Raw genomic sequence first — 183,028 nt, forward strand, 5'->3', positions numbered from 1 at the left:
CTATCAGCTATCAGCTATCAGCTATCAGCTATCAGCTATCAGCTATCAGCTATCAGCTATCAGCTATCAGCTATCAGTCTGACAGCTCACGGCTCACGGCTCACGGCTCACGGCTCACGGCTCAAACCTTAACACAAAGATACTTCTCTTCTAGGTACTCATCTAACCCTTGATGGCCGCCTTCTCTGCCTAAGCCTGACTGTTTAACACCGCCAAATGGCGCTACTGGATTTGAGATTAAACCTTCGTTAATACCAATCATGCCGTATTCGAGTGCTTCACTTACGCGATAAACTTGTTTGATATTTTCACTATAAAAATATGCAGCTAAACCATAAGGCACATCATTTGCTAACTTCAACACTTCTTCTTCATCATCAAAAGCGATAATGCTTACCACTGGACCAAATACTTCATCATGATAGATATCCATCTCTGGTGTCACATCCGTTAAAATCAGCGGTGCTTGAAAGCTGCCTTCAAGTTCGCTGTTATCGCCGATCAATGACGCGCCTTTATTAACTGCATCATCTAAGAGAGTTTGTACTTTCTCTTTAGCCTTAGGATAAATTAGTGGACCAATATCCACCCCTTCATCAAGGCCATTGCCAACTTTTAACTCAGCCACTTTGTCTGCAAGTTTTTCAAGCACCGTTTCAAGTACTGAACGTTGCACAAAAATTCGGTTAGCAGCCACACAGGTTTGGCCGGCGTTTCTAAATTTTGCAGCCATGAGGCCAGCAACAGCTTCATCTAAGTCAGCATTTTCGAAAATAATAAACGGCGCATTACCACCAAGCTCCATCGAAGTTTGCTTAATAGTTGAGGCACATTGCGAAAGTAACTGCTTACCTACACCAGTTGACCCCGTGAAGGTAAACTTACGCACTCGCTCAGACTCTGTCATGATTTCGCCAACCATTTTTGCATTTTCAGAGACCACAACATTCAACGCCCCTTTCACAAATCCAGCCTTATCAGCAAGGTATGCCAAGGCAATGGCGCACAATGGTGTATGCTCAGAAGGTTTAATCACAAAACTACAACCTGCCGCATATGCTGGTGCCACTTTACGTGTGATCATCGCGATCGGAAAATTCCAAGGTGTGATCCCAGCAACCACACCAATTGGTTGTTTTATGGTTGATAAACGATGTTGGCTGTCGGTGGCAGGGATATTATCGCCGTAACTACGCTTAGCTTCTTCACTAAACCATTTAATAAAGCCTGCACCGTATTCAACTTCACCTAACGACTCTTTTAATGGCTTGCCCTGCTCTTTGGTCATTAGTTCAGCGAGCTGTTGCTTGTGCTCAATGACTAACTCATACCAACGGCGTAACGTTTCACTGCGTTCTGTGGCAGTTGTTTTCTTTAGCTTGCTAAATGCCTCGTCAGCACTTTTTATTGCTTGCTCAACGCCAGCCTCATCAATATTAGAGACCTGCGTAATTGCTTGTCCAGTTGCAGGGTTATCTACACTAAAACGCTGGCTTGTAGAGTAAAAGTCACCGTCGATAAACGAATCAGAAAAAACCAAATCAGACATAGAACCTCCAAGTAAAAGCTGTCAGCTATCAGCTCTAAAAAACAAAAAACCGCTGTAGAGACCAAGCAACTACAGCGGTTTTTACGAAATCAAAGCCGTTAAAAATTAATGCTCTTCATTAACGATATTGAGATTATACTTTGGAATTTCAACCACTAAATCTTCATCTTTAATCACTGCTTGGCAACCAAGGCGTGACTCTGGCTCAAGACCCCATGCTTTATCAAGCATGTCGTCTTCTAACTCATCACTTTCATCTAGAGAGTCAAAACCTTCACGGATGATTAAGTGGCATGTTGTACACGCGCATGATTTTTCACACGCATGTGGAATGCTAATACCATTTTTTAGCGCAACATCTAATACTGTTTCACCTGCAGGAGCTTCAATTGCAGCGCCTTCTGGGCATAACTCTTCGTGTGGAAGAAAAATAATTTGTGGCATACCTTACCTCGTTAAACTTCGTCTACTGACTGCCCTTGCAGCGCTTTTTTGATTGATGCATCCATTCTGCGAGCAGCAAATTCGCTACTTGCATTGTCTACAGCTTCAATCGCTGCTTTAATTTCTGCAGGTGTTGTTGCGCTTTCGCGTACGGCAACAAGTTTAGCAATTTCTGCTTTTAACGCACCTAATTCTTGTTCATCAAGTAATGCACTGTCGGTTGCGAGTGATGCTTCAAGCGCTTCAACAACACGTAACGCTTCAACTTGTTGCTCTTTAAGCATCCGCGCTTGCATATCGTCTTTAGCGTTAGTCATTGATTCTTTAAGCATGTTTGCAACTTGGTCGTCCGATAAACCAAATGATGGTTTCACCTGAATTTCAGCTTGTACACCAGTTGATTTTTCCATTGCCGATACACTTAATAAGCCATCAGCATCAACTTTAAAGGTTACGCGAATATGCGCAGCACCTGCAGCCATTGCCGGAATACCCTTTAAGCTAAATTTAGCCAATGAACGACAATCATCAACTAGCTCACGCTCACCTTGTAATACATGCAGTGACATAGCTGTTTGACCATCTTTGAAAGTGGTGAACTCTTGCGCACGTGCAACAGGAATCGTGGTGTTACGTGGAATGATTTTCTCAACCAAGCCACCCATAGTCTCAAGACCTAGCGACAGTGGTAATACATCTAATAGCAGCATGTCTGAGTCAGGCTTATTGCCAACCAGTACATCTGCTTGAAGTGCCGCACCAAGTGCAACCACGCGATCTGGGTCAATAGAAGTCAGTGGCTCTTTATCAAAAAATGCAGCAACTTGAGAGCGTACAATTGGCATACGAGTCGAGCCGCCAACCATTACAACTTGTAGTACTTCTTCGTTCTCAATACCGGCATCTTTTACGGCACGGCGACAAGAACGGAGTGTTTTCTTCACAAGGCTAAGAGCGAGCTCATCAAAGGTTTCGCGGGTTACTTCAACTTTGTGGCTTTGACCATCAAACTCTAAACCGACATTAACAGTTTGGTATTGGCTTAATGCTTCTTTACATGCTTTGGCTTTGTTGATGAATAAACGTAATACCGATGCAGAAAGCTCACTCACACCCGTTTGTGTTTTAAAGTAATCAACTAATAGCGAGTCAAAATCGTCACCACCAAGGCTCGAGTCACCGCCAGTGGCAAGCACTTCGAATACACCTTGGTGTAAACGTAAAATAGAAATATCGAAGGTACCGCCACCTAAATCGTATACAGCGATAATACCTTCTTGACCCGAATCAAGGCCGTAAGCAACAGCCGCAGCCGTTGGCTCGTTTAATAAACGTAAAACCTTAATACCGGCAAGCTCTGCAGCATCTTTTGTGCTTTGTCGCTGCGCATCATCAAAATACGCTGGTACAGTAATTACCGCACCTAGAATATCTTGGCCTGCAAAGCTGTCTTCTGCACGCAGTTTTAATGCTTTTAGAATTTCACTCGATGCAGTGACAGGACTAATTGCACCCGCAACTGTGCTGATTGCTAATGAGCCATCATGCTCACAAAATTCATAAGGCAGTTGACCATAGCTTTTTTCGATTTCAGCCTGCGTTTTACCTAAGAAACGTTTCACCGAGATTAATGTGTTTGCAGGGTCTTGAGTAGCAGCAGCCGCTGCTCGTTCACCTACAATAATGCTATCAGTTTGGTATTGCACAACCGATGGAAGCATCGCATTGCCCGCTAAATCAGTCAGTGTGCGAGCTTCGCCGCTTTGCACTGTTGCAACTAACGAGTTAGTCGTACCAAGGTCTATACCGACTGCTAATTTGTGCTCATGTGGTGCCGCGCTCTGCCCCGGCTCAGCAATTTGCAATAATGCCATAATGCTCTTTTTAAACTCTTAAATAGCTGCTTTAAAACAACTAACGATTAATCATCAAATAAACTGTCTTCAATACGCTCTAGTTCATCGCGTAACTTATAAACAAACTTCAATTTACGAATATTGTCAGCGGCAGCTTGCCATTGTTGCTCGTCGTTACTTGCCAACTGAGCGGCTAATTCGCTGCTGTATTGTTTATCGAGTTGTTTAATTTGCGCTTCAAACTGGGCAATTGCTGCATCTGGATCTGCGGCATTTTCAAGTTCTTCTAATTCTTCACGCAGTTCCATTTGCTGCATTAAGAATAACGGATCTTGCAATGTTTGTTGCTCGGCGCGAATATCAACACCTAGTTCACTTAGCATGTATTCAGCACGTTTTACCGGGTGTTTTAAAGTTTGTAATGCATCATTGATTTCAGCTGCATTTTGCACAGCGAGTAGTTTATCGCGGCTACTGGAGCTTGCGTGGCGATCTGGATGAACTGCGCGTTGCAGCTCGAGGTAGTTTTTATTAATAGTCGCTAAATCAATGTTGTAATCTACTGGAATTGCAAATAACTCAAAGTAACGCATTACATAATCCAACTCGGTAAACAGGAAATAACAAAGCCCTACATAGGCAGGGCTTCAAGCAAAGAAAGTTTGTTAAGCTTAAACGGTGAAGCTTTCGCCGCAACCACACTCATCAGCTTGGTTCGGGTTGTTAAATTTAAACCCTTCATTCAAACCTTCTTTGGTGTAATCAAGCTCAGTACCATCAATGTAAACTAAGCTTTTGGCATCAACGATAACTTTCACGCCACGGCTTTCAAAAATTTCGTCGCCGTCAGCTAACTCATCAACAAATTCAAGAACATAAGCAAGACCTGAACAGCCCGTCGTTTTAATGCCAACGCGTAGGCCAATGCCTTTGCCGCGATTTGCTAAAAATGATTCTACGCGGTTTGCTGCCGCATCTGTCAATGTCACTGCCATGAATTTATCTCTTACTTCGCTTGTTTGCTTTTGTAGTCAGCAATTGCTGCTTGAATCGCGTCTTCTGCTAAAATTGAACAGTGAATTTTCACTGGTGGTAATTCAAGCTCAGCACTGATATCAGTGTTTTTGATTGTTGCAGCTTCATCTAATGTTTTGCCTTTTACCCACTCAGTTACAAGTGAAGAAGAAGCGATTGCGCTACCACAACCATATGTTTTGAATTTTGCATCTTCAATTACACCTTCTGGTGATACTTTGATTTGCAATTTCATTACGTCACCACATGCTGGTGCACCCACCATGCCTGTTGCAACTGACGGATCATTTTTGTCTAAAGCACCCACGTTACGTGGATTTTCAACATGATCGATTACTTTATCACTATAAGCCATAATACTATCCTCACTACCTGCTAGCGGCGGCAATCACTGATTAGTGATGCGCCCACTCAACTGAATCTAAATCAATACCTTCTTGATGCATTTCCCATAAAGGAGACATCTCACGTAAACGGCCGATCGAGTTTTTGATTAGTTCAACGGTGTAATCAATCTCTTCTTCAGTCGTAAAGCGGCCAATGCTGAAACGAATTGAGCTGTGTGCTAACTCGTCATTACGGCCTAATGCACGTAGTACATAAGAAGGCTCTAAGCTTGCTGAGGTACAGGCTGAACCTGATGAAACAGCAATGTCTTTAACAGCCATTAATAACGACTCACCTTCAACAAAGTTGAAGCTGATGTTTACAATACCCGGAACTGACTGGCTTGGTTCACCATTGAAGTAAACTTCGTCCATATCAGCCATAATGCCATCAACCAAACGCTTACGAAGTGCGCTGATGTGTGCATGGTCTTTTTCGAAATCTTCTTTAGCGATTCTAAATGCCGCACCCATACCTACTAACTGGTGAGTAGCAAGTGTGCCTGAACGCATACCACGCTCATGACCACCACCGTGCATTTGTGCTTCTAAACGTGCGCGAGGCTTACGACGAACATAAAGTGCGCCTACACCTTTCGGGCCATATACTTTGTGGCCAGAGAACGACATAAAATCTACTTTTAACTGTTGCACGTCGATAAGTACTTTACCTGCGCTTTGTGCAGCATCAACATGGAACATAATTTTGCGCTCACGGCACATTTCGCCGATTGTCGCGATATCTTGGATAACACCTAGCTCGTTATTTACGTGCATTACACTCACAAGCACCGTGTCGTCACGCATGGCAGCTTCAAGCTTTTTAAGGTCAAGTAAACCGTTTTCTTCAACGTCCATATAGGTTACTTCGAAACCTTGGCGCTCTAGTTCACGACACGTATCAAGCACTGCTTTGTGCTCAGTTTTAACAGTGATAACGTGCTTGCCTTTCTTTTTATAGAACTGCGCAGCACCTTTAATTGCTAGGTTATTTGATTCTGTAGCACCTGAAGTGAAAACAATTTCACGCGGGTCAGCGTTGATCAGATCAGCAATATCTGTACGCGCTTGATCAACCGCTTCTTCTGCTTGCCAACCAAAACGGTGTGAGCGTGATGCAGGGTTACCAAAATTACCGTCCATAGTCAGGCATTGCATCATTTCTTTTGCCACACGTTCATCAACAGGCGTGGTTGCTGCGTAATCTAAATAAATCGGTAACTTCATTTCTCTCTCCGCTTTCGTCAAGCTACAGTTGACAGCTTACTTGAATGTTTTCCAGTTGCTTAATTGCAGTGTTGATGCTGTTATCTTGGCGAGATGCGACTTCTTTCACATCTGACTTTTCCACCAATTCAGCAAGGGTAATACTATTTAAAAAATCTTCGATACGTGCGCTTAAGTCCGACCATAGGGTGTGAGTCAAACAGCGCATGCCGCTTTGGCAACCACCCGTTGCATTGTGACAACGTGTTGCATCAACAGACTCATCTACGGCATTAATCACATCGCCGACAGAAATTTCGTTTGCTTCTCTACCAAGTAAATATCCGCCACCTGGGCCACGCACAGAGGTCACAAGGCCGTTTTTACGTAAACGGGCGAATAATTGTTCGAGATAAGATAGCGAAATCTCTTGGCGTTCAGAAATATCGGCAAGGGGAACTGCACCCACATTTGTATGTAGTGCAACATCCAACATGGCGGTTACTGCGTATCTGCCTTTTGATGTTAACTTCATAGAGCCCCCGATGTTACTGCACGCTAAGGTGTGCAAATTTTAATTACCAGACCAAAATAGTCAAGTATTATCACTTGATAAAAATTGATACTTGCCACTGATAAAACCCAATACCTGACAAAAATGGTCAAGTACTAGGTCTATTCTAATTACCTGAGTAATTTAGTCAAGTATTATACTTATAACCTGTGATTATTTTATAGACTTATTAATTGAGGTAAGAATACCGCGTAAGATGTTCATCTCTGCTTCTTCTGGGCGTGCGCGGTTGAATAAACGACGAAGTTTTGTCATCACCATACCTGGGTGTTGCTTGATGATAAAACCTGTATCATTTAGAGTTTGCTCTAAGTGCTCGTAAAACAGCTCAGTTTGCTTTGCATTTGGGTAGGTTGCTTCGTCTTCTTCTTGTGCTTTTGGCTGTTTGTTTAAATAAGCCATACGTGTTTCATAACACAATGTTTGCACAGCCATTGCTAGATTTAGCGAGCTGTATTCAGGGTTCGCAGGAATACATACGTGGTAGTTACATTGTTGTAGTTCTTCGTTAGTTAAACCACTATTTTCGCGGCCAAATACCAATGCTACTGGACCATGCTCAGCTTCAGCCACTAGTTTTTCACCACATTCACGCGGCTCAACCATAGGCCAAGATAAAGTACGTGAACGTGCACTCGTACCAATTGTTAAACTACAATCAGCAATTGCATCAGCTAGCGTATCAACAACCACAGCTTTACCTAAAACATCCGTGGCACCTGCAGCAAGCGCACTCGCATGACTATCAATTTCACAAGCAGGATCAACAAGATATAAATTTGATAAGCCCATCGTTTTCATAGCACGTGCCGCTGAGCCAATATTACCAGAATGTGATGTGTTTACTAATACGATACGAATATCATCAAGTGTCATTGCGTTGTTACTTACTGAAAGTCAAAAATTGCGGGGATTATAGCATGGCTGCAAGCGCTAGGCGATATGCTTTGAGCGGTAAGCAAGCATTGTAGGTACGATTTTACATCGCGCAACACTTCTATGATTCACAAAGAGAATAAGAGGCGCTGCGCTTTAGAGAAAACAAAAAAGCCTTATTGTCACTTTCTTATTTTCTTCTCGCTCACTTCTCTTTTGCAAAAACATATTTGAACCACAGAGAACACAGAGGCGTTTATCGCTTCACTGAGAAAACCAAATTATCACAAAGAGATAAAGAGACGCTGCGCTTTAGAGAAAACAAGAAAACATAATTATCAGTTCCTCATTTTCTTCTCATTCACTTCTCTTTGTGTAAATATTTTCGGCACTAAAGTACCTCCTACGAGGCAGGCCTTTAACAAAACCCTGAAAAACAACACCGTTCGACTTCAAACTTAAAGCTTACCGCTTGTTGTGCAATAGGATCCCCTTACATTTCAACCCTGTACAAAAAACAACCTAATTTATTCGAGTTTATTGTTTACTTTACGCTAGAAATCGCTAGAATACGCCGGCTTAAATATATTCGTTCTTTTACAACCCAAAGGTAATGCTATGCATCCAATGTTAAACATTGCGGTTCGCGCTGCGCGTAACGCAGGCAAAATTTTACTTCGTGCAAGTGAAGATTTATCAAAAGTTGATGTACAACAAAAAGGCACTAACGACTTAGTGACTAACATCGATAAAGAAGCTGAAGCCGCAATTCGTGATACCATTTTAAAATCTTACCCTGATCACTGTATCGTAGGTGAAGAGCTTGGTGAGCACAAAGGTAAAGATGCAGATTACCAATGGATTGTTGATCCACTTGATGGCACAACTAACTTCATCAAGGGTATCCCTCATTTCGCAGTATCAATTGCACTTAAAGTTAAAGGTCGTTTAGATCAAGCTGTTATCTATGATCCAATTCGCGGTGAATTATTCACTGCTTCACGTGGTCAAGGCGCACAGCTTAACAGCAAGCGTTTACGCGTAACTAAAACTAACGAGTTAGCAGGTTCTATACTTGCAACTGGTTTCCCATTCAAACAAAAGCACCACTTAGACGCATACTCTGAAGCGTTTAAAGCACTTTTCATTCAAACTGCTGATATCCGCCGTGCAGGTTCTGCTGCGTTAGATATGGCTTATGTTGCTGCGGGTCGTGTTGATGGTTTCTTTGAAATTGGCCTTAAGCCATGGGACACAGCGGCAGGCGAGCTTTTAGTTAAAGAAGCTGGCGGTATGGTTGTTGATTTCGCAGGTGGTATTAACTATAACCAAAGCGGCAACATCATTTGTGGCGCACCTAAGTTAACTCAAGCGATCATTCGTGAAATTCGCCCAGTGTTAACTGAATCACTACTTCGCTAATAGCGGTTGTAATACAGATTTACATACAAAAAGGAGCTAAGGCTCCTTTTTTTGTGGCTGAAAATAATCGTTATCGAGTTCTATCTCTGTTACTTCACCTTCTTTAAATGGCAATTTGGCTAAGTCCTCAGCAAAGTAGCTCGCAAATAATTGCTCAAACTCGCCCGTGCTTTTCATCTTGGTGAGTCCTTTCAATAACACCTCAGCGAGTTCTGGCCTGTGGTTGCTGACAAAAAAGTAAAATGCTGTTGGGTAACTAATATAAAGGTCAGGCACTATAACCAGCTCGTCACTCTTTACTTGTTCCATTTCTGAAATGACTTCAATGAACGAACGCGGAAAATAATCAACTCGCCCTCTGATCACTAAACTAAACATTGCTTGATAATTTGCTAACGGCCTGACAGATAGACCATTTTGCGCAAGAATTTTAGTATCAGGCCAATCATGACCCTGTATAGCTGTAAACGGTGCTAAATCTTGTTTCGTTTTTACATCTTTAAAACGAGGCACAAACGCTCGTTTGGTAAGTAGCGCTCGTTTGCCTATGTAACCCTTAAACAAAGGGACGGGTACAGCAATGGCTAAGTGTTCACGCTCTGGGCTTGTCATACTCCAAAACAAATCGGCTTGCTTTGCATCAAGCATAAGCAAAGTACGCTGTTGGTGAGGATGAACAAGTACTTCATTGATTTCTGCTTGGTAATTACCGGCACGTAACGCCGCTGTCAGTAATTCATGAAGATAATAATCACGTTTATAAAATGGGCGTTGCTCAACCGCTAAATTCACCACATTGTTAGCTTCAGTAGCAAGGCTGTATCCTAGGCTCAGCAATATTAATATTGCACTACATAGTCGCTTCATTGTTATTTTTGTTAATGTGTTTTTTTTAAGCTACACCCAGTTAAACAGGGACACAAGTAAAATTAAGCAAACTTCAAATTTCTTCATGAGTTAATAGTAAGTGCTTCATCTTTTTGGCTGCTTAAACGCACCACGGCGGGGGCTGGTCGGCTACGTTTACATACAAACAAGTGGCTACTCTGATAGCGCTTGGCCTCTTTTTTCGCATCAGTAGCCAACGCTGCAACTTGGTGGCTGTTGATGCAAAGCTCCAAATCAGGCTTAACCAAACCTATTGATAGTGTAAGTAATGGCACAAACTGCTTTTTCCCTTCTCGGTTACTTGCCCAGTAACCCCCTTGCTCCATATGCTCTGGGGTGAAAAAGGCGCGAGACTGCAGCTCAAATTTATCGATAATGTCATGGCATACTTGCTCTGCATCATTTTTATCAAACACTACCATAAAGTCATCACCACCAATGTGACCCACAAAGCCTTTGCTAGTACTACAGGCCTCTACGATTACTTCTGCAAGCAGCTTTATAACGCTATCACCACTGGCGTACCCATACAGGTCATTGAATTGTTTAAAGTGGTTTAAATCAACATAGGCTAACGAGAATGGGTAATTATTGCGAAGTCTAAGTTCAATTGCTTCGTTAATAGCGACATTACCCGGCAACATAGTTAGCGGATTGGCATGTTGTGCATGGCGGATTTTTTCTTCTGTAATGTGTTTTAAGATATTACGTAGTGGTGCCAAGCCTAAGTATTCGCCATTACGGGTGATCACAATGTGACGTCGAATATCAAACTCAAATTCGGTAATTTGCTGACTCACCGTATCGAGTAACTCGTTTTCGTCTACCACTAACGGCTGCTTATCCATTAAAGAAGTAACTGGTTGCTTGTCGTAAAGTGCATGGCCATAAGGAGCGGCAAATACTTCAGTGAGTTGATCTCGATGTAATAAACCAACGGGGATATTGTGCTCTAGTACGGCTAGGCTAGTTAGGGTTTTATCTTGTTCAAAAATACTGTGAGCATCTTTACAGCGTGTTGTTGCTTCAATATTAGCGTGCTCTACCGCTAACCAACCAATCGCCATTGACTGCTCAAATGTATTGCTATTGTCTGATGACTCCAAGTGCTTTAAGCAGTGGATATTAATTTCGTAACTAGGCTGCAAGCTCGGCCTTTCCAGTAAAAAACCTTGTGCATGCTGCACGCCCAAAATTTCGAGTAGACGAAGTTCCTCAGCCCGCTCAATGCCTTCTGCTATCACTTGCGTATTGGTGGCTTTTGCAAGCTCAATAATTGACTTTAAAAACTCTTTTTTAACGACACTCTGGTCACAATGATCGATAAAGTAGCGGTCTATTTTTACAAACTCAGGACATAACTCAGACCATTGCTTTAAACCCGAATAGCCAGCGCCTAAGTCATCAATGGCAATCGAAAAACCTAACTCACGATAATGGGCAATGGTCTTTAACAATAAAAAGCCATCATCCACTTTTTCTTGCTCTGTAACCTCAATAACCACGCGATTAGTTGCAAGACCAAAGTGTTCAACTAGATGTAATGTTTCACCCTTAGGGTGGCAAGGGTCGAGTAAAGTTTTAGGACTTACGTTTAAGAACAACTTACCCTCAAGATTGAGCTTAACAAAGTTTTCAATTGCTCTACTGCGGCAAAGTAGCTCTAATTCAGAGATCTTATGGCAATCAATGGCTGCGCTGAACAATCTACTCGGCATTTCTAACTCAGACCCTTTCGGGCCGCGACTTAACGCCTCGTAGCCCAAAATATGTTGATTAGAAATGTCAAAGATAGGTTGAAACAAGGTTTCAATTGCACTGTTATCTAAGATCTGCTGTAGTTGTGCGTTCACCTTACACCTAGCCTAAAAAATACAAATAGGAGGCTAAATTAGCAACCTTGTATGACAATTTTATGGCAAGGCGATGACGAGTGCAGACTAGTCAATGGCAGTGATCAGCTCAAGCTGTTTAATACGGGCAAAACTATCAATCATTTTTAGTTTGGCGCTCTGGTAATCATCCTGTGCTAAACCTGTTTGTTGAGCTAATTTATAAATTGCAAGGGGGTTAAGTAATAACTGCTGTGCGTGATAGCAACTTGCAGCTGCAAATTCTGGAAGCTCCGGTTCTAAGTTAATCGTAATTTCATTCTTCAACGCTTCTGTATCGTCACTTTGCTGTTGCTGAAACTCTGTTGCGTTTGCCATCGCTTGCAAACTTGCCTCACATTCTGGCAGCTGTGCTTTAAGGTTTAAAAACAAACCAGTTGATGAACTAATTAGCTTAAGCGTCAGATCTTGCAAGTGCTGAGCAGTTGATTGGTTTTGTAATGCTTCTACAACTTGCCAAGCCAACCCTTGATAGCTGTCGAACTGCTGCCCTAGAGTCACCTCAGGTGATTGTTGTATTTCAGTCTGTTCTGGCTCTGCTTTTTTGCCGCAAGCGCTAAGCATTAAAAGTATAAACACACTAAACATCAGGTGTTTCATAATTTCTCCGAGAGTCTGATTTAACTCATTTTAAAACAATCATTAGTAGCAAGAGTAACCATAAATGCAAGAACAACTGAAAACATGTAACTCGTTACCAGTATAGTCAATTTCATAACACCAAGATTTACTTCAGCAACAGTGCCTCTGCAGTTAGTTCGTTCGTAATGAGACTATTGATCATTCCAGATTCTATCGCTCCAGCAATGGCTGGCACTTTATTGTTACCTGCTGCAATCCCAATAACACGTTTTTCATTGCTGGGAGAAAGTACTGCACTCGTCACTCGATTATTTATTTCTGATTCGACAAGATTACCTTCATTATTATAAATCCAGCTAATTACTTCACCTGTAGCACCAATAGCGTCAAGCGCAGCCAGTTCATGCCGAGTAACAAAGCCGTCTAAGTGAAGGGGTGAATTAGTTCCTAAATCACCAATTCCAACAAATGAAACATCAGCTTGTGATGCAAGTTGATGTACATTTTTAACATGCGTTAATTGCTGCCAGCCTACTTTCTCAGCTTCAGATCCTGCAATGACGGGTACTGGCATAGGAAAATGTTGCGCACCAACTCTTTCTGCAACATGAATTGCAACTCCATAGCGACTTGCTGAGCCATCTTGAGCAATATTTCCAACTAAAGATACAATACGATGATGTGGACAATGCATTGTTGGGAGCTCTTCTGCGCATGCACGCAACACTCTACCTGTACCAAACGCTATGATTTTTGCCTGACGTTGTTTTAGCTGTCTTTCGATTTCTGCAGCACCCGCTTGAGCCAAGCCAACAGTAGAATTTATATCGTTACTCTCGCTAGGCACCACTTCACAACTAAGCAAACCGTATCGATTTTGCAGTGCATCAGCAAGCTCCATACAGCGTCGAATTGGATGCTCTAATCGTACTTTTATTAACCCCTGTGATACTGCCAAAGCAACAAGCCTTTGCGCAGATTGGCGAGATGTATTAAGTTGCTTGGCTATTTCATCTTGAGTTTTACCAGCAACATAGTAGAGCCAGCCAGCCCTCGCTGCTTCTTCTAATTTTTGATTATCACTGCTAGAAATTGAAGCCATTTTATACGCCTGTTTAAACAATAAATGAGGTAAATAATTAGCAAAATCAGTCTGCTAAACAAGAGATTTATTACTTTTTAGGGATTTTTAAATACATTTATATAATTGTGCTGTACTCATCCCTTGGGTTGCAAACAAAGTTAAAAATCGACTCTATATTGCTTCTCAGGTTAAGTTAGAATCAGCTATGCAGCGGCTATTTTATACATAATCTGTCATGAATAACAATTTTAGGGTTCACACTCTAAACTAAAAAAGCACCTAACTAAATTTGTTTCAAAATTAGTGAGGTGCCTATGCATTTCACAAAGTGTGAATAACCTGAAGCTATTAGCATCTGAACGACAAAATCAAGAATTTGCAGTCAAATAACTTCGGTTTAAAAGGTTTATCTAGAAATTTAAGCTCAACTGTAAACCAGCAATCATTGCATTCTCAGCATCATTATCACCATTAGGGTCGATGATATACTGGATACTAGGCATTAACTGTATTGCCGGGGTGACAACATAATTATAATTTAACTCAATCGGGTACTCATGATCCCTTACTATTAATTCATTATTTGAAAAATTAGCATTATAAAAGCGCTGAGCATCATTAAGATCATTACTCACACTGTTTCGACCTACTGCAAAACCTATACGATCGTTTGGTCTACTAACCAATGGTGCATCAATATATCCGCCAAAAGCCAAAACTTCGCCAATAGCACTGATGCTTTTATCTGCATGAATCATACTCGCAAATATACGTAAGCCACCTCCTGATACATTACGAGTAAGCTGTTGTTCAATATTAAAATAAAATGCGTTATCAGTATCCTCTATAGCAACCATATCGTTTGTCGTGCCTGCAGGATAACCAGCGTTATTGACTAGTTTAGTTTTATCTAAACTACTACGGACAATGCCAAACCGATAATCGCCATCTAAACCATTTTTGTAATCCCTTTTATATTCCAGCTCACTAACCAAGGTAGTTCCGTTAATTTCACCTGATGTTGTTAATTTTAGCCCCTGATTTAATGACATGGTTGCAGGGTTTGCATCATAACTGCCTAGTTTAAAAAGCAAATTATCAGTCACTTTGTATGTTAATTGCATTCCTAATGCACTAAGAGGGTCACCATACCAGCTACTACTCAAATAATTAGATGAACCACCACTACAAAATGTCAGGTGCTGAAAGGCACAACTCATCGCAAAAAAATCAGCACTTGGGTAAATTCGACCCACTTTAATGCTAAGTTGATCTTCAAATAAATGCTGAGTTAACGAAAATTGGGTTAAACGAGTTACATTGCCTCGACCATAAATTTGTTGCGATTGCAGCAAAACAGGCAGATTTGCTTTTTCATTAATAAGCTCGCCATTACGATTAGTAAGCTCCACTTTAAATTCGGCGCCAGACCAATTAACCAATTTTTCTAAATTAAAGTAGCCACCGACAAAAAACTGATCTGCATAGGCTGTTTCTGTGCTTTCTCCTCCTTTTAAGTTATGCGCTGTTTGGCTGAAGTAGCCTAAACGAATATTCACTCCTTGCTCTGCTAGCTTATCTCTTGCCCCTAGCCAATCGCCACTTAAATGGCTGTGAACATCAAAACTATTAGCTGTATATCCTGACTGAGAATACAGCAACATAATGGCTGCAATAGATTTAAGTCTAGCTACATTAGAATAGCGATAGCTTCTCCCTTTCAATATACGACAAAACTTAGGTTGTTGATTTTTGTTCATATGCGTGCTCTCCATTTTAAAATTGTCCTAGCTTAATCAGTATCTTGGTGTCTAGCGCTCGCAACAAGAGCAAATGACACCAGTATGAGCATATTCCTAACACACACTATATTTGTCAACATCAAAAAATAGAGCCTAAATTCTAATAAAAAGAAATTGAAATCTACCAAAGATAAATTGGAATGGATAAAACTAATCCTCGTTAATGCGACCAGTGCTTGCAGACAAAACCAAAAACAAATAAAGCACTGATGAGAATAAATAAAATTTAATAACTTAACTAAGCATAATTTAATGAGGTTTAAGTTTGCTAAACAAGTGTAATTACTTCGACTTATTATTAACAATTAACCGATTGAGCAGACTAGTTTATTAACATTGACAAAAAACAAACACCGTAGGATTATGCCCAACAGGCATAGATTTGCCCAAGAAAGCATTTGCTTTTATGTAAATGCTCAATGACAACAATCATGGGCATGTTGAATTTGAAATTTTCTATTTGTCTAATAAAAAGTTTTAAGTGTTAAGCAATAAGCACACAAATAAAAATGCGGTTTAAGCTATTCACTTGCAAATCAGCATGCCTAAAAAGTACTGGGATCGTTACTTATGAAAAGTGATCATAAAGACCTAAACCACATAGAAGAAGAACAATTGCCTATTGCAAAACATAAGCTCAAAGGATGGAGACATTTTTTAGGTTTATACGCTGGTGAGCATGTTGCTGCCACCGAATTTGTATTTGGTGCAACCTTTGTTGCACTTGGTGCAACCATGACAGATATTCTGCTTGGTTTACTAATAGGTAATATTCTCGCCGTGCTGAGCTGGACACTAATCACAACCCCAATAGCGGTTGAAACACGCCTGAGTCTATATACTTACCTTCAAAAAATAGCAGGAAACTCTATGACCCGGTTGTATAACTGGGCGAACGTAATAATCTTTACAGTCATTTCTGCAGCTATGATCACCGTCTCTGCAACGGCTGTTCGCTTTGCACTTGATATTCCCGCTCAATTAAATTGGTATCCAACAAACGCATGGTTTGTCATGGTCGTTCTTGCCGTTGGCATTATCGTTGTATTGGTTGCCATGTATGGTTTTAATGCTGTATCGCAATTCTCAGGTATTTGTGCTCCATGGTTATTTGTTATGTTCATCAGCGGTCCATTAGTACTCATGCCTGAACTTGCAAATTCTGTAATTGGTGAAACCTCAGTCTCTAGCTGGAGAGACTTTATGCACATTGGCAGTGTCTCCGTATGGACTGGGTTAGATGCTAATGGTGAGCCAGGCATTGGGCTGTTAGAAGTCATCGGTTTTTCTTGGGCAGCGAACACGATTACTCATTTTGGTTTAATAGACATGGCCCTACTACGTTACGCGAAGAAAAAAAGCTATGGCTTATGTACATCAGCAGGTATGTTATTTGGTCACTATATCGCTTGGATCTCCGCTGGTATTATGGGTGCGGGCACAGCTGTCCTTGTGAAAAAGTCTATTACGGAGCTAGATCCAGGTGATGTTGCGTTCCATGCTCTTGGATTATCTGGGTTAGTTATTGTTATTGTTGCAGGCTGGACAACAGCAAATGCAAACTTATACCGAGCAGGTCTTGCTGCACAAGCTATATTTAGTAACCTTTCGCGTACCAGAACGACATTTTTGGTGGGCATAGTTACTGTTTTAATTGCTTGCTTTCCATTTGTATTTACTAAGTTACTCCCATTACTAACATACGCAGGGCTTTTAGTCGTACCTGTAGGTGCCATCGTTTTTGCTGAACACTTTTTATTTCCAAAGATTGGGCTAACTCGTTATTGGGTTACCTATAAAAAGCTTGAGCATAGCTCTGCGGCTGTGATTGCGTGGGCACTTGGTTTGGTTTTCGGATTTACATTAAACGCGATCAATATAATCCCATTCTACTACCTTTTCTTACCGACTTGGGTTTTCAGTATTGTCGTATATATATTTTTAGCAAAACGAAGTGGAGCTGCACATAAATATCCTGAAGAAGAAGCAGATCTTGCTAATTTTGATAAACAAGTAGAAAGATTTCACGCCGAGCAAGCAGCCAATGAGCCATCATTTATTCTTGATACACGTCTGCTAACCAAAGTACTCACTTCGGTTGCTTGGTTAAGTTTAGGTATCACTGTGGTGCTAGCAGCAAATACCATGTTCTACTCACCTGATGTTGCTTCATATGAATACAATAGAACATTATTTTTCAATAGTGGATTCGCATGTACCATCATTTATTTCGTTTGTGCGTACTGGGCTATGCAACGTAAAAAACAATTTTCAGCCGTTTAACTGCTCGGAGGCAAAACATGAGCGCACTTTCTTTAAATAACTCAACACTGAGCTCATTTCCTACATCTATATCGGTGCCGCGTTATAACCGACAATCACTAAAAGCCGGGATTGTCCATGTTGGTGTGGGCGGGTTTCACCGCTCTCATCAAGCTTTCTATACTGATAACTACATCAACCATACGGGAGATTTAGGTTGGGGCATATGCGGTATAGGCTTACGCGAGGCTGATCGGGCTATTAAGCAATCTCTAGAAGCACAAGATTATCTGTACTCTCTATTAGTAAAACACCCAAGTGGCAAAACTGATGTGCAAGTAATTGGCTGTTTAACCGATTTTCTCTTAGCGCCGGATGATCCAGAAGCCGTAATAAATAAAATGGCCGCTGATGAAACTCAGATTGTTTCATTAACAATAACAGAAGGGGGTTATAATTATGACCCATCTACCGGCGAGTTCGATTTTTCAAACCCCGATATACAACATGATTTAGCAAACCCAAACAAGCCAAAACTCATTTTTGGCTACCTTGCGGCAGCTTTAGATCGCCGTAGAAAAAGTGGCAAAAAACCATTTACAATTCAGTCTTGTGATAATGTTCAACACAACGGTGATGTAATACGGAAAATGTTAGTTACTTACATTAGTTCGTTTGACTCAGAGCTTGCTGATTGGGTAGTAAGTCAAGTTAGCTTCCCTAATGCAATGGTCGATCGTATAACGCCTGCAACCACTGATAAAGATATTGCTCTAGCTGAACAAATGGGAGTAATCGATTCATGGCCTGTCACGTGTGAGCCTTTTCACCAATGGGTCATCGAGGATAAGTTTTGTCAACAACGCCCAGCTTGGGAGAAAGTAGGTGCACAAGTAGTAACTGATGTAACTCCTTATGAAACCATGAAAATTCGCTTGTTAAATGCGAGTCATACTGTTTTGGGAATACTCGGTTCTTTGCGTGGCTATCAAACCATAGAACAAACAATTTCAGATCCCTTATTTGCAGCAGTAATAAGCAATTTCATGGATAACGAAGTAACACCTATTTTAGATGACGTGCCCGGTATTGATCTAAGTGATTATAAGCGAACGCTGATAGCTCGATTTGCAAACCCTAACATCAAAGACAGCCTTACACGAATTTGCTCTCAAAGCGCAAGTAAGGTATCTACCTTTTTAGTGCCTACTATTTTAGAAAACTTTAAAATTGGTGGGAATACTCCAATTGCTAATTTAGTGATTGCAGCTTGGTGCTTATACAGCGACACTCATTCATCGCAACAAGGTAAGCCTTTAGAGGTTATCGATGATATAGCTGAAACATTACAGCAGGCAGCTCATGCATCACGAATCTCACCACTCGCTTTTCTTGAGCAACCGAGCATTTTCGGCCCAATTATTGAAAACAAGTCATTTTGTGATGAATATAAATATTACATCAGTAAACTTTATGCGGGAGTGGCGATAGAGCACATTATGGAAGCATTGTTAAGTAAGGTTCAGGTAAGGTAAGTTTAAAAAGATATTATTCAAAAAAAAAAACCGCCCTATGGCGGTTTTTCTTTGTAACACTGGTTAAGGCATAGGATCGAGATCCGCACCTTCTTTTTCTATTACTTCTGGAATTAAGTCTTCTTTACTTACACCCATTGCAATTGCTACAGCTGAGGCAACATAGATAGATGAGTAAGTACCGATGAATACACCAAATAGTAATGCAGTTGCGAAACCGTGGATCGTTTGACCACCCCAGCCAAATAACGCAATCAATACTAAGATAGTGGTGATTGAAGTTACTAGGGTACGGTTTAACGTTTGCGTTAATGAAATATCGATAATTTCAATCGTGTCATCAATACGCACCTTACGGAAATTTTCACGGATACGGTCAGATACAACGATGGTATCGTTGAGTGAGTAACCTATTACCGCCAAAATTGCCGCAAGAATCGTTAAGTCAAACTCAAGGCCAAGCACTGAGAATAAACCTAATGTAATGATAACGTCGTGTAATAGTGCTGATACTGCACCGACCGCAAAACGCCATTCAAAACGAAACGCAACGTAAATTAAGATACAGATAAGCGCAGTTAACATAGCAAGGCCACCCTGCTCTTTCAGATCTTCACCAACACTTGGGCCAACAAATTCGATACGACGCATTTCTACTGTCGACTCAACTTTTTGTAATGCCGTAATGATTTGGTTACCAATTACTTCTGCTTTTACGCCAGGACCTTGCGGAGCAAGACGCACTAGAATCTCTTTACTTGAGCCAAACAGTTGCACCGAAAAATCTTCAAAGCCACTTTCAGTGATTGCATCACGAACTTCTTTAAGATCAGGTGCCTGTGTAAAGCCTACCTCAACAGCGGTACCGCCAGTGAAGTCGAGACCAAAATTTAAGCCTTTAGTAAAAAACGATACGAAAGAAGCCAAAATCAACAAAGTTGATAGTGCCATGGCAAACTTTCTTAACTTCATAAACGGGAGTGTTTTACCACCGAGTTTTAAAATTTGCATGCTGACTCCTAAATCGACAACTTCTCAACGCGCTTACCGCCAATAAACAAGTTGATTACCGCACGGGTACCAACAATGGCTGTAAACATAGAGGTGATAATACCAATCGCTAGCGTTACTGCGAAACCAGCAATAGGACCAGTACCCACTGCAAATAGGATCACTGCTGCGATAAGCGTTGTGATATTAGCATCTAAAATTGTGCTAAACGCGCTGTCGTAACCAAAATGAACCGCTTGTTGTGGACTGCGACCATCTGCAAGTTCTTCACGAATACGTTCGAAGATAAGTACGTTGGCATCAACGGCCATACCTACGGTTAGTACGATACCGGCAATACCCGGTAGCGTTAGCGCTGCACCTGGGATAAGCGACATTACACCGACGATTAGTACTAAGTTGGCACCTAGGGCGATATTCGCCACCATGCCGAAACCTTTGTAATAAACAAGCATAAATAAAAGTACAAACACGAAACCAAGCACAACCGCGGTCATACCCGCTTCAATGTTTTCCTGACCTAAGCTTGGACCTACCGTGCGCTCTTCAACAATTTGAATTGGCGCAACAAGTGCACCCGCACGTAGTAATAAGCTAAGATTATGTGCTTCAGCTGGGTTATCGATACCAGTAATACGGAATGAACGGTCAAGACGCGCTTGAATCGTCGCCACGTTAATCACTTCTTCAACTTTAATTGGTGGAAGTGCTTTACCATTTTCATCTGTTTTACCTGATGGCTTATATTCGATAAATACCGTTGCCATGCGTTTACCGATCGCACGCTTAGTGAACGCATTCATTTTCGCGCCACCTTTACTGTCTAGCGTGATGCTAACTTGTGGACGTTGATACTCATCCATACCTGATTGCGCGCCAGTAATGTGGCTACCTTCAAGGATGATGCGTTGCTTAAGTACCACAGGGTAACCTTCACGAGCCATAATCATTTCAGTACCAGGCGGTAAACGGCCCTGAAGCGCAGCACTTGCATCTGCGTTTTCATCAACTTCGCGGAATTCTAATGTTGCTGTTGCACCAAGAATTTCTTTTGCACGAGCTGTATCTTGTACACCCGGAAGCTGCACGATAATGCGCTCAGCACCTTGACGCTGTACGTTCGGCTCTGCAACACCAATCTGGTTAATACGGTTACGAATAATCGTTTCGTTTTGTTTGATAGCGTAATCACGAATTTCTTTAAGCTTTTGCTCGCTCATGCTGGCATAAAAAGCATTATCGCTGCTGCTATCATCAACATAAACGTTTAATGGGTAACGTGTTGATAAGAAACGCTCTGCAGCGTCTTTATCTTCTTCGTTACGCATTTCAACACGTAATCGCTCACTATTCGCTACACGGCGAATAGTACGATAACGTAGTTTTTCTTCACGTAAGTCACTTTTGAAATCTTGTTCCATTTGCTCAAGCTGAGTATCAACCGCCGTCGCCATGTCGATTTCCATAGTAAAGTGAACACCACCGCTTAAATCTAGGCCTAGCTTCATTGGGTTACCACCCAGTGACTTTAACCACTCTGGTTGAGCAGGAGCCATATTGATTGCAGAGATATAATCTTCACTAAGGGAATCACGCAGTAGATCTTGCGCTTTTAGTTGGTCTTCAACATTCTTAAAACGAACCAGAATTTGTCCGTCTTCAAGTTTACTTGATTTAACAGTAACGTTATGTTCTTTGAGAGTCGCATTTACTTTATCGAGTACGCTGAGGTCAGCATCAGTACCTTTAGTGCCCGATACTTGTATGGCCGGGTCACGGCCATACAAGTTAGGAGAGGCATATAAAATACCAACGACTAACACTACAAGAACAAGTAAATACTTCCATAATGGAAACTTGTTTAACACGTGTGAGTCCTTATTTTTATTGTTATAGCGACTTCATAGTGCCTTTAGGCAATACTGCAGAAACAGCTGATTTTTGTACTGTTACTTCTGCTTGGTCATTTAATGAAATCACGATGAAGTCTTTGTCATCAGCGATTTTAGCAATCTTACCCACTAAACCACCTTGCGTTAGTACTTCGTCGCCTTTTGCCATTGCGCTCATTAGTGCTTTATGCTCTTTTACGCGCTTAGCTTGTGGACGGTAGATTAAGAAATAAAATACCAGACCGAAAATACCCAACATGATCAGCATTTCCATGCCACCACCTGCTGGTGCTGCACCTGCCGCACTTGCGTGGGCGTTTGAGATGAATAAACTCATTTCACTTCCTCTTTAATTTTTCTAAAAATTTAATCTGATGTATCTGCAAGCTCAGGCACTTCTTGGCCGCGGCGTGCATAAAAATCTGCAACAAATTCGTCTAGTTTGCCATTGCTAATGGCATTACGTAAGCCTTCCATCACGCGTTGATAATAACGTAAGTTATGAATCGTGTTTAGACGTGCGCCTAAGATTTCATTACATTTATCAAGATGATGCAAGTATGCACGTGAATAGTTTTTACAAGTATGACAATCACACTCAGGATCCAGTGGACCCGTGTCTGTTTTATGGACTGCATTACGGATTTTAACAATGCCGCCAGTTACGAATAAATGACCGTTACGAGCATTACGCGTAGGCATTACACAGTCAAACATATCGATACCACGGCGAACCGCTTCAACTAAATCTTCTGGTTTACCAACGCCCATTAAGTAACGAGGCTTGTCTTCAGGCATTTTGTAAGCACAGTGATCAAGAATATTGATCATCTCATTTTTCGGCTCTCCTACCGATAAACCACCTAAGGCATAACCATCAAAGCCGATTTCTTCTAGGCCTTTTTGTGATTGTGCACGAAGCTCAGGATACATACCACCTTGAATAATACCAAATAGCGCAGCTGGGTTATCACCATGACCTTCTTTTGAACGTTTAGCCCAACGAAGTGATAACTCCATAGAATCTTTAGCTTCTTTTTCTGTCGCAGGGTATGGCGTACATTCGTCAAAAATCATCACGATGTCAGAGCCTAAATCACGCTGAACTTGCATCGCTTTTTCTGGCGAAAGCATGATTTTTTCACCATTAACTGGTGAGCTGAACATTACGCCTTCTTCAGTGATTTTACGCATTGCGCCTAAGCTGAATACTTGGAAACCGCCTGAATCAGTTAGGATTGGACGATCCCAATTCATAAAGTCGTGTAAATCACCGTGTTGCTTAATGATTTCTGTACCAGGACGCAGCATTAAGTGGAAAGTGTTACCTAGGCAAATTTGCGCGCCGGTATCTTTCACTTCGTCAGGCGTCATGCCTTTAACAGTACCGTAAGTACCTACAGGCATAAATGCTGGCGTTTCTACAACACCACGTTCAAAAATCAAGCGGCCGCGGCGCGCTTTACCGTCAGTGCGGTCTAATTCAAATTTCATATTATCCTCAGTGTCGGAAAAACAGTCCAACAAGCTATAATTTAACCGCTCGATTCTACCCTGTTTGCGGGTTTATTACTATAAATTGGGCTAAATTCGAAAATAAAAAGCCCAGTTAAAAAACTGGGCTTTTTATAGTTATTTGCGCGTTAAGAACATCGCATCACCATAACTAAAGAAGCGATACTGCTGCTCAATAGCCGTATGGTAGGCACCCATAATGTTCTCTTGGCCAGCAAAAGCACTCACTAACATGATTAACGTTGATTCAGGTAAGTGAAAATTTGTCACCATGGCATCAACCACATTGAACTGATAACCCGGGTAGATAAAGATATCGGTATCACCAAAATATGTATCTAATTTGCCGCCGTGCACTTTAGCAGCTGACTCTAACGAACGCACTGACGTAGTACCCACCGCAATTACACGACCACCTTTTGCTTTCGTTTCAGCTACCGCTTTAACCACTTCATCTGGTACTTCGATGTACTCTGAGTGCATGACATGCTCATCAACTGAGTCAACGCGCACAGGCTGGAAAGTACCTGCACCAACATGCAAAGTCACAAACGCCATGTTAATGCCTTTATCTTTTAAGGCTGCCATTAACTTATCGTCAAAATGCAGGCCTGCAGTTGGGGCTGCAACTGCACCTGGTTTTTCACCATATACTGTTTGGTAACGCTCACGGTCTGATTCGTTATCAGGGCGGTCAATATAGGGTGGCAATGGCATGTGCCCAATGTCATTAAGAATATCAAGTACATTTTCGTCTTTGGCAAATTCAAGCTCAAATAGCTCACCGTGACGGGCAACCATGATTGCTTCAGCTTTACCTTCAAGAATGATTTTTGATCCTGGTTTTGGTGATTTGCTGGCACGTACATGAGCCAGCACTCGGTGCTCATCAAGCACACGCTCGACCAATACCTCTAGCTTACCACCCGACTCTTTTTGCCCGAACATGCGAGCAGGGATCACTTTGGTGTTATTAAAAACTAATAAGTCATTTTCGTTAACGAGCGATAAAATATCACTAAATACTTTGTGCTCAACTTGCCCTGACGGGCCATCAAGCGTCAGTAAACGGCTGCTAGTTCGATCTGCTTTAGGAAAACGAGCAATTAATTCATCAGGAAGGTCAAAGCTAAAATCAGCTACGCGCATGGAGCATATCTCTCATTAATAAAAACGCGCCAAGTTTACTCTGATACGCCCACTACCTCAAGCAAAGCCCTGCACCATCTTAGCGCTCGCTAAAGGCGATTTTAGACTTAAGTGCTTAATAACCGCTTTTAGGTAAAGTTTGCTTGTAGATTAGGCAAAATGTCATTATTCTAGCTTATTCACTAAACATGGGTTAAGTAAGAGGTAGTAGCGCCATGGCAAAGCAGTTAAAGCTGCTAATTTTGAACGCGAGCGTTGCTGAGCGTGAAACAATTAAGACTACATTAAATAAGCTTAATGTCTTCACCTTTATCGAAGCTAGTGACTCTCAAGATGCGCTAAAAATTCTCAAAAGCCACCCTGTGGATATTATCATTACAGGCCTTGAGGTCGGTAAAATTGATGGCTGGCGCTTCTCGCGCATGATTCGCTCTGGGTTATTAAAGACCCCAAAAAACACGCCGATTTTACTTACTCCTCCAATTTATTGTGAACGTATAGCCGAAACCACTGCACGAAGCTATGGTATTGATGCCGTACTGCCGTTTGAGCGCCAAGATATGCTACCGCAAGTACTGGCAAACGTGTTATCAACTCACCTTGAAAAAAGTAGTCGCCTTAATTTATTACTACTTGAAACAGATAACCGTAAAGCAAATGACATTAGCGAACAGCTAAAACTCAGCTTCGCTATTACCCATACCACATCAACAAAAGCGGCCCTTGCCACCTATTTGCAGCAAAAGTTTGCCATTGTACTGATAGATGCCACTGAATCTCACTCTGATACCGCAGCCGGATTGATTAGTGAAATTTTACAGCACAACCCTAAACAAGCAATTGTAACCATCATAGATAACAATGATGCAGATTACGCTGAGCAATTGTTACTTTCTGGCGTCACTGATTTTATTCGCGCACCTTACGATCATTCCTTATTGAGTAAAGTCTGCGACCATGCCGCCCGTCGTGAAGACTTTATGGTGAGCTATGCAGAGTTTGCGCAAAAAGTAGAACAACTAAGTCAGAGCCAAAGCCGTTATAAAGAGCTTTTTTCAGCTCACCAACGTATCTTATTACATCTCAATACCGTGGTGCTTGAGTTTAACCAAGAGGGTAATATTCGCTTTATTAACCCAGCATGGGAGCATCTGACGGGCTACGGCATTAAGTCTAGTTTGGCGAAATCATTAACTGACTTTTGTTTGCCTGAGTGCAAAACAAAGCTGCAGGCTACAATTCAGAGTATCTTGCGTGGTGGCGAGTTACAGCAACAAGTTGAAATTCAGTTAAAACACAAAAATGGCAATGCAATTTGGGTTGAGTGCCGCTTACAGCTGATTAAAAATAGCCAAAACTCAGCGACGATAACTGCTACTATCGATAACATCCATGAACGTAAGCAAGCTGAACTGCAACTACGTCACTTAGCGCTCCATGATACGCTCACAGAACTGCATAACCGCTACTACTTTGACCAACAATTACAACGTATTTGTAAAGCTAAATACACCAGTAATGATACCGAGCATGCGCTCATTTATATCGACTTAGATCACTTTAAAATTATCAATGACAGTAAAGGTCACCAACAAGGTGATATCGTTTTAAAAGAGGTTGCTCAGTTATTCATTACAAATATCAGTGAGGAGCACCTGATCTGCCGTATAGGTGGTGATGAATTTGCCGTGATCTTAAAAAATACCAACTTACTCGATGCGCACTTAGTTGCAGAAAGTATTTGTATGGCGATTGAAAAACACCGTTTTCACTCAGAAGGTCAAGAATACTCAATTAGCTGCTCGATAGGTTTAACCCAAATAACCGCTGAAAATAACGATCCAAGTGAGTGTTTAAAGCAAGCTGATATTGCTCTGTATGTGGCAAAGAGCTTAGGCCGAAATCTAGTTCATTGCTACTCGAAGGAAGACTCTAGCCACAACAGTTTACAAGCTGGCCTTGAGTGGGGCCACAGTATTCGCCAAGCATTACAACATGATGCTATCGAATTACACTATCAACCGATTTGGGATTTCAAGCAAGGTCACGTTGCCTATTTTGAAGCTTTATTACGCTTAACGCTTGATGATGAACTCATCTACCCTAACCAGTTTATTCCTGCACTAGAGCTTTTAAACGATACCTTTTTGATGGATCAATGTGTAATTCGTAATGCTATTAAAAGCGTTGCCAAGTACCCCGAACTAAATCAAGTTGCGATTAACTTGTCTGCACAGTCATTTTTAGATGAGCGCTTGCTGCCACATATTGAGTCGAGCTTAAAAGAATACAGTGTTGAACCAACACGCATTATTTTTGAGATCACTGAGTCTGCAAGTATCAATAACCTTGCTGCTACCCGTGCCATGATCGAGCGATTAAACGGCTTAGGTTGCCACTTCTCTATTGATGACTTTGGAACTGGCTTTAGTACTTTTAACTACCTTAAACAATTACCTGCTCAGCATGTAAAAATTGATGGCTCATTCGTCCGCGACATGTTGAATGACCCCATCGATTTAGCTCTTGTGAAAGCGATTAATGACATTAGTACTTCTTTAGATAAACGCTCTGTTGCTGAATATGTTGAAAATAAAGAGATATTCTTAGCGCTAAAAGAGATTGGTGTCGACTATGGTCAAGGTTACTTTATTGCTCGTCCTGTTCCGGTTGAAAAAATAAGCGACGAGCTTAAAAAAATATCTGAAAATAATCTGTTTAACTAACAATTATCTAGCCTTAAAAAGCTTAAATTTAATACATTTTTAAACATTTTTTATTAGTTTTTAAACTTCCATACTGACAATACTCATCTATACTTAAATCCACAGCAAGATGAAATGTCATGCATTTATGGTGATTATCCAAAAAAAACATGACATTGCATATTATATTAAACATACATAATATAACTTAACATCGTTAAGTCCATGTATTGACGGTATAAAGGAGAAAAGTGATGACACAACTAATCGTTTTGTTACTGATTGTGAATCTAGGGATAGCGTATCAATGTTACCGTAATGCGACCTTTAAGGGGTATCCGGTAAAAACATTTACAGGGCTAGGGTTAGTACCTTACTTTAATTTAGTCGTGTGGGTTTACTTGTTGTTTTTACCCGACTTAAAACCATTTTCAATGAATGAAAAGCAGCCACTTTAGGCTGCTTTTTTAGTTGGGAGTGTGAAAGCTTAAAAGCTATAACTTGATGCTTTATCAAGTAATTGTGCGGCTTTTATATCACCAACCACACACTTTTTAATATCTGATTTTTTAAACACTTTTACTTGCTCACTTTTACCTTCGCTAACACCACGAATGATAAAACTGACATGCTCATCATTAGGTAGACTTCTTAAGCCGCTACCATAATCACATAAGGTCAGTGATAAACTTTTATCTACTTGCTGAGCTAAGGCGGCCAATTGCTGTTTTTGTTCTTTAACACGCGCTTGCTTCTTCTCAGCTAACTCTTTGCGCATTTCTTGCTGTTTTAATGACAACTTTTGCTGCTGTTTTTCAAGCTCTTTGATAGATGCTTGCAAAGCCTGTTTACGCTTTTCGAGCTCTTGCTCTTTCGCATCTTTATCGTGACGGCGGTCAAATTCAAGGTCGCGCTTTTCACGTTCAAGGTCGCGGATTTCACGGCTAACATCGCGCTCTTGTTCAGCTACTTCACGAACTCGTTCAGCGCTTTCTCGCATTACTTCCATGGCTTGTTGATAGGCCTCTTGGGTTTTCACTACGACAGCATCGCTAATCACTTGCACATGTTCGCCCAGCACTTCTATTTCAGCCAGCTCTTCAAAATCGATATCTGGCAGTGGTGGAAGGGGGGCATCAGGCACAGTCGCAAATACTGAAGACCAACGTGAGCTACCTCGCACATCAAAGCTAAACACCACGCCTTGGTGCTGCAAATAACTTGAAGACACGTTTCTTACCTTGTTATCGGTATCTTGTTTTAATGCGGCTGTTAGGATTTTTTCCATTATGCCTACTTCTCGCTGAATTTGATCTAATTCATCACTTGCTTGTGCTGATAAGCTTACTACTGTGCAAAGCAATAAGGCAGCTGTGGTTGATTTGTATTTTGACATCTTAATACTCCAAGTTATTGGCAACGGTTGGCAATGGGCTACCATCCACTTGCTCTGCTAAATCATTTAATTGCATACGTAAGTACGCTTGGTCTTGGGCTCGCTGCGTTTTAATATATGCAAGCACACTGGCAATATCTTCCTGACGCTCTACTCGCCCCGTCTTAATAGCTTCTTTTGCTAACTGATACATTTGTTGCTGCTGCACTTCATTTTGCGCAGTGATAATATTTTGCAATTGATCTATTTGCTTTTGTTGTGACTCTAATAAATTGGTTTGTTTGGCCACTTGCTCGAGTAATTGCTGATTTCCTTGCTGTGGATTACTAACAAAAAGCCACGCGCAAAATGCAATTGATGCAGCCACTGCCCACATCCCTGAACCAAAAAACAGATTCGATTTTTGTACTTTTGGCATACTGGACTCTCGATCCCAGTTTGGTACTGACACCGTTTCATAATTCTGACTTTGCTGTTGCCATTGCATTGCATTACTCATCATTAATGCATATTCAGCATTGGCCTGTAGCAACGCAATTTGCTCATCGGTAAGACTTTCGCCTTCTAACCATGCGCTAAACAATGAATCTAAATTAGCCATCTACGGCCTCCAAATGCACTTTTAACTTACCAAGTGCACTGTATAGTCTCGATTTAGCTGTATTGGTTGAAATACCTAATTGCTCAGCTATCTCTTCAAACGTACAGTGCTGAAAAAATTTTAACTCCACCACCAAGCGTTGCTCCCAGGGTAAATTATTCATCATTTCTTTGAGCTCATAATGCTGCTCGGATTGCAGTCGATTGGTTTCTAACTCACTCTGCTCACAACTTTCTTCTGGTACAGAATCCAAGCTCTGATGCAGCTTACGGCGGCGATAATATTCAACACTGCGCCTGTGCACAATTTGATAGAGCCAAGTGTTAAAACTCGATTCCCCGCGAAAACTTGGCAAGCTTTTATATACAGAAATAAACACTTCTTGCATCAAATCCATTGCATCATCAGGGTGGCTTAGCATCCTTAAACAATAGTTATACACCTGTGTTTCGTGCTGCTTGACTAATTTCAACCACGCCCGTTTATTACCTTGCTGCGCTTTAGCAATTAATGTTTCAAGTGATTGAAAAAACACACTAGCCTCGTCATCTGATCTGCCTTTTATGGTTTTGTTATTATGTTAGTCGAGGGAAGGAAAAAAATAGTTTGTTTAAATAATAAAAAACCCCAAATTTTTTATTTGGGGTTTTATTTAGAGGTAGAGGCTTTATTCGTTGTCACACTGACCGTCTAAGCTACATTGCTTGTTAAGAAATAGCTCTAACTGTTGGCTAAACAGCCTAAAGTCTCTGATCCGGCCTGTGGTTTTACGCCACACGATACCTATTTCTCGGTAAGCATCGCCTTGAGATGGCGTTGCGACCATATCTTTCTTATCTAAAATGCCGGCATTTATGGCCATTTGAGGTAGGAAAGTAACACCCAGTTGGTGTTCAACCATACTTAATAAAGTATGTAAGCTTGCCGCTTCAAATGGATTAATACAGCTTGAGCGATTTAAATGACAGGCACTTAGCGCGTGCCCAGTCATACAATGCTCACGTTCAAGTAAAAACACGCTAGCATCAGGTAACAGATTAAAATCTTCTACACCATCCGCTGGAGTGTAATCTTTATGATGCACTAGACTGAAGTGATCTTTGGCAAGTACTTGGGTATGAAACTTTTCAGTATCAAATGGCAAGGCCAGTAAAGCCATATCAATTTGTCCGTGCTCTAGCTTATCGAGTAGCTTGTCGCTGGTATCTTCAACCAAGACTAACTCTAACTCAGTAAAGGTTTGTTTGCAGAAATGATATAAGGGCGCAGCAATAAAGCTGGCAATCGTTGGGATCACACCAAGAGTAAGTGTCCCGCTTAAAGGCGTTAAAAAGCTCTTTGTAAGCTCTTTTAGACTAAGAGTGTCGTCAATAATTTTACGGGCTTTCTCTACAACTTCCTCACCAATAGCTGTAAACATTAAACTGCGGTTTTCGCGCTCTATGAGCTGGCAACCTAAAGTTTCTTCTAGATTTTGAATTGCACTACTTAATGTAGATTGACCAATAAAACAGGCGCTGGCTGCGCGGCCAAAGTGTTGATGTTGATGGACTGCTAGTAAATACTGTAGTTGTTTTATACTTGGTAAGTTATTCATACTCTACCTGAAAATAAAAAGACCCCAATACCTAAGGCATTGAGATCTTTTCAAGCTAAAAGTCTTTTAGTACTTTTTATACCCCGAAGGCAGTTCTCAGTACGTAGAAAATAACAATAGCAAGGGCTGCGCCAACTGGCAATGTAATTACCCAAGAAACTACAATGTTTCTTACAACACCCATGTTAAGTGCCGCAATACCACGTGCCATACCTACACCTAGTACCGCACCCACCAGTGTTTGCGTAGTAGAAATAGGTAAACCAGTACCTGAAGCGATAACAACTGTAGAAGCCGCAGCAAGTTCTGCAGCAAAACCACGGCTTGGTGTTAAGTGCGTGATACCTTCACCGATTGTTTTAATTACTTTCTTACCTAAGATAGCAAGACCAGCAACAATACCTAAACCACCTAGTGGTAAAATCCACCATGCGATAGCCGCTTTCTTAGCGATTTCACCGTTGTGCTCAACAATGTTTACAACAGCAGCTAGTGGACCAATCGCGTTAGCAACATCGTTTGAACCGTGTGCGAAAGCCATACAACATGCTGTTAGTACCATAAGTACTGCGAACACTTTCTCAACGTTGTTAAATTGCATTGCTTTGTCAGCTTTAGGATCGATTTTCAGACGCGCAATAGCAATCTTACCAATAACAGCTACGACAACTGCAATCGCGATAGAAAGCGCGTAGCCTTCAACAGCACCTAAATCAATACCAATGTGCTTCAAGCCTTTCTTAATTGTTACCAGTGACATGATAAAGCCTGCTAGACCCATATACACAGGTACGAAACGCTTAGCATTTTTAAGTGGTGCATCAGTGTCAAAAATTAGCTTTTGCGCACTCATAAAGATCAGGTATGCAATAAAACCAGAAATAGCAGGGGTAACAATCCAGCTACCAACAATACCCATTACCTTGTTCCATTGGATTGCTTCGCTACCGACAGCAACCAAAGCGAAACCAATGATGGCACCAATGATTGAGTGAGTCGTAGATACAGGCCAGCCTAAGAAAGAGGCAATCAATAACCAGCTACCTGCAGCGAATAGTGCGGCAATCATACCAAGGATCATAAGTTCCGGTATGTCCATAAATGGCGTCGCATCAATAATTCCTTTTCGGATTGTAGATGTAACCTCACCACCAGCAAGGTATGCGCCAGCGAATTCAAACACCATCGCGATGATGATTGCTTGTTTAATTGTAAGTGCTTTTGAGCCAACTGATGTACCCATCGCATTGGCAACATCATTTGCACCAATACCATAAGCCATGAAGAAACCAACTGCGGCGGCAGTTAAAACCAGTATCGTGCCGTAATTTGCAATGATATCCATTGTGTGAACCTTTAATTTTTTCGTTTTTGAACTGATTTGAAATTAACGAGCTAACATCAGCTCAAGACGAGAACCTACGCGCTCAGCAATATCTGCAAGCTCGCCTACCCATTCAATGATCTTGTATAAGAACATTACGTCGACAGGATTAAGTTCATTTTCGATGGCGCGCAATTGACGGCGAATTTTGATTTGCATGTCATCCGTGTCTTGTTCAATAGCGTCCAATTCAACGAGCATTTTCTCAACTAAAGTAACTTCGCGACCTTTGAAGCCAGTTTCTAGCAGCTCATCTAGCTCGTTGATTGCTTTTGATGCTTGTTTAGTCGCATCAACACAACGCGTTAAATAAACAAGGAAATCTTCTTGTATTTCAGTAGGAATAGTCATCTCACGACCAACTACACGACCTGCAATGTCTTTTGCTTTGTTAGCAATTTTGTCTTGTTGGGTAACAAGCTCAAGCAAATCGGTACGCTCAACGGGCATGAATAAACCACGTGGTAGTTGAAGGCGGATGTTACGTTTCATTTCATCAGCTTCACGCTCTAAATTGCGAATGTTTAGGCGGATTTCTTCCGCTTCTTGCCACTCTGCTTTAAAAACGTGATTAAAGAAAGGTATCAATGCTTTACTTGCTTGATGTGCTTTCTTAATGTGATCTTCCATAGGCTTAATAGGTGATTTAGCAAAAACCCCTAAAAATGCATTTGTAGGCATAACTGACCCTTTATAAATTAGTATGCTTTGGCAGCTGCGAATTTTACAGCATTGTGTTCGATTGTGAACGCTTTTTCTGCCTTACATCACCAATAAAACACAAAGCGGCCCAAGGGCCGCTCGATTTAATAATGAAAAGGAGCGGCTTAATTTACAGCGACTTTTCTATATCTTCTTGAGATGTATGACGAATATCTTTACCGTTTACAAAATAGATGATGTATTCAGCTATATTTTGGCAACGATCGCCAATTCGCTCTAATGAACGAACTGACCACACTAAATCCATAATTTTCGGAATTGAGCGTGGATCTTCCATCATGTATGTCATGATCTGACGTGTAATTGCTTCATATTCACGGTCAACTTTGGCATCTTCTTTGTGTACTTCAAACGCACACTGCACATCCATACGTGCAAATGCATCAAGAACATCGTGAAGCATTTTCGATACTTGGCGACCCATGTTTTCAATGTTCACCAGTAGGTCTTGCTGATCTTTTGTGAATGAGTCCAGCGCTACTTTAGCAATGCGCTCAGCTTCATCACCAATACGCTCTAAATCAGCAATTGTTTTAGCAATTGCAATCACAAGGCGTAGGTCACTTGCTGCTGGCTGACGACGAGCAATGATGCGCGTGCACTCTTCGTCGATGTTCACTTCCATTGCATTCACTTTATAGTCGTTTTCACGTACTTTTTGTGCAAGTTCTGCATCACCATTGCTAACAGCATCTAGTGCACTGTTTAGTTGTTGCTCAACTAACCCTCCCATGTTCAATACATGGTTTCGCACATTTTCAAGCTCTTCATTAAAACGGCCCGAAATGTGTTTATTGATATTATGTTCCATTGTCTACCTCTATAAATTTCGTCTACGAGACCAAGTGACTTTATTGACTAACCGTAACGGCCTGTAATGTAGTCTTCTGTTTTCTTCTTGCTTGGTGTTGTAAATAACGTATTGGTATCTGAATACTCAATCAACTCACCCATGTACATAAACGCAGTTTGGTCAGATACACGAGCGGCTTGTTGCATGTTGTGAGTAACGATTACCACGGTAAACTTGTTCTTTAAGTCGTTAATTAGCTCTTCGATAACTAAAGTAGAAATTGGATCTAGTGCCGATGTAGGCTCATCCAGAAGTAGTACTTCAGGCTCGATAGCAATTGAGCGAGCAATAACAAGACGCTGTTGCTGACCACCAGATAGACCAAATGCGCTATCGTGTAAGCGGTCTTTCACTTCATCCCATAACGCTGCGCCACGTAAAGATTGTTCAACCACTTCGTCTAGTTTACGCTTTTCTTTAATACCTTGTAAGCGTAGGCCATAAACGACATTTTCGTAGATCGATTTTGGAAATGGATTAGGACGTTGGAATACCATCCCGACATTTCTTCGTAGTGCAGCAACATCTACATTCTTATCATAGATATTGTGACCATGTAGTAAGATCTCACCATCTATACGACAGCTATCAACTAGGTCATTCATACGGTTGATACAACGTAAAAGTGTTGATTTACCACAACCTGATGGACCGATAAATGCCGTTACCTGACCCTTCGGGATGTTCATATTTACGCTGCTAAGTGCCTGTTTATCACCGTAGTATAGATCTAAGTTTTTAATTTCTAACGCAGTTTGCTCTGCAGTTAGGTTATCTAAATCTAGCTTTGCCGCGCTTTTCGCTTGGTTTACTTGTGGTGCAACTGTAATCATCTCTGTCTACCTATAAAAATTCTGTATTAATGCTCAAGAGCTCTAAACTTTTCGCGTAAGTGGTTACGAATACCAATCGCGGTGATATTCAGGGCGATAATTACTGATACCAGTAAGAATGCCGTGGCATATACCAGCGGGCGTGCCGCTTCTACGTTAGGGCTTTGGAAACCAACATCATAAATGTGGAAACCTAAGTGCATAAATTTTCTATCTAAATGTATGTATGGGAAGTTACCGTCAAGTGGCAGTGTTGGCGCCATCTTAACAACACCAACAAGCATTAGTGGTGCTACTTCACCGGCTGCACGTGCAACCGCTAAGATTAAACCGGTCATAATCGCTGGGCTTGCCATCGGAATGATGATACGCCATAGCGTTTCTGCTTTTGTTGCGCCAAGTGCAAGTGAACCATGGCGCACTGTACTAGGAATACGTGATAAACCTTCTTCAGTCGAAACAATTACAACGGGTAGCGTTAGAATTGCTAGCGTTAATGCTGACCAAATAACACCTGGCGTACCAAATACAGGGCTTGGCGACGACTCAGGGTAGAACAATTGGTCAATACTGCCGCCTAGCATGTATACAAAGAAACCTAGGCCAAATACACCGTATACAATTGAAGGTACACCGGCAAGGTTGATTACCGCGATACGGATCATCTTAGTAATGGCGTTTTTTGCTGCGTATTCATGTAAGTAAATCGCTGCGACTACACCAAATGGCGTCACAATCACTGCCATTAGTAAGACCATAAACACAGTACCGAAAATCGCAGGGAATACACCCCCTTCAGTGTTGGCTTCACGAGGGTCATCCGAAACAAATTTACCAAGTTGTACAAAGTAATGACCAAGCTTAGCAAAGAAGCCCATGTCATTAGGGAACCACACATCAAGAACTTGATAAAGTGGCAAAGTAACCACTTCACCACGCATGTCTTTAACCGTTACTTGGTCACGCTTAGCTGCTTTGCGAAGTGCGAATAACTGTTTTTCTAATACAGTGTACTCAGCGCGTAGCTCAGCACGCGCTTGTGCAAGCTCTGCAACACGCTCATCTGTTAGTTCGTTATCAAGCTGGTATGCTTTTTCTTTTAAACGTAAACGCTCAAGCTCATAGTTGATATGGCCAATTTCACCATTTTGTAAATCTAAGGCTTGGTCATTCAGGTCAACTGCGCGGTCAACAAGATCATAAAGCTCTTCGATTTTGTTATCTGTGATAACTTCACCGTCTTTAATAACCTGTTCAACATAACCGTAAAAGTTACCGTTTTTGCTACGCTCGAATACAGCAAGCTCAGCTGGCGTAGTACGTGATGTAATATCTGTCTCTAATACCCAACGGAAATCTAGATCTACATACTCTCGGTTACCTGTTTTAATGAGTAAGCGCTCTAGTTGCTCTTTGTCGTAATCAGATAAATCAACGCCCGTCGCCTCAATACGTGATTTTGCAACTAGTTCTCGGTCATAAACTTCACCGATCACTGTTTGCTTTGCTACTGAACCTTGCAGCTCAAGTTGCACTACTTCTGATGGCCAGAAAAAGCTTAAACCTTTCCAAGCAATCATGGCTAGTAAGCCAAGAACCGAGATTAAACTGATGCTTACCGCACCGCCGGTCATCCAAATCCAAGGAGAACCAGACTTAAACCACTGCTTTACCATGTCGTGTTTCTCCACCTACATTGAACTGTATTTTTCGCGCAGTTGCTGACGAACAAACTCAGCCACTGTGTTGAAAACGAATGTGAATATGAATAATACAAATGCTGCTAAGAATAGGATGCGATAATGCGAGCTGCCTACCTCAGATTCTGGCATCTCTACTGCGATATTCGCAGCAAGTGTTCTCATACCCTGGAAAATACTCCAGTCCATAATAGGTGTATTACCTGTTGCCATTAGAACAATCATTGTTTCGCCTACAGCGCGGCCTAGACCCATCATCACTGCTGAGAAAATACCTGGGCTTGCTGTTAGTAGTACTACGCGAACCAATGTTTGCCATTGCGTTGCACCTAGTGCTAATGAACCGTTTGATAAGTGCTTTGGAACACTGAATACCGCATCTTCAGCAATTGAGAAAATAGTTGGGATTACAGCAAAGCCCATAGCAATACCAACAACTAACGAGTTACGTTGGTCGAATGTCATACCTAATTCATTGGTTAAGTACTGACGCACATTACCGTCAAACATCCATAACTCAATTGAGTTACTCATCGCAAACGATAGCCAACCAATAAAGATAACCACTGGAATCAGTAATATTGAGTGAGAACCTTCAGGAACACGGTGACGGATAGACGCCGGTAATTTGTTCCAGCCAAATGCGGTTAATAAGATACCAATTGGCAGCAACACTAATAATCCGACAATCGCTGGTAAATGTTCTTCAATTAATGGTGCTAACCAAAGACCTGCTAAGAAGCCTAGAATTACCGTTGGTAATGCTTCCATGATTTCTACAGTCGGTTTAACTACTTTACGTAGTTCACTCGACATAAAGTACGCCGTGTAAATTGCCGCTGAAAGTGCAATGGGTACCGCAAATAACATCGCGTACATTGCAGCTTTAATCGTACCGAATGAAATTGGCACTAATGAGAACTTAGATTCAAAGTCATCACTTGCCGACGTTGACTGCCAGATATAACCCGGCTCTGGATAACCTTCGTACCATACTTCTTGCCATAGTGCAGACCAAGTGACTTCTGGATGCTCATTATGAATTTCAATTACTTTCAACGCGTCATCTGCAAGAATCAATGCCGCATTAGAACGTGGTGCAATTGCAAAGTTTTGAATTGGACCTTCACTTACTTTACCTTGCCACAGTTTGGCATCGCTAGTTGTGTAATAAATACCTAGCTCACCGTTAGCACCTGTTGTGAAGAAAGTACGTCGGTAGAATTCTGTAAAAATGTTTAGTTTAGATTGCTTGCTGGTTTCAAATGCACGAATCTTTTGGAACTCACGGCCATCTTCAGTGTTTACTTCAAACCACTGAGATACTTCACCATTATCGTTGGCAAGCATCAGTGAGTTTGCACCAGCTAATAGTTGAGTTGAAACTAGGTTCGCGTTTTCTTCGTTCGCAGCAAGCAGTTGGATTTGCTCAACCTCTGAAGGGTAACGCGTATCGTATACGTAAATTTGATTTGCTGAACGCACGAATGTACGTGTTGTATCAGGTGAGATTAATAGCTCATCAACACGACCTTCAATATCAAGCTCAGTTCGTTCAACAACCCACTCAACTTCGCCAGTGAACATGTTTTCTTCACCCACAAAGCTGCTAAACAAAACGCGCCTATCAGCCGTTAAAGCAACAACCGCTGTTTTATCTTCATAGTGGCTAAATGCAAATTTAGTGATTGCCGCACCTTGGTCATCGACCTCAAGCGCCAAATCACCCAGCGGGTAATCTAAACGTGGTGTTAATTGACGTTGGTTGTTAGGGAATGTCACTAAGAATTTTGGTGCAACCACAACAACAGAACCATTTTCAAGGCCATATGCGTATTGACCTTGGAACGGTGCAGAGCTTGCAAAGCTGCTTACATCGCTAGGTAATTCTGTATTAAGAGTGGTGATCTTTTTACCAAACTGCTCTTTTTCAACACTGTAAAAGTCAACATTACCTTTTTCACCAAGTAAAAAGGCAACTTCTGTTTGCTCTTCAATGCCAAGACCAACAACTTCTGACGCATTTTGTAGTTTTACACTGTTACGTGTCTCTACTTTTGCTGACTCAAAAATAGGTTGAACAACATAAAGAAGGTAAAAGAATATGAGTAGTAGTGCTACTAGCACCATTACGCCACCTGCGGAAATACCCCACTTGGCAAACCTGTCTTTAAATAGACGGCTTCTATCCGTATGAAAGGTAGGTTTATTCGGATTGGAAGTCATCAAAACACCCTTAAAACTTAACGTTGCGCGCATTATATTTCACCAAGATGACAGTAATGTTACAAACGTCATAATTCAGTGTAATAAAGCATGTATTTAAGGAACGTATTTTAACGTTAACAAATGACCAAATTGCGACATTGTTCTGCGTATTTATAACGACCAAATTCACAAGCTAACAAATTGTTATAACTAATTTTTTATAACTATATGGAAAAAATTGGACAAACAATAAAACTACATCAATACTCAATAAGACTTATTTTTTCGACAATAAGAATCATTTTTAAACCAACGCCTCCTTCCTTTTTTCGCATTTTTCAGAGGCATTTTTATAGAGATATAAGTATGAAGCAGTTAGTAATTACTATTTTAGGACCAGATAAACCCGGCCTGGTTGAAGACCTCTCAGCTACGATTTTAAACCACCATGGTAATTGGTTAAGCAGTAACTTGAGCCATCTTGCAGGCCACTTTGCAGGAATTATTGAAGCCGCAGTCCCCGAAGAACATCTGCAAGAGCTGCAAGATGCACTACATAGCCTGCCGTATTTAGAAATTAGAATTGAACGCGGTGCCGAAATACTACCTGAAGAAAAGTCTGAACAGATTAATTTTGTTATCACAGGAAATGACAGACCAGGCATTGTGCAAGAGTTAGCCAGCGTTATTCGCCATAAAGGTGCGAATATCACTCATCTAAATTCAAAACAACAAAGTGCACCTAACTGGGGGGTACCTATTTTTAGTGCTGTTGCCACCGTTGCTTTACCAATAGGCATGAACAAAGACGAAGTAATCACTGCACTTGAGTCTATTACCACAGACCTAATTGTTGATATTGAGGACGCATAACAAACAAGTCTATAGGGACATCCGAGCTTAAACTAAGCTTTAAAATTAATGACATACATGTCACAAAACCGACATGTTGAATACTCAAACTACCTCTAGATACAGAATTCAGCGTTTCTCTGGGGTTTAATATCAAGGCGTTACTTTGCAGGAATGGCATTCCCTTTTAAAAAGTAACAACGCAGAGAGTAAGCCCCAGAGAATCGCCCTATGGGTTGGTTTAAAAGCGATTTATTCTGCGTTATTGAATTTAACAAGGGAGCAACCATTCTTTGCATTCAATGCCTTGCCTAAATCGCTTTTAATTCCAACTGAAACGGTATCTAGAGGCAGCTTGAGTATTTTAATACAACCGTCATCTGCATCCTCTATATTCTAACTAGCTATAAACGTTGGAAAACCAGATGAACGCATCACATTCTTCTTCTCAAACTGTAAACTACTTTGCTAAAGAGCTTAGTTGGCTGTCTTTTAATGAACGCGTGCTGCAAGAAGCCAAAGATAAATCGAACCCGATTATTGAGCGCATGCGCTTTTTAGGTATTTACTCAAACAACATGGATGAGTTTTTCAGAGTACGTGTAGCCGATGTAAAGCGTCGAATTTTACTTAATAAAATTCCTGATGCGAACTTTGAAGAAGACGAAATACTACTTCATCAGATCCAAAGTAAAGTGCTACTGCTTGGTAAAAAGTTTAATCAAATTCATAAAGATATTTTGAATGATTTAAACGAGCACAATATTCACGTAGAGCTACCAGAGAAACTATCTGAATTTCATTTAACCTGGCTGAAAAAGTTTTTCCACGACAATGTGCTACAACATATACTGCCAATTTTACTCACTGAAAAGAAAGACTATTCAGATCAAATAAACGACACCATGACCTATTTGTTTGTCGAAATGACCAATCAAAAAAGTCATTATGCCATGATGGAGGTGCCAACTGACCGCGTATCTCGCTTTGTTATTTTGCCACCAGAGAAAACACGCCGCCATAAAACTATTGTGATGCTTGATGACATTATCGCCTACTTTATTCGCGATGTGTTTAGCAGCTTCTTTAGCTTTGATGATATTCAATGTTATGCCATTAAACTAACTCGTGATGCCGAGTACAATTTAGATGACGAGCTTGAAGAAGGCTTGCTCGATAAAATGTCGAAAGGACTAAAGCAACGTATTTATGCTGAACCTGTGCGTCTTGTTTATGACGAAAGTATGCCAGCTGAAATGCTTAAAGTGATGAAAAAACGCCTTAATATTAGTCAACATGATGCGCTGATCCCCGGTGGTCGTTACCGTAACTTCCGCGATTTTATTGCGTTTCCGAATGTTGGCCGCCAGTACTTAGAAAACAAACCACTACCAGCGTTACAAAGCACGGCCTTTAATAATCACTCGAGTGTGTTTGATGCCATCTCAGAGCAAGATATTTTGCTGTATTACCCATATCACACTTTTAACCATTTACTTGAGTTTGTACGCCAAGCAGCCTTTGATCCGGATGTGACACAAATTAAGGTCAATATTTATCGCGTTGCTAGTCAGTCTCGTCTAGTTTCTACGCTCATTAATGCCGCCAAAAATGGCAAACATGTAACTGTCATGGTCGAGCTTAAAGCGCGCTTTGATGAACAAAATAATATCGAATGGGCAAAAACACTCAGTAATGCTGGTGTTAAAGTGATCTTTGGTATCCCAGCACTTAAAGTACACAGCAAGTTATGTGTCATTCACCGTAAAGAAAAAAACAACATAGTGAAGTACGCACACATTGGCACAGGTAACTTTCACGAAAAAACAGCCAAAATATACACTGACTTTAGCTTATTCACTAAGCATGAAAGTATTAGCGAAGAATGCGATAGCGTTTTTAAATTCATTGAAAGTAGTTATAAGCCATTTCAGTTTGATCATTTGATGATCTCGCCAGTCAATGCAAGGCAAACTATCATCTCACTGATAGATGCAGAAATTAGCAATGTAGAGCACGGTAAGGCTGGGCGAATTACTTTAAAAATAAACAACCTTGTCGATAAAGAGCTGGTTGATCACCTTTATTTTGCCGCAAGACGTGGCGTAAAAATTCGTATTATAGTGCGTGGTATGTGTTCGTTAGTACCCTCTGTCGCAAATGATAACATTCGTATCATTAGTATTGTTGACCGCTTTTTAGAGCATCCGCGGGTTATGGTGTTTCATAATAATGGTGATGAAAAAGTATATATTTCATCAGCTGACTGGATGACCCGTAACCTAGATCATCGTGTTGAAGTGGCCACTCCGATTTATGATAAAAAATTAAAACAGCTTATCATTGATATTCTTGAACTACAGTTTAAAGATAGAACAAAAGCACGCATAATCGATAGTGAGCAAAAAAATAGCTATGTGCGCCGTGGTAATCGTAAGAAAATTCGCTCACAAATTGCCATTTATGACCACCTTAAAAAATGGGAAAGTAACTATAATAATGAATGATTATCCCTCAATAGCTGCCGTTGATTTAGGCTCAAACAGTTTTCATTTAGTGGTGGCAAGAGAGGTCGATGGCTCTTTGCAGATCTTACACAAAGAAAAGCAGCGCGTTTACTTAGCTGACGGTTTGGATGATAAAAATCACTTAAGCCAAGAAGCTATTGAACGTGCTCTAGCCATCCTTAAACAATTTGCGACCACCTTACAGGACTTTCCCATCGAGAATGTCAAAGTTGCCGCGACGTACACATTACGCCGCGCTAAAAATATTCATTCGTTCTTAACCCAAGCAAGTAGGGTATTTAACTACCCGATTGAAGTGATCTCAGGGCAAGAAGAGGCGCGCTTAATTTATCAAGGTGTCGCCCATTACATTCATCATGATGAAAATCGCTTAGTTATTGATATTGGTGGTGGCAGTACTGAGCTCATAATTGGCAAACATTTTAAACACAAGCTACTAGCTAGTCGAAACATGGGATGTGTCAGCTATACCAAGCAGTTTTTCGCTGATGGGCAAATTACAGCTAAGCGCTTTGATAAAGCAGAGGTTCGCGCAGAACAAGAACTCGAAGTGATCTTTGCCAACTACTTATCGGCTGGCTGGCAATCTGTAGTAGGGACATCTGGCACAATTAAATCAATCCTTGCCATGATTAACGCCAATGATGCCGAGCAACAGTTAATCACGCTTGAGAGATTACTAGAATTAAAAACCCAGTTTATTGCTGCTAAACAAATTCAGGCGCTACAAATTGAAGGTCTCACAGCTGAGCGACAAGTCAGTATTTGTGGTGGTTTAGCGATATTGATTGCAGTATTTAAGCTATTTAAAATAGAAGCAATGCAATACAGCGACTTTTCTCTTCGTGAAGGTTTACTTCATGAAATGCAGCAAAAGCTCGCCCATAAAGATATTCGCACTAATACCATAGAGAACCTGTCTGAACGTAACGCCATAGATAAAGAGCATGCTAACCGCGTATCTAAAACTGCAAAATGGCTGTTTGAACAAGTAAAAGGTGCATGGCAATTTACTGATCCGGACTATATCAACTTACTGGATTGGGCCGCGCAGCTGCATGAAATTGGCTTAGGGGTAAATTCATCAGGAATACATAAGCATAGTGCGTACATCGTTGCGAATAGCCAATTACCAGGGTTTACGCAGCAACAGCAAACCTTGCTCAGTTGCATGATCCGCTTTTATCGGAAAAAGATCCGTTTAGAAGAGTTTCCGGCACTGCATACAATGCAGCATTATGAAATATTACAACTTATTGTGATTTTGCGCTTAGCGGTACTGTTGAATCAAAAGCGTATTACCGATCAAGGTTTTAAGCTTGAGATAACAGCCAAGCAAAATAGTATGTTCCTAAAGTTTCACAATAAGTGGCTCAAAGAACATACCTTGCTTTTAGCTGACTTACAGCAAGAGCAAAAATACCTTAAGAAGGTCGGCTTCTTACTCGATTTTCATTAAGCTGATTAATATATACCCAAACCACCTCAAGATGTAAGTTTCAGTTGGAATTAAAAGCGATTTAGGCAAGGCATTGATTGCAAGAAATAGTGGTTCTATTGTTAAGATCAATAACGCAGTATAAATCGCTTTTAAACCAACCCGTTGGGCGCTTCACAGGTACTTACTCTCATCGTTGTTACTTCTTAAAAGGGACTGCCATTCTTGCAAAGTAACGCCTTGATATTAAGCACCTGTGAAACGCTGAATTCTGCATCTTGAGGTGGTTTGGGTATACTACATATCCATATGGCGGTTTGAGCTTTGCATCATTTGCTTAAGGCCTTGATGCTCAAGCTCTAGCAATCGCTCAAGCTTTTCTTTGCTTTGCTCTGTATCAGCGCGCGATACCAAGTACTCGTATAAGTCGATTACTTTTTGGTGTTGCGTGGTTAAGTAAACCTGAATCGCCTTTTCATCAATTTGCTGATCTGTGCTGATATCGTTGAAGGTAATTAGCTCAGGGTTTTCAGCAAAATACTCATAGCAATACGTATCTAGCGTGTTTATCTCAGTAATTGCTTTAAAGCCAACGAGATCTTCTGCTAGTTTCTTCTCATATTGCAGATAATAATCCACCAGCATTTGATTATGCTCGTCCAGTAAATCTTTAACGCTGTGGAAATTGGCTGCCATTTGAGTATGAAATAACACGGTCCAATCATAAACTTGTTGTATTGTTTTAACTTGCATGTGTATTCCTTATCAAAATCAATTTAATATGACTTTGCATAAATCACACCATTAGAAAAAACATTAATTATCAGCGCCTTAAAAATAAAAAGTGTAACTTGAAGCAAGTAAAAGCGTACAAGTTACACACTGACTGTAAAATTTATAGGTGGCGTTTACGCCATATAAAATAAAGTGCAGGTAACACGAGTAGCGTTAAAACAATGGCACTGAGCATCCCGCCAACCATCGGCGCTGCAATTCGGCTCATCACCTCGCTTCCCGTTCCAGTACCATACAGCACAGGTAATAAACCTATGATAATAGTGGCAACTGTCATCATCACAGGCCTAACCCGAAGGCCTGCACCATTGATAATTGCTTGGCGCAGCTCTGTAACCGTAAACTGTGCTGATTGCGCTTTGGCATCTTGATACGCTTGATTGAGATAAACCAGCATGATCACGCCGATTTCTACGGCAACCCCTGCTAGGGCAATAAAGCCAACCCCAACAGCGACCGAGAAATTAAAGCCTTCAAGGTACATCAACCAAATACCGCCTATCATCGCAAGTGGTAAGGTCAGCATGATCATTGCCACCTCAATAAAACTTCTAAAATTGAGATATAACAGCACCACAATAATTGCCAAAGTTAGTGGCAATACGTAACTGAGTTTGGCTTTTGCGCGCTCCATATATTCATATTGCCCCGCCCATGTAATTGAGTAACCAGCAGGTAGCTCGAGTTGCTCATGCAGTGCTTGTTGCGCATACTCAACATAACTGCCGATATCACTGCCTTCAATATCAATTAAGCTCCAGCCATTGATACGTGCATTTTCACTTTTAATACCCGGCGGACCATCTTCAATAAAAACATGAGCAACGTCAGCCAATGCAATACGTTGTCCATTTGGCGTCACAATGGGTAACAACTTAAGCTCTTCTGGCGAGTCACGATAATCTTGCGGGTAACGCAAGTTAACAGGGTAACGCTCTTGCCCTTCAACCGTTTCGGTCACATTCATACCACCGATAGCGGTGGCAACGACCTGTTGCACATCAGCAATGTTCAAACCGTACCGTGCTGCTTTTTCACGGTTGATATCGACTTTGATGTAGCGACCACCGGCAACGCGCTCTGAGTAAACCGAAGCTGTGCCCGGTAAATCTTTTAAGATGACTTCAATTTGCTCACCGATTTTTTGAATTTCACTCAGCTTTGGCCCTGCAACTTTGATCCCCACAGGCGTTTTAATACCAGTGGCAAGCATGTCGATTCGCGTTTTGATTGGCATAACCCACGCATTGGTGAGCCCTGGGAACTTAACCAGATTATCGAGCTCTTTTTTAAGTTTCTCGGTTGTCATACCCTCGCGCCACTGTGACTTTGGCTTTAACTGAATAAAGGTTTCGATCATGGTTAGCGGCGCTGGATCTGTCGCAGTATCTGCACGACCAACTTTACCAAATACCGACTCAACCTCTGGCACACTGGCAATTAATTTGTCGGTCTGTTGTAAAATTTCACGGGCCTTACCAATTGAAATACCAGGATAAGTAGTTGGCATATACATCAAGTCCCCCTCATCAAGAGGAGGAATAAACTCACTACCAATTTTATTAACCGGGTAAAAGCCGATAACTGCCAAAACTAAAGCCAGTACCAGTGTTGTTTTCGGCGCTTTTAACACCGCATTTAACAAGGGTTTATACGCTGCCACCAATAAGCGGTTTACAGGGTTTTTCTGCTCCGAAATAACCTTACCGCGAATAAAGTAGCCCATTAATACCGGCACCAGTGTAATCGCTAGACCAGCCGAGGCCGCCATTGCATAGGTTTTTGTGTAAGCCAGCGGCGAGAACATACGCCCTTCTTGTGCTTCTAAAATAAACACTGGCATAAAACTGACTGTGATAATTAATAAACTAAAGAATAACGCGGGCCCCACTTCTGCGGCTGAGTCCATCACTACTTGCCAGCGGTTTTCGTCGGTCAGTGGAGTTTTCTCCATATGTTTATGCATATTTTCTATCATCACGATAGCGCCATCTGTCATTGCACCAATCGCAATCGCTATCCCGCCAAGCGACATGATGTTGGCATTTATACCTTGCCAATACATAACCACAAAAGCCGTTAAAATCCCCATTGGCAGCGTGATAATGGCAACTATCGATGAACGTATATGGAATAAAAACACCACACACACTAAGGCCACGACAATTAATTCTTCAATTAGTTTTGAACTTAAGTTATCAAGTGCCTGTGTAATAAGGTTTGAACGGTCGTACACAGGGATGATTTCAACGCCCTCTGGCAGGCCTTTTTTGAGCGACTCTAGCTTTTCCTTTACTAATTTGATGGTCGCTTCAGCGTTTTCTCCAAAGCGCATCACCACCACACCACCTGTCACTTCGCCCTCGCCGTTAAGTTCGGCAATCCCACGGCGCATTTGCGGCCCAAGTTTAATATCGGCCACATCGCGTAATTGCAGTGGTGTACCATTGGCATTGGTACCAAGTGGGATGGCTTCTAAATCGGCAACACCTTTAATATAACCTGTGCTTGATACCATGTATTCGGCTTCAGCCATTTCGACCACTGAGGCACCGCGCTCTTGGTTACCTTGTTTAATCGCTGTTTGAATTAAACTCAGTGGAATACCATATGCTCGTAATTTGTCGGGGTCGACATTAACCTGATACTGCTTAACCATACCACCAACAGAAGCCACTTCTGATACACCTGGCACAGTTTGCAGTTCAAACTTTAAAAACCAATCTTGCAGACTTCGTAGCTGGCTAATATCGTGTTTGCCAGTTTTATCCACCAGCGCATAAAGGTAAATCCAACCCACACCTGTTGCGTCTGGGCCAAGTTCTGGCCTAGCTGAATCGGGTAAGCGAGCACTTACTTGACTCAAATACTCTTGTACTCGACTACGAGCCCAATAAAGGTCGGTATCTTCGTTAAAAATAACGTACACGTAAGAGTCACCAAAGAACGAAAAACCCCTGACCGTTTCAGCCCCCGGCACCGACAACATTGCCGTAGTGATCGGAAACGTCACTTGGTCTTGCACTACCTGCGGCGCTTGTCCTGGGTAAGAGGTTTTTACAATAACCTGTATATCAGATAAGTCAGGTAAGGCATCAACTGGGGTATTCTTTAAAGAAAAAACCCCAAAACCTGCCAACATTAAAGACAGCAGTAATACAAAGAAGCGATTCCCGACTGACCAACGGATCACGGCTGCTATCATTGCATTTCTCCTTGCATAGGATGGCTCATGGTCATGATGTCAAAAATCATAAACTCACCGTCCACTAACTTAAAAGTAAAATGCACTTCATCATCGCTTTGCAAACTAGACATATCAATGCGCGGCGAAAAGTGAAATTCCATGGTTGCGGCCTCTCGGCCCCACTTGGGGATGGCTTCACGACTGATTACAGCAGTTCTGGCTTCACGGTCAATGCTGTTGATCACGCCATTCACCATTGCGCTGTCACTATCTGGTTCTTGCATACGCATAAAGTCAGAGCTTTTGCTTGATTCTGAGTCGATTAAGAACTGCGCTGAAATAACCACCTTATCGTCTTTCAGTAAGCCTGATAAAATCTCGACGTCATGATTATCACTGCGGCCTAACGTCACAGCGACTGACTTAAAGCGGCCTTCGCCTAAATCAATCACGACACGGTCTTGGCTACCAGTGCGGATCACCGCTTCTTTTGCGATGACTAATTGCGGCTCAGTCGGCTTAGTAATAATACTCACTTCAGCAAACATATTCGGTTTTAGTAGGCCATCTTGGTTAGCAAAGCGAAGGCGTACACGAAGAGTACGGTTTTTCTCATCAAGGGTTGGATAGATGTAATCGACCTTCCCTTGCCAACGTTTACCCGGTAAATAATCTAAGCTCATGGTAACTGGCAAGCCTTTATGAATAAGGCCAGCTTGACGCTCAAAAACTTCTGCCTCAACCCACACTTCTTCTAGGTGAGCGATACTCATCATGGTGGTGCCCGGCTTCACATAAAAACCCTCGCGGATATTTAGCTCATCCAATACGCCACTTTGCTTGGCATAAAAGGTTATGTTTTGCCTAACCTTTTGGCTTTGCTCTAATCGCGCAATAAAATCGCCAGAAACATTTAATGAGGCTAAGCGCGCTTTAGCCGCACGAATAAGTACTGCATTGTTACGTTTGAGGGCAAGCAGTAGCTCTTCCTGTGCATTCACTAACTGTGGAGAATACAAGGTATAAAGAGGCTCGCCTTGCTTAACTTGGTCACCCGCAGCCTTTACATATAAAGTTTCGATCCAGCCTTCGACACGAGGATGAATATGCACTAATTGGTCTTGGTCATATTGCACATAGCCAACCGTATCAACTGTGCTTTGTAATGATTTAAAACGCACTGGCGCTGTTCTTACCCCTAAGTTATTCACTACGGCTGGTGAGATTCTCACAGTACCTGGGCTGTCTTCAGCGCTGCTTTGTTCCTCATAAACAGGCACCAATTCCATACCCATCGGCGATAAACCTGGCTCATCACGACGGTAGTTGCTATCCATAGGTGCCACCCAATATAGCGGTTTTTTTTCAGCGCTAGGCATAGTTGCATGATCTGGCTCAGCAAGTTTGTTTACAGCCGTTGCCAATGCAGCACCTACCGCCAAAGCGACAACTAATTTGACTGTGTTATTCATAGGTAACTCCTTGGCTTTGTGCCGCATTTATTTGGCTATCCTTTGCCGCCGCGTAATAGTTAAGGCGAGCGAGGGTTATTTGTTTATCTACTTCGATATTTAACGCATCAATTTTCGCATTAAGTTCGCTGATGCGTGCACGCATCACTTCTGAAAAGTCACCAGCATCGTTAGTGTAAGCATTTAATGTCGCCTCAGCTTGCTCTGCCATTTGCGGTAATAGCTTTTGCTGATACAGCGCTTTGCGCTGGGCTAGCCGGCTTAACTGGCTTAACTCTTTAAAATACTGACCTTGTAGTTTTTGTAGGGTAATAAGTTTGTTAGTTTTTACCGCCTCTGCACTAGCTATCGCAGCATTAACTTGTTGGTCCTGACGGTTATCTGTAAAGAGAGGTAAATCAACACTAACCCCTATTGAGAGTAAGTCAGCGCGCGAGTCCCCCATAGGCGTGTCTTCACGATAGCCATAGCCTAGGTTCATTCCAAATTGAGGCTTATACGCTTCTTCTGCCACTTGCACTTGTGTATTCTTAGCACGCAAAGCATGCTCAATAGCAATAATTGCGGGATGAGCCATCAACACTTCTATCACCCCTGATGGAGCAAGCTCTTGATAAGGCATTAATGCGGCCACCTTTATATTTTCATCGCTTACAGCACCGTTTAACATGTCAATCGGTAGCCATTGAGCTAGTCGCTTTTTGGCACTATCAAACTGCTGCTCTAACATCACTAGCTTATCTTCAAGACGAGTGAGCTCTAGTTGAGCGCGAATAATATCCTGCTGGCGAGTCGCACCAAGTGTATTTGCGTAACTTGCCTCAGTAATATCAATTAATTGATTGAATAAAGCTTTATCTTGGTTGATTAATTGAATGCTTTTTTGCGCGCGATAGGCATTTAGCCAGGCTTCGCTAACAATGGCTTTAACCTGGGCTTGACGATCTGCTCTAAGCCAAGGATATTGCTCAGCTGATTGCCTTAATGCCTGCTGCTGCAAGGCAAGGCTATCACCTCGACTAAACTGCTGCGACAAGCCCACTTTAAATTGCGTCATACCTTCTTGATCAAAGGCAAAGCCATCGGTTGGTAAATTCATTAGTCCGACAGTTAATACTGGGTCTGGTAAAGTGCCTGCAGCAATACTTTGCGCTTCTATCGCCTGCTGCTGGTATTTATTCGCCTGCAACCAAGGCTCGTGAGTCAGTGCATAATCAATCACCTGATTGAGTGCCAACGGCTCTGCTTTCACTAAACTTGAGGTTATCAATACTACGCCTAGAAAAAGCGCCTTAATCAATTTGCTGTGAGTCATCACATGCTCCAAAAATCTTAAAAATGGTTAAAAAACAATAGATTTCGGGTGCAGAATGAGGTGTATTTCAGCGTTTTACTGAATTTTAGACAGACCTATCCTGCTTAAGCAGTAATAGGTGGACGATATAAAGAACTTGCGTGGAAACTAAGCTGGCTGGCGCCTAACACTGTGACTTTTTCGGATTGCTTAATTGATTTAACAACTAAATCATTTAACGGAAGGAGTGAGTGAGCTGTACAGGCATTAAACGGACACGCGCAATCGCTGTTATCCATTGCATCTTCATGGCAACAATCCATATCACTCATGTCGCTCATGTCGCTGTCAGCATTCATATTAGCATGATGATCCATTTGCATGCTGCCATGTGGCATATCACATACCATAGCAACAGACGCAACTGACTGACCCACAAAAGTGAGCAGCATCATAGCTATCAATAAGTAGCTTGAAAGTCGCGTCATCATCATACCTTAAAAATTAATTGCCCAAATTGTAGCCCGAAATTTACGCGCTCGACAAGGGTTTATCTATTTTAATACTATTGCTGGCAGCAATAGCAAACAGGCAGTAACCAGTAAAATACCAAAATCCATCCCCCAGTTCGGCATGCATTTTTATAAGTTCGCCCATTTGCCCATCGGCGTTGCCAGCTAAATAAGACACGATCAATGCAATCACAAACACATCGACCATGCTCCATTTACTTAGTCCTTGTATGAGTTGACCGAGTAAATGTTTAATTTTATTCATAGGTAAGAAACAATAAAACAATTGCATCAGCAATTTTAAAGTGGGGATCACTATGGAGAACACGGCAACAAGCGCGGCGACAAGGTAGTTTTTGTTATTAGCAAGCTCATTCACGGTACCCCAAATGCTGCGTGTTTTTTTATAGGCATCAATTTCACCTTCAAGCCTATCAAGCCCCAACATGCTTGATGCCATCATTAGTACACTACGGGTATTCCGGTCGCCTTCATCGGCAATCATTTCAATACCTGTTTTAGCAAGCTTAGATTTATCGATTTTTCCTTCAAGGGTAAGTACCGGCTGGGTTACTCCTGGTATAAGTAACGCCAAAGCAACTAAGATGGTCACTACCTGTAAAGCTAAACGCATTATTTACAAACCTTTTTGATACACAGAGCCCGCATCATAGCGAACTCTGCACTTTTAGTCTGTAACCGAAGATAAGCTTACGAAAACGTCATCTGCATATGCACGAGCATCGTACATGGCTTGAAAAACTACATCCATTTTTGAGGCAGGACGAATCATCATTAGCAACTCATGAGCCGTTTCCCATTGCTCTTCCTCTACCGCTTTCGTGAGTTGTAAGCTTGCACCTTGCATCCCATTAAAGTTTAAAAGAGCGCTAGAGAGCTCACTACCAAGCGAAAACTCTTTTGCTATGGTATCAAGTTCCATATCTAAAATAGCATCAAGCACAGAAAGTAGCCCAACCAAATACCCTTGCTCAGCAAGCTCTTTCCCACCTGGCTCAAGCATCAAAGAGATAAATTTTGCCCTTGTTAAACCAAGTTTTGTCAGCTCCTGCGGTTTATCATTACCTAATTCGCTAAGTGCTAATACACGCACAAATTGCCTAATCGCATCTTCACCAAGATAAATAACCGCTTGCGAGATCGAACGAATAGTTTGTTGGGTGCTGCTAGCTCGCGCATTAACTAACTTTAAAATGCGTGCGGTAAGCCCTAAATCTTTAGCAACACGTTGTTGAATAGCATCAAAATTTAAATCAGTTTGTGCAGTGCAATTGAGTAATTCAAGTACGGCAACTTTTGATGGTTCAACATTTCCAAAACTTAAAAGTTCTGGTTTGGCAAAAAAGTACCCTTGGAACAGATCACAACCAGCGGTTTTTAACTGCTCAAAGTCTTCATAATTTTCAATACGTTCAACTATGATAGTGGTATCAGGGAAGCTGCGTTTTAGTTTTTTGATCATCATGTTGGTTTTGATAATCGGCTGCGTTACTTCAAGCTTAATAAAATCCATCAAAGGTAAGATATCTTGCCATTTATCAGTGCCATCGTAATCATCTAAAGCGAACAAGTAGCCTTCTTGCTTTAACTGCTTAACGCGGTTCACTACTTTAGGAATACTCGTCGCTCGTTCAACGATTTCGATAACCGCACTGCGTGGTTGCAACAGCTTTGGAAAGTCATCCAAAATAGCGTCGGTTGATAGGTTGATAAACGCGGGTTGAAACCCCGTTAGCTTTTCGAGCCCCATCAGCATCAACGCATTAAAAAACAGCCGCCCTGTCGCTTGACCATCACTCGTGCCTACCGGAAAAACATTGTCGCTCGATTCTCTGTACAGTAATTCGTATGCATACAAACTTCTATCAGCATTAAATATTGGCTGCCGTGCTATATACTGAGTCACACTCTGACTTTTGTTACCTTCAATACTTAATTCTGACATTCTACTTCTCACTTGGATGTGGCTATCTCCACATTACTATTGTTATAAGTATAGTGAAAGATGTTTACCTTGCTAAAAAACAAAAACCCAACCAAACTAGGTACATGAAAACGTATTCAATCAGACCATTGAACTTTTTTAACTCGACTTTATTAATTTTACTTTTGCTCTCACCAGTAGTTTTTGCTGAGCAGCAACGGGTATTAAAATACAATGTTACTGGCTCGGGTAACTATTATCCTTATTACATCAACGACAACAACACCCCTGGGATCCTACCCGAAATGATTAAGCAAGTTATGCAGCTTGCTGATATTCAAGTGCAGCATATCGAACTTCCTGCAAAAAGGACTGTAAAATACCTACACCAAGGAGACATCGACTTTGATGTTCTTAGCCCTGAATGGCTAAGCCAAGCAGAAAAACAAAACCCACAATTTATTTATTCAGATACCCTGTTTGTCATTGAGGAGTACCTGGTCAGTTTAAAAAACTCTGTGACTCAATGGCAGCAACTTAACAATATTAATAATCAGCCAGTGGGTACTGTCTTAGGCTATTACTACTACGATGACAATCGCTTTAAGCGCGTTGATTTTCATTCTGAAAAACAACTAATAAAAGCATTAAAAATGCAGCGTATCGAAGTTGTCATAATAGACAAACTTCCGGCACAATACTGGGCTGAGCAATTTAATGTTGATATTGACTTTGGCGCTTTACATTCGCTGGGAAACTTAAAAATTCGCCTGCGTAGTGAACATCAGCTATTGCTACCAAAAATAAATGCAGCTATTAAAGAGCTTAAAAACTCTGGCAGCTTAGATGCCATAATCAATAAATACACAAAAAGCATATCCCTACAATAATTAGGGATATTCCGCTTTGGACCTGCTTTTGCTATAATGCGCGCTGTTTTTCTTACCTTGTTAACTAAAAAGAGTCTCCTATGAGCATTGAACAAGCACTAATCGAACGCAGTAATAACCAATGTGAACTTTGCACCGCTACAGATAACCTATCTGTTTACGAGGTGCCACCTGTTACAGAGGCTCATTCTGATAAATGCATTTATGTTTGCCAAACTTGTAAAGATCAAATTGAGAATAATGCCGATCTAACTGCAAACCACTGGCATTGTTTAAATGATAGTATGTGGAGTCAAACACCTGCAGTACAAGTAGTGGCTTATCGCATGTTAAAACGTTTAGCGGCTGATAACGGCTGGGCACAAGATGCTCTAGACATGATTTATTTAGAAGAAGACACGCTAAAGTGGGCACAAACAGCACTTGCGGAAGACGATGATATTAAACACATCGACAGTAATGGCGTTGTACTTCAAGCAGGTGACACTGTAACACTAATTAAAGATCTTGATGTTAAAGGCAGTAGCCTTGTTGCTAAACGTGGCACAGCAGTAAGAAACATCGGTTTAACAAGCAACCCTGAGCACATCGAAGGTCGTGTTGACGGGCAGCGTATTGTTATCCTCACCAAATACGTGAAAAAGTAACGATTACTCTAATACGCTTTATTTTCATAAAGCGACTCGTTATGACGAAAATGGGCCTAGTGCCCATTTTTTGTTAATTAAGCTATGATTAAGTCAGCGAACTTTATGCTAACTTTAAAACAAAGACGCATACCCCTAAAAACGCAAGGAAACAATCATGGCTTCGGATACCATCTCATCTTTCAAACGCGCTTCTCTATGCAGTTTAATGATCTTAGGGAGCAGCTTAGTATTAACAGGTTGTGGTGAAGACTCAGGTGCACCACAGGCTGAACAATCAACAATGAAAACCCTAAATACTCAAGTTACTTATTTAGACCGTAGCATGCTACCCCCTGGTTCGGTATTAAAAGTACAGTTGGCTGATGTTTCAAAAATGGATGCCAAAGCTGACGTACTCAGCGAACAAGAAATTGAATTAAACGGCGCCCCACCATACAGCGTGGAACTCGAATATGATGAAAGCAAAATTGCTGACCGTCACCGTTATAGTGTAAGTGCGCGCATAGAGAATCAAGGTAAATTACTTTACATTAGCACCACTCACAATAACCCATTTGCTGAAGATGTATCGGGCGATGTTTACAAGGTAACAGTGACAAAAGTATCGGCTAAAAAACCCGATGTTACTTTAACAAATACCTACTGGAAAGCAGTTACAATTAGCGGTGAAACAATCACTGTTGAAAATAAAGAACCCTTCGTGCAGTTTAAAGACGATGGTTCAACCAATGGTTACTTAGGCTGTAATAACTTCTCAGGTAATTACGAAGTTAATGAGCAAATGCTGACCTTCAAACCATTAGCTATCACCGAAAGAATGTGTGTAGCACAAATGGATATCGAAGCAGCCATGTCAGCAACACTAGCAGCCACTGCTAAATACTCTATCAATGGTGAGCAATTAACCTTGCTAGATGATAGTGACGAGCCACTAGCGACCTTTGCAGCTACTTACATGAATTAATAGCGGTAAAATTAAAAACGCCCAGCAATTGCTGGGCGTTTTGTATTGAAAAAGAATTATTCTTCAACTAATTGCTCGCTACGATAAAAACCACTGCTGTCGCTTAATAATGAAACAAGTTCTGGTAATACCGCATCCATTGTTTGCTTTAATTTCCATGGTGGGTTAATCACTATCATACCCGACGCTGTCATTCCATGAACGTCAGTATCGGCCTGTGTTGCGAGCTCGAAAAGCTGAATGTTACGCATACCCGATGCAATTAAACCCGCTTCCATTCTATCGATTCGTTCACGGTCAACAACCGGATACCAAATCATATATGTTCCCGTTGCAAAGCGCTTATATGCTTTAACAAGGGTGTTAACAACCGTGTCGTAATCATTTTTAATTTCGTATGGAGGGTCAATAAGCACGCAAGCTCGACGTGATGCTGGAGGTAACAAACCAACTAAGCCTTGAAAGCCGTTTTCGCCACGAACACGAATAGAACGTTTACCTTTCATATTGTCTTGCAGTAATTGTAGATCTCGTGGGTGTAACTCAAAAAACCAACCGTTATCTTGGCGACGCAAAAAGTGCTCGGCAATTTTTGGTGAACCTGGGTAAAAATCTAAATTACCGTTTTGGTTAAATGATTTAATTAGCTCAATATATTCATTAAGTGCATCATGCTCACTATTATGCTGCCAAAGCTTAGCAATACCCTCTAAATATTCTTGTGTTTTTTGTGCGTCACTGCCTGCAAGTTCAAAAAAACCAGCACCTGAGTGCGTGTCTACATAATCAAGTGGCTTATCTTTGATTGTTTGGTATTTAAGTACTTCAGCTAGAACAAGATGTTTTAGCACATCAGCAGGGTTACCCGCATGAAAAGAGTGTCGATAACTAAGCATATTTATAATTCGCCAGATGCAAACTGCGTTAAAAATGAATAGTCTTATTGTACATGATAAACAACAAATGATCCTAAGTTCAGGCTATTCCATGAACCATAAATGAATAAAAAAGCCATTACGCTGAATTAAGCCTTAATAATAAATAAAAATACGCTAAAACAGCCGTAAATGCTGGCATATCAAGACACTTTCCTTTACATTTGCATGACAATAACCACAGTTTTATGAGCGCATTTATGAATAACGAAACTCTTTCCCAACTCGAACAACTGATCGACAAATTAATCCTTCGCAATAGCGAACTTGAAAGCGAAGTTAAAAGCCTACAAGAGCAAACAGCTAAGCTTTTAGATGAGAACGAAACTCTGCAACTTGAAGTGCTAGAAAACGAAGAGAAGCAAAAAGATGCAAGCAGTACACTAACAGGCCTGCTTGAGAAATTACAAAGCGTACAACAGGCTAGCTAATGAGCAGCCCACAAAGTCAGCGGGTCAGCGTAGAGCTACTAGGTAAAGAACATGAGTTCTCTTGCCCACCTGGGCAAGAGCACGCCCTAGTTGCTGCTGCACAAAATTTGAATGACTTAGTGGAGCAAATGAAACAACGCTCATCGGTTCGAAATGACCAAAAAGCCCTGCTGATGGCCGCATTACATTTAAGTCATGAATTACTCGAAGTTAAATCGCAACAAGCAGAACAAGAGCAACAACATGACAAACTAATAGATAAGCTCAGCCAACATCTTAGTATTTAGAAAAAAGCGCATCCAGCGCTTTTTTTGTTTACAATCAACTGCACTGACTATTATTCGAGCGGAACACCATGCGATTTTGTGCTTTTTTGATCTGTCTTTTTGTAAGCTATAGCGCCCAATCAAGCGTTAGCTGGCATAGCATCACTCCCGAAATTCAATTTCTTCAACAACAAAATAAACTGCGCTTTTACGATTCGAATCAAGTGCTAATTGAAGGTAAAGAGTGCGCCTTAATGTTTGATGCCAGCGGTAACTTTGCCGAAGTAGAAATGCTCGCAGAGCAGCTAAAAGAACACCTAAAAACACCATTATGTTATTTAGTGGCCAGTCATTATCATGATGATCATCTACTAGGATTAGCGGTTTTACAGGCTGAATTCCCTAAAGCCAAACTGATAGTTCATCAGCAAGTAGAAACTGAGTTTGCCGCCATGCAGCAAGCATTAACTGATAAATTAGATGGCTATGAAAAAAGCATAGAGCTGAGCTATCAACGCCTTGCCAATCAACCAGAAGATCAACAAGTGATTTGGCGTGACAAACTAGAACTTGCTAAAAAGCGTTTATTTCGCTGGCGGGAGTTAACCTTAAACCCGCCGGCTATTAGCATTACTGAATCAACACAGCTAGACCTTGGTGATTATCCCGTAGTTATTACACCTTACCAAGCGCACACTAAAGGCGATCTTACTTTAAGTGCAGATCAAGGCCGCGTTCTGTTAGGCGCAGATATAGTCGACAGCTTACCCTACCCCGGGCATGGTACCTTTACTAGCTGGATCACAGTACTGCAAGATATTCAAAAAAATACCACGCTCGTAACTATTTTACCTGGTCATGGCAAGCCACTATCGCCACAAGATCTTGCGCTCCCTTTAAGGTTTTTAAAAACGATTAAAGAGATGACAAAATCAGCGCCAGATAAATCAGTTAGTGAATTAATTCCGCTTTTTCCTGCCGAGATAAAACAGCAATATCAGCTTGATGAAATAGGTGAAAGGGCTTTCTCTATGTTTCTAGAGGCTGGACTAAAACAGAGCAAGTTGTCAAAATAGAGCTAAAATAGTAAAAGGATTTTATTATATGGCTCGAGTAAGTTTGAGATATTTACTTTGGCTGAGCTTAGTTATTGGTCTACAGGGATGCCAACTAACTCAGCAGAAAACAGATGAGCGGGAAAGGCCAGCGGTTTTTAACCATTATGAGCCCGACTTAGCAACCCAGCAAGCAACTAGTGACTATGTGGCTTCAACGGCTGTTGAACCACCCGCTACAGTTGCGCCACTGCCAGCTGGTGACACTCCGTTACCAACACCTCGTTCGAACGATCTTTGGCAGCATATCGCCAACAATTTAACACTCGTCTTTCAAACTAATAAGCATACTTCTGCACGTGTAAAATGGTATTTAAAACAGCCTCATTACCTCATAAAAGTAAACAAACGTGCAGCACCTTACTTGTATCATATCGTGACACGGATCGAACAACAAAAGCTACCTATGGAGCTGGCCTTGCTGCCATTTGTCGAGAGTGATTTTAGACCGACAGTAAGCTCATCAAAGAATGCTGTAGGTGTTTGGCAACTTGTTGGCGCAACAGCTTATCATTTTGGCGTACAAAGCGATCAATGGTATGACGGACGCCAAGATATTCTCGCCTCAACCGATGCCGCTTTGGCTTATTTAAGTTACTTACACAAGCGCTTTGATGGTGACTGGTTACATGCACTTGCCGCTTACAACAGTGGCGAGGGACGTGTAAAAAAAGCCATTGAAAAGAATAAAAAAATAGGTAAAAAAACTGACTATTGGTCGTTATCTTTACCAAAAGAAACTGCCGATTATATTCCTAAACTATTAGCACTAAGTTATTTACTGAAACATCCTGAGCAAGGCTTAAAACGGCCTAAATTGGTTAATAAAGCACTCACTACTGAGTTTGATGTTGGCCAGCAGTTTGATTTTTCAGTAATAGCTAACTTATCTGGCGTGGGACATAACCAGCTCCATAAATTAAATCCAGGATATTTAAAAAACCAAAGCTCCCCGAATGGTCCACATACCCTGCTATTGCCTCTTGACCAGCGTACGCTATTACAAAGCAAATTGTTTCGCAATAACTTTGCTGGTGAGTATATAGTGCAAAAAGGCGATACTCTTTACAGTCTTTCTAGACGCTTTAATATGTCTGTAAAGGATCTAAAAGCACTCAATAGCAAAACAAGCAACCTAATCAAAGTAGGTGAGCAGTTGCGTTTATCACAGCCACAAACCATGCCAGAATCATTACTGGTTGATTACAATATTAGCCCCTACCTCGAACAGCATGAAGAAACTATCGCAACCATTGCGGTTGATTACCTAGTAAAGCCAGGTGACTCAATTTGGAGTATCAGCCAATTATACGACGTGCCACACAAAGACATTGCAACTTGGAATAAACTGAGTGCCACCAGCATATTAAGACCAGGCACGATTTTGACACTTCACTTACCGCAAGCAAAACCTGCAGAGCGACAAACGCCAACCAGTGAAGCCATGCTGTCAAGAATAGAAGGCTCGTTGAAAAAGCCTTGATTGCTCAGTCTTAACGGTTAGCGTAAAATCACCGCCTATATTTTAAATTCTAAAGAGAAATAACATGCAAATCAGTAAAGACGCAGTGGTTGAATTTCACTACACACTTAGTGAAGCAGGCGAGCAAGTCGAATCAAGTAAAGATGGCGAGCCACTTTCATATATCCATGGTACTGAAGGCATGCTTCCGGGTCTTGAAAAAGCGCTTGAAGGTAAAGCAGCTGGTGATAACTTCAGCGTAACACTTGAGCCTAGCGAATCTTACGGTGAGCGCGTTGACAACCTAATCCAACGTATTCCACTTAAGCACTTACAAGGCAACACAAAAGTGTGGAAGCCAGGTATGACTGCTATTGTTCATTCTAACCAAGGCCGTCACCAAGTGACTATCGTTAAAGTGGGTCGCTTCAATGCAGATTGTGACTTAAACCACCCATTTGCAGGTAAAACCCTGACATTTGATGTTGAAGTAGTCAATGTTCGCCAAGCAACAGCCGACGAATTATCACACGGCCACGTGCACGGTGAAGGCGGTTGTGGCCACAGCCACTAAGGGTAAATGATGACAAACGTTGCAATTGTCACAGGTGGCAGTAAAGGCATAGGCAAAGCTATAGTAGAGCGTTTAGAACGTGAAGCATACACCGTTTACAACTTAGATATCACCCCGTCTGAGGGCAATTATCACCACTGTGACGTCAGTGATACTCAGCAGGTGAAATCGGTTATCACCGATATCATTGCACAGACGGGCCGTGTCGATGCCTTAATCTCTAATGCGGGTCGTCATCTAAGTGCCAACATTGAAAACACCGATGAAGCAACGTTTGATGCCCTGTTTGCGCTCAATGTGAAAGGTGCCTATGCAGCAATTCAAGCCGTATTACCTAGTATGAAAATCCAGCAAAGCGGCAGTATCGTGTTGGTTGCCTCTGATCAGGCAATTATTGGCAAACCAAACTCGTTTGCTTATAACCTAACCAAGCACGCGCTAGCTTCCATGGCAAAAACGACAGCACTCGATTATGCCGCGTTTAATATTCGTGCTAACGCAGTGTGTCCGGGTACAATAGAAACACCACTGTTTCATAATGCGATTGATGCCTACTGTAAACGCAGTGGTGCCGATAAAGCAGAGGTTGTTGCTGAAGAAGCCGCGCTGCAACCGCTAGGGCGTTTAGGTCAACCAGAAGAAATTGCTGCTTTGGTGAACTTTTTAATAAGCCCAGAAGCGAGCTTTATTACTGGTAGCTTACAAAGTATTGATGGTGGATACACCACGCAATGAGCGACAAAATAATTGACCCCCATGTGCACTTTTTTAACCTCACTGAGGGTCAATACACTTGGCTACGAGGTAGCAATCCCCCCTCTTGGCCAAATCTAGATAGAATTAAAAAGCAAATTACTAGCTCAGAACTTAAAGCCGCTTGTCCATTTCAACTAGAAGCCTTGGTGCATATTGAAGCTGGCTTTGATAATCAAGCGCCAGTGAATGAGCTTAATTGGCTTGCAACGCATTTAAATGACATTCCCTATCGAGCAATCAGCTACAGTGTGATTGACGCATCTACCAAACACTTTGAAGCGTCACTCAATGAGTTAGATCATCCATCTTTGGTTGGTATTCGCGATATAACCGAAGGTGATGAAGCCAAGCGCTTATTAACTCCTCACTGCCAAGACAACCTAGCCATGCTCGCAGGCGAAAATTTACACTTTGAAGCACAGTTTGAAATTGAAAACATGCAGACAACTGAGCAGCTTATTAAGTATTGCACAGCCCTGCCATCATTACGTGTGGTTATTAATCATTTAGGCTTTATTAGTGATGAGAAAACATGGCTTGAAGCAATCATTAAACTCAGCCACTGCGATAATATCGCGATAAAGTTCTCAGGCTTAGAATTCACGCAAATAGCCGTAAACAAACACCTTTGGCTGGTTAATAATTTAGTTAAGTACTTTGGTGAACATCGTGTGATGTTTGCAAGTAATTTCCCTGTTTGCCAAATAAATACCAGTTACGAAAACTGTTGGCATCACTATCACTCATTGTGCTCCGAGCAGAGTTTATGGCAAAAACTAAGCTATAAAAACGCCCGTGAAATCTATCAAATTGTTTAAAAAATAGCTATATTCAATAAAGTTAAAACTTATAAAGCGAACAAGCATCAAGTCTAAAATCTGTTTGCTTGTTCAGGAGTATTAATGAAAGCCTCTATTACCAGCCTTATACTAGTTAGTGTCTTATTTGGCTGTAGTTCTAAGCAAGAACCCACTCCAAAACTACAACATGCACGGCTAACAGAGCCGCAAAGTGAGCTAATAGCACTTGGCATAGCAAGGCTAATGCACAGTAAGCCTGTTAACGTAGCCGAAGATGCGTTTATCAATAGCAGCATACTTGTTATTGAAAGCTTGAATAACGCTGCTATACCAGAGAAGTCCAACCATGGGTCTTACCCAGATATGCCTGAACGTTTTGAGCTGTTAATAAAAAACCAAATGTGTTTTGTTCGTCACTTAGACAGCAAAGCAACCGAGCCACTGCCTTTGGTTAAATGCAAAGCGGTTGATTAATTTCAACCTAAAAAGTAAATATAAAAAAAGCCCTTACGGGCTTTTTATATATAATATTTAACTTAATAGTATTATCGATTGTTACTTAATCTCAACACGCTGTGAGCGCATAACAACTTCGTCATTCAGCTCAATACCGATCCCTGGCTCTTCTGATACTTGGAAGAAACCATTTTTAGGCTGTGGATCTTGAATACATAACTCACGGTTCCACTTTTTAATCGCATAGGTGTGATGTTCGTGAATTAAGAAGTTAGGAATTGCGGTTTCTAGGTGTAACGAAGCTGCGGTTGCTACTGGTCCACCACACACGTGAGCTTGAATGCGCACATCGAAAATATCTGCATAATCACACACTTTTTTAGTTTCTGTGAAACCACCACATAGACCTAAGTCTGGCTGTAGTACGTCAATACTTTGATCTTCTAGGTATGGACGCACACCCCAGCGATTATACAAACGTTCACCGCCCGCAATTGGCACGGCAACTTTGTCGGCAACTTTTGCATGTAATGAATGATTTAAGTAGTTCACTGGCTCTTCGTAATACATACAATCGAACTCTTCAGCAATCTCACCTATTTGAATTGCTGATGTCGCACCTGGTAAGCTGTGACATTCAAAAATAATATCAACTTCGTCACCGACCGCTTCACGAATAGCTTGCATACGCGCACGATATAACTTCATTTCTGCACGAGAAATAATGTTAGTACGATCATAATAAGTATTGCCGTTTTTATCGTACTGAATTGGATCAACTTTTACCGCATCATAACCTTCAGCCATCGCCTTAAGCGCTGCTTCTGCGTATTCTTCTGGGTGAACAAGCGCTTTAAATTCGCTGTCCCAGTCAAACTGTAATTGTGATGCGTAAGTACGTAGCTTATCGTTAACTTTACCGCCTAATAGCTGATAAACAGGTAAACCTAATGCTTTACCTTTTATATCCCAAAGCGCAGTATCAATGGCGCTCATTGCTGCATACACAACAGGACCACCACCTAAACCCCAAAAGCTTTCGCGTAGCATTCGTGACCACAGTTTTTCTGTTTGAAATGGGTCATGACCAATTAAAAAGGCATCAGCCATTTCTTTGATCATTGCCGCTGCTGCGCTATGACCTAAATCATAAGCAAGACCCGCTTCCCCCACACCGCTAATACCTTCATCAGTGTGAATACGCACAAAAACAGGTGTCCAAGCTGGTCTTTCTGGACAATGAATATCGAACACTTCGACGCGATTAACTTTCATGGCTACTCCTTACTGAGCAAAACTAGGATCAAGACGATAAGCTTTACGTAGCATTGCTGGCCAAGCTAACTGGCCACCGGTGCTGCCGCTATGCACGACATTCGCTTGATTATAAATATTATCGATAATAGGTTGTGGTACTGGGATTGCCGTTTGGCCACTGGCTTGAATAGCCAATTGAATTTCACAGGCGCGCTGCAAATCATAAAAGCGCATAAAGGCATCACCTACTGTTGGTCCCACGGTTAAGCCACCATGGTTAACCAATAGCATGTGATTAGTGGTGCCTAAGTCATCCTGTAAACGCTTTTTCTCGTCACTGTTTACCGCTAACCCTTCGTAGCCATGATAAGACAATGATGGTAATGAGAACATTGAGTATTGGCTTAGTGGTAACAGGCCTTTTTCTTGCGTTGCAACGGCAATGGTCTCTTTTGTATGTAAATGAATTACACAGTGAGCGTCATCACGTACTTCATGAATAGCACTGTGAATGGTAAAACCTGCCGGATTAATTTTAAACGGCGTGTCATCAAGAATATTGCCAGCTAAATCTACCTTCACAAGATTTGATGCAGTCACTTCGTCAAAACTTAAACCAAATGCATTAACTAAATAGTGATCTGTGCCTGGTAAACGCGCCGATAGGTGGGTGTAAATTAAATCACCCCATCGAAAATGATCAACTAAACGATAGCATGCAGCTAGATCAACACGTAGCTGCCATTCTTGTTCAGATACTTTATTTTTTAAATCGAGTTTTGGTAAGTCAAACATGGAAAACCTTGTATATGTGACACTGCACAAATAGATGTATAGAAGTCTAAATTACTATTAATGGATGATCAATAGTTGATACAAAAAGGCCACATCAATTGATGTGGCCTTTTTCACTCAATTAGCGCTTATTTTACTTGCGATAAGTAATCAGCAATTGCAGACATTTCTTCTTCAGATACATTTGCAACCATCGCTTTCATTGCAGCAGTCATACCGTTACTACGCGCACCTGATTTGATATCTTTCATTTGGGCTAGTAAGTACTCTTTATTTTGACCGTTTAACTTAGGGTACTGAGGCATGATAGGTGCTTTACCTTCTGCACCATGACAAGTTTGACAAAGCTTAGCTGTGTAAAGTGTTGCACCATCGGCAGCCATAGTATTAAAAGATAGGCTTGCAGCCATTGCAATGCCAGCCCCACATAAAATTTTCGTGATCTTGCTCATTTGTATCTTCTCTTTTTTGACGGGTTATTAAACATTTTCTTTAGTGTAGACCATGATTTAACAATATTGCACCGAAAATTGTAATGGCAATCGAAACAATAACTACCAAATTAAATCATCAGGCACTTCAAAATCAGCATACGGATCATCTTCATCCTTTTGCTTATCTTCAGGCTCAACATGGAACACTATATAATCTTCGCTGACTTCAGCGACTTTTCGTGCTGGTTCGTCTTCCAGTACAAAAAACTGGCCTTCTAAAACACAAATTGCTAAACGGCCACCAGCTAGGGCCTTCTGTGTTTTTTCGTTAACTTCGAGCTCTTTCACTTTATTTTGATAAGTGAAGTTAAATGTACGATCTCCACGGATCTCTTCTTGATTGTGATGCTCTAAAATCTGCTTAACGCGAGCCACTTGCTCACGTTGCTTCTGCTCTTCTAAACGCGCTTGATTAAGCTCATCAGCTTTTTTCTGTTGCTCTAGCTTAGTTTGCTCTATATGTTTTTGTAGATCGCTAGGATTACTCGTTGCGCCTTTCTTTTTCTTCTTTTGCTGCTTGCGCTTCTCTGTTTTGGCTACTTTAGCTTTGTGTGACGTAGTAAGGCCAGCCTTAAGTAATTGATCTTGTAATGAACCCATGACGAAATTCCAATTTATTAATGCGTATTAGGGTTATTTTAATCAGCTCTGCCAACAAATAACAGTACTGAGCCCACTTGATTCACAGCAATCGAGTATATTGCAGTGAGATTAACACGCGATGAAATCATGACATATTGATTTAACGCAAGATTTATAATTTTAGTCGCCTTTGAACTTGTAAAAAACCCTGTACCCGATAAGCTAGGGCTTTTCCTCTCGGGAGCTTAAAATGCAGCTGCGACATTTGTTACTTTGCTCTGTATTTATTTTCTTTGTTTTATACGCCCCACAACCCTTGCTTGGATTATTTGCCAACCATTTTTCTGTATTGCCAGCCACTGCAGGTAGCTTAATGACAGCGACCATGCTGCCATTGGCTATCGCCCCTTTAGTGTATGGCTTGTTTTTAGCAAAACGAAATCCGTTAACAATTTTAAAGATTGCTATGTTTGTGCTAGCAATAAGCTGTGTCGCTTTTACCTTAGCACCTAGTTTTGAATTGCTATTACTGGTTCGCTTTATTCAAGGGCTCACTCTCCCAGCGGCTCTCACAGCCATGACCAGTTATATTGGTGTAACTTATCAGGCCGACCAATTACAGCGTAATATGACCCTATACATTGGCAGCACCATCGTCGGCGGTTACTTTGGACGTATACTCGCGGCCTTATTTACTGACTTTTTGAGCTGGCAAAGCTTTTATTATGTGATTGCGTTAGGGTTAGTACTGTTTGCAATCACCATTCCAAAATCAAGCAAAGGTGCGAGCATTCATGCAGCCAAATCGCCCCTGTTGTATCTAAAACAATTAAAAGATCCGCAGGTATTAAAGCTATATGGAGCGATTTTTTGTATGTTCTTTTGCTTTGCAGCGCTATTGAATTATTTACCTTTCATCCTACAAGACAGTTTTGCTATCACTAATACCCGAGATATCGGGCTGGTTTACAGCGGTTACTTGCTTGGTGCACTCGCATCCATAGCTACACCTTGGCTGTTACGAAAGTCATCAACACCTTGGCGTTTATTAACTTGGGTATTTGTATTCTATAGTCTGACCATGGTGCTACTGATGAGTCAGCAGTTAATACTTTTTGTTATTGCTTTTACCGGCTTTTGTGGCGCAATGTTCGTGATCCACTCAAGTGCGGCGCCATTAGTAAATAAAATCAGCAGTGCACCTGCAAGTGTCACCAATGGGGGTTATGTATCGTTTTATTACAGCGGTGGCGCACTCGGTTCGTTATTGCCTGGACTGGTATATCAGCAACACGGCCAAGTTGCCTTTATGACCGTGCTACTTTTAGTTTGCTTAGTGGGTTTAAGCTTAGTTTATTTGGCTGGAAGAAATACGATACGAGGCTGATGCCCGGTACTTGCAAAAAACAGCTCTAAGTCATCTTTTTTCATCAACCATGTCGCGGTATTTTCAAAAGGGTGACAATGAAAAAGCTCGTTGAACCAAATTTCTTGGTCTAGCCAAAGGGTAACATTATTTTGTTTGTCGTTTAAAAGTGCCAGCATAGAAACACAGCCCGGTGGCACTTTCAGATAACGCGCTAACCGCTCATCAGATGCAAATCCTAAACGAGATAACCCTTGCTGCTGAGCAATGGCTTTTAAGTCAAGCTGCTTGTCATGGGCAGTGATCACTAAAAAATGCCGCTTGCCTTCGTTATCTCGTAAAAACAGGTTTTTTAATCGTGTGCCCGGTCTATCGAGCATAAATTTATCGGCATCTAAACTACCATGTAACGGTGGATGCTCAATCACATCATAGTTAATATCTAATTGAGCTAGCGTAGCAGCTAACTTATTTTTATCTGCATACATTTACAAACAACGTCCTCGTAATTGTACACTTAAATCACGCCATAATACTTCGTCAATAACGTGTTTATCGTCGCAGTACTTTCGTTCTTTAAGCTCTTTATTTAATAATTCGACCGCTTGATCTTCGAGCATAAGTTTTAAGTTGCTCGATTCTTCAAATACTTCTTGCTCGGCAAAGTCTTTAAACTGCCTGCGTGTCATTGGCTTATCAAGGTTAATTGGCTGTCTTCCTTGTGCTTTAACTGACACCACATAGGCAAAAATTTTATTGCCTTGGTCGTCATTTTTTTCATAAAACTGCTTATTATTAATTTCAAATGGAGGTGCTTCTCCTTGGCTTGCGCAACCGGTAAGTAAAACAACCAAAAGCCATGCTATTTTTTTCATTATTGGATAAGCCTTGTACAGTGAATGCGCTTTAGTCTACCAAAAATAAAACAATAGAGTAAAAATTCGAACATTTTAAAAAAAATACTTGACCAAATATGTAAAAATATTTAAAGTTCACCCCGCTTGAGACGCAAGACTTAAGCATCCTGTATTTTAGGAATGTGGGGCTATAGCTCAGCTGGGAGAGCGCCTGCCTTGCACGCAGGAGGTCAGCAGTTCGATCCTGCTTAGCTCCACCACTTTCCTACCTTTCTTTAGGCAACCTGCCGAATTTAATAATCAAAACTAAGTTATCTAACCAATTTTTATATTTCTAGTCGTTTATACGTTTTACTTTATTAAAGTAAACTTGTTTTAGACATAAAAAAACCGAGCAGAGCCCGGCTTTTAAAATGATCACTTGTTATCGGTTACTCACGAATTTGACCTTCGCCATTCACTAAGTATTTTTCAGTCGTAAGTGACTCAAGACCCATTGGACCGTAAGCATGTAGCTTAGTTGTCGCAATACCAATCTCAGCACCTAGACCTAGCTGTGAACCATCAGAAAAACGCGATGACGCATTAACCATCACAACAGAGGCATCAACGCTGCGTTGGAATAGCTCAGCCGCAGCTTGGTCTTTAGTACAAATCACTTCAGTGTGGTTTGAACCAAACTTAGCAATATGATCAATTGCACCAGCAAAATCTGGCACAACTTTGATTGCGATTTCTAAATCTAAATACTCTTCACCAAATTCATCATCAGCAAGCACAGTAGCATTATCAAAATATTCAGCAGCTTTAGCATCTGCGTTTACTTTTACGCCTTCTTGACGAAGTACCACTGCACATAGATTTAAAAACTCATCTGCAATATCTTGGTGTACCACTAAACCTTCTAGGGCATTGCACACACCGGTACGCTGAGTTTTACCATTTAATAATAAGTTGATAGCGACATTCAGATCAGCGTCTTTATCGACATAAAGGTGACAAACACCTTTAAAGTGCTGAATTACTGGAATGGTACTGTTTTCTGTTACAAAATTAATTAAACCCTCACCACCACGCGGGATGATTAAATCAATAGTGTCACGTTGTTGCATCAGTTCCATTAGTAGACCACGGTCTGGATCTGGGATCACTGAAATCAACGCTGCTGGTAAACCATGCTTCTCAAGTACTTTGTGCATCACACTAGCGATCGCTTGTGAACTACGTAGTGCTTCTTTACCACCACGTAAAATAACACCATTACCTGATTTAAAGCATAATGCACCAGCATCAGCCGTCACATTTGGACGTGCTTCATAAATCATGCACACAACACCAAGTGGTACGCGCATCTTGCTGATCTTGATACCATTCGGGCGCTCTGAAATTTCGCGTAATTGACCCACAGGATCATCGAGACTAACAATGACTTCAATACCTTCAGCCATCGCTTCAATACGCTCATCGTTAAGCGTTAATCGGTCAATCATAGATGCAGCAAGGTTATTATCACGTGCTGCCGCTAAATCGCTTTCGTTTTCTTTGATGATAAAGGCTTTGCTTTCACGTAATGCCTGTGCCATCTCAGCTAAAACTTGATTCTTAGTAGCAGTATCAAGTAAAGCTAACTGGGTTGCAGCTTTGGCAGCTTGACTCGAAATATCCGTAATTAAACTCATGACTTCTCCAATAATGCGATATCTTTCTCTGAAACAACTGGGCCGATTGAATCTTGCATTTTTTCGCTAAATTCACTTTGCTCGTTGTCAGCAATAAAATTCAATAAACAGCTACTGTAATTCGCTGTTGCTTTTGCTAGACGCGTACCATCATCACTACGAACTAGTATAGTATCGCCTACGCCAAATTCTCCGTGCACCGCAACGATCTCGTCGCTACGAATACAGCCGTCTTCATCTTTTAATGATTCATCAAATGAACCTTCAACTACAACCTCACCTTGCTCATTCGCTGTGTGAGTCATCCAATGCACAGCCTCTTGCATTGGTTTTTCATATGGTGTGAAGATAGTACCTGGGTTGTCACCCGCTAGTAGTCGATTAAACGTCTCTTCTTTAAAACCATTTAAGATAAAAGTTGTAATACCATGTGAAGTGGCTTTTTCAGCCGCTTCGATTTTCGTTTTCATACCACCTGTACCAACGGCACTGGTTGCACAACCGGCCATGGCATAAATTGATTCATCAATATTTTCAATTTTAGGAAGCAACACAGCATCTTCATGTAAATTCGGATTTTTGTCATAAAGACCATCAACATCCGAAAAAATCATCAATGCATCTGCATCCGCAGCTGCGGCGACCATTGCCGACAGGTTATCATTGTCGCCAACTTTTAAATCATCGGTCGTTACCGTGTCATTCTCATTAATGATAGGTAATACACCATGTTCAAGTAAGGTGAAAACTGTTTCACGAATACTGGTGTAACGCTCACGGTCACGTAAGTCACCGTGGGTTAATAAAATCTGTGCCGAAGGAAAATCAAAAAATCGATCCCACATTGCCATCATTTCTGTTTGACCGGCAGCAGCCATTGCTTTTTTCATCGTCACTGAACGTTTTTCTTGTTCTGGGAATAAATGCGAACCAGCAGCTACCGAACCTGATGATACTAAAATCACTTCGATACCTTGCGCTCGACAGCGAACGATGAACTGTGCAATGGTCAGTAAATAACGTGAGCGACACCCGTCTTGTTCGGGTGCGATTAATGCGCTACCTACTTTTAGTACTATACGTCGCCAATTTAACTTTTGCATAACTGTTCAACTTTCCATTTTACTATCTGTTCAGTGCCAATTTGCCACTGATTAAAAGACTCGCGTTTAGCACAACTAAACGCACTGACTATTATCACTTTGCCAAACGACTTATCTATGCACACGACTACGCCACGCAAATACTGCGATTAGATATAGCACAACTTTTATTCAGTCAGTAGACCAAACGGTTATAAACCATAAGTTGATAAAAAAAGATAAGTGTTGTTTATGTATCGCTGTAAAAAGCTGTGTGCGGCTTTTATTAATAACAACATACATAGAGCCTATACAATCTGGTACACCAACAGATAGGGTGTAGATTGTATGACCGAGATTTAGCTGCCACGATGGGAGCTAAACATTGACCAGATAATGAACTTTAATTCTATTCAACACGTAATAAATACACACTGAACACTAACAAGCTCATTTCTATTTAATTAGAAAACAAAGTGTATAAAACACTAAAACTGTTACAAACAATTGAATATTTAGAGGTAGAACTCTGAAAGTATAAGACAACGCTTATAAATATTTAGATATCAAATTGTTTGAACACGAAATATAATACGGGAAATCAGGGTCAAAGATCAAGTGTAAAAAGTAATCATGGCTTTTATACTTACCATAAATGGTAAAAATAGACTTTTTTTAACAGCAACTTAGGACGCAACATCTTCGACCTGATGATTTTTCATTAACAAATCAGATTTTTGTTTTCAAAATAGCCCAAAAAGTAGTAATAACGACTAAAATCGTATTTGAAGCAACAAGTTTGCTTGTATCCATGACGGTGAGTAGGCTTTAATAGATAAGTATTTTTTAAAAGTTCAGCGGCTGTTTATCGTCTTCAAACACGATTATCTAAGGTGTTGGTATTTTTTAAATAGTAGTAACTAAAGGATAATTCATTCTATGTCAGCAATTTATATAGCAGGGATCGCCTTGTGCTCTGTATTAGCACAGTGGGTAGCATGGGCGTTTCGTGTACCGGCTATTTTATTTTTACTACTAACAGGTTTAATACTTGGACCATTTAGTGGTGTGCTTGAACCTGACGCACTGTTAGGGGATTTATTATTTCCTGTGGTTTCTTTAAGCGTAGCGGTGATCTTATTCGAGGGTTCACTTACCCTGCACTTTAGAGAGCTCAAAGGTATCGGCAAGGTTGTTCGCAACCTCTGCTCCATCGGGATGATCACAACATGCTTGGTGGTAAGCCTAAGTGCTTATTGGATTTTAGAGCTGAATTGGCGGGTTGCCGCTGTACTTGGTGCAGTTCTTGTCGTTACTGGTCCTACGGTTATCGCACCGCTGTTAAACTCTATGAGACCTACTCAAGATATCGATCGTATTTTACGCTGGGAAGGCATAGTAATAGACCCAATTGGCGCATTATTCGCTGTACTCGTATTCGAAGCTGTAATGCTTGTAGGTCAAGGCGAAGTACTAAGCCATACCATTATCGCCCTATTTAAAACTTTAGGGGTGGGTTTAACAATTGGTGTGGTTGCAGGTTGGCTTACTACATTACTGATACGCCGCGAATGGCTCCCTTTCGAATTACATAAATTTGGTATTTTAGCTTTAGTCTTAATTAGTTTTACTGTGTCTAACCACTTAAGTCATGAATCTGGTCTATTGGCTGTAACCGTATTTGGTATTTGGCTTGCTAATCAAGATGAGCTCGAAATTGACTCAGTACTTGAGTTTAAAGAAGACCTTTCGATGATCTTAATTTCATCGCTATTCATCTTACTTGCAGCCCGCCTACAGTTATCTGATTTAATGATGCTACATAGCGATGTATTTATTTTCTTAGCTATCGTGCTCTTCGTGGCACGTCCAGCATGTATTGCAATATCAACCTTTAAAACCGATTTACCGCTAAAGTCTCGCTTAGTGCTATCGTGGATTGCGCCACGAGGCATTGTTGCAGCAGCGGTAGGCTCTGTATTCGCTTTGAGTATGGTAGAAGCAGGCATTGCCGACGCCGAAAAAATAGTGCCACTCATATTCACTGTGATCATAGTAACAGTGGTACTACAAAGCCTGACAGCAACGCCATTAGCTAAACTATTAAAAGTACGCCAGCCTGCTCCAAATACCATATTAATTATTGGTGCAAACCATGTAGCACGTGCTATTGCTTGTGGCTTAAAAGATCAAAACATTCCGGTGCACTTGTCTGATCCTGCATGGGAAAACTGTAAAATGGCGCGCATGGACGGCTTACCTTGTTACTATGGTAACCCGCAATCAGAACATGCAGAGCGTTATTTACCATTAACGACGATTCGTAGCGTATTAGCGCTATCGCCTAACCGTCATCACAACGCATTGGGCGTGCAATATTTCTCGCATTTACTCGACGAAAAAGACGTGTTTTCACTGCGCTCTTCAACTAACCATGCTAAAGCAAACAAAGACAGTGCGACGTTCTTATCACGTCAGATTTTGTTTGGAGACAATGGTGCGTACGCTCGCTTAAGTAGCTTAATAGCCAAAGGCGGCAAAGTCAGTGCAACTCGCATTTCTGAGGAATTTAGTTGGGAGCAATACAAAGAGATCAATAGCGAAGCAATACCACTGTTCATTTTAAGTGGTGAAAAAAATGATGATGACGATTCACCAATTAAAATTCGCCCATTTACGACAAGTATGGAAAAGACACCACAAGTAGGTGAGCGTATCGTTGCGCTACAACCACCTAAGTTGTCGGTGTTAAAAGACCCAAACAACGGCAAACCAAAAGAAAGTAAAGAAGAGAAATAATACCAATTCGCTTAATTAAATAGTCTATTTTGAGGCAAGAAAATCTTGTTGATAACAAGGCAAAAATTTCGTTATTTAGTTGTTCTAAATGAGAAATTTTTAACGCAGGTAGCGACAGGTTTAATCCCTCAAAATGATTAAGTATTATTGCGGATTGGTATAACAAGAGGCCAGCATCAGTTGGCCTTTTTATTTGTATGTTTCTACATAGGTAAACGCGCGCGCTCAACGACGCTATCTGGCATCTTTTCGGCAAGCTTCGCTAGTAAGTTTTCGATTTTTTTGTGAGTAGCTTTATCAGCAACCATTGAATGAAATAACCAACGGTAGGCATCTTCATAATCACGTGGACTGCCATAACCTTGGTTAAACAGATTTACTAAACGCATTTGCGCTTTTAAGTTGCCTTGCGCAGACGCTTCACGCAGATAGGTTACCGCCATGGCTTTATCTTGCTGTACGAGCCGTCCTGTATCATAGTAGCGGCCAAGTTGCTCTAATGCAGCGCTTAGCCCTTGTTGAGCGGCCTGACGCATATAATAAACCCCTAATTCTACATTGCGGTCTACACACACCGCATAAGCTAACATATCACCATACAAGAACTGATACGATGGTAGTGCCATTTTATTGGCTCGTGCTTCGATATCTTGTACTAACTGGCAATCATCTGCCTTTACACGTGCTAGGTGTGCATTTTTATTGATCAAGCCAATTAACTCGCTCTCTGAGTACAGAGGTACTGCTGCAATGGGCTCTTCAGCCATGCTCAGGCTGGAAAAGAGTAATGTTAAAGGCAATAAAACACGCATCAAAATCACTTAAAAAAAGTCGGTCTTAGCAAATAATATACAATTATCATTCCAGAGTGAATTTTAGGCACAAAAAAAGCTGCCGAAGCAGCTTTTTTAGTCACTATGGCAATTATGCAAACGGGTTGCGTAATACCATCGTCTCTACACGGTCAGGACCTGTAGAGATAATATCAACTGGAACACCAGTGATTTCTTCAATACGTTTGATGTAATCAAGTGCCGCTTGTGGTAATTGATCAACTGACGTTACACCTACTGTGTTTTCAGACCAGCCAGGCATTTCTTCGTATACTGGCGTTACTTTTTCGTAACCTTCAGCAGCTAATGGTGTAACGTTCGTTACAGTGCCATCTTCTAACTGGTAACCAGTACAGATTTTTAATGTTTCTAAACCGTCTAATACATCTAGTTTAGTTAAACAGAAGCCTGAGATGCTGTTGATTTGAACTGCACGGCGCATTGCTACTGCATCTAACCAACCTGTACGGCGTAAACGACCTGTCGTTGCACCGAACTCATGGCCTTTATCACCTAAGTGCTTACCAACTGGATCTTGTTTATCAAGACCGTCATAAAGCTCTGTAGGGAAAGGACCTGAACCTACACGTGTCGTGTATGCTTTGATAATACCTAATACGTAATCAAGGTGTAGTGGACCAAAACCAGCACCAGTTGCTACACCACCAGCAGTCGTATTTGATGATGTTACGTACGGGTATGTACCATGGTCGATATCAAGTAATGTACCTTGTGCACCTTCAAATAAGATGTTATCACCAGCTAAACGAGTTTGATCAAGAAGCTCAGTAACATCAACAACCATTGCTTTTAAGATATCTGCGATAGCCATTGCATCGTCAAATGTCTTTTGGAAATCAACTGGTTCAGCTTTGTAGTAATGCTCTAATGTGAAGTTATGGTATTCCAATACTTCTTTAAGCTTGCTAGCAAACTGTTCAGGGTTGAATAAGTCACCTACACGTAAACCACGACGTGCTACTTTATCTTCATAAGCTGGACCGATACCACGACCTGTAGTACCAATTGGCTTATCGCCACGTGCTTTTTCACGGGCTAAATCTAATGCAATGTGGAAAGGTAAAATTAATGGACATGCTTCGCTGATTAATAAGCGCTCACGTACTGGTACGCCACGCTCTTCTAGCATGCCGATTTCTTTCATTAATGCTTCTGGTGATAAAACAACACCATTACCGATCACACACTTAACATTGTCACGTAATACACCCGATGGAATAAGGTGTAAAACCGTCTTTTCACCGTTGATTACCAGAGTATGGCCTGCGTTATGACCACCTTGATAACGAACTACTAAAGATGCTTTGTCTGTAAGGAGGTCAACTACCTTACCCTTACCTTCGTCACCCCATTGGGTGCCTAGTACAACAACGTTTTTACCCATTGCAAATTCACTTAGAAAAAATTAGGACGAGATTTTATCAGAAAACGAGGTGAAAGATCACCCCGTTTAGCTTATTTTTTCTGCGCCTGAATTTTTACCTTCTTTAATAATTCAACAACTACAGGCAGAACAGAGGTTTATAAAAAAGTTGAGGATGAAAATTAATCATTCACAGAAACAAAAAAGCCCTACAAAATGCAGGGCTTTTCATCACACAAATTTTAGTTACTGTGCTTTTGTACCTTTCATATAATTAAAGAAGTCGCTATCTGGTGAAAGCACCATCACGTCTTGTTTATCTTTGAAAGTCTTCTTATACGCTTCTAAGCTACGCACAAAACCAAAGAATTCTGCATCTTTGCTATAGGCATTCGCGTAAATAGCAGCGGCATCTGCATCACCTTGACCACGAACAGTACGCGCATTACGCTCAGCATCTGCAAGCATAACTGTGACTCGACGGTCCACTTCGGCACGAATCGTTTCAGCTTTTTCTTGACCTTCAGAACGGTGCTCTTTAGCTACCGCAGTACGCTCAGCTCGCATACGTTGGAAGATTGAGCTACTCACTTCTTGCGGTAAGTTAATTTGCTTTACACGCACATCAAGTACTTCAATGCCTAGCTCTTGTGCACTTTCAGAAGCTTGTACTAATGCTTCTTCCATCAGTTCACTACGCTCACCTGAGACAATTTCTCTGATAGTACGAGAACCAAAGTTAGTACGCAGGCCATTATTCACTTTTTGCTTTAGTAGTGTTTCTGCATATTGCTTATCACCACGAGCACGAAGATAAAAAGCACTAAAGTCATTAATTCGCCATTTTACATATGAATCAACGATTAAATCTTTTTTCTCACTTGTTACAAAGCGATCTGGTGCACCATCTAGCGTTTGAATACGTGCATCTAAACGACGTACTTGGCTAAAGAAAGGCACTTTTAAGTGTAATCCTGGACCATATACCACCGCGTTGTCATTACTATCTTTTTCAACTTTGCTGAATAACAGAACGATTGCCTTCTCGCCTTCTTGTACAACAAAAATCGAAGAAAAAGACAGCACAACTGCAAGGGCAAGTATTACTAAACTAAAATTTTTCATCTTGCTTATCTCCCCTCATTGAAACGGTCAGTTGCGAAACGGTCATTACTTGAATTTACCGTACTGTTACGTGAAGTGTTTATTTTGTTGCGAAGATCTTTAATATCACTTGAGCTTGGTAATGCAACACGTGTCGCTGTACCTTGTTTTTCCATGATTTTATCAAGTGGTAAATACAGCATATTGTTACCACCTTTCACATCAACTAACACTTTAGAGCTGTTACTTAGCACTTCTTCCATTGCATCAATATATAAGCGATTACGTGTAACTTCTTTTGCCGCTTGATACTCTGGTAATAGCTTTTCAAATCGAGCCACTTCACCTTGTGCTTCAAGTGTAATACGTTCACGGTATGCTTCGGCTTCTTGTGTCATACGTGTTACTTGACCACGAGCACGAGGTTCAATTTCACGAGCGTACGCTTCGGCTTCACGGATGAAACGCTCTTCATCTTCTTGTGCAGCGATAGCGTCATCAAAGGCATCTTTTACTTCACCCGGCGGACGTGAATCTTTAAAGTTCACATCGCTCACAATAATACCTAGATTGTAAGGCTCGATGATTTTGTTAAGCTCATCCCACGTTTGTTGACGCACTAACTCACGACCAGTCGTTAACACTTGGTCCATTTTTACATGGCCAATAACATAACGTAGTGCACTATCAAGCGCTTGTTGTAAGCTGTGGTCAGCATCAGTAACACTGAACTTGTAAAGGTGTGGATCGATAACACGGTACTGTACTTCAAACTCAACATTAACCACGTTTTCGTCTTCGGTTAGCATGAAGCCTTTTGCAGATAGAGAGCGAACCGCTTCTATATCAACCGGAATCACACGTTCAATGAAAGTCATTTTCCAACGTAAGCCAGGCTCTGCAATACGGTCATATTGTCCAAACTGTAAAACAATACCGCGCTCAGCTTCTTTTACCGTGTAAATACCACTTAATGCCCATACGATGATGGCAATAATGAGGATGAAAGAAATGCCTGCGCCGCCAAGTCCGCCGCCGCTTTTACCTGGTTTATTACCACCAAATAAACCGCCAAACTTGTTGCCGAACTTACGCATTACCTCGTCTAAATCAGGTGGGCCTTGATCTTTTCCGCCTTTATTATTCCACGGATCTTTATCATTGCCATTATTACCCGGTTCATTCCAGGCCATAGCTATACTCCATTGTTATCTAAATGAATTAGGTTAAATCTATCAAATCTACAGCGTTTCTCATACTAAAAAAGACAAATGCCGGTGATTTTTAATTAGTCACTACGAAAGAGTCGAGCTCTTGTCCCATCTCTTTTTTCAAGCGATTCCAGTCTGCCATTGGTAAGCGTACCGATAGTAACCAGTTTCCTTGTTCATCGAAACTCTCTTGATGAACTGCGTTTAAGTTAAATAATGCTGCACGAATACGACCATATTGTGGTGCTAATTTTAGTTCATCAGCAAACATCTTCTTGGCAAGTAACTCATTAATTGCCTCAGACAGTAGCTCACAGCCTACGCCTGTTCGCGCAGATAACCAAACTCGTACTGGTTGACCTTCATCGTTTCTATCTATACGTGGCGCAACGTCATCTAGTGCATCTATTTTGTTATAAACCAATAACTGAGGCACTTCATCTGCTTCAATTTCTTTTAAAACAGACTGTACTTGCTCAATATTTTCTTTTCGACGAGGGTCTGCCACATCAATAACATGTAGCTGCAAATCAGCTTCACGGGTTTCTGTTAAGGTTGCTTTAAACGCTGCAACAAGGTCATGCGGTAAGTGACGTATAAAACCTACCGTATCAGCTAAAATAACCGGACCTATATCACCAATATCCAACTTACGTAAGGTTGGATCTAGGGTTGCGAATAACTGGTCGGCTGCATACACATCAGAATCTGTAATGCGGTTAAATAACGTTGATTTACCAGCATTGGTATAACCAACTAGTGAAACCGTTGGAATTTCATTTCGCGTTCGTGCACGCCTACCCTGCTCACGTTGAACAGCGACTTTATCTAAACGGGCACGAATATTTTTAATTCTTGCGCGCAATAATCGTCTATCGGTTTCGAGCTGGGTTTCACCCGGACCACGTAAACCTATCCCCCCTTTTTGTCTTTCAAGGTGGGTCCAACCACGGATCAATCGAGTAGAAATATGGCGTAACTGAGCTAACTCAACCTGAAGTTTACCTTCGTGAGTACGCGCTCGCTGCGCAAAAATATCTAGGATCAAACTCGTACGATCAAGAACACGACACTGGCAAACGCGTTCTAAGTTGCGCTCCTGTGACGGGCTAAGTTGATGGTTGAAAATGATGACATCTGCATTGTGGATTTTGACAGTTTCAGCGATTTCTTCTGCTTTTCCGGTCCCGACGAAAAGTTTCGGATGTGGTGCTTGACGACTGCCTTGCACAATCGCCAAACTACTAACACCAGCAGAAGATACCAACAACTCTAATTCGTGGAGATCTTCACGATCCCCCTCTTTAGGTAAGTCGATATGAACTAAAACTGCCTGTTCGCCGGCTTCATAACGGTCAAACAAGCATTACGCTCCTAAGTTTAAAAATTTCCAGGTTCTTGCTCTTCTGAATCATCACTTCCTTGAACACCTTGGAAGTTAACAGAACGCGCTGGAACAACAGTTGAAATAGCGTGTTTATACACCATTTGATTAACGGTGTTTTCAAGTAAAATAACAAATTGGTCAAATGACTGGATTTTACCCTGCAATTTAATGCCATTAACCAAAAAGATTGATACTGGAATGCGCTCACGACGTAACGCATTTAAAAATGGGTCTTGTAACGACTGGCCTTTTGCCATGTTATTTTCCTTCGTTCTAGGTGTTATTATAATTAAGTAGCTGAACTAATTTAACAAAGCTAAAAAACTTTCAGCTACTACTAGCTTAGCGAACTTACTACACGTTGCAAGTTTTCTTCATCACCCGAAGTCAACCAAGTTACATCAGGCCAACCTCTTAACCAAGTCAGTTGTCTCTTGGCTAACTGCCGTGTGGCTGCAATACCGCGAAAGACCATTTCATCATAGTCAATTTCGCCAGCAATGTAATCCCACATTTGTCTATAACCCACACAACGAATCGAAGGTAGGTCTGGGTGTAAATCCTTACGTTTATATAGGGATGAAACTTCATTTTCAAACCCCTGATCGAGCATTATTTTGAACCTTTTCTCAATTCGCTGATGTAATTCACTGCGATCATCAGGCGCAATGGCAAATTGATGGAAAGTATAAGGAAGCTCAGGCTGTTTTTGTTTTTGCAGCTCAGTCATTGTTTTACCTGTTATACGATACACTTCCAATGCGCGATTAATTCGTTGCGAATCATTTTCGCTTATTTTTTGTGCTGCATCAGGATCAATTTTCACAAGCTCTTTATGCAAATGTGGCCAGCCTAACTGCTTTGCTTCTTTTTCAAGCTCGGCACGTACTTCAGGTGATGCCTCTGGTAGCGGTGATAAGCCATCAATAAGCGACTTAAAATACATCATTGTACCGCCAACCAATACAGGTACTTTACCTTGCTTATGAAATAGATCAATCTTTTCAATGGCATCACGGCGAAAATCTGCTACTGAATAACTATCTGCTGGGTCAATAATATCGATCAAATGATGCGGCGCACGAGCTAGCTCTTCTGCATTTGGTTTTGCAGTGCCGATATCCATATCTTTATAGACTAATGCTGAATCAACACTGATTACTTCTGTGTTTAAATGCCCACACAGCGAAATTGCTAAGTCTGTTTTCCCTGCAGCGGTTGGTCCCATTAAAAAAATGACGGGTAAGTTATTCAAGCCTAAATACCTTGCTTAGTTTAAAAACTGAGATAGATCTATTTTAACTGCTTTTTGACGTAAACGTTGCATAGTTTGTGGATTATTTTCTAACCGAGTCACTTGCTCCATAAAGGCTTGACTTGCGTAATAGCGTTTTGGAATTTGCTGTGTTAACCATTCTAGCCATTTATCCAGTGAACTTAGCGATGATTTGCAGCCGCTAATCAGGCACTCAATAGCATGACTCACATCAAGTAAATACACACAAGGCGGGAGCCTTTTAACCATCACAAATTGCTTTTCAATAACCAAATCAAAACCGAGTAAGGTAAACCACGACTGCTGAGCATTTAAGGCGCTAATGTCATCAGCACTTGCATTCACTCGCACAGGCAACAACAAAGCTTTGCCATCAAGACTGCCAGCTTGTTCTACTTGCACTTGCCAGTCGAGTGCTAAAGCATACTTAAAGTGCGCAGCAAATAGCTGGTTATCTTCACTAAATACGCATTCGCCTTCTCGTACGTGAATGAGTTTGGCAAGCTTAGCTTGCTCAGCAACCGGTGCTGCAATGCTTGGTTCAGGGCGTACTTGGTCAAAATGCGCGGCATGTTGCTCACTGATCCCTTGATAAAAAGCATTCACATCTTGATGCGATGTTTTACTGCGCCCTTGGCTGTCGCTACCAAAACCACCTCCAGAACGACCTGTTGTACCAGAATAACTTGTTAAACGTGTCGGTTGTAATTCAGATTTGGGGTAATCATACTGCTCTGCTGGCACTGATTGATTCAAACTTGGCTGCGTGCTGCTTAGGTTTGTCTCATCAAACGAAGCATGTTGAAAAGCAGTGTCATTATGTTCGGTAAAACCGGCTTCATGCTGAAGCGGCACTACAACTTGTTTTATTGCCTGCAGAATAAAATCATGTACTAAGCGACCTTGATGAAACCGTACTTCATGTTTAGCCGGGTGCACATTAACATCGACCTGGCGTGGATCAATATCAATATAAATTACAAATCCTGGAAGCTCTTCTGATCCAGCAACTTCTTCAAAAGCTTGGCGAATCGCATGCAAAATGAGTTTATCGCGCATCATGCGATTATTGACATAGGTATATTGAGTGCTATTTGCTGAACCCACTGGTAATACCCAGCCTCGTAGCATCAAGCCTGCTTCACCTGATTGAATATGCAAACCCTGCTCACTGAACGCCTTACCAGCAACTTGCGCTACACGTGTTATTGCGTGCTCAGGGTTTGGCTTTGCACGGTATTGACGCACAACTTTGCCGTTGTGTGTAAGAGTAATAGATACATCAAAGCGACTCAACGCGATACGCTTTATTAGCTCATCGATATGTGAAAACTCAGTTTTCTCGGTGCGAAGAAACTTTCGCCGCGCAGGGGTATTAAAAAATAAGTCTTTTACCTCAATGGTGGTGCCATCGGGATGTGCAGTTGGCTTGATTTGCACCGCCATATCGCGTCCTTCAGCAAACGCTTGCCATGCGGCTTCTTGTTGTTTTGGTTTTGAACTCAAAGTTAGCCGTGATACTGAGCTAATAGAAGCGAGTGCTTCACCACGAAAACCCAGTGAACAGATGTTCTCTAGATCATCAAGTGACTTAAGTTTACTTGTAGCATGGCGCGACAAAGCTAATGTCAGCTCATCTTTATTAATGCCCGAACCATTATCGCGAATGCGAATCAGCTTATGACCACCGCGCTCAATATCGATTTGAATGCGCGTTGCGCCGGCATCTAAACTGTTTTCGACTAGCTCTTTAACAACAGATGCGGGGCGTTCAACCACCTCACCCGCAGCAATTTGGTTAGCCAATCGCGCGGGTAGTATTTCTATGCTCATAGTGTTCCTAACACGAAAATTGACTAGCTTTGAGGAATATCAAGCTCTTGACCAATAAACAAGGTATTCGATTTTAACTTGTTGGCCGTTTTTAGCTTACTAACAGAGGTGTTGTATCTGCTTGCCAAAATACTTAACGACTCACCGGGACGTACTTTATGTTTAGTCGGAAACTGCGCTTTTAACTTAGCAAATAACGAGTCATCTGGCGGGTTTTGCATATAGTAATTTTTAATCGAAGTGAAAATTGCTTTTGCTAAACGCTCCTGATGCTGCGCCGTTTTTAGCATTCGCTCTTCGCGCGGGTTCGAAATAAACCCTGTTTCTACCAAAATAGACGGAATATCCGGTGATTTTAATACTGCAAGACTCGCCGCTTGTGGACGCTTCTTATGCATTTTAGCAACTTTTCTTAATTCGCTAACCACTTCTTCCGCAACACTAAAACCTGTTTTCATTGAGTGATCCATTGACATATCTAGCAGTGCTTGTGCTAAATATTTTTCGCTAGCAGTATCTTTTAACACCCCAGCAGCACCACCTAAAAGCTCTGAGTGTTTTTCTTTATCCTCAATCCATTTACCAATTTCAGAATTAGCGCGGCGCAGTGATAGCACCCAGACAGAAGCGCCGTTTGGCTGCGGGCTGGTAAATGCGTCAGCATGAATCGACACAAAGAAGTCTGCTTTTTTCTTTCGAGCAATGCTAGTACGGGTGTTTAAATTGACAAAGTAGTCACTACGGCGAACCATGCGCGAAATCATGCCTTTTTCAGCATCTATCATTCGCTCCAGGCGCTTCGCTATTTGCAGCGTGATATCTTTTTCATACGTGCCCGACGGACCAATTGAGCCCGGGTCTTCACCACCATGGCCTGCGTCAATCGCAATGACGATATCGCGTTCTTGATGAAGCTCACGCTTTTTAACACTGGTATTGGTTGAAGCAACTGGTTCTGCCTTCGGCGTTTTATCCACAAGGTCAACCACTAAACGGTGTTTATATGGATCGGTCGGTAATAAAGCAAACACAACTGGTTTACTGGCACGAGCTAGTTCAAAAACAAAACGCACACTCTTGCTATCTTTTGGTTTTGAATAACGCAGTTTTGAAACAATCTGATGCTTTTTAGGAATAGCAGGCAAGCTATCTAGTTTGTCGGTATTTTTTAAGTCAATCACTAAACGAGCTGGGTTCTTCAACATGAAGTAGCTAAAATCTGGCTTATCGTTTAAGTCAAAGACCACACGAGTGCTGTCAGGTGAGGGCCACACACGTACGCTATTAATCGTATTTTGTGCAAGCGCAACTTGGCTCACAAACAAAAACATCAATATAGTTAATAGTTTAAATGTACAACGAGCCATTTTTACTAATACACCTTTATTTTTATATGTTTATTCTTACGCGCTCTTAAGTTGCTGAACAATTGCCTGACCACGGTCGGTTAAGCTGTTAATTAAAATAGCACGCGCCTCGCCTTCATAGCGCAGGGTGATATCAAGATCCGGTGTTGGAATAAATTCGCCGCCTTTTTCGGGCCATTCCACAACACAAATAGCCTGTGGTGAAAAATAGTCACGAATACCCATATATTCAAGTTCTTCAGGATCACCTAAGCGATATAAATCAAAGTGATAGACATCAGCTTTAGTTAATTGGTAAGGCTCGACCAGTGTATAAGTTGGACTCTTAACCTTACCTTGATGACCGAAACCTTGCACGATACCACGGGTTAATGTCGTTTTACCGGCACCTAAGTCACCATGTAAATAGATGACTGCTCCTTGCTCCATTAAGGCTGCAAGTTGCTTACCCATATTAACCGTTGCCGCTTCATCAGCGAGTGGAAAACCAACACTGTCGGTCATTATTACCTCATGAAAAACTAAAAACACATTACTTTATTAATCATACCAGAATATTTTTGTAAGGCGAGAGCCGCTCTTATGCCTAATTTGACAAAAAAAAGCCGGCAAAGTTGCCGGCTTTTTAGCTTAAACAGAATTTTGTTTACAGACCTAGCTTCTTCTCAAGGTAGTGGATGTTTGTACCACCGTTTTGGAAGTTCTCATCTGCCAAGATTTTCTTGTGTAGTGGTGTGTTGGTCTTGATACCGTCAATCACTAATTCGTTTAACGCATTGCGTGAACGAGCAATGGCTACATCACGGTTTTCACCATAACAGATCAGCTTACCAATCATTGAATCGTAATGAGGTGGTACGGTGTAATCTGCATAGATATGACTGTCCCAACGAATACCTAAACCGCCAGCAGGGTGGAATCGCGTGATTTTACCTGGTGATGGAATAAAGGTTTCTGGGTCTTCAGCATTAATACGGCACTCAATTGCATGACCACGAATAACCACATCTTCTTGTGTGAATGATAATGGCTGGCCAGCTGCAATTTTTAGCTGTTCTTTGATTAAGTCAACGCCAGTTACCATTTCTGTTACTGGGTGCTCAACCTGAATACGAGTATTCATTTCGATGAAATAGAACTCGCCGTTTTCGTATAAGAACTCGAACGTACCTGCACCACGATAACCAATTTCGATACATGCACGAGTACAACGGTCACCGATGAACTTACGCATTTCAGCTGTGATACCTGGCGCTGGCGCTTCTTCAACAACTTTTTGGTGACGACGTTGCATTGAACAATCACGCTCACCTAAGTGAACTGCGTTACCTTGACCGTCAGCAAGTACTTGAACTTCGATATGACGTGGGTTTTCAAGGAATTTTTCCATGTAAACCATACCATTACCGAAGAACTGCTTTGCTTCTTGCTGAGTAAGAGCGATTGAATCGATTAGTTCTTTTTCGCTGCGAACAACACGCATACCACGACCACCGCCGCCGCCTGCTGCTTTAATAATTACAGGGTAACCAATACGTTTTGCGATTTGAATGTTGCGTTCGCTGTCTGCCGTTAATGGACCATCTGAACCAGGTACACAAGGTACACCTGCTTTACGCATCGCTTCGATTGCAGAAACTTTATCACCCATTAAGCGAATCGTGTCGCCTTTAGGACCGATAAACACAAAGCCACTTTGCTCAACTTGATCAGCAAAGTCTGCATTTTCAGAAAGGAAACCATAACCTGGATGGATAGCAACTGCGTCTGTTACTTCTGCCGCTGCAATAATGCGCGGAATATCTAAGTAACTTTCAGTCGCTGATGGTTTACCAATACAAATTGTTTCATCTGCCAGTAACACGTGCTTAAGATCACGGTCTGCCGTTGAATGCACAGCAACAGTTTTGATCCCAAGCTCTTTGCAGGCGCGCAGTACGCGAAGTGCAATTTCACCTCGGTTTGCAATGACTACTTTATCTAACATAGAGTTGGCCTTTTGTTGCGCTATTATTCAATGATGAATAAAGGTTGATCGAATTCTACTGGCTCGCCATTTTCAACTAAGATAGCTTTTACTGTGCCTGCTTTATCAGATTCGATTTGGTTCATCATTTTCATTGCTTCAACGATACATAACGTGTCGCCAACATTTACTTTAGAACCTACTTCTACATAAGGTGCTGCTTCTGGAGAAGCCGCTGAGTAGAATGAACCAACCATAGGTGATTTAACTTGGTGACCAGTCGGTGCAGCTGGAGCAGCCGCTTCTGCTGCAGGAGCATCTGCTACTGGAGCTGGCGCCGCTGCAGGCGCAGGTGCTGCAAACTGTTGTGGAGCATATTGCATTGCAGGTGCTGCAGCCATGTTGTTACGATTGATGCGTACTGACTCTTCACCTTCAGTGATTTCTAATTCAGCAATACCAGATTCTTCTACTAGTTCGATAAGTTTTTTGATCTTGCGAATATCCATTGAACGACCCGCCTGTTAGTTATTTAAAAATTAATGTGTGTTTTGCAATTGGTTAACTGCAGCTTCTAGTGCCACCTTATAACCCATTGCTCCTAATCCAATAATGACGCCTTGTGCCACATCCGAAAAATACGAATGATGACGGAATGCTTCGCGAGCATGCACATTAGTTAAATGCACCTCGTAAAAGGGAATGTTTACACTGAGTAATGCATCCCGTAAGGCTACGCTTGTATGCGTAAATGCAGCAGGGTTAATAATAATTGCATCAACCTCTTGCCATACATCGTGAATGCGCTCTATTAATGCAGCTTCACTATTACTTTGGAAATGCGTTAAATCAACATTGAGACCTGCAGCAACCTGACTAAGTTCAGCTATAATCTCATCAAGAGATTGAGTGCCGTACTTTTCTGGTTCACGCTTGCCAAGCATGTTTAAATTTGGCCCATTTAGAACTAAAAGTTTGAATTTTGCAGCCATAATACGCGATATATCCTATAAGTAAGCAGTTTAACCATATTCATCATAAACCCACGCTTAACCTAAGCGTGCTGATGTAAAATAGCAACTATTTCTCACGTTAACCACCTATTATAGATATTTCGACGTAAATAGCAGCAAAATACTGGTCTAATCACTACCTACTTACGGCAAATGCAGGCATGACAAGGCACTCAAGTAAGTTAATCACTGTCTTTGCTTGTTGTGTAATTGAACATTTACAAGAAAAAGCGCTGAATTTTAGCTAATAAAAGCATTTTTCTTAGCTAGAAACAAAAACGCCACTCTAATGAGTGGCGTTTTGCTATTTTCCTGCACGTTTGCGTTTATTTGGCAGTATTTCTTACTTTTGCTAAATGTTCAGCAAAGTCTTTCGCGTTTAAAAACCCAGTTACACGTTGCTCTAAAAGCTCATTACCTTGGGTATCAAAGAACAAAATACTCGGTAAACCGAATACCGTGTACTCTTCCATTAATTCAATAGTTTTTGCATCACTTTCGGTTAAATCAATTTGGATTAACTCAAAGTGAGCAAACTGCTCTTGCACCTTAGCGTCAGGAAAGGTGTAGTGTTCAAACTCTTTACACGCAACACACCAATCAGCGTATAAATCGACCATCACTAAACGCCCTTCGCTACTTGCGGCAGCAATTTCTTCTTTCAATTCACTTAAATTAGCAACGTGTTTAAAACGATGTGTTTGTACGGCAGCTTCAGCAACCACCGCTTTACTAGGCCAGAAATAATTTTTCGTTAAACTAGCCCCTGTCACAACAAGTAATGTTGCAGCAAACCACAATGCTGTTTTTAGCTTGCCCTGCGATTGCGCACTTTGCCAGTGGTGTAAATACAGCGCTGTTGCAAGTGCTAATAAACCAGCCATCAACCAGATGAGTTCGATATCAACAATACGTTCAAGCAGAATAAGTGGCACAACCAGCATGATAAAACCGAATAAGGTTTTTACTTGCTCCATCCAACCACCGGCTTTTGGCAGTAATTTACCACCAGAAGTACCCAATAATAACAGTGGTAAGCCCATGCCTAAACTTAGTACATAGAGTGTTAAACCACCCACTAGGTAGTCACCACTTTGCGCCACGTAGAGTAAAGCAGCAGACAACGGCGCGGTTGTACAAGGTGAAGCTATCAAACCAGACAGTACACCCATCATAAATACGCCAACATAGTTGCCGCCTTTTTGCTGGTTACTAACCTGAGTGAGCTTATTCATTATGCCACTAGGTAATTTGATTTCGTACCAGCCAAACATCGACATTGCCAGCAATACAAACAAAATACTAAAGCTGATTAGCACCGTTGGATGCTGCAAATATCCTTGGACTTGACCACCTAATGATGCAACCACTAAGCCCAGTGCTGCATACGTAACGGCCATACCTTGTACGTAAACGAACGACAGCGAAAACGCTTTTTTGGTCGATAAATTCTGCTGTCCCGCGATAAGACTCGATAAAATTGGAAACATTGGAAATACACAAGGTGTAAAAGCAAGACCAACACCGACTAAAAAGAAAATAACAAGATTCGTCAATAAGCCTTGCGATGCCAGTTTATCGGTATATGACTGCTCACCAGCTGGTTTTGATGCTTCTTGAGAAGGCGCTGGTGACGCTTCATTTGTATCAGCTGCTTGTGTTAATGCTGCTAATGCGTTCCCCGCATCTGCAGTCTCTGATACTCGCTCACCTGCAATCACAGATAAAGGAATGGTTCTAACTTCTGGCGGATAACATAACCCCGCCTCGGCACAGCCTTGAAAACGAATTTTAACAACCGCCCCTTCAGTGACATTACTGACCTTAGTAACCACACTTAACGAGTCAAAGAAGACCTCAGTCTTACCAAAAAACTCATCTTCTATAATTTGCCCTTTACCAAGATCAGGTATTTCAATATCAGCACCTTTAGCGATTATTTCGACTTTCTTTTTATAAAGGTAATAATCAGGCGCAATATCCCAGCCAATAAATAAGGTTTTGCCTTGCTGGTCAAAATCGAAAACAAAGGCCTGTTCAACCGGCAGAAATGTTTGCTCTGCGGGCTGCAGTAGATTTCCAAGTAAATTGTTATTACTTGCACTTGCCGGCACAAGCCACAGTGCACAAAGTAATAAAAGGAACGATCGCATTAATTAAGTACCTCATCCATCCAATTAAAATAGGCTAAATTGCCTGTAGCAACATCAACGACCTGAATTTCTGGTATCTCATAACTATGCAATTTCTTGATAGTTTGGATCACTTCATTCATTTTTTCTGACTTAGTTTTGATCAGTAACTTACTTTCTAAAGCTTGAGTTATCTCGCCTTCCCACATGTAGATAGATTCAATTGTAGGCATAATGTTCACACAAGCCGCTAGCTTTTCTTTAACTAGATGTTGTGCCAACTGACGGGCTTCATCCTCATTTGCACAAGTAGTAAAAATAAGTCGAAAATGCGTAGTCATAAGGAACCTTTGTTTGATTACGTGAGTCGCACCATAGTAGCCGATAGTAACTATAATGTGTAGCGAGCAAGGCGATCCTAGGTTCCACCTTGAAAAATGACCTGCTCACCCCTATTTATATTTCACTGACTCGAAAGAGAATGACATTTTTTAGAGAGCCTTATGTTTAGATTTTTGTTTTTATTATTTATTTTAGTGCCGATTGTGGAGATTGCATTACTCATTCAAGTGAGTGAAGTGATCGGTGGCTTTGCCACCATAGCGCTTGTCATTGTAACCGCGATTGTCGGTGCAAAATTAGTTAAGCAACAAGGTATAGGTGCGATTCAAAACGTGCAGTTACAAATGGCACAAGGGCAAATGCCTGCCAAAGAATTGTTTACTGGTTTATGTGTGATTATCGCCGGTGTTTTATTGATGACTCCGGGGATTATGACTGACTTTTTTGGCTTTTTATTACTCACCCCAGCAATACGAAACAAGCTAGCTGCAGGCCTTGCCAGTCAAGCCACTGTGCGCATGAGTTCGCAGACAAATCAAGGCTCTGCACACTTCCAATATCACAGTAAAACAACAACTCACGAAGAGCCAAACCACCAACCGACAACTATTGATGGTGAATTTGAGCGAAAAGATTAAAATTTTTTAATTTTTGTACTTGGATTTTTTTAAGCCACCCCCATTAATGAATGCAATGAAACGCAGCGGGTGGCTAAGCACTCCCCTGCAATAACACAAGATTTTTTCTGTACTGTTCAGAAACTGTTAGGAGAACTAAATAAATGAACATTCGTCCTTTACATGATCGCGTCATCGTTAAGCGTCTAGAAGAAGAAACTAAGTCTGCTGGCGGTATTGTATTAACTGGCTCTGCAGCTGAAAAATCAACTCGCGGAGAAGTTATCGCTGTTGGTAATGGCCGTGTTTTAGACAACGGTGAAGTAAGAGCGTTAGAAGTTAAAGCCGGTGACACTGTGCTGTTCGGCTCTTATGTTGAAAAAGTTGAAAAGATCGAAGGTCAAGAGTACCTGATCATGCGTGAAGATAACATTCTAGGCATTGTAGGCTAATCCTACTTTTCGTTTAGCAACCCGTTTACAGAATTTAAGAGGAATTAAATCATGGCAGCAAAAGAAGTACTTTTTGCAGGTGACGCACGTGGCAAAATGCTAACTGGCGTGAACATTTTAGCAAACGCAGTAAAAGTAACTTTAGGTCCTAAAGGCCGTAACGTTGTATTAGACAAATCATTCGGTGCTCCAGTGATCACTAAAGACGGTGTATCGGTAGCTAAAGAGATCGAGCTTGAAGACAAGTTCGAAAACATGGGCGCACAAATGGTTAAAGAAGTAGCGTCAAAAGCGAATGACGCTGCAGGTGACGGTACAACAACTGCAACAGTATTAGCGCAATCTATCGTAAACGAAGGCTTAAAAGCAGTTGCAGCGGGTATGAACCCAATGGACCTTAAGCGCGGTATCGACAAAGCAGTTACTGCAGCAGTTGAAGAGCTTAAAGCACTTTCTGTTCCATGTGCAGACACTAAAGCAATTGCACAAGTAGGTACTATTTCTGCTAACTCTGATAAAGAAATCGGTGACATCATTGCACAAGCAATGGAAAAAGTAGGCCGTGACTCAGGCGTTATAACTGTTGAAGAAGGTCAGTCATTAGAAAACGAACTAGACGTAGTTGAAGGTATGCAGTTTGACCGCGGTTACCTTTCTCCATACTTCATCAACAACGCTGAAAAAGGCGCTGTAGAGCTAGACAACCCATTCATTCTACTTGTAGACAAAAAAGTATCTAACATCCGTGAGCTACTACCTACACTAGAAGCAGTTGCTAAAGCAAGCAAGCCACTACTTATCATTGCTGAAGACCTTGAAGGTGAAGCACTTGCAACACTAGTAGTGAACAACATGCGCGGCATCGTTAAAGTGTCTGCAGTTAAAGCCCCTGGTTTTGGCGACCGTCGTAAAGCAATGCTTCAAGACATCGCTGTATTAACAGGTGGTACTGTAATTTCTGAAGAAATCGGTTTAGAGCTAGAAAAAGCAACTATCGAAGACCTGGGTACAGCGAAGCGCGTTGTAATCACTAAAGATGATACAACAATCATCGACGGTGCAGGCGAAGAAGACGGCATCAATGGTCGTGTTGCACAAATCAAAGCACAAATCGAAGAAGCGACGTCTGACTACGATAAAGAGAAACTACAAGAGCGTATGGCTAAACTAGCTGGCGGTGTTGCAGTAATCAAAGTTGGCGCAGCAACTGAAATCGAAATGAAAGAGAAAAAAGACCGCGTTGAAGATGCACTACACGCAACTCGCGCAGCGGTTGAAGAAGGTGTTGTACCAGGTGGTGGTGTTGCACTAGTTCGCGTAGCAAGCAAACTTGTTGAACTTGCTGGCGACAACGAAGACCAAAGCCACGGTATTAAAGTTGCACTACGTGCAATGGAAGCACCACTTCGTCAAATCGTAACGAACGCTGGTGACGAAGCATCAGTTGTTGTTAACTCAGTAAAAGGCGGTGAAGGTAACTACGGTTACAACGCAGCATCAGGCGAGTACAACGACATGATCGAAATGGGTATCTTAGACCCAACGAAAGTAACGCGTTCTGCACTTCAGTACGCAGCTTCAATCGCAGGTCTAATGATCACAACTGAAGCAATGGTTGCTGAAATCCCGAAAGATGAGCCAGCTGCTCCAGATATGGGCGGCATGGGCGGCATGGGTGGTATGGGCGGAATGATGTAATCATCCCTCCCAAGCACTTTGCTTAAAAAACCCAGCTCCGGCTGGGTTTTTTGCATTCATTTACTTGCTCTGTAAATAAACAAAGACCTTCTAACTTTACAAGTCATTTGAACCCGCAATAAATAGTTGCCTTTTCCTAATCACCCTTAATTTTGTATTTTACATACTTGTACCTAAGTATATACTGGTGCGAATACTACTAGAATGCTCCAAATACGTTCAGGATAACAATGGGTTCAGCTTTATCAAACGCCACTGTAATAACTTGCAATAGCGATCAAAATAATATTCATACTTTTATAAAAAATAGTACCGACTTCCTTCACTCTCGTGTGGAAAAACAACTAGGTGCAGTATTATTCGATAAAAATATGACCCAACAATCGTATTTAGAAATTTTAATCGCAATGCATAGTAGCTATTCTATTATGGAGGATGCTATATCAACCTATGGTGCCACAAAACATCTACTTGTTGGCCGCAGCAAGCTAAGCTGGTTAAATCAAGATATTGCTTATTTGCAAACATCTCAACACGCTCCACCTGTTAAATTATATAAACACGATGATTTAAAAAATATCTGCAACGTATCACATGCATTTGGAATGATGTATGTAATGGAGGGAGCCACCATGGGTGGAGGTCACATATTTAAAGCGCTTAAAAAGCATAATTGGATAAATGAGCTTGAAGGGATCCGTTTTTTTTATAGTTATGGTGAACTTAGGAATCAGAAGTGGGCTCAATTTATCCACGCACTAAAGCAGTATCATAACGACAACCCAAACTCAGCAGATGACATTTTATTGGGAGCAAATAAGGCATTTAGCTTAATCTCTCAAGCGCTTGGAGATATAAATTGAGCAATACATTTAAAGTCTCATTAGACAATTGCCATAAAGAACCTATTCATATTCCAGGCTCTATACAACCGCATGGGTACTTACTAGTTGTTGACCCTGAAACACTCAAAATATGCTATTTCAGCGAAAATATTTTATTGCTTTTAAATACACAAAAGGATCGCTTAGTAGGCTCACATATAACTAATTTCTTTGAAGCGAATACATCTAATATCATAGAGGAAAATAAAGCCCAAAAGGACTTTCATGCCATTAACCCACTCAAGATTGAGTTAAAAGGTAAATCGCCTGAGACCTCTATTAAAGGTGTTATTTCTCGTAACGATGAATACTTACTCATTGAACTTGAGTTTGATATAAAGAAAGAGCACTCAAGTATTGACCCCATGAATTACTTGATGAAGCAATCTCTTCACCTAATAGCTGACAAAAAAGAGCTAAACTCATCATTCGACACAGCAGTAGAAGAAGTTCGGAACTTAACAGGTTTTGATCGCGTTATGCTCTATCAGTTTGACCATGAATATAATGGTCAAGTCGTAGCAGAAGCCAAAAAAGATGAGTTAAACTCATTTCTACACCAGCATTTTCCTGAGTCAGATATTCCAAAGCAAGCACGCGCTTTATATTTGCGTAATCCTATAAGGTTACTTGCAGATGTGGATGCTGAAGTATCACCTATCTACCCACAAGACAAGCCTGTAGATTTAAGCACGTGTATAACCAGAAGTGTCTCCCCCATTCATTGCCAATATTTACGCAATATGGGTGTTAAAGCATCAATGTCTATCAGTATTATTATTGCTGGTAAATTATGGGGGTTAATTGCTTGTCACCACTATTCAAGCCATGTCGTCCCTTTTGAGGCACGACAAGTTGCACAGTATATGGGGTTGATGCTCTCATATATAATTTCCCTCAAAACACAATCAATCGAAGCGATTCAAGAAGCTAAAGCCACCGCCATCAGTGCAGAGATAGCAGAGCATATGTCTGAAGAAGTCTTTTTCATTGATGGCTTACGCAAACAAGTTCCTGCTTTACTTAGCATGCTAAGTGCTGATGGTGTTGCATGGCGGCTAGAAAAAGATATTGAAAGTTTCGGGGATGTACCCGCAAATGATGATATTTATCATTTATTTGAGTGGTTGAAAAGCAACCACTTAGAAGATGAACTGCTGTATCATAACCATCACTTGTCTAATGAAAATGCTGAATTTAGTAAGTTTGCTAATATTGCAAGCGGCGTACTTGCTATGCCTGTTTCTACTAATGAAAACCTATTTATTATGTGGTTTCGTAAAGAGGTGATTGAAACAAAAAATTGGGGTGGGAAACCTGAAAAGATAATCGAATTTCTTGACGACGGTAGTCACCGCCTTATGCCTCGTAGCTCATTTCGTTTATGGCAAGAGAATGTACGTAATAAATGCTCACCTTGGAAGGCAAACGAAATATCTTGCGCTATAAAGTTTCGCAATCATTTGGTTAATCATGTTATTGAAAAATCTGAGCGCCTTAAAAAGTTAAACAACTTATTAGAAACTAAAGTTAATGAGCGAACTGTCGCTTTAAAAGCGGAAATACTCACTCGACAACAAGCCGAGCTTGACCTTGAAATCGCACTTAGAAAATCTGAAGAGTCTAACCAAGAGTTAGAACGGTTTGCTTTTGTTGCGTCTCATGATTTACAAGAACCCTTACGAAAAATACAAATGTTCGGCGATCGCCTGCAAAACTCTAAAGAACAGATTGGAGAAAGAAACGCTTCTTATATCTCTCGTATGATGGATTCTGCCGAAAGAATGCAAAAACTTATCAAAGGAGTATTGAGTTTTTCTAGAATCAATCGAAAAGGCGAAGAGTTTCGTCACTTTTCAGCATCAGATGTTTTTCATGATATTCTTGATGATCTTGAGTTAATTATCGCTGACAAGGACGCGGTGTTTCACATAGAAGACATTGGTGAAATCTATGGCGACAAACGACAAATCCAGCGTTTGTTTCAAAACTTAATTCTCAATGCGCTTAAATTTAGTCACCCACATCAAGCACCCATTATAGGGATTAAGTCAGTTGAGCGAACAGACGAGCATCTTGTTATCGCTGTCATTGATAACGGAATAGGTTTTAATAGCGAGTTTAAAGACAGAATATTTAACCTTTTTGAACGGGTTCACTCTAAACAAGCATACGAAGGAACAGGGTTAGGCTTAGCTATTTGTAAGAAAATAGTCGAACGACACCATGGGACAATTACAGCAGAAGCAAATATCAATGAAGGCTCTCAGTTTTACGTCACCTTACCACTAAGAGAAATAAAACTAAGTCAGTTTTAGTAATTTACCGCTACGATTGTGGCGGTAAAACTCTATTAATATGCTCTTTAAGTTGTCTAATTTCATTTTCAATAGACTCAAAACGCTGACTTTGCATATGTGAGTCTTGATCGGTTATAGAACTTATTTTTGCTTTTACATGCCAGATTTCTAAGATATCACTTCCCTGAATTGAATATGTTTTGTACTCAGGGTTATCACTCTTAAATAAGTAACTGACGGGGTCTGTCTTGTGGCTAAAGAGGCGTTTTGCGACAATGCCATCTTTAGTGACAGCAACACAAACTGAACCATTCTCTAACTGATTAATATCCTTGACTTGCTCAGTGATCAGCGTTTCTCTGGGGCGGATAGTTGGCATCATGCTATCGCCTTCAACTTCGAATAGTCGATAATTGCCATTTTCAAACCCCGGAATTTTATAAACATCCAGAGTTTTAATATAGTCTTCATCACTACACTGTTCTATATAACCAGCTTGAGCTTCTTCATTGACAAGTGGAATAAATGAAGTCTCTAAGGCTTTTTGATAACTCTGGAAACTCGAGTCATCAAATCCTTCTATACCAAAAATAAGCCAGTTACAATCTACATTAAACACTTTGCTGATTTTAATAATAGTACTGAGAGATAGGGTCGACTTGCCAGCCTCCAGTTGTGATAGAGCCCCCTGAGTTATACCTATTTTATCGGCAAACTCTTGTTGAGAAAGGTTCAAACTTTCGCGAAGAGCTACCACTCTATTAGTACTAGTAAGATTTACTGTCATTGGGTTATTAATAAACTTATGTTTGTATTATGGGTATAAGCAAGTTAATATAACACCTACTTAACTAAAGTATATACTATTCGATTAACTAATTATTTAATTTGTTGTTTTATTTATAAGTATCTACGTGAAAAAGATAAGCTAATCAGGAGTTGCTAATGTTTAACGACAAATTATTTATCAAAAAGTTACGCTCTGTGAGCTATATTTTAGTTGCGGATGATGACCTCGATGATCAAGAACTCATCCGTGATGCCCTGGTTGAAAATAATGTCGATGAAAATAAAATTCAATTTGTTGATGACGGCATGCAATTACTTGAGTCACTCGATAAAAATAAAATTCTACCAAGCCTTATTTTATTAGACCTAAACATGCCACGAAAGGGTGGAAAAGAAGCGTTAGTCGAACTAAAAAAATCGGAGCGTTACCGCCATATTCCCATCATAATTTTTACGACTTCTGATTCAGAAGTTGATATTAAGCAATGTTATAGCTTAGGTACTAACGCCTTTATGACCAAGCCTTCTAGCTATTATGATTTAGTTGATTCAATGAAAATGCTAACTCAATATTGGCTTGTTCAAGCTAGGATAGTCTTAGACTAAGGCGAAATATTTAGCCTTACCTGCTCAAGTCAGCACTGCTTGCCAACTCTTTTATCAGCTTCCTTACAACGACAAACAAATCACTCGGTAACATGCCTCTTTCGCCTTCACGCTCTGCGGCAATATCACCAGCTTTTGCATGTAAGGTTACGCCTAAGCAAGCTGCTTGCTGAGGAGTAAGCCCCTGTGCGATCAGGGCCGCTATGATGCCTGTTAAAACATCGCCACTGCCGCCAACCGCAAGTGCAGGATTTCCATCTGTACACACCCATGTTTGGTTAGTGTCAGCAATTAAACTACCAGCACCTTTTAGTACACAAGTAGTGGTATAGCTATGTGCGAGCTGCTTTACCGCATGAAAGCGATTTTCTTCAATATCGCTTGCGCGACAATTGAGTAACCTTGCAGCCTCACCGGGGTGTGGTGTTATAACTGTATTAACTAATGGGAATGACGAAGCATGCTGAGCCATTAAGTTAAGTGCATCAGCATCAATCACCAGAGGTTTATTATTAGTGAAACAATACTGCATGACAGTTTCAAATGTTGTTTCTGACCAAGTGTCTTGTCCAAGCCCAGGGCCGATGGTGATACAACTTGCCCATTCTAATGCACTAATTAAGTTTGTATCAGTCACCATTAATTCTGGTCGGCCAATACTGACTGGCAAAATAGAACTGCTGTGAGTATAAACCTTCACCATACCTGCGCCAGTCCGAAGAGCGGCTTCTGCGGTCAAACGAATTGCACCCGCTGTCCCTGCGTTACCACCAATACATAGCAACTTACCATGGTTAGTTTTGTGACTGTTATTATCACGTCGAGAGAGCGGTGATTGACTTTGATAATTGATAAGCTCAGCAGTGGGTGCTGTCAGTTTTAAAAAGGTATCTCCAATACCCAAGTCAGCAAACTCAAGATTACCTGCATGTGCTCGTCCTTGCCCTGTCACTAAACCTTGTTTAATACCCACAAAGGTAACAGTGATTGCCGCTTTTATTGCGATCCCCTGTATTACACCTGTGTCTGCATGAATGCCTGATGGTAAATCAATGGCAACAATCGGCTTTTGACTTTCATTAGCGGCTTTAATCAACTCTGAGAAAGGTTCGCGCACCTCGCTTTGAATACCTGTACCGAGCAAACCGTCAATGATGATATCTGCTTGTTCAATAGCGCTAACATCCGTTGTTATTGCTCCCCCAGCATTGAGCCAAGCTTGCTGAGCACTCAGCGCATCACCTTTGAGAGGTTTATCTTGTAAGCCAGCAATAACTGTAACCTGCTTACCCGCTTGTTTAGCTAAGCGGGCAACAACATAGCCATCACCCGCATTGTTACCAACGCCAGCTAATACAACGAATGTACTTGCTTTAGGAAAATAGCTGATAGCTTGCTTATAAGTAGCCAGCCCTGCTCGCTCCATAAGCTCATATAAAGTTACACCAGAGCGCTTAGCTGCTGGGCCTTCATTTTCACGAACTTGTTCTGCTAAAAATACCGACTGCGAGAGCACAACTGACATGTCTATCCTTAAATTGGCCTTTTAACCAGCATATAAGTACAGGCTAATGTAGTCAATGAGCAACTCTAAGGAATAAAAAACGGCGCGTAACTTACATTACGCGCCGTTTCTTTAAAGCTTGTGGTTACTTACTCTGTATCTGGCAAGTTACGACCGTAGAAGATTTCTTGCATCTCGCGAGTCAGCTTTGAGTAGATAACTTCTTCTTCTTCTTCAGATAAATCCGCTGTAGAAACACCAAATAAATAAGTATTCAGGTCAGTTTCTTTTAACATCATCTTAGTATGGAACAAATTCTCTTGATACACATTCACGTCCATCATTTGGTACGCTTCTTTAGTATCTTCAGTCATGTAGTTCTGAATTGAGTTAATCGCGTGATCGATATAGTGTTTAACACCATCTACGTCACGCGTAAAACCACGTACACGGTAGTCAATGGTTACAACATCAGACTCAAGGCTGTGAATTAAGAAGTTTAACGCTTTTAATGGCGAAATTATGCCACATGTTGATACTTCGATATCAGCACGGAACGTACAAATACCATCATCAGGGTGTGCTTCTGGATATGTATGAACACAGATGTGGCTCTTATCTAAGTGCGCTACAACTGTTTCAGGAAGAGGGCCCGGCGCTTCATCAACTTCATACGTCGTTTGCTGTTCAATTGGCTCTTCTGAGATCAAGATTGTCACGCTAGCGCCTTGCGGATCATAATCTTGGCGAGAAACATTTAGAATGTTTGCGCCAATAATATCCACAACTTCACCTAAAATATCGGTCAGGCGATCAGCACTGTACTGTTCGTCGATATATTCGATATATTCCTTACGCTGTTGTTCAGTCTTTGCGTAACAAATATCGTAAATACTAAAGCTTAAGCTCTTAGTTAAGTTATTAAAGCCATGAAGCTTAATTTTATCGAAGGGTTTATTCATGCTAAACCAACCTTAAAACGAGTGAACCTGCACCAGCAGAAATAAAAGTTCGCGGATTTTATACGAATTTTCTGCTCGGAAAAAGCGTTATTTTACCTGTTCTTGCACAACTTCATGACTATGCGTAATTTCTACTGTCTTATCAAGCATTAAGGCTACAGAGCAATACTTTTCAGCAGATAATTGAACGGCACGAGCAAGGTGCTTTTCTGAAACATTATCACCAGTGACCACAAAGTGTAGATTAATCTTGGTAAACACGCGAGGAGCTGACTCAGCACGCTCTGCTGTTAGCTTAACTTGCACATCAGAAAATGATTGTTTTGCTTTTTTTAAAATACTAACAACATCAACAGATGAGCAGCACCCAGCTGACATTAAGACCATTTCCATTGGGCTTGGCGCTGCGCTATCACTACCTGCATCAAAAACTACATTATGACCTGAATTTGAAAGGCCAATAAACGTATCGCCATCTACCCATTTTACATTCGCTTGCATGTGTTTTATCTCTTAAAGTTATTTTGTTTGATTGTAAGCAAGTCACTCACAGATGCAAGGGATAAAAGGTAAGCTATATGAAAGCGAGTAGCTTATTTCAAGCTACTCGCTGAAAGACTAGAATTTTGTAGTTATTTATAAATTAGGCGCTTTCTACAACAGCGCTATCGAATAAGTTTTTCACTAATCCGGCAAATTCGTCAATAAAGGCATGTTGTTCAACGGTTACTGTGTGATTTGTAACGCTACTTAGTACTTCTTGTAAGTCGTATACGATACCGTCGACTTCACGGACAATTTGGCTGCGTTGTTCGGTATTAAGCTCTGTGTGTTGTTCGCAAAGTAACATGACGTTTTCTGCTATCACGTCTTCAATCAGCTCTAACACTGTTGGAGCTCCTGGTTTAATTTGACCCGGCTTCTCAAAAAGCGCTAAATTTTGAGTGAGATACATGACAAGATCATCATACCCTTGCCTATCTAAAACCATACGACTTCACACCTAATAAAAAACTACCTCTTTAGATTTAAGCAGAAAGCGCTTTTAATTGCTACCTTTGCCACGCATCTCATACAAAAAAAGCAGCCAAAGCTGCTTTTTATAGTTATTTACGATTACTAATCGATTTTTAAGCCTGGACTTAATGTCGCTGGCATCGCTACTTTTTCAAGCTCAACCGAAGCTACGGGGTATGCACAATAGTCAGCGGCATAATATGCGCTTGCTCTGTGGTTACCCGATGCTCCAATACCACCAAATGGAGCTGCACTTGATGCACCTGTGATAGGCCTGTTCCAGTTTACGATACCCGCACGAATACGACGTAAGAAATGGTCGTAATCTGCTGCGCTGTCACTTAACAAACCAGCTGATAAGCCAAAGCTAGTATCATTAGCTTTATCAATAGCGGCATCAAAATCGGTAAAACGGAATACTTTAAGAAGAGGTCCAAAGTGCTCTTCGTCTGGGAAGTTAGCGACATTTGTACACTCTAAAATACCCGGTGTTACAAAGCCGGTATTCTCTTTGTGAGTTAGCTCAACTAACACCTCAGCGCCAAGCTCAACAAGTTGCTGTTGTGCTGTGACCATACCAGCTGCTGCCGCAGCAGAAATCATTGACCCGATGAAAGGTTGCTCTTCTGCGTCGTAGTCACCGACTTTAATAGCTTTAGTTGCTTTAATAAGACCCGCTAAGATGGCATCACCTTGCTCGCCCGCAGGTAAGAATAACTTACGCGCGCAGGTACAACGTTGACCTGTAGAGATAAACGCTGATTGAATAATATCGTGGATAGCCGCTTTAGTGTCAGCAACATCAGTAACGATAAGCGGGTTATTACCACCCATTTCTAACGCGAGGATTTTACCCGGTTGACCAGCAAACTGTTCATGTAAAATATGACCAGTGCGCGAAGAGCCAGTAAAGAATAAACCGTCGATCCCTTTATGAGATGCAAGCGCTTTTCCCGTTTCTACTTCACCTTGCACAAGGTTAATTACACCCGCAGGAAGACCCGCTTTTTCCCATAACTTTAAAGTTAATTCAGCAACCGCTGGCGTTAACTCTGATGGTTTAAATACCACAGTGTTGCCTGCTAATAATGCTGGCACAATGTGACCATTTGGTAAGTGACCAGGGAAGTTGTAAGGGCCAAACACAGCTACAACACCATGAGGCTTATGGCGGATCATCGCACGACCTTGTGGCATTGGGTTTTCAACATCACCTGTACGCTCTAAAAATGCTTTTTCAGAGATAGCAATTTTACCCACCATCGCACCTGCTTCAGTGCGTGTTTCCCAAAGTGGTTTACCTGTTTCTTGTGCGATAGCAATCGCTAATTCTTCGCTGTGCTCTTTAAGCGTTTCTGCGAATGTTTTTACAATCGCTAAACGCTCTGCAAATGTTTTATCAGCCCAGCTGTAAAACGCTTCACGTGCAGCAGCGACTGCGCCGTCTACTTGTTCAGCAGTGGCAGTGTTTGCTTGCCAGATTACATCGTTATTTGCTGGGTTTACAGATTGAAAAGTATGACCAAGGCCTGCTTGCCATTGACCATTAATAAATTGCGCTGCATGAGTCATTAATATGTCTCCTGAATTCTATAGTTCTGCTAGTGATACTGAATCACCCGCTTCTAAGTGAAGTGCTTTTGCTAATTCACTTGAGATTGTGATGCTCTCGGCATCGCATGATAGGCTAACTTGAGTCACGGTTGCTCTAAAATCAGCAATTTTATCATTTGCTAACAATACCGTGGTGTCGCCTTGGCTTTCACCTATTTCAACTTTAACCGTGTGGGCATTTCTTACTGTAGCAATGTTATCTACTTTTGCTTCAACAGTTGGGCCTGCATCAAAAATGTCTACATAACCATTAAAGGTAAAACCTTCGCTCTTTAATAGTTCAATCGCAGGGCGTGTGTTGTCATGTACTTGACCAATCACAGCTTGTGCATCTTTGCTCAGTAAGTTAACGTAAATTGGGTATTTAGGCATTAACTCGGCAATGAATACTTTCTGGCCAATGCCCGTCAAGTAATCTGCCGTTGGAAAGTCCATTGAGAAAAAGTGCTCTTCTAGCCATTGCCAAAATGGGCTTTCGCCGCTTTCGTCTGACACACCACGCATTTCAGCAATTACGGTGTCAGCAAAACGCTCTCTATGTTGATTAATAAACATAAAGCGCGCTTTTGAAAGCAATTTACCGTTATTGTTTTTACGGTAGCCATCTTTTAAGAATAATGTGCACAGCTCTGTTGCACCGGTGTAATCATTACACAGGGTTAAAATATCAACGGCTTTATACACGTCTAGCGTCCGAGATGAATGAATCACTTTGCTTAAATGATAATGATAAAAAGCATCATCTAAACCAACGGCGGCTTCAATACCCGAAGTCCCTACGACTTCTCCCGTTTCGCTATCTTCAAGAACAAACAAGTAACCTTCATCACCTGGCTGCTGGGCTGCTTTAGCAAATGAGCTGACAGAATGATCAATTTTCTTTTGTAATAACTCTTCATTATTAGGCAAAGACGTAAAGCCATGGCCTGACTCATCAGCAATCTTTACTAACGCTTGGTAATCGCTTTGCTGGATTGGGCGAAGGATCATCATAAGTCCGCTTGCTCCCTTATAAATAACGGTAAATTAAGAAATGTGGGCAAGCTTAGCTTGCCCTGAAATGACAGTTTCGTTTAGCCGTTAACGACTTTTGCAACTGCTTTTTCGAAACGAGTCATACCTTCGCGGATATCAGCTTCTGGAATTACAAGTGACGGAGTGAAACGAACAACATCAGCGCCAGCCACTAAAGACATAACGCCTTCTGCAGTACCAGCCACTAAAAACTCTTTTGCACGACCTTTGAATTGCTCTGTTACTACAGCACCAATTAATAGACCTTCGCCACGGATTTCAGTGAATACATTGTACTTTTCGTTAATCGCAGTTAATAACTCGCGGAATAACGCTGATTTTTCTTTAACGCCATTAAGTACTTCTGGCGTATTAACAGTGTCGAATGCTGCTTCTGCTACTGCACATGCTAGTGGGTTACCACCGTAAGTAGAGCCATGAGTACCTACTTTTAAGTGCTTAGCAATATCAGTTGTGGTGATCATCGCACCGATAGGGAAACCACCACCTAACGCTTTTGCAGTCGTTAAGATATCTGGCGTTACATTTAGACCTTGATAAGCATAAAGCTCACCCGTACGACCAACACCTGTTTGTACTTCATCAAAGATTAGTAGTGCATTATGCTTAGTACATAACTCACGAACACCTTCAACAAACTCAGCTGTTGGAGAAATGATACCGCCTTCACCTTGCAGAGGTTCCATCATTACCGCACAAGTGTTGTCTGAGATAAGCGCTTCAAATGCCGCTAAATCGTTGTAGTCACAGTGAACGATATCACCCGGTTTAGGACCGAAACCATCAGAGTATGCAGCTTGACCGCCTACCGTTACAGTAAAGAATGTACGGCCGTGGAAACCTTTGTTAAATGAGATAATTTGTGACTTTTGCTCACCAAAGTTATCAAGTGCAAAACGGCGTGCTAGTTTAAGTGCTGCTTCGTTTGCTTCTGCACCAGAGTTAGCAAAATACACTTTTTCTGCGAATGTTGCGTTAGTTAGCTTTTTAGCTAAGCGAAGAGCTGGCTCATTAGTCATTACATTTGATAAGTGCCAAATTTTTTCGCCTTGTTCTTTTAATGCACTTACAAGAGCTGGGTGACAATGACCAAGACAGTTAACAGCAATACCACCAGCAAAATCGATAAATTCGCGACCTTCTTGGTCCCATACGCGAGACCCTTCGCCTCGAACTGGAATAACACTTGATGGTGCATAGTTAGGAACCATTACTTGATCAAATAATTCGCGATTGACTGTCATTTTATATCCTCTTAATTGTAAGCACACACAGAGCAAGGTGGCGCTCTAAAGCCAAACCAAGCCATTTTACTTAGCCGATTGAGCTTAGCGCAAAATCACCAAAATAACTCTTTGGTTCAATTTTCATTCATCCATTATTCCAGAAAATTTTCGTCCTGTCTCTTAGAAAACTTTCATGTAGCCCTTGAAAATAAAGGGCTTGAGATATTTTTTCATGGATAGTGAATAACTATTTGAAGGCTGTTTTTTGGTCTAATTACTATAAAAAGGCGTACGGCTAGTGAGCCAAGCACAGGCTAATGACAAAAAATTTGTCGCTGCAGATTGATAAACAATGAATGAATAGTCGCAAAAAAATTAACAATTTTTTTAATTAATTTGAATATGAAAGCGATCAAAATTGCATTTTGCTAGCTGATTAAGCTCTTCCTTGGTGAAATCGAAGTGCGTAAACCAACGTTCAGTTTCGTCATTTTCGACCAATTGATGCTCATTTAAACTTAAATACTGCGCGTAACAACGAGCTTTTAAAATCACCTTAGTAAGTGGCAAATATTCATCGTTTTTAGCTAAGGGTGTAGTTAATTGCTGCATTACCGCATTAAATGGCAAATATCTAAAGTCCATTTGCTCAATCACGGTCGTTGTTACCTTCATCGACTGCTTATTTAGCAAGGTGCTTAAAAATAATGGATCAGGTTTTAGTTCTAATAAAGCAGTGTGTAAGTCTTTCTTTTGCTCATCACGGGCTTTCGTTACTTGACGCTGCCAAACTAATTCGAAAATACGAAGGTATATACGTACTAGCGCTATTTTACCCACATCGAGTAGCATACCTAAGGTAAAGGCGTGCACCTCATTTACACCATTTAGCTTAGCAAGCTCTTGAGCTGCAATGGCACATGCCATTGAGTTATCACGAAGTCGACGTTTTAGTAGTGGAAATGGCTCTGTGCTGTGTGGCATCCAATGGCGTACCGCAAAGGTTGGCACCACAAACTTTAAATTGTCTAAGCCTATGTAACGCAGCGCTAATAATGGATTATCAACTTGAACTGAAGTGTGTTTATTACGTTGTTTTCGATAAAAAGGTAAATTCACAAACGCAACGAGCTCACGACCTAACCAACTTAAGTCTTTAACTAATGGCTCTAGTCGACCCACTGAGGCTGAACGCACAGCTAGAATATCTAGAATAGCAGGTACACTGTCTTGGATACCGATAGTTTCGTGGATAACTGAATCAATATCTTCAAGCTGCTTTTGCATGGCAGCTTCAATTACTTGGTGTAACTGTTTACTCGCCTGAGCACGGTATTTATGGTGAGCTGTACTGCTCTTTTGACGCTTTTTCTCGGCAGCGACCTCTACTTCTAATAGAGTACGCTGCTCCATTGACTCGCCATAATCAATTTCTAAGGTATGAATAAAGCCAATTTGACGCTGTGCAAAACTGTGACCAAGCAAAAGATCGTGTGCGCGCTCATTAAGCACCATCGCAGTCCTTTGTTGTCGGGTTTCTTCGGTCATTTGCACAGGCGTATTGTCGTTCATATTTGTTAATTCACTAGCCTAAGGTTAGAAGCGAGTTAAAAAGTTAGCAAGTAATTCAAGCCCTTGTTGGGTCAAAATTGCTTCGGGATGAAATTGTACTCCTTCAAGTGCTAAATCATTATGCATGATCCCCATAATTTCATCAAAATCAGAATTTTGTTCTGTCCATGCGGTAATAGTAAAGTCACTAGGCAGGCTTTGTTTATGCACCACTAAAGAGTGGTATCGGCATACCGTCAGCGGGTTGGCCAAACCGCTAAACACACCTTGATTGGTATGCTTAACTAACGAGGTTTTCCCATGCATCACTTGCTTGGCACGAATAACATCAGCACCTAGAGCCTGAGCAATAGTTTGGTGCCCTAAGCAAATACCAAGAATTGGCAACTGCCCTTTTAATTGTTCAACCACTTGCAGAGAAATACCTGCTTCATTTGGTGAACATGGCCCGGGTGAAAGTACGATATGCTCAGGGTTAAGCTGTTTAATTTCAGCAATGCTAATCTCATCGTTTCGTTTAACTAATACATCTTGGTCTAAGCGCTGAAAATATTGCACTAGGTTGTATGTAAACGAATCATAATTGTCGATCATTAACAGCATTGCGTGTAACCCAAAATTACTCAGTCAAAATAATGAAGGCGCATTTTACCCCAAGCACTCATAAATGTCGGCAAAAAATGGTTTATTTCTCAGCGATTAAATGCGCTGTAAGGGCAGCTCTTTCTTGCTCATCAAGTTTTTTCGAGCATTTATTTGCAAAGTCATAACGAACTAATACCGTTTTACCAACTGCACAGCAATTATCTTGCTGCCAAGCTTCTTGGCGAAGTACAAATGAACTAGAACCGACATGCTCAACACTGGTTTTCACTGTAACATCGTGACCATAAAACAACTCACCCACAAAGCTTACTTCAACCTTGGCAATGATCAGTTTCCACTCATAAGGGTTTAAATCGGGCGTAAAAAACCTGAAAATAGGCGCTCGGGCGGCTTCAAACCATACAGGGAGTACGGTATTGTTGATGTGCCCTAGCACATCTGTTTCGCTAAAGCGTGGTGTGATAGTTTCAGTAAACATAGTAACCCTATAAAAAATATAAACTAAAGGTAGCTCATGACGGACTTTATTCGCGTATACGAAAACGCCCTCAGCAAAGAATTTTGCGACAACTTTATCACGGTATTTGAACAAAGCCCGCATTTAAAACAAGGCATTACCTCAGGTGGTGTCGATCTAGCGAAAAAAGACAGTCGCGATTTATACCTTAATAACCACCCTGAATACGCTGAGCAACTAAAGCATATTCAACAAACGACCGCGGGTTACGTCTTCAAATACCTTGAAGAGCATATTTTTATGATGATTGGTGCCTTTGGTTTAAAGGTTTACCATCCGCAAACGGGCAAACCTGTTGACCTAACACAAGACAATTTTGAAGAAGTCGGTAAACCACAGTTGCCACTATTAGTGCAGCAAATTTTCCGCATGGGTCCAATTCAAGCACAAAAATACGATATCAATAAAGGTGGCTACCCTTATTGGCATAGCGAGGTATACCCGCAAGCTGGCCATAACGAGGCCCTACATCGCGTGCTGTTATTTATGTTTTATTTAAATGATGTAGAGGAAGGTGGGGAAACTGAATTTTACTATCAACAACGAAAAATATCACCCAAACAGGGCTCTATGGTCGTAGCACCGGGCTACTTTACCCACACTCACCGTGGTAATAAGCCTATTTCAAATGATAAGTATATTTTAACGTCGTGGGTTTTATTCAACCGCGCAGAACAAATTTATGGACAACCACAATCCTGACGGTAAGCAATAATAATCTAAGCTAAAAGCTGTAAGTTTTAAGCTTTAAATTAAAAGAGCGCGGCATTTGATGCCGCGCTTTTTGTTTGCTTTGATAAATGAGAGCACAAGTAATGGCTATGTTCACTTGGAAATTTCTGTAACTACTAAATTTATGAAAATAAAATTTTAATTGCCGATTTCATGCATTTTGCACTTTATGAACTAGCTGTTCTCATTCAAATGGCTTTAAACTGGCTAACTATCTTAATAGTTATCTTGTTACTTCCTTTAAATTTCATCATTGCTTCAGCACCTTTCAAGGCTTACAGCTTAATACTTTTAAAACGGCAAATAAATCTGGGCGCTGAGACCACCTTCTGGGCGGTTAAGTAGTTGTACTCGGCCGCCGTGCATATCGACAATACGTTTAATTATCGCAAGACCTAAGCCACTGCCTTCACTACCGCGAGCGGCATCACCTTGTTTAAACGGCTCAAATACAGTTTCAAGTTCACTTTCGGGAATCCCCGGGCCGTGATCATTAACTACTACCATGGCAAACTTTTTATTACTGCTCACGCGGGTTTCGACCTCTATATCACCATCTGAATAGCGAATTGCATTTTCAATCATATTAGTAACAACACGCTTTATCGCCACCATACTTACTGGCACTTCGCTTAAGCTTGGATTCTCTTTAAAGGTAATAGTACGGTGATGTTTTTGTTCTGCTTCGACGACTTCAGAAACGATCGCATTTAAGTCTTCTAGCTCAAGTTCTTCGCGCTTGTGGTGACGTAAATATTCAATGAATTGGTCGATAATTGCGTTCATATCTTCAATATCATGAATGATCCCTTCACGAAGGTAATCTTCATCATCCGACATCATTTCAGTCGCTAAACGAATCCGTGTAAGCGGCGTACGCAAATCATGAGAAACGCCTGCCATTAATAATCGACGGTCATTCTCAAGCGCAGCAATACCCCGTGACATTTGGTTAAATGCACGGGTTACTTCAATGACTTCAGTAGAGCCTTGCTCTTCTAATTTGGTAGAAAAGTCGCCCACTCCCACTTTAACAGCCGCTTGTTGCAGCGCTTTTAAAGGTCTATTTAGATGGCGGGCAAACAACCAGCCACCGAGAACACTTAAAAAACCAATACTTGATAGATAAAAGGTTAAGAACTTTAGGTTGTTTTCTTGCAATCCAGTGAGCGGCACACGCACCCAGTAGCCTGGTGCTTGCGGTGCTTCAACCCAATAAACAAGAGGATCTGTTTGGCTAATACGCACCCGTGCAGAGCCGTTAAGCTCTTTCGACATGCTTCGCGATAGCATCGAGTATTCACGAGTTTCAGCCAAGCCTTCACTCATTGCTTGGCGCTGGGTCATGACTTCAATGCCGGTGATCTCAAAAAACTTGTCAGAGGCTTCCTTACTTACCTCAACCCCCTCTTCCCATTCAATAAACACGGTTTTCACCTGTTTAGATAGGATCAGGTTTACTTGTTCTATAGTTGGTTTAACAACATAAAAACTGACCGTGATATAAGAGACAATTTGATTGATTAACAGCAAGGCCGCAACCAAAAATACTGTTTGTCCAAACGCACTACGTGGAAACATGCCCATTACTATTATTTTTCACCGTCTGGCACAAATACGTAGCCTAAGCCCCATACTGTTTGTATATAACGCGGATTAGCCGCATCGACTTCAATCATACGGCGTAATCGTGAAACCTGAACATCGATACTGCGCTCAAGCGCACTATAATCACGACCACGCGCTAAGTTCATCAGTTTATCGCGACTAAGTGGTTCACGAGGATGAGTTACCAACGCTTTTAGTACTGCAAACTCACCACTGGTTAACGACATTGTTTTGTCACCATGGCTCATTTCGCGGGTCGCAAGGTTTAGCGTGAAGTCGCCAAAGCTAATTTCGTTTTCTTCAGCAGCAGGAGCCCCCGGCACTTCTTTAGCGCGACGACGTAAAATTGCTTTAATGCGCGCTAACAGTTCACGCGGGTTGAATGGTTTAGGAATGTAATCATCAGCACCTAGCTCTAAACCGATTATACGGTCAACTTCATCGCCTTTGGCTGTAAGCATTACAATTGGAATGTCATTTTCTTTTTGACGTAAACGACGGCAAATTGATAACCCATCTTCACCTGGTAACATTAAATCTAATACAATCAAGTGGAAATTTTCACGCTCCAGCAAGCGATCCATCTGCTCTGAATTTGCTGCTGTGCGAACAATAAAGCCTTGTTCTACAAGGTAACGCTCTAGCAAACTGCGTAAGCGCATATCGTCATCAACAACCAATACTTTTGTCGTTTCGTGTCCCATAACTTTCATTCTTTTTGTAATATGTTACTTATTAATATAAATGAAAAAGTTAAGAATAAAAATCGAATTACGCGCTTAGATTGTTACTGAACATTTCAAAATCTGACTCGACAAAGGCATACTTTGCGGCTGGTTTTCTTTTTAGGCTAAATAAAAATGGCAAAGACAAATTTAATAACCCGAGAGGGGTATCAGCAATTACAACAAGAACATGATTACTTATGGCATGAAAAGCGCCCTGAAATTACTAAAATTGTTACTTGGGCAGCAAGCTTAGGCGACCGCTCTGAAAACGCAGATTATCAGTTTAATAAACGTGTTTTACGACAGATAGATCGCCGTGTACGCTATCTTCGTAAACGTATGCCAGATCTTAAAATCGTTGACTATAACCCGCAGCAAGCGGGTAAAGTGTTTTTTGGCGCTTGGGTCGAAATTGAGAATGAACAAGGCGATACAAAGCGTTTCCGCATTGTCGGTCCCGACGAAATTTACGAGCGCAAAGATTACATTTCTATTGATGCACCTATGGCTCGAGCGCTACTTGGTAAACAGGTTGATGATGATTTTTCGGTGATGACGCCTGAAGGCGCAAAAGAATGGTATATCAACGAGATAACTTATCCTGATGCGAAATAATTTTTCCCAGAAAATTCAGAAAGCGTTAATTATTGATTGTTTAGTCTGAAAATGTGATCTATAACTAAAGGTACTCAAGATAAATCATTACTTGAGTTTTAGAAGGTAGTAAGTATGTCAAACGCAATACAACGCATCATGAGTAATGCCATTGTATTCGCACTATTAATAAGTGTGAGTTTGATATCTTACGCCAGTGATATAGAAAGCCATTCAGACAGTGTTACGCCAACCGCTCACTTTATTGCGTGCGATAGTGCAGAGCCTGCCAACTTAGATACCGACCTCGATAAACATACTTCTGCGTTCGTCGCTAATGTAGCCCAACCACTGCCAGATGCACGTATGGCTTCGTATGTTCACTCTTCTAATAAGGTGTCTGTTTATAGCGCGCACCAGCGAGGGCCGCCTGCTTTTAATTAACTTAAATTTTCAATTTCAGTTTTATTAAAATGTATGGTGACCAAAATGAATAATTTCAAAGAATTACGTCTTCAAGATATCTCTAATGGCGCATTATCTAATGCAGTGAATGAAGTTGAGCCAACACTAGATCTCACTTCTCCAGCTTTAAAAGTACTTAATAGCTTTACTAAAAAAGACCCTTTACGTGCACATTACGGCACCACAATTGTCGATGCGTTAAAGCAAACTAATAGCTGTTGCTCAGATTTTATTTTAGTTGTAGATAGCGAGGACAAACTACTTGGCCTTACATCTAGCGCTGACTTACAAAGCTCAAAAATTATGATTCTTGCACAGCGCTTGAACTTACACCGTGACGAAATCACCTTGCATGATGTGATGACTCCTCTTGGCAATTTAGCGGGGGTAAGCCTGCAAAGCATCAGCTATGCATGTATTGGTGATGCTCTACAAACAATGGAGCACCAAGGTATGATGTTCCTATTAGTAACCAGTGCTAAACAAGAAATTTGTGGTTTGATTTCAGCTCGTGAAATTGCTAAAAAACTACATATCCCAGTTAATATCAACCCAATTGCTAATAGCTTTAGCGAAGTATTACAACATGTGGATCACCCACACTAAGCATTAAAATCTGCGTTGTGTAAGACTATTTTTGCAGGCCTTAAAAGCAGTGCTTTTAAGGCCTTCTTATTGTGATATTATTCAGGCAATTAATCTTCAGTTTTACTGATTTTCTATTTTTAAAAAAGGTTTATGCATGAGCAATATCTCTGCACGCTTAGCGACCGAGCTAAATGCCCAGCAATCACAAGTTGTTGCTGCAATCAAACTACTTGATGAAGGTGCCACAGTCCCTTTTATCGCCCGTTATCGTAAAGAAGTAACTGGTGGCTTAGATGACACGCAATTACGTTTACTTGAGCAGCGTTTATCGTATTTACGTGAATTAGAAGAACGCCGCAGCTTTATCCTTGCCACTATCGAAGAGCAAGGTAAGCTAACTGCCGAGCTAAGTGATGACATTAATAACGCTGACAGTAAAACTGAGCTCGAAGACTTATATCTGCCTTTCAAACCTAAACGCAGAACGAAAGGACAAATAGCTATTGAAGCAGGCATTGAACCGCTTGCCGATGCGCTATTTAATAACTCAAGCCTTGACCCAGAAGAACAAGCTAGTAGTTACATTAATGCTGAAGCAGGCTTTGCTGATACAAAAGCAGTGCTTGATGGCGCTAAATTTATTCTAATGGAGCGCTTTGCTGAAGACGCCAAATTACTTGCTAAATTTCGTAGTCATATTGCACAACACGGTCAAATTGAAAGTGCTGTAATCGCAGGCCATGAAAATGAAGGCGTGAAGTACCGCGACTACTTTGAGCATCAAGAACCGCTTAAGAAAGTACCATCACACCGTGCACTTGCTATGCTTCGTGCTCGTAATGAAGGCATATTACAACTGAGTATCAACCCTGAGCCAAGCGCAGAAAATCCAGCGCAAGTATGCGCGCAAATGATTGCTGATCATTACCGCTTAGATGTTAGCAACTCTGCTGCAAGCAGTTGGCTAATGGGCGTAGTGCAATGGGCATGGAAAATTAAGTTAAGCCTACATCTAGAGAATGAATTTTTAGGTGCAATGCGCGAAAAAGCAGAAACCGGCGCAATTGACGTTTTTGCTAAGAACTTAAAAGACTTATTAATGGCCGCTCCTGCAGGCCCACGCACCACGTTAGGTCTCGATCCTGGTTTACGCACAGGTTGTAAAATTGCCGTTGTAGACAGCACTGGCAAGCTGTTAACAACACAAACGATTTTCCCGCACGCTCCACAAAATCATTGGGATAAATCGCTTCGTACTTTAGAACAATTATGTCGCCAGCATAAAGTTGAGCTAATTGCTATTGGTAATGGTACGGCTTCACGTGAATCTGACAAGTTAGTAGCAGAACTGATTAAAGCAAACAGTGAACTAAAACTAAATAAAGTAATGGTCAGTGAAGCAGGCGCATCTGTTTATTCAGCGTCTGAATTTGCAGCCAATGAGTTCCCTAACCTTGATGTTTCACTACGTGGTGCGGTGTCTATTGCGCGCCGCTTACAAGACCCACTTGCCGAGCTGGTAAAAATTGAGCCTAAATCAATCGGTGTAGGTCAGTATCAACACGATGTATCGCAAAGCCAACTAGGGCAAACGCTAACTTCAGTAGTCGAAGACTGTGTAAACTCTGTAGGTGTAGACTTAAACATGGCATCAGTGCCATTACTTACTCGCGTATCAGGCTTAAACAAAACGTTAGCACAAAATATTGTTAGCTACCGCGATGCGAATGGCTCATTTAGTAAACGTTCTGAACTGAAAAAAGTTGAACGCTTAGGTCCAAAAGCCTTTGAACAAGCTGCCGGTTTCTTACGTATCAGTACAGGTTCAGATCCTCTCGATAACTCGTCAGTTCACCCTGAAGCCTACCCTGTTGTTAAGCGTATCTGCGAGAAAAACAGCTTAGATGTAAACAGCCTAATTGGTAACTCTGACATCCTAAACAAGCTCGTTGCTAACGATTACACAGACGAAAAGTTTGGTTTACCTACCGTTACCGACATTATCAAAGAACTTGATAAACCGGGTCGTGACCCGCGCCCTGAGTTTAAAACAGCGGAATTTAAAGCCGGTGTTGAAACCATTAACGACCTTAAACCTGGTATGATTTTAGAGGGTGTGGTGTCTAACGTTGCTAACTTCGGTGCCTTCGTTGATGTGGGCGTACACCAAGACGGTTTAGTGCATATTTCTGCTATTACCAATAAGTTTATTTCCGACCCACGTGAAGTGGTTAAAGCTGGTGATATTGTAAAAGTAAAAGTAGTTGAAGTAGATGCTGCACGTAAACGTATTAGCTTTACTATGCGTTTAGACGATGATGTTGATACCAGCAATAAAGCCGCACCAGCGAGCAAACCTAAGCCTGCAGCTAAAGCGAAAAGCGCACCAAAGCAAAAACGCGAATTTGGTAATGTTGCGATGGGCAATGCGTTTGCAGATGCATTTGCCAATGCAAAAGTGAAAAAGTAATCCCCAAATAGATTAATCAAACTGGTATCAATCGATAATAAAAAACCGCGTGAGTTTAAACTTACGCGGTTTTTATTTTTATACCAACTCACTGAATTAAGCTCGTTGATATTAAAGGCTCTATAAACTGAGCCTTTATCACTATTACTTACGACGACGAAGTGCAAGTAATGGCAGTAGTAACACAATGAAGTGACCCATTGAGCCGCTTGAAGAGCTCTTTGTTTCCGCTTCAGTTTCTGGTGTTACTTGTGAAGCATATTCACAGCTACCATCATCTTCATTCGCTGTTGCATCATAGTTAGTCGCTGCTGCATCAGTACAACCAAGCTCTACACCATCAGATTCAACCATAAGTAAGAACTCTTTGCTTACTTTGTCAGCTGGATTTGCTTTGTCTTGTACTGTAACTGTTACAACAGTTTCACCATGGAAATGTGCATCTGGGATTAAGTTAAACGACATTCCGTCAACTTCAGCCGTTACATTCTCACCCGTTACCACAAGCTCATTTGGCGACTGATCTGCGTCAACAACCATCACATCAATACCATCGATACGGTCATTTTCGGCTACCGTCATATCAGCAATATCACTCATTTTCAGGTTACTTTGTACACCGATAGAATGCATTAATGAACCACCATCTTGGTTACCTAGTTGGTAATCAAGAGTGATATCTTGCATAGTACCTTTTGCATCAGGCATAACCGTTGCAGTAAAGTTAAACTCAACTTCACTTTGCTCTGGACCAACATAATCAAAACAGATCACTAAGTCATCTTGTAAGATCTTACCAAGGTCGTCATAACCAACCACATTGCTTAATGCACCGTCTTTAAAGCCAGCAGTTGTAGAATAAACACTGTCGCCACCTTCAATAAAGATGGTCCCTTCGTCAACACCTGCGCCTAGATTATCGTAGGCAAATATAGCTTCGAACATCCCTTCGTGGTCATCAATACCACTACGTAAAATCACTTCATAGTCGAACGTGTCACCGGTATTTTTATCAGTCACATTATCGAATTCCATGAATACGAGATCACCTAAGTCAGGACGCTCTTCTTTATATTGCGTAGCAATCGTTAAACCTGTTGGATCAGTTGGATGGCGAAGGTTTTCGATTTCAAATGAACCACGCCAGAAAGGTGCCAATGCTTCAACTAAGAAACCAGGACCACGATGCGCACTCATCATCCACCAGATAGGTGTGAATTGCATTGCACCTGTTGGATGTAAACGCACTTCGTTATTATTTACTTGATTGTAAACTTCAAACTTAGCGCCTTCTTTATAGAATAACCAATCGATTGGAACATCAAAATAAACGTTAGAGCCACCTTCATACCAAGCAGCTTCCGGTTGAATGCGGAAATCACCCCATAAATCGATGTATCCCCCTGTTGAAAATTCATCAATCATTGGCGTTTTACACATCTCATTCGTGATATTGTTAGTTACCACATAATCACGTTGTACGTTGCGTGTTGCGTCTTGAGTACCTTGAATAGTTAACGTGTTACCTTCTACAATTAACGAAGCTTCAACTGCTTCATTGTTTGAAGTTAACGTTTCAGGCCAAACTTGCATACCATCAGGAATCGTTAATGACAGTGAATAGTCACGCGCTTTAGATTCATAGTTAGCTTTAAGTTTTACATTAACGTTAACTAGATCCATAGCGCGAGCTGTGTTTTGGTCGACATTTAAGGTAAGTGCTTCTGCATCACGCTTTAAATTAACCGATGTGAAACCAAGCGTGCCTTCAGCACCCTCGGCATTGCCTAATGCAAAGCCACCATAATAAACATCATTCGGCTGCGCATCTGGTAAATCCCAATTTACGGCAATTTCATAGTTACCATTACCACTGTGTTGCTGAGGCGCTGAAACACTGAACTCACCGGTATTTTGCTCTTTAACAATGGCGTAGTGCGTCACTGTTTGGTAGCCTACATCACGTAAACCCGCAAGTGCAGCGGTCGCAAACCAGTATTTACCAGGCTTAGGATCGATAATATTACAGTAGTTATCTTCAACGCTGCTTGAAGAATAACAAATCATCTCTTCATTGAGTGCTTTGATTAATGCTGAGGAATCTTCCGCAATCTCTTCATCAGAAACCATGAATGAGCCGCTTTCATTAGCATCATAACCCACAATTAAATGTGCTTTTTTAATCTGCCAACGTGGTTCAACAATATCTGCAAGATCTGTAGTTTGTTCAGTAGAAGCCACTTTAACCATTAAGCGCTTTGTACCTTCTGGTACTTCAAATGCTTGAATATCCCACGCTTTCTCAACACGATCTTTAGTTACATAAGGTGCAACGCCCAAAAGGTTCGCAGTAACTTCTGTTGGTTTTACAAGGCCATAATAAGTCGGCGTAAATTCACTGTAGCTATCGGTATTAACAACGATTGATTCTGATGCACTTGCGCGTGCCATATCGATATCAACCATGGTTGGTAACTCATCAATGACGTTTTTCGCAACCAGAGTGAAGTGAGCGTCAGGTAAGTCGCCATCAATGTTCTTGAATAACACTTTACCGTTGAACCAAGCATCTTTATTTAAGATATTGTCCCAAGGTGCACCCTCTTCAACAGGATCAAGCTTAGACTCGATGATATTTGGCAACTTCATGGTGACCATCACATCTTGTGTTTCACCTGCTTTAAGTGTGAAATTACTTGGTGTTACACTAACTTCTACACCAAAACTTTCTTCTTCACCTTCAACAGCCCAGCCATAAGCCGTTGCATCCCAAGTACCATCTTTTGTTGCCTTAACGGTACGCATCCATGAACATTCTAATTCACAGTCTTGATTAACTAATGAAGGAAGGTTAAGCCATTCTACTAAACCACCATTACGAGGGTTCGCATTATGGTAGTTCTCGATAGTCTCATCCATAATAAGACCAGCATTGGCAGCTTGTGCTACATCAATCGCACCACCACCAGCCATAAAGTTATAGTATGGGTCAACTAGAGTAACACCATTAGAAATGCGTACTTTATTAGCCGTCATCATTAGTGCTGACTGAATTTCTGCAGGCGTCCAGTCAGGGTGCATTTGCATCAATAACGTCATTGCACCAGTAACATGTGGCGTAGCCATTGAAGTGCCACTCATGAATGTCCAATCTGATGCACTTGGGTAAGCTGTAAATGGTTGGTCATCAGCATTCGCTGCATAAATATCAACACCTGGAGCTGTCACGTCTGGAACTAGGTTATTGATGTAATAACTTGGCCCCATAGAACTAAAGACTGCAAGTTGATTACCCGCTTCCTCATCAAATGCATAGTTATTTTCTGGTTCGCCAATCGTTGCAATCGCAGCGCCATCAGGGTTGGCATTGACCCAATTACGAATTGTGAAACGGGCGCTAGATGGTAAGTGAATGCCCGGGATCACATAATTATCAGCAACAATGCTCTCAGCCGAGCTCGTGTTTAATAAGATGAAGCCTCCAGCTCCACCAGCTGCAACATTCTTCGCTTTGTCTACACGAGCAATGTCACCACGTAAACAAACGACAATTTGATCAGCAGTAAATGTTCCTGTAGGGAAAGGTGCATTACAACTTGCTGCATTGTAATTATCATTTACGTTAGGGTCATCGTACTTTTCCGCAAGCACAACTTCACCTGTAATACCTCCAGAGAAGCTTTTACCAGTGTACTCGCCAGCATAAGGAGTGCGAGCACCTTGGAAGTTATTAATAGTTTTAACACCTAAATCCATCACGCGGTCATGAGTTGATGCACCCACAGTAGTTACCCAAGGTGATGTGTGGTCCGCTGAAATATAATAAGGACCTGAGTTACCCGCTGCCGCTGCCACTGAAATGCCCGCTTCACGTGCGCTTAAGAAAGCCATTTCCATTGGGTCTTCCCACGGGAAGCTTTCACTACCACCAATTGAGAAGTTAATTGCATCTACACCATCTTCAATCGCATCTTCAAATGCAGATAAAATAGCTGACTCAGGACAACCTGAGTAAGGATCGCCAGAACGGCCTGCATAACATACTTGGTATGAGATTATGTGTGCACGAGGAGCCACACCACTGGTACTTTCAAACGTGAATGGTAAGTTTTCACCATCACTTACTTTTTCACCTGTTGCAGCTTGCAGAGGCGTATTTTCAATGTAATTACCCGCCGTGGTACTTGCTGTGTGAGATCCGTGGCCATTGTAGTCTTCACCATTTTCAGGACGACGATCAGCACGAGCAAATTGATAATCCGCATTCATTGCTGTGACTTCTGGATATGAGCGAACACCAATTAGCTTGTCATTACACAGATCAGGTTCTTCCTCACAGTCGCCAACAAAATTACCTGCACCTAATGGGTTTTTCTTACTATATTCTTCGTCGCTTGCAAATGCAGGGTGGTCTGTATTGATACCAGTATCAATTATACCCACTACCATACCTTCACCTTTAACACCTACCGATGAAGCTGGTGTTGTACCCTGCCATAATTGGTCTGCGCCAATAAACTCTGGGCCACGGTCTGTACGTAATTCAAAAATACGGTTAGGAGTAATACGCTTAACGCCCGATTGCGTTGCAAGTATCTCGGCATCAGCCTGTGTCATTTCAACTACAACCGCGTTATTTGCAAGGGTAAATTGCTTTTTAATCGCAATATTTGCTCCAATTGCACGCGCTTTACTTAATACTGCTGATTGACGTTGTTTCAAGAATCCTTGATACGCACGTACATTTTGCGAAGCTGTATCAATGCGCTCTTTTACCATTAAAGAACGTGACTCAGTAATAGCTGTAGCGCTGAAACCTTTAATATCACCTTGATAACTTGCCACAGGTTCATCATGCATTTGTACAATGTATGTTTGAATACCTGTTACCCCATCTTGAGGTTGAAAAACATGTTCTGGCTGCTGACTTTGGTAATGCTGATTTAAACGCTGAACACTCCCCTTTAGTAAGCTTGGATGATCTTCGATTTGTTTTTCTTGTTGATAATTCGCGATATCTTCAGCTGTAAATGTTGGCTGATAAAAGCCTTTATCTGACACTTTATTAAAGCCTGGCTCTGCCGCAGCATAACCTGTAGCGCCGACATACAAGGCTGTTAGTACGGCTACTGAGCTTTTCTTCAAGTGTGTGATTTTCTTATTGCAAGGTTGCATATGATTCCCACTGATTTAATTCTAAACAGCTCATAAGTTACTTGAGCTGACACACTAAATTATTTAGCAGGCAAACATATACAGAGAGGGGTCTGCATGGTCAAACCAAACTGTACACAGTTATGATACAAGGTTAACAACAAATAAACATGAGAGTGTTAATAACAAACGCTTTGCGGGATATTTATACAAAATGTAGCATTTTGTATAAATACTATTACAGAAACAAAAATGAGTAGGGAAAACAGCTAGAGAAAGACACTCTAGCTGCTAAAAAATTAGAAATTATAACGAACCGACAATGCAATGTCTGAGTAATCATTTGCATCACGATAGCTTGCGCTGACAAGCCAAGCTGATGTGAAGGCATAGTTTGCACCTACATGAAATACTGCATTATTTTCGCTCTCTTCATTATGTAAACGCTCGTAGCCAACGCCAGCATTGACCTCAAATGACTCAGTTAATAAGTGTCTAATTTGTGCATTAGCAGACAAAATATCTGCAGTTTCTGAATTAGAGTGGTTCTCTGAAAAGCTATTAAAAACTTGATCTTGGTATGAGACAACTTCTTTAACATTAAGGTCAGTTTCTATCTTTAACTGGCCAATCTTTGCTGAAAAATCAACTTTGGTGCGATCTGATAGCGAATAAATATAGCCTAAACCAATTTCGTAACGCGTCATATCAACATCATAATCGAGCGTATAAGCTATGACAGTATTACCTAAATAATTATCATTGCTATCGTAAACACCTGAGCCATTGAATTCATTCGTTGCTGTCACATCGTCATTTAAAATTGAATAATGACCTGTAACATACCAATTCTCAGCAAACTGCTTACTAATATTAAAGCCAACCCCTTTAAGAGATAGCTCATCTAAGTCATCAATTTCTGTCTTTTTATATCCTGCTTCAACATAGTCATAACTTAAGGGGGAGGTGTTTTCTGCCATTACTGCTGTAGAAGAAAGTGACAACGCACAAGCAAGAAGAGTGTATTTCATTTGTTAAATCATCCTAATTAAAAATCGGGGACAATGTACCAAAGCGATATCGGACCCACAACAGAAACAGCATTCATTTTTGTAGGCTAAATGTAAGAAATTGTTATACCAACTCCTTAATTAAGTGAGCTGTTTTGAGGTAATAAGACGTAGTTGGATTAACACCTCAAAATGATGAAGTGAATTGACATTAGTTAAATAAAAGCAGAAAACTGATTTTGATTGGTGGGCGAGGTAGCTGCTTGATAAAAGTTAGCAATACGTGCGGCACGCTCGTCTACTTCTACATCACGCTTTGCTGTTTTAGTTTCACTGCTTTGAGTTGCGCTATCTTCGGCATACTCACTGTTTATTTTGAAGGTCGATTTGCCTGAATCAGCATCGCTATCTGCTGATTGACTGGCAAGCTCAGCTTGTGCTGCCATAAGTTTTTGTGTGGCATCGGCCGCGATAGAACGATCAGCACTTGAAGGTTCTTGTGGTGCAAGCGCTGCTGCACGCACTGTCTGCATTTTTTCGATTGTGGCTTTTGGGTCGCCTTTTATTTCAGCAACATCAATTTGCACTTCGCCGCCTACGGCATAGTTTGTACCGTCGGGGCCGCGTTGATACTCATAGCTTGGCGAGCCTGCATATTGACCACCAACTGTCGCATGCGCTTGCTCATGAATACGCACCTCGGTATCTCGTGCTTTTAACTCTTTAATTTGTTCAGCATCTTGCTGTTCTTGCTCTGCAACCTTTTGCTCTTTTTGTTGTTCTTGTTTAGCTTCCTGTTGTTCTTGCTCTGTTTGCTCAGACTCGCCTTGTTCGCGACCTTGCTGACGCTCTTCAATTACTTTGTCTTCAGCAAGACGCCCTTTAGCATCATAAGTACCGGCCTCAGAACCAGGCTGCTTGGTTTTGTCGCCATCATTAAGGGTTTTGTTTTCCGCGTTACTCGGCTTGGTAGCAGCAGGAGGTGGGATCACTTCACGTAACTGATTATCACGGCGAGCACTTTCAGTGTGCACATTCGCCGTGTTGATATTAATCGAAGGAAACGGAGTGACGATATTCATAAGTACTAAACTTTAATATCTATTAGTGTACCGAGCACTTCATCAGCAGTTTGAATCGTGTTGATATTGGCTTTTGCATTAAACTCTTCAACTTTCAAATTGACAAGCGACTCATCGATTGGGGCAGGTTGTGAAGCTGGCGGAGTAACAGCTTCATTTGGACTCGCCGCTTGTAATTGCCGTTGTTGAGCTAATTGGGCATCATCTTGCTGATCAATTGAGGCACGGCTAATCTCTGCGCTCGCCTTTTCGATACCTTGACTAGCACGGTTATAACCTTCTACCGCATTATTAAAAACAGAACTGATTGGCATAACACCCTCCAACAGTGAGATCTACTTGTTAAGTATCGCTCATAAAACGAGCAAAATAAAGCTAAATCCCGCTATTTTTCTGGCCTCTCAGCGAGTTTTGCTTAACACATTGATTTCAGTGCTGATATAAATGCTGCTTTATGAGAAATAAATGGCGCATGTGAGGCTTTATCTAAAACCTCATATTCAAACTGAGGCTGTAAAGCATGCATTTTTTCAATCGCACGATAAGGTACTAATGAATCTAAACGGCCGAAAATACCACGCACAGGTACGCTAAGGTTAGCGAATAGCTCACGCAAATCATCCTGCTGTAAAATGTCTAAGCCAGCACTTAAAGCCTGCTCTTGTGGCGCTGGATACTGGTTTAAAAGTGCTTTTAGCTGCTTAATATCGTCCCGAGCTGATTCACTGCCCATCGCTTGTATCGCCAAAAACCGTTCTATCGTTTTTTCTCTGTGGCTAACCAGCTGATCTTTAAAGGCGTTTAATACTTCAGGCTTGATACCCGGCCATTCGTCGGTTTGCGCAAAAAATGGCGTTGAAGAAACCAACACAACCTTTGCTACCTTGTCTGGCCAATGTGCAGCAATATACAAAGCAAAAAGACCACCTAAAGACCAGCCAACAAGAATAGAGTTATTATTGAGCTGGGCGCTTAATTGCTGAGCTGCATCATGCAAAGAGTAAGGTGTTGGAATTGACTGCGCATTACCAAATCCAGGTAAGTCAAAGCAACGGACTTCACCATCATGGAAAAACTCAAGCTCAGGCTTGATCACTTGCCAAACCCCCTGGTTCATTCCCCAGCCATGTAATAGCACCATATCATTTTGCATATTTTGTATTTCCCAACCACACTTAGCGCTCATAATAGCGTTTAAAGGAATGAATGCAATGTCTCACTTCTCTCATACCTTAAAACTAGGGCTAGACGCACTGTTCCCTAACTTTTGTATTAGCTGCCAAAGTCACATACAGGCTAATCAAGCCTTGTGTCAGTATTGTTTAAATGACCTCAATTTGTTCGATCTTACACGCCACCCAAACCTGTTACACAGACCTGATATATGTGATGCATTTCCTGATAGTAATTTTGATTATTTAATTGCCTGTGCTTGGTATCAAGCGCCTTTGAAACTTTGGCTCAAGCAATTGAAATTTAACGATCAGCAGTATTTTCGTGTGGCACTACAACAAGTAATAGAGAGGCAGCTGCAATTAGCTCGTCAGGTTAATATAAATTGGCCCGATCTTTTTATTGTGCTACCACTGCATAATCAGCGCTTTTTAGCACGCGGTTTTAATCAGGTAAGCCAAACTTGGCTGCCTGTTTTAAAAAAGCAGCAATGTACTGTTAGCTCAGCTCTTTACAAGCAAAAAGCAACCAAAGCGCAATCACAGTTAAGTAAAACGAAAAGAGTTAAAAATCTACAAAATGCGTTTGTTTGTCAGCAAGATTTAACAGGAAAAACCGTGGCAATTATTGATGATGTGATGACCTCTGGCGCAACCATAAATGCTGCGACAGAAGCCATAAAAAATGCAGGGGCTAAGCAAGTGTGGGCTATGCTCACTTGCTTAACTGGATTAGACAACCTGCGCTAAGATTAATTGTGATTATTTATCACCTGAGGCATGAAAGGCATTACCAAAGAATAATGCATTGCTCAGTAATCGGCTGGTACCATACCAATAACCACGGAACACTGGGTTATCGGTCATGCCTATCACACTCCCTTTACCATAAGAGTGCGCAATTAAGCCTGCCGCACCAGCTACTTGTTCTACGTTTACGTCATCAGTAAAGCCAGCTAAAAGCGGTTTATCTGTGTAAGTAAGCACGTTCACAAAAGGTGCGTCTGATTTCTCAAGTAGCCAAGTACTATTCTTAAACACAGGTAATGTATTGCGATTCAGCGAATACGTAAGTGGGTGAGATAAATCCACTGAAGTATTAAAAATAGCACCCGCAATACGCTGACGACCAGCTAAGTCATCTTTATCGGCATAGGTAAGCCCTGTTGTATCAAATGCACTGGCTACATCACGACGAGATAAGTAATTAGCCTTTAGTAGTTGCTGATCAGCTAAGAATTTAGCACCGCCTTTATGTCCCCAAATAACACCGCCTTTACGAACCCACGATTTAATAGCCACTTTAGTCGCATCATCAAGACGATTGAAATTTCCGTGCGCTAGAATAATATGACTGTAGTTTTCAAGGTCGATGCGATTTAAGCGCTCCATTTCGATAATGCTTGGCGCTGTGCCAACGAAACGATCTAAGTAATACCATACTTCACCAAGTTCATACTGGCTGGTTCCCTGACCTCCCACTAGTAATACTTTAGGCGCTTTCACAACCGCCATTGCACGAGAACCTAAATCAGCACCTTTAACCGTTAAGCCCGAGCTAATTGGTGTTATTTCAATGCCAAACTCATTCTGCGCTTGGTTTAAATAGCTAACCCAGTTGCTATCAGTTTGCAGACCTGCAGGAACAAGAATACTACCTGGCTCAAAAGCTATTTCACCTGAAGGCGTTTTTGCTGTAAGTGGGCTTAATGCCACCCGTGCTTTCACACCTTGTTCGAGTAAGCTATTAAGCATTTTTGGCGCTAGGTAATCATCCCATTTGAATGCATAAGCATAGCTTTGTGGTAAAGCGGCAAAGCTTGATTTAACACTTTGCTGCCAAGGCATTTTGGCAACCTTTAAGCCCCAATTACTGCTTACCTTTGCAAATTCTAAATTAAAGGCATGAGCAAGTGTCCAGCCAGATACATCATAAAATGTATTATCGACAAAACGCTGTTGCTCACTAAAAATCGCTTTAATTAAACGAAATTGCGGCTGTGCTAAAGGCACATAATAGCTCTGCTCAGAAAAGCTTTGACCGTTCACTTTTAGCGGCTCTTCTAACATGTACGCATTGATTTGATGTTGTCTTAATAAATCAAGGAAGTACTTCATGCGACTTTGATCAGCGCCGCCTTTCACCACATACCCTTTAAAGTCTTCATCACCAGCAAGGTCAACAGCTTTGTTGTAAAATTTTGCTTGATAATCAAGTAAGTCTGTACGGTTATCAAGCGCGGCTTGGAACGTCGATAGGCTCGTTAATAACTGATTTTTAATCGTAAACGGGAAGCTTAATGGGCCGTTGATGGTTTCTTGTAAGTGACCACGTGAGCTCGCTTGTTCAAATAAAATACCTACACCGCCATTTACATCTGGGTAAGTTGAGCCTTTACCATAGTAAAAGTCATCGAAGCTTTCTTCAGTGAAATAAAGAGCATTATGCTCATCAAGTGTCTTTGCATGATAGTTTGCAATTGCTTTAGTTAGCGTGACATTTTCTTCAGGAGTGATTGGGTGCTTACGAGTTGGGATCCCAGGCTGGAAAAAGTATGTGCTGTTTGGGCCCATCTCATGGAAGTCTGTTAGGATATTGGGCTTCCATTGATGAAACTGCGCAATGCGTGCACGTGATTCAGGGTGCTGTAGTAACAACCAGTCACGATTTAAGTCAAATAAATAGTGGTTAGTACGGCTACTCGGCCAACTTTCAATGTGCTCGCGAGTTTGTGGATCTGATGATAACTTCATACCACGGTTACTATTCGCCCAATTTGCAAAACGTGCTAAACCATCTGGGTTCAATGATGGGTCTAGTAAAATAACCGTGTTGTTTAGTAAGGCATCTATTTCTGGGCCTTGTGCAGCGGCAAGGTAGTAAGCAACGAGTAGCGATGCATTACTACCTGATGACTCATTCCCATGAACACTGTAACCCATCCATACAACCGCAGGTTGTTTGCTTGAGTCACTCGTTCCACCATTTAAGCGAGCTAAGTGAGCCTTGCGGATTTGCTCTACCTGACCCAGCTTTTCTGGTGCTGTGATGGTTAGCATCACAAGCGGACGCTGTTCATGTGTGCGACCGATTACTTTGAAGTTCATTCGATTACTTTTTTCAGCAAGAATTTGCATATATTGCACAAGCTGATCGTGACGTACATGCCACTCACCCACTTCGTAGCCTAGCACCTGCTCTGGGGTAGGAATAGTTGGGTCAAATTTCACATCTTCTTCAAAGTAATAAGAAAGAGGTTTTGCTAATGCGCTGACGCTCACTAGCATGGTTAATATTGTTATTATAAAACGCATAGATAGCACCCGTAATTATTTGATGTTTTAACGCTACCATTCGATAAAATAGATGCAACTTTTTACGCTCAACACTGGCGACAATACGATGAGCGGAGTATGATACTCAGTATCCGAGTAATTTAGTCAAGTATAGTCCGTTTTATGATCTCTATTTCTGAATCTGCACAATCTCATTTTGCTAAACTTTTAGCAGACCAAGCTGAACAAACGAACATTCGCGTGTTTGTAGTAAACCCAGGTACTTCGCAGGCTGAGTGTGGTGTTTCTTACTGCCCAGAAGACGCCGTTGAAGCGACTGATATTCGTCTACCATTCAATGGCTTTGATGCCGTTGTTGATGCAGAAAGCGCCCCTTTCTTAGAAGAAGCTGAAATCGATTTTGTAACTGACAAAATGGGAACTCAGTTAACACTTAAAGCGCCAAATGCAAAAGCACGTAAACTTAGCGATGATGCGTCACTGCAAGAGCGTGTTCAACACATGCTTGAAACTGAAGTTAATCCACAGCTCGCTAATCACGGCGGTCAAGTTAGCCTAGTAGAAATTACTGCTGACGGAATCGCAGTACTACAATTTGGCGGTGGCTGTAACGGCTGTTCAATGATTGATGTCACACTTAAAGAAGGCATCGAAAAAGAAATGATCGCCAAGTTTGACGAAATCAATGGTGTAAGAGACATTACTGATCACCAATCTGGTGAACACTCTTACTACTAACTGGTATTTAAAGCATGCTTAAAAAATGGGTATTTCGCTTAGGTAGCGACCCCAAGTTAAGCTTAAAACGCTTTCTTCGCGGCCTAGCACTATTTGTGCTGGCCGTGATTTTTATTGCTATAGGTTATTATGGGCCCGCACTATTTCAATTAATTGGTCTGATCATTTTAGCTGTGGCGATATTCTTTGCAGCCTGGGGCTACTTAGGTATTTTTGCCAACCGCTTTGCACAAGTCTTAGAACGATCTTCACCGAAAGATCACGACCCGGATCTATGGAAGTGATTTAATCTAATAATTGCTGATTATTGATAATTTTACGGTAGCGAATCCACAGAGTTAACCCTCGCATCAACATAAAGCTCGTCATAGCAAACCACAAACCATGGTTCTGCCAGCTACTTACCAGCCAAAACAGTCCAAAGAAGCCCACCAAAGCACTAAATAACATTGTATTTCGCATGTCTTTGGCACGTGTTAAACCCACAAATACGCCATCAAATAAGAAGCAACCCATCGCCGCAATAGGTAAAATAATGACCCAGGGAAGGTAAACAGTCGCGAGGCTGATAACCTCTGGCACATCGGTAAGTAAACGAATTATTGCCTTGCCAAAAAATAAAAATATAAGACTATAAAACACGGCAAATAACCCGCCCCAAAACAGGCTCAAATTAACCCATAGCTTAATCTGCTTAGTGCTTTGTTCTCCTTTAGCTTTTCCGACCTTAGCTTCACTTGCATAAGCAATACCATCAAGTGCAAAGCTCACCAACATTAAAAAGTTCAGCAATACAGCATTGGCCGCTAAAGTTGTTTCACCGATACGTGCGCCATAAAAAGTCATAAAGCTAAAACACAGTTGTAGCGCCAGTGAACGAATAAATATATCACGATTTAAATTCACTAAATCAAGTAACTTAGCAACACTTAACCATGCTTTCACGGCAAGGTTAACACCCTGCTTTTTGGCAAGTTGTGCAACTAACATAAGTGCAAAAACAAGGGCAGTATAATCAGCAATTAAAGATGCCCACGCAGCTCCAGCCACACCCCAATCAAGAAACACCACAAAATAAATATCAAGCACGATATTAGTAATATTGGTGATAAGTAATAAATAAAATGGCCCGCGGCCATAATGCACCCCTAACATCCAACCAAGTAAAACCAAATTACACAAAGCAGCAGGCGCACTAAAAATACGAATTGAAAAATAGCTATTTGCTTGTTCTAAAACAGCGTCATTGGCATTTGATAAATATGCCATTAAGGATTGAATAGGTATACTCAGCGCTATTAATAACAGCGCAACCGCTGTTGCTAGTAACAAGCTGCGCTTTAATAGCTCAGCGAGTAAGGTGTGATCGCTTTTACCATAGGCCTGTGCAACCAACCCTGTGGTGCTCATCCGTAAAAAACCTGCTAGCCAAAATAATAACGAGATAACTGCTGAACCGAGTGCTATACCAGCCAAATAGTGAGCGCTTCCTAAGTGACCGATTACAGCGGTATCAACTAAACCTAACATTGGCACGGTAATATTTGATAAAATCATCGGACCGGCTAATAACAGTAAACTTTTATGGTGTGCCTTATGACGTTTAAGAAAATGTTTCATTTAGTATTTGCAGTCCTGTTAGGTTTATCTTTGCGTGCCCATGGCGCTGTCATTCTACAGTATCACCACGTCAGTGAAACCCTTCCTGCGGTAACCAGTGTCAGCAGCGATACATTCACAGAACACATGCAATATTTGCAAGATAATAACTTTAAAGTTATTCCATTAGATGAACTCATCACCGCATTACAAGCCGGCCAGCCTCTGACAGATAAAACCGTCGCGATTACCTTCGATGATGGCTATAAAAATAACTATGAAGAAGCGGCACCAATCTTAGAAAAATTTGGCTATCCATATACTATTTTCGTTAATCCCGAGTTGATTGATGAAGGCAAAAGCTATGTTATGACATGGCAACAGTTAAAAGAGCTATCTAATAAAGGCGCCATAATCAGCAATCACACACAAGTCCATAATTACTTACATCGCAAACAGCCAGGCGAGAGTGAAGAGGCGTGGTTAGCTCGCACTAAAAAAGATATTCTATCTGCTCAGCAACGCATTAAAGAAGAAATTGGTCATGATTACAAATATCTTGCTTACCCTTATGGCGAGTTTAACAATTCATTACAACAGTTAGTTAAATCTCTAGGCTTTGTTGGTATAGGTCAACATTCGGGTGCTGTAGGTATCCATTCTGACTTTACCCGATTACCACGCTTTCCGGCGTCGGGCTTTTATTCAAAACTTGATACGCTTGCCACTAAACTAGACTCGCAAGCATTCACTATCAAACAGCTCACCTACTCAGATAGCGTAACGCATGAAAACCCGCCAAGTTTAAGTATGCAATTTGATATGCAAGACTTTCATAAAAGTCAGTTTGCTTGTTATGTCTCTGGTATTGGTCAAGCCGATTTAACGTGGCTTAGTAAAGATACGGTGAAGATCACCTCACCTGAAAAACTGAAAAAAGGCCGCTCTCGCTTTAACTGTACGGCCCCATCTATCGCGAAAAAAGGAAACTACTACTGGTTCTCACAACCTTGGGTTATTTTACCTTAACAGCTTGTTTTAGCATTTGTGCCGTTACCTTATCAAGACGAACTACTTCATTAGCCGCATTGAGCTCCACTGCGGCTTTTGGCATCCCCCATACCACAGACGATAATTCATCCTGAGCTATTGTGTAAGCCCCTGCTTGATTTAGGGCCAATAAACCTCTTGCGCCATCACTGCCCATACCGGTTAGTAACGCAGCCACTGTCGCTTTCGGACAGGCTACCTCCAAAGAGTTAAATAGCACATCAACAGAGGGACGATGTCGATTAACCAACTCACTCGAGTCAAGCTGACAAAACAAGCCGCCTGCTTTTTTTACAACACTCAAATGCTGATCGCCTGGTGCAATATATGCCCAGCCAGTTTGTAGCTTATCACCATGTTCAGCTTCTTTAACGTTGATTTTACAGGTTCTATCCATGCGCATCGCAAATGAAGTACTAAATACAGGAGGAATATGCTGTGTTATAACAATAGGTGGGCAGTTTTCTGGCATGCGTACTAGCACTTCTTTAATCGCTTCTGTGCCACCTGTTGAAGCACCTATTGCAAGCACGCTATTAGCTTTAAACTCAAGTGTTGCTAAAGAGCTATCGTCTTCAACTTTTGACTCTTTAAAGGCACGCACTCTAGCACCAGCTGCTGTTCGCACTTTTTGATGTAGTAAATGCGCATAACGTTGCAAATTTTCAGTGACATTAATAGTTGGCTTGGCAATAAAATCAACTGCACCAATTTCGAGGGCTTCCAAAGTGATTGGGGAGCCTTTTTGAGTAAGCGTTGAAATCATAACAACCGGCATAGGACGAAGACGCATCAAGTTTTTTAAAAAGCTTAATCCATCCATTTTTGGCATCTCGATATCAAGGGTTAAGACATCTGGATTAAGGCGCTTAATTAAATCTCGGGCTTGATAAGGGTCTTCTGCCGCACCAACGACTTGAATGTCTTGCGCTTGCTCGAGTACTTCCTTGAGTAAACCACGGATCAAAGCAGAATCATCAACTATGAGTACTTTGATCATATGCTCTCCTAAAATAATTCAATATCCGTTTCTGCATCTTGTTGCTCAATATCGTGTAAGTATTTAATTTCACGTTTCTCGAGTTGATCAGAGTGCAATTCACGCATCTTTTTAACCTGTGCCTTGCCTGTTTGTGGATCAAACATCACCTTACGTGGCCAAGGCCCGCCAACATCATGGGATACTAAATCTAAACCTTCTTCAAGTACATAGGCATTTGCAAAACGAATATTGCCAACACCAATATCTGTCATTGAACGAATAATTTTTCCACCACCAAATAGTTTAACTTTGAGATTGCGTCTAGAAGCACCATTTTTTAGGATTTCATTGATCAAGTATTCCATAGCCCAGTTGCCATAGCGGCAGTTAAGGCTGTGTGCGTTGCTAGGATCAACGCCTTTTTCTGCTGGTAGCATAAAATGGTTCATGCCACCAATGCCTAAACCTTCATCGTAAATACAGGCTGCAATACAAGAACCTAGCACGGTTGTGATCAGTTCATCTGATTTTGAAACATAAAACTCGCCAGGCAATACCTTAGCAACGACTTTGTGGCGCTTACCATCCCAAAACCGCTTAACGTGTTCAAAACCAGGCAATACAGGTTTAAAATGACTACTCATAGACCACCTTTTTGATAGATCGTTTGGCCTAAATTCTTAAACTCTTTGTGGTCCTTACCCAGTGTTTCGGAATGCCCTAAGAATAAGTGACCGGAATCGGTCAACAAATCATAATAACGTTTAAATAGGGTATCTTTGGTCGGCTTATCAAAATAAATAACAACATTGCGACAAAAAATAACATCAAACGGCCCTTTCATAGGCCAGCTCTGTAATAAGTTTAGACGTTTAAAAAAAATATTTTTTTGTAGTTCGGGTTTTACTTTATATAACTGTTCATCATGGCTTTTTAAAAACCAGCGTTTAAGTTGGCTTTTGTCTAAACCATTCACATTCGCTGCTGTGTACGTACCAGCCTGCGCTTTAGCGAGCACATTTGAATCTAAGTCAGTGGCTAGGATTTTCACATCCCAGTCAGATGGAAATAAACTGCTTAAGGTCATAGCAATAGTGTAAGGCTCTTCGCCGGTTGAGCAGCCTGCAGACCACACCCTTACACGTTTTTGCTTAGCATTACTTACCAGTAGTTTTGGTACTATGGTATTTTTTAGATAATTAAAATGATGGGGTTCACGAAAGAAAGAAGTCAGGTTAGTCGTTATTGCATTAATAAACTCACTGAACTCTTGCTCTTTGTGCTCTTCGAGAAAATCTAAGTATTCTTTAAAGTTCTTAAGCTTATGTTGGCGAATACGTCTTGCTAAACGCGAGTAAACCATCTCGCGTTTATGCTCCGCTAAGACAATGCCGCAAGCATCGTACACTTGTGACGAAATAGCTTTAAAATCACTATCCGTTAATAAAAACTCTTTCATGTGTTTGACCCTGCAGCTGTAACATTAGATGCAATTAACTAGTTAGAATTTTGTTGGGAAGAGTTTTAAAACTCTTCCCACTCATCACTAGGGTCAACAAAGTTATTGCCTTTTGGCGCCGAGCGTACTGGTGAGCTTGGCTGTTTAGCGGCAGGCGCTGAACTTGCACGGCTGGTTATATCCATCTCATTATTTGATAACGAGAAGAAGTTTAATAAGCGGCGCATATCATTCGCTTGCTCTGCCATTGATTCTCCAGCGGCAGATGCTTCTTCAACCAAGGCAGCATTTTGCTGAGTCATTTCGTCCATTTGGGCAATAGCTTTATTAACCTGCTCAATACCAGAACTTTGCTCTTCAGATGCTTGGGCAATATCAGAAATCATCGCTGTAACTCTTTGCACCGCTGTAACAATTTCTTGTAATGTTGAACCTGATTCATTAACTAGTAATGTACCATCTTCAACTTTTCCAACACTGTCTCGGATCAATTCTTTGATTTCTTTTGCTGCAGCTGCTGAACGTTGCGCTAAGTTACGCACCTCACCAGCAACAACCGCGAAACCACGGCCTTGTTCACCTGCTCGCGCAGCTTCAACAGCCGCATTCAACGCTAGTAGGTTTGTTTGGAAGGCAATTTCATCAATTACACTGATAATGTCTGCAATCTTCTTACTTGATTCATTAATTGCTGACATACTGGTTACAGCGCGATTTACCACTTCACCACCTTTTTGTGCCTTAGTGCGTGTTTCTTCAGCAAGTTCATTTACTTCTTTTGCATTATCAGCATTTTGACGAACCGTACTGGTCATCTCTTCCATGCTTGATGCTGTTTCTTCAAGTGATGAAGCTTGCTCTTCAGTACGTTGACTTAAATCAGCATTACCTTGTGAAATTTCTTCTGCGCCACTTGCAACCAGCGTTGCTGAGGTATTAATGCGATTAATTACTTCAGTAAGCTTATCAGCCGTGGCATTTGCATCACGTTTTAGCTTGTCGAACGAACCTTGGTAGTCTTGCTCAATACGTTTTGATAAGTCACCGTTCGCCATGGCATCCAGCATGTTGCCAGTGTCTTTTACTGCATCATCAACAATGCTAACAAGGCTATTTAAGCCCTGCGCTAGACGTAAGAAGAAACCTTGTTTACCCGCTTCTTCAACACGCGCTTCTAAGTCACCACTCCCCGCAGCAGCGACGAGGCCTGCAATTTCTTTTTCAATAGCGACTTCCGCGGTTCTATCTTCCCACTCCACTACCGTACCAATACGTTCGTTTTCTGGGGTGAATATAGGGTTTGCAACCAAGCCAAAAGTACGCCCACCCACTTGAATTTCAGTGCTATAAGTATCACTTAACTTAGCAAGCATGTTGCGTTGATGTGCTGGGTTCTTATGGAACACATCAATATTTTGACCAATCAAATTATTACTGTTGAAATTAGGTAAATCTTTTCTTAAATCACTTTCAGCAATCTTCATCATGTTCAGAACAGCTTCGTTCATGTAAATAATGTTGTTGTCAGAATCAGCAATCATGGTATTCGTTGCTACACGGTCAAGTGCACGACGTACTCGCAGGTTTTCTTCTGCTGCACGCTTTTCAGCTTCAGCTTTATTTACGCTATCAGTAATATCTTGCCACTCAACAATAGTACCTAAACGCTTACCTGATGCGCTCACCCAAGGTGTTGCAATCAAGCTAAAAATAAGCCCTGCTAAACGCAATGTCGTTTTGTATGGTTCAGATAATGTTTTTAGCAGCTCACGTTGGTGTGACGGTTGTTTATGAAAATCATCAACGCAGGTTCCAACTAGGTTTGCAACTGAAAAGCTAGGTAGCACAGTTTGTAACGTTGACTCACGAGCTTGCAGCATTTGCTTTACTTGCTCATTAACGAAAATAATTTTCAAATCGTTATCGGCAATCATCACATTTGCTTGGCATACACGCAGCGCATTTGATAAGTCAGCATCACGTTTTGACTGACGTTCAAGCTCTTTTTGTGGTGTAATATCGGTAGCAAGCTTGATGACTTTAGTGACATTGCCATTGCTATCAATAATCGGGTTATAGGTGCCTTGAATCCAAACTTGCTTGCCATTTTTACCGACACGCTTAAATTCATCAACAAAGAATTCACCGCTGCGTAATCGTTGCCAAAACTGTTGATATTCAGGGCTTTGCGACTCTTCTTCAGCAACAAACATAGAGTGGTGTTGCCCTTGAATTTCTTCGAGTTGGTACCCCATGGTGTTTAAGAAATTAGCATTGGCAGTAATGATCTGCCCCGATGGTTGAAACTCAATCATCGCTTGCGACTTTCTCAGTGCCGCAATAACTAAATCATTTTCCGACTCAACATTTTTAGGACTGCTAAACCATCCCATACCCTTCACCTTCTTGTTAATCTACCCAGTTAAATGTCCATTGTTTTTTGTAGGTCAAGTAATGCGACCATCTTCTCACCCACATTGACTAAACCCGCAACAAATTGCGCGTTGTCTGAGTCAGACAAATGTGGCACTGCCTTCGCTTCATGCTCTGCAATGCTATAGACATCCGAGACGGCATCAACTGCGATGCCCATAATTTTACATGTATTTTCAAGCTGTACTTTTAGAACGATTACAACGGTTAACGGCCCATACTCTATGGCTGATATACCAAAACGAAGCCTTAAATCAATAATTGGCACTATAGTGCCGCGCAGATTAATAACCCCTTTGACGAAATCCGGTGAGTTAGGGATCACCGTAATTTCTTCCCAACTGCGAATTTCTTGCACCGTTAAAATATCTACACCGTACTCTTCTTCGGCCATAAAGAAGGTTAGGAATTGTTTTACATCTTGATCTTGTTCAAGAGTTAGCTTGTTATGCAGGTCGTCGTGTTGTGCAATCATGACGCCTCCAAATTCGCTTTTGATTCTATAATCAATTCCTGGCTCCCTGGCTTTCTAAGCCCAGATAATTTAATCAAACCACTAATATCAACAATCAAAGAAACACGACCATCGCCTAAGATTGTAGCCCCAGAAACGCCATCAACTTTTTGATAGTTTGCCTCCAAACTTTTGATTACGACTTGCTGTTGAGATAATAAGTCGTCAACTAATAAACCTACTTTTTGATTGTCGCTTTCAACAACAACCAGTAAGGTTTTATCAAGCGTTTCAATTGCCCCTTGGTGGTTAAAAATATTGTAAAGCCTTAAGATTGGAATATATTCATCACGTAAGCGCAGCACATCTAAGTCTTTACCAACCCGACTTACCTTACTGATATCGATTTGCAATGATTCGATAATCGAAATTAGCGGGATAATATAAGTATGCTCAGCAATACGTACTAACTGCCCATCTAAGATAGCCAATGTTAGCGGTAGGCGAATTGTAAATGTCGAACCTACGCCCGGTGCTGAAGCCACTTCCACAGAACCGCTCAACGCTTCGATATTGCGCCTTACTACATCCATACCAACGCCACGACCCGATAGGTCGCTTACTTGATCGGCTGTAGAAAACCCTGGTAAGAAAATCAGCTCGTTTACTTCGTTATCAGACAAATCATCAGTTTCTGAAATTAGGCCGTTTTTAATTGCCTTTTCACGAATTTTAGTGGTGTTAAGACCTTGGCCATCATCCATAATTTCGATAACAATATTGCCACCTTGATGAAACGCATTGAGCGTGACAGTACCAACAGGGTCTTTACCCGCAGCAACACGCTTATCAACAGTTTCTAAGCCATGGTCTAGGGAGTTTCTCACTAGGTGAACCATAGGATCAGAAAGCTTCTCCATCACGGTTTTATCTAGTTCGGTTTGCTCACCAAGTAACTTTAGCTCAACTTGTTTATCAAGCTTTTGCGAGATATCTCGCACTAAGCGAGGGAAGCGACTAAACACAAAGCTTATTGGCAACATACGAATACGCATGACGTTTTCTTGTAAGTCACGAGTATTATGTGCCAGTTGCGCTAAGCCCTCTTGTAGAGAAGCAATCGTCGCTTCAGTGATTTCTTGCTCACCCAATTGGCTTAACATCGCTTGGGTAATAACTAATTCACCCACCATGTTGATGAGTGAGTCAACTTTATCAATACCAACTCTGATTGAGGTTGATTCTGCATTGGCAGTAGTTGCTTTAACTGGCGCAGGCTTTTTGGTATCAGAAGTTGGTTTAACTGCTGCAGGCTCAGCCTCTTTCGCTGGTGCTGCATCTTCTGTAGCAGTTTCAGCTGCCGAAATATCTTCATCACCAAACAAACCACCGCATAGCGTAATGGTAATATCAGCGTCATCCTCAACCCATTCAAAAATTTCTTCTATACAGCTTTGCTCTTTGTCTGTGGTTAAGAAAAAGCGCCACGATAAGAAACAATCTTCAGGGGCAAGGTTAGTGATATCAGGCACATCATCTTGAAAAGCTTGTGTTTCAAGTTCACCCAACTCCGCTAATTCACTGATCATGTACAGTGGTTCATTACCGGTTTTAAATAAATGATGGTGTGGTTTGAAATCGATTTGATAGGTATTAAAACTGTTTTCGCTGACAGCTTCTTGCGCTTGAGCAGGTTCTTTACTTGCAGCACGCATGCCGAGAATTTCTTCAAACTTAATACGAAGTTCATCAGCTTCAGTTAGGTCTGGCTGCTGCTCAGCTTGCAAAGTTCTAAGTAAAGCTCGTAAACAATCAACTGATTTTAAAAGTAAATTTACATGCTCAGCAGTAAGATCACGTGAGCCTTCACGGATTTGATCTAACAGGGTTTCGAGAACATGAGTAAAATCTGCAACGGCACTAAAACCAAAGGTTCCACTGCCTCCTTTTATCGAATGCGCAGCGCGAAAGATTGTATTTATTGTCTCTAAGTCTTCTTCGCCAGGTACTAAGTTTAATAACTCAGCCTCCATAGCATCGAGTCCTTCAAAGCTTTCTTCGAAGAATACTTCAAAAAATTGGCTTAGATCTATACTCATGCCCCGCTCCTATTATTAGCGAATCACTTTTTTCAATACCGCTAACAATTGCTCAGGATTAAATGGCTTAACAATCCAACCAGTTGCTCCAGCAGCTTTTCCTTCAGACTTTTTATCAAGCCCCGACTCTGTGGTCAGCATCAGTAAAGGTGTGAACTTATAATTAGGTAAGCTACGTAATTCACGAATAAGGGTAATACCATCCATTACCGGCATATTCACATCAGAAATAACTGCATCAAAGCCTTGTTGCTTTGCGATGTTTAATGCTTCACTGCCATCTTTTGCCTCTGTAACATCAAAGCCAGCTTTTTTAAGCGTAAAACCAACCATTTGGCGCATAGATGCAGAATCGTCTACTGCTAAAATTCTTTTCATAAAAACCTCTTAATTGGCATTCTCAAGCACAAGGTAATGACTTAAGCCCAAACTATTAATTGCCTGTAGCAAAGGTTTGCTCTCGCCAACCCAAATAATTTTGTGTTGCACAGAAAGCAAGTGCTTCTGTAATGCACATAAAAGCTGAATTGATGCTGTGTCAGCACGTGTCACTTCACTGATATCCAGACAAATATCATCATTTGCTGACAACTCTTGTAGCAAATCTTGATGGAGCGTTTCGACCTGACTAATAGCTAATTCTGTAGGGAGCTTTAACATTACTTCTTCTTTCCCTGCTTTAAACAATTCATAACAAAAGCTTAGACTGACTAAATAAAAATGCCATAATTTGAATCAAAAAATAGTAAAATTTTTTAGTAGCTTAGACATATATGTCAAAAAAGGAAGCTTTTCTTTTGCTGAAATTGACTCACCAAGCAAAGAAAATTTACTTTGCGTAATAATCTGCTATTTTTTTGAACTCATCAGTCAAAGTTGTGGCATTAATCAAGGGCACACTTCCTTGTTTAAATTCAGGCTTAAAAATGGCACGCACAGAACCATCACCATCAACCATCACCACAGAAGCACTATGATCAACGGCATACTCTTGCTGATCACTGTCGTTAATTGCGTAAATTAAGCCAAGCTCTCTAACAAAGGGGAAAAGTTGTTTGTGTGGGCCTGATACAGCAAGAAATTCAGGGTTAAAGTAATCAATGTAAGCTTTGCGTTTTTCGGTTGTATCACGCTTTGGATCAACAGCAACAAACCATACTTGCACTTTGTAACCTTGGCTTAATTGCTTTTGCACTGCAGTTAATTTCGCCAGTGTCATTGGGCAGATATCAGGACAGCTAGTGTAGCCTAAAAAGACCAAGTTCCAATGCCCCATAAATTGGCTATTATCTGCAGGTTTACCATGTTGGTCAGTTAATAAAAACGGACTAATCGGCTTTGCTGGCTCGTAAACGAGCGCTTCAACTTTAGGAGCGGTGTTATTTTTGCCACAACCGGTTACAAATAATACCGCACTGAAACATAAATAAGCGACGATTCGTGTCATAAAACTAACCATTTATCAATAAATAAGGCGATAAAGAGTAGCATTAAATGCACAATTGAAAAACGAAATAAATCCATTGCGGTATCATCTTTTGGGGCAATTTTTAGTTTTAATGCCTTATAGATGAAGACCGCATTTAGAGCGCTTGCCCCTAGCAAGTAAATTAACCCTGACATACCAATTAGATAAGGCAGTACACATACCAAAGCTAGCAAAATGCTATAACCAACAACACAGGTTTTACAAAATTCAATACCGTGAGTAACAGGCAGCATAGGAATTTTTGCACGCTCATAGTCACTTTTACGCGCAATTGCTAATGCCCAAAAGTGTGGTGGAGTCCAAGTAAATATAATCATCACTAATAACCATGGCGCAGCAGCCATATGGCCCGTTTCAGAAACCCACCCTAAAAGCGGCGGCATCGCACCAGCTAACCCCCCAATAACAATATTTTGAGGTGTCGCGCGCTTTAAAAACGAAGTATAAATAAATGCATAACCAACGAGTGCAAACAAAGTAAGGATTGCCGTTAATGTATTTGCCCACACCATAAGCATAACAAAACCTAGCACACCGATGGTCGCCGCAAAGCTCAAAGCATGCTGTTTGCTTAGGCGCCCTTTTGCCACAGGGCGATGACGTGTACGTGCCATTTTACTGTCGATTTCACTATCAACAACATGATTGATTACAGCAGCAGCGGCCGATAACAAACCAATACCAAGCAAACTTGCAAGCTGTACAAACACTCCACGCCCAACATCGGGAGCCAATGCCAAACCAACCCAAGCAGTTAGTACAAGCATGGCAACTACTTTAAATTTACTGATAGCTAAGTAATCTTTAAGTAACTCTGAGCTTTGGCTAAATAATGATTTTTCTGTGCTTAGTAATATTGCCATCACAGCCTCCTAGGTTCTTATTTTCAAATGGAAGCATAGTCTTACCATGCTAAGCAGTAGTAGTGCGGCCATTAGATTGTGCGCAAGCGCAACACTTAATGGGAAGTGCCAATGCACAACAGCTAGGCCTAAACAGATTTGGCACAGCAAAGCGATTAATACGGTGACTGTGCAGTGCTTAATTTTTCGAGAGTAACATCTTGAATATATGCGCCACATGATCAGTGCTAACACCACACAAGTAACCAGCGCCCAAATACGATGCAGTAAGTGAATTGACATACGCGCTTGCTGCGATAACACACCATATTCATAGGTACTGTGCTCGAGCGGCAGTTGAAAAACGCTCTTCAAAGAAAACGGTTGTCCGTAGCTACAAAGCGGTAAGCCATTACAATGCGGAGCGGCATAATTTGCAGCAAGCCAGCCACCCAACGCAATTTGCAGTATTAATACCACCAAACCCACAAGCGCTAGACGATAGTATGGCTTTGCACCGCTATCATTACTCGCTACGGGTTTGGTTTTTAAGCGTAGATACAATAAAAACACCAACGACAAAATACTAAAACCGCCAAGTAAATGTCCCATTACAACCAAAGGCTGTAAGTTCATAGTCACAGTCCACATGCCCAATGCGGCTTGGAAGATCACCAGTAGTAATAGTGCCAGTGGCAATTTAACCGGCGTATTTGGATATTGGCGTTTTAACCATGCAAAAACAAACAAAGCTAAAATTAATAGGCCAAGGGCACCAGCAAAATAGCGATGGATCATCTCTTTCCAAGCTTTTGCTGCCTCAAACATCATATCAGGGTAGTTTTGTTCAACATGTAACAGAGCAGTTTCATGTTTTGGCACAGTTAAAAACCCATAGCAACCAGGCCAGTCTGGACAGCCAAGCCCAGCATCACTCAGCCGTGTATAAGCACCAAGCCCAACAACCAAGATAGAGAAGAAAACCGTAATTAAGACTAAATATTTATAATTTTTATACATCTTTATCCCCTTAATGAGGTTTAACTTGAACGCGCGTAGTTAAGTAGTTTTTTTAAGTCTTTAAGTAAGCCTTTTTGAATAAGTCTGTTTTGTTCAGGCTCAGCCTTGTAGGGGTAATGCAAAACCACTAAGCCCATGTGATCAACCAAGTATAAATCTCCCGCTTTGAGCGCTGGACTTACCACCAATTGACGCCAGTTTGCCGATATCTGCTGTTGATTTGTCAGTACCGCCACATCCACTTTTTGCTGATTTTTACCTAAAGCGACGTATAGGTTATCTAGGCTTGCTAATTGGTTTTCACATACTTCATTGCACTCCTTTGGATAATTAAGCGCAATAGTCCATTGTTTGGGCTCACCTTGTTGCCAATCAGCTAATTTAACTTCTTCGCTTAAAAGCTCACCATGATTACTCGAACCACTTGGTAACCACTCAAGCTTCAATGCTGCATAAGCAAGTGCCAGCGGCACAAAACAGCATAAAACGAATAAACTAAGCGGGTTTATTTTCATAACCTCTCCTTCTCATCGCAAAATAAGCAATAACCACACAAGCTAAGCCAATTAATAACCACTGAACGGCATAGGCGTAATGTTTATCTGGCCCCATCACGACACTCTGATAATGCGGAGTTGCGATACCATCAGCTTCATTGCGATAACCAATAAAGCCTTGTAAGGGCATTGCTAATTGAGTACTCAAAATTGCTAAATCAATACCTTGAATTCGCTTTGGCCACCCTTGTTCTGCACCAATCTCATCGGCAAGCGTAAAACCTTGCAAGTTACCTTGTTTCAATTGCACTGTGGCCGTAAAACGTGTTGATTCTGGCCACACAACGGTTGGCAATTGGCTCCGGTTTGTAGGGGCTTTTAGCCAACCAAAGTTAACAATTAAAGGGGCGGTTTCACCTGCAATAGTCATAGCTACAAGTAAGTCATAGCCCACTTGTCCCTGATAGATTTGATTATCAAGCAGCCAGTACTGTTGTTTATTTACCTCGCCAGAGACCTTAACTTGCAAACCCGTTTTATTTAGCTCTGTAGGTAGACTTTGCAGCGCTTGCCAGCTCAAAATTCCTTGTTCTTTCGAAACGGCCAACTGGCTTAGTTGCTGCTGTTTTTGCTCGCCTCGTTGGTATTGCCAAACGCTTAGTCGTAAACAAATAAGCACTGCTAGTATCACAACGCAAATTGCGATAATTGAGCTAAGCTTTTGTTTACGCCATAAAATTAACTGCATTTGGATTACCTAATATGATTAAAATCATTATTGTTTTGTTATTACTTTATATTCTGTTCAACCTATTTAGAGCGCTGTTTGTGATGATGTCAGCAAAAGAGCACTCGAAACCTATGTCGCATTACCTAGGTCGTCGAGTGCTGTTTTCAGGTATTGTGCTGATCCTCATTATTGCCGCAATGAAATTGGGCTTTATTCACACCAACCCCTCGCCGCTTCACAAAGCTACAGCACGTACACAAATACAAATAAACACAACCACACCACATCAACAAAGTGCCAATACCAAGCAGCCGCTTGAAAGGCAAAATGCTTTTCACTCGTAAAGTGACCTTTAAAAATTCTTAGCAAAACCACGAATAAAATGATGGTTCCTAATGTCACGTGCATACCGTGAAAGCCCGTTAACAAGAAAAAGGTATTCCCATAAACACCCGCATCTAAGGTCAAACCTAAGTCTTGGTAAGCATGCATATACTCGTAAACTTGTAAGCCAAGGAAAATCACACCTAATAGCACGGTTAAAGATAAGAACACCTTAAGAGCGCCACGCTTATTGTTTTCCATAGCAACATGAGCAAAGTGAATTGTGACCGAAGAGGTAAGTAGAATAAGCGTATTGATCAGGGGGAGACCTTGCCAGCCCATAGCCTGTGTTGTCTCGCCCGATGGCGTGGTTAACAGCGGCCATACAGCTTCAAAGGTTGGCCAGAGTACTTCGTTGGTCATGGCATTATTGCCTGCGCCACCAAGCCAAGGCACTGAAATCATTCGAGCGTAAAAAAGAGCACCAAAAAATGCCATAAAAAACATGACCTCAGAGAATATAAACCAGCTCATACCTTGTCGGAATGAGCGGTCCATTTGTGCTGAGTAAAGCCCTTTATGAGACTCTTCAATAACGTTTTTAAACCAACTAAAAACCATATAAATTAATATGGCAATGCCAAGATACAATACATACTGGCCATTACTGCCTTCACCACTGACTTGCATCACAGTTAAACCAGCACCGACAGCAATTAAAAACATCGCGATGGCGCCCACTATTGGCCAAGGGCTTTGTGCTGGAACATAGTATTTTTCGTAGTTTTGATTCATTTTGTTTGCTCCCAATTAGCAATTAGCTTGGCGGCTTTTAATCGTTTTTAGCCACAACATGCCCGCTAATATCAAACACGGTATACGACAATGTCAGTTCCTCAACATCGTCGGGTAACTCAGTATCAACATAAAACAACAAGGTAAATTCCATTTCTTCACCGGCTTTCATTGGCTGCTGATCAAAGCAAAAACAGGCGATTTTATGTAAATACTTTGCCGCTTTTCCCGGTGATACCGATGGAATTGCTTGCATGACTTTGTCTTCATTACTGGTATTTTTTGCTGAGAATTTAACTTCACGCATGGCACCAGGTTGTACCGCCACGCTGTATTGCTCAGACTGCACCTTAAATGGCGCGCCGCTTTGAGCGTGAGTGGTAAAGCTGACATCAACTTGACGCTGTGTATTTATTGATTCACTCGCGCTCGCTTTTTCTAATGATGGCTTACCATTCAACCCTGTAACGTCGCAAAACACGTCGTAAAGCGGCACCATTGCAAAAGCAAATGCGAACATGAGCAAGCATGTAATCAGCAGTTTTTTTAGCAAAGGTGCATGGTTCATTACTTAATCTCCGGCGGTGTTTCAAAAGTGTGATAAGGCGCTGGAGAATCAACTTCCCACTCTAAACCTTCAGCTCCATCCCATACTTTGGCAGGCGCTTTTTCGCCACCTCTAGCACATTTAAATACCACCAACACAAACAACAGTTGTGATAAGCCAAATGCAAAACCACCAATACTGATAATGGCGTTAAAGTCAGCGAATTGCAGAGCATAGTCAGGAATACGACGCGGCATACCGGCAAGGCCAACAAAGTGCATAGGGAAGAACAGCACGTTGACACTGATTAGCGATAGCCAGAAATGCCATTTCGCCAGCGTTTCGTTGTACATGTTGCCAGTCCATTTCGGTAACCAATAATAGGCTCCCGCCATAATTGAGAACACGGCTCCTGTCACGAGCACATAATGGAAGTGTGCCACCACAAAATAGGTATCGTGATACTGGAAATCTGCCGGTGTAATGGCAAGCATCAAGCCAGAGAAACCACCTAAGGTGAATAACACAATAAAGGCGATGGCAAACATCATCGGAATTTCAAAGCTAATTGAACCGCGCCACATGGTGGCTACCCAGTTAAACACTTTAACGCCCGTTGGCACCGAAATCAGCATTGTGGCGTACATGAAAAACAACTCGCCGGCTACAGGCATGCCTGTGGTAAACATATGATGTGCCCAAACGATGAAGCTCAGCAGCGCAATGGATGAGGTTGCATACACCATAGAAGCATAGCCAAATAACTTTTTGCGTGAGAAGGTCGGCACAATAGTCGAAATAATCCCAAAGGCTGGCAAAATCATGATGTACACTTCGGGGTGACCGAAGAACCAGAAAATGTGCTGGAACATCACAGGATCACCACCACCTGCCGCATCAAAAAAGCTTGTTGCAAAGTATTTATCTGTCAGCACCATAGTGACAGCCCCAGCTAAAACAGGCATAACAGCGATCAATAAGAATGCTGTGATTAACCAAGTCCAAACAAATAGCGGAAGCTTCATCCAAGTCATACCCGGCGCTCTTAGATTGACGATAGTCACGATAACGTTAATCGCCCCCATAATTGAGCTAATACCCATGATATGTATGGCAAATACAAACAGTGCAGTGTTATCGTTACTATAAGTGGTGGAGAGTGGTGCGTAGAATGTCCAGCCAAACGCAGGACCACCACCTGGCATCAGTAACGAAGCCAACAGGATTAAAAATGCGAAAGGTAATATCCAAAAGCTCCAGTTGTTCATGCGTGGCAGTGCCATATCAGGTGCACCAATCATCATAGGCACCATCCAGTTAGCAAGCCCAGTAAATGCGGGCATAACGGCGCCAAACACCATGATCAAACCATGTACCGTGGTCATTTGGTTAAAAAAGTGCGGATCAACTAACTGTAATCCTGGCTGAAATAGTTCAGCGCGGATCACCATAGCCATCGCTCCACCAATCAAGAACATGGTAAGAGAAAAAATCAGGTATAAACTCCCGATGTCTTTATGATTGGTGGTGTAAAGCCAACGCTTAAAACCTTTAGCAGGATGATGATGGTCGTGATGCGCATGCCCAGTTGCTTGCTCATTAATAACGTTACTCATTATTTCGCCTCCGCTGCTGCATCAATCGCGGCTTGAATTTGACTCGGTTGGATCACATCGCCGGTATCATTACCCCATGCATTTCGCTTATAGGTAATAACCGCAGCAAGTTGCTTAATTGAAAGCTGCTTATCAAACGCTTGCATCGCCGTACCAGGGCGGCCATGTAACACGATATCTATGTGATCTTTTACATCACCTAATACAATGGGACTGCCTTTAAGTGCAGGAAACACGCCTGGTAAGCCCATACCAGTAGGCTGGTGACATGCAGCACAACTTGCCATATACACTTGCTCACCTAAGACCATAAGCTCTTCTTTAGGTAATGTTTGATCAAGCAAAGCAGCATCAGCGGCTGCTGCATTAGCCTTTTCTTCCTTAGCATCTGCAAGCCAATTAGCAAATTCATCTTCAGGTAAGGCTTTCACCACAACAGGCATAAAACCATGATCTTTACCGCATAGTTCTGCACATTGACCACGGTAAACACCTGGTTCGTTAATACGTGTCCACGCTTCATTGATAAATCCCGGGTTTGCGTCCTTTTTAACTGCAAAATCAGGAACCCACCACGAATGAATAACATCGTCTGAGGTCATTAAAAAGCGGACTTTTTTATTGATAGGAAGCACTAGCGGTTTATCTACCTCAAGCAAATAATGCTCCGTTTTTTCTGCCTGATTGTCTATTTGATCTTTTGGTGTAGATAGGATTGAGTAATAGGCTATATCTTCACCCATATATTCGTAATGCCACTTCCATTGCGAGCCTGTCACTTTAATTGTGATATCAGCTTTAGAGGCATCTTCCATAGCAATGAGAGTTTTTGTGGCAGGCACAGCCATGGCTATTAAGATGACAAATGGAATGGCAGTCCAAAGTATTTCAACTTTTGTACTTTCATGAAATTGGGCAGGCTTGGCCCCTTTAGATTTACGGTGGTGTATTAAAGCCCAAAACATCACCGCAAATACGATGATGCCGATTACACAACAGATAATAAATATCGTCATGTGTAACTCATAAACATTATTACTTATATCAGTCACCCCTTTTCGCATATTGTATTGACTATTTGCCAATACAATTTCTGGGAGTGCAACCAATATAAGCCACAAGGCGTAACGCAGTTTACCCATGTGACGGCTCCTTTAGATGCTATTGCAAGACGCAAAGCGAAAAGGCGATACAGCAAGGTGCCCATTCGTTTTTTTTATTGTTCAGAGCGACTACGTATCATTTTAACTCACTTATGATACTGGCCCCCTGTCTAACACCTCGCACATTTTTGTGTCTTTTTATTAATCAGGTGTTAATACATTGCTTTAACCAATTAGTTAAAAAATGACCAATAAGCAAGTTTTAGTGATAATAAATGTTTATTTTGGTGCAGAAATAACAACTATAATCAGCGCGTTATTTAATGTTATGGTTTACGAAGAATATACAAAAAGAGAGGAAAACTGCGCCATATAAGGCTTTAAATAAAGAGTAAGGATTCACAAATCCTAATTAAGTGGCAAAATCACAATGGCGCACCAAATTGAGTCAATTTAGTGCACCAAATAAGGGACAACTACATCCAGTCAGCGTTACGAATGACTCCTACAGCTAACCCTTCAATATTGAAAGATTCATGCTCAAGGTCAACCTCAATAGGTGAGAACTCTTCGTTTTCAGCGTGTAAAAGTACTTTCCGACCTGCTTTTTCTAGCCGCTTAACAGTTACATCTTCATCAACTCGAGCTACAACAACTTGTCCATTTTCAGCAACTTGTGTTCTATGTACTGCAAGCAAGTCACCGTCCATAATACCAATATCTTTCATACTCATGCCATTTACACGTAGTAAAAAGTCAGCGGCTGGTTTAAATAACGTAGGGTCAACTTGGCAATGACTTTCGACATGCTCCTGAGCCAAAATTGGCTCACCAGCTGCAACACGGCCAATCAAAGGTAAACCTAACTGCTCAGGTTCATCTTCTTCAATCAACTGAATACCACGACTCGCTCCAGGCTTCATTTTGATCATGCCTTTTTTTGCCAGTGCTTTTAGATGTTCTTCAGCGGCGTTGGCGCTTTTAAAACCCAATGTTTGAGCTATTTCAGCGCGTGTTGGCGGCATGCCTGTATCTTTAATAAAGACTTTAATTAGTTCTAAGATTTGCGATTGGCGTTTAGTTAATGGGCGCATACAACTGGTTTTCCATACAGTACATTTAACTGTGAGTATATACAGTTATTTGAAAATCGCAAATTTAAATTAACTCCATCATATTGCTACAAAACTAACATTGAACCGCAATGAAAGATGCCATAAGGTATTAGCTTTAATTCGCATGTTAAGGAAACACAATGAGTATTTGGCACCACCCAATCACGCTGGAGCAATGTAAAGACTTGGAACAAGGAGTAACCGGGCAAGGCACTTTAATGAAAACGATGGGTATTGAGGTGACTGAAATTGGCGATGATTATTTAGTGGCCACCATGCCTGCAATTCCTGAACACCATAACCCTATGGGCATGGTTCATGGCGGAGCAAACGTTGTGTTAGCAGAAACAGTGGCAAGCTATGCAGCCAACTTTGTGATTGATTTCAATAAATTCTATGCTGTTGGTCAAGAGATTAATGCCAACCACATAAAAGCGTCTCGAAAAGGGACATTAACGGCAACGGCCAGACCACTTCATTTAGGTAAGCGCACCTCTGTTTGGGATATCAAAATTACCAATGCTGCTGGGGAGCTGTGCTGCGTATCAAGAATGACCGCAGCAGTCGTAGAGCGCTAAATTCAGTTTACTTTTCGACTGGATAAATAGTAATTTCAATCCCTGCGCCAATTGCTGAGATACGTAACAAGGTATCTGCATGCAGGGGTTGGTTAAAGCACTTTGGCGAGTTACCCGATTCAAAACCTAAATCAAATGTACGTTTTGAACAAGATAACCACTGCTTTAATGCATTGCGCGAGCAAGATTCAATTAATTCGCAAAGCTGGTTAATCGCTTTGTCTGGAGAGCTGATATCTGCAGTTGCTTCAATGCGTGCAAGTTGACGGTATTCATCTTGGTCATAATGTAAAACCATAGCGTTTTTCTTCAAATCAGCAACAAGCGCACTAATATCGTGCTTTGATTCAAGCTCCAGATCTACATTTAAAAATTGAATTTCCGACATACTCTCGTTTTTATCCTCTATTGATATCGACTGAAACTTTAACTCAGTTTTGTATATATACCAAATCTAGAATACAGTTAATGCGACATTTTGCCGCATTGGCAATACAGCTAAACAACCTAAAATAGCGCCCATATAACAATAATAACGGGGTGGTAATGAATAAACGCATGTTCAAATATGCTCGTAAAGGGCATAAATGGCTAGGCTATTTACTTGCTTTGCAGATCTTTTTTTGGCTATTAGGTGGGCTTGTAATGAGTTCATTGCCGCTTGAAAAAGTGCATGGAAAACATCTAGCAAATCGCAGTCTAAGTAACCCTTTTTTAGTGTCAGACTACTCTGCTTCTATCGATAAAATAACGGCACAATTTGAACAAATTGAAAGTATCAAGTACAGCCACTTTTTAGAGTCGCCAATCATAGAAGTCACGGCACCGAGCGGCTCCTTTAATTTTGATGGCAGAACAGGTGATAAAATGCCTGCGCCGAATAAAGCACAAATAATTGAAAACGCGAGAACTCACTTACTTATTAACGCAAATATCACGCAAGCACAGCTGTTAACCAAAGGACCAAGAGAAGTAGCTCACAAGGCCAATGTTTGGCAAGTGAGTTTTGATGATTGGCTGACAACAACCTTATATTTAGATAGCCAAACCGGTAAAGTCATTACAGTGCGCAGCTCCCTATGGCGCATTTTCGACTTTTTCTGGATGCTACACATCATGGATTATGATGAGCGCGAAAACTTTAATAACCCACTTCTAATTAGCTTTTCGGCCACCAGCGTACTGTTTTGTATTACGGGGATTATTTTATTGCTACAGAACATTCGTTTAAAACGTAAAAAGCCTGCTAAACGTGCTGGTCAATCAAAATAGGGTTGCCATCTGGGTCGGTGATAATAAAACTCGCGTCACCGGCTTTTTGTATTTCTAACCCTTGTTGCTGAAAATGCGCGGCTAATTGCTCAAAAGTGGCAAACTCTACCAGTGCCTCAGCATTTTGATCCCAGCCTGGGTTAAAGGTCAGCATGGTTTTATCAAACATGCCTTGAAACAAACCTATTAAATGTTCACCATTTTTCATTATTAACCAATGCTGCTCGATTTCGCCGGCAAATTCTTTAAAGCCTAGTTTTTCATAAAACTGCTTTGAAGCATGGATATCTTTCACATTTAAACTCACAGAAAAGGCACCTAATAACATAGTTGTAATTCCTCTAATAAAACGGCCTAACAACTATAGCTGAGTTGAAAAACTTTTCCTTTTTAGAATAGTAGCTCTAAAATAGCTACTCCTGTAGTTCACTGATGTGATGGATATGCGTTTATTTTTATATTTAACCCTTTGTTTAATTTTTACTTTCCCTGTATCCGCTAAACAATTTTCGAGCTTTTACAGTGCAAAAAAGCACTTAATTAAGAATCTACCAAGCAATAGTAAAAGCTTATATTGTGGCTGCGATATAAAGCGCCAAGGTAAAAAGCTTGTACCAGACCCTGAAGCTTGTGGTTATATTCCAAGAAACGCCATTACCCGCTCAGGAAACGAAAACGCTCGAGCAAAAAGAATAGAATGGGAGCATATAGTACCTGCGTGGGAGTTTGGTCATCAATTACAATGCTGGCAGGATGGCGGACGTAAAAACTGCATTAAGGTCAGTGAAAAATTTCGTCAAATGGAAGCCGACATAAATAACCTCGCTCCAGCTATTGGCGAGATCAATGCAGACCGTTCTAATTTTCGCTACGGAATAGTCGCAACATCTAGTGCCAGTTATGGAGCTTGCCCAGTAAAAATCGATTTTAAGCAACGTGTATTTGAGCCACCGATTTATGCAAGAAAGCAAATAGCCGATACCTACTTTTATATGCAAAAAACCTATGGCTTAAAAATATCTAACAAACAACGTAAGCTATTTGAGTCATGGCAGAAGCTCAAAGTAGCTGAAATTAGTAACCGTAAGTCTTTATAACTAAAAGCACATTCATTTACATTTGAGGCGCTACAATTTATTGCTTTCAGATACAGTAATTGCTAATTTTTAAGAAATACTATCGGAAAGGAAGCAAATATGTTTAACAATAATAAACTCGCCTTAGCAATATTTTTAGCAGTCTCAGGCGCGTCTCTATCTGGCTGCGGTGGCGGCGGTGGCTCTTCGAGCAATAACAACACAACAAGTTCAGAACCCACTTGGACCGCTGGTGTTTTTGAGCCATCAAGTGAATTTAAAGATCAATGCGCTTTACCGCGCACAGGCAATGATCCTTATAACAATAATCAGCCTTACCCAGATACTGCTGGCTCTGAGTTTACCGAGAAGATGTGGTTACGTTCATGGAGTGACGAAACCTACCTTTGGTACGACGAAATAGAAGACAATAATCCTGATAATTTCAGCTCTGTCGCCGCTTATTTCGACCAGTTAAAAACATTCGAAAGAACCGACTCAGGAGCTTATAAAGATCAATTCCATTTCACTAGACCAACAGAGGAGTATTTCCAGGAATCTCAATCAGGCGTGGTTTCTGGCTATGGTATCAATTGGGCATTTATCAGTAATGTTCCGCCACGAGAGCTACGTGTTGCCTATTTAGAGGATGACTCACCTGCTGCAAATGTTGGGTTACAACGCGGTGATACTATTTTAATGGTTGACGACATTAGTATTGACACTAATACCCAACAAGGCGTAAATATTTTAAATGAAGCGTTATTTGGACCTACGGCCGGCGACTCTCACAACTTTGTTATACGCAGTAATGATGGTACTGAAAAATCCTTTACTCTAGTAGCCGGTAATATTGCTCAAACGCCCGTTCAGAATGTTGATACCTTAACAACTGAGAACGGTACAAAAGTTGGGTATATGCAATTTAATAGCTTTCTCAGTATTGCTCAGCCTGAGCTAATAAGTGCTGTGAATAAGTTCAAAGCCAATAACATTGACGAGCTCGTGATCGATCTTAGATACAATGGCGGTGGTTTATTAGCGCTTTCTTCACAACTTGCCTATATGGTTGCGGGTCCAGCTAATACGAGTGACTATTTTTACTACCAAACTATTGAAAATGACAAGCAGCCCAAGAGCGATCCATACCCGTTTATAGATTTTGAAATCGATTATTCTAACTTTGAGGCAACAAATACCTCTTTACCTGACTTAAACTTATCTACAGTTTATATATTAAGCACTGATAATACGTGTTCAGCATCTGAAGCACTTATAAATGGCTTAAAAGGCATAGACACCGAGGTTGTTTTAATAGGTGGTAAAACTTGCGGTAAACCCTATGGTTTTACCCCAACGCATAATTGTGCAACAACTTACTATAGCATTCAATTAACGGGTGTGAATTACAAAGGCTTTGGAGAATACTCTGATGGCTTAGTACCCTCTCCTTCACCGCAATTCGCTGCCGATGTAAAAGGCTGTGAGCTTGATGACGACTTTAACCATCAGTTAGGTGATAATGATGAAGCATTACTAAGTGCGGCGCTTTATCACATTGAAAATAATACCTGCCCAATTGTGGTGGAGTCCTCAAGTGCTAAGCAACCAAGCTTTACATCACAAGCAATTCAAGAAACAGGGCTACCACTTACAATTAAGCAGCCGCTTTACAAAAATAATATGGATTTAACCCGTCCGCTACCAGCGAAGGAAGGTAATAATGAATAAAACACTGTTATTAACCTGCACTTTACTGGCAAGCTTAGCGGGCTGTAAAAGTACCCAAGCGGAGCAACCGCAAGATGCTACGCTTGTTCGCGTAAATCCAGGTGTGATTACGGAGTTACAGCAGGCTATTCAATCCGCCAAAGGTGGTGCTATCGTCACACTAGCCGACAATGTATTTACTAAAAGTTCAGAGCTATTGATTGATCACGGCACCAACAAAGGGCCGGATGGCCTCCCTATTATGGGCGCTCATGCAATTCCTTCTGAGAAATTTGTTTTACAAAAATCAGGTGAGCAATGCCTACTTTACTACCCTAAAAAAGAGCTACGTATTCCACTACCTAATGTAGAGTGCGAAGTAAACTAACAAAAGGCGCAGCAAAAGCTGCGCCTTTTTTCATTATAGCGTTTGGTGAGGTCCAAACACCTCATAATGAATTCGTTCACTTGCAACCCCTAAACTTAGCAGCTGCTCTTTTATCATTGCCATAAATGCGATTGGACCACATAGGTAAAAGTCAGCCTCGCTAATTGGTAAGTTATCAGCAATGTGATTTACATCCATTAAGCCCGCAAAGTCCCCTCCCTTGCCATCCTTAAACCAAGAAACACAATTAAATAACGCATGTGCTTGCTGTTGCTTTAGTAAATACTCATCAAAGGCAAACTGCGTTTGACTATCACAAGCATGCAAGTAATGGATTGGCTTGCTATGTTGATTGTTCAATAATGTTTCAAGCATCGCCATCAATGGAGTTTGACCAACACCCGCCGAAATTAGCACAATAGGGGAATCAATTTCACAAAGCACAAAATCGCCTGCGGGTGGATAAATTTCTACTTCATCACCCTCACTTAAACTGTGTAAATAATTAGACACTAAACCTTCTTTTTTCACGCTAATGCGATAATTGCGGCCATTACTTTGCTGCGATAAAGAGTATTGCCTAACTTGAGTTAAATCACTCTTCGCTGGCGTTACTTTAATCCCTAAATATTGACCCGGTAAATACGCTACAACAGGCTTTGCATCAGTAGGCGTTAATGTAAAACTACAAATTTGTGCAGATTCCATACGTTTTTCTGTAATGGTGAAAGTGCGGGTACCAAACCAGCCGCCCGTTGCCTTTTTGTTTTTTTGATATAACGCCATCTCCTCGTTGATACATACATCAGCCAATAGGGAATAGGCTTCACGCCAAGCATACTCGACCTCAGGCGTAAATTGCTCAGGCAGTAACTCTTTTAAAGTTGCAATCAAATGCCCACCAACAATGGGGTAATGTTCTGGCAAAATATGGTAACTGGTGTGTTTATGGTTAATACGCGCAAGCGTACCTTTCAATACTGCCAAATTATCAATATTTGCAGCATAGGCAGCCAAGGCATTAAACAACGCAAATTGTTGAGTACCTGATTGCTGGTGAGTCATATTAAAAATATTTTTAAGCTCTGGATTGTAGCTAAACATACGATCATAAAAATACTCAGTAACTTGAGGTCCTGCTTCTGCAAGCAACGGCAAAGTACTTTTAACAATCTGGATCGTTTTTTCAGATAACATAGTTTTTCCTATTAGAGAGTTTAACCGCGGCGACCATCAACACGACGATTCACTAAGATGGGCGCACAATGAAATAAAAATAAGCTAAAGCCAACAACCCACAACAAAGCACTTAACTGCCATGTAAGATGGTGACCTAAAAAAGGAGGAAGTACCGAGCGTACAATGGCAGCGAAAGCAATTAATACGAATGCCATACTAATAAACGTAGGGACTTGCAGTGCCCTGCCAGTATGGCCATGAGATACACGCACCATCATGGCAATTATCATCAAGCCAATGGTGCCGACAGTGATCAGGTGAAGTGCGTCTTTGAATAAAATACTGGCACTATAAAAACTTAATGCAATGAGTCCTAAACCCACAGATAAAGCCCAATAAGCTAAGTGCAATGACCAAAGCAGAGGTACTTTTAAAACCCCTCTTTGCCACCACAAAACACACCTTGTGGCATGTAAACTAGCAAGCCAAGCAAAAATCCAACCAGTGCTCATCGCACTAAAAAACAGCTGACTCATAAAGAACCATGTAATGGCAAAAAATGAGCTAAACACAACTAATTTATCAAGCTTTGGCGTTCTAACTTGCTCACTCAAGTTAAGACCTCGCGTGGTAAAAAACGGCACGACTCGACCAGCTAGAACGCCAACTAGAAGAGTCATGATCAGCACGCCAGTATCAACAACACTAAGCGCAAGCGACATTTTATTAAGCACAACTAAGCTCAAAAAAATCATATTTAGCGCACAAAGCAAAGATGTGATAACGATAAATAAATAGTTGTGGTTACTTTTCGCTTGTATCAGCATGTCAGCTAGAATAATAATCCCAGCCAGCCACCATGCTAGCTGCAATATACTTACAATATAAAGGTTTAGCTGTTCGACCCCAGCAATATCAATAAAAAAACTAAGCCTTGCAGCAAGCCAGATAACACTGAGCAAACAAAGCTTAATGCCACTGACACTAGGGACGCCTGTCCATGTTTGCGCAACGGTTAGCAAAAATCCCATAGCAACTATGCCAGCAAAGCCAAACAACATTTCATGAGCATGCCAAAGGGTTGCCGGCAATGCTAAATACCAATGCGCAACTCCCGCCAAAATTAATAACCAGTAACTCATTGCAAACACAGCTAGAACACTAGCAGCCAAGAAAAAAGGCCTAAATGCTAATGCCCATAACGGCCACTGATTGATTTGATAAAATTTAATACTACTTGGCATAGGTTCAGTTAAGTTAATGACTTTCATTAGGGCTCTCAGCGTTTAATTTCCTTAGCTATTGCACAGTTCGAGCCAAAAATAAAAACCAATAAATATCAATACATTAAAATTAAATACTTGATAAAAATGTCAAAATGACACACTATCAAAAGCATCAAAAAAACATATTCAGGTCAAATTGACATGCCACTCAAAAAATCAATTCTTGATGTTGCACTTGCCCTTACGAAAGCAAGCAGTGTTGATCACAATTTCAGCTATTTATTGAGTTGCATTAATGATTGGGTTGAATGTGATGCAGTCGCCTTATTATTAAAACAAGGCGATGTATTAAAGCCCGTAGCCCAGCAAGGACTCTCGGACGATACGTTAGGAAGGCGTTTTAAAATTATGGAGCATCCTCGCTTATTTGAAATATGCCGTGGTACTGAGCCCCTTAAATTCGCCAAAGATTGTGGTCTCCCTGATCCCTATGACGGCTTATTAGAAAGCCAGCATGGCGACTTTCCAGTTCATGCCTGCATGGGCGTGCCGCTATTTAGCACAAAAGCTAGTAGCGAACTGCTTGGCGTTTTAACCTTTGATAGCTTAGATGAACATGCCTTTGACGCTTTAACTATTAACGAGCTCAATCAATTGAAACAACTTGCAGCAGGCTATGTTGAGCATGCCCTGACCTTGCAGCACTTTAGGCAACACGCACAGCATAGCCACCAAGTTGCACAGCAGCTTAATATCGAGGCACTCACGCGAGAAGGTGTTGAAATTATTGGCAATAGCCAAGCCATGACGACTCTTAAAAATGATATCCAGCTGGTTGCTGCCTCAGAATTTAGCGTATTAATTCAAGGAGACACTGGGGTTGGTAAAGAATTAGTTGCGCGTAATATCCATTTAAACTCTAAGCGCCGTGATATGCCGTTGATCCACCTAAACTGCGCATCATTACCTGATAATTTGGCAGAGAGTGAGTTTTTTGGTCACAGTAGAGGGGCATTTACTGGCGCACATACTGCTCGTCAGGGTAAGTTTCAACTCGCCGATGGCGGCACCTTATTTTTGGATGAAATTGGCGAACTTCCGCTCGCTATGCAAAGTAAGCTATTACGCGTTTTACAAAGCGGTGAAGTACAAACGGTGGGGGAAGACCAAAGCCGCTATGTCGATGTCAGAGTGATTGCGGCAACCAACCGAGATTTAAAGCAAGAAGTAGCTGCAGGACGCTTTCGTGCAGACCTTTATCACCGATTAAGCGTCTACCCATTGCATGTTGCACCATTAAAAGAGCGCGATAACGATGTTATTTTACTCGCGGGTTTTTTTATTGAGCAAACGTCTAAAAAGCTTGGCATTAAACAACTTAAACTCAGTATTGATACACAATTACTACTACGCCAATATGATTGGCCTGGAAATGTGAGAGAGCTTGAACATGTCATTAGTCGTGCTGCACTCAAAGCAAAGCAACAGCAATGGCAACAAAGCATTGTCACAATCGAGCCTCAGCATTGTGATATTGATAAAACTGCGATTGCTACACCAAGCCCAGATGCTGTTAACGAACAAAAAATCACTGGCTTATCGCTCAAAGAGGCAACCGATGCTTTTAGCTATCAGCTTATCATGCAGCAACTTGAACTACACAACCTAAACTGGGCTGCCACAGCGCGCAGTTTAAGCGTTGATAGAGCCAACCTTGTGCGCCTAGCCAAACGGCTAGGCATTAGCATTAAAAAATCTGTTTAAGCTTTTAACGCTTTAAAATAGGCTTTTAAAAGTTGGCTAAATGCTTGTACTTTGGCTGTGCGATGTACCAAATGGTGTGTCACCAGCCAAAGGTCTGTTGGCCAGCTCAGCTCTTTAGGAAGTACAGGCAGCAAATCAGGGTATTGGCTCGCCACTTCATGCTGTAAACCACCGATCCCCAAGCCTCTAACAATAGCCCGCGTGGCTTCCGAGGTTTCAGATACACGTAACTTAATTTGCGCTGATTCAATATGCTGATCAACCCATGCAAAATAAGGCACTTTACCGTTATAGCCAGCCACTCCAGAAACAAAACTATGCTGCTGTAACTGCTGAATATTCTTTGGCATGCCGTACTTTTCAATATAACTTTTTGAGGCATAAAACCCCGACGAAAGCTCAGCTAAATGCTGAGCAATATAGTCGCCTTCATCAGGGCGAGGGCCTGCTCGCACAGCGATGTGCGCCTGACCATGATCAAGGCGTAAACGGTTTTGATCAAGAATAACTTCGAGCTGCACTTGTGGATGCAGATTTTGAAACTGCTCACACACATCACTCAGCACATCAATAAAACCACTGACAGTGGTTAATAATAAACTCCCTCGCAACTGACTGTCAGCAGCAATTATATCGTTGTGAAGTTTATCAAGCTCAACGTTAATCGATTTAGCTGTAGCAAATAACTTAGCGCCAATTTCTGTCACTGTATAACCACGGGCATGGCGGTGGAATAGCCGTGCATCAAGGTTGTCTTCTAAATTATTAATTCGTCTTAGAACCGTGCTGTGATGAACCCCCAGTGATTCGGCAGCAGCGGTTAACGTACCGAGCCTTGCCACCTCGTAAGCAACTTTTACATCTTGCCAATCATCAAATTGAATCGCCATAGCGGCTCCTTGTGTGCATATACGCACATAAGTTTTGCGTTTATTGGGCTTTTCTGCAAGCTGTTTTTTGCTACAGTGAACGTATCAGCAGTGAGTGTATCAACAACAGTGAAGCTTAAAAAAGGAAGCCATCATGACAGCACCAAAAATTATTGCCCTAGCAGGCAGTCTACGTAAAGACAGCTTTAATCAAAAACTGATTAATGAAGCTGCACGCTTCGCCCTCGAAAGTGGTGCAGAAGTAGAAGTGATAAAACTAAGCGATTTAAACTTGCCTTTATTTGATGAAGATATTGAAGCGCAAGGCACGCCAGCTGGCGCACAATTGTTAAAAGATAAGCTTCGCGCTGCTGACGGCATTTTATTAGCTAGTCCAGAGTATAATGGTTCAATTACAGCACCACTTAAAAACGCAATCGATTGGGCATCCCGTACAGAGCAAGGCGCGGTTCCAGCATTTCGTAATAAAATCACGGCGCTTTATGCAGCTTCGCCAGGTGGTTTAGGCGGCTTACGAGGTTTAAATCACGTACGTGATATTTTATCAGGAATTGGCAGTATCATACTTGCTGATCAATTAGCAGTTTCTGCTATCCACACAAAACTAGATGAACAAGGCCGCATCAGCGATGCTGATACAGCCGAGCAAGTTGCGAGCCTTGCCCAGCAACTTGTGAGCGTAGCGAGCAAATTAAATAAATAATTGCTAACTTAGTTTTGTCGCTGCTAGCTTAGCAGCGATAAAATCTTCGTGGGTTACATACAGTAAGCTTGCAACGCGGCGAATAACCATTTCTTCATGCTTATCTAAATTGCCATCTGCGTAGGCTAAACGCCACAACAGCTCGATGATATCAATACGCTGCTCGGCACTGCATTGGGCATTGATTTGTTTTGAAAACTGAAAATAATCTATCGCATCATCAAGGTGCTGAGACGCACTTGCAACTAACTCTTGAACCTCTTCATCGGTAAGAGAAAAGTACTTCTTTAAGGTCTCATTCAGGGTCTGTTGCTCATCATCTTGTAACTCATCATCTGCTCGCATAACCTCAATTAATAACGCAGCAACGGCGGTTTTTAGGTCATGCTCAGAAATATTAGATTGGGTATCGTTCAAAGCTGAAAACAGCTGTTTTATTTTATTGAGCATCACATTTTCCCTTTTTGGGTGTTAAACTACATGTAAGACATAACGTTACCTTAGTTTGACTATGGATGCTAATTCAGGTTCAACATCACGATGAAACAAGGTATTAATCACATGGAGTTAAGTGTTTATGAGTGAAGTGAGAAGTACACAAGCACTATTAATCAGCGCCTTTTTAATATTAGCTGGATGCAGTTATGCGCAAGCTGCAAAAGGCGAAACAGAAAAACTCTATGATTTTGACGAGAAAGTCCATTATAACCAAACTGCATTAGCCGACGGCCGCTACCACCTCGAAATTCAGTCTGACGACTACAAGCACTTTCGCAATCAAAGCGTATTCTTACTGCGCCATGCAAACCGCTTATGTAGAGACAAACCATTTATGCTAAGAGTGACTGATGGGGTGCAGGAGTATGAACGTTTTCCAACTAAACCACGCGCCTATCAGCCACCTTTAACGGTTGTTTTACAGTGTGAAGACGAAGCTAAATAATACTAGTCTTCATATCCCCACGGCGCGCTTGGCGGCGTGATAGGTTTAGTTAAGTCAAAATCAACGCGAAACTCACGTCCTTCACGTACTAAGCGATAAGTAAATTGCTTAGGATAAATATACATTTGCCACGTGTTACCCATTGATTGGGGAATACCTTGGCTAACAAACAACTCTTTTGAATATTGATCAGCCGGGAACGACTGCGCGTTAGCAAAGCCAGCATCAAGGGTATGACCACCATACATGGTTGATTTATCATCGCTGCCATCTTTATGGCGATGGTCATGCTTTAAACTCAAACCACTGCCAGTTTTTGTGATGATCCAAGTACGAGATGCATCATCACCCACATGAAATGGCACTTGTAACTCACGCTCGTTACAACGACGTACATGCATTACTAACTTTTTGCCCGCAAACGAGCTTGGACCAGCCGCGTTATCAACGCTCACTTTACCTTCGTAAGCTTTACCGCAATGGGCTGCAATGTTGTCAAAAAAGCCATCATGGCTTGGAATTGACACTAACGGCGCAGGTCGTGCAGCCGCTACTGATGATGCTGCCACGAGCATCGATGCCACTAAGTATTTCATGGTGTGTTCCCTAAATAAAATTTCAGTCTAGGCTAATGGTTTAATGGCCATAAAGAAAACAATTACGATAAGCTGCTAGACAGCGAGTGGTCATCCTGTTTTTACAACTAATTTATTGTCATTTTCAGCGCGATCTTTCATTAGCTTGAGAAGTGCTCGGTGAAAATCCTGAAAGATCACTTCCCCCCATACTCGTGAGTAAATGCCAAAGTTAGTGTTATCAAGTACCGTCGTTTTAAGGCTTAACAGCGTTTGATTATTACCACTTGTAACTAACTCATAACCACCATGCAGCGGCGAAAAATATTCACCACCTAATTTCACATGCTGATCAAGTGCATGATCAGGAATTAACTCAGGGTCAATCTCAAAGTTATAAAGCATTTTCTCAGTCGGCAGCCACTCGGTTATCACTTCTTTAAATACAACATTTTTCTGCCACTGGCTGGTTCTAATTGCACCTACCCCATCACCACTCATATCAGCTCGAATTGGCCTAGGAATACCAATTAATTGCGAAAATGAACTTGGATATTCGCCCTCATGAATTTGGCTAACATTAGCTAATTGTTGCCACACAACATCAACAGGCGCATTGATAACAATCGCATTTTTAACTTCGTAAGTTTTCGATAAGTGTAAAAAGTTGAGCTCTAAAGGAGAAAGGATCAACGGCAACAAAGCTACCGACATCACCGCTTTGTTGCTTTTCTTTTCCCAAAGGCGATGACATAGCCCTGCTAATATACCGCCAATACTAGCAAAAAACATAAATGCAGGGAGAGCCATTGCAACGCAGATACTTCCTTCTAAAAGAGTTACTACGCTGACAAATAAGAACACAAAAATAGGCTGCCAAGCGACTACCGCCATTCTTCCATATGTCATCGGCGACAGTTGATTATATTCAAAATGTACCCGTATAAACCCAATAGCCACAGGCACTAAAAACATAAACGAAATAGTAACGAGGCTACCGAAATTAAACGTTTCGCTAACTTCAAGAAAGATGCGCATGCTGATGCCATAAAGCACACCCATCAAGATGCCGATAGATTTAGGAGAAAGAGGCCACATAGTTATTTGTTGTTTTCATTATTTTACCAACCAAATTAGCAACTTTCTTTTTTAGAAACAAATAAAAACGCGGCCTTGGCCGCGTTTCAATATCTATAGTTATTGATTTAATGGTACTGCTGAATTAAATCGAATATAAGCTTTTAACTCTGGAGATTCTCCACTTCCACATATCTGTGTAAGATTTACAGCTAATTTTTGAATTTCATCATTAGAACTTTCTTCTAATTCAAATATTTCAAAATGCCCATAAAGCGTATTGCACCCTCTATGCATACCAGAAAGCTCTAATCCTGCTGACGATTCATCTTGAAAAGGGTAGCGAGTAGCATTTAAATATTCGCCAACAGACAAGCTTGAATCACGAGGGGCTTTCAGGTTTATATTCCAATAACTTTCATCATTATAAAAAGAAAACTGCAAGTGGGATTGATCATTTGAATCACGAGATACAGAAAAATCCCCCGTTGTCAGCGTCTCTACTATCTTCTCACCTTGGCTAACGTAATCACCTTCAATACCATCAATAAAAAGATATGTTCCTGAGTAAGGTAAGTACTGCAAAATTATCCTTTCTTTTGCAACATCACCTAGATCATTAGTTATCATCACTTCAATGGTTATATCTGACTCAAGTCCTTCTGGTAAGCTAAAACTTGTAGAAACTGCATTTTCGTCATCAAATTCTATACCAGCACTATATAAATCAACCCACTTATAAGATTGAGCTTGGCCTTCATTGAAAGTACTGCCTACAACACTCAGCGTAGGATAATGATTGTCTTGATAAAAATAGCTAGAACTTGTTAGATTAGGAATAATACTATCAGTAGTTTTTATATCCAAATCTATCCAGCTATGCTCTTGTCCTGTAATACTTGTAATACCCGAAACATGTAACTCATAGTTTGTATCAGCTTTTAATGGCTGTTCTGGATAAATATTAATTATTGCACCATTAACCTCAACTCTAGCTGGAATATTAATATACTTATACCCTAATGGAGTTTGAAAATATGCACTGGCAGAGGTATCAGCAGCTACAGGTCTTGAAAAAATTAACGATACTGGACCATCTAACTGAACAGAATTATTATTAACACTTCCAGTATCAAGCACATGCTCAAAGTTATCTGCCCGAAATGTTTTGATATTGTTAAATATATTAAACGAAGACATAGCTGAAACGAGGTAACTGGACCAATAAATTTGACGCTGCTCTTCACTATAGCTAACGTTTAGCTTTTCAGAATCTGAAACAAAATTACTAGCAAGTAGAACTGACTCTTTTGCTGAGCTAATTTTAATAGAGCCTTTATGCGGATACTCCATAAAGTACCCATACCATGCATCTTCTTGAGAGAAACTATACTCACCATTTAAATTTGTATCATTAACAGTGCCATTGATATCTATAGTGTAAGTCGCTGTATTAAAGTCGATTACTTTTTCAATGTTTAATTCTTTAATATTGACGTAATAAAAAGCTTCTTCGTAGCTAAATGGCTTTAAAGATATACCTTGGAGTTTTTCATCTGCAGCTATAGCTATAGTTCGAACGCTAGGTGAATATGAAAAGTGAGTAGAGTAGCTCCCCTTAAACGTCATCAACTCATTATATGAGTAAACACTTTCCAGTATTTCAATATCACTGTTGTTGACGTTAAACTCAATAACACCATTTTGCAGGTCAGCCTCTAAAATCGTAACTATTCTGAGACCACTTAAGGTATTGCGGTAATAATCAGAACAATCCTGAAAAGATTCCTGTAATACATCCCCTACAGAAATAGTGCTAGAATCATCATTATCCAAATATGAAAGAGTATATAACCCTCCATTTTCACATACTTTATCGAGGTCGATATTTTTTCGTTCAAGCTTTGCTAACAAGTGATTACTAATAGTTTGTGCTTCATCGAGAAGTACGTTTTGCAATAGTAAAACTGTTTTAGCTGCATCTAAAGGTTGTTTCCAAACATTAATGCGATGCTTTACATTAATTGTATGCTCAGCCTTAAACTCTTTACCTTCATAGTATACGTATAACCTGTATTTAAATGCAGTATCTTCAACCACATCAAATGATTCTACTTTTAATATCGCCTTATCACTTACAATGCTGTTTTCTGAATCAAGCCATTGAAATGAGACATCAGTATCACTTTTGTTTATATTTGCTTGCAGCGTAAACCCATCATCCTCCGATACACTTGCAGGACCATCTATTGAAACTGTTAATGGCTCCTCAATGGGAGCTTCTGAGTCACTTCCACCACCGCCACATCCAACCATCATTAAAGCAGCGACTAGAACCGCTCCAAAATTCCTTTTTAACTTGTAACTCACGCAATTCACCTTACTTTTATTGTTTGTAGATTGTAGATTGTAGATTGTAGATTGTACCCATAAAACTAAATATTGTAATTTTAATTAATACACCAAAAATAAAAACGCGGCCTTGGCCGCGTTTAGGTTCACATGGAAGAACAGATTATTGCCAAGGGCGCTCTGCTGCTAGTTGCTTCTCAAAAGCATCAATTTGGCTGTTAAGTGTTTCAGTCACACCGATAAAATCTAAGCCACTTAATAAACGCTCTTTAATATCATGGCGAATATCAAAGTGAATAGTGTCAAACTTATCGCTACGAAGTTGTTGGTTTTCTAAATCAACTTCGATATTAATATCATCATGCTGTTCACTCAGCACAAATAATTGCTCAAGTGTTTCTGCAGGTAATGCGATAGCAAGCATTTGGTTATTGCCGCAGTTATTAAAGAAAATATCGGCAAAACTTTCCGCTAAGATAACTTCAAAACCATATTGCTTTAATGCCCATGGCGCGTGCTCACGCGATGAACCACAACCAAAATTGTCGCGAGTTAAAAGAATTTGCGCACCTTGGTAACAAGGGCGGTTCAAAATAAACTCAGGGTTTGGCTCGCCGTTATCTAAATAACGCCAATCGTAAAAAAGCGCCGCATCAAAACCATCACGGCTTGTCGACGTTAAAAACTGCTTTGGAATAATTTGGTCAGTATCAACATTGTTTTTATCTAACGGGGCCATTAAGCCACTAAAAAATACGCTCATTAGGCTTCTCCTCTGATATCAACAAAACGACCATGAATTGCCGCTGCCGCTGCCATTGCTGGGCTCACTAAGTGAGTGCGACCACCGCGACCTTGGCGACCTTCAAAGTTGCGATTTGAGGTCGACGCACAGCGTTTACCGGCTTCTAATCTATCGTCATTCATTGCTAAGCACATTGAACAACCTGGCTCACGCCATTCAAAGCCAGCTGCTTTGAAGATATCTGCAAGGCCTTCGTCTTCGGCTTGTTTTTTAACAAGGCCAGAACCTGGAACAATCAGTGCTTCAACACCCGCTGCAACCTGCTTACCTTCAACAATTTGCGCGGCAGCACGTAAATCTTCAATTCGGCTATTTGTGCATGAGCCAATAAACACGGTATCAACAGTTGCTGAAGACAATTTATCGCCAGCCTTTAAACCCATATATTTTAGTGCGCTACGAATCGCATCAGCTTTGATTAGATCTGGCTCTTTATCAGGATCAGGAATGAATTCATCTACGCCAATCACTTGCTCAGGGCTGGTACCCCAAGTAATTTGCGGTTGAATATCAGCAGCTTCCAATTCAACAACATGGTCAAATTGTGCGCCTTCATCTGTTTTTAGCGTTTGCCAGTAGGCAACAGCACTATCAAAGTCAGCACCTTTTGGTGCAAATGGGCGACCTTTTAAATAATCATAAGTTGTTTGATCTGGTGCGATTAAACCCGCTTTTGCGCCCATTTCAATACTCATATTACAAAGCGTCATACGGGCTTCCATAGACAGCGCTTCGATTCCTTCACCACAAAATTCGGCAACATAGCCAGTACCACCCGCAGTTCCTAATTTACCGATCACTGCCATGATTAAATCTTTTGCAGTAACGGTTGGACGAAGGCGACCATTAATTTGAATTTTTAACGACTTGGCTTTTTTCTGCTGTAGCGTTTGAGTGGCTAGTACATGTTCAACTTCTGAAGTACCAATACCGTGCGCTAGTGCACCAAATGCACCATGGGTAGAGGTATGGCTGTCACCACAAACAATGGTTGTGCCAGGTAAAGTTATGCCTTGCTCAGGCCCCATTACATGCACAATACCTTGGTTAATAGAATTTAAATCATAAAGTTGAATACCAAACTCTTTACAGTTTGCATCCAGTGCCATTAATTGGTTTTTCGACACTTCACTGGCTGCATCTAATGAGCGGCTTTTTGTTGAAACGTTATGGTCCATGGTTGCAAAGGTCTTTTCTGGGCAACGTACTTTGCGGTTTTTCTCACGTAAACCAGCAAAGGCTTGCGGCGAAGTAACTTCATGAACTAGGTGACGGTCGATATAAAGTAAATCGGTTTGATCATTAATACTGGCGACTACATGAGCTTGCCAAATTTTATCGTATAAGGTTTGGGCCACTTGCTATTCCCTCATTTTAGTTACGCTGAGTGACGAGCTCAGCGCAAACAATTTTTAATTAAATACGTGCCACAATTGCCGCAGCAACATCACTGGTGGTGTATCCTGCATTTGGGTAGATATCTGGCGTACCAACACCGGCCTCAACCGCTTCTGCTACCGCTTTTTCAATCGTGCGAGCCGCTTCATCTTGACCTAGTGAGTAGCGCAGCATAAGCGCAGCACTTAAAATTTGTGCGATTGGGTTTGCCACCCCTTTACCCGCGATATCTGGTGCTGAGCCACCAGCAGGTTCATACAAACCAAAGCCAGACTGATTTAAACTCGCTGATGGTAATAAGCCCATAGAGCCTGTGATCATCGCGCACTCATCAGACAAAATGTCACCAAATAGGTTATCGCAAAGAAGTACATCAAACTGGCTTGGCTGTTTCACTAACTGCATTGCCGCGTTATCAACATAAATGTAGTCTAGGCTTACTTCTGGGTAGTCTTTGCTCACTTCAGAGACCACTTCACGCCAAAGTACGCTGGTCGCTAATACATTCGCTTTATCAACTGAAGTAACGTGATTACTACGCAGCTTTGCAGCTTCAAATGCAAAGCGTGCGATGCGCTCAATTTCTTTACGTGAATAGGTCTGGGTATCGAAAGCTGCTTCTTGATCACCTTCGCCACTACGGCCTTTTTCACCGAAATAAATACCGCCGGTTAACTCACGCACACATAAGATATCAAAGCCTTGTGCACTGATATCTGCACGGAGCGGTGACGCAGCACTTAGTGCTGGTAATAATTGTGCTGGGCGTAAATTACAGAACAAACCAAAATGCTTACGCAGTGGCAGCAGTGACGCGCGCTCTGGTTGCTCGTTCGGTGGTAAGTTTTCCCACTTAGGGCCGCCTACCGAACCAAATAAAATCGCATCAGCATTTTCGCATGCGCTCAATGTGCTTTGCGGCAGTGCCTGACCAAACTCATCGATGGCAGCACCACCAATCGCGTGGTGATGACGAGTCAAAGTAAAACCAAATTTTTCGCTTACAGCATCCAAGACGGTTTCTGCTGCAGCCATAACTTCTGGACCAATCCCGTCGCCTGCTAATACTGCGATACTGTAATTCGATTGACTCATCCTGCTTTCCTCTGTTGTTTTAAATCAGACACTTTTTGTGCACGATAAATTAAGTTATAAACACGGATCATGGCGCGTACTGACGCTTCAACCACATCCGCTGCAATGCCCGCACCGTGATAAGGGCGACCATCGTATTTAGCAATAATGTTCACTTGCCCAAGCGAGCTGGCGCCTTGGCCTGTTGCTTCTAGGTTGTATTCAATCATTTCGACCGACATACCCGTTAAGCGCTCAATTGCTAAGAATGATGCTTCAACAGGGCCATTACCTGTTGCCGCCTCTTGCTTAGACTCGCCATCAATTGTCATACCGATTGTTGAGCTCGCTACTGATTGTGAGTTAGACGTAGAGTTAACAAATTCAAGTTGATACTTCTCGTCTTTATCTTTGATTTGATTGAAGTAAATCATAGCTTCTAAGTCGTAGTCATACACAGTGCCTTTTTGGTCTGCTAATGCTAAGAAGCTAGTGTATAAGCTATCCATATCGTAATCAGATTTTTGATAGCCTAACTCTTCTAAACGATGCTCAATAACATGACGACCTGAACGCGAAGTCATGTTTAATTGGTTATTAGGTACACCGACACTTTCTGGCGACATAATTTCGTACGTGTTTTGCGCTTTTAATACGCCGTCTTGGTGAATTCCTGAACTGTGTGCAAAGGCATTTTCGCCAACAATTGCTTTGTTTGGTTGCACAGGCATATTACAAATCTTCGCGACTTGGCGCGAAGCACGATAAATTTCTTCACTGCGAATATCGGTATGCACTTTTAAGTGGTCTTCACGCATCTTCATGATCATCGCCACTTCTTCAAGCGAACAGTTACCTGCACGTTCACCAATACCATTAATAGTACATTCGATTTGACGCGCACCGGCTTGTACCGCAGCAATTGAGTTAGCAACCGCTAAACCTAAATCATTATGGCAATGCACACTTAAACGCGCCTTGTCGATGTTTGGTACATTGTTCATTAAGTGATGAATCATCGCTGCATATTCGTCAGGTGTTACATAGCCTACGGTATCAGGTAAGTTGATGGTTGATGCACCCGCATCAATGGCACTCTCAACGATGCGGCATAAATCCCAGTGTGGCGTGCGGCCAGCATCTTCACATGAAAATTCAACGTCATCCGTGTAGTTACGAGCAAGTTTAATCGACTTAACAGCCATTGCCGTTGCATCGTCTAAACTCATACGTAATTTGTGCTCAAGATGTAATGGGCTGGTTGCGATAAAAGTATGAATACGGCCCTGCTCTGCCGGGCGAAGTGCTTCACCACATGCTTCAATATCTTTTGCTACTGCACGTGCTAAGCCACAGATAATTGGCCCTTTCACTTCAGTCGCAATTCGCTGTACAGAGCGAAAATCTGCCGGGCTAGATACCGGAAAACCTACTTCCATTACATCCACATTTAAGCGGCTAATGGTATGCGCAAGTTGAATTTTGTCGTCTTCGGTTAGGCTTGCTTTTAATGCTTGCTCACCATCACGTAACGTTGTGTCAAAAATCCAAACCTTATCTTTCATAAACTGTCCTCGTTCCCAATGACCCATTAGCGAGATAAAAAAAACCCCGCGGTTGCGGGGTTTTTTAATGTTCTACAAATGCAAATACACTAAGCCCCGCTCACTGATTTAATCAGTAAGAGGTTTAGTTTTAATGTAATTGAATGTGTAATTTGCATCTTAATTTACTAAATGTGTGTTCAGTGGCTGTATTTTTAACATTCAAAAAACCAGCTTGCAAGCATAATTTTTCCACAAAATCGATTTTCAAATCCCAATTTTAGAAATAAAAATCCACAATAAAGCAATTAACAGGTTAATTAACCCAACTTAAATGTATTGAACGTTTAAAATTTCGGACGGTAAAGCTTCTATTGCTTAGATTAACTTTTGAGATTGATTACTATCACGTACATATAAAGTGGCACCGCGCGCAATGTAACGTAATTGCCAGATCAGGCGTTCAACCAGCTCTTCGCGCTGCGCCCCTTCAATATCGAGGGCCTCGGCACCGGCGTTAAATACCAAAGTCACCATAGCTTCAGCTTGGATATATGCATGAGTTGGATCGCATGGTGTTTCGCTTTCAAGATAATGTGCGAGTTCTAAAATGAAATGTTTAATCTCACGAGCAACCGCGGCACGAAATGCTTTTGAAGTCCCTGAGCGCTCTCGCAATAACAATCTAAATTGGTTGCTCGAGTTATCTATAAATTCCATAAAAGTAACGATTGATGTGGTGATCACACTGCCACCACTCTCAATACGACGGCGAGCTTGGCGCATAAGTTGGCGAAGTGTTAAACCAGCTTCATCAACCATGGTCAATCCGAGCTCATTCATGTCTTTAAAGTGACGGTAAAAAGAAGTTGGTGCAATCCCTGCTTCACGGGCAACTTCACGCAAGCTTAAATTAGAAAAACTATGATCAGCACTCAATTGATTGAATGCTGCTTCGATCAGTGCTTGTCGTGTTTTTTGTTTCTGTTGCGCTCTAACACCCGACATGGAAACTCCCAGAGTGAACTTTTAATAATTTTTTCGGTTAATGAGACAGTCTAATACTTGACGCGGAGAGAATGAAACACTATTTTAGCGTACAACTGTACGCCGAGATTTATTCAGATGAAAAAACCACCGATTATTTGGACCAATGTGCTATTTTTTAGCCTTACATTTTTGGCCGCGATCACCCTTGTTCCTTGGTATGGCTTTAGCTACGGATACACCAGTACACAGTGGATAGCCTTCGTTGGCTGTATGTTCTACGCCGGACTTTCTATTACTGCCGGTTATCACCGTTTATGGGCACACAAAGCCTATGATGTGCACCCTGTTATTGAAGTATTTTTTGCTTTAGGCGGTGCTTTTGCTCTGCAAAATAGTGCGTTGCACTGGAGTAGCGATCACCGTATTCATCATGGTCAAGTCGATGATCCAATTAAAGACCCATATGCCGCCACAAATGGTTTTTGGTATAGCCACATAGGTTGGATGTTACGTGATTATCAAGGCGAGCAATACGGGAACTATAGTAACTGTCGCGACTTACAAAAAAATAAAGTTGTTATGTGGCAACACCGCCATTATATGAAATTAGTCGTCGCGACTAATTTTGGTATTCCTTTATTGCTAGGTTTAATGCTTGGTGATGTATGGGGGATGTTATTACTGGTTGGTTTACTGCGCTTAGTATTAAGCCAGCATTTTACGTTTTTTATCAACTCACTTGCACACATCTGGGGCTCACGTCCATATACAGAAAAGAACACGGCGCGTGATAATGGTTTTTTAGCGCTATTCACTTACGGTGAAGGCTATCATAACTTCCACCACATTTTTGCAAGCGACTACCGTAACGGCATCAAGTGGTATCATTATGATCCAACGAAGTGGATGATCCGCTCTTTAGCTGCAATTGGCCTTGCTTCAAAATTAAAGCGCACACCTATTGAGCGAATTGAAAAAGCCAAAGCAGAAACCTTGATGAATAAGACCCAAGGTCGCCTCGCAAAATTGCCTTTAGCGCAAGATAAGCTTACATTATTACAATCTGAGTACGATTTACTGCTGAAAAGACTGCAACACTTCTGTGCCCTGCAAAAACGCGTGTTAGAAATCAAACGAAATAAAATGATGAAGCAGTGCGAAAAATCAGCATTAATGACACAATATCATGAGCTTGAAGCCGCTTGGGAAAACCAAAAGCAGGCTTGGCTTGCACTAAATGCGAGGTTGTTAAAAGCCTCTTTTAGTTAACATAGGAGCGGCTGTGGCCAAACAACAAGTAAAGCAAAAAGATACTCCATCTTATCAATATGATGCGATCATCATAGGTACAGGTCCTGGCGGTGAAGGTACCGCCATGAACCTATCTAAAAGCAACAAAAAAGTCGCTGTTATTGAGCGTCAAGAAGCAGTAGGCGGCGGTTGTGTTCACTGGGGTACTATCCCGTCAAAAGCATTACGTCATTCTGTGAGCCGTTATATTGAATATAAAGCAAACCCGCTTTTTAATATTAGTGAGCGCCCTAACCGCTTAACTTTCCCAGATATTTTGCGCCACGCAAGTAACGTCATTTCAAAGCAATCTAATTTACGTAGCAGCTTTTATGAGCGAAACCGCATTCATATGTATCAAGGTGATGCTGAGTTTATTGATAAACACACTATCAAAGTGACGCACCTAGACGGTTCGTTTGAAACTCTTACTGCACAAACGATTGTTATTGCTACTGGCTCGCGCCCTTATCGTCCACCGGGTGTAGACTTTAAACACCCACGTATATACGACAGCGATACGATTTTAGGCCTTGAAGATGACCCTCATCGTGTGCTGATTTATGGTGCCGGTGTGATTGGTTGTGAATACGCCTCTATTTTTAAAGGCTTAGGTGCCAAGGTTGACCTGGTGAATACCCGCGACCGCCTACTGGCCTTTATGGATGCAGAAATTTCAGATGCTCTAAGCTATCACTTTTGGAATAGCGGTATTGTTATTCGTCATAATGAAGAGTTTGATCGCGTAGAAACTCGCGATGATTGTGTGGTAATGCACTTAAAATCAGGTAAGCGCGTAAAAGCTGACTGTATTTTATTTGCCAATGGTCGTACTGGTAACACAGACACACTCAATCTTGAAGCTGTTGGCCTAAAAGCGGATGGTCGTGGCCAGCTTAGAGTGAATGAAACATACCAAACAGAAGTCGACAACATTTATGCTGTCGGTGATGTAATTGGTTACCCAAGTCTTGCCAGTGCGGCATTTGACCAAGGCCGTATTGCAGCCGATGCGATTGCATGTGGTAACTGTGATGAAAAGCTGATCATTGATATTCCAGCAGGTATTTATACAATTCCTGAAATGAGCTCAGTCGGTAAAACAGAGCAAGAGTTAACAGCAGCAAAAGTCCCTTACGAGGTAGGTCGTGCTCAATTCAAGCATTTAGCGCGTGCGCAAATTGCGGGCACTGAGGTAGGTAGCTTAAAGATTTTATTCCATGTTGATACCAAAGAAGTACTTGGCGTGCACTGCTTCGGTGAGCGTGCCTCTGAAATCGTTCACATCGGCCAAGCAATTATGGAGCAAAAGAACGGCGGTAATAACATTGATTACTTTGTAAATACCACGTTCAACTACCCGACCATGGCTGAAGCCTATCGCGTAGCCGCATTAAATGGTTTAAATCGTTTGTTTAAGTAACGAAAAAGCCCGCTTAATGCGGGCTTTTTTATGACTAGCTTTTGCTTATTTGTGGTATTTACCACTGAATTCATGAACGGCGTTGATAAATACACCTGCGTTTTCTGGGTCTACATCTGGTGTAATGCCATGACCTAGGTTAAATACATGGCCAGAGCCTGTACCAAAGTCTTCTAGGATAGTCGCAACTTCTTGGCGAATTCGCTCAGGCGTGCCATGCAGCATGGCTGGGTCCATGTTACCTTGTAGCGCTACTTTATCGCCAACACGACGTTTTGCATCACCGATGTTAATTGTCCAGTCTAGGCCTACTGCATCACAGCCAGTTGCTGCAATTGCTTCAATCCACTGACCGCCATTTTTAGTAAATAACGTCACTGGCACTTTACGGCCATCGTATTCACGAATTAAGCCATCAACAATCTTGTGCATGTATTGTAATGAAAACTCATTGTAGTCACGTGGGCTTAATACACCGCCCCATGAGTCAAATACCATTAACGATTGCGCACCCGCTTTAACTTGCGCGTTTAAGTAGTCAATCACTGAGTCAGCTAATTTATCAAGTAATAGGTGCAGGGTTTGCGGCTCTGCAAAAGCCATTTTCTTGATTTTACCGAATGTTTTGCTGCTACCACCTTCAACCATGTAAGTTGCAAGTGTCCAAGGTGAACCAGAGAAACCAATTAACGGCACTTCACCTTTTAATTCGCGGCGAATCGTACTTACCGCATTCATCACATAACCAAGCTCATCAGTTGGATCGATATTTGGGATTTTTTTAACATCTGCTAATGAAGAAATCGGACGTTCAAATTTCGGACCTTCACCTGTTTCGAAGTAAAGACCTAAGCCCATAGCATCAGGAATAGTTAAAATATCACTGAATAAAATTGCAGCATCAAGCGGATAACGACGTAATGGCTGTAACGTTACTTCACAAGCAAGTTCAGCGTTTTTACATAAACTCATAAAGTCGCCTGCTTGGGCACGTGTAGCACGGTATTCAGGTAAATAGCGGCCAGCTTGGCGCATCATCCATACCGGTGTGACATCAACAGGTTGCTTTTGTAGTGCACGTAAATAACGATCGTTTTTTAATTCGCTCATGCGTATAGAATCCTAGAACTGAATGAAATTGAGCAGATTGTATCACCATATTGCGCGTCTCACTATGGATAGATAATCAAGGCTAGATATAGATCATGTTTTTTAAGCCAGTCTAAGCCTACCGTGCGTTTTTTGCACAAAAACAAAATAAATTTAAAACTTTTCATTAATAAATTTGCAACATCCAAAAAAGCTTGGTATAACTTACCCCGCGTTAACAAAAACAATAATAAAAATCTTATAACAATAAGAACAACAATCTTCCCATAATAATAAGAACGCTTGTTTAACAAGTCTTAGAAAAAGAATTAAACCACCAACTTTGGTGGTTTTTTCTTTTCTAAATCAGTAAATTACACACCCATCCCTTAGATAAAAATTGCAAAATTAATACTAGTAGTTTTGAATCAATTCCCATACACTGCAATTAGAGAAAAAAAAGTCCACTCTAAAAAACAAGGGTGCTTCTTAGCCTATTCAATGCTAAAAAATATGCCTTTAGGATGACTTTTACAATCTGTTGCAATTAGACACTAAGAATTTAGTTGATCTTTGTGTCATATTTCCTTTTTATATATACAAAGGAAAACCTACTCAGCGAGGAGATGAAATATGCTGACGCGTTTGGAAAAAGCTCAACAAAAGTGGGGCGGTAGTCACTCTGTAATCGACAAATGGCTTACAGAACGTCAAGAGCTGCTTGTGTTGTTCTGCCGTATTGCAGGCTTTTCACCGTATGAAAAGAAAGATCACGCCCTTCCTGATCAACTGCAAATTCAAAACTTTTGCCAAATTCTGATGGATTACCTTTCTGCTGGCCATTTCGAAATTTACGACGACATTGCCAAAGCGTGTGAAGAAAAAGGCCCTGATAGCCAAAAGTTGGCTAATACCTTATATCCTCGCATTTCTGAAACCACAGATGTAGCACTCGATTTTAACGACAAATACGCAGAAGTAGAGCAAGACGACCTGCTTGATGAGTTTGATAAAGACTTATCAACGTTAGGTGAAGCCCTTGAATTACGCTTTGAATTAGAAGATGAGTTAATCGACAACTTATATTCAAATCACACCAGCTAACATCAGTTACACAGCAGAGAAATACTCTCTGCTGAAAGTTTCTTTTTGCCATCTCCAAAAGAATCATCTATTCCATTTCGTAACAAATATTTGAAATATTTTTTTCAATGCGATACTCATACTATAAAAACATGAGGCTCGCTATGAATAAACGGTCATTTTTAAAGTCACTCTCAATCCTTGCAGCAGGCGCAAGTCTAACATCAACTCCCTTAATGGCTGCACAAAATAGCAGTACCCAAACATTAATAAAGCCAAAAATACTGGCAAAGGGAGGCACTATAGGTGTGTGCAGTCCATCAGCAGCCACCGCGCAGCAGGCTGATATCGTACTAGCAAAGGGCGTTATAGAAGCATTAGGCTACAAGGCTAAGCTTGCACCAAACATTCTGGCAAGACGAGGGCACTTAGCTGGCACAGATGCAATGCGAGCTAGCGATTTGAATAGCTTATTCAGTGATAAAGAAGTTGATGCCATTTTGTGCTTACGTGGAGGTTCAGGGGCCGCCCGTATTTTACCTTTGCTTGACTACGCGATGATCCGTAACAATCCAAAACCACTGATGGGATATTCGGATATTACTGCTCTGCACAACGCGTTACTCTCTCAAGCTGGATTAATCAGCTTTCATGGCCCAAATGCATCAAGTGACTGGAACCCTTTTCACGTAGCGCAATTTAAGAACATGTTCGAAGCGCGTAAGCTGATGTATTTCCAAAACTTACCAAAAGCCGAAGATGAGTTAGTTAACACACAATATTTGACCCAAACGATTACTCCAGGTAAAGCTACTGGACAATTAATAGGTGGCAACTTAACGGTGCTGACTGCCCTTGCAGGTTCGGACTATTTACCTGACTTTAATGGCGCAATTTTATTTTTAGAAGATATCGATGAAGCGCCGTATCGAATTGACAGAATGATGAGTACACTAAAACTCATGGGCGCACTTGATAAGATTGCAGGCTTTGTATTTGGTGATTGTAATGACTGTAGGCCTGGCCGAGGTTATGGCTCATTAACCCTTGACGATATTTTTGCAGATCATATAAAACCGCTGGGAATTCCTGCTTATCGTGGAGCCATGATTGGCCATATTAAACGCCAATTTATTTTACCTGTTGGCACTTTGGTTGAGCTTGATGCAAATAATGGCACATTAAAAATGAAAGAAGCGGCATTTAGTTAATAAACTTCACGCGTAAAAAAAGGGCCTATAGGCCCTTTTATAGTGAGTTAAATATTACTCAGCTGGAACAGCTTTATCATCGCTTTGGATTTCAAGTAATTCTACTTCGAAAACAAGCGTTGAGTTTGCTGGGATCTTACCAAGATCACGCTCACCGTATGCAAGATCAGATGGAATCGTGAACTTGTACTTAGAGCCAACTGGCATTAATTGTAAACCTTCAGTCCAACCAGGGATCACACGATTAAGTGGGAACGTTGTTGGTTCGTTGCGTGAGTAAGAGCTATCAAATTCAGTACCGTCAATTAAAGTACCTTTGTAATGTACTTTAACAACGTCAGTTGCTACTGGCTTTTCGCCTTCACCTTCAGTGATTACTTCGTACTGTAAGCCAGACTCAGTTACAGTAACGCCTTCTTTCTTCGCGTTTTCAGCTAGGAATTTCTCGCCTTCAGCTTTGCTCTTTTCAGCTTCTACTTTCGCTTTTTCTTCTTGCTTGGTACGAATGCTTTGATCAAGCGCCGTTAATACTTCACGAATTTTTTCGTCATCAAGTTTAGCGTTACCTGCTAGTGCGTCTTCAAAACCACGCTTAAGAAGTGCTTCGTCTAGTTCAACACCCAGTGCTTTTTTATCTGCAAGATCTTGGTTTAGGAAGTTACCAACCGACGCACCAATACCGTATGCTTGTTGTTGAGCTTCAGTCTCTAGTTTAACTTCAACTTGCTGTTCTTTTTTTGCTTCCTGATTACAAGCTGTTAGCGCTAAAACTGACGCTGCAATCAATGACAATTTAATCGTCTTTCTCATTTTATATCTCCGACACACTTTGCAGTTGTCAATTATTGTATTATTACTAGTTAAAGATTAACGACCTACATGGTAGGCTGCTTGTCTAATAACTAACGTCATGCAATTGCATGATCAGCGATTAGACTAACAACCTAGGCCTTCAACGAGACCTAGTCTAACCTCTCAATCACTAAGAGTTAAGGGGAAATACTCGTAATATGTCGATATTTCGTACTTTTTTGTATCTGCTCAGCCTTTGCTTAGTTGCAGGCTGCTCTGAGCAACATGAGCAATCTACTGCACGCTATGAGCATGCGGCTAGAGGAGCATTTGCTTCCGCGCTTTCGCACGATGGCAAATACAGCCTAATCTCATCAATACACCATGGGGTTGCACTGTGGGATAATCAACAGCAAGTGTTAAAATACCAATGGTTCCAACAACAAGCTCAAGATAGCCTCGTTCACACCGTAGCTCTTTCTTACGACAATAGCCATGCTGTTACCGCCGAGAAGTCCACATTCGCAGTGTGGGACATTGCTACGGGAAACAACACAGGTTATTACAAAATTCACGCCTCAACCATTAGAGATATCGCGATAAGTAACCAAGGGCGCAGCGTATTATACGGCCGCGCCGACGGTGTAGTCGTTTACCTCGACTTAGAGAGTGGAAGGCGCATAGAGTTCCTTGGTCATCAAGAAAAAGTTAATGTTGTTGACCTATCACCTAACGGCCACTACGCCATCAGTGGTTCAAATGACTACGTTGCTTACTTTTGGGATACTCGTACAGGGCAGGTGATCCATCGCTTTAATCATCCAAGTCGCGTTACTCAAGTCGCCCTTGATCCACAAGGTCGTTACGCATTTACCGCAGACAGTATGAAGCAAGCAAATGTATGGCGGCTGACTACAGGTGATCTTGTTAGCAAACTGGCGTATATTGCGCGTCAGAAAATTTTTACCGCCGTCCGTTTTAACGATGAAGGCACTTTAATTGCCACCGGTTCACCCAATCGATTAGTCGATTTATGGCAGCTTGAGTCTGGTAAAAAATTACAAACGTGGCAAGTTATTCCTCGTGAAGGAAGCCGCCCGAAATCAGCCGTGGTGTTAGATGTTGCGTTTACTGATAACAACCAAGCGTTATTAACCGAAAGCTCCAGCGGATTCGCTGAAAGTTTTAATCTAAGAGAATCAAATGAATACAATTGAAAATCGTCTAATGGAACTTGAAGCGAAAGTCGCTTTTCAAGATGAAACAATTGAAATATTGAATGATGAGCTTAAAGCGCACCAACAGCAGTTGGCAAAAATGAAACGCCAGACTGAGTTACTTGCAGAGAAGATCAAAGAATCACAACAGCCTTCTTTGATGTCGCAAATGCAAGAGCCGCCACCGCCGCACTATTAATTAGGTAGGATAGAGCCGGGAATTAATCGCCCGGCTTAAATACACCAATCACTTGCTCAAATTGGCGTGTTGAGGCTTGCACAGCCTGTTCTGGTTGCGTCATTTTGTGGCCACACTGTACGCACTCCACTTTTTCCACATCATGTTCTTTATAAAGCATCATGGTGTCCATAGCCTTACACTCAGGGCATGATGCGCCAGCAATAAAGCGTTTCTTTTGTCTCATAGATGATCTCCCGTGGCATGTAGGTGGCTATTTTAGCCTAATAACTCTCTGTTTGATACGATTGCGAAGCCTAATGTGATCCGTGTTATGATAGCGGCAATTTAATTAGTGCTGTGCAAGTAAACTTTCATGATCCAAATTTCAGACATCGAACTTCTACGTGGTGGTAACGCCTTATTAAAAGGTGCCTCTGCAACCTTATTCCCAGAGCATAAAGTCGGCCTTGTTGGCGCTAATGGCTGTGGTAAATCAACGCTGTTCGCGCTATTAAAGTCTGAATTGCAACTCGATGCCGGTGAATGCCAAATTCCTAAAGACTGGTCAATAGCCTCTGTAAAGCAAGAAACACCCGCGCTCGAAATCAGTGCCCTCGATTATGTATTACAAGGCCATCCTGAATATTACGCGCTAAGAATTGCACTACGCGAAGCTGAGCAAAATAATGATGGCGATGCGCAAGCTAAAGCACATATTGGCCTAGAATATATTCAAGGCTACAGCATTGAAGCAAAAGCCGGCGAACTGTTACACGGTTTAGGTTTTAGTAATGAGCAAATAGACAACCCGGTGAGCGCCTTTTCGGGTGGTTGGCGTATGCGCTTAAACTTGGCGCAAGCGCTTATACGTGATGCCGATTTATTGCTGCTGGATGAACCAACCAACCACTTAGACCTAGATGCCGTGTATTGGTTAGAACGTTTTTTACGGGCCTACACAGGCACTCTGGTGCTCATTTCCCATGACAGAGAGTTCCTCGATGCCGTGGTTGACCAAATTTGGCACATAGACTCACAAAAAATAAACGTTTATAAAGGCAACTACTCGCAATTCGAACGTCAAAAAGCAGAGCGCTTATTACAACAACAAGCGATGTTCGAAAAACAACAAGAACAGATTGCTCACCTTGAAAAGTTTATTACTCGCTTTAAAGCAAAAGCCAGTAAAGCTAAGCAAGCACAAAGCCGCGTAAAAGCGCTAGAGCGTATGGAAAAATTGGCCCCAGCCCATGTTGACTCACCCTTTGATTTTGAGTTTGCTGAGCCAACGGCCCTGCCAAATCCATTAATGACACTCGACCAAGCCAAAGCAGGTTATGGCGACATCACCATTTTACATAGCATCAAGCTAAATCTTGTTCCAGGTAGTCGCATCGCCCTGCTTGGCCGTAATGGCGCGGGTAAGTCAACACTCATTAAATTATTAGCTGGCGATTTACAGCCTCAAGCTGGTGAAGTATTTCAGCATCAAGGCTTAAATATTGGTTACTTTGCTCAGCATCAGCTTGAGTCACTTGATTTAAAAGCCAGTGCTGTGACCCATTTACAACGTTTAAACCCGCAAGCTCCAGAGCAATCACTGCGTGACTTTTTAGGTGGCTTTGCTTTTTTTGGTGATAAAGCACTTGAGCCAGTTGCGCCATTTTCTGGCGGTGAAAAAGCCCGTTTAGTATTAGCCATGCTGGTATATCAAAAGCCAAACCTTCTGTTACTGGATGAGCCAACTAACCACCTAGATTTAGAAATGCGCCATGCCCTAGTGATGGCACTACAAGGCTTCGAAGGTGCTATGGTTACCGTATCGCACGACCGTCACATGCTAAAAAATACCGCTGATGAGTATTACCTCGTTGATAACGGCGAAGTAACACAATTTGGTTATGACCTTGACGCCTATTACCAATGGCTACTCAATGCTAACAAAGAAGCTGCTAAAAGCACTGAAGACAATGCCTCGAAAGCACATTCAAGCGTTAACCGTAAAGAGCAAAAGCGCTTAGAGGCAGAATTTAGAAAGTCAGTACAGCCGTTGAAAAAGCAAATCGAAAAGCTTGAAAAGCTACTTGATAAGTATTCTACAGAGCTTGGAGAAATCGAAAATGCACTTGCTGACAATGACTTATACAATGATGAAAATAAAGCCAAACTGACAGAGCTGCTTAGTAAACAAGCAAACTTAACCCCGAAGCTAAATGACGTTGAAGAAGAGCTACTCATGGCACTTGAAGAGCTTGAAGAAAAAGAGCAGGCCTTTGCCGATGAAAACGCTTAACAGCGAGGAATTTTGGCAGTTTGCATGTCAGCTTTACAGCAAAGATGGCATGCAAACAAAGCTACTAGACTATCAAAACCAGCAAGGCAAAAATGTGAACCTTTGCCTACTGCTTTATTATCTGGACTCATTAGAGCTTGCTGTAACCCCACCTCAACTAAGTGAGCTTGAGTCATGCATAGCCGAGTTTGACCAGCACGCTTTACAACCCTTACGTGCAACACGCGCCTACCTTAAAACTATACAAACCGAGCTTCCAGACTACCCCACTATTCGCAAAGAGTTACTCAGCGCAGAACTCAAGCTCGAAAAACAGCAACAACAATTACTTATAAACACATTAAATAGCATGGCACTCTCTCGGTGTCCTAATACTAACAATATAATGCTATATATAAGCGATAAGCGATAAGCGATAAGCGATAAGCGATAAGCGATAAGCGATAAAATTTCTCCTACCATTTAATTAAAAATCAAGCTAACAACATTAAAAGACCATCCAATCGCTCTGCTTAACTCTCAACGCCCCCATTAAACTTGATCCAAATCAACTATTAAATCGCCTTAGTTAGCATCAGGAAAATTGCTTGATCTGGATCATATCAGCCGTCCTCAAGCCAGCCTATGATTAACTCATAGACATTAGGAGGCACAACCATGAACGTATTCTTCAGAGATTTTTTTAGCGACCCAGTTTTATTTATGTCATTCGGCATTTTGGCAGTTGTTATCGTTTTATGCCTTTTCTATGTTGGTTACTTTATTAAAAAAGTTCACGACGCAGAAGTTCCTAAGTAAGAATTAAGCACGACGCACAAAGCCCCTATTCAATTTATTGTTTAGGGGCTTTTTATTTGTATATAGCAAAAATCTCGCAGCGGTTCTCAAAAAGCAAAAACTTGCTACAATAGGCGCTTATTTTGTTTCGAAAGTGTCAGCTATGTTACCTGAGTTTAAGCCTGCGTGGTGGATGCGCAATCGCCATTTACAAACCATAATGCCGCGCTTTTTTCGCCCTTTTCATAATACCCGCTACGACTTATCGACAATCGATACCCCTGATGGTGACTTTTTAGAACTAGCTTGGGCAATCCCTCATAACGAACAAGCCCCACTCGCCATTGTATTGCATGGTTTAGAAGGCAACATAAATAGTTTTTATGCTAAAGGCATGATGAAAAAACTAAAGCAGCAAGGCTTTGCAGTGGTGTTAATGCATTTTCGAAACTGCTCACGCGAAGTTAACCGTTTAGCACGCGCTTATCACAGTGGAGAAACAGAGGACCTACGCTTTTTCATCAGCCACCTTAAGAGCAAATTTCCAAAACGCCCGCTTTTTGCTGTGGGCTTTTCATTAGGTGGTAATGTGCTTGCAAAATATTTAGGTGAGCAAGGTGCTAAATCGAACTTAACAGGCGCAGCAGTTGTGTCTGCGCCATTTGACTTGTCATCGTCTTGTGAAGTTATTCGCAAAAGCTTGGGCAAAATATATCAAAAGTATTTGCTCGACCGTATGAAAAAATCAATGCAAAGAAAGCTGCCACAAATCGAACAGCAAATTAACTTAACACCTGAAAAACTAATGGCGATTGATGACTTATGGCAATTCGATAACATGCTCACAGCACCACTACATGGCTTTGCTGGCGCTGAAGATTATTATCAACAAGCTAGCGCAAAACCATTTTTGAAAAGCATTGCAACGCCTACGCTTATTGTGCACGCCAAAGATGACCCTATGTTATCAATAAAAGCTGTGCCAGATAGCTTAGATGTGAGTGAACATGTTACGCTGCGCATCTCTGAACAAGGTGGTCATGTTGGCTTTATTAGCGGCAAAAACCCTTTTAAACCCAAGTATTGGCTTGAAAGTATTGTTCCAGAGTATTTTCAACAATTAATTAAGAAAGAGCAGCTATGATCATTCCTCACGACCGCCTTGATAAAGAAACCCTACATAATTTAATCGAAAGCTATGTTTTACGTGAAGGTACTGATTACGGCGAACAAGAGTTTAGTATTGAAAGCAAGGTCGCGCAGGTTCACCAACAACTTAAAAGTGGTGAAGCTATGGTGTTTTTTTCTGAGTTACATGAGTCAGTTACGATTATCTCTAAAGCTGAATTCATCGCTTTGCAAGCCGATCCAGAGTACCAAGCGTCGTTTAACGACTAAACTTGTAAGTTATACAGTAACCCTTCACAATGACTTTTTAACTTAAAGAGCCATTAAAAATGAAAAAACTAAGCTCACTGGTTGCTGCGGTTTCTTTGGCCCTGATTGGTCAAGCAAACGCAGCTCAGGTTACTGCATCAGATAAAGCCATTAAGCTGGCAAAAGAAACTATCTTAATCGATACCCATATCGATGTGCCTTACCGTATTCATAACAAATGGGCAGATGTAACAAAAGCCACAAGCGACGGAGACTTTGATTATCCACGTGCAGTGCAAGGTGGTTTGAATGCCCCTTTCATGTCAATTTACATTCCTGCAAACCTAGAGTTTGAAGGCAAAGGTAAGAGCTATCAATTAGCAAATCAGCTGATCGATTCTATGGAAGCCATTGTGCAACGCGCGCCAAATAAGTTCGCTATTGCAGACTCTACTGCCGATATTAAAGAGCAATTTAAACAAGGCAAAATGTCGATTGCTATGGGTATGGAAAACGGCTCGCCTATCGAAGGCGACATTAAAAACCTTAAGCATTTTTATGAGCGTGGCGTACGTTACATCACTCTAGCTCACTCACAAAGCAACCATATTTCTGATTCATCTTATGATATTCGTCGTAAGTGGAAAGGCCTGAGCCCATTTGGTAAAGAACTAGTAAAAGAAATGAACAACATTGGTATGCTAGTTGATGTTTCGCATATTTCTGATGATGCGTTTTACCAAGTAATGGAAATTTCAAAAGTACCAGTGATTGCTTCACACTCGTCACTTCGTAAGTATACGCCTGGTTTTGAGCGTAATATGAATGATGACATGCTATTGGCGCTGAAAAAGAATGGTGGGGTTATTCAAATTAACTTCGGCTCAAGCTTTGTTACAGCAAAAGCTGGCTCTTGGTACGATCAACTAAAATCTGCAAAAGCCGATAAGAAAAAAGACGGTACTAAACTAAGCAAAGATTTTGACGCAGCTTATCGTGCTAAAAACCCATTCCCATTTGCAAGCTTAGAGCAAGTACTTGATCACATTGACCATGTAGTTGAACTAATTGGCATCGATTATGTGGGTATTGGCTCAGATTACGATGGTGTAGGCGACTCTCTACCTACTGGCTTAAAAGATGTGTCTAGCTATCCGAACCTAGTGCAAGGTCTAATGGACCGTGGTTATAGCGATAAAGACATCAAAAAGATTTTAAGTGGCAATATGCTACGCGTATGGCAACAAGCCGAAGCATACGCAAAAGCCCATTAATCAGCTTTAACTCTATTTAAAAGCGCAGCTAACTAGCTGCGCTTTTTTATCAATATAAGTAATTGATAATACAAATAGCCTGTTTTAATCTGCTAGTATTACAAAGCAATTTGGGTGATGTGATATGTCGACTTGGCAAGGGAATATTGCGTTGGTTTTTGCAAGCATTGCACTGGGCTTATCTATTTATAGCCAAACAAAATCAACTCCTACTGACAAACCTTTTCTAATTCAACCAGCAAAATCTAGCTTAAAAGAGTTAGCTATTCCTGAGCAAGACCGAGAAAATCTCATTGCTTTACATGGCTATATTTTAGACCTAGAAACACGCATTCACGAGCTTGAGCATCAAACTCCAACCATTGCTCCTGAGCTACTTGCCTCATTGGTAAAGCAAGCAATCGAACAACAAGAAAGTGAGCGACGCGCCGAGATTGAAAAGAGAAACCCAGCTCTTGGTTGGCTAAGTAATTTACCTGACGACTACCGCGAACGCATTAAAGCAGACCCACAATATGCTGACTCTTCGATAAATGAAGCACTCGCAACATTGCTTAATTTAAGCAAATCAGAAAATGAGCGTTTAGCAGCATACGGCCAACTAAAAATGACCTTAAGCATGCTCAGGCGCGACCTAGATGAAAGCCAAGCAAATGCAGTAATCGATGCCATGATAAGCATCAGTGAATACACTAATGATGCCAAGATCCGAGTTAGTGCCCTAGAGAGTTTATCTCGACAAACAAACGTTTCGCCAAAACTCGCTGAGCATTTTCAGAAGTTACTACAAACGGACGATAATAATTATGTTCGCAATATTTCTGCTACTGCACTGATTGGACAATTTTTCCGTGCAATGCGAGACGGAAATAATAGTTTCGCCACCGATTTAGCAGAACGAATAACTACTCTTGAAAATAGCAGTAATGCAAAAGTTGCCGAAATTATGGCTGAAAATCTAAAAAGCCCACGCTTAAGAGAAGAGCTAGACAAAGCGTTAGGGAAATGAAAAAGCGGCTTAAAGCATACAGCTGATAGCTTTTTCACCCATAAAAAAACCCGAGATTAAGCTCGGGTTTTTCTTAATGCTTGATGCATTACTATAGTTGATTACTCAACGATAGTTGCAACAACACCAGCACCAACTGTACGGCCACCTTCACGGATAGCGAAGCGTAAACCTTCGTCCATCGCGATTGGGCAGATTAGTTCTACAGTCATCTTGATGTTATCACCAGGCATTAC

173 protein-coding genes, 1 tRNA gene and 1 pseudogene are annotated in these 183,028 nt (G+C 41.4%); 59 read left to right on the plus strand and 116 right to left on the minus strand.

Annotation, left to right across the window (positions count from 1 at the left end):
* Positions 1 to 121: 121 nt before the first annotated feature.
* The 9 genes from HCZ11_RS10490 to trmJ all read right to left on the minus strand — a co-directional run bounded on the left by HCZ11_RS10490 (position 122) and on the right by trmJ (position 7,926).
* Positions 122 to 1,549, minus strand: coding sequence for an NAD-dependent succinate-semialdehyde dehydrogenase (locus HCZ11_RS10490; protein WP_167658388.1), 1,428 nt, complete (start codon positions 1,547 to 1,549; stop codon positions 122 to 124).
* Positions 1,550 to 1,654: 105 nt separating this feature from the next.
* Positions 1,655 to 1,993 carry an ISC system 2Fe-2S type ferredoxin gene (gene fdx, locus HCZ11_RS10495; protein WP_130050444.1) on the minus strand — a complete coding sequence of 113 codons (339 nt, stop codon included), beginning with the start codon at positions 1,991 to 1,993 and terminating at the stop codon, positions 1,655 to 1,657.
* Between the two features lie 11 nt (positions 1,994 to 2,004).
* Positions 2,005 to 3,867, minus strand: a complete 1,863-nt coding sequence (gene hscA, locus HCZ11_RS10500; RefSeq protein ID WP_130050443.1) for a Fe-S protein assembly chaperone HscA — start codon at positions 3,865 to 3,867, stop codon at positions 2,005 to 2,007.
* A 47-nt stretch (positions 3,868 to 3,914) separates the two neighbouring features.
* Positions 3,915 to 4,442 (minus strand): co-chaperone HscB, encoded by a 528-nt coding sequence (gene hscB / locus HCZ11_RS10505; RefSeq protein ID WP_130050442.1) that lies wholly within the window; start codon positions 4,440 to 4,442, stop codon positions 3,915 to 3,917.
* 78 nt (positions 4,443 to 4,520) lie between these two features.
* Entirely contained in the window at positions 4,521 to 4,844 is a 324-nt protein-coding gene (gene iscA, locus HCZ11_RS10510) for an iron-sulfur cluster assembly protein IscA (RefSeq protein WP_054552502.1), read from the minus strand.
* An 11-nt stretch (positions 4,845 to 4,855) separates the two neighbouring features.
* On the minus strand, positions 4,856 to 5,239 hold the full coding sequence (gene iscU, locus HCZ11_RS10515; RefSeq protein WP_054552501.1) for a Fe-S cluster assembly scaffold IscU: 384 nt from the start codon (positions 5,237 to 5,239) through the stop codon (positions 4,856 to 4,858).
* A gap of 40 nt (positions 5,240 to 5,279) precedes the next feature.
* Positions 5,280 to 6,497, minus strand: a complete 1,218-nt coding sequence (locus HCZ11_RS10520) for an IscS subfamily cysteine desulfurase (protein WP_036973293.1) — start codon at positions 6,495 to 6,497, stop codon at positions 5,280 to 5,282.
* Between the two features lie 22 nt (positions 6,498 to 6,519).
* On the minus strand, positions 6,520 to 7,011 hold the full coding sequence (gene iscR, locus HCZ11_RS10525; protein WP_130050441.1) for a Fe-S cluster assembly transcriptional regulator IscR: 492 nt from the start codon (positions 7,009 to 7,011) through the stop codon (positions 6,520 to 6,522).
* 192 nt (positions 7,012 to 7,203) lie between these two features.
* Complete coding sequence (trmJ, locus tag HCZ11_RS10530; protein WP_130050440.1) at positions 7,204 to 7,926, minus strand: tRNA (cytosine(32)/uridine(32)-2'-O)-methyltransferase TrmJ; 723 nt, start codon at positions 7,924 to 7,926, stop codon at positions 7,204 to 7,206.
* Positions 7,927 to 8,544: 618 nt separating this feature from the next.
* Here trmJ and suhB point away from each other — a divergent pair.
* Positions 8,545 to 9,348, plus strand: coding sequence for an inositol-1-monophosphatase (gene suhB / locus HCZ11_RS10535; protein ID WP_130050439.1), 804 nt, complete (start codon positions 8,545 to 8,547; stop codon positions 9,346 to 9,348).
* 36 nt (positions 9,349 to 9,384) lie between these two features.
* On the opposite strand, the gene HCZ11_RS10540 is transcribed toward suhB, so the two are convergent.
* The 5 genes from HCZ11_RS10540 to HCZ11_RS10560 form a co-directional block, all read right to left on the minus strand.
* On the minus strand, positions 9,385 to 10,215 hold the full coding sequence (locus tag HCZ11_RS10540; RefSeq protein WP_130050438.1) for an ABC transporter substrate-binding protein: 831 nt from the start codon (positions 10,213 to 10,215) through the stop codon (positions 9,385 to 9,387).
* Positions 10,216 to 10,298: 83 nt separating this feature from the next.
* Positions 10,299 to 12,089 carry a GGDEF domain-containing protein gene (locus HCZ11_RS10545; protein WP_130050437.1) on the minus strand — a complete coding sequence of 597 codons (1,791 nt, stop codon included), beginning with the start codon at positions 12,087 to 12,089 and terminating at the stop codon, positions 10,299 to 10,301.
* An 87-nt stretch (positions 12,090 to 12,176) separates the two neighbouring features.
* Positions 12,177 to 12,728, minus strand: coding sequence for a hypothetical protein (locus HCZ11_RS10550; protein WP_167658389.1), 552 nt, complete (start codon positions 12,726 to 12,728; stop codon positions 12,177 to 12,179).
* Between the two features lie 127 nt (positions 12,729 to 12,855).
* Positions 12,856 to 13,812, minus strand: coding sequence for a sugar-binding transcriptional regulator (locus HCZ11_RS10555; protein WP_130050435.1), 957 nt, complete (start codon positions 13,810 to 13,812; stop codon positions 12,856 to 12,858).
* Positions 13,813 to 14,204: 392 nt separating this feature from the next.
* Positions 14,205 to 15,554, minus strand: coding sequence for a carbohydrate porin (locus HCZ11_RS10560; protein ID WP_167658390.1), 1,350 nt, complete (start codon positions 15,552 to 15,554; stop codon positions 14,205 to 14,207).
* A 612-nt stretch (positions 15,555 to 16,166) separates the two neighbouring features.
* Here HCZ11_RS10560 and HCZ11_RS10565 point away from each other — a divergent pair.
* Together HCZ11_RS10565 and HCZ11_RS10570 are read left to right on the plus strand one after the other, a co-directional pair.
* Positions 16,167 to 17,879 carry a cytosine permease gene (locus HCZ11_RS10565; protein ID WP_167658391.1) on the plus strand — a complete coding sequence of 571 codons (1,713 nt, stop codon included), beginning with the start codon at positions 16,167 to 16,169 and terminating at the stop codon, positions 17,877 to 17,879.
* Positions 17,880 to 17,896: 17 nt separating this feature from the next.
* Entirely contained in the window at positions 17,897 to 19,393 is a 1,497-nt protein-coding gene (locus HCZ11_RS10570; RefSeq protein WP_167658392.1) for a mannitol dehydrogenase family protein, read from the plus strand.
* Positions 19,394 to 19,456: 63 nt separating this feature from the next.
* Here HCZ11_RS10570 and secF read toward each other — a convergent pair whose 3' ends face one another.
* The 5 genes from secF to queA all read right to left on the minus strand — a co-directional run bounded on the left by secF (position 19,457) and on the right by queA (position 24,960).
* Positions 19,457 to 20,404: a protein translocase subunit SecF gene (gene secF / locus HCZ11_RS10575; RefSeq protein ID WP_130050431.1), complete on the minus strand. Its 948-nt coding sequence runs from the start codon at positions 20,402 to 20,404 to the stop codon at positions 19,457 to 19,459.
* An 8-nt stretch (positions 20,405 to 20,412) separates the two neighbouring features.
* Complete coding sequence (gene secD / locus HCZ11_RS10580) at positions 20,413 to 22,272, minus strand: protein translocase subunit SecD (protein WP_167658393.1); 1,860 nt, start codon at positions 22,270 to 22,272, stop codon at positions 20,413 to 20,415.
* A gap of 22 nt (positions 22,273 to 22,294) precedes the next feature.
* Positions 22,295 to 22,633, minus strand: a complete 339-nt coding sequence (gene yajC, locus HCZ11_RS10585) for a preprotein translocase subunit YajC (RefSeq protein WP_036973302.1) — start codon at positions 22,631 to 22,633, stop codon at positions 22,295 to 22,297.
* A 29-nt stretch (positions 22,634 to 22,662) separates the two neighbouring features.
* Entirely contained in the window at positions 22,663 to 23,790 is a 1,128-nt protein-coding gene (tgt, locus tag HCZ11_RS10590; RefSeq protein ID WP_058583935.1) for a tRNA guanosine(34) transglycosylase Tgt, read from the minus strand.
* 138 nt (positions 23,791 to 23,928) lie between these two features.
* Complete coding sequence (queA, locus tag HCZ11_RS10595; RefSeq protein ID WP_130050429.1) at positions 23,929 to 24,960, minus strand: tRNA preQ1(34) S-adenosylmethionine ribosyltransferase-isomerase QueA; 1,032 nt, start codon at positions 24,958 to 24,960, stop codon at positions 23,929 to 23,931.
* Between the two features lie 215 nt (positions 24,961 to 25,175).
* Between queA and HCZ11_RS10600 the strand changes: the two genes are divergently transcribed.
* Both HCZ11_RS10600 and HCZ11_RS10605 read left to right on the plus strand, forming a co-directional pair.
* A complete protein-coding gene (locus HCZ11_RS10600; protein ID WP_167658394.1) occupies positions 25,176 to 27,686 on the plus strand; it encodes an EAL domain-containing protein in 2,511 nt (836 codons plus the stop codon).
* 233 nt (positions 27,687 to 27,919) lie between these two features.
* Positions 27,920 to 28,123: a hypothetical protein gene (locus HCZ11_RS10605; RefSeq protein ID WP_054563535.1), complete on the plus strand. Its 204-nt coding sequence runs from the start codon at positions 27,920 to 27,922 to the stop codon at positions 28,121 to 28,123.
* Between the two features lie 29 nt (positions 28,124 to 28,152).
* Here HCZ11_RS10605 and HCZ11_RS10610 read toward each other — a convergent pair whose 3' ends face one another.
* From HCZ11_RS10610 to HCZ11_RS10655, 10 genes are all read right to left on the minus strand, one after another.
* A complete protein-coding gene (locus tag HCZ11_RS10610) occupies positions 28,153 to 29,061 on the minus strand; it encodes a hypothetical protein (protein WP_167658395.1) in 909 nt (302 codons plus the stop codon).
* A gap of 1 nt (position 29,062) precedes the next feature.
* Complete coding sequence (locus tag HCZ11_RS10615) at positions 29,063 to 29,662, minus strand: hypothetical protein (RefSeq protein WP_130050426.1); 600 nt, start codon at positions 29,660 to 29,662, stop codon at positions 29,063 to 29,065.
* On the minus strand, positions 29,655 to 30,197 hold the full coding sequence (locus HCZ11_RS10620; RefSeq protein ID WP_130050425.1) for an RNA polymerase sigma factor: 543 nt from the start codon (positions 30,195 to 30,197) through the stop codon (positions 29,655 to 29,657). The genes HCZ11_RS10615 and HCZ11_RS10620 overlap by 8 nt, the downstream gene beginning before the upstream one ends.
* A 132-nt stretch (positions 30,198 to 30,329) precedes the next feature.
* Positions 30,330 to 31,259: a hydrogen peroxide-inducible genes activator gene (locus tag HCZ11_RS10625; RefSeq protein WP_130050424.1), complete on the minus strand. Its 930-nt coding sequence runs from the start codon at positions 31,257 to 31,259 to the stop codon at positions 30,330 to 30,332.
* A gap of 76 nt (positions 31,260 to 31,335) precedes the next feature.
* Positions 31,336 to 32,604: an inorganic phosphate transporter gene (locus tag HCZ11_RS10630; RefSeq protein ID WP_130050423.1), complete on the minus strand. Its 1,269-nt coding sequence runs from the start codon at positions 32,602 to 32,604 to the stop codon at positions 31,336 to 31,338.
* Between the two features lie 42 nt (positions 32,605 to 32,646).
* Positions 32,647 to 33,324, minus strand: a complete 678-nt coding sequence (locus HCZ11_RS10635) for a TIGR00153 family protein (protein WP_130050422.1) — start codon at positions 33,322 to 33,324, stop codon at positions 32,647 to 32,649.
* A 151-nt stretch (positions 33,325 to 33,475) separates the two neighbouring features.
* Positions 33,476 to 34,177 carry a phosphate signaling complex protein PhoU gene (phoU, locus tag HCZ11_RS10640; RefSeq protein WP_130050421.1) on the minus strand — a complete coding sequence of 234 codons (702 nt, stop codon included), beginning with the start codon at positions 34,175 to 34,177 and terminating at the stop codon, positions 33,476 to 33,478.
* Positions 34,178 to 34,224: 47 nt separating this feature from the next.
* Positions 34,225 to 35,052 carry a phosphate ABC transporter ATP-binding protein PstB gene (pstB, locus tag HCZ11_RS10645; protein WP_130050420.1) on the minus strand — a complete coding sequence of 276 codons (828 nt, stop codon included), beginning with the start codon at positions 35,050 to 35,052 and terminating at the stop codon, positions 34,225 to 34,227.
* A 26-nt stretch (positions 35,053 to 35,078) separates the two neighbouring features.
* The gene (gene pstA / locus HCZ11_RS10650; protein WP_130050419.1) at positions 35,079 to 36,728 is read right to left on the minus strand and encodes a phosphate ABC transporter permease PstA; all 1,650 of its coding nucleotides are present in this window, start codon (positions 36,726 to 36,728) and stop codon (positions 35,079 to 35,081) included.
* A 15-nt stretch (positions 36,729 to 36,743) separates the two neighbouring features.
* Positions 36,744 to 38,978 carry an ABC transporter permease subunit gene (locus tag HCZ11_RS10655; protein WP_130050418.1) on the minus strand — a complete coding sequence of 745 codons (2,235 nt, stop codon included), beginning with the start codon at positions 38,976 to 38,978 and terminating at the stop codon, positions 36,744 to 36,746.
* Positions 38,979 to 39,326: 348 nt separating this feature from the next.
* Between HCZ11_RS10655 and HCZ11_RS10660 the strand changes: the two genes are divergently transcribed.
* From HCZ11_RS10660 to ppx, 3 genes are all read left to right on the plus strand, one after another.
* The gene (locus HCZ11_RS10660) at positions 39,327 to 39,833 is read left to right on the plus strand and encodes a glycine cleavage system protein R (protein WP_130050417.1); all 507 of its coding nucleotides are present in this window, start codon (positions 39,327 to 39,329) and stop codon (positions 39,831 to 39,833) included.
* Between the two features lie 404 nt (positions 39,834 to 40,237).
* Positions 40,238 to 42,319 carry a polyphosphate kinase 1 gene (gene ppk1 / locus HCZ11_RS10665; protein ID WP_167658396.1) on the plus strand — a complete coding sequence of 694 codons (2,082 nt, stop codon included), beginning with the start codon at positions 40,238 to 40,240 and terminating at the stop codon, positions 42,317 to 42,319.
* Positions 42,312 to 43,799, plus strand: coding sequence for an exopolyphosphatase (ppx, locus tag HCZ11_RS10670; RefSeq protein WP_167658397.1), 1,488 nt, complete (start codon positions 42,312 to 42,314; stop codon positions 43,797 to 43,799). Before ppk1 ends, ppx begins: the two co-directional genes overlap by 8 nt.
* Before the next feature lie 276 nt (positions 43,800 to 44,075).
* On the opposite strand, the gene HCZ11_RS10675 is transcribed toward ppx, so the two are convergent.
* The 7 genes from HCZ11_RS10675 to HCZ11_RS10705 form a co-directional block, all read right to left on the minus strand.
* On the minus strand, positions 44,076 to 44,531 hold the full coding sequence (locus HCZ11_RS10675; protein WP_054563522.1) for a hypothetical protein: 456 nt from the start codon (positions 44,529 to 44,531) through the stop codon (positions 44,076 to 44,078).
* A gap of 142 nt (positions 44,532 to 44,673) precedes the next feature.
* Positions 44,674 to 47,778: an efflux RND transporter permease subunit gene (locus HCZ11_RS10680; RefSeq protein WP_167658398.1), complete on the minus strand. Its 3,105-nt coding sequence runs from the start codon at positions 47,776 to 47,778 to the stop codon at positions 44,674 to 44,676.
* Complete coding sequence (locus tag HCZ11_RS10685; RefSeq protein ID WP_167658399.1) at positions 47,775 to 49,232, minus strand: efflux RND transporter periplasmic adaptor subunit; 1,458 nt, start codon at positions 49,230 to 49,232, stop codon at positions 47,775 to 47,777. The genes HCZ11_RS10680 and HCZ11_RS10685 overlap by 4 nt, the downstream gene beginning before the upstream one ends.
* A complete protein-coding gene (locus HCZ11_RS10690) occupies positions 49,225 to 50,547 on the minus strand; it encodes a TolC family protein (RefSeq protein WP_167658400.1) in 1,323 nt (440 codons plus the stop codon). The genes HCZ11_RS10685 and HCZ11_RS10690 overlap by 8 nt, the downstream gene beginning before the upstream one ends.
* 104 nt (positions 50,548 to 50,651) lie before the next feature.
* Positions 50,652 to 51,014: a hypothetical protein gene (locus HCZ11_RS10695; protein ID WP_130050410.1), complete on the minus strand. Its 363-nt coding sequence runs from the start codon at positions 51,012 to 51,014 to the stop codon at positions 50,652 to 50,654.
* A gap of 43 nt (positions 51,015 to 51,057) precedes the next feature.
* Positions 51,058 to 51,672 carry a paraquat-inducible protein A gene (locus tag HCZ11_RS10700; protein ID WP_130050409.1) on the minus strand — a complete coding sequence of 205 codons (615 nt, stop codon included), beginning with the start codon at positions 51,670 to 51,672 and terminating at the stop codon, positions 51,058 to 51,060.
* A gap of 54 nt (positions 51,673 to 51,726) precedes the next feature.
* Positions 51,727 to 53,004 (minus strand): EAL and HDOD domain-containing protein, encoded by a 1,278-nt coding sequence (locus HCZ11_RS10705; protein ID WP_130050408.1) that lies wholly within the window; start codon positions 53,002 to 53,004, stop codon positions 51,727 to 51,729.
* Positions 53,005 to 53,108: 104 nt separating this feature from the next.
* On the opposite strand from HCZ11_RS10705, the gene HCZ11_RS10710 reads away from it, so the two are divergent.
* The 3 genes from HCZ11_RS10710 (at position 53,109) to HCZ11_RS10720 (ending at position 55,487) form a co-directional block, all read left to right on the plus strand.
* The gene (locus tag HCZ11_RS10710; protein WP_167658401.1) at positions 53,109 to 53,873 is read left to right on the plus strand and encodes an ABC transporter substrate-binding protein; all 765 of its coding nucleotides are present in this window, start codon (positions 53,109 to 53,111) and stop codon (positions 53,871 to 53,873) included.
* Between the two features lie 80 nt (positions 53,874 to 53,953).
* Positions 53,954 to 54,520 (plus strand): alkylphosphonate utilization protein, encoded by a 567-nt coding sequence (locus tag HCZ11_RS10715; protein ID WP_130050406.1) that lies wholly within the window; start codon positions 53,954 to 53,956, stop codon positions 54,518 to 54,520.
* A 157-nt stretch (positions 54,521 to 54,677) separates the two neighbouring features.
* The gene (locus HCZ11_RS10720) at positions 54,678 to 55,487 is read left to right on the plus strand and encodes an META domain-containing protein (RefSeq protein ID WP_167658402.1); all 810 of its coding nucleotides are present in this window, start codon (positions 54,678 to 54,680) and stop codon (positions 55,485 to 55,487) included.
* 56 nt (positions 55,488 to 55,543) lie between these two features.
* Here the strand turns inward: HCZ11_RS10720 and HCZ11_RS10725 are convergent, their stop codons facing one another.
* Positions 55,544 to 56,383: a 23S rRNA (adenine(2030)-N(6))-methyltransferase RlmJ gene (locus HCZ11_RS10725; RefSeq protein ID WP_130050404.1), complete on the minus strand. Its 840-nt coding sequence runs from the start codon at positions 56,381 to 56,383 to the stop codon at positions 55,544 to 55,546.
* A gap of 239 nt (positions 56,384 to 56,622) precedes the next feature.
* Here HCZ11_RS10725 and HCZ11_RS10730 point away from each other — a divergent pair, with 239 nt between their 5' ends.
* The 8 genes from HCZ11_RS10730 (at position 56,623) to HCZ11_RS10765 (ending at position 62,300) form a co-directional block, all read left to right on the plus strand.
* Positions 56,623 to 56,853: a DUF904 domain-containing protein gene (locus tag HCZ11_RS10730; RefSeq protein WP_130050403.1), complete on the plus strand. Its 231-nt coding sequence runs from the start codon at positions 56,623 to 56,625 to the stop codon at positions 56,851 to 56,853.
* A complete protein-coding gene (locus HCZ11_RS10735; protein ID WP_130050402.1) occupies positions 56,853 to 57,140 on the plus strand; it encodes a cell division protein ZapA in 288 nt (95 codons plus the stop codon). Before HCZ11_RS10730 ends, HCZ11_RS10735 begins: the two co-directional genes overlap by 1 nt.
* A 68-nt stretch (positions 57,141 to 57,208) precedes the next feature.
* On the plus strand, positions 57,209 to 58,195 hold the full coding sequence (locus HCZ11_RS10740; RefSeq protein ID WP_167658403.1) for an MBL fold metallo-hydrolase: 987 nt from the start codon (positions 57,209 to 57,211) through the stop codon (positions 58,193 to 58,195).
* Positions 58,196 to 58,223: 28 nt separating this feature from the next.
* On the plus strand, positions 58,224 to 59,717 hold the full coding sequence (locus HCZ11_RS10745) for a LysM peptidoglycan-binding domain-containing protein (RefSeq protein WP_130050400.1): 1,494 nt from the start codon (positions 58,224 to 58,226) through the stop codon (positions 59,715 to 59,717).
* A 64-nt stretch (positions 59,718 to 59,781) separates the two neighbouring features.
* Positions 59,782 to 60,270 carry a peptidylprolyl isomerase gene (locus tag HCZ11_RS10750; RefSeq protein ID WP_130050399.1) on the plus strand — a complete coding sequence of 163 codons (489 nt, stop codon included), beginning with the start codon at positions 59,782 to 59,784 and terminating at the stop codon, positions 60,268 to 60,270.
* A 9-nt stretch (positions 60,271 to 60,279) separates the two neighbouring features.
* Complete coding sequence (locus HCZ11_RS10755; protein WP_130052235.1) at positions 60,280 to 61,005, plus strand: SDR family NAD(P)-dependent oxidoreductase; 726 nt, start codon at positions 60,280 to 60,282, stop codon at positions 61,003 to 61,005.
* Positions 61,002 to 61,844 carry an amidohydrolase gene (locus HCZ11_RS10760; protein WP_167658404.1) on the plus strand — a complete coding sequence of 281 codons (843 nt, stop codon included), beginning with the start codon at positions 61,002 to 61,004 and terminating at the stop codon, positions 61,842 to 61,844. The genes HCZ11_RS10755 and HCZ11_RS10760 overlap by 4 nt, the downstream gene beginning before the upstream one ends.
* A gap of 84 nt (positions 61,845 to 61,928) precedes the next feature.
* Positions 61,929 to 62,300 (plus strand): hypothetical protein, encoded by a 372-nt coding sequence (locus HCZ11_RS10765; RefSeq protein WP_175580436.1) that lies wholly within the window; start codon positions 61,929 to 61,931, stop codon positions 62,298 to 62,300.
* An 81-nt stretch (positions 62,301 to 62,381) separates the two neighbouring features.
* On the opposite strand, the gene HCZ11_RS10770 is transcribed toward HCZ11_RS10765, so the two are convergent.
* From HCZ11_RS10770 to HCZ11_RS10785, 4 genes are all read right to left on the minus strand, one after another.
* Positions 62,382 to 63,557 carry a mandelate racemase/muconate lactonizing enzyme family protein gene (locus HCZ11_RS10770; RefSeq protein ID WP_167658405.1) on the minus strand — a complete coding sequence of 392 codons (1,176 nt, stop codon included), beginning with the start codon at positions 63,555 to 63,557 and terminating at the stop codon, positions 62,382 to 62,384.
* A gap of 9 nt (positions 63,558 to 63,566) precedes the next feature.
* A complete protein-coding gene (locus tag HCZ11_RS10775; RefSeq protein WP_130050395.1) occupies positions 63,567 to 64,334 on the minus strand; it encodes a class II aldolase/adducin family protein in 768 nt (255 codons plus the stop codon).
* Between the two features lie 128 nt (positions 64,335 to 64,462).
* Complete coding sequence (locus HCZ11_RS10780; RefSeq protein ID WP_130050394.1) at positions 64,463 to 64,786, minus strand: c-type cytochrome; 324 nt, start codon at positions 64,784 to 64,786, stop codon at positions 64,463 to 64,465.
* A 102-nt stretch (positions 64,787 to 64,888) separates the two neighbouring features.
* Positions 64,889 to 65,428, minus strand: a complete 540-nt coding sequence (locus tag HCZ11_RS10785) for a DUF2058 domain-containing protein (RefSeq protein WP_130050393.1) — start codon at positions 65,426 to 65,428, stop codon at positions 64,889 to 64,891.
* 232 nt (positions 65,429 to 65,660) lie between these two features.
* Between HCZ11_RS10785 and HCZ11_RS10790 the strand changes: the two genes are divergently transcribed.
* A complete protein-coding gene (locus HCZ11_RS10790) occupies positions 65,661 to 66,797 on the plus strand; it encodes an MFS transporter (protein WP_167658406.1) in 1,137 nt (378 codons plus the stop codon).
* Here the strand turns inward: HCZ11_RS10790 and HCZ11_RS10795 are convergent.
* Positions 66,764 to 67,264: a prolyl-tRNA synthetase associated domain-containing protein gene (locus tag HCZ11_RS10795; RefSeq protein WP_130050391.1), complete on the minus strand. Its 501-nt coding sequence runs from the start codon at positions 67,262 to 67,264 to the stop codon at positions 66,764 to 66,766. The genes HCZ11_RS10790 and HCZ11_RS10795 overlap by 34 nt on opposite strands.
* Positions 67,265 to 67,651, minus strand: coding sequence for a hypothetical protein (locus HCZ11_RS10800; RefSeq protein ID WP_130050390.1), 387 nt, complete (start codon positions 67,649 to 67,651; stop codon positions 67,265 to 67,267). It lies immediately after the preceding gene.
* 166 nt (positions 67,652 to 67,817) lie between these two features.
* On the opposite strand from HCZ11_RS10800, the gene HCZ11_RS10805 reads away from it, so the two are divergent.
* Positions 67,818 to 67,893 (plus strand) — tRNA-Ala (locus HCZ11_RS10805).
* Positions 67,894 to 68,064: 171 nt separating this feature from the next.
* On the opposite strand, the gene HCZ11_RS10810 is transcribed toward HCZ11_RS10805, so the two are convergent.
* On the minus strand, positions 68,065 to 69,312 hold the full coding sequence (locus HCZ11_RS10810; RefSeq protein ID WP_130050389.1) for a glutamate-5-semialdehyde dehydrogenase: 1,248 nt from the start codon (positions 69,310 to 69,312) through the stop codon (positions 68,065 to 68,067).
* Positions 69,309 to 70,415 carry a glutamate 5-kinase gene (gene proB, locus HCZ11_RS10815; protein WP_167658407.1) on the minus strand — a complete coding sequence of 369 codons (1,107 nt, stop codon included), beginning with the start codon at positions 70,413 to 70,415 and terminating at the stop codon, positions 69,309 to 69,311. The genes HCZ11_RS10810 and proB overlap by 4 nt, the downstream gene beginning before the upstream one ends.
* A 918-nt stretch (positions 70,416 to 71,333) precedes the next feature.
* On the opposite strand from proB, the gene HCZ11_RS10820 reads away from it, so the two are divergent.
* Positions 71,334 to 73,193 (plus strand): sodium:proton antiporter, encoded by a 1,860-nt coding sequence (locus HCZ11_RS10820; protein WP_167658408.1) that lies wholly within the window; start codon positions 71,334 to 71,336, stop codon positions 73,191 to 73,193.
* Positions 73,194 to 73,396: 203 nt separating this feature from the next.
* Here HCZ11_RS10820 and HCZ11_RS10825 read toward each other — a convergent pair whose 3' ends face one another.
* From HCZ11_RS10825 to cutA, 15 genes are all read right to left on the minus strand, one after another.
* Positions 73,397 to 74,005 (minus strand): tetratricopeptide repeat protein, encoded by a 609-nt coding sequence (locus HCZ11_RS10825; RefSeq protein ID WP_130050386.1) that lies wholly within the window; start codon positions 74,003 to 74,005, stop codon positions 73,397 to 73,399.
* A 112-nt stretch (positions 74,006 to 74,117) separates the two neighbouring features.
* Positions 74,118 to 75,431, minus strand: coding sequence for an adenylosuccinate synthase (locus HCZ11_RS10830; protein ID WP_130050385.1), 1,314 nt, complete (start codon positions 75,429 to 75,431; stop codon positions 74,118 to 74,120).
* Positions 75,432 to 75,656: 225 nt separating this feature from the next.
* Entirely contained in the window at positions 75,657 to 76,535 is an 879-nt protein-coding gene (gene hflC / locus HCZ11_RS10835) for a protease modulator HflC (RefSeq protein WP_130050384.1), read from the minus strand.
* A gap of 5 nt (positions 76,536 to 76,540) precedes the next feature.
* On the minus strand, positions 76,541 to 77,707 hold the full coding sequence (gene hflK, locus HCZ11_RS10840) for an FtsH protease activity modulator HflK (protein ID WP_130050383.1): 1,167 nt from the start codon (positions 77,705 to 77,707) through the stop codon (positions 76,541 to 76,543).
* Between the two features lie 91 nt (positions 77,708 to 77,798).
* Complete coding sequence (gene hflX / locus HCZ11_RS10845; RefSeq protein WP_130050382.1) at positions 77,799 to 79,088, minus strand: ribosome rescue GTPase HflX; 1,290 nt, start codon at positions 79,086 to 79,088, stop codon at positions 77,799 to 77,801.
* Between the two features lie 17 nt (positions 79,089 to 79,105).
* Positions 79,106 to 79,369, minus strand: coding sequence for an RNA chaperone Hfq (gene hfq, locus HCZ11_RS10850; RefSeq protein ID WP_130050381.1), 264 nt, complete (start codon positions 79,367 to 79,369; stop codon positions 79,106 to 79,108).
* An 80-nt stretch (positions 79,370 to 79,449) separates the two neighbouring features.
* Complete coding sequence (miaA, locus tag HCZ11_RS10855) at positions 79,450 to 80,367, minus strand: tRNA (adenosine(37)-N6)-dimethylallyltransferase MiaA (protein ID WP_167658409.1); 918 nt, start codon at positions 80,365 to 80,367, stop codon at positions 79,450 to 79,452.
* Between the two features lie 15 nt (positions 80,368 to 80,382).
* Positions 80,383 to 82,221, minus strand: a complete 1,839-nt coding sequence (mutL, locus tag HCZ11_RS10860) for a DNA mismatch repair endonuclease MutL (protein ID WP_167658410.1) — start codon at positions 82,219 to 82,221, stop codon at positions 80,383 to 80,385.
* Positions 82,222 to 82,244: 23 nt separating this feature from the next.
* A complete protein-coding gene (locus tag HCZ11_RS10865; RefSeq protein WP_233786811.1) occupies positions 82,245 to 83,552 on the minus strand; it encodes an N-acetylmuramoyl-L-alanine amidase in 1,308 nt (435 codons plus the stop codon).
* A gap of 72 nt (positions 83,553 to 83,624) precedes the next feature.
* A complete protein-coding gene (gene tsaE / locus HCZ11_RS10870) occupies positions 83,625 to 84,092 on the minus strand; it encodes a tRNA (adenosine(37)-N6)-threonylcarbamoyltransferase complex ATPase subunit type 1 TsaE (RefSeq protein ID WP_130050377.1) in 468 nt (155 codons plus the stop codon).
* 142 nt (positions 84,093 to 84,234) lie between these two features.
* On the minus strand, positions 84,235 to 85,575 hold the full coding sequence (gene accC / locus HCZ11_RS10875; protein ID WP_130050376.1) for an acetyl-CoA carboxylase biotin carboxylase subunit: 1,341 nt from the start codon (positions 85,573 to 85,575) through the stop codon (positions 84,235 to 84,237).
* A 23-nt stretch (positions 85,576 to 85,598) separates the two neighbouring features.
* Positions 85,599 to 86,063 carry an acetyl-CoA carboxylase biotin carboxyl carrier protein gene (gene accB, locus HCZ11_RS10880; RefSeq protein WP_130050375.1) on the minus strand — a complete coding sequence of 155 codons (465 nt, stop codon included), beginning with the start codon at positions 86,061 to 86,063 and terminating at the stop codon, positions 85,599 to 85,601.
* A 30-nt stretch (positions 86,064 to 86,093) separates the two neighbouring features.
* The gene (gene aroQ, locus HCZ11_RS10885; protein ID WP_167658411.1) at positions 86,094 to 86,546 is read right to left on the minus strand and encodes a type II 3-dehydroquinate dehydratase; all 453 of its coding nucleotides are present in this window, start codon (positions 86,544 to 86,546) and stop codon (positions 86,094 to 86,096) included.
* A gap of 347 nt (positions 86,547 to 86,893) precedes the next feature.
* Complete coding sequence (locus HCZ11_RS10890; protein ID WP_167658412.1) at positions 86,894 to 88,720, minus strand: protein-disulfide reductase DsbD; 1,827 nt, start codon at positions 88,718 to 88,720, stop codon at positions 86,894 to 86,896.
* Positions 88,720 to 89,040: a divalent-cation tolerance protein CutA gene (gene cutA, locus HCZ11_RS10895; protein WP_167658413.1), complete on the minus strand. Its 321-nt coding sequence runs from the start codon at positions 89,038 to 89,040 to the stop codon at positions 88,720 to 88,722. The genes HCZ11_RS10890 and cutA overlap by 1 nt, the downstream gene beginning before the upstream one ends.
* Before the next feature lie 162 nt (positions 89,041 to 89,202).
* Between cutA and HCZ11_RS10900 the strand changes: the two genes are divergently transcribed.
* The 5 genes from HCZ11_RS10900 to HCZ11_RS10920 all read left to right on the plus strand — a co-directional run bounded on the left by HCZ11_RS10900 (position 89,203) and on the right by HCZ11_RS10920 (position 95,010).
* Positions 89,203 to 89,679: an FxsA family protein gene (locus HCZ11_RS10900; RefSeq protein WP_130050371.1), complete on the plus strand. Its 477-nt coding sequence runs from the start codon at positions 89,203 to 89,205 to the stop codon at positions 89,677 to 89,679.
* Positions 89,680 to 89,822: 143 nt separating this feature from the next.
* The gene (locus HCZ11_RS10905) at positions 89,823 to 90,110 is read left to right on the plus strand and encodes a co-chaperone GroES (RefSeq protein WP_063701599.1); all 288 of its coding nucleotides are present in this window, start codon (positions 89,823 to 89,825) and stop codon (positions 90,108 to 90,110) included.
* A 51-nt stretch (positions 90,111 to 90,161) separates the two neighbouring features.
* The gene (gene groL, locus HCZ11_RS10910; protein ID WP_130050370.1) at positions 90,162 to 91,808 is read left to right on the plus strand and encodes a chaperonin GroEL; all 1,647 of its coding nucleotides are present in this window, start codon (positions 90,162 to 90,164) and stop codon (positions 91,806 to 91,808) included.
* A gap of 230 nt (positions 91,809 to 92,038) precedes the next feature.
* Positions 92,039 to 92,671 (plus strand): biliverdin-producing heme oxygenase, encoded by a 633-nt coding sequence (locus tag HCZ11_RS10915; RefSeq protein ID WP_167658414.1) that lies wholly within the window; start codon positions 92,039 to 92,041, stop codon positions 92,669 to 92,671.
* Positions 92,668 to 95,010, plus strand: coding sequence for an ATP-binding protein (locus HCZ11_RS10920; RefSeq protein WP_167658415.1), 2,343 nt, complete (start codon positions 92,668 to 92,670; stop codon positions 95,008 to 95,010). Before HCZ11_RS10915 ends, HCZ11_RS10920 begins: the two co-directional genes overlap by 4 nt.
* A gap of 10 nt (positions 95,011 to 95,020) precedes the next feature.
* Here the strand turns inward: HCZ11_RS10920 and HCZ11_RS10925 are convergent, their stop codons facing one another.
* On the minus strand, positions 95,021 to 95,779 hold the full coding sequence (locus tag HCZ11_RS10925) for a LexA family transcriptional regulator (protein WP_130050352.1): 759 nt from the start codon (positions 95,777 to 95,779) through the stop codon (positions 95,021 to 95,023).
* Positions 95,780 to 95,937: 158 nt separating this feature from the next.
* Here HCZ11_RS10925 and HCZ11_RS10930 point away from each other — a divergent pair, with 158 nt between their 5' ends.
* Positions 95,938 to 96,387 carry a response regulator gene (locus HCZ11_RS10930; protein WP_130050351.1) on the plus strand — a complete coding sequence of 150 codons (450 nt, stop codon included), beginning with the start codon at positions 95,938 to 95,940 and terminating at the stop codon, positions 96,385 to 96,387.
* A gap of 16 nt (positions 96,388 to 96,403) precedes the next feature.
* On the opposite strand, the gene HCZ11_RS10935 is transcribed toward HCZ11_RS10930, so the two are convergent.
* From HCZ11_RS10935 to HCZ11_RS10980, 10 genes are all read right to left on the minus strand, one after another.
* Positions 96,404 to 97,912 (minus strand): NAD(P)H-hydrate dehydratase, encoded by a 1,509-nt coding sequence (locus tag HCZ11_RS10935; RefSeq protein ID WP_167658416.1) that lies wholly within the window; start codon positions 97,910 to 97,912, stop codon positions 96,404 to 96,406.
* A 128-nt stretch (positions 97,913 to 98,040) separates the two neighbouring features.
* Positions 98,041 to 98,853: an adenosylmethionine decarboxylase gene (gene speD / locus HCZ11_RS10940; RefSeq protein ID WP_130050349.1), complete on the minus strand. Its 813-nt coding sequence runs from the start codon at positions 98,851 to 98,853 to the stop codon at positions 98,041 to 98,043.
* A gap of 87 nt (positions 98,854 to 98,940) precedes the next feature.
* Positions 98,941 to 99,354 carry an OsmC family protein gene (locus HCZ11_RS10945; protein ID WP_130050348.1) on the minus strand — a complete coding sequence of 138 codons (414 nt, stop codon included), beginning with the start codon at positions 99,352 to 99,354 and terminating at the stop codon, positions 98,941 to 98,943.
* 142 nt (positions 99,355 to 99,496) lie between these two features.
* Positions 99,497 to 99,844 (minus strand): DUF3802 family protein, encoded by a 348-nt coding sequence (locus HCZ11_RS10950; protein WP_054563480.1) that lies wholly within the window; start codon positions 99,842 to 99,844, stop codon positions 99,497 to 99,499.
* Between the two features lie 128 nt (positions 99,845 to 99,972).
* On the minus strand, positions 99,973 to 101,442 hold the full coding sequence (gene astD / locus HCZ11_RS10955; protein WP_167658417.1) for a succinylglutamate-semialdehyde dehydrogenase: 1,470 nt from the start codon (positions 101,440 to 101,442) through the stop codon (positions 99,973 to 99,975).
* A gap of 18 nt (positions 101,443 to 101,460) precedes the next feature.
* Positions 101,461 to 102,477, minus strand: a complete 1,017-nt coding sequence (astA, locus tag HCZ11_RS10960; protein ID WP_130050346.1) for an arginine N-succinyltransferase — start codon at positions 102,475 to 102,477, stop codon at positions 101,461 to 101,463.
* Between the two features lie 80 nt (positions 102,478 to 102,557).
* A complete protein-coding gene (locus HCZ11_RS10965; RefSeq protein ID WP_167658418.1) occupies positions 102,558 to 103,763 on the minus strand; it encodes an aspartate aminotransferase family protein in 1,206 nt (401 codons plus the stop codon).
* Between the two features lie 369 nt (positions 103,764 to 104,132).
* Positions 104,133 to 105,293: an HDOD domain-containing protein gene (locus tag HCZ11_RS10970; protein ID WP_167658451.1), complete on the minus strand. Its 1,161-nt coding sequence runs from the start codon at positions 105,291 to 105,293 to the stop codon at positions 104,133 to 104,135.
* A 48-nt stretch (positions 105,294 to 105,341) separates the two neighbouring features.
* Positions 105,342 to 105,920, minus strand: a complete 579-nt coding sequence (locus tag HCZ11_RS10975) for an aminodeoxychorismate/anthranilate synthase component II (protein ID WP_167658419.1) — start codon at positions 105,918 to 105,920, stop codon at positions 105,342 to 105,344.
* 82 nt (positions 105,921 to 106,002) lie between these two features.
* Positions 106,003 to 106,401 carry a thioesterase family protein gene (locus HCZ11_RS10980; protein WP_130050344.1) on the minus strand — a complete coding sequence of 133 codons (399 nt, stop codon included), beginning with the start codon at positions 106,399 to 106,401 and terminating at the stop codon, positions 106,003 to 106,005.
* A gap of 36 nt (positions 106,402 to 106,437) precedes the next feature.
* Here HCZ11_RS10980 and HCZ11_RS10985 point away from each other — a divergent pair, with 36 nt between their 5' ends.
* Positions 106,438 to 107,142 carry a 2OG-Fe(II) oxygenase gene (locus HCZ11_RS10985; RefSeq protein ID WP_054563475.1) on the plus strand — a complete coding sequence of 235 codons (705 nt, stop codon included), beginning with the start codon at positions 106,438 to 106,440 and terminating at the stop codon, positions 107,140 to 107,142.
* 321 nt (positions 107,143 to 107,463) lie between these two features.
* Here HCZ11_RS10985 and envZ read toward each other — a convergent pair whose 3' ends face one another.
* Both envZ and ompR read right to left on the minus strand, forming a co-directional pair.
* The gene (gene envZ, locus HCZ11_RS10990) at positions 107,464 to 108,759 is read right to left on the minus strand and encodes a two-component system sensor histidine kinase EnvZ (RefSeq protein ID WP_054562852.1); all 1,296 of its coding nucleotides are present in this window, start codon (positions 108,757 to 108,759) and stop codon (positions 107,464 to 107,466) included.
* 5 nt (positions 108,760 to 108,764) lie between these two features.
* Entirely contained in the window at positions 108,765 to 109,484 is a 720-nt protein-coding gene (ompR, locus tag HCZ11_RS10995) for a two-component system response regulator OmpR (protein ID WP_130050343.1), read from the minus strand.
* Positions 109,485 to 109,640: 156 nt separating this feature from the next.
* Here ompR and greB point away from each other — a divergent pair, with 156 nt between their 5' ends.
* From greB to HCZ11_RS11015, 4 genes are all read left to right on the plus strand, one after another.
* Positions 109,641 to 110,123, plus strand: a complete 483-nt coding sequence (greB, locus tag HCZ11_RS11000) for a transcription elongation factor GreB (protein ID WP_130050342.1) — start codon at positions 109,641 to 109,643, stop codon at positions 110,121 to 110,123.
* Positions 110,124 to 110,237: 114 nt separating this feature from the next.
* Positions 110,238 to 110,546 carry a hypothetical protein gene (locus HCZ11_RS11005; RefSeq protein ID WP_167658420.1) on the plus strand — a complete coding sequence of 103 codons (309 nt, stop codon included), beginning with the start codon at positions 110,238 to 110,240 and terminating at the stop codon, positions 110,544 to 110,546.
* A gap of 45 nt (positions 110,547 to 110,591) precedes the next feature.
* Positions 110,592 to 111,173: a hypothetical protein gene (locus HCZ11_RS11010; RefSeq protein WP_130050340.1), complete on the plus strand. Its 582-nt coding sequence runs from the start codon at positions 110,592 to 110,594 to the stop codon at positions 111,171 to 111,173.
* 136 nt (positions 111,174 to 111,309) lie between these two features.
* Complete coding sequence (locus HCZ11_RS11015) at positions 111,310 to 113,625, plus strand: Tex family protein (RefSeq protein ID WP_167658421.1); 2,316 nt, start codon at positions 111,310 to 111,312, stop codon at positions 113,623 to 113,625.
* Positions 113,626 to 113,769: 144 nt separating this feature from the next.
* On the opposite strand, the gene HCZ11_RS11020 is transcribed toward HCZ11_RS11015, so the two are convergent.
* From HCZ11_RS11020 to bioH, 5 genes are all read right to left on the minus strand, one after another.
* Positions 113,770 to 118,800 (minus strand): S8 family serine peptidase, encoded by a 5,031-nt coding sequence (locus HCZ11_RS11020; protein WP_167658422.1) that lies wholly within the window; start codon positions 118,798 to 118,800, stop codon positions 113,770 to 113,772.
* Between the two features lie 278 nt (positions 118,801 to 119,078).
* Positions 119,079 to 119,810, minus strand: a complete 732-nt coding sequence (locus HCZ11_RS11025; protein WP_167658423.1) for an outer membrane beta-barrel protein — start codon at positions 119,808 to 119,810, stop codon at positions 119,079 to 119,081.
* A 194-nt stretch (positions 119,811 to 120,004) separates the two neighbouring features.
* A complete protein-coding gene (locus tag HCZ11_RS11030; RefSeq protein WP_167658424.1) occupies positions 120,005 to 120,871 on the minus strand; it encodes a putative metalloprotease CJM1_0395 family protein in 867 nt (288 codons plus the stop codon).
* A gap of 5 nt (positions 120,872 to 120,876) precedes the next feature.
* Positions 120,877 to 121,185 (minus strand): hypothetical protein, encoded by a 309-nt coding sequence (locus tag HCZ11_RS11035; RefSeq protein WP_130050337.1) that lies wholly within the window; start codon positions 121,183 to 121,185, stop codon positions 120,877 to 120,879.
* A 101-nt stretch (positions 121,186 to 121,286) separates the two neighbouring features.
* Entirely contained in the window at positions 121,287 to 122,024 is a 738-nt protein-coding gene (bioH, locus tag HCZ11_RS11040; protein ID WP_130050336.1) for a pimeloyl-ACP methyl ester esterase BioH, read from the minus strand.
* Between the two features lie 58 nt (positions 122,025 to 122,082).
* Here bioH and HCZ11_RS11045 point away from each other — a divergent pair, with 58 nt between their 5' ends.
* Entirely contained in the window at positions 122,083 to 122,793 is a 711-nt protein-coding gene (locus HCZ11_RS11045) for a ComF family protein (RefSeq protein ID WP_130050335.1), read from the plus strand.
* A gap of 12 nt (positions 122,794 to 122,805) precedes the next feature.
* Here the strand turns inward: HCZ11_RS11045 and HCZ11_RS11050 are convergent, their stop codons facing one another.
* Entirely contained in the window at positions 122,806 to 125,358 is a 2,553-nt protein-coding gene (locus tag HCZ11_RS11050; RefSeq protein ID WP_167658425.1) for a M14 metallopeptidase family protein, read from the minus strand.
* Positions 125,359 to 125,502: 144 nt separating this feature from the next.
* Here HCZ11_RS11050 and nfuA point away from each other — a divergent pair, with 144 nt between their 5' ends.
* Entirely contained in the window at positions 125,503 to 126,078 is a 576-nt protein-coding gene (gene nfuA, locus HCZ11_RS11055) for a Fe-S biogenesis protein NfuA (RefSeq protein WP_054554437.1), read from the plus strand.
* 14 nt (positions 126,079 to 126,092) lie between these two features.
* Complete coding sequence (locus HCZ11_RS11060) at positions 126,093 to 126,362, plus strand: hypothetical protein (protein WP_167658426.1); 270 nt, start codon at positions 126,093 to 126,095, stop codon at positions 126,360 to 126,362.
* 1 nt (position 126,363) lies between these two features.
* On the opposite strand, the gene dinF is transcribed toward HCZ11_RS11060, so the two are convergent.
* Entirely contained in the window at positions 126,364 to 127,698 is a 1,335-nt protein-coding gene (gene dinF / locus HCZ11_RS11065; RefSeq protein ID WP_130050332.1) for an MATE family efflux transporter DinF, read from the minus strand.
* Between dinF and HCZ11_RS11070 the strand changes: the two genes are divergently transcribed.
* On the plus strand, positions 127,675 to 128,706 hold the full coding sequence (locus HCZ11_RS11070; protein ID WP_233786765.1) for a polysaccharide deacetylase family protein: 1,032 nt from the start codon (positions 127,675 to 127,677) through the stop codon (positions 128,704 to 128,706). The two genes, dinF and HCZ11_RS11070, sit on opposite strands and share 24 nt — an antisense overlap.
* Here HCZ11_RS11070 and HCZ11_RS11075 read toward each other — a convergent pair.
* The 13 genes from HCZ11_RS11075 to HCZ11_RS11135 form a co-directional block, all read right to left on the minus strand.
* Complete coding sequence (locus HCZ11_RS11075; RefSeq protein WP_167658427.1) at positions 128,693 to 129,727, minus strand: chemotaxis response regulator protein-glutamate methylesterase; 1,035 nt, start codon at positions 129,725 to 129,727, stop codon at positions 128,693 to 128,695. The two genes, HCZ11_RS11070 and HCZ11_RS11075, sit on opposite strands and share 14 nt — an antisense overlap.
* Positions 129,728 to 129,735: 8 nt before the next feature.
* Entirely contained in the window at positions 129,736 to 130,353 is a 618-nt protein-coding gene (cheD, locus tag HCZ11_RS11080) for a chemoreceptor glutamine deamidase CheD (RefSeq protein WP_130050330.1), read from the minus strand.
* The gene (locus tag HCZ11_RS11085) at positions 130,350 to 131,168 is read right to left on the minus strand and encodes a protein-glutamate O-methyltransferase CheR (protein ID WP_167658428.1); all 819 of its coding nucleotides are present in this window, start codon (positions 131,166 to 131,168) and stop codon (positions 130,350 to 130,352) included. The genes cheD and HCZ11_RS11085 overlap by 4 nt, the downstream gene beginning before the upstream one ends.
* Positions 131,169 to 131,233: 65 nt before the next feature.
* Positions 131,234 to 133,561, minus strand: a complete 2,328-nt coding sequence (locus tag HCZ11_RS11090; protein ID WP_167658429.1) for a methyl-accepting chemotaxis protein — start codon at positions 133,559 to 133,561, stop codon at positions 131,234 to 131,236.
* Positions 133,562 to 133,590: 29 nt separating this feature from the next.
* Entirely contained in the window at positions 133,591 to 134,076 is a 486-nt protein-coding gene (locus tag HCZ11_RS11095; protein WP_130050327.1) for a chemotaxis protein CheW, read from the minus strand.
* Positions 134,073 to 136,154 carry a chemotaxis protein CheA gene (locus HCZ11_RS11100; RefSeq protein ID WP_167658430.1) on the minus strand — a complete coding sequence of 694 codons (2,082 nt, stop codon included), beginning with the start codon at positions 136,152 to 136,154 and terminating at the stop codon, positions 134,073 to 134,075. The genes HCZ11_RS11095 and HCZ11_RS11100 overlap by 4 nt, the downstream gene beginning before the upstream one ends.
* 15 nt (positions 136,155 to 136,169) lie before the next feature.
* A complete protein-coding gene (locus HCZ11_RS11105; RefSeq protein ID WP_054562870.1) occupies positions 136,170 to 136,532 on the minus strand; it encodes a response regulator in 363 nt (120 codons plus the stop codon).
* Between the two features lie 9 nt (positions 136,533 to 136,541).
* A complete protein-coding gene (locus tag HCZ11_RS11110) occupies positions 136,542 to 136,814 on the minus strand; it encodes an STAS domain-containing protein (RefSeq protein WP_130050325.1) in 273 nt (90 codons plus the stop codon).
* Between the two features lie 169 nt (positions 136,815 to 136,983).
* Positions 136,984 to 137,601, minus strand: a complete 618-nt coding sequence (locus HCZ11_RS11115) for an SCO family protein (protein ID WP_254869138.1) — start codon at positions 137,599 to 137,601, stop codon at positions 136,984 to 136,986.
* Positions 137,598 to 138,506 carry a heme o synthase gene (cyoE, locus tag HCZ11_RS11120; protein WP_130050323.1) on the minus strand — a complete coding sequence of 303 codons (909 nt, stop codon included), beginning with the start codon at positions 138,504 to 138,506 and terminating at the stop codon, positions 137,598 to 137,600. Before cyoE ends, HCZ11_RS11115 begins: the two co-directional genes overlap by 4 nt.
* Before the next feature lie 9 nt (positions 138,507 to 138,515).
* Positions 138,516 to 139,505, minus strand: coding sequence for a heme A synthase (locus HCZ11_RS11125; RefSeq protein ID WP_130050322.1), 990 nt, complete (start codon positions 139,503 to 139,505; stop codon positions 138,516 to 138,518).
* A 20-nt stretch (positions 139,506 to 139,525) separates the two neighbouring features.
* On the minus strand, positions 139,526 to 140,020 hold the full coding sequence (locus HCZ11_RS11130) for a transmembrane cytochrome oxidase associated protein (protein WP_167658432.1): 495 nt from the start codon (positions 140,018 to 140,020) through the stop codon (positions 139,526 to 139,528).
* Positions 140,001 to 140,750 (minus strand): SURF1 family protein, encoded by a 750-nt coding sequence (locus HCZ11_RS11135; RefSeq protein WP_130050320.1) that lies wholly within the window; start codon positions 140,748 to 140,750, stop codon positions 140,001 to 140,003. Before HCZ11_RS11135 ends, HCZ11_RS11130 begins: the two co-directional genes overlap by 20 nt.
* A gap of 14 nt (positions 140,751 to 140,764) precedes the next feature.
* Between HCZ11_RS11135 and HCZ11_RS19775 the strand changes: the two genes are divergently transcribed.
* Positions 140,765 to 141,076, plus strand: coding sequence for a DUF2909 domain-containing protein (locus HCZ11_RS19775; RefSeq protein WP_167658433.1), 312 nt, complete (start codon positions 140,765 to 140,767; stop codon positions 141,074 to 141,076).
* Here HCZ11_RS19775 and HCZ11_RS11145 read toward each other — a convergent pair.
* From HCZ11_RS11145 to lexA, 5 genes are all read right to left on the minus strand, one after another.
* Positions 140,976 to 141,851, minus strand: coding sequence for a cytochrome c oxidase subunit 3 (locus HCZ11_RS11145; protein WP_167658434.1), 876 nt, complete (start codon positions 141,849 to 141,851; stop codon positions 140,976 to 140,978). The two genes, HCZ11_RS19775 and HCZ11_RS11145, sit on opposite strands and share 101 nt — an antisense overlap.
* Positions 141,852 to 141,888: 37 nt before the next feature.
* Positions 141,889 to 142,419: a cytochrome c oxidase assembly protein gene (locus HCZ11_RS11150; protein ID WP_054554454.1), complete on the minus strand. Its 531-nt coding sequence runs from the start codon at positions 142,417 to 142,419 to the stop codon at positions 141,889 to 141,891.
* On the minus strand, positions 142,419 to 144,014 hold the full coding sequence (gene ctaD, locus HCZ11_RS11155; protein ID WP_130050317.1) for a cytochrome c oxidase subunit I: 1,596 nt from the start codon (positions 144,012 to 144,014) through the stop codon (positions 142,419 to 142,421). Before ctaD ends, HCZ11_RS11150 begins: the two co-directional genes overlap by 1 nt.
* Positions 144,014 to 145,156: a cytochrome c oxidase subunit II gene (gene coxB / locus HCZ11_RS11160; RefSeq protein ID WP_167658435.1), complete on the minus strand. Its 1,143-nt coding sequence runs from the start codon at positions 145,154 to 145,156 to the stop codon at positions 144,014 to 144,016. Before coxB ends, ctaD begins: the two co-directional genes overlap by 1 nt.
* A 437-nt stretch (positions 145,157 to 145,593) precedes the next feature.
* Entirely contained in the window at positions 145,594 to 146,211 is a 618-nt protein-coding gene (gene lexA, locus HCZ11_RS11165) for a transcriptional repressor LexA (RefSeq protein WP_130050315.1), read from the minus strand.
* A 161-nt stretch (positions 146,212 to 146,372) separates the two neighbouring features.
* Here lexA and HCZ11_RS11170 point away from each other — a divergent pair, with 161 nt between their 5' ends.
* Positions 146,373 to 146,810 carry a PaaI family thioesterase gene (locus tag HCZ11_RS11170; RefSeq protein WP_130050314.1) on the plus strand — a complete coding sequence of 146 codons (438 nt, stop codon included), beginning with the start codon at positions 146,373 to 146,375 and terminating at the stop codon, positions 146,808 to 146,810.
* 7 nt (positions 146,811 to 146,817) lie between these two features.
* On the opposite strand, the gene HCZ11_RS11175 is transcribed toward HCZ11_RS11170, so the two are convergent.
* Entirely contained in the window at positions 146,818 to 147,198 is a 381-nt protein-coding gene (locus HCZ11_RS11175; RefSeq protein WP_130050313.1) for a hypothetical protein, read from the minus strand.
* A gap of 158 nt (positions 147,199 to 147,356) precedes the next feature.
* Between HCZ11_RS11175 and HCZ11_RS11180 the strand changes: the two genes are divergently transcribed.
* Positions 147,357 to 148,082: a hypothetical protein gene (locus HCZ11_RS11180; RefSeq protein WP_130050312.1), complete on the plus strand. Its 726-nt coding sequence runs from the start codon at positions 147,357 to 147,359 to the stop codon at positions 148,080 to 148,082.
* Here the strand turns inward: HCZ11_RS11180 and HCZ11_RS11185 are convergent.
* The gene (locus HCZ11_RS11185; protein ID WP_130050311.1) at positions 148,057 to 148,410 is read right to left on the minus strand and encodes a VOC family protein; all 354 of its coding nucleotides are present in this window, start codon (positions 148,408 to 148,410) and stop codon (positions 148,057 to 148,059) included. The two genes, HCZ11_RS11180 and HCZ11_RS11185, sit on opposite strands and share 26 nt — an antisense overlap.
* Before the next feature lie 115 nt (positions 148,411 to 148,525).
* Here HCZ11_RS11185 and HCZ11_RS11190 point away from each other — a divergent pair, with 115 nt between their 5' ends.
* The 3 genes from HCZ11_RS11190 to HCZ11_RS11200 all read left to right on the plus strand — a co-directional run bounded on the left by HCZ11_RS11190 (position 148,526) and on the right by HCZ11_RS11200 (position 151,256).
* Positions 148,526 to 149,179, plus strand: a complete 654-nt coding sequence (locus HCZ11_RS11190) for an endonuclease (protein WP_167658436.1) — start codon at positions 148,526 to 148,528, stop codon at positions 149,177 to 149,179.
* Positions 149,180 to 149,278: 99 nt separating this feature from the next.
* Positions 149,279 to 150,889, plus strand: coding sequence for a S41 family peptidase (locus tag HCZ11_RS11195; RefSeq protein ID WP_167658437.1), 1,611 nt, complete (start codon positions 149,279 to 149,281; stop codon positions 150,887 to 150,889).
* Positions 150,882 to 151,256, plus strand: a complete 375-nt coding sequence (locus HCZ11_RS11200; protein WP_130050309.1) for a hypothetical protein — start codon at positions 150,882 to 150,884, stop codon at positions 151,254 to 151,256. The genes HCZ11_RS11195 and HCZ11_RS11200 overlap by 8 nt, the downstream gene beginning before the upstream one ends.
* Positions 151,257 to 151,289: 33 nt before the next feature.
* Here HCZ11_RS11200 and hmpA read toward each other — a convergent pair whose 3' ends face one another.
* Together hmpA and HCZ11_RS11210 are read right to left on the minus strand one after the other, a co-directional pair.
* The gene (gene hmpA, locus HCZ11_RS11205; RefSeq protein ID WP_167658438.1) at positions 151,290 to 152,453 is read right to left on the minus strand and encodes an NO-inducible flavohemoprotein; all 1,164 of its coding nucleotides are present in this window, start codon (positions 152,451 to 152,453) and stop codon (positions 151,290 to 151,292) included.
* Between the two features lie 20 nt (positions 152,454 to 152,473).
* Entirely contained in the window at positions 152,474 to 153,706 is a 1,233-nt protein-coding gene (locus HCZ11_RS11210; protein ID WP_167658439.1) for an NnrS family protein, read from the minus strand.
* Between the two features lie 156 nt (positions 153,707 to 153,862).
* On the opposite strand from HCZ11_RS11210, the gene norR reads away from it, so the two are divergent.
* On the plus strand, positions 153,863 to 155,425 hold the full coding sequence (norR, locus tag HCZ11_RS11215; protein ID WP_167658440.1) for a nitric oxide reductase transcriptional regulator NorR: 1,563 nt from the start codon (positions 153,863 to 153,865) through the stop codon (positions 155,423 to 155,425).
* On the opposite strand, the gene HCZ11_RS11220 is transcribed toward norR, so the two are convergent.
* The gene (locus tag HCZ11_RS11220) at positions 155,422 to 156,315 is read right to left on the minus strand and encodes a LysR family transcriptional regulator (protein ID WP_130050305.1); all 894 of its coding nucleotides are present in this window, start codon (positions 156,313 to 156,315) and stop codon (positions 155,422 to 155,424) included. The two genes, norR and HCZ11_RS11220, sit on opposite strands and share 4 nt — an antisense overlap.
* Positions 156,316 to 156,448: 133 nt before the next feature.
* On the opposite strand from HCZ11_RS11220, the gene HCZ11_RS11225 reads away from it, so the two are divergent.
* On the plus strand, positions 156,449 to 157,018 hold the full coding sequence (locus HCZ11_RS11225; protein ID WP_130050304.1) for an NADPH-dependent FMN reductase: 570 nt from the start codon (positions 156,449 to 156,451) through the stop codon (positions 157,016 to 157,018).
* Between the two features lie 3 nt (positions 157,019 to 157,021).
* Here the strand turns inward: HCZ11_RS11225 and HCZ11_RS11230 are convergent, their stop codons facing one another.
* The gene (locus tag HCZ11_RS11230) at positions 157,022 to 157,468 is read right to left on the minus strand and encodes a TerB family tellurite resistance protein (protein ID WP_130050303.1); all 447 of its coding nucleotides are present in this window, start codon (positions 157,466 to 157,468) and stop codon (positions 157,022 to 157,024) included.
* Positions 157,469 to 157,595: 127 nt separating this feature from the next.
* Here HCZ11_RS11230 and HCZ11_RS11235 point away from each other — a divergent pair, with 127 nt between their 5' ends.
* Complete coding sequence (locus HCZ11_RS11235) at positions 157,596 to 157,961, plus strand: hypothetical protein (protein ID WP_130050302.1); 366 nt, start codon at positions 157,596 to 157,598, stop codon at positions 157,959 to 157,961.
* 2 nt (positions 157,962 to 157,963) lie between these two features.
* Here the strand turns inward: HCZ11_RS11235 and HCZ11_RS11240 are convergent, their stop codons facing one another.
* The 8 genes from HCZ11_RS11240 to fabR form a co-directional block, all read right to left on the minus strand.
* Entirely contained in the window at positions 157,964 to 158,557 is a 594-nt protein-coding gene (locus HCZ11_RS11240) for a hypothetical protein (protein WP_054562892.1), read from the minus strand.
* A 90-nt stretch (positions 158,558 to 158,647) separates the two neighbouring features.
* Positions 158,648 to 159,574 (minus strand): hypothetical protein, encoded by a 927-nt coding sequence (locus HCZ11_RS11245; RefSeq protein WP_368484047.1) that lies wholly within the window; start codon positions 159,572 to 159,574, stop codon positions 158,648 to 158,650.
* 159 nt (positions 159,575 to 159,733) lie between these two features.
* On the minus strand, positions 159,734 to 161,983 hold the full coding sequence (locus HCZ11_RS11250) for an Ig-like domain-containing protein (RefSeq protein WP_167658442.1): 2,250 nt from the start codon (positions 161,981 to 161,983) through the stop codon (positions 159,734 to 159,736).
* Between the two features lie 145 nt (positions 161,984 to 162,128).
* A complete protein-coding gene (gene leuD, locus HCZ11_RS11255) occupies positions 162,129 to 162,728 on the minus strand; it encodes a 3-isopropylmalate dehydratase small subunit (protein ID WP_167658443.1) in 600 nt (199 codons plus the stop codon).
* A complete protein-coding gene (leuC, locus tag HCZ11_RS11260) occupies positions 162,728 to 164,128 on the minus strand; it encodes a 3-isopropylmalate dehydratase large subunit (RefSeq protein ID WP_167658444.1) in 1,401 nt (466 codons plus the stop codon). Before leuC ends, leuD begins: the two co-directional genes overlap by 1 nt.
* 58 nt (positions 164,129 to 164,186) lie before the next feature.
* Positions 164,187 to 165,263 carry a 3-isopropylmalate dehydrogenase gene (gene leuB / locus HCZ11_RS11265; protein ID WP_130050298.1) on the minus strand — a complete coding sequence of 359 codons (1,077 nt, stop codon included), beginning with the start codon at positions 165,261 to 165,263 and terminating at the stop codon, positions 164,187 to 164,189.
* Positions 165,260 to 166,807: a 2-isopropylmalate synthase gene (leuA, locus tag HCZ11_RS11270; protein ID WP_062564775.1), complete on the minus strand. Its 1,548-nt coding sequence runs from the start codon at positions 166,805 to 166,807 to the stop codon at positions 165,260 to 165,262. The genes leuB and leuA overlap by 4 nt, the downstream gene beginning before the upstream one ends.
* Before the next feature lie 357 nt (positions 166,808 to 167,164).
* The gene (gene fabR / locus HCZ11_RS11275) at positions 167,165 to 167,794 is read right to left on the minus strand and encodes an HTH-type transcriptional repressor FabR (RefSeq protein WP_130050297.1); all 630 of its coding nucleotides are present in this window, start codon (positions 167,792 to 167,794) and stop codon (positions 167,165 to 167,167) included.
* A 117-nt stretch (positions 167,795 to 167,911) separates the two neighbouring features.
* Here fabR and HCZ11_RS11280 point away from each other — a divergent pair, with 117 nt between their 5' ends.
* Both HCZ11_RS11280 and sthA read left to right on the plus strand, forming a co-directional pair.
* Positions 167,912 to 169,045 carry a fatty acid desaturase gene (locus tag HCZ11_RS11280; protein ID WP_130050296.1) on the plus strand — a complete coding sequence of 378 codons (1,134 nt, stop codon included), beginning with the start codon at positions 167,912 to 167,914 and terminating at the stop codon, positions 169,043 to 169,045.
* A gap of 13 nt (positions 169,046 to 169,058) precedes the next feature.
* Positions 169,059 to 170,489 (plus strand): Si-specific NAD(P)(+) transhydrogenase, encoded by a 1,431-nt coding sequence (sthA, locus tag HCZ11_RS11285; protein ID WP_062564769.1) that lies wholly within the window; start codon positions 169,059 to 169,061, stop codon positions 170,487 to 170,489.
* Between the two features lie 45 nt (positions 170,490 to 170,534).
* Here sthA and hemE read toward each other — a convergent pair whose 3' ends face one another.
* The gene (gene hemE / locus HCZ11_RS11290; protein WP_130050295.1) at positions 170,535 to 171,599 is read right to left on the minus strand and encodes a uroporphyrinogen decarboxylase; all 1,065 of its coding nucleotides are present in this window, start codon (positions 171,597 to 171,599) and stop codon (positions 170,535 to 170,537) included.
* Between the two features lie 612 nt (positions 171,600 to 172,211).
* On the opposite strand from hemE, the gene rsd reads away from it, so the two are divergent.
* Positions 172,212 to 172,682, plus strand: coding sequence for a sigma D regulator (gene rsd / locus HCZ11_RS11295; protein ID WP_130050294.1), 471 nt, complete (start codon positions 172,212 to 172,214; stop codon positions 172,680 to 172,682).
* A 143-nt stretch (positions 172,683 to 172,825) separates the two neighbouring features.
* Positions 172,826 to 173,872: an LD-carboxypeptidase gene (locus HCZ11_RS11300; protein ID WP_175580437.1), complete on the plus strand. Its 1,047-nt coding sequence runs from the start codon at positions 172,826 to 172,828 to the stop codon at positions 173,870 to 173,872.
* A gap of 54 nt (positions 173,873 to 173,926) precedes the next feature.
* Here HCZ11_RS11300 and fkpA read toward each other — a convergent pair whose 3' ends face one another.
* The gene (gene fkpA, locus HCZ11_RS11305; RefSeq protein WP_130050293.1) at positions 173,927 to 174,682 is read right to left on the minus strand and encodes an FKBP-type peptidyl-prolyl cis-trans isomerase; all 756 of its coding nucleotides are present in this window, start codon (positions 174,680 to 174,682) and stop codon (positions 173,927 to 173,929) included.
* A gap of 200 nt (positions 174,683 to 174,882) precedes the next feature.
* On the opposite strand from fkpA, the gene HCZ11_RS11310 reads away from it, so the two are divergent.
* Positions 174,883 to 175,881 (plus strand): WD40 repeat domain-containing protein, encoded by a 999-nt coding sequence (locus tag HCZ11_RS11310; RefSeq protein WP_130050292.1) that lies wholly within the window; start codon positions 174,883 to 174,885, stop codon positions 175,879 to 175,881.
* Positions 175,868 to 176,080 (plus strand): SlyX family protein, encoded by a 213-nt coding sequence (locus tag HCZ11_RS11315; protein WP_130050291.1) that lies wholly within the window; start codon positions 175,868 to 175,870, stop codon positions 176,078 to 176,080. The genes HCZ11_RS11310 and HCZ11_RS11315 overlap by 14 nt, the downstream gene beginning before the upstream one ends.
* A 22-nt stretch (positions 176,081 to 176,102) precedes the next feature.
* Here HCZ11_RS11315 and HCZ11_RS11320 read toward each other — a convergent pair whose 3' ends face one another.
* Positions 176,103 to 176,306: a YheV family putative zinc ribbon protein gene (locus HCZ11_RS11320; protein ID WP_054562906.1), complete on the minus strand. Its 204-nt coding sequence runs from the start codon at positions 176,304 to 176,306 to the stop codon at positions 176,103 to 176,105.
* A 129-nt stretch (positions 176,307 to 176,435) separates the two neighbouring features.
* On the opposite strand from HCZ11_RS11320, the gene HCZ11_RS11325 reads away from it, so the two are divergent.
* From HCZ11_RS11325 to HCZ11_RS11355, 7 genes are all read left to right on the plus strand, one after another.
* Positions 176,436 to 178,355 carry an ATP-binding cassette domain-containing protein gene (locus HCZ11_RS11325; protein WP_167658445.1) on the plus strand — a complete coding sequence of 640 codons (1,920 nt, stop codon included), beginning with the start codon at positions 176,436 to 176,438 and terminating at the stop codon, positions 178,353 to 178,355.
* Positions 178,342 to 178,767 carry a TIGR02444 family protein gene (locus HCZ11_RS11330; RefSeq protein WP_167658446.1) on the plus strand — a complete coding sequence of 142 codons (426 nt, stop codon included), beginning with the start codon at positions 178,342 to 178,344 and terminating at the stop codon, positions 178,765 to 178,767. The genes HCZ11_RS11325 and HCZ11_RS11330 overlap by 14 nt, the downstream gene beginning before the upstream one ends.
* Positions 178,768 to 179,012: 245 nt before the next feature.
* Entirely contained in the window at positions 179,013 to 179,153 is a 141-nt protein-coding gene (locus HCZ11_RS11335) for a DUF3149 domain-containing protein (protein WP_074989877.1), read from the plus strand.
* Positions 179,154 to 179,295: 142 nt separating this feature from the next.
* The gene (locus tag HCZ11_RS11340; protein ID WP_130050288.1) at positions 179,296 to 180,276 is read left to right on the plus strand and encodes a hydrolase; all 981 of its coding nucleotides are present in this window, start codon (positions 179,296 to 179,298) and stop codon (positions 180,274 to 180,276) included.
* Positions 180,273 to 180,530, plus strand: coding sequence for a YheU family protein (locus tag HCZ11_RS11345; protein WP_167658447.1), 258 nt, complete (start codon positions 180,273 to 180,275; stop codon positions 180,528 to 180,530). Before HCZ11_RS11340 ends, HCZ11_RS11345 begins: the two co-directional genes overlap by 4 nt.
* 59 nt (positions 180,531 to 180,589) lie before the next feature.
* Positions 180,590 to 181,783, plus strand: a complete 1,194-nt coding sequence (locus HCZ11_RS11350; RefSeq protein WP_167658448.1) for a dipeptidase — start codon at positions 180,590 to 180,592, stop codon at positions 181,781 to 181,783.
* 124 nt (positions 181,784 to 181,907) lie between these two features.
* Positions 181,908 to 182,792, plus strand: a complete 885-nt coding sequence (locus tag HCZ11_RS11355; protein ID WP_167658449.1) for a hypothetical protein — start codon at positions 181,908 to 181,910, stop codon at positions 182,790 to 182,792.
* Positions 182,793 to 182,893: 101 nt separating this feature from the next.
* Here HCZ11_RS11355 and tuf read toward each other — a convergent pair.
* Positions 182,894 to 183,028, minus strand: a pseudogene (gene tuf / locus HCZ11_RS11360) (elongation factor Tu); the annotation flags it as partial.

The sequence above is a fragment of the Pseudoalteromonas sp. HF66 genome (genome assembly GCF_011806445.1).
In the GTDB taxonomy this organism is placed as follows: domain Bacteria; phylum Pseudomonadota; class Gammaproteobacteria; order Enterobacterales; family Alteromonadaceae; genus Pseudoalteromonas; species Pseudoalteromonas apostichopi.

Coding starts and splice junctions, on each gene's coding strand:
- HCZ11_RS10490 (WP_167658388.1), bottom strand. CDS start 1,549: ATGTCTGATTTGGTTTTTTCTGATTCGTTTATCGACGGTGACTTTTAC.
- fdx (WP_130050444.1), bottom strand. CDS start 1,993: ATGCCACAAATTATTTTTCTTCCACACGAAGAGTTATGCCCAGAAGGC.
- hscA (WP_130050443.1), bottom strand. CDS start 3,867: ATGGCATTATTGCAAATTGCTGAGCCGGGGCAGAGCGCGGCACCACAT.
- hscB (WP_130050442.1), bottom strand. CDS start 4,442: ATGCGTTACTTTGAGTTATTTGCAATTCCAGTAGATTACAACATTGAT.
- iscA (WP_054552502.1), bottom strand. CDS start 4,844: ATGGCAGTGACATTGACAGATGCGGCAGCAAACCGCGTAGAATCATTT.
- iscU (WP_054552501.1), bottom strand. CDS start 5,239: ATGGCTTATAGTGATAAAGTAATCGATCATGTTGAAAATCCACGTAAC.
- HCZ11_RS10520 (WP_036973293.1), bottom strand. CDS start 6,497: ATGAAGTTACCGATTTATTTAGATTACGCAGCAACCACGCCTGTTGAT.
- iscR (WP_130050441.1), bottom strand. CDS start 7,011: ATGAAGTTAACATCAAAAGGCAGATACGCAGTAACCGCCATGTTGGAT.
- trmJ (WP_130050440.1), bottom strand. CDS start 7,926: ATGACACTTGATGATATTCGTATCGTATTAGTAAACACATCACATTCT.
- suhB (WP_130050439.1), top strand. CDS start 8,545: ATGCATCCAATGTTAAACATTGCGGTTCGCGCTGCGCGTAACGCAGGC.
- HCZ11_RS10540 (WP_130050438.1), bottom strand. CDS start 10,215: ATGAAGCGACTATGTAGTGCAATATTAATATTGCTGAGCCTAGGATAC.
- HCZ11_RS10550 (WP_167658389.1), bottom strand. CDS start 12,728: ATGAAACACCTGATGTTTAGTGTGTTTATACTTTTAATGCTTAGCGCT.
- HCZ11_RS10555 (WP_130050435.1), bottom strand. CDS start 13,812: ATGGCTTCAATTTCTAGCAGTGATAATCAAAAATTAGAAGAAGCAGCG.
- HCZ11_RS10560 (WP_167658390.1), bottom strand. CDS start 15,554: ATGAACAAAAATCAACAACCTAAGTTTTGTCGTATATTGAAAGGGAGA.
- HCZ11_RS10565 (WP_167658391.1), top strand. CDS start 16,167: ATGAAAAGTGATCATAAAGACCTAAACCACATAGAAGAAGAACAATTG.
- HCZ11_RS10570 (WP_167658392.1), top strand. CDS start 17,897: ATGAGCGCACTTTCTTTAAATAACTCAACACTGAGCTCATTTCCTACA.
- secF (WP_130050431.1), bottom strand. CDS start 20,404: ATGCAAATTTTAAAACTCGGTGGTAAAACACTCCCGTTTATGAAGTTA.
- yajC (WP_036973302.1), bottom strand. CDS start 22,633: ATGAGTTTATTCATCTCAAACGCCCACGCAAGTGCGGCAGGTGCAGCA.
- tgt (WP_058583935.1), bottom strand. CDS start 23,790: ATGAAATTTGAATTAGACCGCACTGACGGTAAAGCGCGCCGCGGCCGC.
- queA (WP_130050429.1), bottom strand. CDS start 24,960: ATGCGCGTAGCTGATTTTAGCTTTGACCTTCCTGATGAATTAATTGCT.
- HCZ11_RS10600 (WP_167658394.1), top strand. CDS start 25,176: ATGGCAAAGCAGTTAAAGCTGCTAATTTTGAACGCGAGCGTTGCTGAG.
- HCZ11_RS10605 (WP_054563535.1), top strand. CDS start 27,920: ATGACACAACTAATCGTTTTGTTACTGATTGTGAATCTAGGGATAGCG.
- HCZ11_RS10610 (WP_167658395.1), bottom strand. CDS start 29,061: ATGTCAAAATACAAATCAACCACAGCTGCCTTATTGCTTTGCACAGTA.
- HCZ11_RS10615 (WP_130050426.1), bottom strand. CDS start 29,662: ATGGCTAATTTAGATTCATTGTTTAGCGCATGGTTAGAAGGCGAAAGT.
- HCZ11_RS10625 (WP_130050424.1), bottom strand. CDS start 31,259: ATGAATAACTTACCAAGTATAAAACAACTACAGTATTTACTAGCAGTC.
- HCZ11_RS10630 (WP_130050423.1), bottom strand. CDS start 32,604: ATGGATATCATTGCAAATTACGGCACGATACTGGTTTTAACTGCCGCC.
- HCZ11_RS10635 (WP_130050422.1), bottom strand. CDS start 33,324: ATGCCTACAAATGCATTTTTAGGGGTTTTTGCTAAATCACCTATTAAG.
- phoU (WP_130050421.1), bottom strand. CDS start 34,177: ATGGAACATAATATCAATAAACACATTTCGGGCCGTTTTAATGAAGAG.
- pstB (WP_130050420.1), bottom strand. CDS start 35,052: ATGATTACAGTTGCACCACAAGTAAACCAAGCGAAAAGCGCGGCAAAG.
- pstA (WP_130050419.1), bottom strand. CDS start 36,728: ATGGTAAAGCAGTGGTTTAAGTCTGGTTCTCCTTGGATTTGGATGACC.
- HCZ11_RS10655 (WP_130050418.1), bottom strand. CDS start 38,978: ATGACTTCCAATCCGAATAAACCTACCTTTCATACGGATAGAAGCCGT.
- HCZ11_RS10660 (WP_130050417.1), top strand. CDS start 39,327: ATGAAGCAGTTAGTAATTACTATTTTAGGACCAGATAAACCCGGCCTG.
- ppk1 (WP_167658396.1), top strand. CDS start 40,238: ATGAACGCATCACATTCTTCTTCTCAAACTGTAAACTACTTTGCTAAA.
- ppx (WP_167658397.1), top strand. CDS start 42,312: ATGAATGATTATCCCTCAATAGCTGCCGTTGATTTAGGCTCAAACAGT.
- HCZ11_RS10675 (WP_054563522.1), bottom strand. CDS start 44,531: ATGCAAGTTAAAACAATACAACAAGTTTATGATTGGACCGTGTTATTT.
- HCZ11_RS10680 (WP_167658398.1), bottom strand. CDS start 47,778: ATGATAGCAGCCGTGATCCGTTGGTCAGTCGGGAATCGCTTCTTTGTA.
- HCZ11_RS10685 (WP_167658399.1), bottom strand. CDS start 49,232: ATGAATAACACAGTCAAATTAGTTGTCGCTTTGGCGGTAGGTGCTGCA.
- HCZ11_RS10690 (WP_167658400.1), bottom strand. CDS start 50,547: ATGACTCACAGCAAATTGATTAAGGCGCTTTTTCTAGGCGTAGTATTG.
- HCZ11_RS10695 (WP_130050410.1), bottom strand. CDS start 51,014: ATGACGCGACTTTCAAGCTACTTATTGATAGCTATGATGCTGCTCACT.
- HCZ11_RS10700 (WP_130050409.1), bottom strand. CDS start 51,672: ATGCGTTTAGCTTTACAGGTAGTGACCATCTTAGTTGCTTTGGCGTTA.
- HCZ11_RS10705 (WP_130050408.1), bottom strand. CDS start 53,004: ATGTCAGAATTAAGTATTGAAGGTAACAAAAGTCAGAGTGTGACTCAG.
- HCZ11_RS10710 (WP_167658401.1), top strand. CDS start 53,109: ATGAAAACGTATTCAATCAGACCATTGAACTTTTTTAACTCGACTTTA.
- HCZ11_RS10715 (WP_130050406.1), top strand. CDS start 53,954: ATGAGCATTGAACAAGCACTAATCGAACGCAGTAATAACCAATGTGAA.
- HCZ11_RS10720 (WP_167658402.1), top strand. CDS start 54,678: ATGGCTTCGGATACCATCTCATCTTTCAAACGCGCTTCTCTATGCAGT.
- HCZ11_RS10725 (WP_130050404.1), bottom strand. CDS start 56,383: ATGCTTAGTTATCGACACTCTTTTCATGCGGGTAACCCTGCTGATGTG.
- HCZ11_RS10730 (WP_130050403.1), top strand. CDS start 56,623: ATGAATAACGAAACTCTTTCCCAACTCGAACAACTGATCGACAAATTA.
- HCZ11_RS10735 (WP_130050402.1), top strand. CDS start 56,853: ATGAGCAGCCCACAAAGTCAGCGGGTCAGCGTAGAGCTACTAGGTAAA.
- HCZ11_RS10740 (WP_167658403.1), top strand. CDS start 57,209: ATGCGATTTTGTGCTTTTTTGATCTGTCTTTTTGTAAGCTATAGCGCC.
- HCZ11_RS10745 (WP_130050400.1), top strand. CDS start 58,224: ATGGCTCGAGTAAGTTTGAGATATTTACTTTGGCTGAGCTTAGTTATT.
- HCZ11_RS10750 (WP_130050399.1), top strand. CDS start 59,782: ATGCAAATCAGTAAAGACGCAGTGGTTGAATTTCACTACACACTTAGT.
- HCZ11_RS10755 (WP_130052235.1), top strand. CDS start 60,280: ATGACAAACGTTGCAATTGTCACAGGTGGCAGTAAAGGCATAGGCAAA.
- HCZ11_RS10760 (WP_167658404.1), top strand. CDS start 61,002: ATGAGCGACAAAATAATTGACCCCCATGTGCACTTTTTTAACCTCACT.
- HCZ11_RS10765 (WP_175580436.1), top strand. CDS start 61,929: ATGAAAGCCTCTATTACCAGCCTTATACTAGTTAGTGTCTTATTTGGC.
- HCZ11_RS10770 (WP_167658405.1), bottom strand. CDS start 63,557: ATGAAAGTTAATCGCGTCGAAGTGTTCGATATTCATTGTCCAGAAAGA.
- HCZ11_RS10775 (WP_130050395.1), bottom strand. CDS start 64,334: ATGTTTGACTTACCAAAACTCGATTTAAAAAATAAAGTATCTGAACAA.
- HCZ11_RS10780 (WP_130050394.1), bottom strand. CDS start 64,786: ATGAGCAAGATCACGAAAATTTTATGTGGGGCTGGCATTGCAATGGCT.
- HCZ11_RS10785 (WP_130050393.1), bottom strand. CDS start 65,428: ATGGGTTCATTACAAGATCAATTACTTAAGGCTGGCCTTACTACGTCA.
- HCZ11_RS10790 (WP_167658406.1), top strand. CDS start 65,661: ATGCAGCTGCGACATTTGTTACTTTGCTCTGTATTTATTTTCTTTGTT.
- HCZ11_RS10795 (WP_130050391.1), bottom strand. CDS start 67,264: ATGTATGCAGATAAAAATAAGTTAGCTGCTACGCTAGCTCAATTAGAT.
- HCZ11_RS10800 (WP_130050390.1), bottom strand. CDS start 67,651: ATGAAAAAAATAGCATGGCTTTTGGTTGTTTTACTTACCGGTTGCGCA.
- HCZ11_RS10810 (WP_130050389.1), bottom strand. CDS start 69,312: ATGAGTTTAATTACGGATATTTCGAGTCAAGCTGCCAAAGCTGCAACC.
- proB (WP_167658407.1), bottom strand. CDS start 70,415: ATGCAAAAGTTAAATTGGCGACGTATAGTACTAAAAGTAGGTAGCGCA.
- HCZ11_RS10820 (WP_167658408.1), top strand. CDS start 71,334: ATGTCAGCAATTTATATAGCAGGGATCGCCTTGTGCTCTGTATTAGCA.
- HCZ11_RS10825 (WP_130050386.1), bottom strand. CDS start 74,005: ATGCGTGTTTTATTGCCTTTAACATTACTCTTTTCCAGCCTGAGCATG.
- HCZ11_RS10830 (WP_130050385.1), bottom strand. CDS start 75,431: ATGGGTAAAAACGTTGTTGTACTAGGCACCCAATGGGGTGACGAAGGT.
- hflC (WP_130050384.1), bottom strand. CDS start 76,535: ATGAAAAATTTTAGTTTAGTAATACTTGCCCTTGCAGTTGTGCTGTCT.
- hflK (WP_130050383.1), bottom strand. CDS start 77,707: ATGGCCTGGAATGAACCGGGTAATAATGGCAATGATAAAGATCCGTGG.
- hfq (WP_130050381.1), bottom strand. CDS start 79,369: ATGGCAAAAGGCCAGTCGTTACAAGACCCATTTTTAAATGCGTTACGT.
- mutL (WP_167658410.1), bottom strand. CDS start 82,221: ATGAGCATAGAAATACTACCCGCGCGATTGGCTAACCAAATTGCTGCG.
- HCZ11_RS10865 (WP_233786811.1), bottom strand. CDS start 83,552: ATGTTTTTGTTTGTGAGCCAAGTTGCGCTTGCACAAAATACGATTAAT.
- tsaE (WP_130050377.1), bottom strand. CDS start 84,092: ATGACCGACAGTGTTGGTTTTCCACTCGCTGATGAAGCGGCAACGGTT.
- accC (WP_130050376.1), bottom strand. CDS start 85,575: ATGTTAGATAAAGTAGTCATTGCAAACCGAGGTGAAATTGCACTTCGC.
- accB (WP_130050375.1), bottom strand. CDS start 86,063: ATGGATATTCGCAAGATCAAAAAACTTATCGAACTAGTAGAAGAATCT.
- aroQ (WP_167658411.1), bottom strand. CDS start 86,546: ATGGCTGCAAAATTCAAACTTTTAGTTCTAAATGGGCCAAATTTAAAC.
- HCZ11_RS10890 (WP_167658412.1), bottom strand. CDS start 88,720: ATGCGATCGTTCCTTTTATTACTTTGTGCACTGTGGCTTGTGCCGGCA.
- cutA (WP_167658413.1), bottom strand. CDS start 89,040: ATGACTACGCATTTTCGACTTATTTTTACTACTTGTGCAAATGAGGAT.
- HCZ11_RS10900 (WP_130050371.1), top strand. CDS start 89,203: ATGTTTAGATTTTTGTTTTTATTATTTATTTTAGTGCCGATTGTGGAG.
- HCZ11_RS10905 (WP_063701599.1), top strand. CDS start 89,823: ATGAACATTCGTCCTTTACATGATCGCGTCATCGTTAAGCGTCTAGAA.
- groL (WP_130050370.1), top strand. CDS start 90,162: ATGGCAGCAAAAGAAGTACTTTTTGCAGGTGACGCACGTGGCAAAATG.
- HCZ11_RS10915 (WP_167658414.1), top strand. CDS start 92,039: ATGGGTTCAGCTTTATCAAACGCCACTGTAATAACTTGCAATAGCGAT.
- HCZ11_RS10925 (WP_130050352.1), bottom strand. CDS start 95,779: ATGACAGTAAATCTTACTAGTACTAATAGAGTGGTAGCTCTTCGCGAA.
- HCZ11_RS10930 (WP_130050351.1), top strand. CDS start 95,938: ATGTTTAACGACAAATTATTTATCAAAAAGTTACGCTCTGTGAGCTAT.
- HCZ11_RS10935 (WP_167658416.1), bottom strand. CDS start 97,912: ATGTCAGTTGTGCTCTCGCAGTCGGTATTTTTAGCAGAACAAGTTCGT.
- speD (WP_130050349.1), bottom strand. CDS start 98,853: ATGAATAAACCCTTCGATAAAATTAAGCTTCATGGCTTTAATAACTTA.
- HCZ11_RS10945 (WP_130050348.1), bottom strand. CDS start 99,354: ATGCAAGCGAATGTAAAATGGGTAGATGGCGATACGTTTATTGGCCTT.
- HCZ11_RS10950 (WP_054563480.1), bottom strand. CDS start 99,844: ATGGTTTTAGATAGGCAAGGGTATGATGATCTTGTCATGTATCTCACT.
- astD (WP_167658417.1), bottom strand. CDS start 101,442: ATGACTCATGCAGCGCAATTTATTAATGGTCAATGGCAAGCAGGCCTT.
- astA (WP_130050346.1), bottom strand. CDS start 102,477: ATGATGATCCTTCGCCCAATCCAGCAAAGCGATTACCAAGCGTTAGTA.
- HCZ11_RS10965 (WP_167658418.1), bottom strand. CDS start 103,763: ATGACAGTCAATCGCGAATTATTTGATCAAGTAATGGTTCCTAACTAT.
- HCZ11_RS10970 (WP_167658451.1), bottom strand. CDS start 105,293: ATGACCGAAGAAACCCGACAACAAAGGACTGCGATGGTGCTTAATGAG.
- HCZ11_RS10975 (WP_167658419.1), bottom strand. CDS start 105,920: ATGCTGTTAATGATCGACAATTATGATTCGTTTACATACAACCTAGTG.
- HCZ11_RS10980 (WP_130050344.1), bottom strand. CDS start 106,401: ATGTTTACTGAAACTATCACACCACGCTTTAGCGAAACAGATGTGCTA.
- HCZ11_RS10985 (WP_054563475.1), top strand. CDS start 106,438: ATGACGGACTTTATTCGCGTATACGAAAACGCCCTCAGCAAAGAATTT.
- envZ (WP_054562852.1), bottom strand. CDS start 108,759: ATGGGCATGTTTCCACGTAGTGCGTTTGGACAAACAGTATTTTTGGTT.
- ompR (WP_130050343.1), bottom strand. CDS start 109,484: ATGGGACACGAAACGACAAAAGTATTGGTTGTTGATGACGATATGCGC.
- greB (WP_130050342.1), top strand. CDS start 109,641: ATGGCAAAGACAAATTTAATAACCCGAGAGGGGTATCAGCAATTACAA.
- HCZ11_RS11005 (WP_167658420.1), top strand. CDS start 110,238: ATGTCAAACGCAATACAACGCATCATGAGTAATGCCATTGTATTCGCA.
- HCZ11_RS11010 (WP_130050340.1), top strand. CDS start 110,592: ATGAATAATTTCAAAGAATTACGTCTTCAAGATATCTCTAATGGCGCA.
- HCZ11_RS11015 (WP_167658421.1), top strand. CDS start 111,310: ATGAGCAATATCTCTGCACGCTTAGCGACCGAGCTAAATGCCCAGCAA.
- HCZ11_RS11020 (WP_167658422.1), bottom strand. CDS start 118,800: ATGCAACCTTGCAATAAGAAAATCACACACTTGAAGAAAAGCTCAGTA.
- HCZ11_RS11025 (WP_167658423.1), bottom strand. CDS start 119,810: ATGAAATACACTCTTCTTGCTTGTGCGTTGTCACTTTCTTCTACAGCA.
- HCZ11_RS11030 (WP_167658424.1), bottom strand. CDS start 120,871: ATGAATATCGTCACTCCGTTTCCTTCGATTAATATCAACACGGCGAAT.
- HCZ11_RS11035 (WP_130050337.1), bottom strand. CDS start 121,185: ATGCCAATCAGTTCTGTTTTTAATAATGCGGTAGAAGGTTATAACCGT.
- bioH (WP_130050336.1), bottom strand. CDS start 122,024: ATGCAAAATGATATGGTGCTATTACATGGCTGGGGAATGAACCAGGGG.
- HCZ11_RS11045 (WP_130050335.1), top strand. CDS start 122,083: ATGTCTCACTTCTCTCATACCTTAAAACTAGGGCTAGACGCACTGTTC.
- HCZ11_RS11050 (WP_167658425.1), bottom strand. CDS start 125,358: ATGCGTTTTATAATAACAATATTAACCATGCTAGTGAGCGTCAGCGCA.
- nfuA (WP_054554437.1), top strand. CDS start 125,503: ATGATCTCTATTTCTGAATCTGCACAATCTCATTTTGCTAAACTTTTA.
- HCZ11_RS11060 (WP_167658426.1), top strand. CDS start 126,093: ATGCTTAAAAAATGGGTATTTCGCTTAGGTAGCGACCCCAAGTTAAGC.
- HCZ11_RS11070 (WP_233786765.1), top strand. CDS start 127,675: ATGACGTTTAAGAAAATGTTTCATTTAGTATTTGCAGTCCTGTTAGGT.
- dinF (WP_130050332.1), bottom strand. CDS start 127,698: ATGAAACATTTTCTTAAACGTCATAAGGCACACCATAAAAGTTTACTG.
- HCZ11_RS11075 (WP_167658427.1), bottom strand. CDS start 129,727: ATGATCAAAGTACTCATAGTTGATGATTCTGCTTTGATCCGTGGTTTA.
- cheD (WP_130050330.1), bottom strand. CDS start 130,353: ATGAGTAGTCATTTTAAACCTGTATTGCCTGGTTTTGAACACGTTAAG.
- HCZ11_RS11085 (WP_167658428.1), bottom strand. CDS start 131,168: ATGAAAGAGTTTTTATTAACGGATAGTGATTTTAAAGCTATTTCGTCA.
- HCZ11_RS11090 (WP_167658429.1), bottom strand. CDS start 133,561: ATGGGATGGTTTAGCAGTCCTAAAAATGTTGAGTCGGAAAATGATTTA.
- HCZ11_RS11095 (WP_130050327.1), bottom strand. CDS start 134,076: ATGATTGCACAACACGACGACCTGCATAACAAGCTAACTCTTGAACAA.
- HCZ11_RS11100 (WP_167658430.1), bottom strand. CDS start 136,154: ATGAGTATAGATCTAAGCCAATTTTTTGAAGTATTCTTCGAAGAAAGC.
- HCZ11_RS11105 (WP_054562870.1), bottom strand. CDS start 136,532: ATGAAAAGAATTTTAGCAGTAGACGATTCTGCATCTATGCGCCAAATG.
- HCZ11_RS11110 (WP_130050325.1), bottom strand. CDS start 136,814: ATGTTAAAGCTCCCTACAGAATTAGCTATTAGTCAGGTCGAAACGCTC.
- HCZ11_RS11115 (WP_254869138.1), bottom strand. CDS start 137,601: ATGACACGAATCGTCGCTTATTTATGTTTCAGTGCGGTATTATTTGTA.
- cyoE (WP_130050323.1), bottom strand. CDS start 138,506: ATGGCAATATTACTAAGCACAGAAAAATCATTATTTAGCCAAAGCTCA.
- HCZ11_RS11125 (WP_130050322.1), bottom strand. CDS start 139,505: ATGTATAAAAATTATAAATATTTAGTCTTAATTACGGTTTTCTTCTCT.
- HCZ11_RS11130 (WP_167658432.1), bottom strand. CDS start 140,020: ATGAAAATAAACCCGCTTAGTTTATTCGTTTTATGCTGTTTTGTGCCG.
- HCZ11_RS11135 (WP_130050320.1), bottom strand. CDS start 140,750: ATGCAGTTAATTTTATGGCGTAAACAAAAGCTTAGCTCAATTATCGCA.
- HCZ11_RS19775 (WP_167658433.1), top strand. CDS start 140,765: ATGATTAAAATCATTATTGTTTTGTTATTACTTTATATTCTGTTCAAC.
- HCZ11_RS11145 (WP_167658434.1), bottom strand. CDS start 141,851: ATGAATCAAAACTACGAAAAATACTATGTTCCAGCACAAAGCCCTTGG.
- HCZ11_RS11150 (WP_054554454.1), bottom strand. CDS start 142,419: ATGAACCATGCACCTTTGCTAAAAAAACTGCTGATTACATGCTTGCTC.
- ctaD (WP_130050317.1), bottom strand. CDS start 144,014: ATGAGTAACGTTATTAATGAGCAAGCAACTGGGCATGCGCATCACGAC.
- coxB (WP_167658435.1), bottom strand. CDS start 145,156: ATGGGTAAACTGCGTTACGCCTTGTGGCTTATATTGGTTGCACTCCCA.
- lexA (WP_130050315.1), bottom strand. CDS start 146,211: ATGCGCCCATTAACTAAACGCCAATCGCAAATCTTAGAACTAATTAAA.
- HCZ11_RS11170 (WP_130050314.1), top strand. CDS start 146,373: ATGAGTATTTGGCACCACCCAATCACGCTGGAGCAATGTAAAGACTTG.
- HCZ11_RS11175 (WP_130050313.1), bottom strand. CDS start 147,198: ATGTCGGAAATTCAATTTTTAAATGTAGATCTGGAGCTTGAATCAAAG.
- HCZ11_RS11180 (WP_130050312.1), top strand. CDS start 147,357: ATGAATAAACGCATGTTCAAATATGCTCGTAAAGGGCATAAATGGCTA.
- HCZ11_RS11185 (WP_130050311.1), bottom strand. CDS start 148,410: ATGTTATTAGGTGCCTTTTCTGTGAGTTTAAATGTGAAAGATATCCAT.
- HCZ11_RS11190 (WP_167658436.1), top strand. CDS start 148,526: ATGCGTTTATTTTTATATTTAACCCTTTGTTTAATTTTTACTTTCCCT.
- HCZ11_RS11195 (WP_167658437.1), top strand. CDS start 149,279: ATGTTTAACAATAATAAACTCGCCTTAGCAATATTTTTAGCAGTCTCA.
- HCZ11_RS11200 (WP_130050309.1), top strand. CDS start 150,882: ATGAATAAAACACTGTTATTAACCTGCACTTTACTGGCAAGCTTAGCG.
- hmpA (WP_167658438.1), bottom strand. CDS start 152,453: ATGTTATCTGAAAAAACGATCCAGATTGTTAAAAGTACTTTGCCGTTG.
- HCZ11_RS11210 (WP_167658439.1), bottom strand. CDS start 153,706: ATGAAAGTCATTAACTTAACTGAACCTATGCCAAGTAGTATTAAATTT.
- norR (WP_167658440.1), top strand. CDS start 153,863: ATGCCACTCAAAAAATCAATTCTTGATGTTGCACTTGCCCTTACGAAA.
- HCZ11_RS11220 (WP_130050305.1), bottom strand. CDS start 156,315: ATGGCGATTCAATTTGATGATTGGCAAGATGTAAAAGTTGCTTACGAG.
- HCZ11_RS11225 (WP_130050304.1), top strand. CDS start 156,449: ATGACAGCACCAAAAATTATTGCCCTAGCAGGCAGTCTACGTAAAGAC.
- HCZ11_RS11230 (WP_130050303.1), bottom strand. CDS start 157,468: ATGCTCAATAAAATAAAACAGCTGTTTTCAGCTTTGAACGATACCCAA.
- HCZ11_RS11235 (WP_130050302.1), top strand. CDS start 157,596: ATGAGTGAAGTGAGAAGTACACAAGCACTATTAATCAGCGCCTTTTTA.
- HCZ11_RS11240 (WP_054562892.1), bottom strand. CDS start 158,557: ATGAAATACTTAGTGGCATCGATGCTCGTGGCAGCATCATCAGTAGCG.
- HCZ11_RS11245 (WP_368484047.1), bottom strand. CDS start 159,574: ATGCGCATCTTTCTTGAAGTTAGCGAAACGTTTAATTTCGGTAGCCTC.
- leuD (WP_167658443.1), bottom strand. CDS start 162,728: ATGAGCGTATTTTTTAGTGGCTTAATGGCCCCGTTAGATAAAAACAAT.
- leuB (WP_130050298.1), bottom strand. CDS start 165,263: ATGAGTCAATCGAATTACAGTATCGCAGTATTAGCAGGCGACGGGATT.
- leuA (WP_062564775.1), bottom strand. CDS start 166,807: ATGAAAGATAAGGTTTGGATTTTTGACACAACGTTACGTGATGGTGAG.
- fabR (WP_130050297.1), bottom strand. CDS start 167,794: ATGTCGGGTGTTAGAGCGCAACAGAAACAAAAAACACGACAAGCACTG.
- HCZ11_RS11280 (WP_130050296.1), top strand. CDS start 167,912: ATGAAAAAACCACCGATTATTTGGACCAATGTGCTATTTTTTAGCCTT.
- hemE (WP_130050295.1), bottom strand. CDS start 171,599: ATGAGCGAATTAAAAAACGATCGTTATTTACGTGCACTACAAAAGCAA.
- rsd (WP_130050294.1), top strand. CDS start 172,212: ATGCTGACGCGTTTGGAAAAAGCTCAACAAAAGTGGGGCGGTAGTCAC.
- HCZ11_RS11300 (WP_175580437.1), top strand. CDS start 172,826: ATGAATAAACGGTCATTTTTAAAGTCACTCTCAATCCTTGCAGCAGGC.
- fkpA (WP_130050293.1), bottom strand. CDS start 174,682: ATGAGAAAGACGATTAAATTGTCATTGATTGCAGCGTCAGTTTTAGCG.
- HCZ11_RS11310 (WP_130050292.1), top strand. CDS start 174,883: ATGTCGATATTTCGTACTTTTTTGTATCTGCTCAGCCTTTGCTTAGTT.
- HCZ11_RS11315 (WP_130050291.1), top strand. CDS start 175,868: ATGAATACAATTGAAAATCGTCTAATGGAACTTGAAGCGAAAGTCGCT.
- HCZ11_RS11320 (WP_054562906.1), bottom strand. CDS start 176,306: ATGAGACAAAAGAAACGCTTTATTGCTGGCGCATCATGCCCTGAGTGT.
- HCZ11_RS11325 (WP_167658445.1), top strand. CDS start 176,436: ATGATCCAAATTTCAGACATCGAACTTCTACGTGGTGGTAACGCCTTA.
- HCZ11_RS11330 (WP_167658446.1), top strand. CDS start 178,342: ATGAAAACGCTTAACAGCGAGGAATTTTGGCAGTTTGCATGTCAGCTT.
- HCZ11_RS11335 (WP_074989877.1), top strand. CDS start 179,013: ATGAACGTATTCTTCAGAGATTTTTTTAGCGACCCAGTTTTATTTATG.
- HCZ11_RS11340 (WP_130050288.1), top strand. CDS start 179,296: ATGTTACCTGAGTTTAAGCCTGCGTGGTGGATGCGCAATCGCCATTTA.
- HCZ11_RS11345 (WP_167658447.1), top strand. CDS start 180,273: ATGATCATTCCTCACGACCGCCTTGATAAAGAAACCCTACATAATTTA.
- HCZ11_RS11350 (WP_167658448.1), top strand. CDS start 180,590: ATGAAAAAACTAAGCTCACTGGTTGCTGCGGTTTCTTTGGCCCTGATT.
- HCZ11_RS11355 (WP_167658449.1), top strand. CDS start 181,908: ATGTCGACTTGGCAAGGGAATATTGCGTTGGTTTTTGCAAGCATTGCA.